This window comes from Corynebacterium meitnerae (assembly GCF_027570075.1).
Lineage (GTDB): Bacteria > Actinomycetota > Actinomycetes > Mycobacteriales > Mycobacteriaceae > Corynebacterium > Corynebacterium meitnerae.
Map to the genome: position 1 here is coordinate 1 of NZ_JAKMUS010000001.1, position 230686 is coordinate 230686.

Here is a 230686-nt window from a genome sequence, read left to right on the forward strand (position 1 = left end):
CCTCACCGTTTTCAACGATGGCAAGAACTCTGGTTTCGCTAATACGACATGTAGGAATGCTAGAGGCTTCGAGCTCTTGAACAATCCGTTCTGCGGTGCGGTGCTCCTGCATGGATAGTTCAGGGTTCTGATGAAAGAACTTATACAGCTCTTCTCGGGAGGCTTTGGTGGTTGCAAGATCCCCCTATATCTTTCTGACACTATCTGTATTGATGGGCATGCCCTCACGGTACGCCTGAGCTGCATTTCCGGGGATAGCCGTGAGCCACTACTCGTGGATGTCAATGACGTGCTCCGGGCCGAACTCGATGAAATCGCCGAGCTTAGCGCCTTGTATCAAGACCGGTTCATTCCTTAATTCGCCGACATAATTCCTGCCTTGCAGTGCGGATATTTTTACCCACATGCGTTCACCGTTCGGTTGATCTGCCGGGGGATCATCAAGGAGGAACACGAGCTTCACTAGCGTGCCAACGGCAAGGTTCTCGCGCTTAATGCGGTGGGGGATTATGAAAGTAGTTGGGTTCGCAGCGTGTAGCTTTTCGCCGTTGTCGAGGTGGTAGTCGACGGGGATGGGCATTTCAAACAGTTCGTTGTTCATGCGCGCATTGTTGCAGACGGGTGCGACATGCCCCCTTCTTGTTGCGGTGACGTGGCGAAGGCATAGAAAAACGGGCCCGAAGGAAGTGTTTCCTTCGCGCCCGGTAAAACCGTTGTGGCTTAGTTAGCCGGTGCTGGTGCTGGGGCGCCCTCTGCAGGAGCCTCAGCCGGGGCTTCCTCGGCAGGTGCTTCTGCCGGAGCGCCCTCAGCTGGCGCGCCTTCGGCCGGTGCCGGGGCCTCTTCAGCTGGTGCCACGGTGGTGGTCACGTCGACAGTGGTGGTGCCGATGATGGTGGTGGTCTTCTCGGTGGAAGCCTCCTCGCCGCTGCCGGTGGCCAGTGCCCAGATAAGCCAGCCCAACAGGACCAGAGCGATCAGGCCGAGCAGCCACTTCCACCAGCCACTGCCGGTGTTGTCGGCGGTTCCTGCAGCCGGTGCGGTCTCAGCGGTGTCAGCGTATGCAGCCGCAGTGTCCTCGGTTGCAGCCGGCATGGACTCGGTGTGGACGTCCTGGATACGGGTTTCGTCATTAATCGGGTTGCCGTGTCCAAGGTTGTTGGGGTCCTGGTTGGTCATTATCGGTCTACCTTTCTAAATAACCTAAATAACGCAGTCAGATGCCCACGCTAACAAGTTTTTGCGTTGAGTGACGTGATCTTTTCAGGCGCGTTGCATGCCGTGTCGTCGCGAGAATAGGGCGATATCACGCATCGCAGCAGGTGGATGGCCTGGCAGCTGGACGTGAATGAGGCCACCCTATTTTCAATAAATTGTCATTAAGTATCGAATTGTCATAAAGTGGGGGTCATGCATGATCACTCGCACCACCACCATGATCACGGTGGCACGGATGCTTCCGTACGTTCGTTGGCCATTGCGCTGACCATCACTGGTGTTGTTTTCTTCGCGGAGCTCATCGGCGGCTGGTTATCCGGGTCCATGGCGTTGTTGGCGGATGCGATGCACATGCTTTCTGACGCAACGGGGATGATCATCGCGCTCGTCGCCGTATTGATTGGGCGTAAGCAAGTGTCACGTTTTGCCACGTTTGGGTACCGCCGAGCAGAGGTTCTCGCCGCTGCTATTAACGCAGTGACGGTGGGCGTGGTGTCGCTGTGGATCGTGTATGAGGCCGTATCGCGTCTCGGACGGGGAGCAGAGATCGCCAGCCGCACGATGATCATCATCGCCATCATTGGTCTTGTGGCTAATGCGGCATCCGCATTGGTGCTGCACCGCCAGCGCAAGGATTCCATCAACGTCGAAGGTGCTTACCTTCACGTTTTGGTGGATATGGCCGGATCGGTGGCTGTGATCGTGGCCGGCATTGTCATTGCTACGACGGGATTCCAGGCAGCGGACGTGATCGCGTCCCTCATCATTGCCGGCATGGTGTTGCCGAGGGCGTGGGGGCTGCTGAAGACGTCGACAAGCATTCTGCTTGAGCGCGTTCCTGAGGGCTTTGACCCAGATGTTGTGGCTGATGAATTGTTGACGCTCGAAGGTGTGGAGGGGATCCATGACCTGCATCTGTGGTCGATGAGTGGCAACAACGTGCTGTGCACCGTGCACCTGATTACGCGCGCGGACCATGGGATTCTGCTGGATCGCGCTCAGGCAAAACTCGCGGAGCTGGGTGTTGGTCACGCGACGATTCAGATCGAGCCGCCGGGGCACGTGAACCACGAAGTTGTGTGTGCGCCAGAGGAGGCGGGGGAGAACCTCTAAACCCAGCTCGATCCGCCGGTGTCCTCTACAGTTGGGCGCATGGGCTTTACAACGCCGAGCTACTCCTTGACAGACTTGTTCGCACGTGCCGAACGTGGCGAACTTCAGATTCCTGATTTTCAGCACACGTACTTGTGGGATGTGGACCGTACTCGTACGCTCATCTCCACTGTTCTTCGTGGTTACCCGGTTGGCACACTGCTGGCGCTGGATACACGGAATGAGCCCATGCGGTTTAGTCCGCGCCCGCTTCCTGGAGCGCCGGCGGCGCAAAGCAATCCGGGGTTGCTGTTGCTCGATGGGCAGCAGCGTCTGTCATCGCTGTACTCCACGCTTCAGGGCGACGGTCGCGTGGAGGTACTTGATTTCCGCGGGCGGAGAATCTTCCGCCGCTTTTTCGTGGATGTCCGTTTGGCCGTGCAATCGGACCCGATCCCGGAAGAAGCAGTTTTTGCTATCGACGATGACGGCGTCGTCCGCTCCCACTTCGGCCCGGCCATCCCTGGTGGAATTACCACCCGCGACACGATGGTGGACAACTACGTTGTCCCCGTCTCATCGCTGCTGTGGGAAGAAGGCAATGATCTGCTCTTCGACATGGCTGCCAACACGGAGGACCCAGCCCTGCGCGAAAGTGTGAAGGAATTCCACCGTCGCGTGCTGCGGCCATTAGCTGCCTACGACATTCCTATGACACGCCTTGATCGCGGAACCTCCCAGATCGGGGTGGGGCAGATTTTCGCGCAGGCAAACTCCCAGGGTGTTCCGATGGATGTCTTTGAACTCCTCACTGCCAGCTTCGCGCTGGAAGACCCCGAGTTCTCCTTGGCACAACACTGGGAACAGTGCGAAAAGGAATTGCGGGATCACCCGGCGCTGGATGAGATTGATCGCGTGCGGTTCCTCCGTGGTGTTGCGCTGCTGGTCTCGAGCGAAACGGGACAATCCCGTGGGCACCGCGGCGACATCCTCAATCTGCGTCTTCAGGACTATCTATGGGCATCGCGCGAATTGCTCGCGGCGTTTGAGCGCACCGCAGTGTTCTTGGAAGAGCGCTGCATCTTCACCGTGGATCAGGTGCCGTATTCACACCAATTGGTGCCGCTCGCGGTGATTCTCGCGCGCCTTGGCAAAGAGCGTGACAACATCACCTGTGAAGAGCAGACCACCACGGACCGCATCAACCAGTGGTTCTGGTGCGGTGTCTTTGGGGAGCTCTATGGCGCACATTCCCCGTCCATTCGCGCTGGCATTGACGTTGATCAGGTCACCCCGTGGGCCATGGGCACAACGGATGAGGCGCCCAAGACGGTCACGGACGCGCAGTTTGCGGAGTCCCGCCTGCTCACAGCCGGCCCTGAAACCGCCGTGTATCGCGGGATGTACTCATTGCTCATGGCGCGAGGCGCGCGGGATTGGCGCACGGGTAAGACTTTTGACGTGGCGAGCGTGGAAGAACTGCACCCGGATTTCTACCAAGTCTTCCCCGAGAAGTACTGCCGGGCGCATGAGATTGATGAACAGCTCGCGGAATCAGTATTGAACCGCACGCCCTTGGGCAAGCGCACCGAAGGCGTGATGGAAAGCGGTGATCCCAAGCGTTACCTGTCGCGGCTTCAGTCGAAGTCGATCATGGAGGATTCCGAATTCGATGCGGTGCTGGCTACGCATGAGCTCGTTCCGGAATACCTCCTGACATCCAACTGGCAGGCCTTCTTCGCTGACCGCGCGGAGCGCTTCATTGGAATGATCGAATACGCCATGGACAAGCCGGTCGTGCGTGACGGTAACGTCGGTGAGTAAGCACAGCAATAAGGGATAGCGAGGAGACGTGACTCAGCTCAGCAAAGCAGCACAGAGATTATCGGTCTGTGGTGTTGTCGCGTGCCTTTCGCTGGGTCTCGTTGCATGTACATCGCTTAACGACGATGCCACGGAGCAACCACAGTCACCCACCTCACCCACCACAACCGTGAATCCACTGCTTCAGCAGGCGCGTGCGGTGAACGGGTCAAACCATGTGTCGGAGCGCTTTGAACCAACGCCAGTAGTGGTGGATGACCCGCTGGGATTCGAGGCTTCCACGATCTTCTTCGATACATCAGAGGTGCTGATTATCAGTGATGCTGATCCGCAGTCACAGCTGCGCGCAGCGTCGCTGGCGGTCGTTGCACATGCACCGATGGTGGTGTACTCCCGCGAGCACCATGCAGCTGTTGTTCAGGAGATCGAACGATTAGGGGCACACACTGTCTTTGCGGTCGGGGATGTGTCTTTGCTCAATTACTCAGAGAAGCTCACCGTGATCCGGGACCCGGGTGGCGTGGAAGCGTTGGAGAAGGCCACGTCACTTAAGTTCGGTGAAAAAGTGGTGGAGACACCTAAACAAGCAGCGGCCGCCGTGGCTGCCTTGGATCCGAATGATCCCATGTGGTTAAAGGGTGGCTATGGGGGAGAGCAACACGTGGCGGACGGTGCCAAAGACGGAGTTGTTCCCCTCCAGTCTCGTCACAATGCGGAAATGGCACCCCATGTGATCGCGCTTTCCTCGACGCCGCTGCCCGCAATCGCAACTGCCCGCGCGTTCGGCGCATCGGTCTACGTGGTGGACAATCCGGATCCGCGCGTGGATTATCGCGCATTGCTCGTCACAGTTGGATTGGCCGACCGCCCGTTGATTGCTTTAGGGCCAGAGTTTGGAACTGCAGAAGAGTTGCGTAGTCGCATCCGCGCGGCTGAAGCGTCTGCCGGGCAACGGAGCTTCGCGGGTGTGGAGGAACTGCCGCAAGAATCGTGAAGAGGGCGGGCAGGGGAGACGTCGATAAGCAAGCGTGCATGAAATAGAACCCTGAAATAGGGGAATACACGCGAGTACGCATAAAATAATCGACGCTGCCAGAAGCGAATGCACAGTGACGTGCACCAACCCACTTAGCAGGAGATGTAAATACCGTGTCTAAACCCGTTGTCCTCATTGCAGACAAGCTCGCCCAGTCCACCGTGGACGCACTCGGAGATGCAGTGGAGGTGCGTTGGGTAGACGGTCCGAACCGCGCTGAGCTTCTCGCTGCGGTACCGGAAGCGGAGGCGCTGCTCGTTCGCTCCGCAACGACTGTTGACGCTGAAGTCCTGGAAGCCGCACCGAACCTGCGCATCGTGGGTCGTGCCGGTGTTGGCCTGGACAACGTAGACGTGGACACCGCAACCAAGCGCGGCGTCATGGTTGTCAACGCTCCGACCTCCAACATTCACTCCGCATGTGAGCACGCCATTGCTCTGCTTCTGTCCACCGCACGTCAGATCCCGGCTGCGGACAAGACTCTGCGTGACGGTGAGTGGAAGCGTTCCTCCTTCAAGGGCGTAGAAATCTTTGGCAAGACCGTGGGCATCGTCGGCTTTGGCCACATTGGTCAGCTCTTCGCACAGCGTCTTTCCGCTTTTGAAACCACCGTCATTGCTTATGACCCGTATGCGAACCCAGCACGCGCCGCACAGCTTGGTGTGGAGCTCGTGGAGCTGGAGGAGCTCGTCTCCCGCGCTGATTTTGTGACCATCCACCTGCCCAAGACCAAGGAAACGCAGGGAATGTTCAACGCTGAGCTGCTGGCAAAGGCCAAGGAAGGCCAGATCATCATCAACGCCGCACGTGGTGGCCTGGTGGATGAGCAGGCTCTGGCGGATGCAATCACCAACGGCAAGATCCGTGGCGCCGGTTTTGACGTGTACGCCACCGAGCCGTGCATGGACTCCCCGCTGTTCGCGCTGGATGAGGTTGTTGTGACACCGCACCTGGGTGCATCCACCGCTGAGGCGCAGGACCGCGCAGGTACGGACGTTGCTGGTTCCGTACTCAAGGCACTCGCAGGCGAGTTCGTTCCGGATGCCGTCAACGTTGTCGGTGGCGCCGTGGGCGAAGAGGTCGCTGCATGGCTTGAGCTCGCGCGCAAGCTTGGTCTCCTCGCAGGCAACCTGCTTGACGACGCCCCTGTCTCCCTCCGCGTCACCGCCCGCGGCGAGCTGTCCACCGAGGACCCCTCCACGCTGGCACTGTCCGCAGTACGCGGCCTGTTCTCCGGCATCGTGGAAGAGCCCGTCACCTTCGTGAACGCCCCGGCGATTGCAGAAGCCCGTGGCCTCGAATTCGATTCCGGCGTTGCCACCGAATCCCGCGGCCACCGCTCCTCCCTGGAGGTCCAGGTTGTGTCCGCGAACGGCTCCACCGCAACCGTTGAAGGTGCGCTGACCAGCCTCGAGCACGTGGAGAAGATCGTGCGCATCAACGGCCGTGGCGTGGACATGCGTGCAGAGGGCCGCAACCTCTTCCTGTCCTACACCGACCAGCCTGGTGCACTGGGCAAGGTTGGTAGCCAGCTGGGTGAGAAGGGCATCAACATTGAGGCTGCTGCTTTGACCCAGGCAGTGAAGGGCGACGGCGCCTTCCTCATCCTTCGCGTTGAGGCTGAGATCCCGGCGGATCTGGAAAAGACCATCGCCGAGTCCATCCAGGCATCTAGCTTCCAGCTGGTTCTGGACTAAAACCCATTTGGCACATCAGCCCTCAAGCCACCCTCAAACGGGAAGAAAGGTGACACACCACATGAAGATCGCGGTTATTGCAGGCGACGGAATCGGCCCCGAGGTGATGGCGGAGGGCCTCAAGGTTCTCAACGCGGTACGCCAGGACATTGAGTTCACTGAGTACGATCTCGGTGCTCGGCGCTACCTGCGCAACGGGGAGCTGCTCACGGAGGAGGATGTGGCGAGCCTGCGTGAGCACGATGCCATTCTGCTCGGCGCGATCGGTGACCCAGACCGCGTCCCGGCCGGCGTTCTGGAGCGTGGCCTGCTGCTCCCGCTGCGCTTCAATCTGGATCACTTTGTGAACCTGCGCCCATCGAAGCTGTACCCAACCGCGGTGAGCCCCCTGGCTAACCCAGGCAACATTGACTTCGTTGTGGTGCGTGAGGGCACGGAGGGTTTGTACTGCGGTAACGGCGGTACCCTGCGTCAGGGCACCCCGGCAGAGGTGGCCAGCGAAGTTTCGCAGAACACCCGCTACGGCGTGGAGCGCCTCGTGCGTCACGGCTTTGAAACGGCGATGGAACGCCGCAAGAAGTTGACGCTCGTGCACAAGACCAACGTGCTGACTAACGCTGGTGCGCTGTGGCAGAACACCGTCAACGATGTTGCCGCGGAGTACCCGGATGTTGAGGTGGACTACAACCACATCGACGCTGCGACCATCTATATGGTCACGGATCCGGAGCGCTACGACGTCATCGTGACGGACAACCTCTTCGGCGACATCCTCACCGATCTGGCTGGTGCTGTCGCTGGCGGTGTGGGGTTGGCCTGCTCCGGCAACATCGATGCATCGCGCACGAACCCGTCCATGTTCGAGCCGGTCCATGGCTCCGCGCCTGATATCGCTGGCCAGGGAATCGCTGATCCGACCGCCATGATCTTGTCCGTGGCGATGATGCTGCGCTGGCTCGGCGATGAGGACAACGCCGTACGCATCGAGGATGCTGTGGCACAGGATGTCACTCAGCGTGGCGGCGAAGCGGTTGTCACCGAGCGAGTCGGCACAAGGATTGCTGAAGCTCTCAAGTAGGCTTCGGCCCATGCGTGCTTCACACCGCCCATCCCGTCGGGTCCGTACTGTTGCTGCTTTTGCAGTCAGTCTGTCCGTGGGGATGGGCGTTTCCGCGTGTACAGCAAAACCTGAACTCACCGCCGAGAAGCTGTCCGAGACAGATGCCCTGCTTCATTCCTTAGTTGAGGGCGGCTCCACAGTTCTCGCGGATGTTGATGGCACGGGCATCGATGCCTCTAAGGCGTTCTTTGAAACCGCCAATGACGTGGTCATTTCGGCCTCATCCCAGGATGCTCAGCTCAAGGCAGCCGCTATCGCCGTTGACCTTGGCGCGCCGATGCTGATCCGTCATCCGGGCACGGAAGAGGGCGTGGAGAAGGAGGTCTCCCGCCTCGGTGCGCAGCGCCGAATTCAGGTTTCATCAGAGGATCCCGCGGACACTTCCATGGAGGCGGAGGAAGACGCGGAGGACCTCGCGCTTATCGACGAAACCCCGCCCCTTGCCCCTGACGCAGGTCCCGGCGTACCCCAGATCATCGAACGCGGTGCATCCTCGGTGAATCCAGCCAAAACCCCAGTTCTGGCAACTGAGGCGACCTCGTTGGCAGCGGTGGCCACTGCGACTGCAAAGCGCATTCCCATCACGGTGTTGTCCCATCCGGATCCCCGCGTGACCCGGGAATCAATGGATCAGGTTCAAGGCAAGCAGGCGGTTGCGCTTGGCCACCAGTTCGGTTCGTCCGAGTATTTCCGTGGAGCCGTCGACATGGCTGCCAACGGCGAACTCCCGGGTGGGGGCGGACTCGTCTTCCCCGGCCGGCGTATGGTTGCGCTCTACGGTCACCCGTCGGGTCCCGCTTTGGGGCAGATGGGGGAGCAGCCGCCAGCTGAGGCGGTGCAGGTCGCCCAGAATTGGGTGGAGCAGTACCGCGAGTACACCGATGAGCTCATCATCCCGGCATTTGAGGTCATTGCGACGGTGGCCTCCGGTGGACCCGGGGATGATGGCAATTTCACTAATGAGACGGATCCCGCCGAGCTTGTGCCGTATATCGATGCGATCACCGAAGCGGGTGGGTACGCCGTGATTGACTTGCAGCCGGGTCTCGCTACGTTCAAGGAGCAGGCTCTCATCTACGAGGAGCTGCTCAAGCGCCCCAACGTGGGCTTGGCTCTGGATGCTGAATGGAAACTAAAGCCGGGGCAGGCGCCGGCAGCACAGGTGGGTTCCGCAGATGCCGCGGGGATTAACGAGGTCACCGAGTGGCTGGCGGAGCTCACCCGGACAAACAACCTGCCGCAGAAGGCCCTCATCGTCCACCAGTTCCAGGTGGCGATGCTGCCGGACCGCCAGAACATCAACACCGACCACCCAGAGCTGTCCTTCATCCTTCATGCTGATGGTCACGGCACTCCGGGCCAGAAATTCGATACCTGGAACATCCTGCTGGAGAACCTCGATCCGCGCTTCTTCGTGGCGTGGAAGAACTTCATCGATGAGGACCAACCGATGTTCACTCCGGAGCAGACCTATACCCAGGTGAATCCTCGTCCGTGGTTTGTCAGCTACCAGTAGTTGACCTACTTCACAGAGCAAAACCGTCAAAGCGTGTATGCGTGGCCGGAGTTTCTGGCACTCTAAGCGCATGACAGTTGAGCTCGATGAGGTGCGTGGCTTCCTCGCCCAGCACGAACCGTTTTCACACCTGCCGGACGAGGCCTTGTCCGCTCTGCCGCGGCACATGCAGATTATTTACGTGCGTCGTGGCGAAGTGATCATTTCGCGCGGTCAGGTCAATGACAATCTGTACATCATTCGTTCGGGCGCGGTGGATGTGCTCGCCGAAGGTGATGCGCTCATTGACCGGCGCGAGTCCGGCCGCAACTTTGGGTATTCCACACTTGTTGGTGCCCCGGAGTCGGAGTACACGATGGTCGCCGTGGAGGACAGCATTCTGCTTGTCCTGCCGCGCGAGGCGTTCACAACGCTTATCGACGAACACCCCGACATCCTCCGCTTCTTCCAATCCTTGTCCCGCCGCGTAGCTGCCTACGCCCAGGAGCTCAATGATCCCGGCAATTCGGACACTCTCCGCACCAACGTCAGCGAGATGATCAAGACCGGCAACTTGGTCACGGTGGAAGCTACCGCATCCATCCGCGATGCAGCTGTGCGGATGACGGAGTGTGACGTGTCGTGCATCGTGGTCACGCCAGGGGACAAGGACGGGGAGATCGGCATTCTCACTGACCGCGATCTGCGTGGTCGCGTGGTTGCGCAAGGCTTTTCGACGGATGCGCCCGTCTCCGATGTCATGACCTCCCCAGTGCGCACCATCGGCGCAGAAACCCTGCTCTTTGAAGCCATGTTGGTGATGAGTGAGCACGGCATCCACCACCTTCCTGTCGTGGAGTCGGGGTCGGAGATCATTGGTGTTCTGACCAGTAGTGACGTCATGCATCAGCTGCAGTCGGACCCGATTTATCTCGCTGCGGATGTGGCCGGCAGCACCAGGGAAGAGCTGCGTGATGCATACAAGCGCGCGGCGGCGGTGGCGGCGAGGTTTGTGGAGAGGGGGTCGTCGGCAAGCGATGTGCAACACCTTCTCACTGGCATTGCGGATGCGATTGCGCGGCGTCTCGCTGAGCTGGCCTATGAAGAACTTGGCCCTGCGCCGGTGCCTTTCGCTTTTGTGGCTGTGGGCTCCCAAGCACGGCGGGAGATGGGCCCGGCTTCTGATCAGGACAACGCGCTGGTGCTGTCCGAGCTTTACGACGAAGCCGCACACGGCGAGTACTTCCAACGCTTCACCGACTACATCTGCATGGGCCTTGCGGATGCCGGGCAGGCGCTGTGTCCAGGCGACATGATGGCGTCCTCGCCGCAATGGCGGATGACGGAGAGTGAGTGGAACCGAACCTTCCACGGCTGGATCACTGCTCCGGAGTCTGAGGCGCTGCTGAACGCTCAGGTGTTCTTTGATTTCCGGTGTCTGTTTGGGGATGAGGAGATGGCGCAGCGAGTGCATGAGAACGCCGTTGTGTCCGCGCGTGGCTCGAAGCGCCTCCACGCGCATTTAGCTGCATTGGCTACGCGGCGTGAACCGCCGATCGGGTTCTTCCGCGGGTTTGTGGTGGAGCGGTCCGGTGAATACGCGGACACTCTGGATGTGAAGAAGGGTGGTACCGCGGCCGTTGTGCAGATGGCACGGCTGTACGGAATTCTGGCAGGCACCACCGTTGTGGGCACGCAGGAACGCATCGAGCAAGCCGCTGGTGAGAGTATCTCCGTTCGGGGTGCCGAGGACCTTCAACGCGCGTACAACCACATCTCCAACCTGGCGCTGCGCCACCAAGCAGAACAGGTGCGGACGGGGGAGACGCCGAACTACCACATAGATCCGTCGAAAATGGCTTCGTTGGACCGTGATGCGCTGCGGGACTCGTTCCGCATTATTAAGGCGCTCCAGGCTGCCATGGCTTCGAAGTTCCCAGTGAGGTCGATCTAGATGCTCTCTGGTCTGTTTGGGCCTCCTAAGCGCGACATCGCCCCGGGGGCCTTGCTCGCGGTGGATGTGGAAACGACGGGACTGAAACCTGGCGTACATGAATTGGTGTCCATCGGCTGGGTGCCGGTGAATGACCGCGTGATTGACCTCTCCGGAGCGGGGTATTGCGTGCTCAGCGGGGCGCATGTGGGGGATTCAGCAACCGTTCATGGCGTGACTGATGAGGACGTGGAACGTGATGGCGTTCCAGCAGCGGAAGCCCTCCAGAAGTTTCTGAAAGCTGTGGAGGGACGAAAGATCCTCGCGCACTTCGCCCAGATGGAAACAGGATTCTTGGGCGCGTTGCACAAAGATGTGTTTGGCAACACATGGCGTGTCCGGGAGGACGAGGTGGTGGACACGATGACCATGGAGCGCCGCCGCATGGAACGCAAGGGAACTTACCCGCGTGGTGAAGACCTGCGCTTGGCGCGTGTGCGCCGCAGACATGGTCTGCCTGAATATGGCAATCACAATGCATTGACGGACGCGATTGCATGCGCGGAGGTTTACCTGGCGCTCACCGCTGCGAAGGAGGATAACTAAGCCAGAAAAAGATTGTGCTGGGTTGGAGCCACCGCCCGCTCCGCGCTGGCGTATGCTCTTCTGCATGCGTTTTGGACGAATTGCGACACCTGAGGGAATGACCTTCGCGGTCATCGATGACGAGGGCACTACTGCCAAGCAGATTAAAGGCACCCCGTTCACGGAGCCGGAGTACACCGGTAAGGAGTGGGCACTAGAGGACGTGCGCCTCCTGGCACCGATGCTGCCCAGCAAGGTGGTAGCCATTGGCCGCAATTACGCCGACCACGTTGCCGAGGTGTTTAAGCAGTCCGCTGAGCACCTGCCGCCGACTCTGTTTATTAAGCCGCCGACAGCTGTCATCGGCCCGGAAGCCGCCATTAAGATCCCGGACTTCGCCACCCGCGTTGAGTTTGAGGGTGAGCTGGCGCTCGTTATCGGCACCCCGTGCAAGAACGTCAAGGCAGAGGACTGGAAGTCTGTTGTTCGCGGTGTGACCATCGTGAATGACGTTTCCTCACGTGACCTGCAGTTCGCCGATGGCCAGTGGGCGCGCGCTAAGGGTATTGATACATTCTGCCCGCTCGGCCCGTGGATCGAGACGGATCTGGACAAGTTTGATTTTGATGATCTGCCCATCAAGGCTCACCTGACCCACGATGGTGTCACGGAGACGAAGCAGGACTCGAACTCGAACCAGATGATCTGGAAGCTTGGCAAGATCATCGAGTTCATTACCGCTTCCTACACCCTCTTGCCAGGCGACGTCATCTGCACTGGCTCCCCGGCAGGCACCGCAGAGATGGTCCCGGGGGACGTGATCGAGGTCGAGGTCGAGGGGATTGGCTCGCTGCGCAACCCGGTTGAGCGGGCTTAAAGTCCCAGCGCACGCTGGATAGTGAGGAGCTTCGCGGTTGTTTCCGCAAGCTCCTCTTCTGCGTTTGAGGAGGCAACGAGTCCGCCACCGGCCCAAGCACGGGCGGCCGTACCGTCCTCATTGACCTGAGCGCAGCGGATGGCCACGACGTATTCGCCGTCGCCATCAGAGGTCGACCAGCCGACTGCGCCGGCGTAGAAAGAACGGTCCGATTCGGCGGTGGTGATGAGTGCCTCGGCCGCATGCTGCGGTGTGCCACAGACCGCTGGGGTGGGGTAGAGCTTCGCAGCTAGTTCAAGCGCACTCGGTGCCGGATCTTTCAGCACACCACTGATGGGGGTAGCCAGGTGCCACATTTCATTCGTGGCCTCAAGCTGTGGCCGTGAAGGGATGTTGAGCTCGGTACACAGGGGCTCAAGAATCTCCCGGATGTGTTCCACAACGTAAGAATGCTCTTCGAGGTTCTTCTCCGAAGCCGCGAGTTCCTGGCCCGCTGCCGCATCTGCATCCGGGTCTTCCGGATTGCGTGGCGCCGATCCAGCGAGCGGATACGAGTAGATGTTGCGCCCTTCACGGCGAATGAGAAGCTCCGGTGATGAACCCACAATCGTGTGGCCCTTCAATCCAGCGGGTGAGAGATCCGCCATGAATCCATCGCGTGTGTGAGAAAGGTCGATGAGCCGCGCGGCCACGAGGCGCGGATCAACAGGAGGATCAAACTCAAAGTCAACGGCGCGGGCCAGGACGACCTTGTCCAGCAAAGACTCACGGATCGTGTCAATCGCCGCTTCGACGCGCCGCAAGTGTTCGCGGGGTTCTGGGTCGTAACCCACTAAGCGCGCATTAACGACGGCCCCCGGGCCCGTCCTGTAATACTCATGCGGCTGCAGGCACCCTGGTTCCCGCACAATCCGCTCTGGGACAGTGAGTGCCGCCGGCGCATCGCGGTCGAAGGGGAGTGCGCCCACGATCATGTCCACGGCGCCTTTGTCGAGGGCCTGGACTGCGCTCCACACATCGGTAAACGTCGATGCCGCTCCTTGGGTACGCACGGAGCCTGATGGCCGGGACAGAGCAAAGTCCGGGGCAGAATCGGGTGCGGAATCAGGGCGGGAGGACATGAGGTTTCATCTTAGCGGGTGAGGCATGTAGACCCAGAGGGAGGATGACAGCAAAAACACATCCCGCGTTGAAGAAACTTTCACGTGTTACTAATGTGTTCAGAGTCAATGAATGGGGTGTGTGTTGCGGCGAGCGTCGATAAGCACATGCGAACCGATCTTTCGAAGGACCACCATGAAGCTGTTTTCTTCGCGCCTGTCTGCAATCGCTGCCGGGGCTTTGCTCGCTGTCTCTCTTGTGCAGGCGCCCGCGCACGCGCAGCTGCCTGATATTTCCGCGATCACCGCGCCGTCAAGCCAGGCGGCCTTTGACGCGAACCGTGCGTGGAATGGCCTCGCGGATCAGATCAACAGCGCGCTGCCACAGGGATCCTCTGTGCCGCGCAACATCATTCCGCAGCCGGCCCCGATTAATCCGCCGGCAGCTGCTTGGCGTCCCGCTGGGCCGCAGCCAGTGGGCAACGGGCACAGCGGCGAGCTTTCCGTTAATGGGCGCGGGTACCTCATCCACGTGCCGCATGGCTACAACCCATCGCGTGCTTGGCCGGTCATGGTGGCGTACTCCGCATACCAGGACACCGCGGAGCACTTCCGTGGTTACTCGCGGCTGCGTGAATCTGCCGTGGGGCGCGATGCCATCATCGTGTACCCGCGTGCGATTGGTCGGTCCTGGGAGGGCTCGCCGACCGCTGCCTCGCGTCCTGGCCAGGACATTGCCTTTGTGCGCGCGATGATCAATGATTTGCACCGTCACTACAACATTGACCGCGGCCGAATTTACGCCACCGGTATGTCTACGGGTGGCGGCATGGCCGCTGTTTCTGCGTGTCACATGGCCGATATCTTCGCTGGCGTTGCCGGTGTTTCCGGTGCCTACTACGCGCCCGTGAATGCTGGGTGCCAGAACATTCCGGTCGCCTTCCTTGCGTACCACGGCACCGGCGACACGTTGACGAACTACCACGGTGGTGTGCGCCACGGCGTCCCGTACTTGGGTGTGCCGCAGATGTTCAGCTCCTATGAGCGCCGTAATGGCTGCCACGTCGGTCGCATTAGCCAGGCGCCGGTTGGCTTCAATGCAACGCGAGTGTCCGCAAATGGATGCTCCAAGCCGGTTCAGTCCATCAAGGTGCACGGGTCCAACCACACGTGGTGGTACAACCCGTCTGTGGCCGATGACATGTGGGCGGTTCTCTCCCACGTGAGGAAGTAAAAAAGGCAGCGCGCTACAGTTGTGGGCATGACTGACTCTGCCGCATCTGTACGCGTTCGTTTCTGCCCATCACCTACCGGTACGCCCCACGTGGGCATGGTGCGCACGGCGCTGTTTAACTGGGCGCAAGCGCGCCACACTGGGGGAAAGCTCGTGTTCCGCATCGAGGATACTGATGCCAAGCGTGACTCTGAAGAGTCCTACCAGGCGATCATTGATTCGCTGACCTGGCTTGGCATGGAATGGGACGAAGGTGTGGTCAAGGGGGGACCGCACGAGCCGTACCGCCAGTCCCAGCGCATGGATATCTACAAGGACATCCTGGACAAGCTGATTGAGGCCGGCGAGGTCTACCCGGCGTACTCCACCGCCGACGAGGTCAAGGAGCGTCACATCGCCGCCGGCCGCGACCCGCAGCTCGGCTACGACAACTTTGACCGCGACCTCACCGAGGAGCAGGTCGCTGCCTTCAAGGCGGAAGGCCGCGAACCGGTCTGGCGTCTGCGCATGCCGGACAAGGACTGGAAGTGGCACGACCTCGTGCGCGGTGATGTGGAATTCAAGTCCGCCACCCAGCCGGACTACGTCGTTGCGCGTTCCAACGGTGCGCCGCTGTACACCCTGGTGAACCCTGTCGATGACGCGCTCATGGGCATCACACATGTCCTGCGCGGCGAGGACCTGCTCTCGTCCACCCCGCGTCAGCTCGCTTTGTACGAGGCACTGCAGCGCATCGGTGTCACCGATTTCACCCCGGAATTCGGTCACCTGCCGTTCGTGATGGGGCAGGGCAACAAGAAGCTGTCCAAGCGTGACCCAGAGTCCAACCTGTTCAACCACCGCGACAACGGCATCATCCCGGAGGGCATGATCAACTACTTGGCCCTGCTCGGGTGGTCCCTGTCGGCCGACCAGGACATCTTCACGGTGGATGAGTTTGTGAAGGCCTTCGACGTGTCTGACGTGCTGGCCAACCCGGCTCGCTTCGACCAGAAGAAGCTTGAGGCCATCAACGCGGATCACATTCGCATGCTCGAGCCGGAGGACTTCAAGAACCGCCTGCGCGAGTACCTCACCGAGTACACCGACTTCCCGGCTGATTACCCGGCTGACAAGTTCGCCATCGCCGCGGACCTTGTGCAGACGCGCATCAAGGTTCTCTCCGACGCATACGGTCTGCTGAAGTTCCTGGTCACCCCGGATGCTGAGCTCGCCCTCGATGAGCGCGCCGCGAAGAAGAACCTCAAGGAAGCAGCCATCGAGCCGCTCGACGCTGGCATTGCCGCGCTGGAAGCAGTCGGGGAGTGGACTACGCCGAACATCGAAGCAGCACTCAACAAGGCGCTTATCGACGACCTCGGCCTCAAACCCCGCGTCGCCTTCGGCGCCCTGCGCGTCGGTGTCTCTGGCGAAGCTGTTTCCCCGCCGCTGTTCGAGTCCATGGAGCTCCTCGGCCGCGAATCCACGCTCGCTCGTTTGCGTGCTGCACGCGCCGTCACGCCATTCGTGGCAGAAGAGCCAGCACAGTAGAAATCACAGCAGGGTAGTTTGCCCTGCTATGTGGGGTACTATTTACCGCGCCTGAGCAGGCGATTTGGTGCTATAGCTCGGGCGTGGTTATAGTATCCCACGTTGTCTTGAACAGCTTAAGAACTTAAGAAGTTCAACAGCAACGATGGCCTATGGTGTAATTGGCAACACTACGGTTTCTGGTACCGTCATTCTAGGTTCGAGTCCTGGTAGGCCAGCTGCAGAGAATTAGCAATAAGGATCTGCAGGACAAAAAGTCCTTACGCCCCGTTCGTCTAGCGGCCTAGGACGTCGCCCTCTCACGGCGGTAACACGGGTTCAAATCCCGTACGGGGTACAACGAAGTCCCTCCGGATCTGGTTAACAGGTTTGGAGGGACTTTTTCGTTGAGTCCAACCCGTATTGGCGGGGTAATGTGAGGGGGTTCCGGGCGCCAAATGGCTATTCTTACCAGCCGGTTTGGTGTTTTTTCTATTGGTCCTTTACTGTTAGCAAGTCGCAAAAAACAGCGAGCGCGCCCCGTTCGTCTAGCGGCCTAGGACGTCGCCCTCTCACGGCGGTAACACGGGTTCAAATCCCGTACGGGGTACAACGAAGACCCTCCGGATCTGGTTAACAGGTTCGGAGGGATTTTCTCGTTTATGCAAGTCCCTTTTTCGGGCACACCGAGTAGCCGGACGAGCCGGCTACTCGGTGAGGTGGTGGGTTATCTGCCGTAGAGCAGTGTCATGGCTCCGAATGGGTGGACGGTGTTGGGTATGAGGTATCCGCGGGGTGATCTCCACATTGGTGTGCCTCTGATGTTTTCCACCCGCCCGTGGTAGCTACGTTCGGGGTCATCGTCGTTGGTGCGGTTGTGATACCTGCACAGCATCGCCAGGTTATCCATATTGGTTAACCCACCTTGGGACCAGGCTTTGATGTGGTGGACCTCGCAGTTATCGGCTGCATGTCGGCAGTCTGGTACTGGACAGGTCGGCATTGTGGCCCGGGCTAGGTCGCGTTGTTTCTGGTTGGCGAAGCGTTGCGTGTCGTACAGGTTGACGGGGCCTTCTTGGGGGTGGAACATCGCTACTTCTAGGACGTCCCCAAAGTTCTGGGCCAAAAACTCCGCACCGGTCATGGTGGTGCCGTCGGTGAGCCCCAGGATGACGTCGTCGCCGTCGCCTTTCATGATTGTGATGTGCTCGTCCAGTGGGATGAGCACCAAGGGGCGCGGCACTGCAGGAGCAATACCAGTGGGTTGATCGTTCTCGTCGGGGCGAAGACCCAGGATGGCCATGAGCTTTTCGTACATCTGCGGGCCGGCAGGACCATCAGTGAGGTTTTGGCGGGTCGCGAATTCAATAGCTGCCGCGTCTTCTTCCAGGGCCATGATGGTCACAGGACGCCTCTTCTTGTTCGAGCGGCCATACCGGACTGTGGGTTCCGGCGCTGGTTTGTCTACCTCCGGGACGATGTCCTTGGAGCGGCGCTTCAGCGTGTCGTAATTGCCGGGAACAGAAAGCAGGGCAAGGCGGAGGTCCCACTTCTCTTTGGGGTCGGTGATGAGTGCTACTCGGGATTCGATGTAGACGAGTTGATCCATGGACTTCTTCGTCGACTTCGCGATCTTGATGGCGTTGGCTTGCTTGCGGGTGAACGTGGTTTTGCCGTAGTAGGCCTTGTGGACTTTTACTAATTCGCGAACACGGGCAGGGCTGCAGCCAGCATCGAGGAGTACCTGGGCATCAAAGTCTGCCAGGGCCTCGATCGGGTTGGTGAGACCCGTTACCAGTGATCCGAATGCGTTCATGCCACGCACGCTAAACGCAAACGCAACAACGCGCGAGAAGGGCCCGAAAAACCTGTGGATAACCCAAAATTCTATCCACAGGGAGCGCGGGCTCAAGCCCGCGCAGGAAGCGGAGGACCAGCAGAAACAGGCCGGTTCCACAAAAACCCAAAAAAGTTTTAAACACTTACCGCGGAATCAAACTCGGCGGTTGATGTTGCGGGTTGTGGATGTGGCTCTGCCCGCTTGGATTGTTTCCTTCGGCGGGCTAGTCCTCTTTGGGGCCGAGTTCAGCCTCGAGGACTTCTTGGGCGACCTTCATGGCGGAGAGCGCTGCGGGGGCACCGCAGTAGCCGGAGGAGTGGATGATGGCTTCGGTGATCTCTTCGCGTGTGAGGCCGTTGGCCAAGCCACCACGGATGTGGCCGCGGAGCTCCTCAGTCGCGCGAAGGGCCACGAGCATGCCGATGTTGAGCAAGCTGCGGTCGCGGCGGCTCAGGCCGGGCCGGTTCCACACGGAGCCCCAGACGGTGGCGGTGATGTGATTCTGGAGTGGCTCGCCATCCTTTCCGGCGTTGCGGGCCAGGGCGGCGTCGACGAAGTCATCGCCCATGACTGCACGGCGGATTTCGATGCCGGCGTCGTAACGGCTGTCTTTCTCGGTCATGGTTCTAAGTCGCTTCCTTTTGTGAATTTAAATCTCTGACATGAGCTTGTCGGCGGCCTTCAGGAGCTCCTTGCCCCACGTGTTAGCAGGGGAGGGCTTGAGACGTTCGGCGGGACCTGAAATCGATAGGACAGCGCGCAGGCGCCCAGCTGAGTCATGGATAGGGGTGGAGACGCTGGACAGGCCAACCTCACGCTCATTGACGGACTCGCCAAGCCGCGTTTTGCGGACGCGTTCGAGTTCTTTGGAGCTGAAGGGAGCGTCGATAGGCTTGTAGGCCGCGAAGACGCGTGCAGCGGAGCCGCGGTCGAGCGGGAGCTGGGAGCCGACCGGCACGGTGTTGGTCAGTCCGCTCGGTGGCTCGACAGCAGCCACGCACGTACGGGTGCTTCCGGTGAGTTCATAGAGCTGGACGGATTCACCTGTGGTGCGTACGAGGGTGCTCATGATCGGCTTGGCGGCCTCGATGACGGCCGAAGGCGCAGTCGCGGCATAGCGGGAAAGGGCAGGCCCGATCGACCAGGCGCCGGCTTCCGTGCGCACGAGGATGTGGTGCACTTCCAGGGCCGTGGCTAGACGGTGCGTGGTTGCACGCGGCAGGCCGGTGGCATCGCTCAACTGTGACAAGGTCTTGTCACCGCCGGCAATGGCCTCGATGATGCTGACAGATCTGTCGAGCACCTTGATGCCAGATGGCCCCTCGGCAACCACTGCTTGTTTATCGGTGTTTCTCACAGAGTGGATCGTAGCAGTCCACTATATGGGAGGGGAGGGGACGGGGGGTCGTCGATAAGCTGTCTATGGAGATGCTCTATACTGTCTCACTAAATGGAAATGCACTTCCCATGTAATGGGAAACTTCAAGGAGGCGACAATGGTTGATAAACCGTTGACACTGGCTGAGAAAGTCTGGCGCGACCACGTGGTCAAGAAGGGTGAGAACGGTGACCCGGATCTGATCTACATTGACTTCCAGCTTCTCCATGAAGTGACCTCCCCGCAGGCTTTCGATGGGCTGCGGATGAACGGCCGCAAGATCCGTCGCCCGGAGCAGCACCTGGCTACGGAGGACCACAATGTGCCTACCGTGGGCATTAAGTCCGGCAACTTGCTGGAGATTGAGGAGCTGACCTCGCGCACGCAGGTGTCCACTCTGCGTAAGAACTGCGAAGAATTCGGCGTACGCCTGCACTCTATGGGTGATGTGAAGCAGGGCATCGTGCACACCGTTGGCCCGCAGCTGGGCATTACCCAGCCGGGTATGACGATTGTGTGCGGTGACTCGCACACGTCCACGCATGGTGCTTTCGGCTCCATCGGCATGGGCATTGGTACCTCCGAGGTCGAGCACGTCATGGCAACGCAGACGCTGCCACTGAAGCCGTTTAAGACGATGGCTATTGAGGTATCTGGTGAGCTGCAGCCGGGTGTGACGGCAAAGGATTTGATTCTCGCGATCATCGCGAAGATTGGCACCAACGGCGGTGCTGGCCACATCATCGAGTACCGCGGCGAGGCTATTGAGAAGCTCTCGATGGAAGCGCGCATGACCATCTGCAACATGTCCATCGAAGGCGGCGCGCGTGCTGGCATGGTCGCCCCGGATGAGAAGACCTTTGAATACGTCAAGGGCCGCGAGTTCGCGCCGAAGGGCAAGGACTGGGACGAAGCAGTGGCCTACTGGAAGACCTTGCCGACGGATGAGGGCGCCGAGTTCGACACCGTCGTGGAAATCGACGGTTCGGCTCTCACCCCGTTTGTCACCTGGGGCACGAACCCAGGCCAGGGTCTGCCGTTGGCAGAGTCTGTGCCGGACCCAGAGTCCTTCGGCGATGACACTCTGAAGGCTGCCGCTGAAAAGGCGCTCAAGTACATGGACCTTGAGCCGGGAACACCGCTGCGTGACATCAAGATCGATACTGTCTTCCTGGGCTCCTGCACGAATGCCCGCATTGAAGACTTGCGTGCCGCTGCAGAGGTGCTCAAGGGCAAGAAGATCCACCCGGAGACCCGCATGATGGTCGTTCCGTCGTCTGCCATGGTGAAGCAGCAGGCTGAGGAAGAGGGATTGGACAAGATCTTCATCGAATTTGGTGCTGATTGGCGCACCGCTGGTTGCTCCATGTGCCTGGGCATGAACCCGGACCAGCTCAAGCCGGGCGAGCGTTCTGCCTCCACGTCGAACCGTAACTTTGAGGGCCGCCAGGGCCCTGGTGGACGCACCCACCTGGTTTCCCCGCTGGTGGCTGCTGCCACCGCTATTACCGGCCACCTGTCCAGCCCCGCTGATCTGTAAGGAGCACAACCCATGGAGAAGTTCACCACCCACACCGGCGTTGGTGTCCCGCTGACGCGCTCGAATGTGGACACTGACCAGATCATTCCGGCTGTGTACTTGAAGCGTGTGTCGCGCACTGGCTTTGAGGACGGTCTGTTTTCCAATTGGCGTCAGGGCGAGCCCGATTTCGTGCTGAACCAGGAGGCGTTCAAGAACGGCTCGGTGCTGTTCGCGGGCCCGGACTTTGGTACCGGCTCATCGCGTGAGCACGCCGTCTGGGCGCTCATGGATTATGGATTCAAGGCCGTATTCAGCCCCCGCTTCGCGGACATCTTCCGCGGCAACACGTCGAAGGCCGGTCTGCTGGCTGGTCAGATGACGGAATCTGACATCGAGCTGATCTGGAAGATCCTCGAGCAGAACCCGGGCACCGAAGTCACCGTTTCCCTCGAGGATCGCACGGTCGCGGTGGGGGAGAACACCTTCACCTTTGAGATTGATGATTACATCCGGTGGCGCCTCATGGAGGGCCTGGATGACATCGGCCTGACCATGCGGGATGAAGAGACGATTGAGAACTTCGAGGAACACCGCCCGGCATACAAGCCGGCGGTCTCCTAGCTGACGGCGCCTAGCGTACGGGGAGGGCTGTGGGCATGTAGTCCGCCCCGATGAGCTGCCCTTCGTTGAAGGTCAGCACCCACACCGAACCCTTCTTGGCCTTGATCTCCCCATCGATGGGGAGGCGGCCATTTGCGGACAGCCAGGCCAGCATGTTCGGGATGATCAGACCCTGGCCTACGATGACGCTGGTGCCACCTTCATTGACCACGTCCATGAAAGCCTGCTGGGCGTCCACCATGTTGTTGATCCAGGCCTCATCACCAAAGCGGGCGTTCACTTCAACGGGGAGCTTTAGCTCGTCGGCAAGCGGTGCCGCGGTGCTTTGGCAGCGATCGGGCAGAGCAGAGTAAATCCGCTCTGGTGCGAAGGGTGCGAGCAGCGGAACGAGCATCTCCGACTGGCGGCGCCCCTTCTTGTCCAGCGGTCGGAGGTTGTCATTGCCCGCCCATTTCGTGCGGTCATGCGCGCGTGCGTGGCGTACGTACAGAATCCGGCTCGTGGACGGCAGGCGGAAGCGCTTCTCAGCCTTGGCCAGCACCTGGCGGTCGAGGTCGTAGGACATGAGGGCCTTCGCTTCGTCGATAGGCAACCAGCGAATTTCGTCTACTTCCTCGTTGGGCACGAACTCGCCGCCGACAACCTTGCCGGTCCAGTAGTACACAACCTTGGTTGAGTTCTTGATGGGGTAGACGGTTTTGCCCAGCAGTTTGCCCAGGTTGATGTGGTAGCCGGTTTCCTCTTTGATTTCGCGCACGGCAGTGGCCACGAGGGATTCGCCTGGGTCGACTTTGCCTTTGGCCAGCGACCAGTCGTCGTAACGCGGGCGGTGAATACACGCGACCTCGATGCTGTCCATGTCCTCAAGATCTCCTCGCCACAGCACTGCGCCTGCGGCGAGCGTCGTCTTAGCAAACTCTTCGTGCGGGTTGCGGGGGATTTCTTGGTGGCGTCCCGTCAGGAACATTTCGCCCTGAACATCCTTGTCATGCTCGTGCAACTTGGAGTTTGGTTGTGACTGTTTGCCCATGGGTCCCCATTGTTCCGCATGAGGCGAGCGCGCGCACGGAAACCCCCCTTCTTCGCGCGTCCTTATAGACTGTCACGGAGTTCGTTTTCATAACGCGCATGCTTATCGACGAAAGGGAAGGGCACACACATGGTCAAAGTAGCCGTCCTTGGCGCTGGATCTTGGGGCACCGCTTTGGCAAAGGTTTTTGCGGACGCGGGAAACCAGGTCAGCTTGTGGGCCCGCCGGCCGGAATTGGCTAAGGCGATCGCTGAGACCCGTGTGAATGCGGATTATCTTCCCGGTATTGACCTGCCTGAGGGGATTGAAGCGACCTCCGATGCGGTTGAAGCCCTCGAGTCGGCGCAGATCGTTGTGCCTGCTGTTCCAAGTCAGACGATGCGCACCAATCTGGCGGAGTGGGCGCCACACTTGCCGTTGGATTCGACGTTGGTGTCTATCTCCAAAGGCATTGAGTCCGGCACATTCAAGCGCATGTCTGAAGTGATTGCGGATGTGACGGGTGTGGCAGAAGACCGCATTGCCGTGCTGTCCGGTCCGAACCTCGCGCGTGAGGTAGCAGAAGAACAGCCGGCAGCAACCGTTATTGCTTGTACGGATATGAACCGAGCCAAGCTGCTCCAGGCTGCGTGCGCTACTGGGTATCTTCGCCCGTACACCAACACCGATGTGGTGGGGTGTGAGATCGGTGGTGCTTGTAAGAACGTGATTGCTTTGGCCTGCGGTATGGCTGCCGGCAAGGGGTTGGGTGGGAACACTCAGGCCACTCTGATCACCCGTGGTCTTGCTGAAATCACGCGCCTGGGTGTGCAGCTGGGGGCCGATCAAAAGACATTTGCTGGCCTGGCGGGTATGGGGGACCTGGTGGCTACGTGTAGTTCAACCCTGTCGCGCAACAGGACCTTTGGCCAGCGACTTGGCCAGGGTATGACGCTGGCGGAAGCACGCAAGGCAACCAACGGTCAGGTAGCTGAGGGTGTAACCAGCTCGACCAGCGTGTATCAGCTCGCGGAGGCCCATGGGGTGGAGATGCCGCTGACGGCAGCAGTGCACGCAGTGTGCCACGGTGACATGAAGGTTGATGAGATGGTGGTGGCACTCATGGGTCGCTCCAAAAAATCGGAGTAGTACCCAAGTAGTGTGGTGAACCATGATCACACTTGCCGTCGTTTACGGGGGAATGTCCTCTGAGCATTCCATTTCCTGCATTTCCGCAGGCGCCATCATGGCAGAACTGCCACAAGACTCCTTTGAGATTTTCCCGGTGGGTATCACCCAAGACGGCGTGTGGGTCCAAGGATCAATCGACCCGGTGGGGGATTCGACGTTGCCCTCCGTCACGGAAGGCCGTGAGATTGCTTTGTCCGTGAACCCGCAGCGCCGCGGTGAGTTCTATGACGCGCAAACAGGTGAAGTGCTAGCCACCGTGGATGTGGTTTTCCCAGTGCTGCACGGCACCTACGGTGAGGATGGAACGATCCAAGGACTGCTTGAAATGGCTGGCGTCCCCTACGTGGGCACGGGCGTGTTGTCCTCGGCCTGCTCTATGGACAAGGAATTCACCAAGGCGATCACCCGCGCAGCAGGTATCCCGGTAACCCGTGAAGTCATCCTGCATGATGGTTCTGAAAGTGACGCGATTGGGAACAAGGAACGTGAGTACCTTGGCCTGCCGGTGTTTGTGAAGCCGGCGCGTGGCGGGTCCTCCATTGGCATCACCAAGGTTGATGCATGGGAGGATTTGGCAGATGCGGTGCGCATGGCACGTCTGTATGACTCGAAGGTCATCGTCGAGGCAGAGCTGATTGGCGACGAAGTTGAGGTCGGCGTCCTCGAACTTCCCAATGGCGAATTGGTTGCTTCACCACCGGCGAAGCTCAACGGCACTGCTGACTCGGAAGAAGGCTTCTACGGTTTTGAAACGAAGTACCTGGACAACGTCGTCACTGCAACGATTCCGGCTGGCTATGATGACGTGCTGAATGAGCAGCTCGCGGAACTTGCCATCCGCACGTTCAAGGCGCTCGATTGCCGTGGCCTGGCACGCGTGGACTTCTTTGTCACCGAAGATGGCCCGATGCTCAATGAGGTGAATACCATGCCTGGCTTCACCTCAATCTCTATGTTCCCGCAGGTTTTCCAGGCTGTGGGAATGAGCTACAGCGAACTGCTGACGACGTTGATTACTTCCGCTCTGGAACGTGCGAAGTAATGACGGCTGACACGGTGTTCAAGGCTTCGTCCCCAAGCCCTGCCGGCAACGAGATCGCAATGTTTGCCTCACGGCCCAGGGCGTAAAGGGTGGTTGCTAGTCCGCCGGAGGTTTCCGGATCCTCAGCGGCAGCCTCATCCTCAAACCACGGGATCTCATTGACCTGGGTGAGCACTGCACCAGGGGCATAGCTGTCAGGCTGCTTCACGCCACAGCGAACGACGATGGGCTCCAGCCCATCACCACCCCACACCTTGGTGCGGTCCTTAGGGTAGCCCTGGACATCACCAACCTCAATGGGGGTGTAGCCCTCCGTCAGCTCTTCCGGGAGAGCAGCCATGAAAGCGTTGCAGGCGTGGGAGGAAAACTCAGGCGCGTCTTCCACAGCAGCCAGTGGTGCTCGGGCTGGCGTTGCAGCATCGCCCTTCGCCGCGCCCAGGTTAAGGCCCTCAACGGGGTTGTCGTTGCGCCCCAGCGCTTCGCTTTCAGCCGTGACAGCAATGACGGGTGAACGGTCCACCGTGAACCAGGTGGCCAGGCCCGTTCCCGTCGGGTCCGTCACCTTGATCCACTCAGCACCAGCAGCGGTGAACGTGGGCGTGAGTTTGGTGTACTGCAGCGGCATATCCACACCACAGCGCAAGGTCACGCGCTCGGTGGTAGAAGACTGCCACACTGCTGCGCCTGCTGGAGCTGGGTCCGCCAGAGGCGTGCGCTTGTGGCCGACGAGCTTCTCCGGGAGCTGATCTACAAGCGCAGCGCATTCAGGGGAATCTGCCATCGGTGCTGGCAATGGTGACAGTGTCACCGGCTGTTGAGCAGTCCGGCTAAGAACAAACTTCGAGCCAGCAAGGACGCCAATGACCAGCAGTAGCGCCAATCCAAGGCTGATGTAGACCAACGAGCGATTGATGGGCTCGTTGGGGGAGGAATCTGTGTGTGTATTCGCCGTGCTCATAACGGCATAGTGTATCCGTCCCGGTGGTGAGTACTGGTGTCTCCACCCCAGGCACGGGGTTTAAGCCCCTCGTCGTTTACGCTGTGACCTGATTGTCTTATCTCCCTGCGAAAGGCTGTTACGTCCTGTGATCAACACTGGTTTTCCCACTGAGGGTCCCACTTTGGGTGAGATCGGCGAGGAAGCTGTCATCCACGCCATCATCGAAGCCAGCCCTTCGGCGGTCAATGGTGATGATGCAGCGGTGCTGCACCCACCGTCACCGAACTCCCGCATGGTGGTGACCACGGACATGGTGGTGGCAGGTAGGCATTTCCGTCCTGATGTGACCACACCGTTCAAGCTGGGGCGTAAAGCTGTGGTGCAGAATTTCGCGGACATCGAATCGATGGGAGCGCGCCCGCTGGCAGCATTGCTGTCTTTGTCAGCACCGACTTCAACGCCGGTTGCCGTGGTGGAAGAATTCGCCCGCGGGATTGGCACGGAATTGGATAAGTACGGCACCGAGCTTGTCGGTGGTGACGTCACGGCGGGGGAGAACCTAGTCATGTCCATCACGGCCATTGGATCTCTTGGCGGTAATCGTCCGCCACTGACTCTGACCGGTGCACGCGCGGGCCAGATCGTGGTTGCTCACGGCCGAATTGGATATTCGGCGGCTGGATTGGAGCTGCTTGAGTCCGGCATCGATATTCCTGAGGTCTTGGAACCGTTGGTTCTGGCCTACCAAGCACCGGAGCTCACACCGGGGTCTGGTCTCGTGGCGCGTTCCGCGGGGGCCACGTCCATGACGGACAACTCGGACGGCTTGCTGCATGACGTAGGAGCCCTGGCGAGGAAATCTGGTGTGCGGATTGATCTGAAATCAGAGGCAATTGCGCCGGATGAATTGCTGGTCCAGGCAGGGGAGCTGCTCGGGGTTGATCCCTGGAAGTGGGTGTGTGAAGGCGGGGAGGACCACACGTTGATCGGCACTTTGCAAGGCGAGGCACCAGTGGGCTTTCGGCCTATCGGTACGGTGCATAAGCCGGCCAGCGAGACCGGCTCCTCATCAAACGCTGCGAGCGTTCCAGTCACTATTGATGGGCAGCCACCGGTGTACACCCAGGGGTGGGAGAGTTTCGCATGAGTCTTCCCGTGCACCCGTCGTGGCAGGAACCACTCGCGGGCGTCGAAAAGCGTATCCATGAGATGGGTGATTTCTTGCGTGCGCAGCCAGCGTATTTGCCGGCTGGGAAAGACATTCTCCGCGCGTTCCAGGATCCATTCGAGGATGTGCGCGTTCTCATCGTCGGGCAAGATCCGTACCCCACGCCAGGGCATCCGATGGGATTGAGCTTTTCCACTCAGCCGGGCGTGAAGCCGCCCCGTTCGTTGGTGAATATCTATCAGGAGCTTTTCGACGACATGGGCATCCCACCACGTTCCGACGGAGACCTGAGCTCCTGGGCACGCCAAGGCATCATGCTGCTGAATCGGGTGCTTACCGTTGCTCCGGGCCAGCCAGGTTCCCACCGTGGGAAAGGGTGGGAAGAGGTGACGGAGGCAGCTATTCGCGCGTTGGCACAGCGTGGAACACCGCTCGTGGCCATCTTGTGGGGCAGGGATGCGCAGACTGCGCAGGCGTTTTTGGGGGATACACCGTGCATCACGTCGCCGCATCCTTCACCGCTGTCAGCCCGCCGTGGATTCTTTGGTTCCCGGCCCTTTTCCCGCGCTAATGAGGCTCTAGCCGCACAGGGCGGAGCCGGTGTCGACTGGGCATTGTAGAGTTAGGAGCCATGACTTCTGCTGACAGGATTGATGGGCCACAACTGCTGTCGTGGGCACGCCGTTCAGCTGAAGAATTGGGGCGTCACCGCGAGGTGATCAACAGCCTCAACGTGTTCCCCGTACCGGATTCGGATACCGGCTCCAACATGGCATTCACCATGGCTGCCGCAGTAAAGGAAGCAGGCAACTGCGAGCCGGCAGCGACTGCTGACGTTGTCGCAGAAGCGCTGGCGGTAGGCAGTATCAAGGGTGCACGCGGTAATTCCGGGGTGGTTCTGTCCCAGGTCCTGCGCGGTGTGGCACAAGCAGCAGGTGACGGGGAACTTGGCGGCCGCGATGTTGCGAAGGCGTTGGCCAATGCCGTGGCTTTTGTGGAGCGCGCAATCGCTGACCCGGTAGAGGGCACCATCATCACGGTGTTGAGGGAGGCGGCGCGGGCGGCGAAGGAGGCGTCGATAAGCAAAAATGCTTTGAGCGACATCACCTCGGCCGCATTGACTGCTGCTGAGGACGCGCTGGCGAATACGCCTTCACAGCTCGCTGAACTGCGCGAAGCAGGCGTGGTGGACGCGGGCGGCACAGGCCTGGTGCTTTTGCTGAAGGTGCTTCATGCTGAAGTGACAGGGGGGAGCATCCATGGTTCCGCGGAGCATGAGGACCTTCATGATGAGGAGGATACGGAGCACTCGCATGGTGTAGCGGGCTGGCTCGAGGTCCTGTTTATGTTCACGGGCCCGCTGGATGAACTCGAGGCCGTGCTGTCCGCGATGGGGCGCAGCCTGGTCATTGCGCGTGCGACCGATACTCACGGCAAGGTTCATATTCATACGACAGAAGCAGGCCCTGTCATTGAACGGGCGCTTGAACTGGGCACGCTGACTGATCTGCGGCTGGAGATTCTCCCGGATGCCACGCCGATGCATGAGGCGCGACGTGTGGGCCGGCTCATCGTCGCGATTACTCCGGGGGGCTCGCTCATGGATTTGTATAACCGTGCGGGTGCTGTTGCTGTGGCGCCGGGGCCTGATGTGATTGAGGACGTCCGGCGGGAGATCACCGCCTCAGGTGCGCACGAAGTCATCATTTTGCCGAACGGCCAGCTTGATCCGGAGACAGTGAAGGAGATCGAAGCCGCGGCTGATCAGGCTTCGCTTGAAGTGACGCTGCTGCCTACTGTTCGGTTGGTCAACGGCATTGCTGCAGTGTCTGTGCATGATCCGCGTCTGCCAGTGTCTGAGGCAGCGGCACTGATGAGTGAGGCGGCCGAAGAGATGGCGGTGGCGGACATTCTCACAACCACTAACGGTGTGGAGATCGTTGCCCGTGACACGCTCGTGGTCAGGGCAGCGACATTGACTGACGCTGTGCGTGAAGCGGCCACAATCATGCTGGATGGCGGTGGGGAACTGGTGACCATCCTCGTGGCCCCGCGGGATGTCGCGGCTGTGGATGTGGAAGCTCTGGAAGCGGATCTTGATGCAGAGGTCGTGGTGTACCCAGCCGATGGTCTTGGCTCAACCGGGCAGCTCGGAGTGGAGTAAGCCATGCTGGGTCTGACTAATTTCACGCCTCTCAACCTGGTCATTCCCACAGCACCCGCGCGTGCGATAGCGAAGAATTTGGGGATTGAGACCGTCGCAGGCCTCTTGGAACACTATCCACGCAAGTACTTGCAGTACGGCTCCGGCGATGCCCTCGATGGCGTGCTGCCGGATGACACGATCAGTTTCATCGGCAATGTGGAAAGTGTCCGCACCATCAACAACTCCAAGCGGCCCATCTTCAAAGTGGTGATCTCTGACGGAAGCTCCACCATTGACGCCTCTTTCTTTGGCGCGAAGTATGCCCCGCGCGTACTCAAGCCAGGGGTGCGCGCCATGTTTACCGGCAAGGTGAAGTTCTTCCGGGACCAGCCACAGCTACAGCACCCGGACTTCATGATTTTGTCTGCGCCCGGTACTCCAACAGGTGGCAACAACAAAGGCGCATCCACGGGATCTATTAAGAAGCTGGCTGCTTTCGGTGACCCCGACGAACTTCTCTTTGGCCGTGATTACCTGCCGGTGTACCCAGCGACAAAGAACCTGTCCACGTGGACGATCATGGGTGCCATCAGCATGGTGCTGGACAGCATCGAGGACATCCCGGAACCGTTGGGATTCACCCCACCGGGCCTGTTGTCCCTCCACGAGGCGATCACCCAGATCCACAACCCCACCGAGCAGGGGCCGCACGCTGCGATGGAGCGCCTCAAGTACAACGAGGCATTGAGCGTTGCACTCGTCATGGCTCTTCGTCGGCGTGATGATTCTTACCGGCGCGCCACCGCTTTGCCCCGCAATCCTGATGGGGATGTGGTGCACATGGTGGAGCACCTTCCTTTCAAACTCACCGCGGGGCAGAATCAGGTCTTGGATGAGATCTCCAGTGATCTGGAGCGCACCACGCCGATGAGCCGCTTGCTCCAAGGCGAGGTGGGCTCGGGTAAAACCATCGTTGCCCTGGCAGCCATGTTGCAGGCGGTGGATAACGGCATGCAGTGTGCGCTGCTCGCACCTACGGAAGTGCTCACCCTGCAGCATGAAAAATCTTTGCGCAAGACACTCATGCAAACAGGTGTGCACGCCCGCGTTGTCGCCTTGACCGGATCGATGCCCACGGTGCAGAAACAGGAAGCTCTCTTGGCCATCATGACGGGTGAGGCTGACATCGTCGTGGGTACTCACGCGATCATCCAGGACATGGTTGAGTTCTTTAACCTCGGCTTCGTTGTGGTGGATGAGCAGCACCGTTTTGGTGTGGAGCAGCGCAACCGTCTGCGGGATAAAGCGGGGGAGATCACGCCGCATCTGTTGGTGATGACGGCAACGCCGATTCCACGCACCATCGCCATGACGGTGTTCGGTGACCTCGCAGTGTCCACGCTGAGCGAGCTACCCGGCGGGCGGAAACCCATCCAGTCTGCGGTCGTTCCCGAGTTTAAGCGCGCGTGGGTGGACCGCGCGTGGGAGAAGATCAAGGAAGAGATCTTCGCTGGCCACCAGGCCTACGTCGTGTGCCCGCGTATCGACGGCCCCGGGGGCGTCCTCGACGTTGCCCAAGCGTTGGAGACTCATCATCTCAGCGGCTTGAGCATCGGTGTCCTGCATGGACGGATGAAGGGCGATGAGAAGGAAGCCGTGATGTCTGACTTCGCTGCCGGCAACATCGATGTTCTCGTGTCCACCACGGTGATTGAGGTGGGCGTGGACGTACCTAATGCCACCGTGATGATGGTGCGTGAATCAGAGCACTTCGGTGTCAGCCAGCTGCACCAACTCCGGGGCCGCGTTGGCCGTGGCGGGCATGCCTCTCTGTGTCTGTTCCACACCTTCGCTGAACCCGGTTCGCCGCAGCTTGAGCGGGTCACGCGTATCGCGGAGATTTCGGACGGTTTCCAGCTCGCCGAACTCGACCTTGAAACCCGTGCTGAGGGCGATGTTTTGGGCACCTCTCAGTCCGGTACGGACAGACAATTGAAGCTGTTGGATCTGGTCCAGGATTATGAGATCATCCACCGCGCCTACGACGATGCCGCTGAGTACGTGGAATCCAACCCGGAGCGAGCACGCGAGATCACGGAGGAACTCTTCCTAGATCCGTTTGATTATTTGAACAAGAGCTAAAGTGTTGCGCATGAACCGCATCATTTCGGGCGAAGCCCGCGGCCGCAAGATCAAAGTCCCACCGGTTGGCACTCGTCCTACCTCCGACCGTGCCCGTGAAGGACTGTTCTCCTCATTGCAGGTCCGTTTCGGATTCGTGGGGCAGAACGTTCTTGATCTTTTCGCCGGTTCTGGTGCACTCGGCCTGGAAGCAGCCTCGCGTGGTGCCGATGAGGTGGTGCTCGTGGAGAGTGACCCGCAGGCAGTGGAGATCATCCGCCACAACGCTGCGGTTGTCGGGCACCCGAATGTGCACATCGAGCCAGTGAAAGCATCGACGTATGTTGCACGCGCCCCGCGTGAGCACTTCACCATGGTGTTAGCGGATCCGCCCTATGAGCTTTCCGACGAAGCAGTGGTGGAGATGCTCAACGCCCTCATCCCCGCTTTGGCCGATGGGGCAGCGGTGGTCGTTGAACGCCACCGGGACAGCCCAGAAACAGCCTGGCCGGAGGGCTTCACGCCCACTGGCCAGAAGCTGAAAAAGCGCCTGTATGGTATCGCTCGTATGGATATGGCCACGTTCCACCGCAGGAAGGACGACGAATAATGACGAAGGCAGTCTGCCCCGGATCCTTTGATCCCGTGACCAATGGGCACGTGGATATCTTTGCACGTGCCGCCAAGAGCTTTGATGAAGTGATCGTTCTGGTGACCGCGAACCCGAACAAGCAGAGCGGCTTGTTCACCATCGAAGAGCGCATGGACATGATCCGCCAAGCCACTAACCACATTCCCAACATCACGGTGGATACCTGGGGTGGTTTGCTCGTGGATTACACCACGGCCAACAAGGTCGGAGCGTTGGTCAAGGGCCTGCGTTCCTCCCTTGATTACGACTATGAGCTGCCAATGGCGCAGATGAATCGCCACTTGTCGGGCGTAGACACCTTCTTCCTCATGACGGATGAGAAATACGGCTACATCTCCTCGTCACTGTGCAAGGAAGTGGCCAAATATGGCGGCGACGTGAGCGGGCTGGTGCCCGATCACGTCGTGAAGGCGATGAACGCTAAGTTCCGAGATTAAAAGATCGAGGACAGGAATTCCTTCGTCCGCTCGTGCTGCGGGTTGTCCAGCACCTGCTCCGGTGTGCCGTATTCGATGATCTGTCCGTCGGACATGAACGCCACGTTGTCGGCAACCTCGTGGGCAAAGGCCATCTCGTGGGTGACCACGAGCATGGTCATGCCAGATGCCGCAAGTTCACGCATGACGCGAAGGACCTCGCCGACGAGTTCGGGGTCGAGGGCGGAGGTGGGCTCGTCAAAGAGCATGAGCTTCGGCTCCATCGCAACAGCGCGCGCGATCGCAACACGCTGCTGCTGACCACCCGAGAGCTGAACCGGGTACGCCTCGGCCTTGTTGGCCAATCCGACCTGCTCAAGCAGTTCCATCGCGCGCTTTTTCGCGTCTTCCGGCTTCACGCCCTTGACATGAATCGGTGCTTCGATGATGTTCTCGAGCGCGGTGCGGTGACCAAAGAGGTTGAAGTTCTGGAACACCATGCCAACCTCGCGGCGCTGGCGGGCGGCATCTTTCTCAGAGATCTCGTGGAGTACGCCGTTCTTTTCGCGGTAGCCGATGAGTTCACCATCGACGTACAGGCGACCAGCAGTGACCTTTTCCAGGTGGTTCACGCAACGCAAGAAGGTGGACTTGCCGGAACCCGATGGGCCGATAAGGCAGGTGACCTCGCCCTTGTTTACCTCAAGGTTGATGCCCTTGAGAACGTCGAGAGTGCCGAAGGACTTCCACACATCTACGGCTTGAATCATAGGGGTGCTCATTCTTATGAGTTCCTTTCCACGATGGTGACGTTGTTCGGGGCCTTGCCCTCAGCGTCGGTGAGTGCCGCCAACTGGCGTGCAGTAAGTTCGCGGGTCACGCCGCGGTCAAAGTAGCGCTCAAGGTAGTGCTGGCCAATCATGAGGATGGACGTGATCACCAGGTACCAAGTAGCAGCGACGAGCAGCATCGGAACTGGCTCGAAGAGCGCGGCGGCGATGTCCTGGCTGCGGCCGTACAGCTCCAAGGAGTAGGGGATAGCGACAACGAGGGACGAGGTCTTCAGAAGCGAAATGAACTCATTGCCTGTCGGCGGAATGATGATGCGCATTGCCTGCGGCAGCACCGTGCGGCGCATGGTCATGCCCCAGCCCATGCCTAAGGCTTTCGACGCTTCGATCTGGCCGGCCGGAACCGAGTTCACACCCGAGCGAACAATCTCAGCCATGTAGCCGGCCTCGTTGAGCCCCAGGCCGATGACGGCGAGAGCGAAGGCGGAGGACGTCAGCTTGTCCAGAGAGATCTCCGTGAAGCCGAGGTTGATGGACTGGTAGATCGCGCCGATGAGGCCCCAGAACACCAGCTGGACGTAGATCGGGGTCCCACGGAACACCCAGAGGTACAGCCATGCGATGGACTTGAACACCGGGTTGGGGGACATGCGCATCACCGCGAGGATGACGCCAAGGACAACACCGATGATCATGGACAGCACTGTCAGTGCGAGCGTGCGTAGTGCGGCGTCCAGAATACGGGTGTCAAAAAGGTATGCCCGGTACGTGGACCAGCCGTAAGCTTCACGGCCTGCTGTATCAACGATGAACAGGATGAACAGCACCACGAGGATCGCTGCGGTGATCCACCGTCCTGGGTGGCGCAACGGTTTAGCTTCGATGCGTTCTGGGCGTGTGGGTTTGAGCGCCATGGTTATTGTCCTCCCACGGGTTGTTCGTTAATAAGAGCTTGGTCGAGCAGGCCGGTCTTCACATTCCACTGCTCCAGGATGCGTTCGTACTCGCCAGTGTCGATGAGGTGCTGCATGGCAGCTGCCAGTGCCGGTCCCAATGGAGAACCCTTCGGCACGGCGATGCCGTACGGTGCAGCATCAAACATCTCGCCGACGAGCTCAAGGCCACCGTCAGAGCGGTCTACCGCCCAGGCGGAGACAGGGGAGTCTGCGCTCAATGCGTCAGCACGACCGACAAGGGCGGCGAGAGCAGCGTTATCTGATGTGTCGTAGGACAGGATCGTGATGGGGTTGCCCTCTTCCTCGCATTTCTCGGCCTTCGGACGGACGTCATCGGTCTCGGAGACGGTCGTGCGCTGCACGGCGACGGTCAGCCCGCAGGGATTCTCCGGATCCACATCACGTCCCGGGTGCTTAGCCCACTGAATGCCCGCGTAAAGGAAGTTAACAAAGTCAAAATTCTGGCGTCGTTCTTCACTGTCAGTGAAGCCTGACATGCCGGCATCAAGTGTCCCAGCCTGCACGGCGGGGAGGATCATGGCGAAGTCCTGGTCCACTGCCTGAAACTTCAGGCCCATGACGCTGGCCAGGGCGTGGCCCAAGTCCATCTCCATGCCGACGATGTTCCCTTGGGAATCTTTGAATTCGAAAGGTGCAAACGGTGGGTTAGCGCCGATGGTGAAGGTCCCGTCCTGGCGGACGTTCTCCGGCACCATCGCGGCGATCTCTGGAACCTCGGCCGGGGTGATCTGCTGCCAGCCTTCCGGGTTTCCGCCTTCTACGTTGGTGACGCAGCCGCTCAGCGCACCGACGGTAGCGGTGGTGAGGATGGCGGCGGCCACCTTGAGGGGTTTCAACATAAAAAGAAGCATACAATGCCTTCGAATGAAGATTATTGTATGCCTCTGCATAATCCGGATGATTTTTTAAAACCCCTCCAGACTGGGGTTATATCGGGCGCTTAGCGTGGCAGGTTGGACATGACCAACTGAATAATCTGCCCAACAACGGTGACGGCGGCGGCGATGATCACGTAGTTGATGATCGTCTGGGTAACTCCCTGGGAGCTCTGCTCCAGGTCGCCGGAGAACATCAGGCGGTAGGGGTTGACTGCCATGTCGAGGAAGCCCTTGAAACTATCTTCCTTCATAGAGGAGGCTTTGTCTGGGTCGAAAGCGTTCTCAATACCACGGCTGATGGCATTGTCGTTCGCCTTGCCGGTATCGGTGGGAGCGGCATATGCGGCGGGCGCTGCGGGGAGAAGCAGGGCAGCGGAAGTTGCTACGGCAATCAAAGTTTTACGCATGACACAGCAGTGTAGCTATTGAAGGGACGATGCGAAACTAGGTTTTCCTTTTTCTCTCCCATACAATGTTCACGTATTTATTAAGCCAAACACAGCTAGTGGGCACGTAATAAAAGGACATAGTCATGCTGCGTAGGAAGATCGCTGCTGCTGCCATTGCCGTGGCAACAGCTTTTGGTTCGACTTTTGCTATCACTCCAGAAGCACAGGCTCAAGACGTTGCTGCTCTGATCGCCTCGCCGAACGTGACTAAGTGCTCGGAAGAGTTTCTCATCGCTGTGCCTGGTGGCGGCACCACGTTCTCTTTCTTGCCTGAAAAGGCACCTGTCGGAGCGAAGGTGACTGAGGTTGCAACCGATGTGTACTACCGCACTGGCGGCAGGATCCAGCCGGTGTGGATCGCGTACCCATCGGTCCCGTTCTTGGTGATGAGCTACAAGGACTCCTCTGCAAAGGGTTACGAGAAGGCGGCATCCACGATGCGTCGTCTGGCCAACATGTGCCCCAATGCGAAGTTCAGCATCACGGGGTACTCCGAGGGTGCCGATATTGGTGCGCAGCTGATCAATAACATCAGCCATGGTCGCGGCCCTATCCCGGCGGAAAAGTTCACCAAGGCGGCGCTGATTTCCAACCCGCGTCTCGGTGACAATGGCGGTGTGTTCGCTATGGGCGCCACCGCTGAGCACCGTGGTGGTTTGGAAACCCCTCCTGGTGGCTATGGTGAGCTGGGTTCCCGCACCATGGATCTGTGCTTCGTGGACGACTCGGTGTGCGCACTGCCGGAGGAATGGCGCGCTCACGTCAGCCCGGTCGTGCGCAGCGCAACCTTCCGCGGTGAGTTCGCTTTGTCACACTTCGTCAGCATCATCATGCAGACGGCGCCGCACACGTTGCCGGATCTGGTGGGCTTGTACAACCACACCCAGTACGGCACGCCCGCGTTTAACACGGCGGTGAACTGGATCCTTCAGCGCGAGGTGCGGGAGGACTAAGGGGTAGGCGGGGTATCGTCGATACGCAATGGCCCCGCGGAAACGTCACCGCGCAGACGTTTGATCACGTTCTCGGCGGAGATCAGGCACATGGGCACGCCCACCCCAGGCACCGTCGTGGCGCCGGCGTAGAAAAGATTGTCTAGCTTGCGTGAGGCGTTGCGCCCGCGCAGGAAAGCCGATTGTCTCAGTGTATGGGCAGGCCCAATCGCGCCACCTGACCAGGCATGATAGCGCTCCGCAAAATCGGCGGGGCCCAAGGTTCGGCGGACGATGATGCGCTCGGCGAGATCTGGAATACCGCACCACCCTGCGATCTGCTCGATCGCGGCATCGGCAATTGCCTCTACCGCGGGGGAACTCTGTTCGTGGTACGCGTCGCCGTGCCCGAGATCAGCATCAGCGGGGGTAGGCACGAGAATGAACAGGTTCTCGTGGCCCGCGGGCGCTGTCGAAGGATCCGTCTGTGAAGGCTTAGAGATGTACATCGATTGCGATGCGCCGTCCGGCCGCGTGGGCACAGGACCATGAAAAACTGCGCCGAAATCATCGCTCCAATCCTCACTGAACAGAAGATTATGGTGCTCCAGCTGTGGGAGTTCCCCCTTGATACCCAGCATGACCAGGACTGTGCCCAGACCCGGATTGCGGTCGGCGAAGTAGCGCTCGTCGTAGGTGCGCTTCTCCCGCGGGAGGAGGTGTGTCTCCGTGAATTTCAGATCCGCCGCGGAGACCACAATCTCAGCTTCATGCTTTTCGACGTCCCCGTTCGCCCTCCTCACCGTCACCCCCGTGACGTGACGTCCCTCGGTGTTGATCGCGGTCACGGCGGTGTTGAGCTCGATTTCGGCGCCATGGGCGATAGCCAGATTGGCGATGGCGTTTACCACCGCAGTGAAACCACCTTGTGGGTATTTCACGCCTTGGGAAAGGTCAGTGTGGCTCATCAAGTGGTATATCGACGGCGTCTGTGCCGGATCAGAGGAGAGGAACACTGCCGGGTAGGAGAGCATCTGGCGCAGGCGAGTGTCCTTGAAGCGCCTGGCAACGTATTTTTCCAACGAGCGGGTGAGATACTCCGCCAGCTTGGAGTAATTGCGCCGCACTGCTGGTGCAAAGAACGCTGCTGGGGAACTAAACGTGGTGTACAGGAAGTAGTCGACCGCTAAGCGATATGTTTCTTCGGCGCTGTCCAGATACCTCGCTAGCGTCTCACCGGCCCCGGGCTCGATAGATTCAAAAAGCTCAATGGCTTCCTCGCGGTTGGAAGGAACATCGATTGGCTGTGCGCCTTCAGGGAACAGCCGGTATCCCGGGTTGAGATCAACCAGGTCAAGCACGTCTTGAGTGCGCGTGCCACACAGCTCAAAGAAGTGATCAAAGGCTTCGGGCATGAGGTACCAGGACGGGCCGGTATCAAAACGGAAACCATCGATGGTCAGGTCGCCGGAGCGCCCGCCGAAAGTGTTGAGGCGATCAAAGACTGTCACGGCGTACCCCTCACGTCCAAGGAGTGCTGCCGTTGCCAGTCCGGCGAATCCCGCGCCGATGACAATCGCGGTGGGGCGACCATGGCTCACATCCTGTGCTGTCACCTGTGTGATCCTTCCTCGTGGGACAGAGCGTGACGGGCAGCCCGGGCTGTCAATATGAGCTTTCGGTGGCGGGGAACTCTCACGCGTGTTGTGCTCAGAGTCTGCGCTGGCGTGGCATTGATCATGTTGGTCAGTTCCTCAAACAAATCCGCTGCAGCACACACCCCGGCACGCACACGGTGGGGGAGCAGTTGCATTGGTGCGCGTGCTGCGGCAAGATCCGCGCGAATATCTGCGACGATCGCGTCCTTGGCGGTCTCATCGAGCGGCTGGCCGGGGGCGAGATCAATGCCGGGGAAGTAGGAGCGGCCCAACAACCGTGAGTCCACGGCGATGTCGCGCAGGAAATTCACTTTCTGGAAAGCAGCGCCGAGGCTTCGTGCTCCCTCAGTGAGTTGGTCATGTTCTGCCTCGGACACCGTCATGTCGGCGGTAAACACGGACAGGCACAGCAGGCCGATGACTTCAGCTGAGCCATAGACGTAGTCATCAAAATCGTGCTGCGTGTATGTCGTTTGTTCAAGATCCCGGCGCATGGAGGAGAAGAACGCCGTGATGTGTCCGGGATCAAAGTGGCAGCGGCGTGCCGTTTCCGCGTACGCGTGGAGGATCGGATCCGAATGAAAGCGTTTCTCCGGTGCGGTGAGGACGGCGTGCTCATAAGCGTCGAGAAGTTCCGCGATATCTGAGACATCTGCCTGACGTGCAGTACCGTCCACCATCTCATCGGCGATGCGCACCACTGCGTAAAGGTTCCGGATATCATCCCGTGTCTTGCGTGGGAGCAGCTTCGTTGCCATGGAGAAACTCGTCGAATAGCGCTTCATCACAGCCGCCGCGGCATCGCGGGACATCGCATCGTAGCGGCGTAAAAAGCGCGGGGAAGACATAAAAAATAAGTCTATGTCTGCGCTCCGAAAAAGCCGAAAGCAGCTCGGGCATATATGCGCACGACTGTATTTTTTATGAGGAAATTCGTTGAATTTTCTTAACATTGGGGCGGACCATGCACTAGATTCAATACAACAATTGAAATCCGGCCCCGCTCCGGCAGGCATAAGAAAGGTCCCCCAGTGGAAACCGTCATCAACACGCTCAACGACCTGATCTGGTCGAATTGGCTCGTTTATCTTTGTTTGGGTGCCGGAGTGTACTTCACTCTGGCCACGTTGTTCCTGCAGGTTCGGTGCCTGCCGGACATGATGAGGCAGGTATCTTCCCGTGAGGATTCCGCTGACGGTATTTCCCCGTTCCAGTCCCTCATGATCTCCCTTGCTGGCCGCGTGGGTGTTGGCAACATCGCCGGTGTGGCTACCGCTATTGCCTTTGGTGGCCCAGGCGCTGTGTTCTGGATGTGGATCGTGGCCTTCCTCGGGTCTGCCACGTCCTACATTGAGTGCTGCCTCGCTCAGATCTACAAGGAGAAGGACCAGGATACGGGTGAATACCGTGGTGGTCCTGCCTACTACATCGAGAAGGCCTACAAGCACACCAAGGCACGTCCGTTTGCGCTTGTCTACGCGATTCTCTTCGCCGTCATGATGATTCTGGCAACGTCGTACTTCCTCCCGGGCGTGCAGGCTAACGGTGTGGCATCGGCTGTGGAGAACGCGTGGACGATCCCAACGTGGGTGACCGCGCTCGTCATGGTTGCTCTGCTTGGCATCATCGTGATTGGTGGTGTGAAGCGCATTGCGTGGTTCGCTTCCATGGTCGTGCCATTCATGGCAGTGATCTACGTGATCGTGGCCATCGCCGTTCTCTTCGCCAACGCATCTGAGATTCCGGAAGTCTTCGGTCTGATCTTCCGCTCTGCCTTCGATAAGGAAGCAGCATTCTCTGGTCTCATCGGCTTCGCCATCATGTGGGGTGTGAAGCGCGGTATTTACTCCAACGAGGCAGGGCAGGGCACCGGCCCGCAGTCTGCTGCGGCTGCTGAGGTATCTCACCCGGCTAAGCAGGGTTTTGTCCAGTCCTTCGCTGTGTATGTAGACACGCTGCTTGTCTGCTCCGCTACCGCGTTCATCATCATCTCCACCGACATGTACCGCGTGTATGAGAACGGCACGGAAGACGGCCCAGTCCGTTTCAGTGGTGCCGTTGCTGACACGATTGCGGTGGGTCCTGGTTTCGTCCAGTCCGGTCTTGATTCCTTCACCCCGGGTCTCGGCGCCAGCTTCGTGGCTCTGGCCATCCTGTTCTTCGCCTTCACCACCATTGTGGCGTACTACTACATGGCAGAGGTCAACTTCACGTACTTGAACCGTTGGATCAAGAATGAGAAGACCCGCTCCGTGGTCATCTGGTTCTTGCGCGTCCTCATCCTTGTTTCCGTGTGGGTCGGCGCCACCACCACGCCGGGTAACGCATGGGCACTTGGTGATATCGGCGTCGGCGCCACCGCATGGCTGAACATCCTGGCCATTCTGGTCCTCCAGGTCCCGGCCCTCAAGTGCCTGTGGGATTACCGCCGCCAGAAGAAGGCTGGCCGCGACCCTCAGTTCGACCCCGAGGCCCTGGGCATCAAGAACGCCGACTTCTGGGTTGCACGCAAGGCCGAAATGGTGGAGGCCGGCACGTGGGAGACTGGCGAGCTTATCGACGAACCCCGCACCAACGACCCCATCCTCGACCGCTACCCACGCATTTAGTGGGATAACAGCCCTTGGGGCGTGCTGATTTCAGCGCGCGCGATACCGTGCGCTATTCTTTCCAGAGCACGCCCCAGTAGCCCAATTGGCAGAGGCAACGGATTCAAAACCCGTCCAGTGTGAGTTCGAGTCTCACCTGGGGCACCGTCTGAAGTCTTGAGACACCGCTTTGGGTAGTGTCTCGGGGCTTCTTTTATTTTTGTTGCCTGGGTTGGGGGTTGAGTTCGTTGTCTTTTTGGTGGTAGTAGATCTTGTCGGGGTCATTGTGTAGCGGGCTATGTGTTGCCCAGTGCTGGTGCACCGTACTCGGACTCAACCGCAGCTCCTTCTACAAATTGAAAGCAAACCATGCCCAACGCCATCGACGGCTGATCGGCGATGCGATCGGTCTTTGCCAACCACTTGGTCTGCCGGCGGGAAGCCCTCGCGTGGCGTGTTCGTTACAACACCAGCCGAAGACACTTCTGGTGCAATTACCTCACCCCTTCAGAGTGCGAAGCACACGTAGAGCACAAGCGCTAAAGTAAACCAAGTAAGTCCACCATCTCTGGGAATAGAGGTTTAAAACTATGGGCCAGTTAAAAAATTTACTAGCGAAATATAATGAATTGGATACTGACTCAAAATTTGCACGTATCTCTGATGATATTTGGGGGATTGGCTCATTAGAAGAAATCAAAAAAGAAGTCGATCCTGAAACTTTCACGTTTCATATAATTGTCAATCTGATTGGGGGCTGGAAGTCTGATGGCTGGGATTATATTTTTGCAGAAGGTTATGCCGTATTGCCGTATGTAGCAGGAGCATTGAACGAATTAGGATTGATGGAATTGAAAGATCAATTCGACAGTACTACTGCCTGGCTGAATGAATATTTTGGCAATGTAGGAGTTGATTTTCTCAATTTTGAGAACGGGATGGACGAAAAATCTCACTACGATGTAATAAACGTTTTGAGTAATCCCAGGTTTAAAGTTGAAGATGAAACCTTAAATAATATTAGTGCGGATGATAGAAAATCAGTAAGCAAAAAATATAAGACCGAAATAGGGAAATTGGAGGATATTTCGGAAAAGCTTTGGGGCTATGGGGCAGAAGAAGATGGTTGGAAAAGCGTTTTGGACTTTATTTCAAGCCATCAATAGCAAATCAAAGCGGCTCTTCACGATTTAGAGTGCGTTGATCTTCTAGTTGTCCGTAGTCGATCGGTACACGCCAGAGATTCTTGGAAGATCTTCCTCTTGCGTGACGTGGCTGTGCGCAGGAACCTAGGAACCCGTACGTGCAGCCTGGTGGGGAACCTCACGGCAGGAAGATCAATAAGCCGACGAATGATGTGATCGTGGAGCTTGCCTGGCTGTCCACTCTGTCCACAGTCCGGGCAAAACGCCGATAGCCGCTACTGGTGTGGTCTCTCCCTTTTTGTACCGGCCAGCCCCCTAGATGTTGTGCCACACCGCACCCTGCATGTATAGCAAGCGGTTAAAATGTCTAGTTCGAGTCTTACCTGGGGCACCGTGTGAAGTCTCGGGACACCGCTTTAGGTTGTGTCTTGGGACTTCTTTTGCTTCCTCTCCGCCCTTTTGGATCGCCAGCGTTCGAGCATTCGAGCGCGCTTGGCTTTACGGATGTCCGCTACCCAACGCGGAACAAAGGGCCACGGCAGAGGAATGCCGACCGCACCCGTGATTCCAACGACTCCGATGAGCATGGTCGCGATCAGTGGAATGGCCAGCACTGTTTCGGCAGTCTCGGGAAGGTTAGCCATGGCAACCAGGCCCACCATTCCGCCGCCACCAAAAATGAGTGAGCCGTAAGGAATCATGAACATCGCGCCATCGAGGCCATCAACATCTGACTTAGCGTCGTCGTACCATTCCTCCGACTTAGGGACCATTCGCACGGCCGTGATGTAGTAGTACCAGACAATAACCATGATGAGAACCAACCCGATAAAGAGGAATAGTTCCCAGATAGTCCCGTCCATAGAGGTCACCTTCCCGTCGATGGTTGTCGCGGTATGTAAAAAACGGTACCAGCGATCGAGGGATGAGGTATCGGCCAAAGGGGTGAGTGCTAGCGGCCGGTAGAGTAGGACAGCGTGACTTCCGCTGATAATTCCTCTGCTAAGAAACGTCTTCTGCTCATTGACGGCCACTCGATGGCGTTCAGGGCTTTTTATGCTTTGCCGGTGGAGAATTTCTCCACGTCGGGTGGGCAGCATACGAATGCGGTGTATGGCTTTTTGTCCATGTTCGCGAACATCCTCGCGGATGAGAAGCCGACGCACGTGGCGGTGGCCTTCGATATTGGGCGCAAGACCTTCCGTACGGAGCGCTTCCCGGAGTACAAGGCGCAGCGCGAATCGGCACCGGAGGAATTCAAGGGCCAGGTGCCCATCATTCAGGATGTGCTGGGGGATCTGGCTATCGTCACCCTGACCAAAGAGAACTACGAGGCCGATGACATCCTGGCCACCCTGACCACGCAGGCACAGGATGATTATGAGGTCATCATTGTCACGGGCGACCGTGATTACCTGCAGCTGGTGAACGACTCGGTGACGGTGCTGTACCCCACGCGTGGTGTGTCTACCCTGACGCGGTTTACGCCGGAGGAAGTGGAGAAGAAGTACGGGCTCACCCCGGCGCAGTACCCGGATTTCGCGGCGTTGCGCGGCGACCCGTCGGATAACCTGCCGAACATCCCAGGCGTGGGGGAGAAGACGGCGACGAAGTGGATCGTGCAGTACGGGGATCTGCAGAGCCTCATCGAGCATGCAGAAGAGATCAAGGGCAAGGTGGGCGATTCTTTCCGTGAGCGCATCGAACAGGTGCAGCTCAACCGTGAGCTCACCCAGATGGTGCGCGACCTTGAACTGCCTGTCGGGCCGGCTGAGTTGGAGCTTAAACCGGCAGACGTGAATGCGGTGGCAAACGCGTTTGATGATCTGGAGTTTGGTGTCAACCTCCGTGAGCGAGTGCTCGCCGCCGTCCCACATGATGGCGCGCTCATTGAGGAAGAGGACGTTGCCGACGAGGTTGCTGAACTCACCGTTGATCAAGCTCCATTAGATGAATGGCTCAAAGAGCGTGAAGGTCAAGGCTTGGCCCTCTACGTCGTGGGTACTGGAGTGCCGGCGGGTGGGGATGCGCAGGCGGTGGGAATCGTCGATAAGCAGCGTCAGGCTGTCACGCGCGAGCTGGGCGATCTGAGCCCTGCTGAGGACGCAGCGCTGAAGGCGTGGATTGAATCAGACGCGCCGAAGTACGTGCATTCGGCAAAGGCCACGTGGCACATGTTGCGCGGTCGCGGGATGACTCTGAGCGGCATTGCGCATGACACGGCGATCGCGGCGTACCTGTTGCGACCGGGGCAGCGCACATATGACCTGGCAGATGTGTATCAGCGTCACCTCCAGCGACAGCTCGCGCCCGTGAGTGAGCAGATGAGCTTGCTGGATGAGGACACGACGGTGGTGGATTCCGCCGCGGCGATTATGGAGCTGGCAGCGAAACTGACGACGGAGCTGCGCGACATCGATTCCTATGAGCTCTACGCGGACCTGGAGCTCCCGCTGGTGACCATCCTCGCGGAGATGGAAGAAAACGGCATCGCCGTCGATGTGGACGTGCTGCAGAACCAGCAGAAGGAATTTGCTGAAAAGGTTGCTGCTGCTGAGGAGAGGGCACGTCAGCTTGTCGACGAGCCCTCGTTGAACCTGTCGTCCCCCAAGCAGCTCTCCGTCGTGCTCTTTGACAAGCTTGATCTACCAAAGACGAAGAAGACGAAGACGGGCTATTCCACCGCGGCGAAGGAGATTGAGGCTCTCGCGGCGAAGAACCCGCACCCATTCCTGGATGAGCTACTCGCGCACCGCGAGTACCAGAAGATGAAGTCCACGCTTGAGGGCTTGATCAAGTCCGTGGGTGAGGACGGCCGGATTCACACCACCTTCAACCAGACTGTCACGTCGACGGGGCGTTTGAGTTCCACCGACCCGAACCTGCAGAACATTCCAGTGCGCACGGAAGCTGGCCGCCGGATTCGTTCCGCCTTCACGGTGGGTGAGGGATATGAGTGCCTGCTCACTGCGGACTACTCGCAGATTGAAATGCGCGTGATGGCGCACCTTTCCGAGGACCCGGGACTTATCGAGGCCTACAAGGAAGGGGAGGACCTGCATAACTTTGTCGGTTCGCGCGTGTTCGATGTGCCTATCGACGAAGTGACTCCCGAACTCCGCCGCCGCGTCAAGGCGATGAGCTACGGATTGGTCTATGGCCTGTCCGCTTACGGCCTGTCCAACCAGCTGGGTATTCCGGCGGGTGAAGCAAAGCAGATCATGGAGAACTACTTCCAGCGCTTCGGCGGTGTGAAACGCTACCTGGACAAGGTGGTGGAGCAGGCCCGCCGTGATGGGTACACCTCCACTATTTTCGGCCGCCGCCGGTACCTGCCGGAGCTGAACTCCGATAACCGTGTGGCGCGTGAAAACGCTGAGCGTGCGGCGCTGAATGCGCCGATTCAGGGTACGGCCGCGGACATCATCAAGGTCGCCATGATCCGCGTTGATCACGCGCTGTCCACCACGACGCTCGCCGGGAAGCCGCTGGCCTCACGCGTGCTGCTCCAGGTGCACGACGAACTCGTGGTTGAGGTCGCGCCCGGTGAGCTTGAACAGGTGCGCACGATCGTGGAAGAGGAGATGGACCGTGCGATCACCTTGAGCGTGCCGCTCGAGGTCTCTGCTGGCACGGGCAAGAACTGGGACGAGGCCGCGCACTAGGCAGTGCCAGTAGGCGGCATGAGTCGGGAGGGCTTAGTTCTCCTTTGACTCCGTCTCGGACTCGGTGTCGGATTCATAAGCTTCCATCTCTGATTCGAGGCCTTCCTTGAATTCCTCGAGGTCCAAGGCGGATTCCTCCGCGAGTTCCGCGAGCGTCATGTCCGCGAACTCGCTCTCCGGGTCCAAGTTCTCCTCGTCCGTGACAATGTCCACTGCGGCGGTGCGGACCTCGCTCTCCTTAGCCAAGTGATCGCGGTAATGGAAGTACTGGTACACCATCACGGCGATGACGAACAGGCCCAGGTAGCCAAGGATCGGATACAGGTTAGCCACCAGCGGCTTGAAACCGATGAAGGACAGGACGAAGCCGATGATGCAGGCTGCCACGTAGACCTTGTAGAAGTTCTCCGGCTTATCGCGGGTGAGGCGCTTGGCCAGCGCGTAAATCATGCCCAAGCAGGTGTTGAAGACCATGAGGAAGATCACCCACGTCATCACCTGACCCAGCATCGGGTTGATGTTGAACAGTACGGTCAACAGCGGCATGTCATCGCCGTTAACTGCCTGCGCCTCGATGAACAATGTCACCACGAGCAGGCCGAGCATCAGTGCGTACAGCGCGCCTGCGATGAGGCCACCAATGCGGACGGATTTGTTATCAAAGTTATCGCCACCAATGACGATGGCCATGGACACCGTGCATAGCGCGTTAAGGCCCGTGTGGTTGAGTGCGCCGAGCCACCACGTTGGTGCACCCGTAGCGCCATCAACATTCTGTGCTGTCCACTCGCTTTGCGCTGCGAAATCAATGTTCGCGTGGGTGAACGTCCAGATCGATGCGGTGAGCACGAAGATGATCAGCAGGGGAGTGACAAGCCCCAGGATGAAGGAAATCTTGTCCACATCCAAGAGTCCAACCAGCAGCATGATGACCAACATGGCCACGCCGCCGACATAGATCGGCCAACCGTAGGCCTGCTCCAAGTTGGAACCAGCGCCCGCGAACATGACAAAGCCAACGCTGAACATGCAGGCGATAGCGGACCAGTCCATGACCTTTGAGGACAAGCCATCAGATACCGCACCGAACACACGCGTGTGCTCCGTTGCCTGGAAGTAGGAACCGAAAGCAAGGAAGGCCACGGCGGCTAAAGCCATGACAACGCCTGCTAGAGCGATGCCCCACAAACCCATCTCGCCGTAGGAGACAAAGTATTGAAACGCTTCCATGCCGGAGGCAAAACCGGCGCCGACAACGACGCCAATGAACGCGAAACCGATTCCGATGCCGCGTTTTAACATAAAAACACCACCTACGCGCCCTGGTAATACCGTGGGGCGCTAGAAAAAATTTGTTTGACTAAACAAGTCTAGTGCCCCGGGTGGGGAATGATGGAACTGTCCGTCGGAGCGTCGATAGCAAATGCGTGTCCACGCGCGTGTCTAAAGTTTGATCAAGCTGGGCAAATGGACTAATCTCGTACGAGCGTATCTACGCTTTTGGTGAGGACACGGTCAATATAGGAGGGCCACCCGCTCCGAAGGCGAGATCGAAATCCCAGCTCATACATGGCTTTGTCGTGCGTGTGCCGGATTTTGAGAGATGCGCTCATGTCCATTTGCTATCTCCTATCCGTTTCGGAGCAACATAACTTATGCCCACTTCTAACACCCCGCAGGTTGCCATCAACGACATCGGCAGCGCTGAGGATTTTCTTGCCGCAGTAGACGCGACCATCAAGTACTTCAATGATGGCGACATTGTCACCGGCACCGTCGTCAAGGTCGATCACGACGAGGTTCTCCTCGACATCGGATACAAGACCGAAGGCGTCATCCCGACCCGCGAGCTCTCCATCAAGCACGACGTCGACCCGGATGAGGTCGTTCAGATCGGCGATGAGATTGACGCACTTGTCCTGACCAAGGAGGACAAGGAAGGTCGTCTGCTTCTGTCCAAGAAGCGTGCACAGTACGAGCGCGCATGGGGCACCATCGAGGAGCTCCAGGCCAACGACCAGCCGGTTACCGGTACCGTCATCGAGGTTGTCAAGGGTGGTCTCATCCTCGACATCGGCCTCCGTGGCTTCCTGCCGGCTTCCCTGGTTGAGATGCGCCGCGTCCGCGACCTGGATCCGTACATCGGCCAGGAGCTCGAGGCAAAGATCATCGAGCTGGACAAGCACCGCAACAACGTTGTTCTGTCCCGCCGTGCATACCTGGAGGAGACCCAGTCTGCGGTCCGCTCCGACTTCCTGCACCAGCTGGAGAAGGGGCAGGTCCGCAAGGGCGTTGTCTCCTCCATCGTCAACTTCGGTGCATTCGTTGATCTCGGCGGCGTTGACGGCCTGGTTCACGTGTCCGAGCTGTCCTGGAAGCACATCGACCACCCGTCCGAGGTTGTCACTGTTGGCGACGAGGTCACCGTCGAGGTTCTCGACGTGGATCTGGACCGCGAGCGCGTGTCCCTGTCCCTGAAGGCAACCCAGGAAGATCCGTGGCGCGTCTTCGCCCGCACCCACGCTGTGGGCCAGATCGTTCCGGGCAAGGTCACCAAGCTCGTCCCGTTCGGTGCGTTCGTTCGCGTCGAGGAGGGCATCGAGGGCCTCGTCCACATCTCCGAGCTGGCTCAGCGCCACGTTGAGGTGCCGGACCAGGTTGTTGGTGTTGGCCAGGAGGTCATGGTCAAGGTCATCGACATCGACCTGGACCGTCGTCGCATCTCCCTGTCCCTCAAGCAGGCAGATGAGGACTACTCGGAAGAGTTCGATCCGTCCCGCTACGGCATGGCCGATTCCTACGACGAGCAGGGCAACTACATCTTCCCGGAGGGCTTCGACCCGGAGACCAACGAGTGGATGGAAGGCTACGACGAGGCACGTCAGGAGTGGGAGGCCCGCTACGCCGAGGCTGCACGCCTGCACGAGGCTCACACCGCTCAGATCGAGCGCAACCGTGCTGCCGCAGCTGAGGCTGAGGCTAACGGTGAGGGCGCTACCCCGACCAACTACAGCTCCACCTCCGGCGATGCTGCAGCTCCGGCAGCACCGTCCGCTGGCGAGGCTGAGCAGGGTGGTTCCCTCGCTTCCGACGAGCAGCTCGCTGCTCTGCGCGAGAAGCTTGCTGGCAACTAGTGGCCAGTAGCTGAAGCTACTAACCACTAAGGGGGAGTCGAAAGGCCTCCAGAGAATCAGGTCCGCACCGAAAAGGTGCGGACCTTTTTCCATGCCATGAAGTCGACTACGGTGGCGGACATGAAAAAGATCGGTCTCACAGGCGGCATTGGTAGCGGGAAGTCAACCGTGGCGGCGATGCTCGCTGAAGCGGGTTTCAGGGTCGTCGACGCAGATAAGATTGCCCGGCAGATCATGGAACCTGGCTCGCCAGTCCTGGCCAAGGTAGCTGAGGAGTTCGGCCACGACGTGCTGAACCAGGATGGCACCTTGGATCGTGCGGAACTCGCGCGGCGGGCGTTCGGGGATAAGGAATCAACGCAACGCCTTAACGCGATCACTCATCCGGCGATCCGGGCGGAATCCAACCGCCAGTTCATCCAAGCGGAGACCGATGGTGCTCCTGTTGCGGTATACGACATGCCGTTGCTCATCGAACTTGGGTTGAACAAGGACATGGACCTGACGGTCGTGGTTGACGTGGATGCAGAGGAGCGCGTGAAGCGCCTCTTAACATCGCGGGGCCTCGACGAAGCCGATGCGCGTGCTCGTATTAAACAGCAGATTGATGATGGCGCGCGCAAGGCCGCCGCAGACTGGGTCATCGATAACAACGGGCCTGTAGAGAATCTCGCGCCCCAAGTAGAGCGTCTCATTGAGTCCGTTCAGGCCGGACCCAAGAAGTAACGACATCTAGGTGACGCACACACAACTAGTTGCTCATATGACCGTGAAAGTTCAGTGACGCGCTAGGGCAAAGACATGTCTGATTAACCTGTTGTCCTTAGTGTCACCTGCTATGGGTACATGGGATATCGGGCCGTTTGATAATGATCCGGCCTTGGACACCGTTGCAGCATTGGCGGACGGTTCATTCCGCATGGACCAATTCCGGTTTGAATGCGGGCGTGGTGCTTTGGGCGCGGATGAGGCGGAATCTGTCTTGGCGCTCGCTGCCGTGCTGAACGGGTTTGTTCCTTCTGAAGAAATGCGCGCAGCGTTGTCTTATCCATTTACTAGCGACGATCGGCGCTGGATCCGCAGACGAGCAGACCAGGCCGTCAACCCGGAGATCTCCGAGTTGTACGACCTGTGGCGGGATGCCGGCGAACTGGAAAGCTGGCTCGCCGAGACCCGCAAATTCTCAGGCAAGTTCGTGGGTTAAACCCGCAAGTATTTACTGCAGGAAGTCCCACAACATGTCGGATGCCTTTATCAAGTTCGCCTTAAACACTTCCGGCTTCTCAGCAGTATCCACGTTCCAGGAAACGCAGAACTCTGCGTCCTCCGGCAGGGGTGTGTAGGAAATGCCGAAGCCTTCCGGCAGAGTTGGTGCGAAGCAGTAACGCACGATCTGCTGGGCACCGCCGATAGACGTGGTGGACAGGAAATCACGGCGTGCAGCAACGACAGCCTCATCGTTGAAGAACGGGTCGCTGTCATCGATGGTTGCCATCATCTGAATGTGGCGGTCAAAACCATTGCCGGACTTGCAGCGCTTCACCCAGCCGCGGTGCGCATTAACAGCAGCGAGCAGATCCTCTTCGGTGGCCGTACCCGCGACGAGCTTCTCCGCGAAAGTGACCGCCTCCGGGGTAGCTGCGCGCAAGCATTCGGTACGGCCAGCTCGGAATTCGCGCATGTCCACTGCTTCGTACACGGCCCGCACGCGGCCGTACGTGAGCTGCTGTGCAATGTGCATGGTCAACTGTGCGGATGCATCACGACTGAATTTGAACGGCATCTCAGCTGGCTGGTTGAACGGGGCAGTGATGATCTCCGCAGCAAGCTTAGCTGCCTGGCCGTCATAGGCAGCCACGCGCTGCTTGATATCAGCCGCGGTTGCCTCGTCGAAGTTCCATGCGAGCTCCTCGGTAGCGAGCTCGGTGAGTTCACTGGATGTTTCACCCGGCAGTTCCACTGCTTGCAGGCGGTTCATGGCGGTGACCAACGTTGCACCGTCCATGCAGGAGTGTTCCACGTGAACAGCGATCCACTCATCCTTCAGGCTCACCTGGTAGCTCAGCGGCTTGTAGGTCCAAGCACCACGAGGTGTAAAAGTAGCCTCGCGGATGCGCTGGGTATCGGATGTATCCCCGTCGGAGAGAAGCTCAATGGTGAAGAGCATATCGCTCAGGCGGTTGTACACCGACTGGTTAACGCCCTGGTTCAGCATCTCCGGCAGGAGCTCGCCAAGTACGCCGGACCCGAGGAGGGATGGGGCGTTGAAGTCCATATCAGCGGGGTCTGCTGCCGCGGCCTGGATGTTTTCCAGCGCGGTCTTGATTGCATCTGCCGATGCGAGCTTGCCTTCGCCGTCGGTGATGCGGATGGCAAAAAGACGACCGTTGACAAAGACACCGATCTCACGGTTCGTTTCATCGCGCTCGCTTTGCCACATCACGTCCTCATCGGGCAGTGGGTGGCGCAGACCACCAGCAAAAACAAACCACTGATTCAGCGTGATGCGATTACCTCGAGCATCCACGTCCTCCGGAAGGTTCTTAGAGGCCGCCTGCAGGTGCACAGTCGCCGCACGCTGGATGAATTCAACCGCGCGCTCGAGACCAACGGGGGTGTTCTCCGCGGGAAGAGCAAGTTGGAAGCCAACGTTCGTGGTCAATGGCAGTGGCTCGCGGACTGTGAGGTAGCCGGAGTACCACTCGTCGTGAAGCCAGTTGGTGCCAGCAGCAGCGCGTTCTTCGGCGCGCTCACGCAGAGCCGCGTCGAGCTTCGGCCCAGCGCCGTGACGGAACTTTTCGACGATGTCGTTGGCGTGGCTCAGCGCATCGCCGTCAAGCACTGCAGACAATGCGTGCTTATATGCATCTAGCGTCTCATCGAGCGGCGGGACCTCGAGCACCTTGAGATCGAGGGTTGATGGGTGCGGAGCGATGGTGGTGTTTTCCGACACGAAGCAGGCCTCCTGTAGGTAGGTCTTTAACAAAGTGCATACACAACCCACTCTACCTACCAAATGAGTTGGCCAAGACCTGCATAAACATGATCTTCTCCGCCACCTTGGGGTGGCGGAGAAGAAAAGGAGAGAGGTGGCGAATCGATTGTGGTCGTTGTTAGAGCGACGGGATGTTGGCCAGCAACGACTTGGTGTACTCGTGCTGCGGATTCTCCAAGACCTCGTCCACAGGGCCCTCATCCACAATGACGCCCTTGTTCAGAACTGCCACTCGGGTAGCAATGTGGCGAGCAAGCGCAATGTTGTGAGTGACAAACAGCATGGCCAGGCCACGCTCGTGGCGCAGCTCAGCGAGCAACTGGAGGATATTTGCCTGGACGGAGACGTCGAGGGCCGAGGTGACCTCGTCACACACCAGCACCGAAGGCGTGCTCACGAGGGCGCGACCAATTGCAGCACGCTGACGCTCACCACCGGACAAGTCCCCGGGGCGGCGGTCGTAGAAACTCCGGTCAAGCTGGACAGCCTCCAGCGTTTCCTCAACAATGGCGCGCTGCTCGTCCTTGGACAGCTCATCCGCGATGACCAGCGGGACACTCATGGACTCGCCAATAGTGCGGCGCGGGTTCAGCGAAGAGAAGGGCGACTGGAAGATGTACTGGACATCCTTGCGCTCTGGCAGCGACCGCTTACGGCTGCTGGGAGCCAGCTCCTGTCCACGCAGCAGAACCTGACCCGTGTAGCCATCGTTCAAACCAACGACGGAACGTGACAACGTGGTCTTACCGGAACCAGATTCACCCAGGATCAAGATGGACTCACCGGCTTCCACCTTGAGGTTGATGCCGTGGAGAACCTGGTTGGAGCCGTACGCCATCTCGAGATCACGGACCTCAAGCAACGCACTGTGCTTGGGCATCTCCTCACGTTCCTCGGCAGGAGCAGCCGTGGAGGTGGTGGCGCGTCCGGCGTCTGGCCCTTCACCCCAACGACTGAACCCAGCGATGTCCTTGCGGCCCGCCAAGTCAGGGATAGCAGCAAGCAGCTTCTTGGTGTACGGGTGCTTCGGACTGTACAGAACAGTGTTGTACGGTCCTTCCTCCACGATGTCCCCGCGAAGCATCACGATGACGCGGTCCACGAGCTCCGCCACAACCGCGAGGTCGTGGGTGATGTAAAGGGAAGCAACATCGTTCTTCACCGTCATCGTGCGGATCGTCTTGAGAACGTGATTCTGCGTGGTTACGTCCAGACCTGTGGTGGGCTCATCACAAATGAGCACGTCCGGGTACATGGCAAACGCCATGGCGATACCGACGCGTTGCTGCTGGCCACCAGACAACTGGTGCGGCCATCGGTTCAGGTACTCATCCGTGTCCGGCAAGTCGACGTCGCGCATAACTTCCCGTACGCGGTCTTCCCGTTCCTGCTTGGTAGAGCCGAAGCCGTGAATGTCCAGGACCTCACGGATCTGGTCGCCCACACGCATCGCCGGGTTCAGGCTGAGCGCCGGATCCTGCGGGATGTACGCAACGCGGCCACCACGCAGATCACGCAGCTGATCCTCATTCAGGCTGAAGATATCAATGGACTCACCCTCACGCGTGTGCAACGTGATGGTGCCATCGGTCTTAATCAGGCCGGTGCGGAAGTGCCCCATGGTGGCCAGACCAGCAGTGGTTTTACCGGATCCGGATTCGCCGACGAGGCCGACGATCTCACCGCGGTACAGATCAAAATCCACACCGTGGAGGATCTCAGTGCCGTCGAAAGTAGCCAGACGTAGATCACGGCAGCGGAGCACCAATGTTTCTTCGGTGCGTGGCGGTGGTGTGTACTCGCCCTGCAGGCCGGCAGCAGCCCACAGGCCACCCGCACCGTCAGCTTCTGTCGTGGTGGGGGTCACCAGCGTTGAATCACCGGAGTTCATAGGAGTGGTCATGTTTATGCCTCCTCATTCTGGATCGGCTCGACCTTTTCCTGACGCACGCTTTCGGCCTTTGGACCAGTGCGCTTGATCGGCATAGCGGTCGTTGCGGTTGCCCGTGCAGTGGCGTCTGCGAGCATGTTGGTGCCAATGGTGAGAAGTGCGATGGCAAACACCGGAAGCACAACACCCCATGGCTGGATGGACAGGGCGATGCGGTTCTCATTGATCATCAGGCCCCAGTCCGCCGCCGGAGGCTGGATACCCAGGCCCAAGAAGGACAGGGAAGCGATGGAACCGATTGAGTACGTCAGGCGCAAGCCGGCTTCCACAGACAGCGGGCCGGTGATATTGGGCAGGACTTCCTGGATCAGGATCTTCCAGTGCGGGACGGAGTACATCTGCGCAGCGCGGATGTAGTCCTCGTTCGTCACAGATTGCGTGGAAGCACGTGCGACACGTGCAATACGCGGAGCGTGAGTCAGGCCGATCACCAGCACGAGCACCGTGGCAGACGGACCAAAGATCACAATCGCGAGCATGGCGAAGATGAGCTGCGGGAAAGCCAGGAAGATGTCGTTGATGCGCATGATTACAGCGTCTGTCTTACCGCCTGCGTAACCAGCGATCATGCCCATGATCGTGCCCACGAGCATGCCCAGCACAGTTGCCAGAAATGCCGTGACCAGCAGGAGCAGACCACCGGCGATGAAGCGGGAAGCCACGGAGCGACCGAGGTTGTCCGTACCAAAGAGGGATTCGCTCGTAAACGGCAATCCAAGGAACTCAGTGGTGGAGTATCCCGTGATCTGCTCGGCGAAGAAATATCCCACCACGGTGATCAGAAGCACGATCCCAGTCAGGATCATTCCGACCTTGCCTTCAGGCTGAGCCCAAATGCGTTTGTGGATCGGCGCCGGCTTAGACAGGGATGCCTTGAGCTCGGTGGCGTGCTCTTCCGGAGCATCTACTGGAATTGGCTCCGGAGTCGGGGAGTGTGGATTCAGCTGTGGCTGAGTCATTAGTTGCTCCTTAGCTTCGGGTTGGCCATGATGCTCACCACGTCAGCGAGCAGGTTGACTACGACGTATACGGCGGCGATCAGCAGGGTCACTGCCTGCACCACCTGGACGTCGCGGTAGTTCACGGCGTCGATCATTGCGACGCCAAGACCGGGGTAACGGAAGAGGTATTCGACCACAACGATGCCACCTGCCAACCAAGCCAGCTGGATAGCCACAACCTGAGCAATCGGGCCGATGGCGTGGGGGAGTGCGTGGCGGAAGATCACGCGTCGCTCCGGCACACCCTTGAGGCGGGCCATCTCCACGTAGCCGGAATCGAGGGTTTCAATCATCGTTGCTCGCGTCATACGAGCGATGTACGGACTGACAACGAGGGCCAGCGTCAGCGTAGGCAAGATGAGCTGGGAAGGGTACTGCCATACGGCAGTGCCTGGGGGAGACATGGTCACGGCCGGCAGCACCTTAAACACCGACGTTGCAAACACGGTGATGAGGAGAATACCGATGACGAACTCAGGCATAGCTGCGAGAATCAACGTCACCCACGTGATGGCGCTGTCGCGCTTGTAGCCACGCCACCATGCCGCGTAGACACCAAGCAGGATGCCAGCGGGGATGGCCACCAAAGCGGCGAGCGCCATAAGAATCAGTGAGTTCACCAATGGCTCACCCAGTAGCTCCGACACGGCGGAGCCGGTGGTGGTGGACATACCAAAGTCACCGGTGAGGACACCGCCGAGCCACAGGAAGTATCGCTCAAAAGGACTCTTGTCCAAGTTCATTTGGGCTTCCAGCGCTGCAATGCGCTCCGGTGTGGCCTGTTGCCCCAAGATTGCGCGTGCCGGATCGCCCGGCAGCAGCAGCGTCGCACAGAAAATGATGATGGACACTGCCAGAAGAATGAAGATGCTCAGTCCGAGCCTGCGAAGAATCATTTTGCCCATGGTTTATGCCTCCGCAATCCACATGTCGTAGAAGAGTGCCTGGGACAGCGCAACACCACTCGGATGAGGGCGGGCTCCGCCCACATAGTTGTGGTACGCGTCAATGTTGTTGGGGAAGCCCCAGATGATGTAGCCACCGCGGTCGTAGAACTCCTTTTGCAGCTCCTTGATCCGCTTGGCGCGCTCACGGTCATCGGCGATGGAACGTGCCTCAATGGTCCTCGCCGTGAAGTCTTCATCCACCCAGTGCGTCTCATTGAACGGTGCATCCGCGGTTGCACAGCGGTTGACCTGCTCGAGGAAGTTACGGGTGTAGTAGAAGGACTGGGAGAACGGGTAGGACAAGTAGTTGCCCTCCGCCCAGAAGGTGGTGGAATCCACCTGGTTAATCTTCACGCGAATACCGGCTTCACGCACCTGCTCCGCGTAGACCTGTGCGGCACGAATAGCGCCGGATGCGATCTCGGAGGTGTTCAACTCAACGTCGATGCCATCGGGATAGCCAGCCTCGGCGAGGAGACGCTTAGCTTCTTCAATGTTCTGCTCGCGTTGCGGGAATTCATGCGGGTATGCCGGGTCATACAGTGCGAACATGTCGTTTCCTACCTGGCCTTCGCCGGAGAAAACCTGGTTGACCATGCCAGGGCGGTCAGCTGCCAAACGCATTGCCTGGCGCACACGCTCATCATCAAACGGCTCGACATCCACACGGATAGTGAATGGCAGCCACATTCCGGTTTCAGAGCTGACCACGTTCAAACGCGGATCCGCCTCAATGACGCGGACGAGTGCGTGGTTCAGAGCACCGATGCCATCAACCTGGGAGGACAGCAGCGCGTTGAGCATGGCATCTTCTTGGTAGAAGTCGATGACATGCACGGCATCCAGATTGGCTGGGCCCTCGAAGTAATGCTCATTGCGCTCCATCGAGGTCGAGCGACCAGGGCTGAAGTTGGTCAGCTTGAACGGGCCTGCACCGATCGGATTCTTCGGGTCGTAGTCCTCTGGCACGATGCCCATCTGGTACTCAGCCAGGGTGTCCACGAAGACCGCGTCGGCATGGGAGAGCTTGATTACCAGCGTGCGATCGTCGAGAATCTCCAGCGCCTCAACGTGAGCGATGGAACCAGCGCCGTTCTTGGGATCCTCCGGATCGCCAATACGCTCAAGCGTCGCCACAACATCCTGCGGGCGGACCGGGCGGCCGTCAGAGAACTTAATGCCGTCACGGAGCACCACAGTCCACTCGGTGGCTGCCTCATTCGACTCAATTGACTCTGCCAAACGGTATTCCAGCTCATAGTCATACCCACGGCGGACAAGCAGCTCATAGAGGTTGACAACACGGGCGGCGTCACTGGCACTGGCAGGAATGTGCGCATCCACCGTGTCAGCAGTGGAGCCACCAACCAGACCGACTCGCAGGGTGCCGCCCTTTTGCGGTGGGCCGGACGTATCAATCTGTTCGGCCGGCGGCTGCGCGGAACAGGAGGCGAGAACGCCTGTCGCCCCTGCGACTGCCGTGGCGCCGAACAGTTGCCGGCGTGTGAGGTCAATCATCGTGCGTAATTCTCCTTAGCTTGTGGTGCAGCCGATACGAGTTCTTTCGCATCCGGCTGCGTGATCCACGTGTTCAGGTATGCAGTGACAGCTTCTTTTGCAGCAGCAGGAGTGAGGACGCCAGCGAGCATGCGTACGCCAAGACCGTCGATCATCGCGGTGATTGCGTTGATCATGGCGTCAGGATCCCCGCCGGTGAAACGGCCAGTGGCCATCCCGTCATCAATGATGCTGTGCATTTGCTTTTGCCACCGTGCATAAGCCACCGCAGTGGCGCGTTTCGCGTCCTCAAAAGACGCGGACGAAGCCCAAAACTGCGCCCACGTTGTCCACTCCTGGAATGATTCGTCTGACCCATCTAGCGTCACGCTTGCGAAGGTAAGCAGGCGTTCTGCCGGATCAGCGATCTCAGACACGAATGCACGTCGGCCAGCTGCTTGTTCAGAGCACCGGTCGAGCGTGGCAATGAAGATCTCATTCTTGGAATGGAAGTAGTAGTGGACTGCCGAGGTGGAAATCCCGGCGTTTCGGGCGATATCGGCGATGGTGACCGCCTGATATCCGCGAGAAGTGAACAGCGGCCAGGCCGTGTCCACAATCTTCCGTCGGCGACGCGCGAACTCCTCACCAGATTGGCGCGGGTTCGGTGTTGCGGTGACGTTTTTCGGCGATGGTCGTAAGGCTTCCGCATCTACACCTGTTAGCTCCGCAAGTCGCTCAAGCTCGGTCTGGCTAAAACGCCTGACTCCGGAAAGAGACTTGGAAAGCTTCGAAGCGTCGATGCCTAGATACGCAGCCACCTCGTTATGCCGCAGACCCGAAGCAGTGATCGCTTCGCGCGCGGCTAACTGGGGTGAATGCAAGACCATAGAGGCAAGCTTAGATATAGCTGTGAAAAGATCGCAACAATTTGAACGCGGTTCAGGTCATAATTCGCAATTGATGGCTCGCCGCGCGGCGCCGCGGTGCGGATGTCTCTATAGACTGGCGGGCATGGCTTTTGCTGCTGAACATCCTGTTTTGTCCCACTCTGAGTTTCGTCCAGTGGGTGAAGTGGAGCGCTCAGACAAATTGTTTGAGGTCGTCTCCGAATTTGAGCCCTCCGGTGACCAGCCGGCCGCGATCAAGGAACTGGATGAACGGCTTCGCGCGGGGGAGCCGGATGTGGTTCTCATGGGTGCCACCGGTACCGGTAAGTCAGCGACCGCTGCTTGGCTGATTGAGAAGCAGCAGCGCCCGACACTTGTGATGGCACCGAATAAGACGTTGGCGGCACAGTTAGCCACGGAGCTGCGGGAGCTGCTGCCGAATAACGCGGTGGAGTACTTCGTCTCTTATTACGACTACTACCAACCAGAGGCGTATATCGCGCAGACGGATACATACATTGAGAAGGATTCGTCCATTAATGATGACGTGGAGCGCCTGCGCCACTCCGCGACGTCAGCACTGCTGAGTCGCCGTGACGTTGTCGTGGTGTCCTCCGTGTCCTGTATCTACGGCCTGGGCACGCCGCAGTCCTACCTGGACCGTTCGCTTCTTCTGCGCGTGGGCGAGGAAATCGAGCGTGATCGCTTCCTGCGCCTGCTCGTGGATGTGCAGTATGAGCGCAATGACGTGGACTTCAAACGCGGCACATTCCGCGTGAAGGGTGACACCGTGGACATCATCCCGGCGTATGAGGAAGTGGCCGTCCGCGTGGAGTTTTTCGGTGACGAGGTGGATGCGCTCTACTACATCCACCCTCTCACCGGCGACGTGCTTCAGCAGCGTGATGAACTGCGTATCTTCCCAGCAACGCACTACGTGGCCACGGAAGAGCGCATGGAAAAGGCGATTGAAGCCATCAAGGAGGAACTCGCGGACCGCCTGGAGGATCTGGAAAACCGCGGCAAGCTCCTCGAGGCCCAGCGCCTTCGCATGCGCACGGAATATGACCTTGAGATGATCCAGCAGGTCGGTTTCTGCTCCGGCATTGAGAACTATTCGCGGCATATCGACGGACGTGAGGCCGGCTCGGCACCCGCAACCCTCATCGACTACTTCCCGGAAGACTTCCTCACCATCATCGATGAGTCTCACGTGACCGTGCCGCAGATCGGCGGCATGTACGAAGGCGATATGTCGCGCAAGCGCAACTTGGTGGAGTTCGGCTTCCGTCTTCCTTCAGCCGTGGACAACCGCCCGCTGACTTTCGATGAGTTCGAAGAACGCGTTGGTCAGACTGTGTACATGTCCGCTACGCCGGGTGATTATGAGTTGGAGGCTGCCAGCGGTGAATTCGTTGAGCAGGTGATTCGCCCGACTGGCCTTGTTGATCCGAAGGTGAACGTCCGCCCGACGAAGGGGCAGATTGATGATCTGATCCATGAGATCCGTGAGCGCACGAAGAAGGATGAACGCGTCCTTGTCACGACGTTGACGAAGCGGATGGCGGAGGACCTGACGGATTACTTACTGGATAACGGCATTAATGTGCGTTACCTCCACTCAGATATTGATACGTTGCAGCGTGTTGAGCTTCTGCGCCAGTTGCGTTTGGGTGAGTATGACGTCCTCGTGGGCATCAACTTGCTGCGTGAGGGCCTTGATCTCCCGGAGGTCTCCCTCGTGGCCATCCTCGATGCAGATAAAGAAGGTTTCCTGCGTTCGACGAAGTCCCTGATTCAGACGATCGGCCGCGCCGCACGAAATGTGTCGGGCGAGGTCATCATGTACGCGGACAACATCACGGACTCCATGCGTGAGGCGATTGATGAAACGGAGCGTCGTCGCGAGAAGCAGATTGCCTACAACAAGGAGCACGGGATTGATCCGCAGCCGTTGCGGAAGAAGATCGCGGACATCCTCGATGAGGTCTATGAGCGCAACGGTGAGGAGCGCGGTTCGGCGGACGAGACGCTCGCCAGCGACACAGCGATGATCGAGGGCCGCGACACGTCATCGATGGCGTCGGAAGAGATTCAGAAGCTTATCGACGATCTGACGGCCCAAATGACCGCCGCCGCCCGAGAGCTGAAGTTCGAGTTGGCGGGACGGCTGCGTGATGAGATCGCGGATCTGCGTAAGGAGCTCCGCGGCGTGAAGGATGCAGGCATCTAATCCGCGTGTGACGCGAGTGTATATAGTGGCCACAGAAGGCATGGTCTGGGAGCAGACCGAGGAGACGCGAAAGGCGCAACATGAGCAAGTACAACACTGTTGTTGTTGGCACGGACGGTTCTAACTCTTCGATGCTGGCGGTGGAGCGTGCGGCAGAGATTGCTTCGGCGTTCAATTCCACGCTTGTTATCGGCTGCGCGTACTACGAATCCGAAGAGGATGTTGCGGGTGCTCTCCGCCAGGATTCGAATACGATTCTGGGTGGTGAGACGGCGAAGGAGAACCTCTCTGCCGCTGTTGAGCACGCGAAGAAGCATGGTGCTCCCGAGGTGCTCACTGCCGTTCGTTCCGGCACCCCGGTCGAAGCGCTCATGGCCATCGTGACGGAGCACAATGCGGATCTCCTCGTTGTGGGTAACCGCGGCATCAACTCCCTGACTGGTCGCCTGTTGGGCTCCGTCCCGGCAGACGTTGCACGTCAGTCGGACTGTGACGTCATGATTGTTCACACCGTCTCTTAGAGCTCGCCGATGATGGTGAGCGTCTGAGTGGCGCGCGTTAGCGCCACGTACAGGTCTTGATGCCCCTGCGGGGAAGCCGCGATAATCTCGTGTGGCTTATCGACGATGACGTGGTCGAACTCAAGCCCCTTCACCTCAGCCACATTGTCTTTGGTGACCACCGCTACGAGTCCACCGAGCTGTTCTAGCTCCGCACGGACCGTGGCGGTTTCTGTGTCTTCGGGGAGGAAACGCACAGGCTGTCCGGATGAACGCACAGTGACAGCTGGCTGAGCATCGGGGTCGATGGCAGCCAGTACCTCGTCGGCTACTTCCATAATCTCGGCTGGCGTGCGGTAGTTTACGGTGAGTTCGTGGGAGACAAAGCGTTGACCGACGAATGGTTCGAGTGCAGCCGACCAATCATCCACGCCAGCAGGGGAGGAAGTCTGTGCCGTGTCTCCAACCAGCGTCATCCACTTTGCTGGGCAGCGCCTGAAGACCATGCGCCACTCCATCGGCGTGAGCTCCTGGGCTTCATCGACGATGACGTGGCCGTAGGCCCATGTCATATCCGTGGCCGCACGTTCAGCCGTTGAACGGACATCAGTTTCCCGCTGACGGCTAGCGAGGGTCTCCGCGTCGATGATGTCGTGCGCAGAGAGGATCTCTGCCTCGAATTCATCGTCCGTATCCGTGTTGGCTGAAGACGCCAGGATATCCAGAGCGTCCTCTGCATCCGCGACGAGTTCACGCCACTGTTTCTCAGCCTTCTCCGCTTCGTCCGCGGGGGTGGGAATGCCGATGAGGGTATACAACTCGTCGATAAGCGCCGTGTCCGATGCAGTGAACGCACACCCATCTTCGCGGTAGAGCGCGTCCTGCGTTTCCTCGTCATAGTCGTACGCAGCTGCACTGATGGCAGCGCGGCTGCTCAGAAAGTCGGCGAGGACCTCGACTGGATTGAGAATAGGGAAGTAGGTGTCAATGAGGTCAGCTACCTGTTGTTCTTCAGCAAGGTCATCGTGGAGTTGATCCACGTCTGCCGCTGAAAGCAGATTAGCCCCACCCAGTGGGTCCGCACCGATGCGTTCTGCCAGGGCTTCAGCAAGTAGCTGAGTCAACGCTTCAGCGAAGACCGGCTGAGCCTCGTTGTGTGGCTTCCGGCTCCTGCGGGCACGCGTCCGCGCCGCGGTGATCATCTGCGGGGTAGCGGCGATATCAATGCCGTCGATCCTGAGCGGAATGTCCTCCTTGGGCACCAGCTGATAGTTCCGTACAGCCCTAGACAGAATCGTGACCATCTCTTCGGAGCCTTTCACCTCCCGCGTGAGAAGGTCATCGGTGCCTGCTGGTGTGAAGCCAGGGACAAGGTCTTGGGCGGTACTCAGCACCACACCTGTCTCGCCGAGTTCCGGCAACACGCGTGAGATGTAATCGAGGAATGTCCGGTTTGGGCCAACGATGAGCACACCCGTACGCGCTAATTGGTCCCGCCAGGTGTACAGCAGGTAAGCGATGCGGTGTAGGGCAACCGCGGTTTTTCCAGTTCCGGGACCACCGGCCACTACCAGCACGCCGCGGGTTTTATCGCGGATGATTTGGTCCTGCTCGCGCTGAATGGTTTCCACGATGGACTGCATGTGTCCGGTACGCGGCGCATTCATGGCTCGCAGCAAGGCGGCCTCACTCGCAACTCCGGAATCTGCCCCGGCATTGTCGGCGCCCGGGCCACTCAACACATCATCATCAACTGCCGTGACAGTCCTGCCGCGCATGCGGATGTTGCGGCGGGAGACAACGCCCTCAGGATGAGCCGTGGTGGCAAGGTAGTAAGGCCGTGCCATGGGGGCACGCCAATCAAGGAGCAAGGTGCGGTAATCATCGTCCCTGTCATCCATGCCCATGCGGCCGATGTAGCGGCGATCCTGGTGTGGTTTGCCTGGGACGGGGTTCTCCGGGGAGTCATCCTCAACGTCGATTCGCCCGAACACCAGGCCGGTCTCCGCAATATTGAGCGCGTCTAGTTTTGCGTTAAGCCCGTGGTATTCGGTCTCACGCCGCACAAGCGCATCTGCATCCGGGTTATCCGGATCCACATCCCGCTGAACAGCCTCAAGGCGTTGCTGCGCAGACGACACTTCGCGGTCCAGGTGAGCAAAGAGCACATCCACATGGGATTGCTCCTGCTTTACAGTCTCCTGGGATTCCAGGGAAGAGGCGCCGGACTGATCAGCCACTACGCGTACGCTCCTTTGCTCGGGGTTTCGTGTGCAAACAGCAACAGACGAGTCTAGCGGGAAATAAAAAACAGTCCCACGGCTGGAAAACCAGCGGCGGGACTGTCGCGCTATGAAGCGGAAAAGAAACTACTTGAGCTTCTTCTGTGCCTTCTTCACGGCCTTCTTAGCAGTCTTCTCTGCCTTCTTGACCTTCTTCTTCAGCTTGCGCTTCTGGCAGCGGCTCGGTGCAGCGTCCAGGTTGTCAAAAGCATCCTGCAGGCTGTTGATCGCATCCTGTGCGGTCTTCTGAGCCTTCGCAGCGCTCTTCTTCACCTTGCGCTTTGCCTTGAACTTATCCAGAGCAGACGGGCCGAACTCATCCAGGGAGCCCTGCAGGTCGCTGACAACAGCGTTGACCTTGCGCTTCGCCTTGAACTTGTCCAGAGCAGACGGCTGCAGGTCCTCAAAACGGTCCTGGACGTCACCGAAGTGGTCCTGGACGTCGCCGATCAGGCCCTTCACCTGGCGCTTTGCCTTGAACTTCTGGAACTTGGAGGGCTTGAGGTCCTTGTAGGTGTCCTCGGCCCAGCCAGCTGCATCATTAGCAACGTCGGTTGCCTTGTCAGCCCACTTCTCAGCGGTCTTCTTCCAGTCACCCTTGTTGTCATCGACGTAGTCTGCCACCTGGTGAGCAGCCTGCTGAGCGGACTCAGCAACAGTCTCACGGGTGTCCTGGAACCACTCGCTGGCCTTCTTCAGAGCCTTCTCGGACTCAGACTGAGTCGGCAGAGCCTGCTGGATGTTCTTCTTGGAGCGCTTCGCAGCGTCCTGAGCGCGCCATGCCAGACCGGGCTTGCCCTCGGTGTCAGCCGCAGCGATCAGCACGCCACCCAGCAGAGCAACGTTGGTCAGAGCACCGTTGCGCTGGCGAGCCTTCTCAGACTCGTTCTTTGCCTCCCAGAACGCATTGCGGCCGAGCAGCGTGGCTACAGAGGAGCCAGCCAGCAGGGCAGCGGACAGGCGCGGAGCCTTGCCCAGTGCGAACGTGGAGCCGGCACCGATCTTCACGCCGCCGCCGATCTTCGCCAGGGTCTCCGGGTCCGAAGGGATAAAGCTGGCGTACTGAGCCGGCAGCACCGACTTGAGAGCGCCGGCTACCTTCTCAGCGCCCTTGGCGTGCTCGGAAGCCTTGGTGACCGTGTTGACGCCATCTGCAATGTACACAGAGGCGAGCATCGGTCGAGCTAGTTTGCGGATCATACTCACGTATCCTTCTCTCATTCGGGAATTGTCCGTGCCATCCACTGTAGACGGATTTCGCACGATAGGACGGCAAAATTCACCAGCGGCGGTTCCACCACTCCTCAAGATGAGGCCTTTCCTCACCCAATGTGGTCGGCTTTCCATGGCCAGGGCGCACGATGGCTTCGTCGGGATATTGGTCAAATAGTTTCTCTTTCACATCGGTGAACAGGCGAACAAAATCACCCTCGCCGTTCGTGCCGCCCACACCGCCAGGGAAGAGGGAATCGCCGACGAAGAGGTTCATCGTGCCATCGATCTCCGCAGCAAATGCAGCGCCGCCGGGCGTGTGCCCGCGGAGAATATGGACGGGGAATGAGTGGCCGGCAAAGTCCAACGTGTCACCATCATTCAGTTCGCGTTCGGGGGGTACCGGCAGAGCGGGTGCATCTAAGAAGGAACCCCAATGGGTCGCGCCCGTTGCTTCGAGGATCTCCGGCAACGCACCCACGTGGTCAGCATGCCGGTGTGTGGTCAACACATCGGTGATGCGCACCCCAGCGGACTCGGCCATGGCGAGGAGAGTGGCGGGCTCCGCAGCAGCGTCGACAAGCAATCCCTGCTCGCCACACGCCAACAGGTAGCAATTGTTATCCATCTCAGACACGGAGACACTATGGAGCGTTAGAGCATTCATGCAGCCCACTCTAACGGTGCGCGGTGTAGTGAGCTTGTCAGCGCTGCTGGAATGATTCGCATGAGCGTGACGTTGGTATCTTTGTTCGAGGACCCATTTCGGATTCACCTTTTAACTAATGCAAGGGGATGCACTGCCTGTGGCTGAGAAGCTGATTGTCCGCGGAGCACGCGAACATAACCTCAAGGGAATAGACATTGAACTACCCCGCGACAAGATGGTGGTGTTCACCGGCCTGTCTGGTTCCGGCAAGTCCTCCCTTGCCTTTGACACGATCTTCGCGGAAGGGCAACGCCGCTACGTCGAGTCTTTGAGCTCCTATGCACGCATGTTCTTGGGGCAGATGGACAAGCCAGATGTGGATTACATCGACGGCTTGAGCCCGGCAGTGTCCATTGATCAAAAGTCGACGAACCGTAACCCGCGTTCAACGGTTGGAACGATCACGGAGATTTATGACTACTTGCGTCTTCTGTACTCGCGCGCAGGTACGGCACACTGCCCGGTGTGTGACGCGGTGATTGACCGGCAAACTCCTCAGCAGATCGTTGACCAGGTGATGGACAACCCGGAGCCCACCAAGTTTCAGGTGCTCGCTCCGATTGTGCGTAAGCGCAAAGGCGAGTTCGTTGACCTCTTCGCGGACCTGGCAGCGCAGGGCTATGCGCGTGTGAATGTTGACGGTGAGACGTATCCGCTGAACGATCCGCCGAAGCTGCAGAAACAGATCAAGCACGACATTGACGTTGTGGTGGATCGACTCACTGTGAAGGAAAGCCAGAAGCAGCGCCTTACTGACTCCGTGGAAACTGCTCTTAAGCTTGCCGACGGGCTGGTGGCCTTCGACTGGGTTGAAAAAGATGCCGATGATCCGGAGCGCGTGGAGATCTTCTCCGAGAAGATGGCGTGTCCGAATGGCCACACCCTCGGCGTGGAGGAATACGAGCCCCGTGCGTTTTCCTTCAACTCACCCTTCGGTGCTTGTCCGGCATGTGATGGTTTGGGTACCCGCGCGGAGATTGACACTGACTTGGTTATTCCGGATCCGGATGTGCCGGCAGTGGATGCGTTCCAGCCGTGGAACTCCAGCCCGAACAAGGGCTACTTTGCCAAGCTCATCGTCGCTTTGGCGAAGGAGGAGGGCTTTGACCCGGAAGCACCGCTGTCGAGCCTGAAGAAGAGCCACCGCGACGCACTGATCAACGGTACAGATACAAAGGTCTCCGTCCGATACAAGAACCGCTACGGCCGCCAGCGTTCTTTCACTGCTGCCTTCGAGGGCGTGCGGGGATACCTCCACCGCAAGATCGAGCAGTCTGATTCAGAGCACACGAAGGAACGCTTCATGGCGTACACCCGTGACGTGGCGTGCCCGACATGTCACGGTGCGCGTTTGAAGCCGGAGATCCTGGCGGTGCGCTTGGCGTCCACCACGCACGGTGAGAAGTCCATCGCCGGCTTGACGGAGCTGTCCATTGAGGAAGCGTCGACGTACTTGGACAACCTCGTTCTTGGTTACCGCGAAGAGATGATTGCTGGGGCTGTGTTGCGTGAGATTCAGGCACGGCTGCACTTCTTGCTGGACGTGGGTCTGAACTACCTCACGCTGTCCCGCTCAGCTGGCACGTTGTCCGGCGGTGAGGCACAGCGTATCCGTCTGGCTACTCAGATTGGTTCTGGCCTGGCTGGCGTGCTGTATGTGCTGGATGAGCCTTCCATTGGTCTGCACCAGCGCGATAACCAGCGCCTCATTGCCACCTTGAAGAAGCTGCGCGATATTGGCAACACCCTTGTTGTGGTTGAGCACGATGAGGACACGATCCGTGAAGCAGACTGGCTCATTGACATCGGTCCGCTCGCCGGTGAATACGGCGGGGAAGTGGTCTACCAAGGTCCGCCGAAGGGAATCCTGAAGGCAAAGAATTCGCTGACCGGTGACTATCTTTCCGGCAAGAAGGAAATCGCTGTCCCTGAATCTCGGCGTCCACGCGACAGGGACCGTCAGCTCAAAATTGTGGGCGCTCGGGAAAACAACCTTGACAATGTCTCGGTGGACATTCCGCTTGGCGTGCTTGTTTCCGTCACCGGCGTGTCTGGTTCCGGCAAGTCCACGTTGGTCAACCAGATTCTGGCCAAGACCCTGCAGAACCGACTCAACGGTGCTCGCCAGGTCCCAGGTCGTGTGAAGAAGGTGGACGGACTCGAGCATCTGGACAAGCTTGTGCAGGTGGATCAGTCGCCGATCGGCCGCACCCCGCGCTCCAACCCGGCAACGTACACGGGTGTATTTGACAAGATCCGTACTCTGTTCGCGGAAACGCAGGAGGCAAAAGTCCGTGGATACAAGGCGGGACGCTTCTCCTTCAATGTGAAGGGTGGGCGCTGTGAGGCGTGTCGCGGTGACGGCACCATCAAGATTGAGATGAACTTCCTGCCGGACGTTTATGTCCCGTGTGAGGTGTGTGGCGGTGCCCGCTACAACCGCGAGACGCTTGAGGTCCGCTACAAGGGTAAGAACATCGCGGAAGTATTGGACATGCCCATCAGTGAGGCAACCGAGTTCTTCGAGCCGATCACGTCGATTCACCGTTATTTGCAGACGCTTTGCGACGTGGGCTTGGGCTACGTCCGCCTTGGCCAGGCCGCCACGACGTTGTCGGGCGGTGAGGCGCAGCGTGTGAAGCTGGCGGCCGAACTTCAGAAGCGGTCCAATGGTCGGACCATTTACATCCTCGATGAGCCGACCACCGGCCTCCACTTCGAGGACATCCGGAAACTCATGCTGGTGCTCAACGGACTCGTGGACAAGGGCAACTCTGTTCTTGTCATTGAACACAACCTCGATGTGATCAAGTGTGCTGACTGGATCATCGATATGGGGCCCGAAGGTGGCTCCGGCGGCGGCACTGTCGTCGCAGAAGGCACCCCGGAGGACGTGGCAAAGGTGAAGGGGTCCTTCACTGGCCAATTCCTCAGCAACCTTGTCTAGTTGCTGGCGGGCTGCGTCTCGGTGAATGTCTGCCCGGTGTTCTTCTGCTGCTGTGCACCCTTAATTGCAACTGCAATGAGGATCAGGCCGCAGACGATGAAGGTGAGCACCCGCGGGATGCCACCGAGCGCCGCCATGTCGAAGAGAACAAGCTTGACGGTTGCCACAATGGCCACGAACAAACCAGCTGTCCGCATGGTCTTGGCGTCCATGGTGCCGGGGCGCTTGAGCAGGAGCCAGGAGGCCGCAGCCATCCAGGAGATGGACACGAGCATGTGTCCGTTGTAGAAGCCCAATCGAGAGGTCTCTAGGTAGGGGCTTGACGGATCTGCGAAGAGCGCGTTGATGTGGCCCAAGACTGCAGAGATGGTCACCACCGACACCATCTCTAGCAGCAGACCGTAAGCAGCGAAGGCACCTCGCGCTTGGATTGGCAGACTGCGCCACAGGGTTGTGCGTGTGGCCGCGATGATGATCAAGACTGCCAGCGCGAGGCCCTGGATGAGGCCGAACCAAGACCAGCGGGTGATGGCAGATGGGAACAAGGTGTTCTCAAGCATGGGCAGAATGGCGATGAAGAGCATCAATGCCCAGCTGGAAAGAACGGCAACTCTGTTCATGGGCAAGCGGTGAAGGAGCAGCAGCACCACGATCGCTACAGCGAAGAAGATGAGTACTGAAACTGCCTCAGATTGAGTGTGCTGCAGCTCGAAATCTTGGGTGTCCACAACGGGCCGGAAGAGAGTGAACGGCAAGGTGATGAACCAGCCGGTAATGAGATCCGCTGCGCGCTGTGCGTTGTCCTTCGGACGAAGAACAGTGACCAGGACGGTCACAGCAGTGGCAGTGAGGAATGGCAGCCATACACCCGCGTCATGGAGCAGCGTGTAGGAAGCCAGCAAGATCGCCGCGGGTGCAACAACTGCCGGAACAATGCTCTGGGCCCGCGTTGTACTTGTTGGGGCGAAGAAGATCTCGCCGATGACCAGCAGCACGAGACCGATCAGCGGTACAGCGAGGACAAAACTGATCGGCTCAACCGGTTGTTCTAGGTAAGTCGCCCGCAACTCCGCAGGCGACGACAGTGCGCCCGTTTGCCATGCGAGCAGTACACCTGCGGCGCTGCGCACGATGGCAAGGAAGCGGGAGTCCGACCCCTTAGACATTGGCCACGTCAGCAGGATCACCGCGATCGGCGCGACCAAGATGAGCGCATTAGCCAGGTAGTCCAGGCTGAGAAGGGGGAATGTGTAGAACACCAGAATGATGCACATAGCCAGAACCAATGGAAGGTTCTTTCGCCAGTGTGCAAGCGCCAAGTACCCCAACCAGAGGACGAGGAAGATGACCACACAACTGAGGGGCTTTAGCCACTCTTGTGCAGCATAGGCGTACCACAGGTCCAAAATGAGGATGAGGAATGAGGTCACATACAGCGCCATCACACCAGCGCTCGTTCCCTTACGCTGATCCACACGAATGCCCACGCCGAGTAGGACGAATGCGAGAAGAGCCGCTCCCACTACGCGGCCAACCGGGCCAAGCAGGCCAGTTTGAATAGCCAGCGCGATGCCGAAGCTCGCACCCACGAAGGTGATGATCGAGCCGATGACAGCAGCCCAACGCATCACCTGCTGCTCGGTTGTCAGCTTTGGTTTGGGGGGCTTCGGTGGCTTTTGCGGCTGCTGCACCTGGTGCGGTGGCTGAGGTGGCATCGGCGCCCCAGCCATTGCCGGCGGCCGTAGTACGGGTGCCGGTGCGGGCACCGGAACGTCAGCTACCGGGGCGGGGCTGAGGTGGTTGAGGGTTGCCTGTATATCGTCGATAAGCATCTGCGAACGCGCAGTGCTGGCGCGGAGCTCACCGAGTTTTCGGCGAACATCCGTGAGGATCTCGTCTCGTGAGTGGTGCATGGTCGGGCCTCCTCATCATGTTTCTGACTATTTTGACGATGCTAAGCATCAGATGGTTTCATGCAGGGGCGAAAAGTTACTGTGTTGTGACATTCCTGGGTGTGACATTCTTGAATTGAGTGTTCAGACCACCGATTTAGTAACGCCATGGTGAGGATCGAGTAACGCCCGGGTGAGTATCCAGTAACACCCGGGCGTTTGGGGGTTGGGTGGGGTTAGCGTGTCAGGCGCATGTTGTCTCCTTCTAGTGTGATGATCTCCGCGCCGACGGCGAGCCGGTTGAGGATCGACTCAGCGATGACAGCGTCGGGGATGGACTTGCACCATTCGATGGGGGCGAACTGGGATGTCACGATGGTCGCTCCGCGGTTTTCTCGTTCCGCAATGATGGTCAACAATTGATGCGCGGTGGCTTCGTTGATCGGGGTGGTGAGAAAATCATCGAGTACGAGCACATCGGTGTTGTGAATCGCTTCGAGGAACTTCACGCGCTCAGGATCCGAGTGATGCAGCACGGCGAGCTGGTTAGCCAGAGAGTCGGTGCGGAAGAACTTGGCGGAGTAGTCCTTTCGGCAAGCTGCGTTGAGCAATGCCTGGGCGAGGTAGGTCTTGCCGACGGAGGATTTGCCCAGGATGACAACGTTTTTCGAATCCTGGCACCATTGGCATTGAGCAAGTCGGGCGATTTGCTCTTTGTTGATGTTGCGGCTGGGTGTGTAGATAATGTCTTCGACACAAGCATCGAGGTTTGGCGATCGGGATGCTTTGAGCAGTTTGTTGACTCGTCTTTCGCGCCTGGCCGCGACTTCTTTATCGAGCGCGTAGAGGATTTTGTCTGAGAAGCTCCACTGGTCGAATGCTTGATCCGCGGCAATGTCGATGACTGTGCGGCCAAAGGCGGTCATCCGTAGTTGTGTGAAGATGGGCAGTACTGATTCGTCTAAGAATCGTGCGGTTGTTGATGCTGGTTGTGGCGCATCCATGGGTTAGTTGTTTCCTTTCTTCGTGAGGTTTTCGATGCTGAACTGCTCCGCGCCGCCGAGGTACGCACCGCGCGTATCACGCGTGGTAGACGCTTTTGCGGTGGTAGTGGAGGTGGGCACGGCATCTCGCGTGTTGGGGTCAGGCTGTGTGGTGGTGCGTACCGTGTCTTCTTTGCGCACGGCTGCCATCATGTTCTTCACGGCGGTGTAGGACACTGCCTGGCGTCGGCCTTCAAGGTCGACGAGTCGCCTACAGGCTTCTTCCAAGATGGGCTTGTTGTCGTGTTTTCCCATGGAAAGCACGTTGCGGCATGAGAAGAACGCTTGTGCTTTGATTGGGCGCGCATCCATCAGTTCAGCGATGACTCGGCGGGTGTGCGGCCCTACCCGGGCAGCTTCGCGTAGGAAGTATTCACAGGTCCATAGCCCATGGGTGTTGGCCATCTGCGGCGGGATGTGGTCGGTGTCGGTGACGAAGGCACCGCGTTGGTGCGCAAGCGTATGTACTGCTTGTCGCTCGCCGGCATCGAAGACCGTGAGCGTGTTGCCGGTGATGCGGACATCAACAGTGTGGCCGACAAGTGTGTAGGGCACGGAGTAATGCACGCTGGCGACGGTGATATGGAAGTCGGGAGCGACTTTGGCGCGCTTCCATTCCGTGCGCTGCCACCGCTGTTTTGGCAGTTCAGTGAGCAACTTTGCTTCAAACTCTTCAAACAGCTGCCGCCGACTGGTGGTGTTTCCACGAAACGGGGTGTGCGTATTGATCGCGTCAACTCGTTTGAGTATGCGACTGTTGAGCTCATCAAGGCTGACGCACTGATGATCGTCAAGAGCATGGATGACCTTTTGGGTAACGATCTTGACTGCTGCCTCAACATTGGCCTTGTCTTTCGGCCGTCTTGCACGCGCTGGCAGCGCAGCGGTGTTGTAGTGCTCCAGAAACTCCTCGTACGTGGTGTTGACACGACGATTGCGATCGGCAGCACTTATCGCGTTCGACGCCGTCGAGGCGTTATCTGGGACGATGACCTCTGCCACCCCGCCGAAGTACTCAAACGCCTGCATATGCGCATCCAGCCACGCTTGTTGGCGTTCATCGGTACACGCACAAGCAAACAGCATCCCGGAATACGGCAGCGAAGCGACAAACACACTGAGCTTGCTTGGACGTCCCCCGGTGGGGTCGAACAGGCGCATCTTCGTTCCTGCCCAGTCCACCTGCATAGTGTGAGCTGGTGCGTGCACGATCCGGGCGGTTACCCCGGTGGCATCAACATGCTGTGCTACAAGCTGGCGAAACCGCTCGTAGCTGTAGTACCGCTGCCCCGGCAGCGCTGGCGTTGAGGTGTACTTCCCCCACAGGACCTGCAGCGTGGTCTTATGTCTTCCGGTCCGTGCTTTCACCACGGAATCGAAATCAATCGGGACGAACACACCCTGACCTGTGGATCTTCCGTCATGAAACAGCACAGCTATGGCTTGATCATTGAGCCCAGTAATCTGGGCCGCGGTCGTGATCTGCTCTGCTTGCAGCACCTTACGAACTTTTTGCACCGTGGAATGCGAGCATCCCATCGTCGCTGTGATCTGGCGAACGGACCAGCCTTTGAGAACAAGGTCCATCACCGCCCTGTAGTCAGTCACAATCGGACTCCTTTGGCAATGCCGCGTGCCCTGAAGTCACGCGGTCACCAAAGAGTTTCCCCGAAAACTGCAGTGTTACTCGATACTCACCATCGCGTTACCCGATAGTCACCACGGTGTTACTAAATGCACGCGCGCAACAAATTGAGCTTGAATTGAGTAATAGCCAGCGTGTTGCGATTTGGTGCTGAAACAGGGGAGTGCTAATCTTCTATCCACTACCGCCTACGGGCCTTGATAGGAACGTAGGTTGCAAGTGGAGTTACTCCCACCTGATGCCGCCGGGCAACCGGAAGGCTAAGGGTCAAAACAACGGTGGCAGCCATAATGCTGGCGCCGTTTTCGGATGAACTCCCACGCATGCCACCGGCAGCGTGGGTTTTTGTTTGAGGGGGAATTCTCACGGGCGAATCGGTAGCGAACCATATACCCGCCCTAGACACTAGGAGTTCTCATCAGCGCTGAAGCTCGCATCAACGAACGCATCCGCGTTCCGGAAGTTCGTCTCGTCGGTCCGTCCGGTGAGCAGGTTGGCATTGTCCGTACCGATGATGCACGCAAGCTTGCGTACGAAGCTGACCTTGACTTGGTTGAGGTAGCACCGAATGCCAAGCCGCCCGTGTGCAAGATCATGGACTACGGCAAGTTCAAGTACGAGCAGGATCAGAAGGCCCGTGAGGCCCGCAAGAACCAGCAGCAGACTGTGGTGAAGGAACAGAAGTTCCGCCCCAAGATCGATGAGCACGACTACCAGACCAAGAAGGCTAATGTTGAGCGCTTCTTGGCCAAGGGCAACAAGGTCAAGGTGACCATCATGTTCCGTGGCCGCGAGCAGTCGCGTCCGGAGCTGGGTTACCGTCTGCTGGAGCGCCTCGCTGAGGACATCCAGGAGTCTGGCCAGGTCGAGTCCCGTCCGAAGCAGGACGGCCGCAACATGACCATGGTCTTTGGCCCGGTTCGCAAGGGTAAGAATTAGATCGTTTCACCGCCTTTAAGGATTTACCACTATGAAGCAGAAGACCCACAAGGGCACCGCAAAGCGCATCAAGGTCACCGGCTCCGGCAAGCTGCGCCGCGAGCAGGCTGGTAAGCGCCACCTGAACGAGAAGCTTTCGTCCAAGCGTCGCCGTAAGCTCTCCGGCACCACCGACGTTGCTAAGGGTGACGTCAAGCGCGCTAAGCGCCTCCTCGGCATGGCTTAATCGAGCGCCTGCCTTTCCCCAGAAAAATCATCCGTCACGAGAAGTTAAGGAAGTATCACTGTGGCACGTGTTAAGCGCTCAGTTAACGCCAAGAAGAAGCGTCGCGCCATCCTCAAGTCCGCCAAGGGCTACCGCGGTCAGCGTTCCCGCCTGTACCGCAAGGCCAAGGAGCAGTGGCTGCACTCTCACACCTACGCATACCGCGATCGTCGCGTCCGCAAGTCCGAGTTCCGTAAGCTCTGGATCCAGCGCATCAACGCGGCTGCTCGCATGAACGACATCACCTACAACCGCCTCATCCACGGCCTGAAGCTGGCTGAGGTTGATGTGGACCGCAAGATCCTGGCTGAGCTCGCTGTCAACGACTTCGCAGCGTTCTCCGCTCTGTGCGAGGTGGCTAAGAACGCCCTTCCGGAAGACGTTAACGCTCCGAAGGCTGCCTAGCCCCTAATCCCTGGGTGCGTATACGCACCCAGCTTTTCTGCGCCCCGTTGTCCCGGTTTCATCCTGGGACAGCGGGGTGTTGTGCTTTCTGCAGGCACGGCGAAACGCTCCAAACACTCCCCAGTATCCTGTTGGCATGGCTTTAGATTTCTCCCAACCATTCACCGAACGCACGCCGCGCGTGGTCAACGCCGCCAAGTTGAACCGGGCAGCAGGCAGGAAGAAGGCACAGGCCTTCCTCGCGGAAGGGGAGAACTCCGTGGAGGCCGCTGTGGCCACCGGCGCGGCCACTGACCTCTTTGTCACTGAAGCTGCTGCTGACCGCTTCGCCGACATTGTCACCACCGCCAGCTACATGGATGTGTACACCCACGCGATTACGGACAAGGCTGCCCAGTCGCTCACGGACACGGTGCACACCACCGGTATCTTCGCCGTGTGCAAGCCAGTCACGTGGACGCTCGGCTCGATCCTCAAAGGCCGCCCCAAACTCGTCGCCGTGTGCGTAGAAACCAATGATCCGGGCAACGCGGGCACGATCATCAGGCTTGTCGACGCGCTTGGGGCCGACGCTGTAGTCTTCGCCGGCGACACGGTCGACCCGGAATCACCGAAGGTCGTGCGTTCTTCCGCCGGCTCACTGTTTCATGTTCCCGTCGCCCGGGAGCGCGACATCAAGGGAGTGCTCGGGCAACTGCGGGCGGCAGGCTTATCGACGTTGGCAACGACCATGAACGGCAACCTCGACCTGACCAACGCTGGCGATGCACTGAACAAACCCACCGCGTGGCTATTTGGCAATGAAGCCCACGGTTTGCCGGATGACGTCCTCGCCGCCGCGGACGACACTGCCTCCATCCCGATCAAGGGTTCCGCCGAATCGCTCAACCTGTCCACCGCGGCGTCCATTTGCCTGTGGGAGTCAGCAAAAGCGTTGCGCGAGAGGTGATCCTTATCGCACAGATATAAGGGTAGGCAAGCCTAAGTTTCTGCTGTAAGGTTGGCCTCATGGGAACGAATGGAAGTCAACCGCCATTACCGCAGAGCGACAGATCGACCAACGTTGCTGCAGGCCATTGGGTGCTCGCTCGAGCTGGGAAGCGCGTTTTGCGTCCTGGTGGTTTGAAGCTGACGAATCGTTTGTTGGATGCAGCAGAACTGCAGGATAAAAGGGTGGTGGAATTCGCGCCTGGGTTGGGGCGAACTGCCACCATCATGCTTGAACGGGACATCGCGTCCTATGTCGGTGTAGACCAAGATGTGGATGCAGTGACACGCGCGCAGTCCGTGGTGGGATCGCGTGGCACAGTGGTCAATGCTAGTGCCGAATCCACCGGCCTTGAAAGAGGTTCTGCCCAGGTGGTGGTCGGTGAGGCGATGCTGACAATGCAAGGTGAGAAAGGCAAACGCGCGATTATTGCTGAAGCGTTCCGTTTGCTGGAGCCAGGTGGTTTGTATGCGATCCATGAGCTGGGACTCACCCCCGACACAATTGATGCAGAACTCGCTGATCAGTTGCGGAAGCGCCTAGCGAAAACGATCCGCGTGAATGCTCGCCCACTTACGCGCCGAGAATGGTGTGGATTGTTGGAGGAGTCGGGTTTTGACATTGAATGGGTTGGAACTGAGCCGATGGCCCTACTGTCAATGCGCCGCAATCTTGCAGATGAAGGTTTTGGCGGAGTTTTTCGGATTTTGCGTAACGTAGTGCGGGATAGGGATTTGCGTCACCGTGTACTGGAGATGCGTAGAACCTTTAATGAATATCGAGACAATCTCACCGGCATCGCTATCATCGCTCAAAAACCCGATGGCAGCGTGTAAAAGAAGGAGATTAGATTCATGAGCGGACACGAACACGTGCCAGAAGCCATGCTTGGTTACGTCGAAAATATGGCGGAGCATGTTGAGTATTCCCCAAACTCGATCACATCGACCAAGCTCCTGCGTGCCGAGGGGATCAACGTGGTGTTGTTCTCGTTTGATCAAGGGGAGGAACTTTCAGAACACACCGCTGCGATGCCAGTGATTGTGCAGGCCCTAGAGGGTGAACTGGAAATTACTGCCCACGGTAAAACGGTGATACTGCGTCCTGGCGGTTTGGTGCATTTCACCACGCGCCTACCGCACGCTGTTAAAGCACTGACCCCGGCAAAAATGGTGCTGTATATGTTGAACCGTCCTACGGCGGTTTAAAAAGGGGTGGTTGTCACGCTCATGACCACAAAACAGCACGAGATTCGGCGTGCGCCCAGAGTCCGCACTGTATAGATGCAGGCACAACTTATCCTCCTAGGAGACAGCCGAATACCCGCGGGTATGCTTGTGAACGTTTTGTGATGCCGCCGAAGTGGAAAGGTGCGGGTGTGCAGTGAGCATTGACAAACTCGAAATTGAACTGACCGAGGAGAACCTGAATCGGGCTGCGGACGAGGCTATCGCGGCGTTCGAAAAAGCCGCGGACCTGGCGGCGCTTGAAGAGGCCAAGCGCGCGCACTTGGGCGAGCAGTCGCCGATTATGCAGGCGCGGAAGTCGCTGGGATCGATTCCGAAGGATCAGCGTAAGGATGCCGGTCGCATTGTGAACATGGCGCGTGGGCGTGCGGAGAAAGTTTTCTCGCAGCTTCGTGCCGTGCGTGAAGCGGAGCACCGTGAGCAGCAACTGCGCAAGGAGAAGGTCGACGTCACGCTGCCGACATTGCGTGCGCAGGCTGGTGCGATGCACCCGATTACGGCGTTGAGTGAGCAGATCGCGGACATCTTCATCGGCATGGGTTGGGAAGTTGCTGAAGGCCCGGAGGTCGAGGCGGAGTACTTCAACTTCGATGCGCTGAACTTCATCCCGGATCACCCGGCGCGCACGCTGCAGGACACGTTCTACGTGGGCAAGGAAGGCTCGCGTCAGGTGATGCGCACGCATACGTCGCCAGTTCAGGTGCGCACGATGCTGGAGCGTGATTTGCCGATCTACATTGCCTGCCCGGGCCGTGTGTTCCGTACGGATGAGCTTGATGCCACGCACACGCCGGTCTTCCACCAGGTGGAGGGCCTTGCAGTGGACAAGGGCCTGACCATGGCGCACTTGCGCGGCACGCTGGATCACCTGGCCAAGGTGTTGTTCGGCCCGGAGACGAAGACGCGTATTCGCACCAACTACTTCCCGTTCACGGAACCGTCCGCTGAGGTGGACGTGTGGTTCCCGAACAAGAAGGGTGGTGCCGGCTGGATCGAGTGGGGTGGCTGCGGCATGGTCAACCCGAACGTTCTGCGCGCGGTTGGCGTTGATCCGGATGAGTACCAGGGCTTCGCCTTCGGTATGGGCATTGAGCGCACGCTGCAGTTCCGCAATGGCCTGACGGATATGCGCGACATGGTTGAGGGCGACGTGCGCTTCACGCAGCCGTTCGGTGTTCAGGCGTAACAGGGAAAGGTCTAAGGAGAGTAGAAAATGCTGATTTCTCAGAAGTGGTTGACGTCCCTGCTGAACAACGCCGGTAACCCGGGCTGGTCCGTTAGCTCCGAGGAGCTGGACGCTGGTTTCGTGCGCGTTGGTTTTGAAACCGAGGGTTATGAGCCCCTGCCGGAGACCACCGGTCCGCTCGTGATCGGTCGCGTAGAAGAAATAGAGGAGCTCACGGAGTTCAAGAAGCCCATTCGTTACTGCCAGGTGAACGTCGGTAAGGCGAATGGCACTGGTGAGTTGCAGGGCATCATCTGTGGTGCGCGCAACTTCAAGGAAGGGGACTACGTTGTGGTGTCCCTTCCGGGTGCTGTGCTGCCTGGTGGGTTTGCGATCTCCGCGCGTGAAACCTACGGCCACATTTCCAACGGCATGATGGCGTCTGAGGCTGAGCTTGGTTTCACATCTAAGAGTGATGGCATCATCACCCTGCCTGAAGGCGTCGGTGAGCTGGGCCAGGATGCGCGTGAGGTACTCGGTGGACCGGACACGATCTTCGAGGTGAACATCACGCCGGATCGCGGTTACGCACTGTCCGCGCGTGGCCTGGGCCGTGAGGTCGCTTCCGCTTTCGACCTTGAGTACAAGGACATGGCGGAGGATCCGGCGATCGCAGGTATTGATGTCTCCGGTGTCCCGGCGCCGAAGGGCGATCTCATTCCGATCACCCTGGAGGAGTCCACGAAGGCGCAGCGTTTTGGACTGCGCAAGGTTGAGGGCATCGATCCGACTGCGCAGGCACCGTTCTGGATGAAGCGCGTGCTCATGCTGGCTGGTGTGCGTACTGTTAACGCTGCCACCGATGTGACCAACTACGTCATGTTGCTGCTTGGCCAGCCGATGCACGCATTTGACGCGGATAAGGTCGCGGGTGGTCTGCGCGTGCACAATGCGCAGGGTGGGGAAGAGTTTGAAACCCTCGACCACACCAAGCGCACGCTCACCCCGGGCGATGTGGTCATCTCCGACGACAATGGAATCCAGTCGCTCGCAGCCATCATGGGCGGCACGACCTCCGAGATCAGCGACGACACCACGAATGTCTACTTCGAGGCTGCTTCGTGGGACGCACTCACCGTTGCTCGTTCCGCACGTCACCACAAGCTGAGCTCGGAGGCTTCTCGCCGTTTCGAGCGTGGCGTCGATTCCACCATCATTGAGATAGCGCTGGATATGGCGTGTGCTTTGCTGGTGGAAATCGCCGGCGGCACTATCTCTGACAAGCGCACTTTGGTTGAGGGTACGGCGCAGAACCGTGAGCCGATCAACCTGCGCGTGGCGCATCCATCTGAGCTCATTGGTGTGGAGTACTCCAAGGAGACCGTGATCAAGCGCCTGCAGGAGGTCGGCTGCGACATTGCCGATAACGGCGATGTCCTCGTGGTCACCCCGCCGACGTGGCGTACGGATCTGAATGAGCCTGTGGAGCTCATTGAGGAGATCGTTCGCCTGGAAGGTCTGGACGACATCCCGCTGGTTCTTCCGACTCCGCGCGGTGGTCGTGGTCTTTCCCCGGAGCAGCGCCGTCGCCGTGCCGTGACGCACGCATTGGCGTACTCGGGCTACGTGGAGATCATTCCCACACCGTTCATGTCCAACACTGTTCTGGACACGTGGGGCCTGGATGCAGACGACCCGCGTCGTAACACCGTTTCCGTGCAGAACCCGCTCGATGCGGATTATGCGGTGCTGGCCACCACACTGCTGCCAGCCATGCTTGAAGCCGTTGGCCGCAATGTCGCCCGTGGTCGCCATGACCTCAGCCTCTACTCGGTCGCGCAGACCGCGGAGAAGACCGCTGATGAATCGCCGATGCCGAGTGTGGTGGAGCGTCCGAGCGATGCCGTGGTGGAGGAGCTTGTTTCCTCGCTGCCGGTGCAGCATCTGCATGCAGCAACCGTGGCTATCGGCAACATTGAGCCCGAAGGTCCGTGGGGCGATGGCCGTGCATACACCTGGGCTGATGCGATTGAGTCCGCGCAGGTTGTTGCACGCGCGTGTGGCGTGACGCTGGACATTGAGTCCGCTGAGCAACTTCCGTGGCACCCGGGCCGTTGCGCGAAGCTGTCCGTTGACGGTGTTGTCGTCGGCTACGCCGGTGAGCTTCACCCGCAGGTTCTCGAAGCACTTGATCTGCCGGAACGCACCAGCGCTATGGAGATTGATCTCACCGCTGTGCCGTTCAATGAGACGCTGCCGGCACCGGTGCTGTCTTCCTTCCCGGCACTGCACCAGGACATCGCTCTTGTTGTGGATGAGGAAGTCCCGGCTGAGTCCGTTCGTCGCACGATTGAGGAGAATGCTGGCGAGCTGCTCGAGGCAGTGGAGCTTTTCGATGTCTACCGGTCTGAGTCCCTCGGCGAAGGCAAGAAGTCTCTGGCTTTCGGACTAATCTTCCGTGCGCCGGACCGCACGCTGACGGATGATGAGGCATCGGCCGGTCGTCTTGCGGCAGCAGAAGCTGCTGAAAAGAAGTTCGGCGCACAGATGCGTGCTTAAGATCCGGGATACCCGCCACATATTTATAAAATAAATCGCGCGGAATAGTTTACATTTGGGCTCTCGGGAGAGTAGCCTGACCGATATGACCATTTCTGTCGCTGTGGCGGGTGCAACCGGCTATGCCGGTGGCGAGATTCTGCGCCTGCTGCTCAATCATCCGCGGTACCTTGACGGCACGCTGCGTATTGGTGCGTTGACCGGCAATTCGAATGCTGGGCAAAGTGCAGCAGTGGTGCTGCCGCATCTTCCGCAGCTGGCCGATAAGACCATTGAGGAAACGACCACGGAGATTCTCTCCGAGCATGATGTTGTGTTCCTCGGTCTTCCACACGGCTTCAGCGCGGAAATCGGTGCGGCGCTCCCGGAGAGCACGCTCGTCTTGGACTGCGCTGCTGATTTCCGCCTGCGCAACGCGGATGATTGGAAGAAGTACTACGGCAGTGAACATGCCGGCTCCTGGCCCTATGGCATCCCGGAAATGCCCGGCCACCGTGAGCAGATTGCGACTGCTCGCCGCATCGCCGTACCTGGTTGCTTTCCTACCGGTGCGACGCTGGCAGCGCTGCCCGCAGTTGCGGCTGGACTGGTCCACCCAAACTTGAATGTGGTCTCCGTGACCGGTGTCTCCGGTGCAGGTAAGAAGGCCAATGTCGACCTACTGGGGTCGGAGACGATGGGCTCGCTCAAGGCCTACAACACCGCTGGTAAGCACCGCCACACCCCGGAGATGGTGCAGAACCTCAGCGAGGTCACTGATGCGAATGTGACCGTGAGCTTCACTCCGGTTCTAGCACCGTTGCCGCGTGGGATCCTTTCCACGATCACAGCACCACTGAATGGTGATGTCACGGAGGGAGCAGCGCGTGCAGCTTATGCCGAGTTCTATGCCAATGAACCGTTTATGTACCTGCTTCCGCAGGGCATCCAGCCGCAGACCCAAAACGTGGTTGGCTCCAACATGTGTCACCTCCAAGTAGAGGTTGACGATGGGGCAGGAGTTTTGGTGATCACCTCGGCTATTGACAACCTGACGAAGGGCACCGGTGGTGCAGCAGTTCAGTGCATGAATATTGCGCTTGGCTTTGATGAAACCGATGGCCTGCCGCGTGCAGCTGTTGCGCCGTAGAGCGGTACGAACAGTAGGCGCAGCACGAACAGCGCGTTAATAAACATCTAAAGCACGATTACAACGATTGAAAGAGAGTCCGATCACTATGGCAACGACAGGTGTAACCGCCCCTGCAGGGTTTGTTGCAGCAGGCGTGACCGCAGGTATTAAGCCATCGGGTAATTCCGATATGGCGCTGGTGGTCAACAACGGCCCAGAGTTCGCAGCAGCTGCCGTGACCACCCGCAACAAGGTTGTGGCGGCGCCGGTGAAGGTGACGCGTAAGGCAGTGGCTGACGGTTCTCTTAAGGCAGTGGTGTTCAACTCCGGCAATGCGAATGCCTGCAATGGCCGCCAGGGCGATGAAGATGCGGTAGCAATGCAGAACTACGCCGCGGATGCACTTGGTGTTGCTGCTGATGATGTTGCAGTCTGCTCGACGGGCCGTATTGGTGATCTGCTGCCCATGGACATCGTGCGCGCGGGTATTGATCAGCTGAGTACGGGTCTCGGGGACCACGGCACTGCGGCGGCAAAGGCCATCATGACCACGGATACCGTTGAGAAGGAAGCGGTTGTGGTCCGTGACGGTTGGACCGTCGGTGGCATGGCCAAGGGCGTTGGCATGATGGCGCCGTCGTTGGCAACCATGCTTACCTGTATCACCACGGACGCACTGGTCACGCCGGAGGTACTGGACCAGGCGCTGCGCGCAGCAACCGCTGTCACGTTTGACACCCTGGACATTGATGGAACGACGTCTACCAACGACACCGTGATCATCATGGCCTCTGGTGCTTCTGGCGTGACGCCGACAGCGGAGGAGCTGGCCGACGCGGTGCTGGAAATCAGCCGTGATTTGGCGCACCAGTTGCAGGCCGATGCTGAAGGTGTGACCAAGCGCGTGTCCATCACGGTGGAAGGCACCGCGAGCGATGAGCAGGCTCTGAACGCAGCACGCACGATTGGCCGCGACAACCTGTTCAAGTGCGCAATGTTTGGCTCTGACCCGAACTGGGGCCGTGTCCTTGCTGCCGTTGGTATGGCTGAAGCAGACATGGATCCGGACAACATTAGCGTTTACTTCAACGGCCAGCCGGTCTGTAAGGGCAGTACCGGTGCGCCAGGTGCGCGCGAGGTTGATCTGAGCGGTATTGATATCGAGGTCAAGGTTGACCTGGGTACCGGCGGACCAGGTAAGGCGACCGTGAGCACCACCGACTTGTCGTACGCCTACGTGGAAATCAACTCTGAGTACTCAACGTAGAAGAGCGTCAGAAGTTCGGCCTGAGAAACAGTACTGAGGAAGAAAAGATGGGCAGCAAAATGGATGCGGCAGCGGAACTGACGCGGGGATTGACCAGCCAGGACCGTGCACAGGTGTTGGCGGAAGCCTTGCCGTGGCTTCAACACTTCCGCGACAAGATCGTGGTGGTGAAGTACGGCGGCAACGCCATGATTGATGATGAGCTGAAGTCAGCCTTCGCCGCCGACATGGTGTTCCTGCGCACCGTGGGCGCCAAGCCGGTGGTCGTCCATGGCGGTGGCCCACAGATCACCACCATGCTGGGCCGTTTGGGGCTCGACGGTGGCGAGTTCGTTGGTGGTTTCCGCGTGACCACGCCGGAGATTCTCGATGTCGTGCGCATGGTTCTCTTCGGCCAGGTTGGCCGTGACTTGTTGGGGCGCATCAACTCCCACGGCCCGTACGCAGTGGGCACGTCAGGCGAGGATGCCGGCCTTTTCACCGCGGAGAAGCGCCTCGTTGAGGTGGACGGTGAGATGACGGACATTGGTCTCGTCGGCGAGATCGTGGACGTAGACCCCACGGCGGTGATGGACATTATCGACGCGGGCAGGATCCCCGTGGTGTCCGGCATTGCGCCTGGTGCGGATGGCAATGTGTACAACATCAACGCGGACTCCGCCGCTGGTGCGCTCGCTGCTGCCTTGAACGCAGAGCGCCTCGTGGTGCTCACCAACGTTGAAGGCCTGTACACCGATTGGCCGAACAAGGATTCTTTGGTGTCCAAGATCGAGGTGGGTGAGCTGGAGAAGATCGTGCCGAATCTTGATTCGGGCATGATCCCCAAGATGGAAGCGTGCCTGACGGCCGTGAACGGGGGAGTGGCAGCAGCACACGTCATTGACGGGCGTATCCCGCACTCCGTTCTGTTGGAGCTGCTCACCATGGGTGGCATTGGCACCATGGTTCTGCCCAATGAATATGAGCGTGAGAACTACCCGGATGGCACCGTGTTCAGGAAGGACGATATGCAATGAGCGATACAGTGAGTGATTCTTCAGTGACGAACGCGAAAGCGCTGGCCGAGTGGTCGGGTGTGTTCATGGATTCCTATGGCACCCCGCAGTTGCAGTTGGTGTCTGGGGATGGTGCCACGGTGACTGATGCTGATGGCAAGACCTACATCGATCTGCTCGCGGGCATTGCCGTTAATTCCCTGGGTCATGGGCACCCGGCGGTGGTGGAAGCCGTCGAACAGCAAGTGCGCACCCTTGGGCACATCTCCAATTTCTTTGGCTCTGAGCCAGCGTTAGCAGTGGCGAAAGAATTGCGCGCGCGCTTTGGTGTTGATGATGCACGCGTGTTCTTCTGCAACTCGGGTGCAGAGGCTAATGAGGCAGCGTTCAAGATCTCTCGTCTGACTGGGCGGACACGGGTGCTCAGCGCCGTGCATGGGTTCCATGGACGCACGATGGGTGCGCTGTCGTTGACCGGGCAGCCGGCCAAGCAGAAGCCTTTTGAACCACTGGTGCCGGGCGTGGAGTTCTACACGTACGGTGACATTGAGAACCTCCGCGGGCTCGTTGAGCAGGATCCGGAGAACACAGCGGCTATCTTCCTAGAGCCAATCCAGGGTGAGACCGGCGTCATCCCGGCGCCGGAGGGGTTCTTGGAGGATGTTCGCGCGCTGTGCGATAAGCACGGAATCCTCATGGTGGTTGATGAGGTGCAAACGGGTGTGGGGCGTACTGGAGACTTCTTCGCGCACCAGGCAGCAGGGGTCACCCCGGACATTGTGACGATGGCCAAGGGTCTGGCCGGGGGCATGCCTATCGGTGCAGTGATTGCCCGTGGCAAGGCAGCAACGCTGTTCACGCCCGGCTCCCACGGCACAACGTTTGGCGGCAATCCGATTTCCTGCGCTGCTGCTCAGGCGGTACTCGGTGTGGTCGACGATGAGTTCTGCCAGACGGTGCGGGCGAAGGGGGAGAAGCTTGCGGGGGACGTCGAAAAGCTAGCTGGCGTTGACCACGTGCGTGGGCGCGGACTCATGCTCGGCGTTGTTTTGGACGCGCCAGTGGCGAAGAAGATGGTGGCACGAGGCCTGGCAAACGGCCTGATTCTGAACGCGCCAACGGACCGTGTTGTGCGATTGACGCCAACGCTAACCATTAGTGATGAAGAATTGGATGCGGCAGTAGCAGCATTCGCAACAACCTTGGCGGAGTGTCTCCGCGCGGAAGCTGAAGGAGAATAAATAATGATTCACGCAGCACCACGAAATTTTTTGGCTGATGATGATCTTTCGCCCGCTGAGCAGGCAGAAGTGCTGGCGCTGGCGGCGAAGATGAAGCAGGACCGCTACGCCTACCGCCCGCTTGAAGGGCCGAAATCTGTGGCCGTGCTCTTTGACAAGACCTCCACGCGTACGCGCTTTTCCTTCATGACGGGTATCGCGGAACTTGGCGGATTCCCCATCGTGGCGGAGACCGGTAACTCGCAGATGGGTAAAGGCGAGACCTTCCAGGACACCGGTGCAACCTTGTCGCGCTACGTGTCCGCGATCGTCTGGCGCACCTACGCGCACTCCAACTTCTTTGAGATGGCACAGGGTGCCACCGTGCCCATCATCAACTCGCTGTCCGATGACTTGCACCCCTGCCAGATTTTGGCGGATCTGCAGACGATCATTGAGAACCTCTGCCCGGAGGAAAGCGCTGCAGGCCTTGCCGGAAAGAAGGCTGTGTACCTCGGCGATGGCGACAACAACATGGCCAATTCCTACATGATCGGCTTTGCTACAGCGGGCATGGACATCTCCATCGTCGCACCAGAGGGCTTCCTGCCCAAGAAGGAGTTCGTTGCCCGCGCACAAACCCGTGCGCAGGAGACTGGCGCCAAGGTCATGGTGTCTACAGATCTGGCTGAGGTCAACGGTGCCGATGTGGTGATCACTGATACGTGGGTGTCCATGGGCATGGAAGAAGACGGCAAGGACCGCCGCACGCCGTTCCTGCCGTACCAGGTCAACCAGGCCGTGATGGACCGCGCGGCGGACGATGCGATCTTCCTCCACTGCCTGCCGGCGTACCGCGGCAGCGAGGTCACTGCGGATGTCATCGACGGACCGCAGTCCCGTGTCTTCGATGAGGCAGAAAACCGCCTGCACGCGCAGAAAGCCCTGCTGACCTGGCTTTTGGAGAACCAGTAGCATGACCGCACCGAATTCACGCACAGTGCGCCAGGCAAAGATTCTGGCGATTTTGGATCACACGCGGGTGTCCTCCCAGGTCCAGCTGTCCGAGCTGCTTCTCGACGAAGGCATTGATATCACTCAAGCCACCCTGTCCCGTGATTTGGATGAGCTGGGTGCCCGCAAGGTCCGACCATCTGGTGGCGGCCGTTCCTACTATGCCGTCGGCGAAGAAGCCCAGTCCTTCCAGGCTTCGCCGAAAGGTCCGCGGGACAAACTCCGCCGTATGCTCGCCGAGCTTGTGGTGTCCATCGACCACACTGGCAACATCGCTGTCCTGCGCACCCCGGCGGGCGCCGCACAGTACCTGGCTAGCTACATCGACCGCGTCGCACTGGACAAAGTCGTGGGTACTATCGCTGGCGATGACACCGTCTTCGTACTGGCGCGTGAGCCCCTCACCGGCAAAGAGCTGGCGGAGGAGTTCATGGGCGACCGCGAAGAGCATTCCGACGGCGAGGACCCAGGAGCAGGGTAGTACGCTGTCATACAGTCTTTTCACGCAGTGAAGCCGTGAATATTCAACAAAACATTACAAAGCCCACAACAGAGCTAAGGAGCCCTGAACACATATGACCAATCGCGTCGTTCTTGCTTATTCCGGCGGCCTGGACACCTCCGTCGCAATCCCGTACCTCGCCGAGATGACCGGTGGCGAGGTCGTCGCTGTCTCCCTCGACCTCGGCCAGGGTGGCGAGGACATGGAGTCCGTGCGCCAGCGCGCTCTTGACTGCGGCGCTGTTGAGTCCATCGTCGTGGACGCCCGCGATGAATTCGCTGAGGAATACTGCCTGCCCACCATCAAGGCAAACGGCATGTACATGAAGCAGTACCCGCTGGTCTCTGCTATTTCCCGCCCGCTGATTGTCAAGCACCTCGTGGAAGCTGCCAAGGAGCACGGTGGCACGCACGTCGCTCACGGCTGCACCGGTAAGGGCAATGACCAGGTTCGTTTCGAGGTCGGCTTTGTCAACATGGATCCGAGCCTGGAGATCATCGCTCCGGCGCGTGACTACGCGTGGACGCGTGACAAGGCCATCGAGTACGCCGAGGGCAAGGACCTGCCGATCGAGCAGTCCGCCGCATCCCCGTTCTCCATCGACCAGAACGTGTGGGGCCGCGCTGTCGAGACTGGCTTCCTCGAGGATCTGTGGAACCCGCCGACCAAGGACCTGTACGCCTACACTGAGGACCCGGCGCTGGGCAATGCTCCGGACGAGGTCATCATCTCCTTCGAAGGCGGCAAGCCGGTGGCTATCGACGGCCGTAAGGTGACCATGCTCGAGGCCATCGAAGAGATGAACCGCCGCGCTGGTGCCCAGGGCATCGGTCGCCTGGACATGGTGGAGGACCGCCTGGTGGGCATCAAGTCCCGCGAGGTCTACGAAGCACCGGGCGCAGTTGCTCTCATCACGGCACACGAGGCTCTCGAGGACGTCACCGTCGAGCGTGAGCTTGCGCGTTACAAGAGGCTTATCGACGCACGTTGGTCCGAGGAGGTCTACGACGGCCTCTGGTTCGGCCCGCTGAAGCGCTCCCTGGATGCCTTTATCGAGTCCACCCAGGAGCACGTCACCGGCGATATCCGCATGGTGCTGCATGCTGGTTCCATCACGGTTAACGGCCGTCGTTCCAGCCACTCGCTGTACGACTTCAACCTGGCTACCTACGACACGGGCGATACCTTCGACCAGTCCCACGCCAAGGGCTTTGTCAAGCTGCACGGCTTGTCCTCCGAGATCGCCAACAAGCGTGACCGCGAAGCTGGCAAGTAATGGAACAGCACGGTACGAATCAAGGCGCATTGTGGGGTGGCCGGTTCTCCGGCGGTCCGTCAGAGGCGATGTTCGCTCTGTCTGTCTCCACTCACTTCGACTGGATCCTCGCGCCGTATGACGTGTTGGCGTCCAAGGCCCACGCGAAGGTGCTCAACCGTGCGGGTCTTCTAACGGACTCGGACCTGGAAGACATGCTTGCCGGTCTGGATCAGCTCGGCCGCGATGTCGCTGATGGCTCGTTTGGGCCCGAACCCACCGATGAGGATGTCCACGGCGCCATGGAGCGTGGCCTCATCGATCGTGTAGGCCCGGAACTTGGCGGGCGCTTGCGCGCCGGCCGGTCCCGCAACGATCAGGTTGCAGCCATGTTCCGCATGTGGCTGCGCGATGCGGTGCGGACCGTTTCCCTCGATGTCACTGACTTGGTCGAGGCTTTGAGCACGCAGGCGAAGAACCACCCGGATGCGATCATGCCGGGTAAGACACACTTCCAGGCAGCGCAGCCGATCCTTCTCGCGCACTCCCTGCTTGCTCACGCTCAGCCACTGTTGCGTGACTTGGAGCGCATCCGCGACCTGGATAAGCGTCTGGCTGTGTCCCCGTACGGTTCTGGTGCCCTGGCTGGGTCGTCCCTCAAGCTTGATCCGGAGGCTATTGCAGAAGAGCTCGGCTTCGACTCGGCTGCGGATAACTCCCTGGACGGAACGTCCTCCCGCGACTTCGTCTCGGAGGCTGCCTACGTCTTGGCTCAGATCGGTGTGGATATCTCTCGCCTTGCTGAGGAAATCATCGCGTGGTCCACGCCGGAGTTTGGTTACGTCACCCTCGATGACGCATGGTCGACGGGCTCTTCGATCATGCCTCAGAAGAAGAACCCGGATGTGGCTGAGCTTGCCCGCGGTAAGTCCGGTCGCCTGATTGGTAACCTCACCGGTCTTCTGGCCACCTTCAAGGCCATGCCACTGGCCTACAACCGTGACCTGCAGGAAGATAAGGAGCCGATCATTGACTCGGTCAACCAGCTCCGCATCCTTCTGCCGGCAATGACCGGTTTGGTTTCCACCCTCGTCTTTCACGAAGACCGCATGCGTGAGCTTGCCCCGGCTGGCTTCACCCTTGCTACTGACTTGGCTGAGTGGATGGTCCGCCAAGGCGTGCCGTTCCGTGAAGCCCATGAGGCATCCGGCGCTTGCGTCCGAATCGCTGAATCCCGTGGCGTTGACCTTGTGGATTTGACGGATGAGGAGCTGGCGAGCGTCGATAAGCGCCTCACCCCTGAGGTGCGCGAGGTGCTCACCATCGATGGTGCTGTGGCGTCCCGTGCAACCCGCGGTGGCACCGCCGGAGTGCGTGTTGCCGAGCAGCGCCAGCGCGTTGATGAGGCGAATGCTGCGGCCCGTAAGTGGGCGCAGACACCCGTGCGCGGGGCATAAGAGTCTCAAGTTAGCCTGCAGAGTGGCATGGGACACAATAAACTGTGCCCATGTCCACGCAAGAGCCTCATACCTCCTACGGCACGAGTTTTGCGCCCACTTTTGGGCCATCGGATACTGGGACGCCCAGTAGCAACTCATCCGGAAAGAAGCGTCGGGGATGCTCCGTTGGTCTCGGCATCCTGCTCATCATTGTTGCCGTCCTGGCCGTCTTGATGGGACGCGGAATGATTCCCGGGCCATCTGGTCTGACTGATCGCTTCAGCGCCGGAAGCGATGGGGATTCCAAGCCAGCTCCCGCTAAAGGAACCAAGGCCATCCATGGCGTGGTGGGGTCAGAGAAGCGGGAGTACTTCGAGGACCCCGCTGTGGTGGAACGTTTGGCGGAACTTGGGTACACCGTCACGGTGAGCACCGCCGGTTCACGGCGTATCGCCACCGAAGTGGACCTGGATAATGAAGACTTCGTCTCCCCATCCTCCAGTCCGGCTACCCAGAAGGTGACGGACCAGGGGTCGGGCTATACCGCTGATTACCCGTTCTTCTCCCCGATGGCGGTAGCTACGTTCAAACCGATCGTGGACTTGCTCATGGGTGCTGGCGTGGTGCGCCAGGAGGGGGAGAGCTACATCCTCGACATGAACAAGTACATCGACATCACCAAGGAGGGGAAGCGCTGGCGTGATCTAGGCGATAGCTTCCCGTCGCCGCGCAATGTTCAGATTTCTACGACGGACATTCGTACGTCCAATTCGGCAGCGATGTTCCTGTCTATCCTGGCGTGGCAGTTCGGTGAACGTGAACCGGACAAGGCAGATGATGTTGCATGGCTGACGCAGCAGGTGTCGCCGTACTTCACCGGTCAGGGCTACACCCAGTCTTCGTCCGCAGGGCCGTTCAATGACTACTTGAGCCAAGGCATGGGATCCACGCCGATGGTGCTTGTCTACGAGGCCCAGTTCCTCGGCGAGCAAATGAAGCCGAACTCCCGCATCAAGGACGACATGGTGCTGGTTCAGCTTGAGCCGACGATGCTGGCTAACCACGGCATCGTAGGCATCAGCGCAGAGGGCAAGGAGCTTGGGCGCCTCTTGTCCACGGATGAGACGCTGCAGCGCCTGGCGGCGCAGCACGGGTTCCGCCCAGCGAGCAATGATTATCTGACGGAAGCCCTGGCAGACAAGGGGCTTCCCGCACCGTCGAGCTACGTCTCGTCGGTGGACCCACCAAACTACGACCGGTTGGAAGCACTCATTGAGGGAACGGGCACGCGCTATGGCACCGTCCCGCCACGGAATCAAGAGGAGCAAGAGAAATGAAGAAGTTAGTAGCGCTGCTTGTTGCTCTCCTGACGGGTAGCGTCCTCGTCGCCTGTGGCGAGAACAGCAAAGACCCTAACGCATCCCCGTTTTTCCCGGATGACGCGCTGAGCATTGTCGCTGCGACCGAGTTAAAGGATCTTGAACCCCTTGTCATGCAGGCTTCGCGTGATCTCGGGTTTCCCATCACGTTGGAGTTCCACGGGGGCACTCTGCAGAATTCCCAGGACCTCAAGAACGGAAAGTTCAACGGTGAGGTTGACGCAACCTGGATGGCTACCAACCGCTATGTCGATCTGATTGGTGCCCGTGGTGCGCTGGCGGATGAGACGAAGATTGCTTCGAGTCCAGTCGCGTTTGGTGTGAACAAGGCCAAGGCAAAGGAACTTGGGTGGGACATCAAGCAACCCACCTGGAGTGACTTTGCTGACGCAGCTCGCGAAGGGAAATTCACCTTCGGCATGACCGATCCATCTTCGTCGAATTCTGGCTTCTCAGCTCTCGTCTCCGTGGCCACCGCGATGGCTGATACCGGCTCCGCGTTGACTGATCATGATGTGGAGAAGGTTAGTCCGAGGCTTCAAGAACTGTTCCAAGCGCTCACGCTGGTTTCCGGATCTTCGGGTTGGCTCGCGGATGTGTTTAAAGAGGACCCGAGTAAGGCCGACGCGATTATTAACTACGAATCCACGCTCCATCAGCTCCGCGCTGAGGGTGCTGCGATTGAGGTTATCGTGCCGGCTGACGGTGTGATCTCTGCGGATTATCCATTGTCAACGTTGGCGGAGCCCAAGAACGACGATGCAGCAGCAAAGGTGAAAGCACTCTCTGCCTGGCTGCTTGACCACCAGCAGAGCGTCGCGGAGTCTTTCCGTCGCCCAGTTAGCGATGTTGAGAACATGCCGGCGGAACTGCAAGGCCAGACGGTCATTGAGCTGCCGTTCCCAGGCAATTACGGCACCGTGCAGAGCCTCGTCGACCGCTACAACAACGAGTTCCGTACTCGCGGTAACACGACGTTCGTGTTGGATACCTCCGGTTCCATGGAAGGAGAGCGCCTCGATTCACTGAAAGAGATCATGACGTCCCTGATTGACGGTTCGGCTGCAACGGACACCGGAAATGTGTCCTTGCGCGATGGGGAAATGGTGACGCTCCAGCAATTCGCGAGTGTCCCGTACGTGCCCTTCACCGGTGAGTACAACTCCGCTGACCCGGCTGTAAAGAAGCAATTCCAGGACTACATCGATGGATTCCAGGCTGGTGGGGAAACCAATATCTACGACACACTCATTGATGTCATCACGAAGACTGATCCGAAGGCGGGTATTACGTCGATCGTGCTTCTGACTGATGGTGAAGTGACGGCTGGGCGAGACCTCGCGACCTTCAAGCAGGACTATGACCGGATCACCTTGAAGAAAGGCACTGTCCCAGTCTTTGTCATCTTGTACGGTGAAGCCAATGTTGAAGAGATGAACCTACTGGCTGACATGACTGGTGGAGCTGTGTTCGACGCGCTCAATGGTGATCTCGCCGAGGCGTTCAAGGAGATTCGTGGGTACCAATAATCGCTTTGCCGAAGCTCTCAGCGGTGATAACTTTTTCACCTCCAGGAAGAACTTGGTGGGCATGGGCCTTGCCACGGCTGTCATTGGTGTTCAGTTGGTGTTTCCCTTCGGGCTCTTGTGGCCGGTCGCCGCGGCCGCCGCGTGGGGCGCTGGTGTGCTGCTGACTCCTGCGCCACCGCAAAAGGCTCTTCCCTCGAACACTCCACCAGCGCTGCCACCGGGGAAGCAGTTGGACGCAAGGCTTGATCAGGCCCTTCAGCCGCTGTACAAGGTAGATCCGCCGGCGTCCGTTGGGGTGCAGGCGATGGAGCTGGAAGAGACACTGAAGTTCGTTCTGGATGAGTGGGATGACTTGGAATCAGCGCCGCAGCATCAGCAGACCATCTGGAACATCGTGAATATCTACCTGCCTGAGGTGATAACGACGTACCTGGGCGCGCCGCAATACCGCAGCCCGGAGGCTGCTGATGTTGTCACCGGCTCTCTCACCACGCTGACCAACGCGGCGGAAAAAGTGAAGCAGGGCATCTTGGACCAGAACCTGCGTGCTTTGGATTCGCAGGCGCGTACGCTGCGGGAAGCCTTCGGTGACCTGCCTGGGTTGGATGAGAACTGAACAAGGTACGATGAAGCACCATGACGGCGAATAATTCAACGCTTGACCCGCAGCTCCTCGATATTCTCGCGTGCCCGAAAGATAAGGGCCCGCTGGAGTATCTCAAGGACGAGCAATTGCTGGTCAACCGCCGGCTTGGTATTGCCTATCGCATCGATGAGGGCATCCCAGTTTTGCTTATCGACGAAGCAGAGCCGTACCCCGCCGCATAGAACCCGGCAGCGGGCTGCTCACCTTTTCTTTGAATTTCCATCTACAACTCAACGAGGCTTGAAAGAACTGCTCCATGGCTGACAGTGCAAACATTATCGACGAACTAGAGTGGCGCGGACTGATCAACCAGTCCACTGACTTGGATGCGCTGCGGGACGCTACCGCGGCACCGATCACCCTGTATGCAGGTTTTGATCCGACGGGTCCGTCCTTGCACGCTGGTCACCTCGTGCCGTTGCTGATGTTGCGCCGCTTCCAGGAAGCTGGCCACACACCGATCGTGCTCGCTGGTGGGGCTACGGGCATGATTGGTGACCCGCGTGATGTGGGGGAGCGCTCCATGAACTCCGCCGACACCGTCGGTGATTGGGCTAAGCGTATTGCTGGCCAGCTTGAGCGTTTCGTGTCCTTTGAGGGCGAGAACGCAGCCATCATGGTGAACAACGCGGACTGGATCAATGAGATGTCCGTGATTACGTTCCTGCGTGATGTGGGAAAGCACTTCTCCTTGTCCACGATGCTCTCCCGTGACACGGTGAAGCGTCGTTTGGAAAATGACGGTATCTCTTACACCGAGTTTTCCTACATGCTCCTGCAGGCCAATGACTACGTGCAGCTGCGCCGGCGTCATGATTGCGTGTTGCAGGTCGGTGGCTCTGATCAGTGGGGCAACTTGGTTGCGGGCGTGGATCTCAACCGCCGCATTGACGGTGCGTCCGTGCACGCCCTGACGGTTCCGCTGGTCACTGACTCTGAGGGCAAGAAGTTTGGCAAGTCCACCGGTGGTGGCTCGTTGTGGTTGGACCCGGAGATGACCAGCCCGTACCGCTGGTACCAGTACTTCATCAACACCGCGGACGCCGATGTGATCCGCTACCTCCGCTGGTTCACCTTCCTGACCAAGGAGGAGCTGGATGAGCTCGAGGTTGAGGTCAAGGAGCGTCCGTTCAAGCGCGTTGCACAGAAGAAGCTTGCACAGGAGATGACGGACCTGGTTCACGGTCCGGAGGCCACCAAGAACGTGGAGCTTGCATCCCAGGCACTCTTTGGCCGCGCTGAACTGACCGATCTGGATGAAGCAACGCTGGCTGCCGCTGTGTCCGAGACAGAGGTCTTTGAGATCAACGCGAGTGAGCCGCGCACCATCGTGGACATGCTCGTGGGCACTGGTCTGGCTGAGTCCAAGGGTGCTGCACGCCGCACCATCAAGGAAGGCGGCGCTTACGCAAACAATCAGCGCATTGATTCTGAGGATTGGGAGCCGTCTGAAGCAGATCTGCTCCACGGTTCTTGGATTGTGCTGCGTCGTGGCAAGAAGAACTTCTCTGGCGTCAAGGTGAACGGGTAGGTCAACCAATGAGCGAAGACAACAACAAGAAGCACGGTGGCGAGCGCCGCGAACGCCGCGACGGTCGTCCGGACCGCCAGACTGGCGGGAAACGCCAAGGGGATGGCCGTCCACGCCGCACTCACGCGAATCGTGGTGGCGCTGGACGTGACGGCAGCAACGGCAAGGTGCGTCACGACAGGTCGAACCCATACCGCCAGGGCTTCCGCGAAGACCGCATGGCGCAGAAAGAAAACGAGCCAGCGATTCCGGAGGATATTGATCCGTCCGATCTGGATCCATCGGTGCTGCAGGACCTCCGTGTGCTAGCGAAGGACAATGCCGACAAGGTGGCCAAGCACATGATCATGGCGGCCACGTGGATGGCAGATGATCCGCAATTGGCGCTGACTCATGCGCGTGCTGCAAAGAACCGTGCTGGCCGTGTGGGTGTTGTCCGCGAGGCAGCAGGCATCGCCGCGTATCACGCTGGTGAATGGAAGGAAGCACTGTCTGAACTCCGTGCGGCACGTCGCATGAGTGGTGGACCAGGTTTGCTGGCCGTCATGGCGGATGCAGAGCGTGGACTTGGTCGCCCAGAAAAAGCCATTGAGATTGGTCGTAGCCCGGAAGTGAAGCAGCTGGATCCGGATTCACGCATTGAGTTGGCCATTGTGGTCGCCGGCGCGCGCCATGATCTGGGGCAGCACGAATCGGCGTTGGCCACGTTGCAGCAGATGAATCCGTCGTTAAGCTCGCAAGGCTTCGCGCAGACCCGTCTGGCCTACGCATACGCGGATGCGCTCGCGCAGGTCGGCCGTACTGATGAGGCGCGTCATTGGTTCGAGCACGTCGCCGCTGTAGACGACGAGGAGTGGACGGACGCTGCGCAGCGCCTCAAGGAACTGGGCTAGGGGAGTGGATTGGCGATGAGCGGAATCGCGCCATATGACGCTTTGTTGCTCGACCTGGACGGCACGGTGTGGGCTGGTGGTGACGCTATTCCACATGCTGTTGAAAACATCAACGCGTGTGCTGCCACCGGGACGGCCGTTGCTTATGTGACCAACAATGCGTCTAAAGGACCTGATTAGGTTGCGGGCAAGTTGCAGGCGATTGGCCTGAACGCGGCGTCAGCAGATGTGCTGACATCAGCACAAGCTGCTGCCTTGCTTGCGCAACGTCATGCGGAGCCCGGCGCGAACGTGCTCGTTGTCGGCGCGGATTCCTTCAAAGACTTGGTGCGTGATGCTGGTTTCAACGTTGTTGACTCCGCTGATGATGACCCGGCAGTGGTCCTTCACGGCCATAACCCGGACACAGGATGGCGGCAGCTTTCGGAAGCGGCATTGTCTATTCGCAAGGGTGCTGTTTATCTGGCGAGCAACCTGGATTCGACCTTGCCGGCGGAGCGTGGCTTCATGGTGGGCAATGGATCCATGGTCGCCGCGGTGACCAACGCCACGGGTGTCGTGCCTGCTGCTGCCGGCAAGCCGGGGCGCGCCATGTTTGACCTGGCGCAGGAAACCCTTGGTGTGCATAAGCCTTTGGTTGTGGGCGACCGTTTGGATACGGATATCGCTGGTGGCGTGGCCGCAGAGATGGACACGCTGCATGTGCTCACTGGTGTTTCAGGGCCGAAGGCGTTGATTGCGGCACCGGTTGAGCAGCGTCCCACCTTCATCGCCGAGGACATGAGAGTGCTCACGGAATGTGCAGGCGACTTCTCCGCTCTGGCACCCGCTCCGCAGGGTGGTTTCACCGTGTCGGTTGAAGGGGATGGAGCCGGTGACACCGTGATCATCCTTGGTGGTGGCAACGAGGACTCCACGTGGTTGCAAGCGCTGCGCACAGTATTGAGCGCTGTGTGGTCGCTTGAGGAGCCTGCGATCAACGTCCAGGTCAAGGCTGCTTCCCCTACAGCTGAGGCCGCTATTGAGGCATGGTGGTAGGCCCCATGCAGCACCACCCCAAGCCGGTACCCAAGCCGCATGATCCGCGGCAGGCTTCGATGACGCCAGAGGAGCTATCAGCACGCTTCGAGGCAGTGTTGTCCCAGCCAATGGATGACTTGGCTACGGAATTGGCTGAGTATGAAGCCGCGTATGAGGTGCTCACTGAAGCCCTCCAGGACAGGGTTTAGGGGACGATAATGGCACCAGGACGTAGGCGCTTAGATGCGGAACTCGTGCGGCGAAAGATCGCGCGGTCCCGCGAGCAAGCAGTGGAATGGATCAAGGCTGGCCGCGTGGAAGTAGGCGGCTTCGTGGCAAAGAAGCCAGCCACGGTTGTGGAACCGGATGTGTCCATCAAAGTAGCCGAGGCCGAAGGGGATGATTGGGCTTCGCGTGGTGCGCACAAGTTGCTCGGTGCCCTCGAGGCATTCGAGCCACTCGGTCTTGACGTAACCGGCAAACGCGCTTTGGATGCCGGTGCGTCAACGGGCGGCTTCACTGATGTGTTGCTACGCCGTGGCGTCAAGGAAGTCGTCGCCGTGGATGTCGGCTACGGGCAGCTGGTGTGGCGCCTCCAAAACGACGAGCGCGTGACGGTGCTGGACAGGACTAATATTCGTCACCTCACACCCGAGATGATGGATGGGCCAGCACAGCTCATGGTGGGTGACCTATCGTTCATTTCCCTCGAGCTGGTGCTACCAGCAATCGCAGCGTGCTTGGAAGATGGTGCTGACCTGCTGCCTATGGTCAAGCCTCAGTTTGAAGTGGGCAAGGAACGGCTGGGCAGCGGGGGAGTTGTCCGCTCACCGGAATTGAGGGCGGACGTGACCTTGGGTGTGGCGGAATTTGCTCGTACTTTAGGGCTGAGTTGTCGTGCTGCTGTAGCATCACCCCTTCCAGGGCCGAGCGGGAACGTAGAATACTTCCTATGGCTCGTTAAAGATGGCGGCAAGAGCGCCCCTAGCCAGGGAGATTTAGCCGCGATGATTCAGCGTGCAGTAGAGGAAGGACCGAAGAACTGATGGCTACTAGTAGTGACCGTGCTGTCCTTTTGGTCCCTCACACTCGCCGCGAAGGAAACATCGCATCCGCTGCGCGTGCGACGGAGCTTTTGCTCGAAGCAGGTTTTACCGTCCGGTTGTTGGGCGATGAGGAACTGCCGTACGCCGGCAATTACCCGGCGTTGGATGAACTCTGCCGGGTTGAGCCTGATGAGCATGCTGCTGAGGGCTGTGAGTTGGTACTCGTCCTCGGTGGTGATGGCACCTTCCTCCGCGCCGCCGGTTATGCCCGTGCACAGGATGTGCCGATTCTAGGCATCAACCTTGGCCACATTGGCTTCCTCGCCGAGTGGGAAGAGGACAGTCTGGAGACCGCGATTCGTCGTGTGATCGACCGCGAGTACTCGGTGGATAGCCGCATGACCATTGATGTCACTGTGCATGACCACAATAATGACTTGGTGGGCACGGGCTGGGCGCTCAATGAGGCCAGCTTGGAGAACTTGGATCGCCGCGGTGTTTTGGACGCCATCTTGGAAGTTGATCTGCGCCCGGTCAGCTCCTTCGGCTGTGATGGCGTGCTCATCTCCACCCCGACTGGTTCGACGGCGTACGCCTTCTCCGCTGGCGGCCCAATCCTGTGGCCGGAACTCGATGCCATTCTGGTTGTGCCGAATAATGCGCACGCGCTGTTTACCAAGCCACTCGTGGTCTCACCGAGCTCCAAGGTCGCTGTTGAATCCTTGATTACTACGACTCACGCTGATGTCGTGCTGGACGGCTTCCGTCATCTTGATATGCCACCGGGTTCCCGCCTTGAGGTTGTGCGCGGTGAGCACCCAATTCGTCTTGTTCGCCTGGATGACAGGCCATTCACGGACCGTCTGGTGAGCAAGCTTCACCTGCCGGTCAATGGCTGGCGTGGTCCTGTGGTGAAGGATGATTTCTCCTACGCCGACAACGTGACTCAGCGGTAGGTTTATGCTCACCGAAATCACCATCGATAACCTCGGCGTTATCCCGCATTCTTCCGTTGAATTCTCCCCGGGTCTCAACGTGCTCACGGGCGAAACAGGCGCCGGTAAAACCATGGTTGTCACTGGTCTGCGCTTGCTCACCGGGGGTCGCGCTGACGCGTCGAAGGTCCGCACCGGAGCCACGCAGGCGACAGTTGAAGGTGCTTTTAACACGAGCATGCTTATCGACGTCGCCCGGGACGCCATCACCGCCATCACCGATGACGCCGGCGCTGCGCCGGATGAGAACGATGAGTTTTTGGCGGCGCGGTCGGTGAAAGCAACCGGTCGTTCCCGTGCTCACCTTGGTGGGCGGACGGTACCGGCGGCGACGCTGGCTGAGTTCACCTCGCACCTGCTCACTATCCATGGCCAGAATGACCAGCTGCGTCTGCTTGCCCCGGCAGAGCAGCTGGCCGCATTGGATGCTTTTGATCCGGCGATTGCGCCGCTCAAAGAGCGGTACCGTGCGGCGTATACAACATGGCGTGCAGCGACGAAGGATCTGCGGGAACGAACGGAAAAACGTCGTGAGCTGGCGCAGGAAGTTGACCGGCTGCAGTTTGCTGTCGACGAAATCGATGGGATTGATCCCCAAGATGGTGAGGACACAGAGCTTGTATCCACCATCAACCGTCTGCAAGACGTGGATGCCTTGCGGGAATCAGCGCAGTTAGCGCTCGTTGCCATCGATGGGGCAGAGGCAGCTGGTGAATTCGGCGGTGGGGCAGAGAGCGCAGAGCCTGCCTCCACGCTGATTGGCCAGGCCGCGTCGTCGTTGCAGCAGTCGAGTGACGGACACTTGCGTGAACTAGGCAGTCAACTGGCGGATGTCGCTGCTGTGCTGACGGATGTCTCAGGAGAACTCGGTACGTTCTTGTCTGATCTGCCGAGCGATCCGGATGAACTGGAACGTCTCTTGCAGCGGCAGCAGGAGTTGAAGTCTCTCACGCGCAAGTATGCGCCGGATATCGCAGGAGTGTTGGCATGGCGGGAGAAAGCAGCCAAGCGTCTAGCCTCCATCGACACCTCCGCAGAAGCGATTGAGGAGCTGAAGAAGCGCGTCGCTGCCAGCGAAAAAGAGATGATCACCGCTGCCAAGTCGTTGACCAAAGCGCGTACTGCCGCGGCAAAGGATCTGGAAAAGGCGGTGACGGAGGAGCTTCGTGGGCTTGCGATGCCGAAGGCGCGGATCACCGTGGCCGTCGAAAGTCAAGACTACGACCGCGATGGCGCGGACAGCGTCGAACTGCGGCTGGCGCCGAATGATGCCCTTGAACCGCAGCCCTTGGCGTCGAGTGCGTCGGGCGGTGAGCTTTCCCGCGTCATGCTCGCACTCGAGTTGATTCTCTCCAGCCAGCAGGGTGGCTCAACCCTGGTTTTTGACGAAGTCGATGCTGGCGTTGGTGGTCGCGCCGCGGTGGAAATTGGACGTCGCCTGGCACGTTTGGCGCAGAACAACCAAGTCATCGTGGTCACGCACCTGCCACAGGTTGCGGCATACGCCACGACACACCTGCACGTGTCGAAGAATGTTGGCGATGAGACCGTGACATCCGGTGTAGACGTGCTGGAGGGCGACGCGCGCATTGATGAGCTCGCACGCATGCTGGCGGGTATGGATGATTCAGAGACCGGACGCGCGCATGCCACCGAGTTGTTCGAACGCGCGCAGGCCGAGATCGACGACTTCTAAGCCTCATCTCAAGATTCCGGCGACGTTTTGCAGCGCGCCTCCACCAATAATGCTGGTTAATGCAGCAAGATCACGTGGCATGAGCTCGAAAGAACCGACCCCGAAGAAGGCTGACACCTCCGCTGCGCCAGCAACTCCTGCCGCAGCCCCAGCCGAGACGGAGAAACTCACCGCATCCATCACCGGTAACCTGCGTGATTGCACGCCGCAGGGGAAAGGCCTACGCAAGTTCAGCGCGGGCGATATCGCCATTGTGGATGCGCCGGATCTGACGCGTCGTGAGGCGCAGACGCTCGCGGATAAGCGTCCTGCTGCTGTCGTGAACATCGCGAAATTCTCCACGGGCAACATTCCGAATTATGGGCCTCAGCTGCTCCTTGACGCTGGCATTCCCCTCTTCGAAGGCGCCGGCGCTGCTACGCGCGAATCTTTCCGTGACGGCAAGAAGGCCACGGTGAACACGGATGGTGAGATTGTGGTGGGCAAGAAGGTCATTGCCCAGGCAGACCACCTCAGCCGCGGTGCTGCTGACAAGGTTTTTGATGATGCACAGCGTGCACTCGTGGACAACATGGAAGCCTATTTCGGCAACAGCATCGAGTTCATTCACTCTGAATCGCCGCTGCTTGTCGACGGCGTAGGCGTGCCAGAGCTCGGCGATGCCATGGACGGCAAGAAGGTCCTCATCGTCGCACCAACCGCGGATGCGCGTGAGCGCGTGACCAACCTGCGCAACTTCATCCGCGAGTACCAGCCGGTGATTATTGGTGTGGGCTCCGCGGCTGACACACTGCTCGACCTCGGCTACTCCTGCGATTTCATCGTGGGCGACCCGGCGGACATCTCCACCGACACGCTGCGCGGTGATGCGCGTGTGATCCTCCCCGCTGATCCGGATGGACACGCTGCTGGCCTGGAGCGCATCCAGGACCTCGGTGTCGGTGCTGTGACGTTCCCGGCGGCAGCGGATTCGCCGATGGATCTGGCTATCCTGCTGGCTGTTTTCCACGAGGCTGAAACCATCGTCACGGTGGGTGACATTGTGGACCTGGACCGCATCTTCGCGAATGATCTGGCGGCGTCCCCGGCAGCGATGCTCACTCGCCTCAAGGCTGGCAACCGCATCGTCGAGTCCACGGTGATTGAGAACCTGTACAAGACCTCTTCTGGCTCCGGCGTTGCGTGGGCTTGGGCGATCCTTGGTCTGCTCGTGGCACTTGCCGTCGTCGTTCTTATCGTCGGGCTCATGGGCAATGGCACGTTCGTTGACAACCTCATCGACACGTGGAACAACTTTGCTTTTACCGTCCAGAACATCTTTAACCGCTAGGAGGGGTGCAACATCATGGCTAAGAAGAAAACTGGTGGTGCCGGCTGGGTAGCCAGTGGCCTCGCATGGGGTCTCGCTGGCGGTCTGGCTCTGGGCACCCTCGTGGTGGCTCCGTCCTTGGCGCCAATTTCGGATTACTCGTTCAACAACATTGACCCCACGACGAAGGGCTCCGATGGGGCGCGAAAGGCCCCCGGGTCGTCTGACAAGGATGGGGAAGCACCTGCTAATCCGGAGGCAAATTCCGCCAACGCTTTGCTGGCGGGCAACTCGACCCGCATCGTGGAGGGCACTCTGGACCAGCGTCCGTTCATCATCGTCCGGGCCCCGAATGCGGATGAGGACGATGTGAAGGTGACCAGCTGGCTCGCACAGCAGGCTGGTGCGACCGTGGCAGGGGAGATCACCCTGACAGACAAGTTCCTCTCGCAGGATGGTGCTGATCAGCTGCGCTCGATTATCGCGAATACGCTGCCGGCGGGTGCCCAGCTCTCAGTGGACAACCAGGCGCCAGGCACTCACGCTGGTGAGTCCCTGGGCACTGCGCTCATGTTCGACGTGAACACGAATGAGCCGATGGCCAATGTCGAGGACCGTGCCTTGGTGCTTCAGGCGCTTCGCGATGGTGGCTTCATTGAGTACGACGACGGCACTATCACCCCGGCGCAAGGCATTATCGTGGTCACTGGTGGGGACATCGAAGAAGGCGAAGGCGTTAAGGATGATGCGGATGTCTTTGCCGCAACTGTGCTCGCTGATTTCGCACGTGGCCTGGATTCCCGCGGCGACGCAGTAGTCCTCGCTGGTCGTCGCGGTGCAGCATCCCCGAATGGATCCATCGCGCTGATTCGTTCCAACGCAGAGGCTTCGGCGGCAGTGTCCACGGTTGATTCCCTGGATTCGGAGACCGGTCGTATCTCCACTGTCCTTGCTCTCGCTGAACAGATCGGTGGCAAGTCCGGTGCGTATGGTTCTGCAACCAACGCCCAGGCACCAGCCCCGGAGCGTCCACGCGCGCAGGATAACGGCTAGGAACGAGGTTTCGGCCCGGAGTTGTGCGTCCGGGCCCGATTTACACTGGCTGCTATGACTTCTCATTCAGATTCCCAGCGCCATGAATTCACGGTGAACAGCTCCGAGCTGCTCGTGGACGCCCCGATCTTGGCGGTGCGCCGGGACTCGGTGACCATGCCGGGTGGGACTAGTGCTGACCGTGAGATTGTTGAGCATTTCGGCGCCGTTGCCGTGGTTGCTGTTGATGAGCATGAGCGCATCGCGCTGGTGGAGCAGTACCGCCACAGTGTCGGCCGGCGCTTGTGGGAGTTGCCTGCCGGCCTTTTGGATTTCGCAGGCGAGGATGAACTGGTCACCGCACAGCGCGAGCTCGTCGAAGAAGCAGGGCTAGAAGCGCAGAACTGGTCGTTGTTGCTTGACCTCGTGACTTCGCCGGGTTTCGCCGAAGAGTCAGTGCGTGTGTTTCTTGCTACGGGCCTGCGCGAGGTTGAGCGCCCTGCTGCTGAAGATGAGGAAGCCGATATGCGCTTTACCTGGCTGCACATTGAAGAGGCACGCCAGGCAGTGATGACAGGCAGGATTGTGAACTCCATCGCCATCGCAGGCATCCTCGCCGCATCTGAGGTCATTGCGGGTCGCTCTGAAGCCCGCTCGGTGGACTCACCGTTTGATCTGCGCCCGACGCATATGGCGCAGCGCCGCCAGCAACAAGGTATTGCGCCCGATATGAAGAAGATAGGGCAGCAATGAAAGCGCGTGCTGTCGGGCAGTTATGGCTCGACCACCTCGCCGTTGAGCGGGGTGTGTCGGACAACACGCTGAGCAACTACAGGCGCGATGTTGAGCGTTACCTCGATTGGTTGGATACGGCGGGAAAGACGGATCTCGCCAATGTCACAACAGCTGATCTCGAGGCCTATGTCGCGGACCTGCGCCGCGGGGATGAAAGCAGGCGGCCACTCGCTGCCTCCTCAGCCAGCCGCGCCCTTGTTGTTGCTCGAGGTCTGCACAAATTCGCCACCGTCGAAGGGATCGTCGTCGCGGATGTTGCCGCGAGTGTCTCACCTCCCAAGCAGGGGGAGAAGCTCCCAGACACATTGAGCATTACTGAAGTGAGTACGCTTCTCGACGGCTGCCCCACCGAAACCCCCATCCACCTGCGCGACAAAGCGTTGTTGGAGATCCTGTATGCCACCGGTGCACGAGTGTCAGAGGTGCTCGGTCTCGTTGTGGACGATGTCAGGGAGCTCCCCGGGTACGTGAAGGTCACCGGTAAAGGGGATAAACAGCGGCTTATCCCGGTGGGACGCGCCGCTAATCTCGCGCTCGACGCTTATCTCGTGCGCGGGCGTCCTGCGCTTTCAAAGGGGAAAACTCACGCGTTGTTTCTGAATAAGCGTGGGGGAGCACTGTCTCGGCAGAGTGCCTGGACGATCATCAAAGATGCAGCATCCCGGGCTGGGATTGAGAAAGACATCTCCCCTCACACGCTGCGCCACTCCTTTGCAACACACCTTCTTGAGGGTGGGGCGGACGTCCGCGCGGTCCAAGAATTACTAGGTCACGCCAGTGTGACAACGACTCAGATCTACACTCACGTCACTCCAGAGAACTTGCGTGAAGTCTGGCGCACCGCGCACCCACGTTCCTGAGTCACTGGGATCAGATAGCTGCGCAGACACGTTACGCGGTAAATAACACCTGTGTAAGATGACGGGCAGTAAGGATTTGGTCGACCTGAGTGTGAAGGGCGGGACCGTGGCAGACGAGGGACTCTTCGATGCGAAGCAGGCGGAAGTCGGGCTGACTGGACGTCCCCTGCGCGAATTCCCGCAACCGGAGCCGCTGGAGAAGCACGGGCCGGCCACGATCATCTCCATGGTGAACCAGAAGGGCGGCGTGGGTAAGACCACCTCATCCATTAACCTCGGCGCGTGCCTGGCAGAGCAGGGCCGCAAGGTTCTTTTGGTCGACCTTGACCCGCAGGGCGCGCTGTCCGCCGGCCTTGGCGTTACCCACGATGAGGATCAAGTCACGGTCTATGACTTGATGTTGGACAACACCTCGTCGATTCACTCGGCGATTAAGCGCACCAATGTGTCAGGGCTCGACCTGGTGCCCGCGAATATTGATCTCTCTGCTGCGGAGATCCAATTGGTCAATGAGGTTGGCCGTGAGCAGACTCTTGGCCGCGCGCTGCGTCCGGTGCGTGGGGAATATGACTTCATCATCATCGACTGCCAGCCGTCGCTTGGTCTGCTCACCGTGAACGCGCTCGCGTGCTCCCAGGGCGTCATCATCCCGATGGAATGTGAGTATTTTTCGCTGCGTGGCCTTGCCCTGCTGGCAGACACGGTGGAGAAGGTCCGGGACCGCATCAACTTTGACTTGGATATCGTGGGCATCTTGGTCACCATGTTTGACCGTCGCACCACCCACGCCCGTGAGGTCATGGACCGCGTGGTGGAGGTCTTCGGCGACCGTGTCTTTGACACCGTGATCACCCGCACCGTGCGTTTCCCGGAAACGTCCGTTGCCGGCGAGCCGATTATCACCTGGGCACCTAATTCCCCGGGGGCGGAGCAGTACCGAAACCTGGCCCTTGAGGTCATTGAACGGACCTCCCAGCGGTAGCTACAAGGGAGCCGCTCACACGGCATGTCTACTACGCATTCGAACGAGCCGCTGACCGCGGGCAATGAGGGGTACCAGCCAGAGATCACTGGCTTCACCATCGTCCTCAACAATTTCGAGGGCCCTTATGATCTGCTGCTCAACCTGATCGGTGCCCGCAAGCTCGACATCACTGAGATTGCATTGGCCGAGGTGACCGACGAGTTCATCGAGTACGTGCGGCTGCTGGGCGAAATGGCGCAGCTTGATGAGGTCACCGAGTTCCTTGTCACGGCTGCCACACTTCTCGCACTGAAGACGCAACGCCTTCTCCCTCTTAGCGGCGAGGATGAGGAAGAGGACTTGGAGCTCCTTTCCTCACGTGACCTTCTTTTTGCACGCTTGCTCCAGTACCGCGCTTACCAGCAGGTGGCGGATCGCTTCGAAGAGTGGCAGGGGAATGCTCGCCGCAGGTATCCCCGCGCAGTGGGAATGGAAGAGCAATTCCTGGACCTCATGCCTCCGGTGGAACTTGGCCACACGGCAGGAAGCTTCGCAGAATTGGCGGCATCTGTCTTCCGACCAAAACCCCCGGAGACAGTCCGCACGGATCACGTTCATGCCCAGGCAGTGTCTGTCCCGGAGCAAGCCGGCAAGATTCTGGAGACGCTGAAGCTGGCTGGCCCTGATCACTGGCTGACGTTCGCAGCGCTCACACGAGATTGCACGAAGTCCATGGAAGTGGTGGGCAGATTCTTAGCCATTCTTGAGCTGTACAAAGCGCATGCAATCGACGCCAAGCAGGAAGAAGCCTTAGGGACATTGGACCTGGCGTGGACTGGCAAGGATGTTGATCCCGCGGTGGTGGCCGCACAGAACTGGGAGTAGGAAACATGGAGAGCTATTCGGATCTACCCATGGTGTCGCAGCTGCGCTCGCAGATTGAATCCGTCATCCTCGTCATTGACACTCCTGCGATGGTCGAGGACCTCGCCGGTGCGCTGCATGCTGATCCAACAGATGTGGCTGCTGTACTCAAAGAGTGGGCGCAGGAGCTGGACAACCGTGGCTCTGGCATTGATCTGCGGGAAACCGCTGAAGGCTGGCGGCTGTACACCCGGACAGAAAATGCCGATGCCGTCGAGGCTTTCTTGGTGGACGGCACGCAAACCAAGCTCAGCCGCGCGGCGATGGAAACCCTTGCTGTCGTGGCATACCGCCAACCTGTCACGCGTGCTCAGGTGGCCGGTGTGCGTGGTGTCAACGTGGACGGTGTCATGCGCACGTTGACGCTGCGCGGACTCATTGCGGAGGTGGAACCGGATGAATCGTCGGGCGCACACCGCTACGTCACCACTGAGCTGTTCTTAGAGCAGCTCGGCATCGATTCTTTGGACAGGTTGCCAGACTTGGCGCCGCTTCTTCCGGAAGTCGATTCCATTGAAGATGCCTGGTAGATTCGGGAGCTATGAAACCTACCGCTCGCCGAGAAGGCTCACCGGATAAGGGCTCGAACTCGAGCCATGACAATCAACAAAATCGGGGCAAGAACGGAAAGTTCTTGCTCTCCAACGCAAAACCCGCCAAGCACCAGAACGTCAGCTTGAGTAAGCGGCGTGCAGCAGCAGAAAAAGCAGCCGAAGAACCGCATCCGCTCGCCGATAACTGGTGGGATCACCGCGAAGACCCAGTTGCCCCGGAGGGCAAGGCAGTGGAACTCGGCGGCGCAGACGACCGAGACGGCCGCGGGGGCGGGCCGCAGAAACGTCGACAAGCAGAAGGCGTGCGCTTGCAGAAAGTCCTGGCGCAGGCGGGCGTTGCTTCGCGCCGTAACTGCGAGCTGATGATCGACGAAGGCCGCATTGAGGTCAACGGCAAAATCATCCGCAAGCAGGGCGTGCGCGTGGACCCGAACGTGGACATCATTCGCGTTGATGGTGTGCGCGTGAACGTGAATGAGGAACACCAGTACTTTGCGCTGAACAAGCCGCGTGGGATGCACACCACGATGGAAGATGAGTTCGGCCGCCCGTGCGTTGGTGATCTTGTCGCTGACCGCGTGGTGTCGGGCCAGCGCCTCTTCCACGTTGGGCGCCTGGATGCGGATACGGAAGGTCTGCTGATTCTCACCAACGATGGTGAGCTGGCCAACCGCCTCATGCACCCACGCTATGGCGTGTCCAAAACATACCTGGCCACAGTGCTGGGAGAGGCGAAGCCGGCGCTGATCCGCGAGCTCAAGAACGGTATCGAGCTCGATGATGGCCTGGCCAAGGCGGATTACGTGCAGATCGTGGATACGCACCAGGGTCAGTCGCTGATACGTCTGGAGATTCATGAGGGCCGCAAGCACATCGTGCGCCGTATGCTGAAGGCCGCCGGCTACCCGGTGCAGCGCCTAGTGCGCACGAAGGTTCACACGGTGCAGCTGGGTGAGCTGAAACCGGGCGCAATGCGTGCGCTAAATGACTCGGAGCTGACGGCTCTGTACAAGGCGGTGGAGATGTAAATGGGCAGCACTGGGAATTTGACGAACATGCCCGATGGCGGCTTGATTCTGGCCGTCGATGGGCCTTCGGGGACCGGAAAATCCACCACCTGCCGCGCGTTGGCTAAGCAGCTGAACGCGAAGTACGTGGATACCGGTGCAATGTACCGCGTGGCCACGTTGGCTGTCCTGCGCGCTGACGTGGACCCGGCTGATACCGCCGCGGTGATTGAGGTGACCCGTGATCTGCCGCTAGAAGTCTCCGATGATCCGGATTCGACGGAGGTGATCCTCGCTGGTGAGGATGTCTCGCGCGAGATCCGTGAGCGCGATGTCACCCAGAATGTGTCGGCTGTGTCCGCCATTCCGGAGGTCCGCGTGAACCTCGTGGAATTGCAGCGCAAACTCGCCCGCGAAGCCCACCGCGCGATCGTGGAGGGCCGCGATATTGGCACGGTCGTGCTTGTTGACGCCCCGGCGAAGGCCTTCCTCACCGCCTCACCGGAGGTCCGCGCGCAGCGCCGCTACGACCAGGATGTGGCTGCCGGACGTGAGGTGGACTTTGACACGGTGCTCGCCGACGTGATCCGTCGCGATGAGCTGGATTCGTCCCGTGCCACGAGCCCGCTGCGTCCCGCGGAGGATGCCGAGATTATCGACACATCGACCATGAACAAGGACGAGGTTCTTGCCGCTCTCATTGCCTTGATTGAAAGGAGTGCATGATGACTGACCAGCGTGATAACAACGACTTCTCGGAAGACACGCCGACGGAGTTTGAGTACACCGAATTCAACCCGGCAGATTTTGAGGGCGAAGAGTACTTCATCTCTGAGTACGGGGAGGAAGCAGAGCAGTTTTTCGACGACTCCGAGTTCGGCCCCGCCGATTACGGTGAAGTGTCCGAGGGTGATGTGGACATCACTGACGATATGTCCGAAGAGGACTGGGCTGAGGTCGAAGCAGCTTTCGGTGTCCAGCGCATCAATGCGGACGGCCATTTGGAAGAAGCCCTGCCAACGGTGGCTATCGTTGGCCGCCCGAACGTGGGCAAGTCCTCTTTGGTGAATCGCTTCCTTGGTCGCCGTGAAGCTGTGGTGGACGACCACCCGGGCGTGACGCGTGACCGCGTGAGCTACTTGGCTGACTGGGCAGGCCGCCGCTTCTGGGTGCAGGACACCGGCGGCTGGGACCCGGATGCGAAGGGCATTCACGCCTCCATTGCCCACCAGTCTGAGGCTGCTATGCACGATGCGGATATCATCCTCATTGTGGTGGACTCCCATGTGGGAGTCACGGAATCTGATGCTGCCATGGCGCGCAACCTGCAGCGGTCTGAAGTCCCCGTCATCCTTGTTGCCAACAAGTTTGAGTCCGAGTCCCAGTGGGCGGATGTCGCTGAGTTTTACTCGCTAGGTCTCGGTGACCCATGGCCGGTGTCTGCCCTTCATGGCCGCGGTGGTGCCGATGTCTTGGACGAGATCGTCCGCCTGTTTCCGAAGGAGCCGAAGTCCGCACACTCCATCACGGAGGGGCCGCGCCGCGTGACTTTGGTGGGTAAGCCGAATGTGGGTAAGTCCTCGCTGCTGAACAAGCTGTCCAAGTCCAACCGCGCTGTTGTGGACAATGTCGCCGGCACGACCGTTGACCCGGTGGATGAGCTCATCCAGCTTGACCAGAAGCTGTGGCGTTTCATCGATACCGCTGGCCTGCGTAAGAAGGTCAAGAACGCAACGGGCCACGAGTACTACGCCTCTTTGCGTACGCGCGGCACGATCGACGCTGCCGAAGTGTGCGTCGTGCTTATCGACGCTTCACAGGAGATCACCGAACAAGACCAACGTGTGATCTCCATGGTGTTGGAGGCGGGCAAGGCTATGGTCATCGCCTTTAACAAGTGGGACCTCATGGATGAGGACCGCCGGTACTACTTTGACCGCGAGTTCGACATGCAGCTCAACCAGCTGCCGTGGGTGTCCAAGATCAATATCTCCGCTGAAACTGGCCGTGGTCTCCACCGCTTAGAGCAGGAGATGATCACGGCTCTGGAGAACTGGGACCGCCGCATCTCCACTGGCCAGCTGAACAACTGGCTGCGTGAGGCGATTGCTGCCAACCCGCCGCCGATGAAGAACAACCGCCTGCCCAAGGTGCTCTTTGCCACCATGGTGGGTACTCGTCCGCCGACAATTGTTCTGTTCACCACTGGCTTCTTGGATGCGGGCTATCGCCGTTACCTAGAACGTAAGTTCCGCGAGCAGTTCGGCTACCACGGCACTCCAGTTCGCTTCGCCGTGCGTGTGCGCGAGCGCAACCCCAAGCGGCGCTAGGGGCGGGAAGTCGTGGCACATCCTCGCAGTACTCGTACCGTCATCGTGGACTCACCCAGTGGCGGTGCACAGGAGTTTTCCTATCACTGTTCCGTGCCACAGATCCACGAACGCGAGTCACTGCCGCTGATCGTGGGTATTCACGGCAAGGGTGACAATGGCTACGACTTCCTCATCGGTACGAACCTTGGGGTTGCTAATGCGGTGGTGGTGACTCCAACTGGGCAGGGCCTGGCGTGGGCACCTGCTCCTTATGCCATCACCACGGTGGAGCAGGACACCGCGCTGATCGAGGCGATTGTGAGCGACATCAGCGCTACCTTTCCCATCGATCCATCTCGCGTCTATCTGGCTGGCTTTTCCAATGGCGGTGGCCTCGTGGCTGAGCTGGCTACGCAGAACCCGGAGAAGTATGCCGGCGCGGCCACCGTGGCGGGTGCCATCCGCACCGACGTGGAGGAGCTAGCCTCTGGTGCCCCCATTGACTACCTGAACATTCACGGCACCTGGGATGACGTTGTGCCGTATGCCGGAGAGGATCGCGGCATGGGCCGGATGATCCAGCCAGCCAAGCAGGTGGCCGCGGCCTTCGCAGGCCGCAACGGTGAGCATGCCCGCACAGTACACATTCCGGTCGAGGGCATGGGGCATGAGTGGCCGGCCGGTATCTGGGCCCGCAGCCGGGGCATCGATGTCACCGAGATTATTCTCGACTTCTTCGGTATCAGCTGGACTGAAAACTAAGCCCGTTCGTAGACAAAGGCGTCAGTACGGTAGGGAAGAGGGATCACGTCGCCCTCATCAAAACCCAGGCGTTCATAGAGGTACCACTCTAAATTGGCCTCCACTTTGGCCCGCGTTGCCGAGTTGGCGCGTAGCCAATACGAGCGGGTTTTAGCCAGCTCAAACAAATCCGATGGCGTGGCTTCCTGTATCCACCTCATCCGCAGTCCATCCTTGAGCACCCACGGCTTGTCTACCTCCGGGTAAAAACCTTCGCGGTGCACATCCCCGGAGTGGGAGATACGGGAATAGCGCAGCACCCAGGGGTGGGAGACATCCAGCGTGTTCCAGCACAGCATCAGCTGACCCTCGGGTACCACCACGCGATCGGCTTCAGCACTCGCTGCGGCAATATCAACCCAGTGCCACGTCTGGGCGCTGACATAAGCGTCAACGGATGCGGCCTTCAACCCAGTTGCTTCCGCGGTTGCTTGCCAGGCATGAACAGATGGAATGCGTTGCCGCAACACACTGATCATGTCCGCGGAGGGATCTACCGCCAGCACCTTCCGGTCATCACCAACGAGCAATTCAGTGAGCTTGCCGGTCCCCGCGCCAACGTCAATAACGGTTTTCGCCTTATCAACGAGCTCCGCGACGGGGGAGGGGTAGGTGGGCCGGAAATCGTCGTAAAGCGATGCTCCCTTTTGAAACGCTCCGGCCGTATGCGCGCGAGCTTCCGCATCGATGAAACCCGGCGCATTCTTATTGCTTGGTGTGAAGCGGCGTGGCTCCGGGTGTGAACTCATGGGAAGCAATGTACCTGCTCATGGCCCTTGTCATGAATTTCCGCGCCAATGGCGTAGGTTGGACCGAGTGAAAACCGCACGCAAGAGATCAGCGCTCCGGGCAGCAATTGCCGCGGCTCTGCTGAGCAGCTTTTCCCTGGCTGCGTATGCGTACCTGCCCACAAAGGCAAAGCTTGAAGACACCGTTGTGGAAGTAATCACGGAACCAGCGGTGAAGCAACCCATTTCCAATGGGCCTACCAACACGGAACGCCGCACCATGCAGATTGGCGGCCGCGAACGCGAATATCTCGTCTCGACTCCAAGTGATGTGCATCAGCTCATCGGCCTGCCTCTCATCATGGTGTTTCATGGCTACCGCATGGATGTGAATAAGATGCGTGCAACCACGAACTTCGATTCGGCGCATGCCGTCGTGGTGTATATGCAGGGGATTGACACAGCCTGGGCGCCGGCGCCGTACGCCAAGACGACGGGGGAGGAGGACCTTGCCTTCTTCGACGCCGTGCGTGAACAGATGCTGCGTGAGTATCCAGTGAACCCAGCACGTGTCTTCGCTGCTGGCCATTCCAACGGTGGCGGATTTGCAGCGTATGCCGCGTGCCATCGCCCGCATGTTCTCACCGGAATCGCAACCGTGTCCGCTGCTTACTACGAGAAGGTCTTCGAGGGGTGCTCACCTGCGCCCGTGAAGCAGATTGACTTTCACGGCACCGGCGATCGCGTCATCCGCTATGAGGGTGGGTGGCGGTACAACACCCCGTACGAGCCCATGGGGCGCGTGCTTATCGACGCTGAACGGCGCAACCACTGCCACCCCCAGCCACTCGCGGAGGACTTTGTGCGACCAGGACAGAAGCTCACCTGGCAGGACTGCGATGCCCCGTTGGTGCACTACCGCCTCGAGGGAAGTGCGCACGTGTGGCCAGGTGGCCTCATTGACCACGGGCCAGGCTCCATCGGCACAAAAAACTTTGCGACGAATGAGATCCTGGACTTCTTCCGCATCCCACGGCGCGGTTAGGCTCCCTTTTGCCCGGCGCGGAGTTGGCGCTGACGGTTCTCGATGAAGGTGCGCTCTGCGAGCGATTCACCCGCACCGTCCTGGAGGTGGACGACAACGTTGAGCCCGAGGGCTTCAAGGTCTTCCACGTCTTCGAGGTACATAGCCACGGAACTGATCACACATTCCTCTGTGTTGATATTGGAGGCGCGAATCTCCTTGACGGTATCCACGTTAGCGTGCTGGGAGGGCATGGCCAGCATGATCATGTCGATTTGGTGGCTGTCCTTGACGCGCTCCCAGAAATCGATATCCGTAGCGTCGCCTTCAACGACGTTGTAGCCGCGCTCTTGCAGGTGGCGGACACGCGCGGGGTCGTGTTCGATGCCGAGGACCTTGGCGCCGTAGACCTCAGTTAGTTCGGTCAAGCAGGCAAGGCCCAGGCGGCCGACACCGAGGACGAGCGCGTGGGCATCGCCAAGCTCGATGGGGCGATCTTCTGGGTGAATCTTGTGTGGCGGGCGTGTGGGAAGGCGCTTAGCCAGGTGCGTGGCGCGAGAGACGCTCTGCGGGTTGAGGATTGCGGATATGACAAAGCTGATAGACACAGCCAGTACCAGGGAGAGCAACCATCGTTGGTCGAGCCAACCGTCCTCCACGCCGAGAGCCGCGATGATGAGCGCGAACTCGGAGTAGTTGGCCAGCAGGAGAGCTGTGAGCACGGACGTACGGTTGCGCAGTCCCAGAAGCCACAGGATGGCCCAGTAGGCGATCGCCTGAATAGGAAGGAGGAGGAGCAAGAGAGTGGCGTCGAGGAGGTTCTCCCACGTGGGTAGTCCCAGGAACCCGATGTTGACGAAGAAGCCGACGAGGAGTAGCTCCTTGAGGGTGAACAGCGAGTGACTGAGCTGCTCCGCGCCCGAGGAGCGGGAGAGCACAACGCCCATGATGAGGGCACCGAGGCTGCCGGAAAGCCCGACAAGTTCGAAGAGTGCGTAGCCCGGTAACAGAGCCATGACGATGCCGAAAAGGGCGCCGAGCTCACCGTGACCGAGTTTGTACCAACGGCGCGTCAACAACGCGAGCAACGGCACGATGGGGATAAGGAGCAGCGCCGCAAGGTGCGGCGGCTGGCCACGCAGAATGCTCATGAAAGCAACAGCCAGGATGTCCTGCATGATGAGCACGCCGATGCAAATATTGCCGTACAAGGCTTGCTCATCACCGCGGTCCTGCAAGATCTTGATCACCACGATGGTGCTGGAGAAACTCAACACCAGTGCAACGTCGACTGCGATGGTGAACGTCGTCGGACCAAAGGCCCCCAATGCGCCAAGACCAGTGATGAATCCAGCGCCAATGATCGTCATGATGAGCACATGGCTAGTGGCCGTCAGCCACATGGCTCTATCGGTCAACGCCTTGAGATCCAGGCGCAGACCAATGGCAAACAGCATGAGGGTCACGCCGATGTCGGCGAAAAGATCAAGGGCTTCCACATGTGCAACGCCCGCTGCATGCAGTGCGAAGCCGGCGACAAGAAACCCGATGAGCGGTGGCAGTCGCACTGCCCACGCGATAAGGCCGCATACGAAAATGACAGACAAATACGTCAGTAACAAATTCACGGATAGAAGTGTGCCTCACCGGCACGTTTTCTAACATCATGAAACGCGTGTCACCCCTAAAGGGGAGAGCACGACCCGCCGATACACAGTTTGTGGGGCAGGTCTAGCATGAGACGCGTGGAAAATCAGCGTCATTCTCGTGAACAGGAAGCAACACGGAGCCAACCCGCAGACTCCACACCAAAGAACCCGCGTGAGCAGCTGACTGCTCGCGCGCTTGTCGTGTGGGTGGCGGCTCTGCTTACCTACGTCGTGGCCATCGTTGGCCGCACCTCCCTCGGTGTTGCCGGCGTGGAAGCTCTCGATCGCTTCCACATCAACGCCTCCCAGCTGGCTGTGTTCACCGCTGTCCAGGTGGGCGTGTACGCCTTGGCGCAGATTCCTACCGGCATCATCATTGACCGCATCGGCCCTAAGAAGACAATGGTCGCCGGTGCGCTCATCATGGCCATCGGCCAGGTGATCATCGCGTTCACCACGTCTTACCCACTCGCAGTCGCTGCTCGCGTGTTCATTGGCGCGGGCGACGCTACTGCCTTCTTGGGAGCCATGCGTTTGTTGCCCCTGTGGTTCCCGCTGCGCCTGACTCCGCTGTTCACACAGCTCACCGCGGGGCTGGGTCAGCTAGGCCAGTTCATCTCCGCTGTGCCATTCCTGGCCATCCTTCATGCCGCGGGGTGGGTGCCCGCGTTCCTGTCCGTCAGCACCGCCGGACTCATCATCGCAATCGTGGGGCTTGTCGCGCTTGCCGACGCCCCCGGCGCCCGCAAAGACAAAAACGCCCACCGCAGCACCGAATCGGAGCGCCTCACCATCGGCCAAACCTTGAAGATGGTCCTGACCAACCCGGTGTGCTGGCAGGGCTTCTTCACCCACTGGACCGGCCTGATGCACCAGTGCATCTTCACCCTTCTGTGGGGCATGCCGCTGATGACCTTGGGCTTGGGGCTGAGCCCGGCTCAAGCCAGTTCCGTTCTGGTGATCAACACCGCGGCCGTTATCCTCGCTGGCCCTTTGATGGGCATGATCTCCGCCCGCACGGGCCGCAAGCGCATCAATGTGGTGGCAATCATCGCCGTCATGGACCTTCTTATCTGGGTCGCATTCCTGCTGCCCACTAACCCGCCTGCCTTCTGGGCAGTCATTGTGCTCAACATTCTGATGGCAGCTCTCGGCGCTAAGTCCAACTTCGGTTTTGACTCCGTCCGTGAGGAAGTTGACCGAAAGATTCTGGCCACCGGCACCGGCCTGGCCAACATGGGCGGCTTCTTTGCCACCATGATTGCTGCGCCGAGCGTTGGCTTCTTGCTTGACGCCACTTCGACAGGCAGCAACTACACCTGGGAGTCCTTCCGCATCGGTTGGCTCGCGGTCCTTGCCGTGTGGGCATTTGGTTTCATTGGCCTCCTCCTAGCCAAGCGCGCTACGTCCAAGTACGTCAACGGTGCCAACTACCGTGTCGTGGATACCGGGAATTAGTCCCAATAACGTCTCTATTAAGGCATTGACGTTGCATCCGTAGCCCTGTACGGTTTTCTGTACGTTAACCGCTGGGAGGTGGACTATGAAAACGTACAGCTACACCGAATCCCGCGCGAACTATGCACAGGTGCTAAATGATGTGGTTAATGACCGCGAAGAAGCAGTAATTACTCGTGCTGGCCATGAACCCGTAGTGATTGTGTCCCTATCTGAATACGAGTCTTTGCGTGAAACCGCGTATCTTCTTCGTTCGCCGGCTAATGCGCGCCGTCTGCTTGGTTCTATCGAAAACTTAGAGAATCAACGCGGTACACAGCATGCCCTTATTGAGGAATAATGCTTCTCATCTGGGACGAAGCTGCGTGGGACGATTACCTTTGGTGGCAGTCAGTTGATCGGCGAATCCTCAAACGCATCAACCAACTAATCAAGGACATTGTCCGAAACGGTAACGAGGGAATCGGCAAGCCCGAAGCGCTCAAGCATGAGTTGTCAGGGTATTGGTCGAGACGAATCACAGATGAACACCGATTGGTGTACCAAGTCATGGATGGGGAAGTGCGAATCGCGGCCTGCCGATATCATTACGGACGCTAATTAAGGCTGAACCGGAGATTGTGCTGATTATCTCGATGCTAAGCAGCTTGGGACGTGAATGCCCAATGGGGACCCTAATTGGACCACACTCTTATGCAGCCTGACGCATAGGCGCTCGCGCCTTTGGCAAGAATCCCCGAAAAGATTTTGTCGGACTGACAGGATTTGAACCTGCGACCCCCACACCCCCAGTGTGGTGCGCTACCAAACTGCGCCACAGCCCGTTGTTCGTCGATAAGCGCAAGCGTTAAGCCTGCATGAGGCGAACGTCCGCTAGATTACCCCACGGGGGATTGATTGATGTAATCGGCTGGTCACGTAAAGTTGCCCCATGGGCAAGTTTGACTGGTTCTGGAAGGCGATGGGCTCCACCGCCGAGCGCAACAATAAGAAGTCGAAAGGCATTGTGTCGCAGGCGCATGAGCTGATCGCTGGGTACGAGCAGTACAGCGACGCGCAGATCGCTGAGGCGGTGCGGGGGACTGTTGCTAACGGGGAGATCCAGAAGAAGCCCGAGTTTCTGGCGTTGCTCACAGTGGCATCGTCGCGGACGCTCGGCATGACGCCGTTTGAGGTGCAGAACCAGGCAGTGCTCCGCCTCCTTGAGGGTGATGTCATCCAGATGGCCACGGGTGAAGGTAAAACACTCGTCGGTGCGATGGCGGCGACGGGTTTCGCGCTCACCGGCAAGCGTGTCCACGTCATTACCGTGAATAACTACCTCGCGCATCGTGACGCGGAGTGGATGCGTCCAATCGTGGAATTCTTTGGGTTGACGGTGGCGTCGGTGACGGAAGCGTCGACACGCGAAGAACGCGTCGCGGCGTACAAGAGTGCCATTGTGTACGCGCCTGTATCTGAGGTGGGCTTTGATCATCTGCGCGACAATCAGATCACGCACCGTAGCCAGACAGTCCAGGTCCCCGCGGATGTTGCGCTCGTTGATGAGGCAGACAGTGTGCTTGTCGACGAAGCCCTGGTCCCCCTCGTCCTCGCCGGCTCCAAGCCGGGGGAGCAGGCCACTGGGCAGATTACCGAGGCGGTGTCCCACTTAGTGGAGGGGAAGGACTACACCATCGACTCGGACCGCAGGAATGTCTTCCTCACCGATGACGGTGCGGCGAAGGTGGAGAAATCCCTTGGCATTGACTCGCTGTATTCCGACGAGAACATCGGCACGATTCTCGTTCGCGTGAACCTGGCCCTGCACGCCAAGGCGCTGCTTATCCGGGATGTTCACTACATCGTGCAGGACGGCAAGATCGATCTTGTGGATGCCTCGCGTGGCCGTGTTGCTGAACTGCAGCGCTGGCCGGATGGCCTGCAAGCCGCAGTGGAGGCGAAAGAGGGCCTCGATGTTTCTGAGGGCGGGCGGATTCTCGATTCGATTACCCTCCAAGCACTCATGCGTCGCTACCCGTTGGTGTGCGGCATGACCGGTACGGCTGTGGAGGCAACGGATCAGCTCCGTCAGTTCTATGATCTTGGAATTTCCACAATTGATCGCGCGAAGCCGCTGCAACGCTTCGATGAAGCTGATCGAATCTACGCAACCATGGACGACAAGTTCAAGGCCCTCGTCGAAGAGATCGCGTACATCAATTCAACCGGTCAGCCGGTACTGGTGGGTACGCATGACGTTGCGGAGTCTGAGGCGCTTGCCGAGGCGCTTGAGCAGCGCGGCATCACGGCCAATGTCCTCAACGCCAAGAACGACGCTGAGGAAGCACGCATCGTCGCTGAAGCCGGTGACCTGGGCCGCGTGACTGTCTCCACGCAGATGGCCGGCCGTGGTACTGATATCCGCCTTGGTGGTGCGGATGAGTCTGACCGTGACGCAGTGGTGGAACTTGGCGGTTTGGCTGTCATTGGCACGGCACGCCACCGCACAGCGCGCCTGGACAATCAGCTGCGTGGTCGCGCTGGCCGTCAAGGTGATCCGGGTTTGAGCCTTTTCTTCGTCTCCCTCGAGGACGACATTGTCACCGCAGGTGGCGCTGATGAACAGATCACGGCCCAGCCGGATGAGAACGGACGGATTGATACGAAACGCGTCCATGATTTCATCGCTCACTGCCAGCGCGTGACTGAAGGGCAACTGTTGGAAATCCACGCGCAGACGTGGAAGTACAACCAGCTTTTGGCCGACCACAGGGCGATTATCGACGAACGTCGTGCCACACTCCTTGACACCAACCGCGCCTGGGTGGAGCTGGCTGAGCGCAGCCCGGAGCGTGCCGCTGAACTTGTGGAGGCTGGTATTGACCAGTCCGTGCTGGATCAGGCAGCCCGCGACATCATGCTCTACCACCTGGACGATGAATGGTCGGAGCACTTGGCCCACATGGACGAGGTGCGAGAGTCCATCCACCTGCGGGCAATCGCGCGCGAGACCCCGCTCACTGAATATCACCGGATCGCAGTGCGCGAGTTCAAAGACCTGGCCAATCGTGCGGTTGATCAGGCAGTAGAGACGTTCAATAGTGTGCTTATCGACGCAGCCGGGGCCCACATGGAAGACGCCGGCTGGAAGCGCCCGAGCGCGTCGTGGACCTACATGGTGTCTGATAACCCCTTGTCCGGTGGTGGGAACTCCGTTATTTCCGGAATTGCGAACATGTTCCGGTAAGGCAGGGAACTGGATCGGCGTGTCGCATTCTTTACACAGCAGGTAAGACCATAAAAATTGGGCGACTCTACCGGTTCAAAGTCGCGGTGATGGCAGATGCCGGTATGATGATCGTGGACTAAATTTTGTACTGAATTTTGTTCGGTAAGTTTGATTCCGTCGATAGCGTCAGGAGAAGACATGAGCGAGAACACCGGCACGCCGGAGGCACAGGTAGAAACCACTTCCGTATTCCGTGCTGATCTTCTGAAGGAGATGGAGACGGGAGCAACCGCCTCCGAGAACATCGGCGGTGTTGAGGGCCTCCCTGAAGGTGCAGCCCTCCTAGTAGTGAAGCGTGGCCCGAATGCTGGCGCACGTTTCCTGCTCGACCAGGACACCACCACCGCTGGCCGCCACCCGGAAGCTGACATCTTCCTCGATGATGTGACAGTTTCCCGCCGCCACGCAGAGTTCCGCCGTAATGCTGGTGAGTTTGAGGTCGTGGATGTCGGATCGCTCAACGGCACCTACGTCAACCGCGAGCCGCGTAACTCCCAGACCCTGTCCACTGGCGATGAGGTCCAGATTGGCAAGTTCCGTCTGGTCTTTATTGCGGACAACGCCTAAATCGGCGTAACCACCACCGCCGCCCTCGTGGCGGCATTGCTGTACCCCTAGACCCTCCTTCAAGGTGAATGAACGCCGTGAGCGCAATCCGGAAGACGAACCCCGCAGAGCACGCCCCACGCACGGGCATGAAGACCATGTCTATTGGCGTGGTTATCAAACGCCTGCGTGAGGAGTTCCCGGATGTCACGGTGTCGAAGATTCGCTTCCTGGAGTCGGAGGGGTTGATTTCCCCGGAGCGCACCCAGTCCGGTTACCGTCGTTTCACTGACGCGGACGTGGATCGCCTTCGGTACATTTTGGTGACTCAGCGTGATAACTATCTGCCACTGAAGGTCATCCGTGAACAGCTTGAGGCCATGGACAAGGGCTCTGTCGCAGCCCTTATCCCTGGACAGCCGGCTGATCAGATCTTTGCCGCCGATACTCTTGCGTCCCAGGCGCCAGCTCGTTTTTCCGATGACATGCTGGCAGAGCAAGCCAAGTGTGATGCGGAGCTGGTGGACACCTGCATTAAGGCAGGACTCATCGCCCCTGATTCGTCCGGTCTGTTTTCTGTTGACGACGTTCGCGTACTGTCTGCCATTCAAGGCCTGTCCCAGTTTGGAGTGGATGCACGCCACCTCAAATCGCTGCGCCAGGCTGCCGTCCGCCAAGCGGATTTGATCAACAGTGTGACCCAGCCGGTGGCCAAGTCCGGCAAGACTTCCGCAACCCAAGAGGCTGAGGAGATGGCGCAGAACATGATGAACCAGATTCTTACGCTGCATACCTCGTTGGTGAAGAACGAACTGCGTCGCACCAGCGGTAAGTAGGCCGCCATGACCACCGTGCCCGTGAAACTGTGCGGCGTTTTTCCGATTGGCCCGGAGAACTATCTTTGCGCAGTGTTGCTGTGGGAAGAGCGTCAGCGTTTTCTTCCCGTGTGGCTGCCACCGGTTGGGGGAGCGCAGCTCGTTGGGCGCATTGCTGAGTGGGAACCCAAGCGCCCAGATACCCACGATGTGCTCGTTGAACTGATCCAACAATCGACGACGGGTGTGTCCGCGCTTGAACTCACCAGCTACTACAACGGTGTGTTCATGGGACAGATCACGATGGACAACGGCACGGAAATCGATTGCCGCCCGTCGGATCTTTTTATTCTTGCCTCGATGCTGGATCAGCCGATTGAGGTTGAAGACCTTGTGCTCAACCAAGCTTCTATTTGGCTATCACCAGAGGACGCTGCCGACTATTTCGACATTGAGTTAGAGGATCCAGCAACACTGAAAGACCACCCAGAGTCGGCGAGCGGTGATGCGCAAGCTGATGCTGATTTCCAGCAGCTCATGCGTGATCTCGGCGTTGAAGAAGGCGACCTAGGAATTGATGAGACGGGGGAGTAGGTCCCGCTCATCGCGCTGCTTCCAGTGACAGCTGTTACTAGTGTTACTAATGCGACCGTTGTTATTTAAGATGACAATGGTGCAAGATAGGTCTAAACTTAAAGTAGAGGTTTAAGTTACGGCGTGTTGCACGTCGAAGTATTGACCGAAGCTTAAGCTTGGCATTAAATAGCTAGTGCGCCCCTTTTGAAACTTCATGGGAGTAATTACGTGAGTACGTTTGACACCTACGCCGCCGACGGCGAGATCGAAGCTCCGGTCCAGGAGACACTGTTTGACCTGGGCCCCTCCGACGAGGTCGGCTACCGTGTGCCGATCGCATGCCAGGTCGCCGGCATCACGTACCGCCAGCTCGACTACTGGGCACGCACCGACCTGGTGCGACCGTCCATCCGTAATGCGACGGGGTCCGGCTCGCAGCGCTTGTACTCCTTCAAGGACATTCTCGTCCTCAAGATCGTGAAGGGCCTGCTGGACACCGGTATCTCTCTGCAGAACATCCGTCTCGCAGTGGATAACCTGCGTGACCGCGGTGTGGGTGAGATCTCCGAGATCACCCTCGTCTCTGATGGCGCCACGGTGTACGAATGCCGTAGCAATGACGAGATCATCGACCTCCTCGGCGGCGGTCAGGGCGTGTTTGCTATTGCGGTCCCGCAGATCGTTAAGGACCTCACCGGCACCATCTCTGCATTCCCATCCGAGCGTATCGGCGACTTCGAGTCCGAAGCAGACTCTGACAATGTCGTCGCACTGGACGAGCTGGCTGACCGCCGTCGTCGTCGTAGCTCCTAAGCGCGCACCACTACTTAAACGTTCGCCCACTCGGCCTCATTGCCGGGTGGGCTTTCTTCGTCTCGAGAAATCTGACAACTCGAGGGCACTGCCTCGCTGTCTATGCAGGTCGCATTTCCCGACCGTCAGATTTCTCGGATGGTGCGAATTAACGCGCACCTGCAGCGCGCTTGATGGCGCTGGTTACCTCGCCCGCATTGGCAGCCGTGGAAGTCGACTTCGCTGCAGAGGCCACTTCTTGGTCCTGCTCGGCACCACCAACGTGGACAACAGTGAGTTCAACATTGGACTCGGAAGCCTGCTTGACAACATCAGCGATCGAGGTTGCGCTATCTGCTGTGCCCGAAGTGATGAGGACGATCCGGACCGGGTTGTCGGCAGAAGCCTGAGTCTGGGCGTAGTCGACAGCGGCAAGCACAGCTTCGCGGGTCTGCGGCGATCCATCATTGAGGAAACGCGTGACCGTTGCTGCAATCTGAGCGCCATCGTTCACCAGCGCCACGTTGGCGCGGTAGCCCTTCGTCACACCAGGGGAAAGAGGGGAGGAGTAGTTCCACAGACCAACGCGGTGACCCTCCGCTGCGAGCGTCTGCGCTGCTTCGGAGATACCTTCCTCAGCGGCGGTGGCGTACTCAGTCATGCCCGTGGAGGTGTCCAGAACAAAGAGGGTGTCAGTCGCGTCTGCAGCGTCTGCAGCGTTGGTGTTCGGCGCCTCAGAAGATTCGGCATCAGTTTTCACCCGGCCACCTTCAGGCAGTGCAGCAGCCCAGACAGATTCAGCGATGGCGGGGAGCTTGGCGGCACCATCGCCCTCAAACAGCTTGCCGGTGGTGTCAGCGAAAGCCTGGCCAGCACGAGCTTGGTCCTCGGTGACGTTGTCGGAAGTCGTCAGAGGGATAGCTGAGTAGACGATGTCAGCTCCATCAACAGGAGTGAAGGAGAAACCTTCGGGCACAGCATTTTCTGCGGTAGCGATAAGGCGCATGGAATTCAGCTGGGCCTGCTTCGTGGACTCAATGTGCTGGTTGGTCAGTGCTGCCACGGCATCGTTCTCAGACGGTGCGAGCTTCGCAGCAACGAGGGCAGAGGCCTCTGGCTGGTCGCCAGTAGGGAAGTCCACGGTGGCCAGGTCAACGGTCTCAGGGTTCACCTCAGTCGAACCAGCGAGACCCGCCGGGATAGAAGCAACAGTCACTGGCTCATTGGTCGCCGCTGCGCGACCTGCTGCTTCGAGCTCGGAGTGAGAGATGGAGGTGTTCGGTGCCACGTAAACTGCAGCGTCCGCGAACTGATCAACATACACGGGGCGGACGCAGTGGTCGCGGACGATGGGGTTGGTCTCCGAGTAAGCGTCGATAAGCATGCGCCCCACCTCTGGCGAAGAGGCGGTGATGGGGAGTGCGAGGTCCCCCGCGACGCAGGACTGTTGCTCCTCGCTGCCCGCATTAACCTTCTCATCGCTTCTACTGCGGTTGAAGAAGATGAATGCTACGACAAGCGCAATGATCACTAGAAGAGCAACAAGGCCCTTCGACAGCCTGTAGTTATTCTTCCCGGAGGAGTGGCGTCCCATGCGAATGGTCCCTTTCGTGCAGCGAGTTTCCGCACTACAGCTTAACTGTTGAAAGCGCGCGCCCGTAGAAGGTCACCAGCTGGTGTCGCAAAGGTTCAGCCCGCTCTGCAAAAGCTCGTTGCTTAGCGACGTACTCCGCCTTCCCCTCCGCCGTCTCAATCGGCACAACGCCATATCCAAGGGGCCGACAATCGTACGGAGAGGCCTCCATGTCGAGGAGGCGAATATCCATGGCGAGCTCGAGACAGTCGAGCAACAGCGAACCTGGAATCAACGGTCCAGCCTTGAATGCCCATTTGAACAGGTCCATCCCCGCGTGAAGGCAAGCGCACTGGTCGTGGGCCGGACGATCATCATTGTTGAGAACCGTGAGGTTCAGTGGTTTTGCTGGTGGCGTGAAGAACCGATACGCATCAAAGTGGGTGCACTTCAGCGTGTGCGATTCAACAACTTTGTCCGTACCTGCTGAACCGAGGCGCAGCGGTAAATCATGTCGTGGCGTGCGGGTACGGTACACCATGGCCCATTCGTGAAGCCCGAAGCAATCAAACTGCGGGCGATTTCCTTTCATAGCGGTGAGGAGAGCGTGGGTCTCCGCGAGGTTCTTTCCGCGGTGCTCGACGAAGCTGGTTGCATCCACGTGGACTGTTCCGTCGGCTTCTTCGATGTAGTCCCGCCACTGGGCGTGAGGCCCATGAGAAGCATCAGCTAATGCAGTGCCGAGACCCGGATGCCACCGGTAAAGGTGTGTTGGGCGCACAGCATAGTAATCAAAGAGGAAGTCCCAGATAGGGTGCTTTTCCCCGCGTGAACGGCGCTGAAGATTCGGCTCGATCCACTGCCGGGCCCGTTCTTCATGGGCGGCTGATGCACATTCCCATTCCTCGCGGGGCAGGACGAAAAGGTCCACTAGCTTTCCTCGTGTGTCCAGTCCGTCACGGTGCCCACATACTCCTCAATGAGGTCCTCGAGGGCCAATACTCCGACGAGTTCACCGTTATCGCGAACCTGCGCCATGTGGGCGGATCGGCGGTGCATGGAGGTCAAGGCGTCGTCGAGGCTGCCGGAGCCGTCGACAATGCTCAGCCTACGTACGCGGTGATACGGAATGACTGGGTCATCGATATCTGATTCATCAGTGCCAAGAAGATCCAGCACATCCTTCACGTGGATATAGCCGACCAGTGCACCGCCTACACCTTCCACGGGGAAACGCGAGTAGCCGGTTTCGCGCACGGCAGCCTCCAATGTGGAAAGCGGAATTCCGCTGCGGGAGTAGGGGAGGGTAACCAGCTGATCCAGCGGGATCATCACTTCCTTCAGGTTGCGCGACTCAGACTTCAGCGCCTTGGCAAGGCGCAAAGTCTCCTCAGCGTCCAAAAGGCCTTCCTCACGAGACTCCATAATCATGGATGCGAGCTGTTCCTGGTCGACCGTGGCATCGAGCTCATCGCGCTGCTCAATACCGAACAGGCGCAGCGTAAAGCGCGCAATTTCGTTCAAACCATAAATGAGCGGCCGCGTGATCTTCACCCACAGGTCCATCGGCGGTGTGAGCCACACTGCCAGCGTCTCAGGGCCGGCGATGGCTACGTTCTTAGGCACCATTTCACCGAAGATGATGTGCAAGACCGTGATGAACAGCAGAGCAATAACAAACGACAGTGGGTGCACCAGGTTGTCTGGCACACCGATGTAATCGAAGGGGCGCTCCAAGAAGTGGGCAATAGCGGGTTCCGCGACCTTACCCAGGATCAGGGAGGCAATCGTGATACCAAACTGCGCGCCAGCCAGATACAGCGAAAGGTGCTCCGAAGCTTCCAAAGGCCTCTTCGCGCCACGCTTGCCCTGGGCAATCATGGACTCCAAGCGGTCACGACGTGAGGACACGAGCGCGAACTCAGCGGCGACGAAGAAGGCGTTCGCCGCGAGCAAAACGATGATGAGAAGAGCTGCTAATCCAATACTCATGACTGGTACCTCGCAACGTCCTCATGGGCGATAGGCGTAAGAATTGCCTTGTCCAGGCGGCGCCCGTCCATCTGGGTCACACGAGCAACCCATGCGCCCGCATTACCTGTCTCAAAGTCTTCGCTGACTTCATGCTCCGTTCGGGGCAACACAACTGTGTCCCCAACCTCCGGGATGCGGCCCAAAGCAAACATGATCAGCCCACCCAACGTCTCGTAAGGGCCATCCGGGGCGAGGTAGCTGATGCGCTCACTCAATTCATCCAGTCGCACAAGCCCCGACACTTCCCACGATGATCCAAAGCGCTGGAAGTCACGCTCAGATTCACGGTCATCGTATTCGTCATAGACTTCGCCGAGGATCTCCTCGACAACATCCTCAATGGTCACCAGGCCTTGCGTGCCACCGTATTCATCGGCGACAAGCACCACCTGGGATCCGGCAGACCGGACCTGATTGAGCACAGCATCACCATCAAGAGTGCCTGGCACCGTAGTAATTGGCTTAGCCAGTTCCTCCACCTTTGTTGTGGCGCGAAGCTCTCGGTCGACCGAGAAAGCGTCTTTGATGTGGACGAGCCCGATGGTGTCATCGAGGTCCCCGCGGCGGACAGGGAAGCGGGAATGACCCGTCTCCATTGCGAGTGCAATGAGATCACTAACCGTGTCTTCTGCATCGAGGGAATCGACGGTAGAACGCGGCGTCATCACTTCTTCTGCAGTGGTCTCGCCGAACTGCAAGGAGCGGTCAATCATCCGGGCGGTCTCTTCATCCAACCCACCCGCCTGAGCAGAGCTGCGCACCATTGCGCCGAGCTCCGGACCGGAACGAGCGGAGGCAAGCTCATCTGCTGGTTCAATACCCATCTTGCGTACGAACCAGTTGGCCGCAGCGTTCATGGCCTTGATGAACCAGGCGAACACGGTGTTAAAAGCGTTGACCGGAGGGACAACGAAGCGTGCTGTTCCCAATGGGTTCGTGATCGCGATGTTCTTGGGCACCAACTCACCAAACACCATGGACAGGATGGTTGCCACCATCAGCGCCAGAACGATCGCTACAGCGCTCGAGGCGGACTCGTTCAGGCCAACAAGCTCCAATGCCGGGCCAAAGAACCGTGCCAAGACTGGTTCCGCCAAGAAACCAGTGGCCAAGGTTGTCAGAGTGATACCAAGTTGGGCACCCGACAGGACGAAAGAAAGGTTGGAATGGTCCCGCTGTACAGCCTTGGCAGTTTTATCGCCTTTTTCTTGGACATGGGCTTCTAGAACTGAACGTTCTAGGCCTGTCATGGCGAATTCGATAGCAACAAAAAGACCGGTTGAGGCCGTGAGGAGAATAAAGCCCAGGAGGGCGAGGATGGATATGAGAACGTCCATGAGATTTGGGCACTAAGACGAGCGGTTTCTGCCGCTGTTATTGCGCCCTGAACTCCTTTTCTGGCGGCGTGCGCCTGAGTAATTGCGTTGGTTTCCACCACGCCGACGATTGTTGCCGCGCGCCGAACGGTTCTTGGTGGACGAGGGTTGTCCTGCTTGAGCCTGCTGTCCTGGTGGGGGCAACGGACTACCCGTAGGTTTTCTCGCTCCCGTAATCTTAGCTAATTTTGCCTCTCCAGCAGTGACCTGAACCTTCGTGGCGTCAACTCCTGCCTTTAGCAAGAGGTGATCAACTTCCTTGCGTTGATCATCCATGACCAGAGTGACCACCGTGCCTGACGTACCCGCTCTCGCTGTTCGACCGGCGCGATGGAGGTAGGCCTTATGTTCAGCAGGCGGGTCGATGTGCACGACGAGGGAGACGTCAGAAATGTCAATGCCACGGGCAGCAATATCGGTGGCAACGAGAACTGGAATCGACCCGTCGGCGAAACCCTCGATCGCGCGCGTACGCGCGCCTTGCCCCTTATCGCCATGCAGCGGATGCGCATTAATGCCCACACGGCGTAGCTTCTTCACCTGTCGGTCCACGCCGTGCTTCGTGCGCATGAACATGACGGTTTTACCCTCGCGCGCAGCGATGTAAGGGACGATCTCATTGCGCGCCTCACGCGAGCCCACGAGCAGTTGGTAGTGCTCCATCGAATCAACCGCCGCTTGAACTGGGGCAGTCGAATGAGTCACCGGGTCGTGCATGAATTGGCGCACTAGCTTATCGACGTCCCCATCCAACGTCGCAGAAAACAGCAAGCGCTGCCCACCCTTCGGGGTGGCGCTGAGGAGTTTGCGCACTTGGGGGAGGAACCCCATGTCCGCCATCTGATCTGCCTCGTCGATCGCTGTGATCTCCACGGCTGAGAAATCCAACTTGCCTTGGTTGATGAGATCCTGCGCGCGACCTGGTGTGGCCACCAAGAGATCAACAGGGGAGGCGAGGGAGCGAATGTGGTGGTTGATGTTGACACCGCCAACGACGTCAATCACACGCAACCCAAGGGCGGCTGCGGGCTCCTCCAGGCGCTGGCGGATCTGCGCTGCCAGCTCACGCGTCGGTGCAAGAATCAGGCCGCGAGGCTGACCCGGTCGGGATGGAGCGCCCTCGAGCAAACTCAACATCGGGAGCCCGAACGTGAAGGTTTTACCAGAGCCTGTTGGGCCACGGCCGAGCACGTCCTTGCCCGCGAGAATATCCGGGATCGCTGCAGCCTGAATGGGAAAAGGTTCTGTGATGCCCTGGTTGTTCAGGACATTAACGATAGGGGCTGGCAGTCCCAGCTGGGCAAACGTAGACACCGGAGGAAGTCTAGTGCTTCCTCCGGTGTATCACGGAACGCGAACCGCGCTATGAGCTGACTTCGTCGCGGTCACCCGACCAGTTGGTGTGGTAGGTGCCTTCCATGTCCACGCGCTTGTAAGTGTGTGCGCCGAAGAAATCGCGCTGCCCCTGGATAAGAGCAGCAGGCAGACGCTTCGCACGTAGCGAGTCGTAGTAGGACAGGCTGGAAGCGAAGACAGGGATGGGCAGACCCAGCTGGGTTGCTACAACCACGACGCGGCGCCAGGAATCAATGAGACCGTTCTCCAGCTCACCACGGAAGTACGGGTCAAGCAGCAAGGATGGCAGTTCCGGATCGTTGTTGTAGGCCTCGGTAATGCGGTTGAGGAACTTGGCGCGGATGATGCAGCCGCCACGCCAAATCGTCGCCAAGTCCTGCGGCTTGATGTCCCAACCGTGCTCCTGCGATCCAGCGGTGATCTCGTCGAAGCCCTGCGCATACGCGACGAGCTTGGAGGCGTACAGCGCGCGGCGAACATCCTCCACGAACTGTTCCTTGTCCACGCCAAGGCTCTTCAGATCAGTGGTCGTACCCGACGGCAAGCCGGTCTCCTGGACTGCCTGGCGCTGAGCCAGAGAGGAGGACAACGCACGGGCGAAAACTGCCTCACCGATACCCGTGGTGGGAACGCCGAGATCCAGCGCCTCCTTAACGGTCCAGCGGCCGGTGCCTTTCTGGCCGGCGGCGTCCACCACGACGTCGATAAACGGCTTACCCGTCTTCGCATCAACCTGGCGCAGAACTTCGGCCGTGATCTCAATGAGGTAGGAATCCAAGTCACCCTGGTTCCACTCGGAGAAGATCTCTGCGAGCTCTGCTGGCTCGATGCCCGCCGCGTAGCGGAGCAGGTGGTAGGCCTCGCCGATGACCTGCATATCGGCATACTCAATGCCGTTGTGCACCATCTTGACAAAGTGGCCAGCACCATCAGCACCAATGTGCGTCACGCATGGCACGCCATCAACCTTGGCTGCGATGTCCTCGAGCAGCGGCCCCAGAGTCTCCCAGGATTCCTTCGGACCGCCCGGCATGATCGACGGACCGCGCAGAGCACCTTCTTCACCGCCGGAGATGCCGGCGCCAACAAAGTGACGGCCCTTGGCAGCAACTTCCTTCTCACGGCGGATCGTGTCCGTGAAGAGCGCATTGCCACCATCGATGATGATGTCGCCCTCATCCATCGCCTCAACCAGCTGATCAATCACGGCATCCGTGCCGGCACCAGCCGCAACCATGATCACGGCCTTACGTGGACGTTCCAACGAAGCTACGAAGTCCTCAATCGTCTCGGAAGGAATGAAAGAGCCTTCGTTACCGTACTGCTCCATGACGGCGTGAGTCTTTTCCGGTGAGCGGTTATAAATAGCCACGGTGTGACCGCGGGAAGCGAAGTTACGGGCAAGATTGGAGCCCATGACGGCCATACCCACCACGCCGATCTGAGCAAGACCGGTGGTGGAACCATCTGGGCTGGAAGCGGACTGAGCCGATGCGTCGTTCGAAGTCATAGAAACGAGCATACAAAGATCGCTGTCAAAGTACGCCACTTAGGAATGGTTTCGTTGCTACAGTTTTCGTGCATGGACATGAAAGACTTCAGCAACCTCGAAGAATTCCGTACCCGTCAGCTGACCGAGCAGGAACTCGCTTTCCTGAATAGCCAGATGACCAAGTTTGATAACTTCATCGGCCTCCAGTTCACCGCGTTCGGTCCGGAGAAGATGGTAGCCACGATTGAAGTTGGACCCCACCTGCACCAGCCAGCAGGTCTTGTCAACGGGGGAGTGTTCTGCTCCATCGGTGAGAGCATGGGCTCATTCGCCGGCTACCTGGCTGCTGGCGCGCCTGTCGTGGGCATGAACAACAGCACAGACCTCATCCGTAGTGTTCAATCCGGTGTCATCGAAGCGGAGGCGACGCCGGTCCATGTTGGTGGCCGCACTCAAATCTGGCGGATTGAGATGCGCCATGAGGGCAAGCTCGCAGCAGTGACAACGCTGCGCACCATGGTGATGCGCTAAAGCTCACGAGCTGCTACAGCCAGTTGTTCTTCCGGAACCACCAGTACATGGCCACCATGCTGCCCAGCATGACCAGAAGGACAACGGGATAGGCGTAGTGCCAACCAAGCTCCGGCATGTATTCAAAGTTCATGCCGTACACACCGGCAATCATCGTCGGCAAAGCAGCCATACCAACGACTGCTGAAATGGTGCGCATATCAGAGTTTTGCTGCATGGATACCTTCGCGACAGAAGCATCCAGCAGCGAAGACAGCCGCTCGTCGAAGCCGGACACAGTGTCAGTGACAATCATGGCATTGTCCTGCACGTCGCGTAGGTAGGAGCGCAGCTCCTTGCTGAGCAGATCATTGTGCAATGACAGACCGGAACGGAGCGCCGCGCCAAAAGGATCAATCGCATGGCGCATCTCCAAAATCTCGCGCTTGTACGTGTAGATCTTGTCAATGTTGATCTGGTGCCGGGGCGTAAACACCTCGTTCTCCAGTTCGTCGACGTCTTCACTCAGGTACGTAGTCACGCGCGCGTAGTTCTCCACAATGTGGTCCGCGACCTTCCACGCCACAGCTGCTGGGCCTAGCGAAGAGATCTCTGGGTCCTCCACGAGTTCGCGCGTGAGGTTAGGTAGCTCCGCGTCGTGGCGAATGGTGATGACGAAGTTCTTGCCAATGAGAATCTGCACTTCACCAGTGGAAATGATCTCACGGAGGTCCGTCACCTGGGTATCATCACGGTAGTCAACAGTACGCACAACGATGAAGAGCTGATTGCCGTAACGCTCCACCTTCGGTCGCTGATGAGCGGTCACCGCATCCTCAACAATGAGCTCGTGGATGCCAAATTCGGCAGCGACCTGTTCCATCTGCTCTACGCTTGGCTCTTTCAATGAGAGCCAGACATAGGCATTGTCCATGTCGTGGACCTGACGCATTGCCGTGGAGAACTGGTACGTCCCAGGCTGATTCACTCCGTCAATGAAGACGCGGCAAAAGTCCACGGACCTTTCGACGGGAACGGGGAGGGGGCGCCTATCACGGTTGACAGCTGCCTTCCGGTTACGCGGCAACGGAATCATCGGCGGCATTGTGGGACCCCCTTCATCGTGTTCATGGATAACGGTTGAAAAGTTTTAAGGCGCAAGCGATATTACGCGCCCCAACCTAAAAATCTCCACCCCACTTCTTGGACGGAAGGGGAGTGGAGATAGGTGGTGGCTAGGCCACGGAACGAGGTTTAGTTCTCGCCCTTGGTGTCGCGGATTTCGACGTACTTATCTGCGTCTTCCCCAACCTGCTTTTCCAGCTGGAGCAGACCAGTGCGAGCGTGCATGTGCTGCAGCGTGGACACGAGGTTGTAGCGCTTCGGCGACAGAGCATTAAGCGTCCACGTGAACATGGACACGATGCGGTTGCGCTTAGACACGAGGAAGGACACGTGGACGAGCAGCCACATGATCCAGCCCATGAAGCCAGCGATTTCTACCTTGCCCATCTTCACCACAGCGTGGAAGCGAGACACGATAGCCATGGAGCCCTTGTCAAAGTACTCGAAGGCCTCGCGCTGATCCGGCTCCTGATTCTCCTCCACGCCGGCCTTAATGGCCTTTGCTGCGTACTCACCGGACTGGATAGCCACCTGGGCCAGACCCGGCAGGCGGTCAAGGTTCATCATGTCACCAACAACGAAGACGTTGCGGTGCTCACCGACGGAGAGGTCCTTGTTCACCGGAACCTTGCCAGCGCGGTCGACTTCGAGGCCTGCCTGATCAGCAACCATCTTGCCCAGCGGGGAAGCGGCCACACCGGCGGACCAGATCTTGGTGTAGGACTCGATCGTGGTCTCTTCGTCGGTGGTCATGTCCTTGTAGGTCACCGAGTTCTCATCCAGGTTGGTCACCAGGGAGTTCAGGTACACGGTGACACCGAGACGCTCGAGTTCGCGCTGAGCCTTCTTGCCCAGGCGCTTACCAAACGGCGGGAGTACCTGCGGAGCACCATCGAGAAGGATGATCTTGGCGCTCGACGGACGGAAGTTCGAGTACTCGTTGCGGAAGCTGCGGTGAGCAAGCTCAGCCACCTGGCCGGCGAGCTCAACGCCGGTCGGGCCAGCACCAACGATGACGAAGGTGAGGAGGCGCTCGCGCTCAGCCGGATCTTCGGTCACCTCGGCGCGCTCGAAGGCAGACACCAGGCGGGAACGGATCTCCAGCGCGTGGTCAATGGTCTTCAGCCCAGGTGCGAACTCAGCGAAGTGGTCATTGCCAAAGTAGGACTGTCCGGCACCGGCGGCCACGATGAGGGAGTCGTACTCGTAGACGCGAGTGGAATCACCCTCGGTGAAGGTGACGGTCTGATTGTCCAGGTTGATGTCCGTAACATCGCCGCGCACAACGTCGGTGTTCTTCTGCTTACCCAGGATCTGGCGGGTGGATGTAGCAATCTCACCGCTGCCGAGGATGCCGGTGGCTACCTGGTAGAGGAGTGGTGGGAAGAGGTGGAAGTTCGTGCGGCTAATCAGCGTCACGTCCACATCAGCGCCGTCAAGTTCGCGTGCAGCAAACAGCCCACCGAAACCCGAGCCGATGATGACAACGTGGTGGCGGTTACCGGCTGGACGGTACGGTTTGTCGGACATGTAAAAACTCCTTTAAGTTTTCTTCTCTTGCGCGTGGCTTATTGCGAGCCTGTTTTAGCCTGGGTGAAGCCCCATAAGGCAGATCCGTCTTGTGATCATACGCCGGTTTGTTTTCTGGTCACGTCGTGGCTCCGCATTTGGGGCATTCCAAAGGTTTATCCTGAACGACGTGCCCTCGAATTCCGCTCAGTTTGCCCACCTAGATTCCGTGGACGCCGAACGCTGGCCATCCCTTGTTTACGTGCCGTCAGCTGCTGGTATGCGGATTCGTGCTCGCATGGCGGAGGCTAAGTTTGCTAAGCATTGCGCTCAGGCGGGCCTTGAACTGTCGCCCGATGGGGAACATGACCTCGTTGTCGACCATGCTCAGCTCTTCGATCGCATCGCGTTGAAGGGCTGGGTTGGTCTTGCAGAAGGTTATATGGCTGGTGAATGGCGCACGGACACGTCGTCTGACCTCGTCAAGGTCCTCAAGGGATTGCTCGCCAGTGGGTATTCACCCAAAACGCCACACATGAAGCAAGACCCGAAGCTCGTGAGTGGGGAGATTCCACCGGAGCTTGTCGCTCGTTACGGGGGAGATGGCATGAGTGCATTCGCTGGTCATTTCTCCACGGGTGTTCCCACGACTGAGCGCATGAGCCGAAAGTCTTTCGTTCCTGCCGCCGGACGCGGTAAGGAGCCATCCAATTATTTCGTGGCAACAACGCATTTCGCGGCGCCGCTCGAGACGATGAAGCATGATCTCGGTGATGCCCAGGCGCGGAGCGTGAGCATGCTTCTCGACGAAGCTGGGGTCCGCGCAGGCACCCAAGTCGCTGAGATCCCGTGTTCCGGTGGGGCAGTAGCTATTGCGGCAGCTTCACGACGAGCCACCGTGGATGCTGTCGTCACTGATTCCGCTGTCCTACGAACTCTCCGCGAACGGCTGACGCTGGCTGGGGTGGCGGATTCCGTACACATCAGCGTGACTGAAGATCCATCGCAAACACTTATGCGGCGTGCCGGCCGCTATGACGCCATCGTGTGCGCTGAGTATTTCGAGACCTTGCCGCAACTAGAGCGGCGAACGCGTTTACAACTCATGGATAAGCTACTGGCTAAGAATGGCAGGGCAGTCATTCAGAGCGTCACAGCAACAGAGAAGCTTTCTGGCCCCGCGCGAGATGCCATGGAATCCTTGCGCGCCTACATCTGGCCATCGTTGGAATACTCGGATTCTGATGAGCTGCGAAGGATCGCCGATAAATACACCGGTTTGCGTGTGGTTGGAGAGACGCACGCGCCGGATCATTTAGCGCTATCGCTGAAACATCAGTTGACCACATTCCAGGGACAGCTGCGTGAAGCAGCCGCTGATGGGTTCGATGCAGTGTATCGGCGCCTGTGGATGTGGCAGCTCGCTCTGCGCCAGGCAATGGCGGAGTTGGGAATGCTGGACGTTGTTCAGTACACGCTTACGCACCGGCAAAGGTGGGGAGCGCGTTAGGGCAAGGTCCTGAAGCAAAGATCCTTCCCCTCACGCCTTACTTGACATAATGTACATTATCGGACAAAAGGGGAAGGATCGCTGTTGAGCTTGTTTAATCCTTCTTAACAAGGTTGAGGCGAATATTGATCTGACCCTCTTCCGCAATCTTTGCGGCAATGAAGTCAGGCGTTTCCACTCCGTAGTCCAGACGGTTGAACGGAATGTCCGCGTGGACAATGACGTGATCCCCGGTCCGCAACACCGTGAACTCTTGCGTGATCTCATTAGTGACGCCACGGATGGTCAGGTCGCCAGTAAGCTCCACGGTGCCTGCCGTACCGTCTTCCGGCAAGCTCGAAACGTCAGTCGGTTTTGTCAAGGTGAAATACGCTTCTGGGTATGTGTCGGTGCTGAGGATCTTCCTACGCACATTAACGTCACGCACATCACGGTCCGTGACGATATTAGTCAGATCCACGGTCACCTCACCGGACGTGAGAGTTCCCGATTCAATGACCATTTCACCGCTCACGTTCGTCGTGGAGCCAGATGTATTGCGGGCATCGCCTGGCAGCAACTCGTCGAAGGTGAATCCAGCCGAGGTGTGGTTCTTGCCTTGACGGTTCAGCACCGTCCAGGTGCCATCCATTTCCGTGGATGCCGGCTTAGCACCTGTGGTCTCGATGGGCTCAGTCTTAATGCCTGGTGTGGACATCAGCGCCATCACCATCGGGACAATGGCGATCAGCGCGAGAATGGTTACCACGATGACGCCGCCAATAATGATCGGCTTGTTGTTGCGTTTCTTCGGTTCGCGGGTGATGTCACCATCGCGCTCAACCGTGCTCATACTTTCGCGCCTTCCTTCATCCCTCAAATGTTTAGCGGATTTGCTCCAGCTTCTTAGCCATCGTAACTAGCTCAGCACACAAGGACTGAATCTCCTCAGCATCTGCACCCTCATTCGCCGCCGTAGCGATGTCTTCTGCGGCGCACCTTAACTCGAACAAACGGTCACGAATAGTTTCAGCGCGTTGCCCGGAGACTTGATCGTTCTCAAAAGCTTCGAGGCTATTGCGTGTGCGTGCTGGGATCCCACGTCGCGCCTCATAGGCACGTTGCTTGCAGGAATCACTGCAGTATTTTCTGCGGCGCCCGCGTCCTGGTGTTTGCTCAAATGGCCGACCACACCACTCGCAGTCGGAGAGCACTTCCCCACTAGTATCCATAGCGCCTAATATCGTAGCGTGACGAAATAATCTTTTTGGTATCGGCACGGAACAAACAGTGCTAACGCGGCGTTATGTAGATGAACCGTTATACTCGTAGATCGCACGGCCTGAGTCTGGGCCGTAACTTTTTAAGGAAGGGATTGGTAAAGCATGGCTGACCGGGTACTACGTGGTAGTCGCATGGGCGCAGTGAGCTACGAAACAGATCGTGACCACGATCTTGCTCCCCGCAGGATGGCAAAGTACCGCACCCCCTCCGGCGAGGTCTTCGAGATTCCTTTCGCTGATGACGCCGAGATGCCCGAGGAATGGCCGTGCAAGAACGGCCAAACCGGCACCCTCATGGAGGGTGAAGGTGTTGAGTCCAAGCCGGTGAAGCCGCCGCGTACCCACTGGGACATGCTGTGCGAGCGCCGTACCCTCGACGAGCTGGATGAGCTGCTTGAGGAGCGTCTGGAGCAGCTCCGTAAGCGCCGTCGCGCCGCTGCCCGCTTGGCTAAGGAACAGCAGGAAAGCTAAGCGGTTTGTCGGCGGACCAGTGAGACGTCGATAAGCAAAAAATGACCCGGCTAGCTCTGTGGAGCTAACCGGGTTTTCGCTTGCGCAGAGTTTTAGTGGCGGTTGTTCACCAGACGTCCAACCTCGTACTTGAGCAACTTCGTGCCCTCCTCCGCGAGATCCGACGCGGTCGTGGCTGCGCGCGACAGCGTGCGCGGGATCTTATTCAAGCCGAGCTCAGAGAACTGGTACTTAGCCAAGCGGCCCATCTCATGGCTCAAGTTGCTCAGCTGCGTGGAACGGCGCTCAAAGCCCCACTTAGACACCTCGATGAGGGAGTCCTTGGCAAAGCTGGCGTCCAACTTGGATTCGCCCAGGGTGCGGTCCGTGAAGGTGATGGGCACCTCACGCACGTCGAAGCCTTCCTGATCAGCGATGTCGGCGATCTGAACCTGGAAGATGTAGCCCTTGCGGGAAAGCTCGTTGAAGTCAATTGCTTCAAGTACTTCACGACGGAACGCGCGGTAGCCCGCCGTCATATCCGCAACATCAGTGCCAAGGGCGAGAGACACGTACAGGTTGCCAGCCTTGGACAGCAGGTAGCGGTTACGCGGCCAGTTCACTGCCTCCCCACCGTCGACGTAGCGGGAACCGATGACGAGGTCCGCGCCGGCATCAATGGCTGCCAAGAGACGTGGGAACTCCTCAGGCGCGTGGGAGCCATCCGCATCCATCTGGCAGATGACCTTGTAGTCACGCTCAAGGCCCCATTCGAAGCCAGCAACATAGGCACCCAGAAGGCCAGTCTTCTCCTGGCGGTGAAGGACGTGCACCTGCTTGTCAGAGGCTGCGATCTCATCGGCCTTGGCGCCGGTGCCGTCGGGAGAATTATCGTCAACAACAAGGATCTCCACCTCCGGCGTAGCCTTACGCACACGCTCGATGATGAGCGGAAGGTTCTCCAACTCGTTGTAGGTTGGGATGATCACCAGCGTCGAGTCACTGGGGTTACCAGCCACGGTCTCTCCTTATTGTTGGGTACGGTGCAGCGCGGGCTGCTCCTCGGTCAACCTAGAAGCATACCCCCGTCGTGCGCGGAACAACGACGCAAGCATGACCACAAGCCCGATTCCAGCCAGCAACCACTGAATGAACTGCCCGTAACGCACGGCAAACGTGACAGAGTCTCGCAGGGGCAGCTGCTCAATCAGGTGCGCGGGTTCAAAAATCTCGGTGTGCTGCGACACGGATCCGTCAGGATGCACGATGGCGGAGACACCCGAAGTAGCAGCAACGACCACAGCTCGATCCGTTTCGATCGCCCGCATCCGGCTCATGGCCAGCTGTTGGTACGTCATGTCTGTAAATCCGAAGGTGGCGTTGTTCGTTGGTGTTGTGAGGATTTGCGCACCGGCGGCAACCGCATCGCGGTAGGCCATGTCGAAGGCGACCTCGTAGCACGTGGCCACCCCAACAACATGGCCGCCCATGTGCACGACACCGTTGCCGGTACCCGGCTTAAAGTCACCTGCCTGGTCCACGTACGAGGAGAAGCGACGGAAGAAATCACGCATGGGCATCCACTCGCCAAACGGCTGGAGATACTTCTTATGGTGCTTCTCCCCTGCCCCTTCAGCAGGATCAAAAACGACAGCGGTATTCCGCGCGCCAACGCTATCCGACGTCAAAGTGCCCACGAGGACTGGCGCTTGAACATCTTTCACGGCGCCCATGATCAGGTCCCGTGCTTCATTATCGCGGAATGGGTTCACATCCGAGGCATTCTCCGGCCAGAAAACAAGATCGGCATGGAGATTCTGTGAGCGCAGGTCCGCCGCGAGATCATGTGTGCGATCAACGTGGTTCTGCAGCACCGCACGGCGCTGCGCATTGAAGTCAAGGCCCAAGCGCGGAACATTGCCCTGAACAGCAGCGACTGTCACTTCCTCGGTGGTATGGGAGTCCCTATTCACGTTCAACCCCGCAGCTGCACCGGCCGCCAAGGGCACGATGGCCAGTGCAAACGCCACGGCAATCTGCGAGCGCCCGTCCTGCCGCGCACGGAGCAGCACCAGGCCCCCAGTAGCCAGGGCACTCGCCACCAAAACGGCAGCAAAGGTGATCAGCACTGGGCCGCCGATCCAGGCCAGGTTAGCCAGCGGGCTGTTGATCTGGCCCCAGGCCAAGCGCACCCAGGAGAATCCACCGAAGGGGAACGATGACAGCGCGTATTCCACGGCTACGTACACGAATGGGAAGCCGATGAAGCCGTACTTGGAGCGCCCCAGGAGTGTGCCGAAGATACCGGTCACGATGGAATACAGGGCACAGAAAATAGATAGCGCGACCCATGGCAGTGCGCCCACGAACTCGCCAACCCACGGCAGAAGCGGCAAGTACAAAGACAGGGCGTACACAAAGCCCGCCAGTGCGCCTACCTTCACGCTCGGCCCAGGCACGGTGCGCCAAGGCTGAAGAGCCGCCCAGAACAACGCGATGCCGGCAATACCAGCGAGGGCATGTCCATGGGGCTCAAAGGAGAAGTACGAGACTCCACCACCGATGGCAGCGAGAAAAACGCGCAGAAAGGCAACCAACGCAGGACGCGCCATTAACGCTGCTCCCCTGCTTCACCGAAGTCCTCAGGCCGAGCCTCCTTGGACCACTGCTCAATCTCGTCGTGGTCAATGAACGATCCATACGTGGGCGAGTAACCACTCATCGGTGTGGAGCTGTAGAACTTCACACCAAAGTCCTCGATCTTCTTCTGCCAGCTACGCGCCAGCGACGAACGAACAAGCTCCCGGGTAGGTCGGAAGACCAAAAGCGCGCCAACCAGTGATGAGACGTACCCCGGAATAACGGACAAGCCCCATCCGGCGGCAACAAGCGCGGTTCCGCCCGCGAATTGGCCCATCGTTGACGCGCCTGTGGATGCGCGTTGCAGTTCCGCCCGCAAGGCCACGCTCGCGGACACGGCCCCAATAGCCATAAGAATAAACAGGCCAGCGAGCGCCCAGCCCACCCCGACAAGCTTGCTTACGCCCCAGAAGGCGAGTGCTTCGATGAGGACATAGGTGACAAAGAAAGGCATGCGGTGAACACTACCGCACGCTAATCCTTTTGGAGGTTGCCAATCAGCCACGTCACGTCATCATGCATCCAGATGAAGAACGGGATGAGGTGCTTGCCCACGTCGAAACGCAAGAGCGGAAACAGCCGGCGAGTCAGCAGGTCAATGCCCCATTCGTCGGCAAGCTGCTTCGTGGAGGTATACGGGATGATGTCATCGTCAATACTCGCCCACAGTCGCGTATGCACGCGCGGCGGGCGCGTACCCAGCCGCATGGTGTCCATCGCTGCGCGTGTTGCCGGCAAAGATGCGATGACGTCGGGCAAAGATCGCTTATCGACGATCCATGTCGCCGTATCCTGCCGCGCCGAATGCGGCATGGCTCCCAACACGCACCGATGCCGAGCGAGCTCGAGGAGCTCCTGGGCCGAGTCCGTCAATAGCGGAGCAAGTTCTGCTTCAATAGCCGGGTCAGCTGCCATCATGCCGTCGAGCGCATAGGGCAGAACGAACGTTGCGGTCTCTGCTTCAACGTGGTCCAAGATGGCATCAAAATCCGAAGGAGGTGCACCACAGACCGCGGCCTTCGGCTGCAGATCGCCCGCATACTCTGGCTCCTCGACTGCAGCAGCTACTGTTCCACCACCCTGGGAGAAGCCAAAGAGTCCCAGAGACTCACTCTCCACACCCAGGTGGCGTGCAGCACGCACTGCGTCGTAGAGCGCATGCGCACCTGCAACGTGGTTACAGTACAGCTGCCGGCCTGATTCCGGATCGCGCGGGTAATCCGTCACCACAACATGGCATCCGGCAGCGACGAACATGTTAATCGCCGGCTGTTCATAGGCCGAGATGATGTCCAAGGGCCATCTGAATGCGCTGAATACGGACAACGAATATGACGGGTCACAGTGCGGTGCCGTGCCTTGTGTACCCGGAGCATGCGCGATAACCGGACGGGGGCCACTGCCCTCCCATGGATTATTCGAGCGGATCACCAGACCCGTAGCCAGCAGCGGACGGCCCTCCGCATCCGTCGTCGAGTATTCAATGCGCCACGCGGTGCCCGAGTTCATCGATGAGTTCAGCCCCATCACGCGTACTTCATCCGCCCTGATGAGCTCGCCGTTGGTCTGACCAGTGAGCCACTGATGGTTGAGGCTGGGTGCCTTCGGGTTCCGCCGGGGTTTAAGAAAACCAGCCACGAGTGGTAAGAACGTGCGCGCGTATAACCCTCGTGTTCCTTTCGTTGACGCGGCGTGGCGCCAACCGGCGGCGGCGACAGCTGCACATGCACCAGCGAGGGCAGCACGGCGAATGCATCGGTTCGTCTTCGGCGACATTGTGGCTCCTTTGATCTCGGGGCTAACGCGGTATGTGGCGCCAGATGGGTCGTGGCACACACCGCATGATCCATGCGAGTAGCTGCAGCTGGCGTGGAATCCAGATGGTGCGGCTGCCTTTCTTCCGGGCAGCACCAACTACGGCATCAGCTACGTGATCCGGCGTGACGGACAGGGGTGCGGGCTTCATTCCTTCCGTCATCGAACCGATGACAAAGCCAGGACGGGCAGTAATCAACTTGAGTGGGCTGCCATGCAAACGGTCAGCCAATCCCTGACAGAAAGCATCCAGCCCCGCCTTCGTCGAGCCATAGACATAGTTCGCCCGCCGCGCCCGCCACCCAGCGATGGAAGAGAAAGCGAAGATTTCGCCAGCCTCCAACACGTCGGCGAGCACAGTGAGCATGCTCACCTGCGCCGCGTAATCAATGGTGGCTATCTCCGCTGCATGGGCCTCGTCGCGCTCCGCACGTTCCTGGTCGCCCAAGATGCCGAAAGCCACGATCGCGGTGGTGATAGGTCCGTTTATGCCGGCCTTTTCCACAACACTGCGGTGAGTGGCAAGATCCGTCGCCTCGAAAGCCAGTGCCCGGACGTCGGTGGCACCAGCATCCAGCAGGCGCTTTTCGATGTTGCCGAAGCGGTCCGGATTCCTCCCCGCCAACACAACTTCTCGCCCGGCACACATCCGTACTGCGATCTCGCCACCGATGTCACTGGTGGCACCGAGGAGGAGAAGTGTTCCGTTGTGAGAGCTGGCGTGATGACTCATGCCTGCCGATTATATGGATCAGTTCCGTTAACCGAGCAGGTTTTTCGGCGCCAGGTTCAAGGGGCGCGCGCCATGGGCTTCGAGCACGACGATGTCTTCGATGCGCATGCCCCACTGCCCCGGCACGTAGATACCCGGCTCGATGGAGAAGACCATTCCCTCCTGCAGAACCGTGTCACTGCCGCTGACGAGGAATGGCGGCTCGTGCAGCGCCAATCCAATGCCATGGCCAAGACGGTGTGAGAAATAAACCCCATACCCAGCATGGTTGATGCGGCCGCGCGCGACGGCGTCTAGTTCGCCGGCGGTCATGCCGGGACGAGCCGTCGATAATGCTTCCAGCTGTGCTGCGCGGAGCTCGTCGTAGGCAGCCACGAAGGCGCGGTCCGGCATGGATTCCACCGCGTACGTACGCGTGCAATCCGAATGGTAGCCACTGGCCAGCGAGCCACCGATGTCCACCACGACAGGATCCCCCGGCTCAAGGACACGGTCGGAGAAATCATGGTGAGGGTTAGCGCCATTGGGGCCGGAACCGACGATGACGAAGTCAACGGTGGCGTGCTCTTTGAGGATGAGCTGCTCAAGCTGATCGGCGACGTCACGCTCCGTCTTGCCCGGGACGAGCAGCTCCGGCACAGCCGAATGTACCGCGTCGATGGCGCGCGCAGCCTTCTCCAACTCAGCGACCTCTTCCTGTTCCTTGACCGCGAAGACGTCGCTCAGCACATCGGCTGCGAGCACCGTCTCCCCCATCTCCCCCGCCATCTGGAGGCGCAGGACGTGGTCAGCGGTGAGTGAAGATCCAAGCGCAACAGGGCCGTCGGCAAGTAGATCCGCGATGCGAGTGTATGGCTCGTTGCCATCACGCCAGGTTTCCACCACGACGCCGGGGATGTCACCGACTACTGCGACTGCGGAAGCATCGGTCGCCGGTGCAAACAGGCGAGCATAACCCCCGGGTGGCACGACCAACGCCGTGAGACGCTCGTGTGAAGTGGACCAGGAGCCCGTCAGGTAGGCCAGCTCCGCTCCAGTGCCGATGATGGCACCACCAAGATCTAAAGCAGCAACGCGCTGCTGAAGGGCTGTGATCCGGCGGGCGTAGGTATCAAGCATCATGTCCGCCATCGTAAAACGCCGCGACGAATGAGGGCACGTTAGTTGCCAATAGCCACGACACCGCGGCGAATCGCGTCGACTGCCTTGCGGGCATTCTGCTTGATCTCCTCGGAGTACCCAGTGCGCGCGATCTGCTCCAACAAATCGATGACCTGGCGGCACCACCGGACGAAATCACCCGGTGTGAGCTCCGCACCTGATTCCGCGGCAGCAGCCAACGCATAACCCAGTGGTGCGCCGGCACACCACTGATGAATCGAAAGGGCGAAGCTGGGATCCGGGATACTCGTCAGTGGTAGGCGGTGACGCTGCTCATCACTGGTGAGCTCTGTGTGAATACGGTCAGTAGCGTTCATGGCATCAGCCATGCGATCGGTGGCGGCTTCCGGATAACCACCGGTTGCCTTGCGGTTCTCAAACACGCACATGGACGCCACACCGGCCAGTTCCGCTGGGTCGAGCTCATCCCAAATCCCGCGCTTGAGGCATTGTGCCACCAACAAGTCAGACACGTTGTGAATGCGTGCGAGGCGTTCGCCTTCCTCCGTCACCGTCGGCTCGCCGTCAACCAACTCGACGTAATCCATCTCCGTCAGCAGCCCGATGATGCGCTCGAAGGTCTTACCCAGTGTGTCCGTCTGCGTGTTCACACTGTTCTGCGCAGTAGCCAGTCCGCGTTCCTCACGCACGATCTCCTCACCAATACGGGCCAAGCGCTCACGCTCCGCCGGGGGCCAGGAGTGGATGGGGTGGCTCCGGATCGCGTCGCGAAGCTCAAGCATGCGTTTCGACGGCCGCACGCGTGCCTGTGTCTTCAGCTTCTTCGGTGCCTTGAAACGCCCACGGTTGAGCTCGTAGACCACCTTGCGGGTGTGCTTGCGTGGTTTGTGCGCGATGTCATGTGGCACCTTGATAGAACCAACCACAACCGGTGCATTAGCAAAGGCCGCGGCGTCAATACGTCCGGACCAACCTCGCTCGGTGGTAATCCACGGCCGCGGGTCGTCCTTCCTACCAGCAGGCGCGACAACGGCAGCGAGTTCGGGACGGCGCTTTGACGGCAACGCGATGACATCGCCGATCTGAAGGCGCCCAAGGACTCGCTGGATTTCCTTGTTGCGCTCATTCAAGGAATTCTTCTTGGAGCGTTTCTCTTCCTCGGAAAGGTCACGGCGCAAACGGGTATACTCGACGAGCTCAGCGGCATAATCGATGTCCTCGTCAAGGCCAAGCTCCGCAAGTTCCTCCTTCAGGGAAGCACGCAAGGACACAACCTTGTCCTTCTTCCTCTCGATATTGCGCACTTCACCGACGACACTGCGGTCAGTCTGGAACTGCGCAAACGACTTCTCAATCAGCCGGATCGAGGCCTCAAAGCCATTCATCTGCAGCATGTTGATGGCCATGTTGTAGCCCGGCGTGAACAGCGAGATCAGCGGGTACGTGCGCGTCGACGCAAGCCCAGCCACTGCACGAGGGTCCATCGCGGGCGACCACTGCACCACCGCGTTACCAATCGTGTCAATGCCACGACGGCCTGCGCGGCCAGTCAGCTGCGTGTACTGGCCCGGCGTGAGATCAACGTGCGCATCGCCGTTGAACTTAACCAGCTTCTCCAGCACCACGGTGCGCGCCGGCATGTTGATACCCAGAGCCAGGGTCTCCGTTGCGAAAACGACGCGCACGAGACCTTGCACGAAGAGCTTTTCGACGATGTGTTTAAACGCCGGCAACAACCCGGCATGGTGCGCCGCGAATCCCCGGGACCACGCGGTGCGCAGTTGGCGGAAGTTGAGAACCTCGAGGTCTTCCTCAGGGATTCCTTCGACGCCTTCATCCGCGATCTGCTTGATCAGTTCCGCTTCCTCGGGAGTGGTCAGCTCCTTGCGGGAACGCAGGCACTGGAACAACGCACCGTCACAACCAGCACGGGAAAAGATGAACACGATGGCGGGCAGCATGTCGCGGCCTTTGAGCGATTCCACGACCTCCGGGCGCCCCACTGGGCGGACACGGTCTTGAGGGCGTTCATAGCCACTGCGTCCACCGCCCGAACGGGAACGGAAACCGCGGCCCTCACGGAAATCATCGCGGCCTTCATTGGCTGCACCGGATTCCAGGCGCTCGATGGTGCGCTCCAGATCCTTATTCACCTGACCGTCAGTGCCAGGCTCAAACAACGGCAGGATCTTGCGCTGCACCATCATGAACTGGTTGAGCGGCACCGGGCGCTTCTCCGAGAGGATGATTTCCGTGTCCCCACGAACCTCGCCCAACCACTGGCCGAATTCCTCCGAGTTGGACACCGTGGCGGACAAACCAATGATGCGAACGGACTCGTCGAGGTTAAGGATAATCTCTTCCCACACCGCTCCCCTGTCACGGTCCGCGAGATAGTGGATCTCATCCATCACCACATGCGACAAGCGATCAAGCGCCGGCGATTCGGCATAGATCATGTTGCGAAGCACTTCGGTGGTCATGACCACGATCTCGGCGTTGCCGTTGATGCTTGTATCGCCGGTGAGTAGGCCGACTGCATCTTCGCCATGCTCATCGACGAGATCGTGGTACTTCTGGTTGCTCAGCGCCTTAATCGGCGTGGTGTAGAAACACTTTGTGCCGCGTGAGAGGGCCAAAGAGACGGCGAATTCACCGACCACGGTTTTACCCGAGCCCGTCGGCGCGCACACAAGCACCCCGCGATCATCTTCTACTGCTTGGCAGGCCTCCACCTGGAAATCATCGAGGGGAAAGCTTTTGGTGGCACGAAACTCGTCGAGATGCGAAGAAAATGAGCCGGATTCCATGTCCCCCACCCTACGTGGTGGGGGCTAGAGAACGTCGTCGAAGTAGCCCGGGGTGTCAGAGGCGTTGTTGATGCCTTCTGAACGCGTTGGTGGAGCAACCGGCGACGGGGCCTGCGGTGCAGCAGACGCGTGTACCGGACCTTTTGGTCCGCCAACGGATGTGGCAGCGCCGACTGGTGTGGGCGCAGAAATCGGGCCCGATGCCTCATCATCTGCCAGGTCGACCCACTCGTTCTTCTTGGCGCTGCGCTTGTCATGAATACGGCAGAACTGGAATGCCATCTCCACGAGGAAGCACAGTGAAAGCGCCAGCACGATCATGGAGAACGGGTCCTGGCCCGGGGTCATAAACGCCGCGAAGATGAACAGGATAACGATGATGATGCGGCGTTTGTCCTGAACCTGGTCATACTGCAACAGCCCAGTCAGGTTCAGCATGATGATGAGCAGTGGCACTTCAAAGCTGACACCGAAGATGACGATGAGGGCAAGAACGAAGTTGTAGTACTCGCCACCGGACAGGGCACCGACTTGGTACTCACGACCGATGGACATGAGCACATACAGGCCCTGGTCAACGATGAAGTACGCAAGCACTGCACCCGCAACGAAAAGAGTCACTGCAAAGGTGACAAAGGAGAGGGTCCAGCGACGCTCATTCTTGAGCAGGCCCGGGGTGATGAAGCCCCAGATCTGCAGGAGCCACACTGGTGAGGCAACCACGAGTCCCGCGAGGAAGCCAACCTTCAGGCGCAGCATGAACATCTCAAACGGGGATGTCGCGATAAGGCGACACGAGCCATCCGAGGTGAGGTCAGCGCGCAGCTCCACCGGCAACGAACAGTACGGCCGGCGGATGATTTCTCCCAGGGGCAAGATGTTGCCGGGTGCCCACTGGTACCAGATGAACCCGAGCACGGTGCCCACAACGACGGCGGCCAAGGAGATCAGCACCCGGCGGCGCAGCTCCTGCAAGTGCTCAACGAGGGACATGGATCCCTCGGGGTTATTCCGCCTCCGCCGCCTCTTCTTCTGCGGGGACGCGGTGGATGGAGAGGTCACGGATTAATTAGCCGGGTTGTTCCGCTGGTTCTCCGGGCGATCCCAGAAACTTTGCTCTGCAGCAGACTGCGCAGCCGACGTGCCGGTGTTTCCGCTGGTCAGCTCACGTGGCTGTGCTGGGGCCTGGTTCTGCTGCTGATTGGCCTGTGCCTCATCATTCTGCATCTCCTTGACCTCAGACTTGAAGATGCGCGCGGAACGGCCGACGGAGCGAGCAAGGTCCGGGAGCTTGGCTGCGCCGAACAGAAGAAGGATGACAAAGACGATCAGGAGGATTTCCATGGGGCCGAGATTTGGCATCGGATTTCCTTTCACACAGTGGGGCGAACTATCCCGTCAAGCATAACGCTCAAGCGCAGCTTTGCCACGAGCGGCCAGCTCTTCGGCGATGTGAATTGGTTCCACGACATCCACCCGGTCAGCCTGACTCAGGCAAAAACGCACCAGCCAGTCATCGCTGCCATAGGGCATTGTTGCGACTACCCAACCACGATCCCGCTCGTCATGCAGCTCGATCTGCCAGAAATCCGCCAGCCAGGTCGCCTCCGGGTGGATGCGCAGCGTGGCTACCTTTGCGTCGCCGAAACCGAAAGGATCAGCTGCGTTGTAGACCGAGCTACCGGGGGTGGAGGCGGAGGCGGGCACGGGATCGTCGATAAGCAGCGCTTCTTTAATGCGATCCACGCGGAAGGTTTTGGCGGTACCCTCTTCGACGGCGGAGAGATACGTGTTGCCATCGCGATGGAAGATTCCCACGGGGGCGACGGTGCGCTCACGTGTTGTGTCGGACGTGGCGGAGTAATACGTCAGACGCAACATTCTGCGCTGGGACAATGCCTCTGAAATCGGGCCGAGTGCACCGGGGGTATCCGGGTGCTCTGCATCAGACACTCCCACATTGCTCATCACTTCGCGGATCTTCTGCGCCGCCGATGTCACCGCGGAGTGGTCAATGAGACCCGGCATCGTCTCCAGCGATTCGAGAGTGAGAAGCAAGGCATTAGCCTCAGTGGGTGTCAGGCGCAAAGGAGCATTCATGCCCTGGTCATCGATGACGGTGACACCAGACCATTCGGGGGCAAGATCGATCAGTTCCTCGGGGCGTTTACCCACGCCAGAGAGCATGAGGCGCTGCAGATCCCCCATCACGTCCGTGTGCGAGTACCCGAGGTCGCGGGCGATCTCCATCGGGGTGGCATTCGGGTGTTTGTGCAGGTACGGGATGAGGTTAAGCGTGCGTACGAGGTTGGAGATCTTCTCCGGGCTATCCTTCTTCGTCACTACTCTTCGCCTCCTTGTGCGGCAGCGCGCAGCAATGCGATCACACTCTCACGCACATCCTCCGGCTCTTGAACGACTGCGTGAGGCGCGTAACTGGCCACGGTGCGCACGAGCCAATCGCGCTCAACACCTTTAAAGACAAGAGCACCATCAGCGCGGGCCTCCCCTGCCGCCGCGAGTTCAGTACAGGTGCCAGGATCAATGGTCACCACTGCGTCCACAACCGGACCCCGCAATGATTCTTCGACCACTTGTTGCAGTGGCTTGTCAGCTTCAGTGAAGCCTGTGGCCTGAACCTTGCGGATGTTGGATACCCGGACCGCACGGAAGCTGCGCGGCGCTTGGCGTTCAACGTCAAAACCGACAACATAAGCTCGATTATTCAGTGCGACGATGCCCCACGGGTCCATCGTCCGTGTTTGAGTCTCCGCGGTTGGTGCGGGCTTGTAATCGAAACGCATGCGGATCTTCGCCCGGACACATGCGGTAACAGCAGCCACGATGTCTGAATCCAAACGTGAAATATCGTTGTCCAGCGCGGCAATGGGAACCTCATCAAACGTGCGGGTAGCTCCCGCGGCAGCGATCTTCGTCCAACCGGAACGTGCGAAAGCGCCAAGACTCCCCTGCGTGCCAAGGTCGCCTGCCAAGCCAAGGACAAATGCTTCCTCATCGGTGAAAGAAATGGGCGGGAGCTCATAGGCGTCCTTGTTCACCCACACCAAGCCGTTTTCTGCACGCGCTGGCACACCGGCACGCTTCAAAGAAACAACATCGCGGGTGATCAAGCGCTTGAAGGCCACGTCCGTTCGGTTCTCATACCCTTCAACATTGCTGCGCACCCACTCATACTCCCGGGGCCGGTTGGACCCCAAGAGAGCAAAAGTGAGGTTGGTCAGCCGCTGGATTGCGGCATCCGCATTCGGGTGCACAGTGTTGGAAGGTTTAGCCACGAATTCCCCCTAGTGGCGCATCGAGTTCATCAGCGTGTTCACGCATGTAGGCCAGCAAACCATCCACGCGGGAATCTGTCACCGCGAACGGATCCTGAAGGTCCACCGTCTGCGGCACGGGGCGGTCCACCTTGAGGTGAACCCAGTCCACGGTGTGGTGGGCACCGAGCGCGCGGGCTTCCTTGAGGAACAGTGAGCGCAGATGACCGCGCGTTGTCTCCGGCGCGGTGTGCGCGGCCGCCGCAATCGCCTCATCGGTTGTCCACCGCTTGACCAGACCTTTACGTTCCAGCAGGTAGAACAGCCCACGCGCCCGGTTGATGTCGTGATAAGCCAGATCAATCTGCGCCAGCTTCGGGTGTGACCAATCCCCGCCCAAGCGCGCACGGTAGCGCTCCAAGAGGTTGCGCTTGATCACCCAGTCAATCTCCGTGCTGACAGGCTCAAAGTCTTGCTTTTCGACGGCCGTGAGAACCCGCCCCCACAGTTCAAGGACACGGCGCAACTCCTCCACCGGGGCCCCTTCATCAGGGCGTTGTTCCAGCCAACGGGTTGCGGCCTCGTACACGCCACGCTGAACCTCCAGCGCGGTCACCGTGGAACCGTCCTTGAGTACCAACGGTGTTTGGCCAGTGGGGTCCGCAGCGATCTCCTTGATGTGCTTGATCGGCTCGGCGACGTCGAAAGCTGGAATATCCCACTCCGCCTCAAGCATTTCAATGACCAGCTGCGTGGAGCCGACCTTGAGCGCGAATGAGGGCTCAGCCATGTTGGAATCGCCCACGATGACGTGCATGCGGCGGAACCGGCTGGAATCCCCGTGCGGTTCATCGCGGGTGTTGATGATCGGGCGGGTTCGCGTCGTCGCTGAGGACACGCCTTCCCAGACCTGATCGGCGCGCTGGGATAAAACGAACTGACCGTTCTTGATCATCCCGGCACCGCACAGCAGCTGACGCGTAATCAGAAACGGCAGTAGACGCTTGCCAAAATGCTTGAGCGAAAGACCACGGCTGATCAGGTAGTTTTCGTGCGTGCCGTAGGAGTTTCCGGCGGAGTCCACATTGTTCTTGAACATGTAGATGTCCCCGCCAATACCCTCCTTCGCCAGAGTTTCCTCCGCCTGCGCAGCCAGGTCGTTGAACAGGAGCTCACCAGCCTTGTCGTGGTTGAGCAGCTGCGTCAGCGAGTCACACTCAGCCGTGGCGTATTCCGGATGCGCGCCGACGTCGAGGTACAACCGCGCGGCATTATCCGTGAACACGTTCGTGCTCTTGTACTGGGCCACGACGGGCTTGAACAGATAACGCGCAATCTCCTCAGGTCCGAGGACCGCGGAACCATCGCGCATAGCGGTGAGGCCGAATTCGGTTTCCACGCCCATGATCCGGCGTGGGTAGACAACGGGTTGATCCGTCACTACTGGCCACCTTTTTGCACGTAGGAACGCACAAATTCCTCGGCGTTGTTGTCCAACAGCGAATCAATCTCATCCAACAGATCGTCAGTGCCAGCAGTGTTGACAGTGACCTGGCCGGCGTCCTGTGCGTCGCCGTCGTCCTCAGATCCACCAGAATGCTTCGTAATGTGCTCTTGAGCCATGTTCTCTACCCTACTTCGCCTGTGTGCCAAGGGCGGCCACGATCTCATCTGCCGTTTCCGCCGTGTCCAAAATGCGGGCCACGTCGTCCTTGGTGAACTTGTCCACCGCGGCAATGGAGATCGTCCGCGGCCCCTGTGCCGTATCAAATTGAATGGTCTGCCAGCTGGAAGACAGCACATCCGCGCCAAACTTCGCAGCCACACGGCCGCGGAAGTACGCGCGTGAGTCCTCCGGCGGGTTGGCCGCGGCCCGCGCGATCTCCTCAGCGCTCACGAGTGTGCGCATCCGCCCCGCCCGCACCAGCGCGTGATACAGCGAGGTCTGCGGATCAATGTCCGCATACTGCAAGTCCACTGCCTTCAGTTTTGCATCGCCCATGTCGACACCGCGCTGGATGAACCCATTGATCAGCGTGTACTTCGCCGCCCAATCAAGACGGTCCGCGGTGCTCAGCGGGTCACGCTCCAGATCATCGAGGATCTCGCCCCACAAAGCGTGCACTTGCTTATCGACGTCATCCTGCGCCACCACGCGATCCCGATACGCCCGCTGGAGGGCGATGGCGGTGGCCGTTGAGCCGTCGATAAGCGTCAGCTCATGCGTGAAGCTTAAGTCCCGCGAGACTGCCTTGAGTTCTGCGACCGGAGCCTTGAGACGCAGATCGCTAAAGTCAACGCCCTGTTCAATCGCATCGAGCACGAGCTTGGTGGTGCCGAGCTTGAGCAGGCTGGCGTACTGCGACATATTCGCATCACCCACGATGACGTGGAGGCGACCGAATTGCGTGGCATCCGCGTGGGGTTCATCGCGGGTATTGATGATGCCGCGGTTAAGCGTGGTCTCCAGCGAGACTTCCTGGAAGAAATAGTCCGCGCGCTGGGAGATCTGGAAACCATCCTGCTCACCGGCCTCCCCCAAGCCCATACGGCCGGCCCCGGTGAAGATCTGGCGGGTGACAAAGAACGGGATGAGGCCCTGCGTAATCGCCTCAAACGGCGTTGCGCGTGAGTACTGGTAGTTCTCGTGCGAACCGTAGGAGGCGCCCTTGCCGTCGACATTGTTCTTGTACAGCTTCACCGGCGGGCACGGATCGTGCCCATGCAGAACAGAAACGCCCTCTTCGTAGAGCTCTTTCACGCGTGCCGCGGCCTGGTTAAGAACGAGGTCACCCGCTGCGTCATAGACCATCGCGCTGAACGCATCGGAGATTTCCGGGCTGGAATACTCTGGGTGCGCGTGATCCACGTAGAAGCGCGCGCCGTTCTCCGTGACCACATTGGCCACACCCAGTGCATCCGGTGCGACGATAGGCACCGTTTGATAGCGCTTGAGGTCAAACCCACGCGAATCCTTCAGCGGGTGCTCATCCTGGTAGTCCCAGCGGGCACGCGCCGCGGTGTGCATCGCCGCATATGCCACCACCAAATGAGTAGAGCTGACAATCGGACTCAGCCCCGGCTGGGCGGGGGTGGTGATGCCGTACTCGGTCTCTGTACCCATGAAACGCGTCATGGGTGTTCAGCTTAATGCCCTGTATCGCCGCCTAGCGGTTCAGGGACTCCAGCGCGCCTGGACTGCCACCGGCGATGATGATGTCCGAGGGTGCAAGTACCGTCCCATTGACCATCGGCATGACATCACCGTTGCCGTGTTTCATCGCGATGATCTGCACGCGATGCTTGCGCCACATTTCATCCAGGTCCAAAGCGAATCCAGTAAAGGCATGCGGTGCGCTCATCGAGGTCACACAGTAACCAGGGGTGACCTCAGCAAACTCACGAAACTTGCCACCCAGCAAGTGGGCTACACGCCGCCCAGTGTCACGCTCCGGATGCACAACATGGTGCACACCCAACTGGCTCAGGATGCGGCCATGCGCTTCCGAGCTAGCCTTTGCCCAAATATCCGGCACACCCGCATCGAGCAGGTGAGAGACCGTGAGAATCGAGGCTTCTAGCTGTGTGCCCACAGCGACAACCACGCACTCAATGTCGTCGAGACCGAGCTGTTCGAGTGCCTCCGGGTCGGTTGTGTCCGCCACGACTGCATCGGTGAGATACGGCGCGTGCTCTTTGACCACGCGGCTATCTGCGTCAACCCCGAGAACCTCCACCCCATTGGCGGTGAGCTCTGAAGCCAGGGAAATGCCAAAGCGTCCCAGCCCGATCACCATGACGGGCGGAATATTAATGCGCCCATGAGAGCCATGGAATGCGCGAATTTGCTTAGCCAATGAAGGGCCTTTCTTCCGGGTAGCTGTAACGACGATTCAACGTCGTTGCGGCAAGCGCTGCAATGAGAGTGACTGATCCAATACGGCCGAGGTACATGATGAAGCACAGAACAATCTGTGAAGGCGCAGACAAAGAAGCCGTGATGCCAGTGGACAAACCTGCGGTGCCGAAGGCAGACAGCACCTCAAACGCCACCTGATCGCCAGTGAACTCCGGGTCAAAAACCCGCACAGCACCGATGCCAAGAATGATGATTGCGAAACCCGCACATGCCAGTGCAAGCGCCTGCCGGGTCGCAGCATCTGGCAATGTCCGCTTGCCCACAGTTGTTTCTTCTCTGCCACGGAATTCTGATGCCATGGCCGCCACCAGAACGACGGCAGTGGTCACCTTGATACCGCCCGCGGTGCCGGCTGAGCCACCACCGATGAACATGAGCAGATCCGTGCCCATCAAGGTGATGGGGTGCGCGTCGCCATAGTCGATGGAATTGAACCCGGCGGTACGCGGTGATGCCCCTGAGAAAAACGCATTGAGAAGCTTTTGCCACACGGGAAGGCCAGCGAGCTGGCCTTCCCATTCGGTGCAGGCGACCAGCACCGTGCCGGCGAGGAGGAGAGCACCCGTGGACACAAACGTAATCCTGGCGGTCAACGACATGCGCCGTGCCCGTGACGTCCGGTGACGCATCCGTGAAGCTATTTCGGACCAGACCGGATAACCCAGCCCGCCACCGATGAAACCTGCGGCGATGGGCAGCAAGATCCATGCGTCCGCCGCGAACGGCATGAGATTATCGCTCTCCGTACTAAAACCCGCGTTGTTGAATGCGGAGATCGAATGGAAGATACCTTCCCACATTGATCTCCCTGCGGAGTGGTCATAGCCCAACGCAAAGCGCAGGCCCAGCACAAGCGCAATGAGGGCTTCAGCCGTCAGAGTAAACAGCACCGTAAAAATCAACGTGCGGCGCAACCCAGTTCCGGACATAGGACGACCCTCAGCAGCGCCCGTGCGTCGTGCCTTCAAACTGACTTTGCCAGTGACAACCAAACCCGATAGCGCAGCCAGGGACATAATGCCCAGTCCCCCAAGCTGAATCAGTGCGATGATCACGCCTTGGCCGAAGCCGGTCCAGTACGTCCCCGTATCCTCAACGATGAGGCCCGTCAACGTCACCGCCGACGTGGCGGTAAACAGCGCCGGCATAAATGGTGTCCACGTGTCCCCCTCCGCGGACACCGGCAACATCAGCAGCAGCGTGCCCACGAGGATGAGCAGAAGAAAGCCCACTGCCGTCATGCGCGCCGGGCTGTTAAGCCCGAGCGATGGCATATGTTTCACGAGCACACAGCCTACTCCTGTGGCCTGCGCGCTCGTGTGCTTTCTGGTCGAGTTGTCTACCAACCACGCTCCGCGAGGCGGTGCGGTGCCGGCAGGTCTGCAACGTTGATGCCCACCATGGCCTCACCCAAACCGCGGGAAACCTCAGCCACCGTAGCGATGTCCTGCCAGTTCTGCGTGGCCTTCACCACGGCAGCAGCACGTGCCTCAGGGTTTCCGGACTTGAAGATGCCAGAGCCAACAAAGACACCGTCAGCGCCAAGTTCCATCATGAGCGCAGCGTCAGCCGGGGTGGCCACACCACCAGCGACGAACAGCGGGACCGGAAGCTTACCGTTCTCAGCAACGTATGCAACGAGCTCGTACGGTGCTTGCAGTTCCTTCGCTGCCACGTAAAGCTCATCACGGTTGGAGTTCCAGATGGACTGGAGTTTCGCGATCTCGCCCTTGATGGTGCGCAGGTGCTTGGTTGCCTCAGAGACGTCACCGGTGCCAGCCTCACCCTTGGAGCGGATCATGGCAGCGCCCTCGTTGACACGACGCAGTGCCTCACCCAGGTTGGTCGCGCCACACACGAACGGCACCTTGAAGTCGCGCTTGTCAATGTGGTTGACGTAGTCCGCCGGGCTGAGAACCTCAGACTCATCGACGTAGTGCACGCCAAGGTGCTCCAAGATCTTGGCTTCCACCGTGTGGCCGATACGAGCCTTCGCCATCACCGGGATGTCCACGGCAGCCAGGATGCCCTCGATGAGATCCGGGTCCGACATACGAGCAACGCCACCCTGGGCGCGGATGTCAGCCGGGACGCGCTCAAGAGCCATGACGGCAACAGCGCCAGCCTCAGCAGCGATCTTTGCCTGCTCCGGGGTGACCACATCCATGATCACGCCACCCTTGAAGGTCTCAGTCAGTTCAGCTTTGGAGAGATTGGTAGTGAAAGTCATGGTGCCAGTCTTCCCCGGCGACTGGTAGATTCCTAGTGCCAGTTCTATTTAGATTCTTTGGACCAGTATGCTTATCGACGTCTCCCGCGCCCTCCCCATCCCCCTCCCCGTTCAAGTGGCCGCCGCCATCCGGACGGCTATTACTGACGGATCGCTGCAGCCAGGGGATGAGGTGCCCTCAACACGGGAGCTAGCAAAACTGGCGGGAATTTCACGCGGGAGTGTGGTCACCGCCTACGACCAGCTCGTTAGCGAAGGCTATCTGCTCGCATCGCAGGGGTCCCCAACGCGCGTGCACCCCGACCTGCCAGCCGGGAAGCCTGGCACAGCGAAAAGCCCGATTTTTCGGCCACAGGTTGAATCGGCGCAAAAAACTATCTCATTGAAGCCGTCTTCAGGACACGCCGGGGGCGTCCGCCCCGCCGCGTGGCGCCAAGCGTGGCGGGAGGCTGCCGCGGAACCTGCCATCACCATCGATGCCGCCGGGCAACCCGAACTACGTCGTGCGATCGCCGAACATCTTCGCCTTACCCGAGGCCTGACCGTGAATGAGTCTCAGATCATCATCACCGGCGGTTCGCGTGAGGGCCTCATGCTCATCCTGCTCACCCTCGCGCAGCGTCGCGGCCAGCTACGCGTCGGTGTTGAGGACCCTGGACACCCCGGCCTGCGACGCGTTATCCCGACTGTGGGCCATGAAGCGGTGCCGTGCGCTGTCAACGAGTCCGGGGTGGACGTACATCTTTTACCCAAAGAATTGGATGCGCTGCTTGTCACCCCCGCCTTCCAGCACCCCCTCGGCGCGTCGATGCCTGCTGGTCGACGTTCCGAACTCCTCGCCTGGGCAGCGAAGACCGGCACTGCCCTTATCGAGGACGACTTCAACGCGGAGCTCCGCTACCGCCTTGCACCGCAGCCGCCCCTAGCAGCGCTAAACACGGCGGCAGATGTCTTCACCCTCGGCACTTTCTCGACATTGCTCAGCCGCAACCTTTCAGCCGGCTACGTTGTCACTCCCTCGTCCTTCGCCGAGGATGTGCGGGAAACAAGGAAGATCCTCGGCATGCCAGTGTCCGCTGTGACTCAGTTAGCGGTCGCGCACCTGCTGAAAAACGGCCACGTTCGCCGCAACACGAAGGCTGTGCGGAACAGGCTCTCCAAACGACGGGCGATCATCCAGGCTGATCTCGTTCCAGTGCTCGAAGCCCGTGGTGCGCACGTAAGCGAAATGGCGGAATCCAATGGCGTCGACTTGGCGTTGACCTTCGTCTCCCCCGGCCACCGCGACGCGTTCGTCGCTGACCTCCAGGCGGCAGGGATCGAATGCGGCAGGTTGGAGTCCCTGTGGTCTGGGCAAGAACAATGGCACGAGGGCATCATCATGAGCTTCGCGCATTTGTCCGACCAGGACTTCGACACTGCACTTCGAGCACTCTGCGCAGAGCCAACCAGCAGCACTTAGGTGTATCCCACTTTGGGATACAATGGGCAATATGAACTCGCAAACACGACAAATATCGCTGAGGATCTCTGACAGCCTTGTTTCCGCGATGGATGAGGCCGTCGCATCAGAACTGGCGCGTAGCCGCGCAGACATCGTCGAGAGTGCGGTTGAAAGAGAGCTGCGTAGACTTATCGCGCTCAGGGACGTTGAGATCCTACGCGATAACCCTGAACCAGAAGCCGACCTGATAGTCGACTGGGTAAGCCGAAACGTAGTGCTCGATGACTGACATCCGGTCCGGGGGCATTTACTGGGTTCACATGGATAAGATCCGCCCTGCAGTGGTACTTACACGCGACGTTGCCCTGCCTTATCTTTCCAATATCACCGTTGCCCCAATTTTCACCAAGGTACGGGGGTTGAGAACAGAAGTGATCGTCGACGAACGAAACGGACTGGATCACGAATCTGCGGTGAACCTAGACAATGTGCAAACGGTCTCGAGAAGCAGCGTGTTCGATCAGATCGGGCTTCTCACCTTCCGACAAAAACGTGAACTGGCGTGGGCCCTCGTGCTCGCGTTCGACCTCGAGATACGTCTGCGCGATATTTAACTACCTTTCGGCTCCTCGAGCTATCACAGCACCTCAGCTGCGACTACCCGCTTGCCAGTGCGCCCGGTGATACGCGCCCACTCGTCCGGATTAGACACGTTGGGCATGTCTTCGCTCTCATCCTGCTCCGCACGCACCGCGGCGCGCAGATGATCGGCCGTCACGCCGGACCCGTGCCCGGCGATCTCATCCTTGATGGCCAGCTTCTTCGCACGGTCCACAACGTTGGCAATCATGGCGCCGGAGACGAAGTCGGAGTAGTGGAGGGTTTCCTGGGAGCCGTCGACAAGCGTGAGCTTCACGAATGGCCGCGGCGCGTAGAGCGTATCCACGGCAACCTGGATGAGCTCGTCCACCTCCCCATCGTGCGGTACGTCCTGGGTGAGGTAACGCGCGAAGATGTCCTTGGCTTCGGCACGGTCAGGGCGATCCACCCGGATCTTGATGTCCAGGCGGCCCGGGCGCAGGATCGCCGGGTCGATGAGCTCCTCACGGTTGGTGGCGCCGATGACGATGACGTTGGCGATATCCTCGACACCGTCAATCTCCGTGAGGAGCTGCGGCACCACGGTGGTTTCCATATCGGAAGACACACCGGAGCCACGGGTGCGGAAGATGGATTCCATCTCATCGAAGAAGATAATGACTGGGCGGCCTTCAGACGCGAGTTCGCGGGCGCGCTCGAAGATGAGGCGAATACGACGCTCCGTCTCACCGACGTACTTATTCAGCAGCTCAGGGCCCTTGACGTTGAGAAAGTGAGCCTTGCCGCCATCACCAATGCGGGAGGACAGCGAGTTAGCCACTGCCTTAGCAATGAGCGTCTTGCCACATCCCGGCGGACCGTACAGCAGCACGCCCTTCGGTGGTTTGAGGTCGTAGGCCTTGTACAGGTCAGGATGCGCAAACGGCAGTTCCACCGAATCCCGGATCGTCTCAATCTGGGACCGCAGGCCACCGATGTCGTCGTATGTAACGTCAGGCACTTCTTCCAACGAGAGCTGGTTGACCTCCGTCTTCGGGATGCGTTCAAACGCATAACCAGACTTATAGTCAAGCAGGACCGTATCCCCGGCACGGGCGGTCTTCTGAAGCTTCTCCGTCAGCTGAACGACCTGCTCGGCCCCCTGCATGTCAGAGACAATCGCACGATCAAAGCCGATCTTCTCTGACACTGTGGCCAGCTGCCCCACGCGAGTGAAACCGCAGGCTTCCACCACAACGGACCCTTCGCCCAGGCGGACCAGACCACCGATGGTCAAGGAGCCTGGCTCCACGTTCGGGGACACCTTCAAGCGCATCCGGCGCCCGGAGGTAAACACCTCTGCTTCCTGTCCACGACGTGCCGGGCCCAAGTAGATCCCATACGTCGACGCCGGTTCCCCGAGCGCCTCCACCTGTGCCGAAAGATCTTTGAGCTTGTCGCGCGATACCTTCAGCATTTCAGCCAGTTGCTTGTTGCGCGCGCTCAAAGCTTGGTTCTGAGTCTTTAACTCCCGAAAGTCAGCATCTCGCACAGGTTCGGTCATGCTGCTTACCTTATCGCCTTAGCGGCGGGCTTTGCGCTGCACTCGCGGCGGGGTGACACCGTCTGCCAAACGGCGCGTCCACACGAGGAAGGCAGTGTGGGCATTCATGCGGTGCTCCGGACGGGTGGCCAAGCCTTCGACCTTCCACTCGCGCAGCAGGGTTTCCCAGGAGCGCGGTTCCGTGAAGCATTGAGCAGCACGGATAGCCTCCACGATGTTCATCAGCTGTGGCACGGTGGCCACATACGTCATGAACACACCACCCGGAATGAGCACGTTCTTCACCGTCTCGATGAAGTGCCACGGCTCCACCATGTCCAAGATCACGCGATCAACTGGACCACCAAGGTCCTCCTGCGTGACCTCCCCGAAATCTCCCAAACGCGGGGACCACCACTCCGGCTGCCCATTGAAGTAATCCTCCACGTTGTCGCGGGCAAACTGGAGGTGATCATCGCGGATCTCGTAGGAGAACACGTGGCCTTCGGGGCCCACGGCACGAAGCAGCGACATGGTCAGTGCACCCGAACCAGCACCGGCTTCCAAGACGCGAGCACCCATGAAGATATCGCCCTCAACAAGGATCTGGCCCGCGTCCTTCGGGTAAATCACCGCTGCACCACGCGGCATGGACAGCACGTGGTCCACCAGCAGGTGACGGAAGCACAGGTAGTCCGATCCCATGGAGGACTGGACCACGGAGCCCTCATCGGCACCAATGATGTCGTCATGGGCGATTGCACCCTTGTGGGTGTGGTAATTCGCGCCGGGCACGAGCTCGATGGTGAAGTGACGGCGCTTTGCGTCAGTCAGCTGCACTTTATCGCCGGGGCGGAAGGGGCCGGAGTACATAGTTCTCCTTGTGGTCGGTATTAATCCAGAGGTCTTTATGCGCCAACAAAGTATGCCGTAAGTGCGTCCGCGAACCATAGTTGGTCCTGCACACCAGCGAGTTCACGCGCGGAGTGCATGGACAACAGCGGGATGCCCACGTCCACGGTGGGAATGCCCAGGCGTGTGGACGCAATCGGACCGATCGTCGAACCACACGGCACAGAGTTGTGCCCAACGAAGGTCTGTACGGGTACGTTCGCCGCGCGCGCTGCCCGAATCCACGCTGCTTCGGTCACCGCGTCAGAGGCATAACGCTGGTTCGCATTGATCTTCAGCACCGGTCCGCGGTTCATCAGCGGGCGATGCGTCGGATCATGTTTGCCCGAGTAGTTCGGATGCACTGCATGCGCCGCATCGGCGGAGATCATGGTGGACTGACGGAAAGCGTCGATAGGCTGGCCCGTGCTGTCAGCCAGCATGGTGAGAACGCGCTCGAGCAGCGGCCCACCCGCACCCGTGACGGAGGCCGAGCCGACCTCCTCATGATTGAAAGAGGCCAGCACGAGCACATGCTCCGGGTCTTCTTTCACAGCACGAAGCAGTGCGCTTATCGACGCCCACAGGCTCGACAGATTATCCAACCTCCCCGCCGCCAGCATGTCCCCAACGACCTCGGGCTTCTGGGCGTCCGCGCTGATGAGTTCATGTGACACGATCTCATCCACCGCTACCCCAGCGGCCTCGGCCACGATGTCCATGATCGGGGAATCCACCATCATGATCGGCTGTGTGTGCACCTGACGGTCCATGTCCGGCGCATCGCCGCGGTAAAGGTGAATGGCCAAATTCGGTACACGTGCAACGGCGCCGGTGTCCACGAGACGCGTGGAACCATCCTGCAACGCGACTCGCCCACCGAAACGCAGCTCCCGGTCAAACCAGGAAGACAAGATCGGTCCACCGTAGACCTCCACTGCCACTTGGCGGACACCTTCGCTCTGCACGTCCGGCTGAGGTTTAAGCATCAGGCCCGGCGAATCAGTGTGAGAACCGACGATGCGGAAGCCCGGCTTGGGGTTCTCGGGGATCCACCAGGCGAGGACGGCGCCACCGTCGATAAGCACATGCCCTCCCGGCGTGGTGGCCGTGTCTTCGCTGAAACCTGCGGCGACAAGTGCATCGCGGGTATTCGCGGCGGCGTGGAACGCGCTCGGGCTGGCGGCTATGAACTCGGTGAAATCACTGATCTGGTGAGCAACTGGCATACCCACCACTCTAGGATGAAGGGCAATATGACTCCACGACCGCTCGCATTATCCCCATCCCGCGCCAACGATTACCAGCAGTGCCCGCTCAAATACCGCTTTCGCGCTATTGATCGGCTGCCGGAACCGAAGACGGAAGCGCAGGTCAAGGGCAACCTTGTTCATGCCGTGCTGGAAGAGATGCACGCGTGGCCACGTGAGCAGCGCACGTTTCCGGCGGCGGTGAAGCAGATCAAGCCGTCGTGGACGAAGATGTTGGAGCAAGACGCCACCCAGGCCGAGCCGATCGAGGATGAACACCAGCTCTTCGTTGATGCCCGCACGCTTCTGCGCGGCTACTTCGAGATGGAAAACCCGCTCGGCTTTGATTCGCACGAGCAGGAAATGTACGTAGATACCGTCCTGCCCAATGGCGTGCCAGTGCGCGGTTTTATTGACCGCGTGGACATCGCACCGACGGGCGAGGTGCGCGTGGTGGACTACAAGACGGGCAAGAAACCTTCACCGCGCTTCTCCGCCGAGGCACAGTTCCAGATGCGCTTCTACGCGCTGGTCTACTGGCGTTTGTTCGGCACGATCCCGCACCAGCTGCGCCTGATGTACCTCAAGGTCATGGATTCCATGTTCCTCGCGCCGTCGCGTGAGGAACTGGAGTACTTCGAACGCGACCTCGGTGACCTGTGGGCCAAGATCGAAGCCGATGGCACGTCTGGAAAATTCCGCCCAAAGAAATCCAAACTCTGTGACTGGTGTTCCTTCCAATCACTGTGCCCCGAATTCGGTGGCACCCCGCCGAGCTACCCGGGCTGGCCGGGCAGCACTGCGGATACTGCGGATACTGCGGATACTGCGGATGAGTCCTAGAACAGTCCGCTGACCTTACCGTTTGCGTCAACATCAATATTGTTGGCGGCAGGCACCTTGGGCAGACCTGGCATGGTCATCACATCACCAGTCAGCGCAACGATGAAACCAGCACCGGTACGCGGAATCAGCTTGCGCACGTGCAGGGTGTGGCCTGTTGGCGCACCGAGCTGAGCCGGGTCATCAGAGAAGCTGTACTGCGTCTTGGAGATGCACACCGGCAGGGTGTCCCAGCCATTCTGCTTCAGCGTTTTCAGGTCGCGCTGGGCGTTAACGGAGTACTGCACGGAGTCAGCACGGTAAATCTCCTTCGCAATGGTTTCGATCGAATTCTCAATGCCATCGGCCGGGTCATACAGCTGCGTGGAGGTGCCCTCAGTGAGGTTGTCCAGCAGGACATCGGCGAGCTCTAACGCGCCTTCGCCGCCCTTAGCCCACACATCTGCATCCGCCAGCGCAACGCCGAAGTCTGCGGCCCACGCGCGCATAGCCTCCATTTCCGCCTCGGTGTCGGACGTGAAACGGTTGAGCGCGACCACGGGAGTAACGCCGAACTTGCGGATGTTTTCTACGTGGCGCTCCAGGTTCACCACACCAGCGCGCAGCGCCTCAAGGTTCTCCTGTTCAAGATCCTGGCGGGCGACACCGCCGTTGTACTTCAGCGAGCGGATCGTGGCCACAACCACAGCACCCGCCACATCGAGTTCGCCATAGCGAGCCTTGATGTCAAAGAACTTCTCCGCACCAAGGTCAGAACCAAAGCCAGCTTCTGTCAGCACGATGTCAGCACAAGCTCGCGCAGTTTGCGTAGCGACGAGGGTGTTGCACCCATGCGCAATATTGGCGAAGGGGCCGCCGTGGATGAACGCCGGTGTGCCACCAAGAGTCTGGACGAGGTTCGGGTTCATCGCGTCCTTGAGCAGCGCCGTCAACGCGCCCTCCGCCTTGAGCTCACCCGCAGTGACCGGCTTGAGGTCATAGGTGAAGCCAACAGTGATGCGTGCGAGCCGTTCCTTGAGGTCCTCCAGATCCGTCGCAAGACCGAGGATGGCCATGATCTCACTTGCCGCAGTGATGGTGAATCCGGTTTCAGCCGGCAGACCATTGCCTGGCCCGCCAAGTCCCGTGACCACCTTGCGGAGTGACCGGTCATTGACGTCGAGGCAGCGCTGCCAGGTGATGCGGCGTTCGTCGATACGCAGATCATTGCCCTGCTGGATGTGGTTATCAATCATCGCGGCGAGCGTATTATTCGCGCTGGTAATCGCGTGGAAGTCGCCGGTGAAGTGCAGGTTGATGTTTTCCATCGGAACCACCTGCGAGTAGCCGCCGCCCGCAGCACCACCCTTGATGCCCATGACCGGGCCGAGGGATGGCTCACGCAAAGCCACAGCCACGTTGTGTCCACGCTGTGCCAGGGCATCAGTGAGCCCAATAAGGACAGTGGACTTGCCTTCCCCCGCGGGTGTTGGGGACACACCGGTGACAAGCACGAGCTTGCCACTCGGTGCCCCTTCAATCTTGTGCAGATCCACCTTGGCCATGGAGTGGCCATAAGGGATCAATGCATCTTCCGGGATGCTGGCTTTCGCCGCGATCTCCGTGATGGGCTCGAGGGTATGCGCCTGGGCGATTTCAACATCGGTTTTAGGTTGCGTCATACCCTCCAGCCTAAGCCCCGCCACCGTGATGGCGCTGCACGAGTTAGTCTGCGCTAGTCCAGGTACAGCTTTCCGCGGTACTCCGGATGCATGAGGTTCTCCTTGCTCAGAACCTGGTTCAGAGTTTCCTCATCCAGCAGACCCTTCTCCAAGACAATCTCACGGACACCGCGGCCCGTTGCAGCAGCTTCCTTGCCCACCAGGTCACCGTTGTGGTGGCCAATGAACGGGTTGAGGTAGGTGATGATGCCGATGGAGTTGTCCACGTACGCCTGGCACACATCCGCATTAGCGGTGATGCCCACGACGCACTTCTCACGCAGGGTGCGTGCGGCGTTGCCCAGCAGGTCGATGGACTCAAACAGGGACTGCGCGAGAACCGGCTCCATCACATTGAGCTGCAACTGACCAGCTTCCGCAGCCATGCTCACGGTGAGGTCATTGCCGAAGACCTTGAAGCACACCTGGTTGACCACTTCCGGGATCACCGGGTTGACCTTCGCCGGCATGATGGAGGAGCCGGCCTGGCGCTCCGGCAGGTTGATCTCATTGAGGCCAGCGCGTGGTCCGGAGGACAGAAGGCGAAGGTCATTACAGATCTTGGACAGCTTCATCGCAGCGCGCTTGATAGCGGAATGAGCCATGACGTAGCCACCGGTGTCAGAGGTTGCCTCGATGAGGTCCGGCGACGTGGAAATAGGAAGGCCAGTGACCTCACGCATGGCGGCAACAACCTGGTCGCGGTAGCCGCTCGGCGTGTTCACGCCCGTGCCAATAGCGGTGGCGCCCAGGTTGATCTCCAGGAGGTTCTCCGCAGCGCTCTTCAGGGTGCGCTGCTCCTCCGACAGGTTGGAGCCAAAAGCGGTGAACTCAGCGCCCAGGGTCATGGGAACAGCATCCTGCAGCTGAGTGCGGCCCATCTTCAGAATGTCTGCGAACTCGTCGCCCTTCTCCCGGAATGCCTGCTGCAGCTCGTCGAACTCCGCGATGAGAACCTGCAGCGCGTGGTACAGGCCAAGCCGGAAGCCCGTCGGGTACGCGTCATTAGTGGACTGGGACATGTTGACGTCGTCATTAGGGTTGAGGATGTCGTAGCGGCCCTTTTCGTGGCCCATGATCTCCAGCGCGAGGTTGGCCACAACCTCATTGGTGTTCATGTTGACCGACGTGCCCGCACCACCCTGGAAGGCATCGATGGGGAATTGATCCATGCAGCGCCCTTCATCCAAGATGAGGTCACATGCAGCGATGATCGCATCAGCCTTGTCCTTGGGCAGCGTGTGCAGACGGCGGTTAGCCATCGCGGCTGCTTTCTTCACCATGACCATGCCGCGCACGAAGGCAGGGAAATCCTGGACCTTGGTGGAAGAGATCTGGAAATTGTCCACGGCGCGCATCGTGTGCACGCCGTAGTACTTGTCGTTGGGGACTTCGATGGTCCCAAGGAGGTCTTCTTCAGTTCTGTAGCCCATGGGGCCAACTATTACCACATTCTAGATACGCGCGATGCGCAGTTCAGAAGCCAGAATTGCTTCCGCACCCGTTGCTGCAAGACGGTCCATGAGCAGGTTCGCTTCCTTCCGCGGAACCATGGCGCGAACAGCAACCCAGTTCTCACGCTGCAGTGGCGACACAGTCGGACCCGTCAGGCCCGGGGTCACAGATACTGCCGCGTCCAGGTTGTCGCGGGAGATGTTGTAGTCAAGCATGAGGAAGTTGTGCGCGGTAAGAATGCCGCGGATGCGGGAGAGCACAACCTCATCATTCGGGGTGAGCTCGCGGCCCTTTCGCTTCACGACGACAGCCTCACTCTTCACAATCGGCTCCCCAAACGGAGCCAGCCCCTGCTGGCGCAGCGTGGCACCGGTGGACACCACGTCGGCAATAGCATCAGCGACACCGAGCTTGATGGCAATCTCAACCGCACCATCAAGGCGAATGACCTCCGCCTCAATGCCACGCTCAGCCAGGTAGTCGGCGGCTAGGTGCGGGTAGGACGTAGCCAGGCGCTTGCCGTGCAGGTCCTCCACAGTCCACGTCTGATCAGCTGGTGCGGCGAAGCGGAAGGTCGAGCCACCAAACCCGAGGCTCAAGACCTCTTCGACATCGGCGCGGGAGTCCATGGCCAGGTCGCGGCCGGTGATGCCCAGATCAAGATGGCCTCCGGCGACGTAGATAGCAATGTCTTTCGGGCGCAGGAAGAAGAACTCCACGTCATTCGCCTCGTCGACAATGTTCAGCGCCTTGGAGATCCCACGGCCCTTGTAGCCAGCCTCCTTGAGAATCCCAGTGGCAGCTTCAGACAGGGAGCCCTTGTTAGGTACAGCGATCTTGATCATGGTGGCGGTGGGTTCTCCTCTAGAGGTACTTGTAAATATCGTCGGGGGTCAGGCCACGGGAGACCATCATCACCTGCGTCCAGTAGATGAGCTGGCTCATTTCCTCAGCGAGCTCCTCATCGGACTGGTACTCGGAGGCGATCCACACCTCGCCGGCTTCCTCGATGATCTTCTTGCCAATCGCATGCGGCCCCTTATCCAGAGCCTCTACAGTGCCGGAGCCAGCTGGGCGCTCGGCGGCCTTAGTGGATAGTTCCGCGAAGAGTTCATCGAAGTTTTTCACGCAGATCACTCTAATCTATTGCGAGGTTGCTGCGCTGAACCGGGCATACACCCACGCAGCATCAGCACCAACAAATTCCTGTGGATCCATGGGAACAACACCTGCTGGAACCTTCTCTGCCAGCCCCAGGACCACGCATCCTGCTGCGGCGGCGGCACTCATGCCCGCCCAGGAATCCTCAAACACGAGGCAATTTTTCGGGTCCTGCCCTACCGCCTGAGCTGCAGCGAGATACATATCAGGGGCCGGCTTCGGGTTGGGCACCTCATCACCAGTCACGGAACCGCAGAAGAATTCCCGCCCCACGGCGTCGATGCAGCGTTCCGCCAACTCACGTTCGGTGTTGGTGGTGACGAGCATGGGGATGCCGTCGGCAAGCAGAGAAGCAAGCACCTCACGCACCCCCGGGTTCGGGGTGAGCTCCCCAGAAAGCAGCTCGCCCATGCGCGCGTACATCCATCCGCGATAGCGCTCGTAGTCGCCGGGCTGAAGCTCAACACCCGCCCACTCGGCGCACACGCGCAAGGTGTTGCCAAAGCTGCCACCAACGGTCCTCTCCCGCTGTTCCGCATCCAAACGGCGACCAAGGAGTTCGGAGAGTTCGTAGGTAGCAATGCCCCACAACGGCTCCGTATCCACCATCGTGCCGTCCATGTCCCAGAAGACAGCGGCTGGCCGCGCGCTAGTCAAGCTCAGGCAGGGAATTCAAGGCGTCCTCAGTAGCACCCGTCGCTGCTGCCGCGCGGAAAGCGAAGTCCTGCAGGTCAGCTTTCTCTTCCGGCTCGAGCACTGCATCGGCGTGCTGTGCGTTGAACTCGTGCAGATTCGTGAAAAATGGCTCCACGACAGCCACGAGCTTGTCCGCATCCGGGTCGGCTTCAACCAAGTCGAGCGCGTCAAGGTACATCTCCAGGAGACGCTTCAGATCGGGCAGGACCGCCGGATCAAAAGGTTCATCCCAAAACTCCTTGTCGTCCTCATTGAGGTAGGAGCCAGTGGCAAAGGTGGTCAGGTCGTCGATGAACTCGTTGACATCGTCCTGGAACTGTTCACGGATGGTCATGGCAGCCATTCTTACCCAGATTTAGCGCAGCTGCACACCAAGCAATCCATGGATGGCATCAGCGATCAATCCACCGTGGTCACCGGGTGCATTGTCGATGATCTCAAGAGCCAGCGGCGTGTTCAGATCATCGGCCAGAGCGGCACGCAGCTTATCGACGACTCCCACCGCTACCTCTTCACTCACCTCTACCGTGAGCGCCTCCCGCCATGCCGCAAGACGCTGCGCTGCAGCGTCGAGTGCCTGGTAGGAGAAGTCACGGTCCTGGCGGTAGTGGCCCGCAAAAACAGCGAGGCGGATTGCGCCAGCTTCATGTCCGGCCTCGGTGAGCTTGTGCACGAACACGAGGTTTCCCAGGGACTTGGACATCTTCACACCATCCAGCGCGATCATGCCGGTGTGCACGTAGTGTTCCGCCATGCGGTCGACTCCATAAGCAGATTCTGCATGAGCCGCAGAAAACTCATGGTGCGGGAACGCGAGGTCCGATCCACCGCCCTGGATGGCAAAGGTGTGGCCCAGGCGATTCGTCGCAATGGCGGAGCACTCAATGTGCCAACCTGGCCGACCGGCACCAAACGGTGCTTCCCACGACGGCTCGCCTGGACGGTGCCCGCGCCACAACAGGGCGTCGAGGGGATCCCGCTTGCCTTCGCGGTCCGGGTCCCCACCACGTTCCGCGAAGTACTCCTCCATTGTCGCGCGATCCAGGTTGGACTCGTAGCCAAACTGAGCAGTTGCCGTGATCGGCGCGTAGATGTCGCCGTGGTCGAGTTGGTAGGCCCGCCCTGCGTCGAGAAGCATCTGCACCATCTCGATGACCTCATCCACGGATTCCATCGCACCGATGTAATCACGCGGCGGAATGATGGAGAGGATCTCCATGTCACTGCGGAAGAGATCAATCTGGCTGGTGCCCAGCTCCTGCCAGTCAACTCCGTCACGCTCTGCGCGTTCAAAGAGCGGGTCATCCACATCGGTGATGTTCTGCACGTACGTCACGCGGTGGCCGTTGGCCAGAAGCTGGCGGTACACCAAGTCAAAAGCCAAATATGTCGAAGCATGGCCCAAGTGCGTCGAATCGTAGGGGGTAATGCCGCAGACATACATGCCCACTTCCCCATCGCGGACCACAACTTCCTTTACCCGCTGGTCAGCGGTATCAAACAGAGACAAAGGAACAGGCTTGCCGGCAACGGCAGGCACAACAGGAGTAGGCCAAGAACGCATGGGGGCCAGCCTACAAGCCCGTTCGCCTGCGTGGTGCTAGCGGGGGCGATAGAGTCACACGCATGAAAAAGCGCACCGCCTTCACTGCCGTTAACAGCGCAGTCGCTCTTATGGCGTCCTTGGTTGCTGTGGCTCAGGCAGAACCGGAAACACCCGACACACCCGAGGCAGCTAGTGCTTGCCCCGCCGTGAATATCGTCGTGGCCGCAGGCTCTTTCGAATCGACAGCCAATGATTCGCCGGAGGACATCCGCGGTTTTGCCCATGGCGTTAACTTCGCCGCTGAATTGCAAAATGCATTCCCTAGGCAGGTAACCGCGTGGCAGGTGCCTTACCCGTCCTCCGTGTCTGTGCTGGGCTCCGCTTTGGATGCGCGGACTCTGGAAGAGCGTGCCCATGGCTACCTTCCTTACGGCGCCTCTCGCGCTGAAGGCGTGAGGATGGCCACTGAACACATGGCTGAGCTCGCGGCACGTTGCCCTGACGTGAAATTCCTCGTGGCCGGATATTCGCAAGGTGCATCCGTGGCGGGTGACACTGTGACTGCAGTCGGGCGTGGCACCGTGCCCGGCGTCACCAGCGACAGCATTCTTGGCACCTACCTCTTGGCAGATCCGGGACGCTCACCACTGGGCACCGAAACGGTGTCACTTGCTAACGGGGCTGAGGGCATCCGCAGTGTGACCGGCGAAGTCTTTATCCCGCTCGATCAAGGCACACCGCCTGCACACTACGAAGGTCTAACTGGACCTCGTGCCTCCACGGCCTTCACGTCTTTTGGGGACCGCGTGCTCTCCATCTGCCATCCATCCGACCCAGCTTGCTCGACCGCCCCCGGCCGGCTGCCACAGCGCGTGGGCGATGCGCTGAACGAGTTGGAGAAATCCCCCGACCACGAGCAAGCGGTCAAAGCAGGGTTGACGGACCCTAAGGTGCTCGGTGTGATGTTCCTCATCAGCCTGCCGCTTTTCGTGCTCATGCTGTTGGGCATCTTCTCCCCGATCCCGAAGCTCGTTGCATCCGCCGCAGGCTTAAGCGGGCTTAACGACGGCCAACGCGCCGCCCTACGCGCCCTCGCCACTGAGCTGTCCGTCGTCGGTGGTGTGACGCAGGCATTCCACCAGGAGCAGTCGTCCAAGGCCGGGGAAGCGGTGTCGCCGATTGTGTGGGACGTGGACAAGCTTTCTACCGATGCGGGAAGCTCGCAGTCCTCTCGACTATCCAGCGTCGCGGTGTCGCAACTGCTCAAGGGCCACCACCATGTGCCGTACTTCACGCAGGGCGGGCAGAAGCCGTACACGATCGGTGGCAAAGTCGTGGACCAGTGGATTCACGACGACATGCAGGCGCGGATTGAGGCTGTTACCCAGCAGCCATAACGCCGGTGGCCAGCAGAATCATTACGATGATGCCCAGCGGAATGCGGTAAGCCGCAAACCAAGCAAACGAGTGGTGGGAAACAAATTTCAACAGCCACGCAATGGACGCATAGCCCAAAGCAAAGGCGATGATGGAGCCAACCAAAAGCTGGCCGCCGGTGGCGGCTTGGCCGGCTTGGGGAGCGAAGGCGTCGGGAAGCGAAAAGAGCCCTGATGCGAGCACTGCCGGAATGGCGAGCAAGAAGCTGAACCGCGTGGCTACCTCACGGTCCAAACCGAGGAAGAGGCCGCCCGAGATCGTGCCGCCGGAACGGGAGACGCCGGGGATGAGCGCGAGGCACTGCCACAGGCCCATCACGATGGCGTCTTTCATGGTCAGCTCGTCATACCCACGTGTCTTCTTGCCCACACGCTCCGCGAAGATGAAGACGAAGGAGAACAAGATCAGCACCGCCGCCGTGATCCATAGGTTGCGGAAGTTTTCGCGGATCAGGTCCTTGAGCAGCAGACCAAAAACACTGACTGGGATGGTGCCCACAATGACCATCCAGCCCATCCGGTAATCAAAGCCACGCTTCTCTCGGTTGAACAGGCCGGCGAACCAGCCGGTGAGGATCTGCCAAATCTCCTTGGCAAAGAAAACGAGGACAGCAAGCTCTGTACCCAGCTGGATCACTGCGGTGAAGCTCGCGCCCGCGTCCTGGCCCCAGAATAACTCCGAGACAATACGCAGGTGACCGGAGGAGGACACCGGCAGGAACTCCGTGAGTCCCTGCACGATCGACAAAACGACCACCTGCGCCCAAGACATCGCTTCGGATGCGGCTACTGCTGTTGTGCTTGCTTCCATCACGGTGGACACCCTACAGCCGCTGGGCGTCATCACTAGCACGGCGCGGCGTGGGCGGGAGAGGTTGATAGGCTTAGGCACGTGAAAACTCTGCGTATTGTGCCGATTATCGCGACATGTTTGCTTGTTGCTGGCTGCTCCCCGGCTGTTCAAGAGAAAACCGAAGAAGCCCTGAACATGGGTAATGCCGAGCCGGCAGACTCCCCTGTTGCAACACAGCCTTCTGGTGAGGTCATCGAAGCACCCGCCATTACGGATATTGACGCCGCGGGCGATGTCTTGGGTGTCCGCTTTGCTGACTCGCTGAAGATCGGTGAGCTTGCGGCTTTCCGCTCGGACAAGACTCAGACGATTGACGTCGATGCGTCGGCGGCTGACATCAGCGCCAACAATGATCGCTTTGCCATCGTCCGCGCAGACGCCAACGAGGTAGAACTTATCGACGCTTCCAGTGGTAAGACTGCAGCCCGCGTGCCAGTGGGTGAAGAGGTCACTGTTGCTGCACCGCTTACCGACGATTCCATCGTCGCCGGTTCCGACGCCACCGAGCGCGTCTGGGTCTACTCGGCTGACGGCACTGAAGAGTCCACGTTCAAGGTCGCTCGCCCGACGGATTACATGCTCTCCCAGTCCCTCAGCGATGAAGACCGCGTGGTGCGGGTGAACCGCTTCGACACCACCATCCAAGACATACACGGGTCCAAAGCCCGCCAGGGTGGCACCCTCCGCATTGGATACGGCGTGGGCAAGGTAGCTTTTGGCGACGACGGAGTTGTGCTGGCTGCCGACGCAACCGGTAATCGCCTGCTCCTCTACACCACCGATGAAGTGGTTCGCCTGCACCAGATGGTACCCACCGATGGCCGCCCCTGGGCTGTCGCATGGGACAGCAAGCGCAAGCTGGCATGGGTGACCTCCACCGAGAACAACACCGTAGTCGGCTACGACATCTCCCAAGGCGTGCCGCTGGAGAAGATGCGCTTTAATACAGTCACTTCGCCGCAGAGTCTCGCCGTTGTTTCAGACGGAACCCTCGTTATTGGTTCCGCCACCGGCGATGGCCTTCAAGTGATCAATCCTGACAATTCTGATACTGCGGTGAAGGAGTAGAACGCCGTGCGACCTTATGACCTGCTGCTAAAAGCAATGTTCCAGCTCCCGCCGGAGCGCATCCATGGCATCTTAAGCACGGTGTTTAGCGGTGTCAGCCGCTCCCGCGTGGTCTTTAATGCGTTGAGCCGTGTTCTTCCATACCGTGACTCTGTGTTGGAGCAGGACGTCTTCGGTATCCGCTTCCCTGCTCCGCTGGGACTCGCTGCTGGCTTTGACAAGAACGCAACGGCCATCAACGCATGGTCTGCCCTTGGTTTTGGCTACGCAGAGATGGGAACGGTGACGCCCAAGGCGCAGCCCGGTAACCCGGCGCCACGTCTCTTCCGTTTGCCGGCAGACAAGGCGATTTTGAACAGGATGGGCTTCAACAATGACGGCGCTCTCACCGTTGCCCATAACCTGGAATCCCGTCGTGCGGGCAACGTCATCGGCATTAACATTGGCAAAAACAAGACGGCTACCGATGCCGTAGCGGACTACCGTTCCGGCGCCAGCCTCCTCGGACCACTTGCTGACTACCTGGTGGTCAACGTCTCCTCCCCGAACACCCCCGGCCTGCGCGATCTGCAGGCGATTGAGGAGCTCCGGCCGATTCTCTCCGCGGTCAAGGACGCCACCGATACTCCCGTGTTGGTCAAAATCGCTCCAGACCTGAGCGATGAGGACATTGATGCAGTCGCTGATCTCGCCGTTGAATTGGGCCTGGACGGCATCGTTGCCACCAACACCACCATCAGCCGCGAAGGTCTAGCCACCGACGCTGCTGAGGTTGAAGCCATGGGGGCTGGGGGTATTTCTGGCGCACCGGTGCATGCTCGATCGCTCGAGGTATTGAAGCGCCTTCACACCCGCGTGGGCGGCAAACTCGTCCTTATCAGCGTGGGTGGCATTTCTACCCCCGAGCAGGCTTGGGAACGCATCACATCGGGCGCCCACCTGCTGCAGGGGTATACCCCGTTCATCTACGGTGGCATCGGCTGGATCAGGGGAATCCATCGCGGCCTCGCAGACCAAGTCCGCGCCCATGGGTTGTCCACTATCAGCGAGGCCGTGGGCTCCGGCCTGGCCTGGAAGAATTAAGCCCTTCTACTCCAGCCCCGTCGCGTTCGGTGACGGGGCTATTTCGCTGCTGAACGACGCAATACCAGCGCACACAGCACCGCAGCACCAGCCCACAGCAGCAGCCAATACGTCTCGGTGACGAACAGCGGGATATCCGGGATAAAGATCGACACGATGATCAGAAGCGTCGCTGCCAGCTGAGCCACAAAACGAGAACGCAACCCGCTCCCATCGGGCGTAACCGTGATGAAAGCGCCGAAAAGCAGCGCAGCGATACAGATGAGCACTGTCGCCGGGGTGAACGTGAATAAAGCATTCCCGGCAAAGAAGGTGATAACCGCCAGGATGACTAAAACCACCGCGAGAGCCATAAAGGACCCGCCAGCGCGCAACTGAATCGGAATCATTGTGCAGATACTACCTGGCGGGCCCCAGTAAAGCGGTCAAGTTGAGCCGACTATCGCCTAGTTTTCGTCCCAACCCCAAATGATTGCACGCCCCAACGAGTGGAAGTTCAGGTTGAAACCCAGCTGCGTCGGATTAGCAATGCCATCAGCAGGCAACACCGTGTCCACGGCATGTACCGCAAACAGGTAACGGTGCGGGCCGTGGCCCGCAGGTGGATTGGAACCGTAATAACCCTTGATGCCAGAGCAGCCAGTGAGCACCACTGCACCGACGCCGAGACCTTCCTTCGAGCCAGCGTCAGCGGGCAACTCAGTGACATCAATCGGAATGTTGTAGGCCGCCCAGTGCCAAAAGCCCGACGCAGTCGGCGCATCCGGGTCAAAACAGGTGATAGCAATGCTCTTCGTGCCCTCGGGCAGATCAGACCACGCAATCTGTGGGGACACACCCTCGTCGCCACGCTGGGCGATCGGCAGCTGCTCCCCATCCACCAGATCAGTGGATGTGACGGGGAATGACGGCACCTGGACGAGCGGCGCATACGGATCAGGTCCTGGGAAACGATCAGACACATATGAAGCAGTCATGTTTCCTTTGTACAGGTGAACTGAACATCTGGCTACGAATTGCACAAATAACATTGCCGGTATTCAGGCACAGTCCCGAACACGAAACAGCTCCAGGATTCCCCTTTTGTAGTGGCGATTTGGCAGTCTCACTCGCAACGCCCTATAGTTCTACGAGTGCCCAGCCTTCGAGGCTGACAACACCCAAAGCCCGGGTGGCGGAATGGCAGACGCGCTAGCTTGAGGTGCTAGTGTCCTATTAACGGACGTGGGGGTTCAAGTCCCCCTCCGGGCACAGCCCAACGCCTCTCCGATTCATCTCGGAGGGGCCTTCTGCATTCTCTAACTTGTGTGCCTCTGGTTGATTCCAGGGTTAAGGGTCTAAATCTTTTTTGGGTTTTGCGGGAACCGGACTGTTTCCGCTGGTCCTCGGCTTCCTGCGCGCGTTTTAGCCCGCGCACCCTGTGGATTGATTTTTGGGTTATCCACAGGTTTTTGGGGCTCTTCTCGCGCGTTTTTGGTTTTCGGTTTAGCGTGCGTGGCATGAACGTATTCGGATCACTGGTGGCGGGTTTGAGTAACCCGATCGAGGCCCTGGCAGACTTTGATGCCCAGGTACTCCTCGATGCTGGCTGCAGCCCTGCCCGTGTTCGCGAATTTGTGAAAGTCCACACGGCGTACTACGGGAAAACGAAGTTCACCCGTAAGCAAGCCAACGCGATCAAGATCGCGCGGTCGACGAAGAAGGCGTTGGATCAACTCGTCTACATCGAGACACGTCTAACACCTATCAAAGACCCGGCTGAGAAGTGGCGGCTGCGTTTGGCGTTGCTGTCCGTCCCGGGCAACTACGAGACGCTCAAGCGTCGTTCGAAGGACATCGTGCCGGAGGTGGACAAGCCTGTCCCGGAGCCAACAATGCGGTTTGGTAAGTCTCGTGGCACAAGGCGCCCGGTGACCATCATGGCCCTAGAAAAAGACGCGGCAGCTATTGAGTTCGCGGCACGTCAAAACCTGGGGGATGGTCCTGCCGGACCGCAGATGTACGAAAACGTGATGAAAAGGATCGGCCTACGCCCCGACGAAGACGATCAACCTTCAGGCATTACCCCTGCAGTACCGCGCCCTTTGATCCTCATCCCGTTGGAGGAGCACATCACAATCATGAGTGGTGCTGGAGATGACATCATCCTGGGGTTGACCGATGGCACGACCATGACCGGTGCGGAGTATTTGGCCCAGAACTTTGGGGACGTCCTCGAAGTAGCGATGTTCCACCCCCAAGAAGGCCCCGTCAACCTGTACGACACGCAACGCTTCGCCAACCAGAAACAACGTGATCTCGCCCGGGCGACCATGCCGACGTGTCCAGTGCCGGATTGCCGGCATGCGGCGGATAACTGCGAGGTCCACCACATCACAGCATGGTCGAAGGGCGGACTGACGAACATGGATAACTTGGCCATGCTGTGCAGGTACCACAACAGAACCAACGACGACGACCCCACCAAACCCCACCGCGGCAGGGTGGAAAACATCAGAGGCACACCAATGTGGAGATCACCCCGCGGATACCTCGTCCCCAACACCGTCCACCCCTTCGGAGCAATGACGCTCCTGTACGGCAGGTAACCCACCACTAATAGCCGGCTTGTCCGGCTACTCGGTGTGCCCGTTTGACTATGGCGACAGCCGAGCAACAAAACCCCAGTTCGCGGATCGCGGGAAAGTGCGATAGTCAAACCAGCCCATCAACGCCAAAGCGCCGAAAGCCAGCAACAGCTGGTCTTTCGTCATGCCTAGAAACGGCGGGTGGCGTTAGATCCCAAAGTCCGAGCTAGTCCCTCCCAGGTCGCTGAAGCCACTTGCGGGCTGGACCTCGATGTTTTTCACCACGTAGACAAAACCCGCAAAAATCAGCACATTCACAATGGCTTGCACGATCACGTAAACAACGGGCCCGGCCTGCAGCCCCACGTTAAGGGCCGGATACACAAACATGAGGATGATGGGCGTCACCAGCACGGCCATCACCGCGAAAACAAACGCGACCGCAAAGTTCTTCGCCTTCATACCGCCGGCAAGAACGCAAGCACTGGCCAAACCAAGGAAGGTCAGTCCAGGCACCGCAGCATCGGCCAAGTAACGGGCAAACAGTGAATCCATGTTCTGCACGTACACGAAAATGGGAAGAAGTGCACCAATGACCGCAAGCCCACAGGCAAACAGCCCACGCACGATTCGACCAGGAGCAGTGAGCAGTGCAGCGACACCCCCGAGGGCAGCGGCAAGTCCGCTCAGTGGAAAGACATAACGCGTGTCCACGTCCACGGCAAACAGCGCCAGGAGGTTAAACACCAGGCACGCCATGAAAAGGATCGTCGGGAGGGCTTTCGGGTCTTCATTGATCATCACTGCACCCCTTCGAGTTTGGCCCTAGGGTACATGCGGGGGAAGATTGTTTCGTGAATTTTCGTCGACCAAGCCCGCGCAGCAAAACGCTGCTTGTTCTTGTTGCGGGTGCGCTTTTTATCGCCGCATGGATGCTTATCGACGTCCCCTCCCTCCCCCAACTCCGCTCCTGGTCCGACACAACCGGCGCGTGGTTTCCCGTCGTTTTCTGGCTGGCCTACGTGGCCATCACCCAGTTCCCTATCCCCCGTACACTTTTGACTGTCTCCGCCGGGATTCTCTTCGGCGCTGTCAAAGGTGTTCTTCTTGCGCTGACAGCAACGACGGTGTCAGCCGTTGTCTCACTGCTTCTCGTCCGGTTCCTGCTGCGGGATTGGGTGGAGCCACGTCTCACTCACCCAGCGGTACAGCGCATTAACCAGCGTCTTGAGGAACGCGGGTGGCTCGCGGTCACCAGCCTGCGCATGATCGCAGGCGTTCCGTTCTCAATTATGAACTACGCCGCAGCACTTACCCGCGTTCCGGTCGTGCCCTTCGCCGTGGCCACGTTCATCGGTTCAGCACCAGGAACAATCCTGGTCACCATGTTCGGCGACACCCTCACCGGACGCCCCGATCCGATCTTCGTGGCCATCATGGCTGTCCTCGCTGTCGTGGGCATTGCAGGATTGCTTATCGACGCCACCACCCCAACACGTCAAGCCCCTACCGTAGACAAAGAGGTTTAGGGTCTACACTGTCCCCCATGATTGCCGTCCATGCACGCTACCGCGGGAACGATTCCCGTCGCGCTAATCTGGTGAAGCGCTCCGCCGAGGCCCTGTCCACCCTTGAGGGCGTTAGCCGTTTCGAGGTTGTCGGCGTTGAAGACATTCGCGCGCATATCGACGATGCCGAGGCCGCCTGCATGCTCGTCATGGCCCTACTCTCCGATGGCAACTGGGCCATCGGGATCGGCATCACCGAAAAAGGCCCCGCCATCTACGCCGCATCAGATGCGGTTGGGGTGAAGGCGGGGTCGGTGAAGGTTGTCGTCGAAAAGCAAAAGCCCAGCACTGATGCCGCGGACATTGCTTCTGCTTTCGCATTGCTTGGCCACGTGCTGGCAAAGCGCACGGTCGAGGGCCGTGAGGCAACCTCGCTCGTGCGCTCGGGGTTGAGCCAGAATGAGGCGGCGGCCCAGCTCGGGATCTCCAAGCAGGCTATGAGCCAACGCCTGCAGGCCGCCGGGTGGCAGGCTGAGCAGGCGGGGTGGCAGCTAGCCGTGAACTTGATGTCTAGAGCTGCGGGGGCTGCTCAGTAAAAGGCTCTACCGGCTGCTCGGCTGGAGGCTCGAAGGTAGGCAGCTCCTTCGGATCGTCGAGCGTACTGTCTACTGGCTTATTCGCCACAGCGCGAGCCTCGGCCACGGCCTTAGCGATCTCCGGATCAGAAGACGTCTCGAACCACTGGTCCGTGTCGTCCTGGCTAGCCAGCTCCTGCGCCTGCGGGTCAATCTGGCCCGGCTCGTAGCGGAAGACCCCGTCATCGTCCTTCTTGGCGAAGGCCTTAGCGAAGCTCTCCAGCGAATCTCCGAACTGCGACGGAATCATCCACATGGACGAACCATTGCCCTCGGCGATCTTGGGCAGCTTCTCCATGTACTGGTAAGCCAGCAGTTCAGGGGTGACACCGGAAGACTTGATGGCAGCGTTGACTTTCTGGATGGCGCGGGCTTCACCTTGGGCCTCCAGGAACTTCGCGGCGCGCTCACCTTCAGCGCGGAGGATCGTTGCTTGGCGCTCAGCTTCAGCGGCGAGAATCGACGCGTGCTTTTCACCCTCAGCGGCCAGAATGCGCGCTTGCTTCTCACCCTCAGCCGTCTTGATGTCAGATTCACGGCGACCCTCGGCGGTGAGAATCATCGCGCGCTTCTCACGGTCGGCCTTCATCTGCATCTCCATCGACTGCTGGATCGACGGTGGCGGATCAATAGCCTTGAGCTCCACTCGGCTAATGCGCAGACCCCACTTCGCCGTGGCTGCGTCGAGCTCGCCGCGGAGGCGGCGGTTAATGGTCTCACGCGACGTGAGCGTCTCTTCGAGGGTCATACCGCCCACCACGTCACGCAGCGTCGCGGTAGAAATCTGTTCCACACCCACGATGTAGTTGTCCACGCCATAGATCGCGCGGGCAGGATCGTTGATCTGGAAGGTCACCACCGTATCGATGGCCACCGTCAAGTTATCCTGCGTAATCACAGCTTGGGGCGGGAAAGAGACAACGCGTTCACGCGTGTCCACGCGCTCGCGCACACGATCAATAAACGGGATCAACAGCGTGATTCCGCCCGACACGGTGCGGGTATAGCGCCCAAGACGCTCGATAACCGCTGCTTCACCCTGCGGGATCAACGCGATGGCGCGGAAGATCACCGAGATAATGAAGATGAATAGAACAACGAGAAAGATAGTCGCTGCCATGGCTAGTCCTTCCAAACGACTGCAATGAGTCCGTCAATATCGGCAACAGTGACATGATCCCCAGCCGGGATGCTGTGTGCTGGGTCGAGCGCACGAGCAGACCAGATCGACCCATCCAAACGCACTTGCCCACCGGTTGGCGTGATGTCCTCCACCACGACTGCGCCTTTACCCACGAGGGCCTTCGGCGAGGTGTCCAACTTACTGGGAGTCAAATACCGTCGGTGCAGAAACGGGCGCAGGAACAAGATGAGGGCCGCGGATGAAACACCGAAGACGACTACCTCAGCCCACACGGGCAGCCCCAGCAGCGAGGCCCCCGACGTCACCAGCGCGCCGCCGGCGAGCATAAGAAAGGTGAACTCGCCGGCCGCAAGCTCAAGGCCGCCGAGCACTAACGCTCCAATTAACCAAATAACTGCACCCACGAAAGCAACCTTAACGTACTAAAGGTCGTCCTTGCTGAGGTCTGGGTTGGTCACAAAATCAACGAGTCGCTCGACCGCACCGATGAGCGTGTGGTCCACATCGCGGAAAGATTCAACCGCGTTGTAAACCCGGCTCCAGCCTTCACGCGGATCGGACCAGCCTAAACGCTCGCAGATGCCGGTCTTCCAGTCTTCACCCTTCGGCACCTCAGGCCATACGCGCATGCCTAAGCGCTCTGGCTTCACCGCCGCCCAAATATCCACGTACGGGTGCCCGGTGACCAATACGTGCGGGCCCACTCCCTCGACCAAGCGGGACTCTTTTGTCCCCTCGATGAGGTGATCAGCCAGCACACCGATGCGCCGGCCAGGCCCCGGCTGGAACTCCTCGAGGCGTTCCGGGAGGTTATCCAGGCCCTCAAGGTATTCCACGACCACTCCCTCAACTCTTAAGTCATGGCCCCAAATCTTTTCGACGATCGCCGCATCATGCACGCCCTCCACCCAAATCCGCGACGGCATGGCCACCTTCGCCCGCACATTCTCAACCTTGCGGGAACCGGAGTTAGACTTCTTCTGAACGGGGGCAGCCACCGGCCGTGTCAACGTCACCCGCTGACCTTCGACGAGAAAGGCACCCGGCAAAAGCTTAAACAGGCGCTGAACCCCGCGGCGGTCTTCCAGCCGGACAAAGTCACCGTCGTACGTCCTTTCGCAGCCGATGACCGCGCCGACGAAATCATCACCAAAAACCTCCGCAACAATGTCACCTGTCGCGGGCACCTCCGGGAAAGTGCGCGGCTTGTTACGGGCATGGCCTGCAAAAATATCGCCTGAATATGGGTCCGTTGATCTCATAGTGGGCCACAGCGTATCCGATATACTCCCCCAAATGAGTACGCGCGCCGAAGTCTTCTCTCCTGCCCAGAACACAGCCGTGTGGTTGTCCGCATGGCTGTGTGGGCACGTTTCGACGGACGACGTCCTCTCCGCCCTACTGGACCTCGGTGGCCCCCACACCTTTCACGACGAGCCAGTGACAGAACTCTTACGCGACATCCGCGTGGCAACCAACCTCGCCGATGATGGGCCAGCAGTCCGCCTCATTCTTTCTGGGCCGGGCCAACCCCCGGAGCTTCCGGCCGGTTCCGTCTCCGCTCTAGCACTTGCCGAATCAGGATCGGCAGCGATTGCCGTCCGCGGCTATGCGGGGATCACCCACGTCCTCATTCCTCATTACACCCCGGAAGGCACGACGTGGCGTTGGTGCGAGGAACATGACCGCCTGCCTGAACCAGCCTGGCTCAGCCCCGGCGAGGCCGATGCCTTGCTCTCCCATGCAACAGAAGAAGCCGCCGTGCTCATACGAGCTACCGGCGGCACGCGGGCAGATCTTCCGAATCCCCGTTTGACGGTTGGATCTCTAGCCGATTTCTACGACACTCCTGGACTTCCCATGTCCACCACCCCACGCGCCGCCAAGCTATTTGCTAGGGCGGATAGGGTGGCGGCGGTGATTGAGACAGTCGTCGATAAGCTTGGCGATCACTCCTTCGACCCCCAACTCTTCAGCCTGTGGCGTCACATCCGTACAGCGCGCATGGCTGGAGTTGCTGATGCAGTGCTGAATTACCAGCGGGCTAACTAACGCAGCAGTCCGGCTTACAAGGCGCACCGTTACGCGTGCAGCCCTGCACGGTGACTGTCGACAGTGTCTCAGGCACACTGCGGGCGGCAGTTTTCTCCACAAGGTCAAGGATCAGGTTGGCAAACTTCGGCTCCAACCCGACAGTTGCGGTACGCGTGAGTGTCATACCGCGATTCTCACAAGCCTCTTTGAGTTCCGTGTCGAGGTCCCACACAACCTCCATGTGATCCGTGATGAAGCCGACAGGAACACAAATGATGTGTTTAATCGAAGGATCTGACGCATGAAGTTCTTCGGTACGGTCCACGACATCCGGCTCAAGCCACGGTGTCGCGGGATTACCAGACCGAGACTGCCACACGACCTCATAGGAAGGCACTCCCGCGGCTTCAGCAATGAGGCGGGAGGCTTCCTCTACTTGCCGCGAATAAAGGTTTGAATCCTTGGATCCTCCAGACGCATCATCATCTGCGTTGGGCACTGAGTGAGCAGCGAAGAGTACACGGGTAGAGTCCTGATCAGCTGACTCCCAAGCCTCGCGCACATGATCAGCCATGAGCTTGACGAAGATCGGATGACCGTAGAACTGCCACAGCTTGGTGAATTCAATATCACCGTGGGAGTCACGGAGCTTCATGATGTCCTCGTCGTACTGACGGCACGCGGAATATCCACCCCACGCGGAAGTAGCGAACACTGCCACCTTACGGTGACCGTCCGCCTTGATCTGCTCCGCAGCCTCCTGTGCGAAAGGGTGCCAATTACGGTTCCCGAAATAGACCGGCAAAGACTCCCCGCGACGCGCAATCTCCGCCTCTACATTGCTGATGATCGTCCGATTCTGATCATTAATCGGGCTCACACCTCCAAAATGGAAATAGTGTTCGCCGACAGCCGCAAGACGTTCGCGCGGTATACCCCGACCTCTCGTTACATTCTCTAGAAATGGAATAACCTCGTCCTCCCCTTCGGGGCCACCGAAAGAAAGAACGAGGAGTGCATCAAAATCACTAAACGACATGGACGCTAGTCTAGATCAACCGTGACTACCCGATGACTGATTGTGCTAAATGAGTCGGACCGCATACGGCGCCATACCACTCTGGCGCACCGCAGTCTTCTGCACGTTCATACCCGTCTGTGGTGCTTCGAGCATCTGGCCATTGCCCAGGTAGATAGCCACGTGGCGGCTACCACCCTCACCCCAGAACAGAAGGTCACCACGTTCAGCCTGCGCCACCGGGATCTTCTCGCCGCGCTGGTACTGGTAGCCGGTGTAGTGTGGCAGGGAGATGCCCACGCCAGCAAAGGCATAGAGTACGAGACCAGAGCAGTCATAGCCAAGCTGACCGGTGCGTGGGTTCCTGCCGTCGCTGATGCCAGCGGTCGGACCGTTCGCATCGCCACCACCCCACACGTACGGGGTGCCAATCTGCGATTCAGCGCGCGCAATCACAGCCTCAATCTGCTGCTGGCGGGAACCATTAGCTGCTGCGGCGGAAGAGTCCTCGCGGATTTCCTCGGACACGGAAGCACTGTCCTTCACCTCCGGAAGAACATCCGCGACGTTCGTCCCTGCTTCAGCATCGGTTTCAGCGACGGCGTCATTGGCGTTCTGGTTACCGGACGTCGCAGCAATGCTTTCCGACGCCCCTCCGTTCCCATACGGGTTCTCCAGCATCGCGTGCTCAGCCTGAGACTCACCCACCGCCTCGGCGAGGGCGTTGATGGCGGCATCGACAACGGCCTGCTGAGTATCCTGCTGGGCCGGTGCCGGAGCAGACTCCTGAGCCGGCGCCGAAGTCTCAGTCTCGGGCTCAGACTCAGCAGCTGGCGCAGGGGTTGATTCAGCGGACGGCTCGGTGGTTGCCTCGGAGGTCTCCTCCGCAGACTCCGCCAGCTCCTCAGGTGCGGGGGCCGGGGCGGGGGTTGCGATTTCAGGGGTGTCGTCGACAAGCGGATGCTCCGGACGCAGCTCCGCGAGCTCATTCTGTGCAGTTTCGAGATCTGCTACCGCAGCATCACGCGCTGCAGACTTATCCACGAGCTCAGTAACCGCATTCTCCAACGTTCCGCGCGCGTCGACCTCGGCTTGGGTGGCTTGGCGCTCGCGCTCGTCGGCAAGCCTGCTGGCTTGACGCAGTGTGGATTCGTCGTTGGCTGCGATGGTGCGGTTGCGCACGAGCTCTTCGAGGGCATTGCGCTTCTCGTCAGACTCGCGACGCAGGTAAGTCTGACGATCCAGCGAATCCTTGCGCGCATCGCCGGAGCCCATCTGGGCCGGCGAAGCAGAATTTTGCGCGCGGTAGGAAGAACGCGACACGGCGTTCAGCTCATCCTGCGCGCGATCAACATCGGCCTGGGAGGCGTTCAGACGATTCTTGGCCTCCTGCGCACCCTGGCGAGCCTGCTCTGCGAGCGACTGTGCATCATGCAGATCGACGAGCGCCTGGTTCACCGCCTCCTGCAGCCCACCAATCTCAAGGTTGATGCGATTGATATCAGCCTCGATGTCGGTGATGGAAGAAACGAGTGCAGTCACCGGCGATTCCTGCGCCACGGAAGTAGTGGAGCTCACGATAGACAGCGAGACTGCGCACGCTGCTGCTGGAATCAGGCCACGGAAACGACGATGCGTACGGACTGTGAAACCCACGGAAGGTATTCCTCTCACCGCACTCAACTTTGGACATGCGACAGCACAAACAAAGCCCGGCCAACGGTGGCCGGAGTGCGGATTCTTGAACGATCACGGATGTGAGCTCGCGGGAATTTGTCCGCACCTCAAACTTGACCGCAACACGAATTCGCCCCGCTCCCGGCATGGTGCCGAATGCGGAAACGAACTCAATTCTTGGCGTGCTTCCCCACATGCCCGAACTGATCAAGAGCTTCGCCCCGGCCACGAGCCAAGGTTCTGCCTTGCGTCATTCAACTGTGTTACGTGCGCGTTAGAAGTAACGGCTTTCAGCCCACGAGCTGACATGGAAACCATAGGCCACTTGAAACGTCTGGCGCACATCCTTTACCAATATTCACATTGGTCAAGGCGAATCACATGACTGTTACTTTTGGGCATGCTGGGGTTTTGCGGACATGGCGAACTTATGTGATGTCTGTCACAGTTGGGAATTTTTTCGCCACAGGCGTTAACACGCGACACATAGATTGACATATATGCGCCACGGCGTGTCGCGGAAGTCTAGGCTTAGCGCTTGACGGATACCCGCGTAGCGAGTGCAACAACGGCCACTACCGCGACGAAGAAGACGCCGAGGCCGGCCCATGCTGGGCCCGGTTGTGACGTTTCCGCAACGAATGCGTCGATCCCCTGCGCGTAATCCGGCTGTCGAATGAGGGCGAATTGCGCTCCTTCAATCTGTGCGCGAGTCAGGGTGTTACTCACGGCCGCCGTCGCATCGGGAGTGCGGACAATAACGGTGTTCGTATCTGTTTCGTCCAACATTTCCTGCGCAAGATCGCGGAGGGCGCCTGGCCCCACCCCCACTTGCTCCAGAACGATGAAGCCGAACGGGCCGTTATCGGTTTGATTCGCTTCCTGTGTTACGCGCAGCAAATCTGGCTCAATCAGAAGGTTCACCGGGTTGTCCGTCTCAAACGCAACCCCGTCATCCGCCAGTTGAGCACTCAAAGAAGCCTTATCGACGTTCACAGGAGCCATACCGGCAAAGGCTACCGCGCCTGCGTTGTTAGCTTCGGAGGCGCGCAGTAGTTCTCTCAACGGAACCGGCGTCCCACACTAAGTTGCGCCCCCAAACTGAGGGAGTTCTCCGGTTACGGGGTAGCTAAAAGTTCCATACACGACCGTTTGATGGACCGCGTTACAGCTTTTCTGGCCCCAGTGCCCTACCATGTGCAGGTAGGGACCCCTGTGGGTCGCAACACCCAGATTCTAAGTTTGACAACGAGAAACGGAGCTCACGTGTCTGAGAGCAAGAACTCCTTTAACGCGAAGAAGACTCTCGAGGTCGGCGGCAAGTCCTACGACTACTACGCCCTCGATGCAGTCGAAGGTATGGAGAAACTCCCCTACTCCCTGAAGGTGCTGGGCGAGAACCTGCTGCGCACCGAGGACGGCAAGAACGTCACCGAGGAGCACATCAAGGCGATTGCTAACTGGGATCCGTCGGCTGAGCCGTCCATCGAGATCCAGTTCACCCCGGCCCGCGTGCTGATGCAGGACTTCACCGGTGTTCCGTGTGTGGTCGACCTCGCAACCATGCGTGAGGCTGTCTCCTCCCTCGGCGGTAACCCGGACCAGGTTAACCCGCTGAACCCGGCTGAGATGGTCATTGACCACTCCGTGATCATCGAGGCGTTCGGCTCCGCGGACGCTCTGGATAAGAACGTCGAGATCGAGTACGAGCGCAACGAAGAGCGCTACCAGTTCCTGCGCTGGGGTGCAGAGAACTTCTCCAACTTCCGCGTCGTCCCGCCGGGAACCGGCATTGTCCACCAGGTGAACATCGAGTACCTGTCCCGCGTTGTCTTTGACAACGACGGTGTTGCGTACCCGGACACCTGTATTGGTACGGACTCCCACACCACCATGGAGAACGGCCTGGGCATCCTGGGCTGGGGTGTCGGCGGCATCGAGGCTGAGGCAGCAATGCTCGGCCAGCCGGTGTCCATGCTCATCCCGCGCGTCGTCGGCTTCAAGCTCACCGGTGAGATCCCGGTTGGCGTGACCGCTACCGACGTGGTGCTGACCGTCACCGAGATGCTGCGTGAGCACGGTGTGGTTCAGAAGTTCGTCGAGTTCTACGGCGACGGCGTCAAGGAGATTCCGCTGGCAAACCGCGCCACCATCGGCAACATGTCTCCGGAGTTCGGCTCCACCTGTGCGATCTTCCCGATCGACGAGGAGACCATCAACTACCTGCACCTCACCGGCCGCGACCAGGAGACCATCGACCGCGTCGAGGCTTACGCCAAGGCTCAGGGCATGTGGCTCGAGCAGGGTGCGAAGGAAGCTGAGTACTCCGAGTACCTCGAGCTCGACCTCTCCACCGTCAAGCCGTCCATCGCTGGCCCGAAGCGTCCGCAGGACCGCATTCTGCTGGAGGAGTCCAAGGCAACCTTCCGCAAGCAGCTGCCGGACTACAACACCGCTGGCGAGGGCACCGCAGAGCCGGTCCGCGCCGAGAAGGTCGAGACCGTTTCCTACAACGAGTCCTGGCCGGCAAACGGTGAGTCTGCTGCTGAGGGCGCTGAGGGCCGTGCTTCTAAGCCGGTCATCGTCGAGTCCCCGCAGGGTGGCGAGTACACCCTCGACCACGGCATGGTTGCCATCGCCGCTATCACCTCCTGCACCAACACCTCCAACCCGTCCGTCATGGTCGGTGCGGCGCTGCTGGCACGCAAGGCTGCTGAGAAGGGCCTGAAGGCTAAGCCGTGGGTGAAGACCATTATGGCTCCGGGCTCCCAGGTCGTTGACGGCTACTACAACCGCGCTGACCTCTGGAAGGACCTCGAGGCTGTCGGCTTCTACCTCTCCGGCTTCGGCTGTGCATCCTGCATCGGTAACTCCGGCCCGCTGCCGAACGAGATTTCCGCTGCTATCAACGAGCACGACCTGACCGCAACCGCAGTTCTGTCCGGTAACCGTAACTTCGAGGGTCGTATTTCCCCCGACGTGAAGATGAACTACCTGGCATCCCCGCTGCTGGTCATCGCGTACTCCATCGCCGGCACCATGGACTTCGACTTCGAGACCCAGCCGCTCGGCCAGGATGCAGACGGCAACGACGTCTTCCTGAAGGACGTGTGGCCGTCCGCTGAGGAGATCGAGGGCGTCATCGCTGACACCATCTCCCGTGAGATGTACGAGAAGGACTACGCTGACGTCTTCAAGGGCGACAAGCAGTGGCAGGAGCTCGACATTCCGCAGGGCAAGACCTTCTCCTGGAACGAAGACTCCACCTACATCCGCAAGGCTCCGTACTTCGACGGTATGCCGGAGCAGCCGGAGGCTGTCGAGGACATCACCGGCGCACGCGTGCTGGCTAAGCTGGGCGACTCCGTGACCACGGACCACATCTCCCCTGCTTCCTCCATCAAGCCGGGCACCCCGGCTGCGAACTACCTGGATGCAAACGGTGTGGCTCGCCACGACTACAACTCCTTCGGTTCCCGTCGTGGTAACCACGAGGTCATGGTCCGCGGTACCTTCGCTAACATCCGCCTGCGCAACCAGCTGGTGGAAGAGGCTGGCGGTTACACCCGTGACTTCACCCAGGAAGGCGCTCCGCAGGCGTTCATCTACGACGCTGCACAGAACTACGCCGAGAAGAACATCCCGCTGGTCGTCCTGGCTGGTAAGGAGTACGGCACCGGTTCTTCCCGTGACTGGGCTGCGAAGGGCACCAACCTGCTCGGCGTTCGCGCTGTCATCACCGAGTCCTTCGAGCGTATTCACCGCTCGAACCTGATCGGTATGGGTGTTCTGCCGCTGCAGTTCCCGGAGGGTGAGACCCACGCTTCCCTGGGCCTGGACGGCACCGAGACCTTCGACATCACCGGCATCACCGCCTTCAACGAGGGCGACGCTATCCCGGAGACTGTCCACGTCACCGCCACGAAGGAAGGCGGCGAGAAGGTTGAGTTCGACGCTAAGGTTCGCGTCGATACGCCTGGTGAGGCTGAGTACTACCGCCACGGCGGCATTCTGCAGTACGTTCTGCGCCAGATGGTCAAGAACTAACCTGCATAGCTGAAAGCCGGTTCCCCTCGTGGGAGCCGGCTTTTCGCTTATCTGGGTCCCCCCACTTACAATTCCCTCTTATGCCTCAACTGCTCTTCCTATCGCTGCGCAACGGTCCTGTTGGTCCTGCGGTGTCCCATGCTGAGTACCACGACACGCTGCGTGCGACCGGGTTGAGCACGGACGACATTGAGCTGCGCGCTATCCCCGATGAGACGACGGAATTGGGCAGCCTCGACGGCATCAAGGGCATCTTCGTGGGTGGTAGTTCCCTCAACATCACCAACGAGGAGTACTCCCCGTGGCAGCAGCACGTCCACGCGATCCTCGCTGAAATCGCCGAGGGTGAGATCCCCGTTTTCTTCGTCTGCTACGGCATCAGTTGGCTCACCCACCACTTGGGCGGCGCGGTTGGGCACAGCCACCCGGAGACGTCGGGCCCCACTATCGTGAGTGCGCTGCCTGCCGCCGAGGATGATCCGCTCATGGCTGGCCTGCCCAAGCTGTTCACGGCGCTGACCGGTCACACGGAAAACCCGATCACAGCCCCCGAGGGCGCCACGCTATTGGCCGAGGGGCCTTCCTGTCCGGTTCAGGTCCTGCGCTATCGGGATCGCGTGTGGGCCACCCAGTTCCACGCGGAGATGGACGCCGCCGCAATGAAGACGCGCATGGATTTCTACTACGACTACGGGTACTTCCCGCAGGACGAGTACGACGTCATTGTCGCCGGCCTCCCCAGCGTGGATACGACGGCGGCGAACGCGCTGGTGAAACGCTTCGCCGAGTTCTGCCTAGAGCGCTAACTCCCGCGCAGGAGTGTCCCCGTCCTCAAAATCAAACGGGTTCGACGGCATCGCCTCGCGCCCCACAGCCTCCACGATCACCTGCGCGACAAGCTCACGCGAAGTCGTCGAGTCAGCTCCCGTTTGCTTATCGACGGCTCGCCCACCGTGAGAGCGCTCCATCGTCAACCTCGTCGGCCCCAGGATAACGTGGTCGAGCTCCGAAGCTAATAGACGCTGGTCCACCGCCTTCTTCGACTCCACGTACGCGTACCAGCTGCTTCCGTCATCCTCAGCGGTCGCCTCAGCAGCACCGGCGTAGGACACCATGACCAGCTTCGGCGCAAACTCACCTAGCTCCTCGAGGGCGTCAATCAAGCGCATCGCCGCGTCTCGATCCACAGCGTACGTCCGCTCAGGGTTACCACCGCCCGCGCCCGCAGACCACACCACCACGTCGAACGGAGTGACTAGGCGTGCCCATTCCTCCGCGTCTAGGCGGGTGAGGTCGGTGACGATGGCGGCGGCGGAGGCGTCGATAAGCTGCTGAGCATGCGAGGGGTTGCGCACGAGGCCGGCGACCTTGTGCCCCTCCGCAACGAGCAATGGCACGCTCAACTGGCTGACCTTGCCGCCAGCGCCGATAACAAGAACGAATTGAGTGAACTCTTCTGTTTCCATGGCGCCCAGGCTAGCGAAAAATGGGGTTGCCGAAGAGGGAGCTCAACGCTCCAAAAGGGTGCCTCTCATTGATCACCGGATATCCCCGCGGTGACACCCACACCGGCGCGCCCCTGATCCGCTCGACTCGTCCGCGGGCTTGCCGCCACGGATCATCATCATTGACCCTGTTGTGATAGCGGCACAACGGCACCAGGTTGTTCAGGTTGGTCTCCCCGCCGTGCTTCCATGCCGTTATGTGGTGGAGTTCGCACGCATCTGCCCCGTGACGGCAGCCAGGCACCGGGCAGGCCGGAGTCACCGCCCGTGCCAGATCCCGCTGCTTCTGGTTAGCAAAGCGCTGTCCGCGGTACAGGTTCACCGCACCCTCCTGCGGGTGAAACAGTCCGACTTCCAAGTCCGCACCGTAGCAGGTAGCGAGCAACTCCGCACCGGTCATGGTAGTGCCGTCCGTGAGACCCAGGATCGTCTCATCGCCCTCCTGACGCACAATGCGGATGTGCTCCGGCAGTGGCACGAGCACCAACGGGCGTGGCGCGGCCTGCGCAACCCCACCGCCGGACTCCATGAGCTTCACAAACGCATCAAACAGTTGTGGGCCGCGTGGCCGCGAAGGATCAATGTCCTGACTCATCGCGTGCTCCAGGTCCGCCATAAAGCGCTCTGGCCCCGTCATCGTCATCGTGCGCTTGGTGCTGCGCGATCCAGTGAAAGTGACCCCATCCTCCGGCGGGGGCGGCTCCACAGTTGGCACAATCTCTTTCGCGCGCCGCCGCACGGTCTCATAATTGCCGCGGACGTCCAGCAGGCGGTGGCGGAGGCGCCAGCGTTCAAGGGGATCGCTGATAAGCTTCGTGCGCTCTTCGATCAAGATCAGAGTATCCATGGATACGCGATTCACGCGAGCTTTATCGACGCCCGCCTTCTGCTGCCTCTTCAACCTCGTCGAGCCGAAGTACACCTCGTGCACCTTGGACCAGTCTCGGACACGTTTCGGCTGTACCCCGGCGTCAAACGCCGCTTGGCGGTCAAAGCCCGCCAAGGTGTCAATCCCGGCGGCCACCGCGCCGAGAAACTCTCCGAAACCGATCATGTCTGCCAGCCTGACACGGCCAAGAACTCCTGTAAAGCGCGTGTTTCTGAACCTGTGGATAACCCCGATATCGGCGAAAGTTATCCACAGATTCTGGCAACCAGCGCGCGCCTGCTGCCCCAGTTACGTAAACTCGTCCGGTCGGGGTCTAGCATTGGGAGCCATGTACGCGATCATCACTACCACCGGTCCGGATCGGACCGGCATCATCGCTGGAGTCGCTCAGGCTGTGGCGGAGCACAACATCAATATCGTCGACGTGTCGCAGACTCTCATGAGTGATTTTTTCACCATGATCATGCGCGTCGCGCTGCCGGAGGAAGGCTTTGATATCGCCGCTCTGCAAGATGAGCTGACTGCGGTAGGCACAGACCTTGGCGTGGACATCCGCGTGCAGAGTGAAGCCCTGTTCACCGCCATGAATGAGATCTAGATCCATGGGCAACGAACTCAACTTCAAGTCCGCCAGCATCATCGACGTTATCTCGATGATCGAGGATTACCGCCTGGATATCCGCACCGTGACCATGGGTATTTCGCTCATCGGTTGCACGCGCTCCACCATGGCAGCCACCGCGCAGGCTGTCTACGACCGCGTGACTACGCGCGCTGCCCGCCTCGTTGAGGTCTGCGAAGGCATCGAACGCGAACTGGGCATCCCCATCGTGAACAAGCGTGTCTCCGTCTCCCCCATCGCGCTCGTCGCCGCGGGTGTGGAGGGTAACCCGGCCGACATCGCCCACGCCCTCCACAAGGCCGCACAAGAGCTGGGCGTGAACTTCATCGGCGGTTACTCCGCCCTCGTTGAAAAGGGCGCCACTGAGGCCGATAAGCGCCTCATCGCCTCCATCCCCGAGGCACTGTCTGACACGGAATTCGTCTGCGGTTCCGTCAACGTCGCGTCTTCCCGCGCCGGCATCAACATGGACGCGGTGAAAACCATGGGTGAAGTGATCAAAGAGGCGGCCGCGTTGACGGCGGAGAGGTCGTCGATAAGCTGCGCAAAGCTCGTTGTTTTCGCGAACGCTGTGGGCGACAACCCCTTCATGGCTGGTGCTTTCCACGGTATTGAGGAGCCGGATACCGTGATTTCAGTCGGTGTCTCCGGCCCGGGCGTGGTGGATCGTGCGATCACGCCGTTGAAGGGCAAGTCGCTCAACGAGGTCGCCGAGGAGATCAAAAAGGCCGCGTTTAAAATCACGCGCGCGGGCCAGCTCGTGGGCACACTCGCAGCGCAGCGGCTCGGTGTGCCGTTCGGGATCGTGGACCTCTCCCTTGCCCCAACGGCTGAGGTCGGCGATTCCGTCGCGCACATCCTCGAGCACATGGGCCTGGGCCAAGTGGGCACGCACGGCACGACCGCCGCGCTCGCACTGCTTAACGACGCCGTCAAGAAAGGCGGCATGATGGCCTGCTCCCGCGTCGGCGGTCTCTCCGGCTCCTTCATCCCTGTTTCGGAGGATCAGGGCATGATCGACGCGGTGCGCTCTGGCTCCATCAGCATCGACAAGCTCGAAGCGATGACGTCGATCTGTTCGGTGGGCTTCGACATGATCGCCATCCCCGGCGACACCACCGCTGCGACCATCTCCGGCATGATCGCCGACGAAGCCGCCATCGGCGTGATGAACCACAAGACCACCGCCGCTCGCCTCATTCCCGTCCCAGGCACGAAGCCCGGCGACGAGGTTAACTTCGGTGGTCTCCTCGGCTACGCGCCGGTGATCCCCGTGAACCAGGTGAGCAACGCCCCGTTCATCGAGCGTGGCGGCTTCATCCCCGCCCCGGTCCACGGCTTCCGCAACTAGCTCTTGACCCTCACGTGGCGTCATAGTTCAGAATGTCCGCATGAGGATCTCTGACGTTGCGCGCACTGCCGGCTGCTCCGTGCGCGCCATTCGCCACTTGCACGAAACCGGAGCAGTACCGGAGCCCGCGCGCACGCCGGGCAACTACCGCGACTACACAGTGCGCGACCTCGCGGCGGTACTTCGCGCTCGCGCGCTTATCGACGCTGGCGTCCCCCTCTCCCACATCCATTCCCCAAACGCCATCGAACACTCCTTGGAGCTCCTCGACAAGCAGATCGCCCACCTCTCGCGCCAGCGCGACCGGCTTTCGGCCTTGAAAGAGGCACCATTGGGGATGCCAAACGATGTGCGTACCCGGTTGGTTGACGTCCTGGGCGACACTGAATTCGTCCGCGGAGAAACCGAGAGCTTCGACCTCATGGCGCTCACCGGTGTAGCCACACCCGCAACATGGGATCAGTTACGCGCTAACCTCGCAGACCCAGCCTGCGTCGAGGCCACGGAGGAGTTTGCGCTGGCATGGGAGGCGGGGGACGTCGATAAGCTAGCGGAGCTTCTCCCGCGCGGAATCATGCGCGATCTCACTGGCACGCTTGTACCGGGCGATGTTCCGCTAACGGCTGGTGACACCGAGTACCCAGAGGTCGCGGAGAAGCTTGCGGGTGAGTTCCGTGACTAAGGTGCTCCAGCTTGTGCGCCGGCACCCGGCGATACGTGCGGCGCAGTACGAATGGAGTCTCTACCGCGACCTCTGGCGGTGGGCCCGAGGCCAGACGCTCGTGCCGGGGAGCGCCGAGGCTCTTCCTCACCAGCCCGGGCGGCTCCAGCTTGTCGCCATGTTCACCGTGGTCATCCTCATCGAGATCGTCGTAGTCCACCTGGTTCTGCCTGAGGGCGCACTCCGCATCGTCGCACTGTTGTTGTCTATGTGGGGCATTGTGTTCATCTGGGCGCTCATCGCCAGCGAGCGGATTCGGCCCTCGTACATGGACGGCGAACGCGTGGTTCTGCGCCGCGGTCGGAAGATCTTCGCAGACATCCCCCGGGAACTCATCGCGAGGCAATCGCACTCACGCAGTCACGCTGCTGAGACGGTAGTCGGCGATGGAGAGCTCATCCTCGGCGGGCCTGCCAGCACCGACATCCTGCTCACGCTGCATGCGCCTATCGAGGCCGCCGAAGACACCTACCCATGGCAAAAGAAGCGCACACAGCCGGTCAGCCGTGTCCGCTTCTATTCAGGCGGAGTTATACGCTAGCGCTTCTTGCCCACCGTGAAGTAGGCCGCCCAACCAATGGTGTTCACGCCGCCGATGAACGGGGTCCAGAACCATTTGGGGCCACGGAGACGGTGCGCGTCGGTACGTGAGAGGTCCCACAGTGCGTAGCCTTTGAGCGCGGTGTCGAGAGCACCGAAGATTCCGGCGACGGTTTTCTCTTCCTTGCTGAGGGAGTTCCAGGCATCTTTGAGTGAATCAATTGGGTTCATGGGTTCCATCATCGTCTAGATTTACTTGAGTGACCACTCCCCGCCCGTTTTTGCTGTTGAGCACGCGCCCCGAAGATGAGGCCGCCGCGGAAGAGCTCGAAAGCTTCGCGAATGCAATGCTTGTCAGCGCCACCTCCATTGAGCAACGTCGCCTCGACCAAACCGAGCTCGGCGACGTGAACCTGGACGACTACTCAGCGGTGCTACTGGGTGGGAGCCCGTTCAACAACATGGAGCTGATGAAGTCCCCGTTGCAGCTGCGCGTGGAACGTGAGATCGGGACGTTGGTGGCGGAGTGCATTGACCGCGACTTCCCCCTACTAGGCGCGTGCTACGGCATTGGCGCGATTGGAACGGCAATCGGTGCGCGTTTATCTGACCGGTACGCGGAGGAAGCCGGCCCCGTCACGGTCACCCGCACCGACGAGCACGATGACGTCCTGGGGGACACACCCGCGCAGTTCGACACCATCGTCGGACACAAAGAAGCGATTGCGCAGATGCCGGGGGACCCGCGTATCACCACGCTTGTCACCGGTGAAGCCTGCCCCACTCAGATGTTCCGCGTCCGCCAGCACGTCTACGCCACGCAGTTCCATCCAGAGCTCACTGCGGAAGCCCTCGAGTTCCGCCTCCGCCTCTATGCCCACCACGGGTACACCTCGACGGAGACCTTCGAGTCGCAGATCGCCAAAGGCTACGACTACGACTACTCCGCGAATAACGCCATCCTGGCGAACTTCGCCGCCCGCTACCGCCGTTAAGGCAATTTCTCTATTTCTACTCGTACCTTTTGAGAAGTTTCTTCTGCGTCTCGAGGGCGACCGCGATATCGCCGTTTGATTTAGGGGCCAGTGAGGACGACAGTTCGTGATTGCGCCGATACACATCCGAGTACCGATCAATCAAGCCGACGATGTCTGAGTCTAGGGACGGATTCTCGCCATGCTCTGAGTGGTACGCGTCGGCGTAGTTTTCCCATGCGTCCTCAAGCTCGTTCACCGTTGAGACCGTGACCATGCTGTTCTCAGCAGCGTTCATCCAAGTTAAAAGTGCGCGATGCAGAATCTCAGATTCGGCCGAAGAACCAAGCGGCAATGCTTTCGGCGCTTGCTCGAGCTGTCGGACGCCTCTATTTTCATGTGCGCGACGTTGACGCCAGCTCTCAAACTTATGCCATCCGTAGACAAATGCACTGATCGTCGCCCCGGCAGCGAATAATCCTGTTGCAGTCTTTAGCGGGTTTTCCTTCGCCCCCGACGCAACAGCTTGCGCCATTTGCGACCATTTTTCTGAGCGAGACTCTGCAGATGGGTCAATGTCAGAAGCAGGATAGGCACTCGTAATCTGGCCTGACTGGTTACGCGATTCAAGGTATGGAATGGACTCGCCTGTACGAATCTTCTCCACCGTTTCAGACGGAACCTTAAAGCTGAGGTTCACTTGTTCCATTGCATAACTATATCAACTAGGCCAGCTCAACGATTTCCATGTAGTCGTCGCTCCACATGTCCTCATCGCCCTCCGGCATGATGATCACGCGTTCGGGTTCCAGGGCTTTGACCGCGCCGGGGTCGTGGGTGACTAGCACGACGGCACCGGTGTAGGTCTTCAGGGCGTCGAGGACTTGTTCGCGGGATTGGGGGTCGAGGTTGTTGGTGGGTTCGTCGAGAAGCAGCACGTTGGCGCGGGACGACACGAGGGTCGCGAGCGCAAGGCGTGTCTTCTCACCACCGGAGAGCGTACCGGCGGGTTGCTCGAGCTTGTCCCCGGAGAACATGAACGCGCCGAGCAGCCCGCGGAGGTCCTGCTGGCCGGCGTCGGGGCACGCCTCGATGGTGTTTTCCCACACGGTTTTGTCCGGGTCGATCGTGTCGTGCTCCTGGGCAAAGTAGCCGAGTTTCAGCCCGTGGCCGGTGACCAAGCCACCCTCACCATCGGTGCGCTCCACGCCCGCGAGCAACTTGAGCAGCGTCGTCTTGCCGGCGCCGTTCGTGCCCAGCACAACCACGCGGGACCCCTTGTCAATCGCCAGATCCACGCCCGCAAAGACTTCCAGCGAGCCGTACATCTTGGTCAGACCTTTGCCGAAGAGCGGGGTCTTTCCGCACGGTGCGGGCTCGGGGAAACTGATGGAGGCTACCTTGTCCGCCACCCGAACTTCGTCGAGTTCATTCATCATGCGGTCCGCACGGGCAAGCATCTGTTTAGCGGCAGCAGCTTTGGTGGCTTTCGCGCCGAGTTTGGCGGCCTGCTTCTGCAGGGCAGAGGCTTTCTTCTCCGCGTTGGCGCGCTCGCGGCGGCGACGGGCCTCGTCCAGTGCGCGGGCGTCCTTGTACTTGGCAAAGCCCATGTTGTACACGTCTGCCTCCCCGCGCACCGCGTCGAGGAACCAGACCTTGTTGCACACGGCATCCAGGAGTTCGACGTCGTGGGAGATCATGATGAGTCCACCCTCATGCTTCGCGAGGAAGCTGCGGAGCCAGGTGATGGAGTCGGCGTCGAGGTGGTTGGTGGGCTCGTCGAGAAGCAAGGTGGTCTTCGACTTGCCCGCGCCATCGTTGGCGGCAAAGAGGATCTGTGCGAGCTCCACGCGACGGCGCTGACCACCGGAGAGTGTCTTGAGTGGCTGGTCCAGAATGCGCGCGGGAAGGCCGAGGTTGTCGCAGATCTGCGCGGCCTCCGCGTCAGCCTCATACCCGCCAAGCGCCTGGAAACGCTCTTCGAAGCGCGAGTATTTGGCAATCGCAGCATCACGCTTGGAGCCCTCTTCGGTCTCCATGATCTCCTGCTGGCGGTCCATGGAAGAACGCAGTTGGTCAAGCCCGCGGGCCGACAGCACGCGGTCGCGCGCGGACTGCTCGATGTTGCCCTCGCGTGAATCCTGCGGCAGGTAGCCAATCTCCCCCGAGCGCGTCACCGACCCACCGTAGGGCTCGGTCTCCCCCGCGAGAATGCGCATCGTGGTGGTCTTGCCCGCACCATTACGGCCGACAAGCCCAATGCGATCCCCCGGCTGCACACGCAGGTGCTGGCCGGGGGCGTTCAGAAGGGTCCGGGCGCCGACGCGGACTTCGAGGTCGTTGGTGACAATCACAACGGGTCAGTGTACCGGCGCCGACTGCAGGCTGATTAAGTGGTCAACCCCAAGGCAACGCGCAAGGCTTCATTGATCCGCCGGAGAGATTCAAGTGATACTGCTCCGCCGAAGCGTGGCTCATCATCGAGATAGATTGTTTCGATATCGTCGCAGATAACGGAACCAACCACCGGATCCTGGCTATCGAGCTCGACGATGCTTGGCAGCGGTGGCTTGTGTGAAGTGGTCACTCGCGCAACGAGTGCACTCCCTAGGGCTCGGTTGCGCGAGTTATTAGAGACCACGATCCACGGTTTTTCTCCGTATCCAAGATCAAGCCAGTAGATCTGCCCCCGCAGAAACGACATGGCTAGTACCTATTCTGACGTCGATCAGCGCGGGTTCGGCGACGGTTTTTGGCTGCAATCTTAAACCCTTCGTCCTCCGCGAGAAGCTCCTGGGCGTATGCCTCATAAGCGGAGTCGAGTGCCCGCTCCCTTACAGAACGTGCGCCCAGTGCAACGAGTTCCGCGATCGCTTGAGATTCCGAAAGATTTGCCGGCATTTCACCAAGGGCGGATTCAAGGTAGTCACGTTCAGGACTACCTATATCCCGAATACGCTGAACAACGTCGAGGTCGCCGGCAGTCAAGGCAACGGATTTGCGAGTGGTTGAAGCAGTCATGTTTTCATAATAGAAATACGCTGCAGAATCTGCAACAGTTCTTGCTGCAGATTGTGCGGCGCCATTGAGGTGGATCTAGACGGCGAAGCCGAGCGCGCGCAGCTGCTCGCGGCCGTCCTCCGTGATCATGTGCGGACCCCACGGCGGCATCCACACCCAGTGCAAGTCGACGGCATCGACGGTGCCGGAGCCGACGGAAGCGGCTTCAACCTGCTCCTCCAACACGTCGGTAAGCGGGCACGCCGGCGAGGTCAAGGTCATGCTGATCACAGCGGTCTTCTTCTCATCCTCCTCCGTGATCCAGATGTCGTACACGAGGCCGAGGTCCACGACGTTAATGCCCAGCTCAGGGTCGATAACGTCGTGCAGGTATTCGGCAACATCGGCAGCAATCTGGATTTGCTGTTCGGTCTGCTCAGGGCGCTCGCCGGGCCCCTCGAAGCTGGAGGAGCTTGTGGTGTCGGTGTTGTCGGTAGCCATGTGTGTCTCCTATTTATTCTCAAGTGTCGTGATCGCGTCGCTCGTCGCGGCCTGGAAGGCCTTCCAACCGAGCAGCGCACATTTCACGCGTGCGGGGAATTTGGATACGCCGGAAAACGCGATGCCATCGCCGATGAGGCTAGGGTCGCCTTCTTTCTCACCCTTGGAGGTGATCATCTCCTCAAAAGCGTCGAGCTTCTTCATCGCCTCAGCGACGGGCAGGCCGATCACTTCTTCCGTGAGCACGCTTGTCGACGCCTGCGAGATCGAGCACCCCTCCGCCTCATACGAGACGTCCTCCACCGTGTTTCCATCCGCCGATAGGTGCACGCGCAGCGTCAGCTCGTCACCGCAGGAGGGATTGACGTGGTGAACCTCAGCCTCATACGGGTCACGCAGCCCCGCGTGCTGCGGGTTCTTGTAGTGGTCGAGGATGACCTCTTGGTACATCGCCTCTAGGTTCATGCTCTTCTTTCTTCTGCCTTCACCTTTAAACGGTTAATTAGTTTAAGTTCTACTTTGCTTCAACAGCACTAGGCGCCAAAGAATTCCTTGGCAGCGTGAATGCCGCTAACGAGCGCGTCGATTTCTTCAGTGGTGTTGTACAGGTAGAAGCTAGCGCGCGCGGTGGATTGTGCGTTGAGGCCACGGTGTGCCGGCCATGCGCAGTGGTGCCCAACGCGGATGCACACGCCCTTGGAATCCAGGACCTGGCCCAGATCGTGTGGGTGAATGCCATCGACCACAAACGAAATGGCGCCACCGCGCTGCTCCGCGGTGAGTGGTCCGGTGATCTTCAGTCCTTCGACCTCATGGAGACGTTCCAGCGCATAAGCGGTGAGCTTGTGCTCATGGGCGGCGATGTTCACCATGCCGATCTCCTGCAGGAAATCAACGGCAGCCCCAAGGCCGACGACCTGGCTGGTCATCTGCGTGCCGGCCTCGAAACGCTGCGGCGCGGGCGCGAATGTGGAGCCTTCCATGCGGACAACCTCAATCATCGAGCCACCGGTCAAGAAAGGCGGGAGCTGGTTGAGGAGCGTTCCCTTGCCGTACACCACGCCCACACCGGAGGGCCCACACATCTTGTGGCCGGAGAAGGCCGCGAAGTCCACGTCAAGAACGTGCAGGTCCACCGGCATGTGCGGCACGGACTGGCACGCATCCAGCACGGTCAGTGCGCCGACAGCTTTGGCACGGCGCACCATCTCAGCGACATCGGCCACCGCACCCGTCACGTTCGACTGGTGGGTAAACGCGACTACCTTGACTGTCTCGTCAAGCTCCAGGGAATCCAGGTCAATGCGGCCATCTTCCGTCAGGCCGTACCACTTTAGGGTCGCGCCGGTACGGCGTGCCAGCTCCTGCCAGGGAACCAAGTTCGCGTGGTGCTCAAGTTCAGTGATAACGATGGTGTCGCCGGAGGTGATGCAGAGGTCTCCCGCACGATCGTCGCCAAGCGTATAGGCAACAAGGTTCAGTGCTTCCGTCGCATTCTTTGTAAACGCGATCTCATGATCCTGTGCCCCCACGAACGCCGCGATCTTGCCGCGCGCGGACTCATACGCATCGGTGGCCTCTTCAGCCAGCTGATACGCGCCGCGGTGAACCGGTGCGAAGGTGTTCAGCACGAACTCCTCCTCCGCACGCCAGACTCGCTCCGGCCGCTGTGACGTCGCACCCGAATCCAAATACACCAAAGGGGTGTTATCGCGCACGGTGCGCGACAGGATTGGGAACTCCGCGCGGATTGCGTCGGTGTTCAAAGTTCCATCAGGAAGGACGTACTCAGTCATACAACTCGGTTCTCGCGTTGGTGGGGTGTGGGAAAAGAAAACGGCCGGCTAATATGTGGCCGGCCGTTAGAGAGGGTTTACAGGAATGCCTCGTAACCCTCGGCCTCGAGCTTCTCAGCGAGTTCGAAACCACCGGTGTGCTTGATCACGCCGTCATCGAAGATGTGCACGTGATCCGGGCGCACATAGTTCAGGATGCGCTGGTAGTGCGTAATCATGAGGATGCCGCCGTTGGTCTCCTCCTGGTAGCGGTTGATGCCCTCGGAGACAATGCGCAGTGCGTCAACGTCAAGACCAGAGTCGGTCTCATCCATGACAGCGAACTTCGGCTTCATCAGGGAGAGCTGCATGACCTCGTGGCGCTTCTTCTCACCACCGGAGAAGCCCTCGTTGACGGAGCGCTCGCTAAACGACGGGTCGATCTTCAGATCATCACGAACCTGGTTGAGCTCCTGCACCCACTCACGCAGCTTCGGTGCCTCGCCGCGGACGGCGGTGACAGCGGAGCGCATGAAGTTGGAGGAGGACACACCCGGAACCTCGACCGGGTACTGCATAGCCAGGAAGAGGCCAGCGCGTGCACGCTCATCGACTTCCATCTCGAGGATGTTCTCGCCGTCCAGCAGCACCTCACCTTCGGTGACCTCGTAGGACGGGTGACCAGCCAGGGTGTAGGCCAGGGTGGACTTGCCGGAGCCGTTCGGGCCCATGATGGCGTGGGTCTCACGGGACTTGATGGTCAGGTTGACGCCCTTGAGGATCGGGGTCGGTTCCTGTCCCTCCTCGAGAGGCAGGACAGAAGCGTGGAGGTTCTTGATTTCAAGAGTGGACATAGATTCTTTCTTTCTACTTACCTGTGTTGTCTGTCATTGATCCCCTGTGGGGCCGCGGGTGCGGCCTTACAGGTTCACCTGCTCGAGTTCGCCGGAGACGCGGTTGATCAGCTCTTCGCGCACGGACTCAACTGGGATGCGGTTGAGCACCTCGTTGAAGAAACCGCGGACGATCAGGCGGCGGGCCTCCCCATCCGGGATGCCGCGGGCCTTGAGGTAGAACAGCTGCTCCTCGTCGAAGCGACCAACGGTTGCGGCGTGGCCTGCACCCGGGATGTCGCCCGTTTCGATCTCCAGGTTCGGGATGGCGTCTGCACGTGCACCGTCAGTAAGCACGATGTTGCGGTTCGCCTCGTAGGTCTCGGTGCCAGATGCGTTGGAGCGGATGAGCACGTCGCCCACCCAGCACGTGCGTGCATCAGGCAGCTTGGAGTTCTTATCCCCCTGCAGTGCACCCTTGTACAGCACGTTGGAACGGCAGTACGGGTGGTTGTGGTCGACGAGAAGACGGTTCTCGATGTACTGGCCGTCATCTGCGTAGTACACGCCCAGCAGCTCAGCGTCACCGCCGGAGCCTGCGTAGCGCACGCGCGGGGTGTTGCGCACAACTTCGCCGCCAAAGTTGGCAGCGGTGTGGCGCAGCACAGCGTCACGGCCAACGACGATGCTCTGTGCACCAACGTGAACAGCATCGTTTGCCCACTGGCCATCGACAATGACGCCCACGTGAGCGTTGTCACCGATGTTGTAGTTGACGTTGTCCGCGTGAGTACCGGAACCGGTGTACTGCACGATGATAGTCGCACGAGCGCCCTCGCCCACCTCAATGTGGATGCCAGCAAACGTGGTCACGTCCAGGCCAGCACCGGTGGTGGTGATGACGATCGGCTCAGCGAGGTCCGCGTTCGCCGGAACCGTCACGACGGTCGCGTGCGACATGGAAGTCCATGCCTGCGCAGCGATACGGTCAACCGGTGCCGGTGTGGTCTTCAGACGTGCATCATCACGGTCTACCTGCTCCACGGTCACCTCAGCCGGAGCTGCAACCTCAACCTGAGCCTCGCCCTGCGGAGCGAAGGTGCCGTTGTGCAGACCACGCAGACGGCGCAAAGACACGAAGCGCCAGATCTCATCGCGACCCTGCGGGACCTCGAAATCATTGACGTCGTAGGAGGCGAACAGGTCGCCCTTGTTGTCGTGGAAGGTCGCGTTGCCGACCCTCTTCTTTGCGGGTGCTTCAGTCATTGTTTAACCAACCGATCCTTCCATCTGCAGCTCAATAAGACGGTTGAGCTCGAGCGCGTACTCCATCGGGAGCTCCTTCGCGATCGGCTCGATGAAGCCGCGAACAATCATGGCCATCGCGTCTTCCTCAGAAATACCGCGGGACATGAGGTAGAACAGCTGCTCCTCGCTCACCTTGGACACCTTTGCCTCGTGGCCCAGGGTCACGTGGTCATTACGGATGTCGTTGTACGGGTAGGTGTCCGTACGGGAGATGTTGTCCACCAGCAGCGCGTCACACTCAATGTTGGAGTGGGAGTTCTTCGCGTTGGCGTTGATCTGCACCAGACCACGGTAAGCAGCACGGCCACCGTTACGGGACACAGACTTGGACACAATGTTGGAGGAGGTGTTCGGCGCCATGTGGACGACCTTTGCACCGGTGTCCTGGCTCTGACCCTCACCGCAGAACTGTGCAGACAGGATCTCACCACGAGCGTTCGGACCAGTCATCCACACAGCCGGGTACTTCATGTTCACCTTGGAACCGATGTTGCCATCGACCCACTCCATCGTGGCGCCTTCCTCGGCGCGAGCACGCTGGGTAACCAGGTTGTACACGTTGTTGGACCAGTTCTGAATCGTGGTGTAGCGGCAACGTGCGTTCTTCTTCACGATGATCTCCACCACAGCAGCGTGCAGGGAATCCGTCTTGTAGATCGGGGCCGTGCAGCCCTCGACGTAGTGCACGTATGCGTCCTCATCAACCACGATCAGGGTGCGCTCGAACTGACCCATGTTCTCGGTGTTGATGCGGAAGTATGCCTGCAGCGGGATCTCCACGTGCACGCCCTTCGGCACGTAAATGAAGGAGCCACCAGACCACACGGCAGCGTTCAGCGCGGAGAACTTGTTGTCACCGGCCGGAACGACGGAACCGAAGTACTCCTTGAACAGCTCCGGGTACTCACGCAGACCCGTATCGGTGTCCACGAAGATCACGCCCTGCTCCTCAAGGTCCTCACGGATCTTGTGGTAAACAACCTCGGACTCGTACTGGGCAGCGACACCAGCGACGAGGCGCTGCTTCTCTGCATCTGGGATACCCAGGCGGTCGTAGGTGTTCTTAATGTCCTCCGGCAGGTCCTCCCAGCTGGTGGCCTGCTGCTCGGTGGAACGAACAAAGTACTTAATCTGGTCGAAGTCAATGCCCGTCAGGTCCGGGCCCCAGTTCGGCAGTGGCTTCTTGTTGTAGATGTCCAGTGCCTTGAGGCGCTGCTCCAACATCCACTCCGGCTCATTCTTAGCGGCAGAGATGGAGCGAACTACATCCTCATCGAGACCACGGCGTGCATTTTCACCAGCCGTGTCAGAGTCGTGCCAGCCGTAGTTATACGGCCCCATCGACGCAATAATCTCATCATCATTCATCGGCTTTTCAAGGCCGGGTGCGGGAGTGCTGCTAGTCACGTCCTCCGCTCCTTTCCGTTGTGGTTCCTCCAGCAAAGGTGCTGCTCTCGATCATGCTGATGTGGGCTGTACACACGCCATCACCATTGGCAATCAAGGCCAAAGGTGCGACGGCGGAGCCCACTAGCTCCGAAATCAGCTCGTGTTCAGCTTCACAGATTTCCGGATACTCCGCCGCAACGGCATGAACCGGACAGTGATGCTGACACAATTGCATTCCCGAGCCTACGTGGTTTGCTTCGGCTGCGTAGCCTTGGGCTGCCATTGTGTCCGCAACGTCATTGGCAACTTCGGCGATATCGCCTTGTGGCCTGTTGCGCAGGGTTCCGAGCAGTTTCTCGGCTCGTTTACGGGCCAGCTTTTTCACTGCCTCGCGGCCACCGATTTCCTCGATAGCCGCGAAGGCTTCTAATGCCAGCTCGTCGTATCCGCTTCCGAAGCTATCGCGGCCTGAACTAGTGAGCTGGTAGTGCTGTGCCGGCCGTCCACGCCCCGCCTGCCCGGCTGACCGGGGTGGCTGAGAGCTGTGTTCAACGAGACCTTCCTCAAGCAGCTTGTCTATGTGGCGCCGAACGCCAGCAGGTGAGATTCCGATGATGTCCGCCAGCTGCGATGCAGTGACGGGACCGGAGGTGAGCATTTCCGACATGATGCGCCCACGGGTTTCCCCGTCAGTGGATCGTGCGGTTCCGCTCATATGCCCTCCTTACTTCACTATTTCTTCTTCTCCCCTTTAGACAACACTAGTGTGCCCTTAATTCCGGAATACTTCAATGTTTTGCATTCTTGCCAGTTTTGTAGACTGCATCCTGTGAAAACGGACCGTGACATTTCTGGGCGGAAGCGCTACCGCATCGTCGGCGAGCTGCCGCGTCTCGGCCGTCCCGGTTCGCGCTCAGCGGAGCTACACGCTGGTGATACTCCCGATACGACCTCCACCACTCCTCTGCGCCCGAGTATCACGGAGCGTAACCGCTTTGAACTGCTCCGTATTTTCGGAATGATCGGCACATTGCTCATTGGGTTCGGTGGCCTCGGCGGTGGTGCGCTACCGGTGGTTAATAACCCCTATGGGGCGTTCCCTTTCGGGGCGTTGATGGGGCGGATGATGGTGACGTCGTCAAGCATTGTGCTCCTTGGCGTCGGCTTCCTGGTTCTCGCTTGGCTCGTCATGGGCTCATTTGTGGGGGCCGACGGTGGACGCGCACGCGTTGGAGTGCCACTGCTGCTTCGCACGTTTGGTGTGTGGGTTCTTCCGCTTGTGTTTACTGCTCCCCTGTTTACGCAGGACATTTACTCTTATCTAGCGCAAGGCTCAATCGTGGCGCAGGGCTTGGACCCCTACTCCGCAGGCCCTGTTGAATTGCTTGGCCCAGAGAATCCTTTGGCCCGGTCGGTTCCTTTCATCTGGGCAGAATCCCCGAGCCCCTACGGCCCTGTCGCTTTGGCTATCTCCGCAGGCATTTCCACACTCACCGGCGACTCAATTTTCTGGGGCGTTGTGTGCCATCGCCTCGTCTCGCTGTTGGGAGTGGCAGCCGCCGCGTGGGGCATCGTCGCTCTTGCGCGACGCTGCAAGGTGAGTGGGCCAGTTGCTGTCTGGATGGGTGTACTCAACCCGCTGGTTGTGCTGCATCTGATCGGCGGGATTCACAATGAAGCCATCATGATGGGCATCTTGCTCGTCGGTTTGGAGCTGGGTTTGCGCGGCATTGCCAAGCTCGAGGCCAGCACCCTGCACGGTATTGCTCTCATCGTTGCCTCCGGCGCCCTCATCAGTTGCGCCGGGATGGTGAAAGTGCCCGGGTTTATGGCTCTTGGATTCGTGGGGGTGGCTCTGGCGCGTCACTGGGGTGGCCTGCGCGGTTTTGTGGCCGCCACTCTCCTACAAACCATCACGATGGTGGGCACTATCGCAGCGCTGACTGTGTCCACCGGAATCAGCCTCGGCTGGGTCACAGGCCAAGGTGGAGCGGCCACGATTCGCAGTTGGCTCTCTTTGAGCACAGACGTCGGCCTGGCGGCCTCATTCTTCGGCGAGCTTCTTGGATTGGGAGATCACTCCGAAGCCACGCTCACTGTCGCCCGGTCAGTGGCGCTACTCGTCGCGGTGGCGTTTTGCGCGCGCATGCTCTTCGCCACTTACAAGGGCACGATTGACCCCGTTGGGGGGCTCGGCGTGGCCACGCTCGTGTTGGTCATTCTCTTTCCCGTTGTTCACCCATGGTACCCACTGTGGGGCATCATGCCGCTGGCCGCGTGGGCGAACCGCACCTTCTTTCGTGCAGGTGTCGCGGTGTATTCAGCGATCTTCTCCTTCCTTGTGCTCCCCCGCGGCCTCGCTTTAGCGCCGGCGACTGTGACGTTGATTTACTCGATGGCGCTGCTCGCTGCGATCACAATCGGCGTGCTCGTTATCGCGTGGTTCAAGCTTCGTCGCCCGCGCGCCCTACACTGACATGCGATGAATGCATCTGTTTCCCGCCTTTTTCAGTCACGCTCGCTGCCTGCCGGTGAGGTTGCACTGCTTATCGATGGCGTTACCAAAACCTTCGGCCCCAAGACCGCTGTTAACGGCTTGAGCTTGACTGCCCGCCGGGGCGAGGTCTTTGCGCTTCTGGGCCCAAATGGTGCCGGCAAGTCCACCACCATCGAGATGTGTGAGGGCTTCACCACCCCCACCTCCGGCCAGATCAACGTGCTGGGTTTCGATCCACAACGCCAGCCGGAGGAGGTCCGCTCCCGCATTGGCATCATGTTGCAAGGCGGTGGCTCTTATTCCGGTATCCGTGTAAAGGAAATGCTGGATCTCACGGCTTCCTACAACAAGGACCCGCTCGATCCGGCATGGCTCATGGAAGTTCTTGGCCTTGAAGGCGTAGCCAAGACGACATACCGGCGTCTCTCCGGTGGCCAGCAGCAGCGTCTGTCTTTGGCGCTCGCGCTTATTGGCCGACCCGAATTGATCTTCCTCGATGAGCCGACCGCGGGTATGGATGCGCAGTCACGTCGCGCAGTGTGGGATCTCATCCGTGCGCTGAAGCGCGATGGTGTCACCGTCATTTTGACCACACACCTCATGGATGAGGCGGAATCCCTCGCCGATCACGTGGCCATCATCGACCACGGCTCGTTGCTCATCGAAGGCACGCCTGCTGAGCTTATCGACGGCACCTCCCCCGCCGCCCTCGAAGTCCACACAGATCGACCATTGGATTTGGTGGCGGTGGCGGAATCGTCGACAGCTGAGCTGAAGCCTTCAGCCGAAGAACTGGTCTACCGTCTTGATTCTGCTGCGGACCCGTCGATTATCGCTTCGGTTGCTGCTGAGGCGGCGCGCCAGAATGTATTGATCAAGCACCTGGGCGTGCGTCGTCGCACATTGGAAGACGTGTTCTTGGATATCACCGGACGAGAGTTGAGGTCATAAGGAAGCATCATGGAATTTGCACCCGGTACGTTTGCTCCCGCCCCGCAACGCGCAAGCGTGGCGCAGATGGCTGCTGCCCAAGGGCGTATTGAGGCAAAGCTCATGCTCCGCCACGGCGAGCAGCTGCTGCTCAGCCTGATTATCCCCGCTGCGATCCTTATCGGTGCCGCCAAAATGGACATCTTCGGCGGGGACACGAGCTTGGATGAACTCGTCCCCATGGTCTTCGCAGTCGCCGCGGCTAGCGCGGGCTTCACTGGTCAGGCGATTTCTCTGGCTTTTGACCGCCGTTACGGTGCTTTGAAACGCTCCGGCGCCTCCGGTGTGCCCACATGGACCATCATCGCTGGCAAGATCATCGCGGTGTTGACCACCGTGTTAGTTCAGATTGTCGTGTTGGGCTCCATCGCCTTCATCTTGGGCTGGACGGTCTCCCTGGCCGGGGCTGCCTTAGGCATGGTGGCGCTCTTCTTCGGTGTCACTGCATTCACGTCGTTGGGCCTTCTGCTCGGCGGCACCCAGTCGTCTGAAGTTGTCCTGGCGGTGTCCAACCTCATTTGGTTCGTCTTGCTGGGCATCTTGGGGTGGGTTGTGTACTCCGGTTACCTCGGTTCGCCTGGCCTGTGGGACTTGGCTCCATCCGTCGCATTGGCCAGCGCCATGACGGGTGCATTGCATGGCATTGTGAACATGACCGCGTGGATGTCTCTCCTCTTCTGGACAGTCATGGGCATTGTGGGCACCATTCGCTGGTTCCGCTTTGACGGTTAACGCCCAATTGGGTTCCCCCACGTACCTCTGCGAAAATAAACCTATCGGATTAAATACCCGCTCTATTTTAAGGAAAGGCACGGAAACCTCGTGAGCTCCGCAGCGCAAGTCGATACACCCGCCTCACTCCCCTTCTCCGAACGGATCAAGCAGGTCCCTACGGTGAAGACACAGCGCATCTTCGCTTTCATCCTGCTGGTGGTGCAAGCGGGAATCACGTTCACCGGCTCTCTCGTCCGCGTCACTGGATCGGGCCTAGGCTGCAATGAGTGGCCGCTGTGCCACGAGGGTTCACTCTTCCCTGTACGCGGTGCCGCTCCGTGGGTTCAGCAATTCATTGAGTTTGGTAACCGCACACTCACGTTCGTGGTCGTCGCAGCCACGATCCTGGTGTTCTACGCGGTGAAGAAGGCTGGCCGCCGTAAGAGCCTGGTGAACCTCGCCGTTGTATCCGGTATTGGCGTCATCGTCCAGGCCGTGATCGGTGGTATCTCGGTGAAGCTGGACCTGCAGTGGTGGGCGGTTGCTTTGCACTTCCTGCCGTCCATGATTCTCGTGGCTGTCGCGGCAGTGCTGTACATGCGCCTGGCTGAGCCGGATGATGTGGAGCCACAGCGTCGCTTTGATTCCACGGCGAGCACCCTGGCCATCATCGCTGCCATCGCACTGTGTCTCGTTCTGGTCACCGGCACGATGGTGACCGGTTCCGGCCCGCACTCCGGCGATGCAGGCGTGGGCATGGAAGGCCGCCTGGAGCTGGACACGAAGATGCTCGCCTACGTCCACGCGGCATGCATGTACGTCTACCTGGCTTTCACCCTGGCCACCGCGTTCATCTTGCGCAAGAAGAAGGCACCGGAAGATGCCATGAAGACAGTGTGGGTTCTGCTGGCCATGATCGTGGTCCAGTGGGCCATTGGTGTTGCCCAGTTCTACCTGGGCGTGCCGCGCTGGACCGTGCCGGCGCACATCATCATGTCTGGTGTCGTGGTGTCTTTCACTGCATTCCTCTGGGCCCACGGCCAGCGCCGCCTGCCTATTCTGAGCCCGAAGCAGTACAACACCACCACCTCTTAAACGCACACTTAAGAGGAATTCCTCCACTAATCCAAACGACCTGCCCCACTGGGGCGGGTCGTTTGCGTAGCCTGGGAAGCCATGAAGGCAATTCAGATCACGCAGAACGGTGGCCCAGAGGTTCTTATCCCCGCTGAGGTTGCGGACCCCAAGCCAACGGAGGGCCAACTGCTCGTCGCAGTGGAGTATGCAGGTGTCAACTACATCGACACCTATTACCGCGAAGGGATCTACCACTCACAGTTGCCATTCATCCCTGGTTCTGAAGGCTGTGGCCGGGTCATCGAAGACCCGGCTGGTGAGATCGCACCAGGCACCCTTGTTGCCTGGGAATCAGCACCAGGCTCTTATGCGGAGAAGGTCTGCGTGGACCGCACACGTTTGGTGGCTGTCCCCCAGTCCATCCCCCACGAGGTAGCCGCATCGATGTTGCTGCAGGGCATCACCGCGCACTACCTGCTGCACGGCGTGCGCGAGACGAAAGCCGGTGACACGATCCTGCTCACCGCCGGTGCTGGTGGTGTGGGTCTGCTGCTCACCCAGATGGCGGTGGCGGAGGGCGCAACGGTGTTCTCCGTCGTGTCCACAGATGAGAAGGAAGAGCTCGCTTACGCTGCCGGCGCTACGGAGGTCTTCCGCTACTCCGAAGGCCTGGCAGAAACCGTCAGGCGCCGCTGCGGCGGGAGAGGCGTTGACGTGGTCTATGACGGCGTGGGCAAAGACACCTTCACGGAATCCCTCGAAGCCGTGAGGCCCCGCGGTCTGGTGTGCCTGTTCGGTGCGGCATCCGGGCCGGTCGAGCCGTTTGATCCACAGCTACTCAACAAACACGGTTCCATCTTCCTCACCCGTCCGTCGATCGGTGCATACACCGCGAGCGAAGATGAGTTCCGCATGCGTGCCCAAGCCGTGGTACGGGCAGTAGAAGACGGAACGCTCAACATCCGCGTCCACGAGCCTTACGCATTAGAAAATGCGCGCCAGGCCCATGAGGACCTCCAGGCGCGCAAGACAACTGGTTCGGTTGTACTGAAAGTGAACTAGCCCGGGAAGAGCTCACCCAGGGTGCTCAAGCCCAGCACCGCGTCGAAGGACAGGCCAAGGAAGAGCGCAGCCAAGTAGTTGTTCGACAGGATGAACAGCTTCAGCGGCTTGACGTCCACGCCGTTCTTGATGTCAGTGTGCAGGCGCTGCGCCATCACGAGGAAAGCACCGCCGCTGAGTAGAGCGATCACCGCGTAAATCCAGGAAGCAGCCGGCACGAGCAGCAGGGACACCAGAACGGTTACCCAGGAATAAATGAGGATCTGCTTACTGGTCTCCTCAGCGGTAGCAACCACCGGGAGCATCGGCACCTTGGCACGTGCGTAGTCCTCCTTGTACTTCATGGCCAGCGCCCAGGTGTGCGGCGGTGTCCAGAAGAAGATGATGAGAAACAGCACGATGGCCTGCCACCAGCGATCCGGGCTACCGTCATGCACGTTGTCACGGATAACAGCCCAGCCAACCATGACAGGCATGCAGCCAGCGGCACCGCCCCAAATGACGTTCTGCCAGGTACGGCGCTTCAACCACTTGGTGTAGACGAAGATGTAGAAGGCGTTCGTCAGAATGATGAAGAACGCGGCGAGCCAGGAGCGGCACACAAAGCCAAGCCACAGCACGGAGGCGATCAGCAGCACCCACGCGAAGATGCGGGCGCGTTCCTTCGTCACCGTGTGGCGCACGAGGGGGCGTGCACGGGTGCGACCCATCTTCTGGTCAATGTCGTAATCAGCGACCATGTTGAAGGTGTTGGCGGCACCAGCACCCATCCAGCCACCAAAGAGAGTGGCCAGAATCAGCCATACGTGGACTTCGCCGCGGTCTGCCTGCAACATCGCGGGAATTGCGGCGATGAGCAGGAGTTCAATGACCCTCGGCTTCGTTAGTCCGAAGTACGCCTTGATGATCTCCACAAAATCTCCTCGTTCTTCCTGCACCGGTGCACTCATTGCCTGCGTCTTATGAGTAGTCGCCAGGCAGGCGCAAATAGTTCCCGATGTCAGAAAAGAGCATTCGCTTTTCGACGACTCCAAGGCATGCTACCGCCGCGGTTCCGTTAGGCGCTAATCCCCCGTCGATAAGCAACTGCGCACGCTGGTGCTGAACCGTCAAAGCTTTGGCACTAGGGTGGGGGGAAGTTATATTCGCACGACTGTTTAAGCGAGGACTTCACGTGACTTCCACTGAGAACAACCTGCCCGATGAGCTGAAGGCAATGACGGTGGCCCGCTACCCGGAGGATTGGACGGAGGAGGACACCCGCGCGATCAACACCGCTCGTGTCCTCGCCGCTGATTCTGTGGAGAACTGCGGTTCTGGCCACCCGGGTACGGCTATGTCTCTCGCTCCCCTGGCTTACACCCTGTACCAGCGCGTGATGCGCCATGATCCGTGCGATCCGAATTGGGTGGGCCGTGACCGCTTCGTGCTGTCTGCTGGCCACTCTTCCTTGACCCAGTACATTCAGCTGTACTTTGGCGGCTTTGGGCTGGAGATTGAGGACCTGCAGGCGCTGCGCACCTGGGGCTCCAAGACCCCGGGCCACCCGGAGTACAACCACACCGCGGGTGTGGAGATCACCACTGGTCCCCTGGGCCAGGGTCTTGCTTCCGCCGTAGGTATGGCGATGGCTGCGCGCCGCGAGCGTGGCCTGTTCGACCCAGAGGCGGCACCGGGCGAGTCCCCCTTTGATCACTTCATCTACGTCATCGCTGGCGATGGCGACCTGCAGGAGGGCGTGACCTCTGAGGCCTGCTCCCTGGCTGGTACGCAGAAGCTGGGCAACCTGATTGCGTTCTGGGATGACAACCGCATTTCCATCGAGGATGACACCCAAATCGCGTTCACTGAGGATGTCGTGGCCCGCTACGAGGCCTACGGCTGGCAGACACTGACCGTCGAGTCCGGTGAGGATGTCGCTGCAATCCTCGATGCCGTCGAGAAGGCGAAGGCTGAGACCACCCGCCCGACTCTGGTGCGTGTGAAGACCGTCATCGGCTACCCGGCACCGACCCTCATGAACACGGGCGCTGCTCACGGCGCAGCCCTTGGCGCTGAGGAGGTCGCTGCGACCAAGAAGATCCTCGGTTTCGACCCGGAGGTCATGTTCCCGGTCGAGGAAAAGGTCATCAGCCACACCCGCGGCCTTGTCCAGCGCGGCGCACAGGCGCACGCAGAGTGGCAGAAGCTTTTCGACGAATGGGCTGCCGCCAACCCCGCCAACAAGGAACTGCTGGACCGCGTGACCGTGCGTGGCCTGCCGGACGGTTGGGCTGATGAGATGCCCACCTGGGAGCCGGATGCTAAGGGCCTGGCTACCCGTAAAGCTTCTGAGGCCGCTATCCAGGCACTGGCGAAGACCCTGCCGGAGCTGTGGGGTGGTTCCGCTGACCTGGCTGGCTCCAACAACACCCTGATCAAGGGCGAGCCGTCCTTCGGCCCAGAGGAGATCTCCACCGACATGTTCACGGCGCACCCGTACGGCCGTAACCTGCACTTCGGTATCCGTGAGCACGGCATGGGCGCGATCATGAACGGTATTGCCCTGCACGGTGGCACCCGCGTCTACGGCGGCACCTTCCTCATCTTCTCGGAGTACCTCTACCCATCCATCCGTGTCGCCGCTCTGTCCGGCATTGACGGCTACTACGTGTTCACCCACGACTCCATCGGTCTGGGCGAGGACGGTCCGACGCACCAGCCAGTGGAAACCCTGACCGCGCTGCGCGCCATCCCGGATCTGGCTGTGATCCGTCCGGCCGATGCAAACGAGACCTCCGCTGCATGGAAGGCCGCCATTGAGGGCCGCGAGCAGCCGAAGATCCTGGCACTGTCCCGCCAGAACCTCCCGGTGTTGGAGGGCACGAAGGAAAAGGCTTTCGACGGTCTGTCCAAGGGCGCATACGTCCTCGTTGAGGCATCCAAGCCGACGCCGGACGTCATCCTCATGGCTACCGGTTCTGAGGTGCAGCTGGCCGTTGAGGCAGCGAAGACCCTCGAGGCTGAAGGCACCGCCACCCGCGTTGTGTCCATGCCGTGCATGGAGTGGTTCCTGGAGCAGGATTCCTCCTACATCGACGAGATCCTGCCGCCGGAGGTCACCGCACGCGTGTCCGTCGAGGCTGCCATTGCTATGCCGTGGTTCCGCTTCACCGGTGACAAGGGCCGCAACGTCTCCCTTGAGCACTTCGGTGCTTCCGCACCGGGCGAGGAGCTGTTCACCCGCTTCGGTATTACTACCGACGCCGTCGTTAATGCTGCGCGCGAATCACTCGCTTCCGTCCGCGACTAAAAGATCGAACAACCACCTCGTTTAAGGAGTAACCTCCATGACCGCCATTGACCGCCTGTACGACCTTGGCACTTCCACGTGGCTGGATGATCTGTCGCGTGAGCGCATCACCTCCGGCAACATCGATGAGCTGAAGGCAACGAAGTCCATCGTTGGTGTGACCACCAACCCGGCGATCTTTGCCTCCGCCATGTCCAAGGGCAATGCCTATGACGCGCAGCTTGCTGAGCTCAAGGAGCGCAACGCGAGCGTCGATGAGGCTGTGTACGCCATGAGCGTCAAGGACGTGCAGGATGCGTGTGACCTTTTCCTGGATGTCTACGAGTCCACCGGCGGCAAGGATGGCCGCGTTTCTATTGAGGTGGATCCCCGCCACGCGGACGATGAGGCCGCCACTATTGCGCAGGCCACGGAGCTGTGGGCACAGGTGGATCGCCCGAACGCCATGATCAAGATCCCGGCGACGGATGCTTCCCTGCCGGCGATCACCGCGGCCTTGGCGGAAGGTATCTCGGTCAACGTGACCTTGATCTTCTCCGTCGAGCGCTACAAGCAGGTCATCGACGCGTTCAAGGCCGGTATCACCCAGGCTGCGGAGAACGGCAAGGATGTTTCGCAGATCCACTCTGTGGCGTCCTTCTTCGTCTCCCGCATGGACACTGAGGTGGATAACCGCCTCGACGCCATCTCCGGTGAGCACGCTGCTGAAGCCCAGGAACTGAAGGGGAAGTCCGGCATTGCCAATGCGCGTTTGGCCTACCAGCTCTTCCTCGATGAATTCGACGCCGCTGGCATGGCTGCCCTGCCTCAAGGCACCAACAAGCAGCGTCCGCTGTGGGCGTCCACCGGTGTGAAGAACCCGGATTACCCCGCCGACATGTACGTAACGCAGCTTGCTGGCCCGGACACGGTGAACACCATGCCGGAACCGACGATTGATGCTGCGCTCGCGGGTGACAATGTCACGGGCGATACCTTGACGGGTACTGCGCAGAATGCTGAAGAGATCTTCGCGGGGCTGGCCAAGGTGGGCATCGACGTCGCTGATGTCGTCCGCGTCCTTGAGCGTGAAGGCGTGGATAAATTCGTGGATGCCTGGCAAGATCTGCTGGATTCCATGTCCGCGAATTTGAATTAACCAAAACCTTTGTCGTGGCCTATAAAATGAGGTTTACTTATTGAAGTAATCTGGGTCACCACTTCTCTTAAGCTCCTCGCCCATCACATTGCTTAGGCGGGGAGCTTAAAGAATTAAGATGGCTTCCGCTTATCGACGAAAGGTGTTCGACGTGCAGGAACCGACCCCCGACTGGGTCAATCCCCTCCGTTCCCCCGCCGACCGGCGTCTCCCACGCATCGCTGGTGCCTCTGGCATGGTGATCTTCGGCGTGACGGGCGACCTAGCCAAGCGAAAGCTTCTTCCGGCTGTATATGACCTTGCCTATCGTGGCCTGCTGCCCGCTGGTTTTACCCTCGTCGGATTCGGCCGTCGCCCGTGGTCGAAGGAAGAGTTTGAGTCCTTCGTCCGCGAGCAAGTCGAGGTTGGTGCGCGCACTGACTTCGACGAGCATGTGTGGCGCCGTCTTGCTGAGGGCATGCACTTCGTGGAAGGCGCCTTCGATGACGATGCAGCTTTTGACAACATGGCTGCCTTGCTCAAGGAGATGGACGCTACCCGCGGCACTGCCGGCAACTGGGCGTTTTACCTCTCGGTGCCGCCAGAATACTTCGCGAATGTCATCGATCAGTTGGATCGCACCGGCATGGCACACCCGACGGTGGAACAGTGGCGCCGCGTGATCATCGAGAAGCCTTTCGGCCATGACTTGCAGTCCGCCAAGGAACTCAACGCCACCATCAATGCGGTCTTCCCGGAACGTGCGGTCTTCCGCATCGACCACTACTTGGGCAAGGAGACCGTACAAAACATCCTGGCCTTCCGCTTTGCCAACCAGCTTTTCGAGCCGATTTGGAGCTCCCGCTACGTCGATCACGTGCAGATCACCATGGCTGAGGATATTGGTCTTGGCGGCCGCGCCGGCTACTACGACGGTATTGGCGCTGCCCGCGACGTCATCCAGAACCACTTGCTGCAGTTGCTTGCTCTCGTGGCTATGGACGAGCCAGTGTCCTTCTCCCCGCGTCAGCTGCGTTACGAAAAGTTGAAGATTCTGCGTGCTACCAAGCCAGTGGGCCCATTTGAAGAAACCACGGCGCGTGGCCAGTACACCGCTGGCTGGCAGGGCTCTGAGCCAGTCGTCGGCCTGCGTGAGGAAGACGGCTTCGACCCGGAATCCACCACGGAGACCTACGCTGCCTGCACCCTTGGTATCAACTCCCGACGCTGGGCTGGTGTGCCGTTCTACCTGCGCACCGGCAAGCGCCTGGGTCGTCGTGTCACGGAGATCGCCATGGTGTTCAAGAAGGCACCGCACCAGCCATTTGCGCCGGGTCTGACGAGCCAGCTGGGCGCCAACACGTTGGTGATCCGCATTCAGCCGGATGAAGGCATCCTCATGCGCTTCGGCTCCAAGGTGCCGGGCTCCACCATGGAGGTCCGCGACGTGAACATGGACTTCTCCTACACCGAAGCTTTCACCGAAGAGTCACCGGAAGCCTACGAGCGCCTCATCCTTGACGCGCTTCTCGACGAAACCGGTCTCTTTCCCACCTCCGAAGAAGTGGAACGCAGCTGGGAGATCCTCGATCCGATCTTGGATTACTGGGCTGAAAACGGACGCCCGGATGAGTACCCGGCGGGTACATGGGGTCCGGCTTCCGCTGATGAAATGATGCACGTCTCCGGCAGGTCTTGGCGCCGCCCGTAATTGACAAATACTGCCAAGTAAAGGTCACCAACCATGATTGTCACACTGTCTGACACCTCCACCCGAGAGATCACCAAACTGCTCCTGGATAATCAGGAGAACCACTCCCTAGCAACGGGACGAGTACTCACGCTCATCGTTGTTGCGGATATCTCCGATGATGTGGAGTCCATCCTCGACAACGTCCGCAGCGCTTCACACGAGCACCCAGCGCGCGTTCTCATGCTCATCACCGGCAACCCTGACGGTCCGGCCTCTATGGACGCCCAGGCGATCCTGTCGTCCGATGCTGGCGCTTCGGAGATCGTCGTCATGGATCTGCACGGGGACTTGGCCAACAACCTTGACTCAGTGGTCACGCCCTTGCTGCTGCCGGACACCCCGATTGTCACGTGGTGGCCATCCACCGCCCCGGCGAGGCCCTGCGAGCACCCGCTGGGGCGCCTGGCGCACCGTCGCATCACCAACGCACGGGAAAACGTCGATGGCAATGCCCTCCTGCGATTGGCCCATGGCTACTCCCCCGGTGATTCGGATATGTTGTGGGCCCGCATCACGAACTGGCGAGGAGTCGTCGCGTCTGCTGTGGATGCCTATCCACATGACCCCATCACGGCGGTGGAGATTGACGGGCCGGATGATGATCCGAGCGTCGATATTGCAGCCGGCTGGCTTGCTGCCTGCCTTGACGTGGAAGTACAGCGCACCACGAGCGAACAGACCCATTCGGAGCCTTCCCGCTACTTCCCTGTCCGCCGACTCACTCTCCACCGTGAGTCCGGTGCGGTGATCGTGAGCGTGAAGGACGATAAGACAGTCCGAGTGAACGTCCCCGGCATCGCAACCCAGTTCGTTGCGCTCGGCCCACGAGGCGATGCGGACTGTTTGGCCGAGGAATTACGCCACCTCGATCCAGACTTTGCCTACTCGCAAGCGTTGAAAGCACTACCGAACGTGAAAGTTGTCTAAAGTCGGTAGACAACACAGCACCACAAGGAGCGATGAGCACATGGTTAGCGTCGAAAAAGTCCCCAACCTGGATGTCCTTATTGATGAGGCTTCCAGTCGATTCGTCGACACTATTTCGGCGATCGTGAACTCCGCTGACGGCGGTGTCCACGGGGATGGCATCGCGCGCGTGGTCTTTACTGGCGGTGGCGCCGGCATCAAGCTTCTCTCCCGCCTGGTGCGGGCAAAGACTCTTGATTGGTCACGCATCCACGTCTTCTTCGGCGATGAGCGCAACGTGCCGGTCTACGACCCCGAGTCCAACGAAGGCCAGGCACGCTACGCCCTGCTGAACCACGTTCACATCCCGGAAGCCAACATTCACGGCTACCGCGCAGGCAGCACCACGTTGGAGGACGCTGCGGAGAATTACGCGCGTGCTATCGAACAGTACGCGCCGAAAGGCTTCGATCTTCACCTGATGGGCATGGGCCCGGACGGCCACATCAACTCCCTCTTCCCCAACTCACAGCAGCTGGCCGAGCGTGAGAAGCTCGTTGTCGCCGTCAAGAATTCCCCGAAACCGCCGGCAGAGCGCATCACTCTCGCCCTGCCAGCGGTCGCCCGCGCCGAGGAAGTTTGGCTGCTCGTATCGGGTTCAGAGAAGGCTCCAGCTGCGCATCAGCTTATCGACGGTGTCGTGTCCCCCGACTGGCCCGTCACCCTCATCCCTGAGCTCGCTGATACCGTCCTGTTCGTCACCGAGGACGCCGCCGCGGAACCGGAGATGTAGAGCCAAGCGCTCACAAACAACTCACCCCAACGGGCATCGGGCGCAGGCTGATTGATTCCGCGGTAAATGTCCAAATCTTTTTTGGGTTTTTGTGGAACCGGCCTGTTTCTACTGGTCCTCGGCCTGTCCCTCTTGTTGTAGCCCGCGCTGCTTGTGGATAGTTTTTTGGGTTATCCACAGGTTTTTGGGGCCCTTCTCGCGCGTTTTTGGTTTTCGGTTTAGCGTGCATGGCATGAACGCATTCGGATCACTGGTGGCGGGTTTAACCAACCCGATCGAGGCCCTGGCAGACTTTGATGCCCAGGTACTCCTCGATGCTGGCTGCAGCCCTGCCCGTGTTCGCGAATTAGTAAAAGTCCACACGGCCTACTACGGCAAGACCAAGTTCACCCGCAAGCAAGCCAACGCGATCAAGATCGCGCGCTCGACGAAGAAGGCGTTGGATCAACTTGTCTACATCGAAGGCCGGATCTCCTCCATTGAGGACCCCGCCGAGAAGTGGGATCTACGGCTCGCCCTTCTGTCCATCCCGGGCAACTACGACACGCTCAAGCGCCGTTCCAAGGACATCGTGCCCGAGGTGGACAAGCCAGCTCCGGAACCATCAGTTGGGTTTGGTCGCTCCCGTGACGAGTCCCGCCCGATGAACGTCATGGGTCCAGAACGAGACATGGCAGCCATCGAATACGCGCTACGCCAAGACCTCAAAGACGGCCCTGCCGGTCCGCAGATGTATGAGAAGCTCATGCGCCTCCTGGGTCTTCGCCCCGACGAAGACGATCAACCTTCAGGTATTGCCCCTGCAGTGCCCCGCCCCTTGATCCTCATCCCACTGGAGGAACACATCACAATCATGGGTGGTGACGGGGACGAAGTCATCCTGGGGCTGACTGATGGCACGACGATGACTGGTGCGGAGTTTTTGGCCCAGAATTTTGGGGATGTACTAGAAGTGGCGATGTTCCACCCGCAGGAAGGGCCCGTCAATCTGTATGACACGCAGCGCTTCGCTAACCAGAAGCAACGCGACCTGGCACGTGCCACGATGCCGACGTGTCCTGTACCGGATTGTAGGCATGCAGCCGATAACTGCGAGGTCCACCACATCAAAGCCTGGTCCAAGGGTGGGTTAACCAACATGGATAACCTGGCCATGCTGTGCAGGTATCACAACCGCACCAACGATGATGACCCCACCAAACCCCACCACGGGCGGGTGGAAAACATCAGAGGCACACCAATGTGGAGATCACCACGCGGATACCTCATCCCCAACACCGTCCACCCCTTCGGAGCAATGACACTGCTCTACGGCAGATAGCCCCCCCACCTCACCGAGTAGCCGGCTCGTCCGGCTATTTGGTGTGCCCGTTTGACTATGGCGAACCGCTCGCAACAAAAACCCTGGTCACGGATCGCCCAAAGGTGCCATAGTCAAACCAGATAGTCGAACGGCACATCAACGGCGAAGGCCCAGAGGCCAGCAACAGCTGGCTTTTCGGTGTGCCCCAAAAACGGCTGCCATCCTGGTGCTTGGGTCGGCATCGAGCACGAAAGAGCCGGGACGTAAATACCGTCCCGGCTTCGTTGTTCGTGCGACTTAGAGGCCGTATGCCTGAATAAGGTTCAGACCAATGATGCAGAGAATCCAGATAACAGCCACGATGACCGTGTAGCGGTTCAGGTTCTTCTCCACCACGGTGGAACCGGACAAGTTCGCCTGCACACCACCACCGAACAGGCTGGACAGGCCGCCGCCCTTACCGCGGTGCAGGAGGACGAAGACACTCATCAGGATCGATGCGAGAACCAGAATGATCTGCAGTGTCAGGGTCATAAGTGCGTCTGCCTCCAAATGCGGGTGCGGGGTTAACTTGTCATATGGTACACCAGCACCGAGATAGTTCCCGCATCACTCGCCTCGGTGTGTGGCGTACCAGTTGGGACTAGTGGCGAACAGCCTCTCCAGCGGCAGCCACCAGCTTGGCAAAGTCAGCTCCGTCGAGGGATGCACCACCGACGAGGCCACCATCGACGTCCGGCTGGCCGATGATCTCTGCAACGGTCTCCGTCTTCACGGAGCCGCCGTAGAGAATGCGGATGCCGGAGGCGACGTCGGGGCCTGCCAATTCGTCGATAAGCTTGCGAATTGCTGCGCACATCTCCTGAGCATCAGCGGCGGATGCGCTCTTGCCCGTACCGATCGCCCACACCGGCTCATACGCAATAACGACGTTTGCCAGCGCCGAAGCATCCAGGCCCGCGAGCGAAGCGCGAGTCTGCTCAACGACGAACTCAACGTGGTTGCCTGCCTCGCGCACGTCCAGCTGCTCGCCGACGCAGATGATCGGGGTAATGCCCTGGCCGAGCGCCGCCTTCGCCTTCGCCGCAACGAGCTCATCAGACTCATTGTGGTACTCACGGCGCTCAGAGTGACCCACAACAGCCCAGGAGCACTCAAGCTTGGCAAGCATCTGCGCAGAGATCTCGCCGGTGTACGCGCCCGATTCGTGCGGGGACACGTCCTGTGCGCCGTACGTGATCTTGAGCTTGTCGCCCTGCACGAGGGTCTGCAGCGAACGCAGGTCGGTGAACGGAACCGTCAACGCGACGTCAACGTCCTCGTAGTAGTCGTTCGGCAGCGCGAAAGCAAGGCGCTGTGCCTGCGAGATCGCCTCGAGGTGGTCGTGGTTCATCTTCCAGTTACCGGCGATGAGTGGCTTACGTGCCATGAGAAATCCTTTCTACAGTCGGGCGTGGGTTACTTGGCTTCCAGAACCGCAACGCCCGGCAGTTCCTTGCCCTCAACCAGCTCGAGGGAGGCACCGCCACCGGTGGAGATGTGGGAGAACCCTTTCTCATCCAGGCCAAGGGTGCGAACGGATGCAGCGGAGTCTCCGCCACCGACCACGGTGAAGGAATCGTTGTTAGCGGTTGCGTCGATCATGGCCTGGGCGACAGCTCGGGTGCCGTCAGCGAAGTTCGGCTTCTCAAACACACCCATCGGGCCGTTCCAGAACACCGTCTTGGAGCCAGCGATGATCTCCGCGTACTTCTTCGCGGACTCCGGCCCGATGTCGAGGGACAGCCAGCCCTCCGGGATGCCGTCAAGGTCAACGACCTTACGGTCTGCGTCGTTATCGAACTCGGAGGCTGCGACGAGGTCCACCGGCAGGACGATCTTGTCGCCGTACTTAGCCAGCAGCTCCTTGCAGGTGTCCACCATCTCCTCCTGGAGCAGGGATGCCTGGGTGTTGTGCCCCTGAGCGGTGAGGAAGGTGTAGCACATGCCGCCACCGATGATGACCTTGTCGGCCTTTTCTGCCAGCGCCTCGATCACGCCGAGCTTGTCGGAGACCTTGGAGCCGCCAAGCACGACGATGTACGGCGCAGTCGGGTTCTCCTTGATGGTTGCAAGCTTCTCCACCTCAGCCTGGACGAGGTAGCCAGCATAAGCGGGCAGACGCTTAGCGACGTCATACACCGACGCCTGTGCACGGTGCACAACACCGAAGCCGTCGGAAACAAAAGCACCGTCATCGGCAGCGAGTGCAGCCAGCTCATCGGCGAAGGTGCCGCGCTCGGCGTCATCCTTGGAGGTCTCGCGGGCGTCGAAACGCACGTTTTCAACGAGCAGCACGTCCCCCTCAGACAGGCCGTTGGCACGCTCATGTGCGTCTTCACCGGTGACATCAGAAGCAAGAGCAACGTACTGGCCGAGCTTCTCCGACAGGGCCTCAGCGACCGGCTTGAGGGAGTACTTCGGGTTCACTTCACCCTTCGGGCGGCCAAGGTGAGCGGTGAGGATGACCTTCGCGCCCCCGTCGATAAGCGCCTGAATCGTGGGCAGCGAAGCGTCGATGCGGCCGGCATCGGTGATATTGCCGTCGTCGTCGAGCGGAACGTTGAAGTCCGAGCGGACCAGGACGTGGCGGCCGTCAACGCCTTCTTTCAGCAGCTCATCAATGGAACGTACAGCCATGGTCGGTGTCTCCTTTTAAGAGTTATGGGTGGTGGGAAAACTTATGGGACAGATATGTGAAACCCGGAGGACGGTGCAAGGCACTCCCCCGGGCTGAAGCTCAGGCACGCGCGGGGCGCGCATGTTGCTGGCTTAGAGGTTGTCGGCCACGTGCTTGGTCATGCGGATGTACTGCGAGGTGTAGGAGTACTCGTTGTCGTACCAAGAGATGATCTTGACCAGCTTGCCGTCGATAACGCGGGTCATGCCGGAGTCGAAGATCGCGCCGTGGGAATTCGCGATGATGTCGGAGGAGACAATCGGATCCTCGGTGTACTCCAGTGCCTGACCGAACTCAGCATCCTGGACTGCGTTCTTCACTGCCTCGTTGACTTCCTCGACGGTGACGTCCTTGGACACATTCACCGTGAGGTCCGTAGCGGAACCAGTGATGGTGGGCACGCGCATAGCAAACCCGTCGAGCTTGCCTTCCAGCTCCGGCAGAACCAGTGCCACGGCGCGAGCAGCACCCGTGGTGGTGGGCACGATGTTCTGTGCAGCAGCGCGGGCACGACGCAGGTCCTTGTGCGGCGCGTCCTGGATGCGCTGGTCACCGGTGTAGGCGTGGATCGTGGTCATCAGACCGTTCTCAATGCCAAATGCATCGTTGAGAACCTTTGCCACCGGCGCCAGAGAGTTCGTGGTGCAGGATGCAGCGGAGATGATGGTCTGATCATTGGAGTAGTCATGGTGGTTGACACCCCACACGTAGGTGCCGTCCACATTCTTGCCCGGAGCAGAGATGATGACTTTCTTTGCACCTGCATCGATGTGTGCCTTGGCCTTCTCACCATCGGTGAAGAAGCCAGTGCACTCGAGGACGATGTCCACGTTTGCATCGCCCCAGGCAAGGTTTGCCGGGTCCTTTTCCGCAGTGACCTCGATGCGCTTGCCGTCAACGGTGATGGAGTTGTCATCAAACTCAACATCACGGCCTAGCTGGCCGTAAGCGGTGTCGTACTTGACCAGGTGGGCCAGGGTCTTGTTGTCGGTCAGGTCATTGATCTTCACAACCTCAAGCTCATCCGCGAACTTGTCCAAGATGATGCGGAATGCGGAGCGGCCAATTCGGCCAAAACCGTTGATACCAATGCGAGTGGTCACTGAAAATACTCCTTGTATATATCTGGGTTTTCTGTCCAGACCGTGAACCGAAAAACGTCAACCCGCGGTCTCTCGTACCCAGTGTAGAGAATTGAACACGTAGTCGCAGGACCTCGAAAAGATCAATTAATAGCGCAGCTAGTCTTCTTCCACCACGGCAGCATGCGTGTCTGGAATGCCGAGCTCTTTAGCCCGCTTGTCGGCGAGAGACAGCAGACGACGGATACGTCCGGCCACAGCATCCTTCGTCATTTGCGGGTCAGCGAGGCGCCCCAACTCCTCAAGGGAAGCATGGCGGTGCTTCACGCGCAGGAAGCCAGCATCGGCGAGATGCTCCGGCACGTCATCGCCGAGAATCTTCATAGCGCGATCGACACGGGCTGCTGCCGCAGCCGCGGCCTGGGCTGAACGGCGTTGGTTTGCATCGTCAAAATTCGCGTGGTGGTTAGCACTCGTGCGTTCTTCACGCTTAATGCGCTTTTCATCCCATTCAAGACGTGCACGGGGTGCCCCCATGCGAGAAAGAAGAATCCCGATGCCCTCGCCGTCACGCAAGAAGACACGTTCAATGCCGCGGGTCTCCTTCGTCTTGGCAGCCACGGACAAACGTCGCGCCAAACCGACGAGCGCCAACGCGGTTTCCTGCCGGGGGCAGATGACCTCGAGCGCAGCGGTGCGCCCCGGCTCCGTCAGCGAGCCACGGGCGAGGAATGCACCCCGCCATGCCGCTTCAACTTCAGCGATCGTGCCGGAAATAATATTGCGTGGCAGGCCCACAACCGGGTGGCCTGAGGCAGTAACCAGGCGGAAACGACGGATGACGTCCTTCGCGCCCTCAGCAACTTTGACTTCATAGCGCGTGTCACGGGACTGGGTACCGGCGCCAAGAGTGGTGACGTCAACGTCGATCTCACACACATCCCGGATCGTGGCTGCGAGGTGATCAGCGACGGCACGCTCAGCAAATTCAGCGCGGATCTCAAGGCCCCGGAGGCCCTGCTCAAACTCGCTGGCTACGCGCAGCATCGCGGTCGCCTCAGCGATCCGGGCGTCAGTCCCACTGGGAGCCACACCCAAGAGTTCGTCTTTGACCTTTGCCGTCAATGCCACGATTGCGTTCTTCCTTTCCGGTTTGCCCACACAAGCTTAGTTTCCGCGTACCAGCGCAGTGATGGCAGCTGCCAGTTTCTCCGGGTCGTGCCTGATCGTGCGCTGTCCATCAGCATCAACCTCTGCAAGATCAGCGAATGTGACCTCCGCACCGGAAGTCGCCGCGGCTCGCTGCAAATAGGTCCGCTCCCCTTCAGAAAGCGTGATACCGGAATCGGCCAGGAAATGGTCCACCTTCAACGCCGGGGCATGCTGATTAAACACGTGGATATGTCTCTCAGTGGTAAACCCTGGGGTCTCACCAGCTTCGGGCGACAGGTTCAAGATGACAATAACGGTGGCATCAGTGTCCGTCAGCGCCTGCGCGATCTCAGGGATCAGTAGGTGCGGGATCACCGAAGAGAACCAGGAGCCTGGGCCAATGGTCACCACATCAGCGTTGAGGATCGCTTCCACGGCAGCGGGATTAGCTGGTGGTTTATCAGGCAAGATGCGCACGCGTCGCACCGCACCAGGAGTTGTTGCAACGGCCACCTGACCACGGACGGAACGGAGCAAACGCGGATCATCATCCAGCCCCTGCACGTCAGCTTCGATTTCCAACGGCTCGAGGGCAACCGGCAGAACACGGCCGACGGTCTGGGTCCACCGCCCCAACGTGTCCAGCGCACGCTGAAGATCCCCATAGGCTTCCGCCATACCGGCGATAATCAGGTTGCCCACCGCGTGGCCGGCCATGGCGCCATTGCCCCCGAAACGGTGCTGAATGATGTCGGCCCACTCCTCACCGAACTCACTCGGCGGGGTCAACGCAGCAAGCGCCATGCGCAGGTCCCCCGGCGGGACAATGTCGAGCTCACGGCGCAGACGACCAGAAGAGCCACCGTCATCCGCCACGGTGACAATGGCGTTGACGTGGTAATCCGCGGGATCAGGGGCACCTTCTTTCGCCGCTGCGATCTGCTTCGCAGCCAGGAGGGTCTGGTGGAGGCCGTGGCCACCACCAAGGCTGGCCACGTTGATGTGGGGGACGTTCATGATGGGAGAATCTTTCTCTGGATCAACAGGGGCAATCACACAGTGAGGGGCAATTAATGCCGCTTTAGATCCCTATGCATCACGGCTACGTCCACTTCCCCGCGGGCACGAAGACGCCGTCCGATTTCTTCTGACACAGCGACAGAACGGTGGTGCCCGCCAGTACAGCCAATCCCCACGGTGACAAAGTCCTTGCCCTCGTGTTTGTAGCCACCCATCATGGAACTCAGCAGGTCCACGACACCGTCGATGAACTCATCAGCTCCCGGGCGGGACAAAACGTAGTCACTCACTGGCTTGTCCACACCACGGAACTCACGCAGCTCCTCAATCCAGTACGGGTTCGGCAGGAAGCGCACATCGAAAATGAGGTCTGCATCGCGCGGGGACCCATGTTTGAAGCCGAAGGATTCAAGAGTCACATGCTGGTTCTCGGAGCCAAGGTCACTGACAGAGGCCTCGATGGCGCGACGCAGATCATGAATGGACAGGTTGGAGGTATCGATGATCACATCCGCGGTTTCACGCACACGCGCAAGCTCCGCGCGTTCACGCGCGATGCCGATGTGGAGCGGATTGTCTCCCTGCAATGGGTGAGTTCGGCGGACGCTATCGAAGCGCTTGATCAAGACCTCATCGCGCGCCTCAAGGAACAAGATGAAGGGGTTGTATCCCCTTTCGCGCGACTGCTGAATGAAATCAATGAGGGAGCCACGGAAAATACGCGCTCGAACATCAGTGACCACCGCGAGTTTCTCCACCGGGGAATCCGCCGCCATAGCCATGTCCATGAGTTCCAGCCCAAGCTGCGGCGGGAGGTTCTCCGAGACGAAGTACCCCTTGTCCTCAAAGACGTTTGCTGCGGAGGAGAGTCCTCCACCGGACATACCGGTGATGATCACGGGGCGCGGTGCGGAAGAGGAAGTCATGTGCCCCATCGTATCCAAATACATAGGGCACGTAGCTGCTTATCGACGATTCCCGTCCCCCGCCCTGGGATCGTCGATATGCAAATGGTCATAGACCTTCTGTGCGAGCTTCGGACCCATGCCGGGAACCTCGGTGATGTCCTCGACGCTGGCTGCCTTGAGCTTCTTCACGCTGCCGAAGTGCTTGACCAAGTCGCTGCGGCGGGCAGGCCCAAGGCCTGGGATTCCGTCAAGAGCCGAGGCACGCATGCGCTTGGACCGTTGTTGGCGGTGGTAGGTGATGGCGAAGCGGTGTGCCTCATCGCGGATCTGCTGCAGCAGGTACATGCCTTCGGAGTTGCGGGGCAGGATGAGGGGCTCGTCGTCATACGGCACCCATACTTCTTCTAGGCGCTTGGCTAGGCCGATGAGGGCGACGTCGACGACACCGAGCTCGTCGAAAACTGCTTGTGCGGCATTGACCTGTGGTTTGCCGCCATCGACGATGAACAGCTGCGGCGGGTAGGCAAAGCGTTTATTGCTGGCGGTCTCCACTGCTTCGTCTGTTTCTTCATCCGCGAAGGTGGTGTTGTCCAGCTCCGGATCTTCTGGGTTGGCCAGTTTGTCCTGGGTGTGGCGCTTAAAACGGCGGCGGGTGACCTCGGCGATGGAGCCGACGTCATCACTACGCCCATCCCCTGCTGCTTCTTTGATGCGGTAACGGCGGTAGTCCGACTTCTTGGGCAGGCCGTCTTCAAAGACAACGAGGGAGGCCACCACGTCGGTGCCCTGGATATGGGAAATATCGGTGCATTCGATACGCAATGGCGCTTCATCGAGGCCCAGCGCATCCTGAATGTCCTGCAGCGCCTGGGAACGCGCAGTGAGATCGCCCACGCGCTTGAGCTTGTGTTGGCGTAGGGATTCCTTGGCGTTGCGGTGGACAGTCTCCATGAGCGATTTTTTGTCGCCGCGCTGTGGCACGCGAATCTCCACCGGTCCACCGCGGAGTTGCTCGAGGAGTTCCTTGGTCTCCGCGGGTTCTGCGGGCATGACTTCCACGAGGATCTCTCGCGGCACCGGCATCGGGGCACGCTGTGCCGCATGGGACTCTTGGTCCACGCCGCGGCGGCGCACCTTCTTGGCAGCCAGGCGTTCATCCTCTGCACGTTCTTGCTCCACCCGCTCCACGGCATCCGAGTAGTACTGCACGAGGAAGTTCTGCATCAGCACCGGCAAGGCGGGATCGGCTTGGCCTTCTTCAAGGCGTTCCATGCTGCCGGGTTCATCACCGGTTTTCTCCACGACCCAGCCGCGCTGGGAACGGATTCGGCCTTCACGGACGGTGAAGATCTGTACCGCGGCTTCGAGCTCGTCAGTATCAAAAGCAATGATGTCCGCGTCCGTGTCGATGCTCAGGACGACAGTCTGGCGTTCCATGACTTTGTTGACGGCCCCGAGGTCGTCGCGAAGCCTGGCTGCCTTCTCGAACTCGAGGTTCTCACTGGCTTCCATCATCTGGTCTGTGAGTGCCTTGACCAGCGCATCGGTGCGGCCGGACATGAAGCCCATGAATCCGTCGACGATGCCCTCGTATTCTTCCTCGTCCACACGGGCAACACAGGGGGCGGAGCACTTGTCGATGTACCCGAGCAAACACGGCCGCCCCAACTGCTCATGGCGTTTAAACACACCGTTGGAGCAGGTACGGATAGGAAAGACACGGGTGAGCAGGTCCAAGGTTTCACGCACTGCCCAGGCGTGGGAGAACGGACCGAAGTAGCGCACGCCTTTACGGCGTGGGCCGCGGTAGAAGAATGCGCGCGGGTACTTCTCCCCCACGCTGACCGCGAGCATTGGGTACGTCTTGTCGTCGCGGTACATGACGTTGAACCACGGGTCGAAGCGCTTAATCCACGTGTACTCCAGCTGCAGTGCCTCGACTTCACTGGCCACGACGGTCCACTCCACCTGGGCGGCGGTGAACACCATCTGGCGGGTGCGCGGATGAAGCTGTTCTGGTGGCTGGAAGTAGTTGCTCAGGCGCGCACGCAGGTTCTTGGCCTTACCCACGTACACCACGCGCCCAGATGCATCGCGGAATTTGTAGACCCCAGGCTCCGTTGGGATGCTGCCTGGGGCTGGACGGTACGTCTCTGGATTAGCCACGCGGCTAGTCCTCTGGCATATAGCGGGCTTCCAGTGCGCGGAAGTCCTTCACAGCGGCGATTGCCCGCTCCTTGTCAGCAGACTGGATCGCCCACAGCGGCACGTATTCAAACTCCGGCAGTTCCAACCGCGCCATGCGGGACCCCTGCGGGAATGCCAAACCGTAGATGACCACCCAGGAGTAAAAGCGGGTGCCAATGATGTTGCGGACTTCTACCCCGTCCTCATTCACGCGCACGCGCGGGCGGGACAGGCCAATCCATGTAGCGATGGACAGGATCAAACCAATACCGGGGAACGCAAACTTATCAATGGTCGTGACGGCCGCACCCGTAAATTCAATGTCCACGACAGCACCCATGAAGATGTGCACAGCCATGATGAGCACCACGAGGATAAGAGCAACACGCTTCAAAGCTGGGGAGGTGATCTCCAGCTCCCACGGCTTCGTCGACGTCATCGCATGAGGGTCCAACGCGTTGTAGTACGCCAGGTCCCGGTTGCTGATGCTTGCTCCCGGTGCGCCGTTTGTGTCAGTCACTGCACTCTTCCGTGGTCGTTGTTTGGGTCGTTGCTTACTGAAGTTTTCTCACGTCATCCTACCCACGCGGCCGCGGGGGCGACAATATCCATCACCAGTGGTCGTTCGTGCGCGGGGCGAATGCCCGGACTCGCGCCAAGGTCAGCGCCGTGGACAAAGCTGCATCCATGGCTTCTGCGCCCTTATCTTCCTTCGTGCCCGGCCCACCGGTGCGCGCGATGGCCTGGTCGAGGTTCTCAACAGTGAGCACGCCATTGCCCACCGGGACCTGCTCATCCAAAGCCACGCGGGTGAGGCCCTCCGTGACGGAATCGCAAACATAATCAAAGTGGGCGGTCTCGCCGCGGATCACGCAGCCCAGTGCCACAACAGCGTCGAAACGTCGTGCGCACGCCTGCGCGACGACGGGCAGTTCCAAAGCTCCCGCCACAGTAAAGAGCTCGGCCTTCGCGCCCGCCTCACGCGCAGCTGCGAGTGCACGATCGCGCAGCTTATCGACGATCTCCGCATTCCACTCCGTCACCACCACCGCCACCGTCAGCCCTTCAGCTGCGATACGGCGTGGTGCGGGTGCTCCAGTCGTTGCCATGGATGAACCTTCCCTTTCTATCCCTGAACCTGCTCCCACTCAGCGACAAGGGGCAGGTCATGCCCCATTCGATCTCGCTTGGTGCGCAGGTACTGAATGTTGTCATGGTTGGGTGCGATCTCAATGCGCGTACGGCCGGAAATGATGGGGCCATAACCGCTTAAGGCTTCGACTTTCTCTGGATTGTTCGACAGGATGTCGGCGGAAGCAATGCCCAGATCCGCGATGATGTGGCCGGCGACGGAGTACTCCCTAGCGTCGATAGGCAAGCCCTGCTCCAAGTTCGCATCGATGGTGTCCAGACCTTCTTCCTGCAGCCGGTACGCCTGCAGTTTGTGCAGCAGACCAATGCCGCGCCCCTCATGGCCACGGACATAAATGATCACGCCGCGCCCAGCCTCTTGGATCGTGCGCATGGATTCATGCAGTTGCGGGCCGCAATCGCAGCGCAAGGAAGCAAACACATCGCCGGTCAAGCACTCAGAGTGGACGCGGACAAGCACATCATTGCCATCGGTGACGTTGCCGGTGACGAGGGCGATGTGCTCGGTGCCGTCGACAAGCGAGCGATAACCGTACGCCGTGAACACGCCGAATGCCGTGGGCAGCGTGGTCGTGACTGCTCGTTCCACGATGCGCTCAGTGCGGCGGCGGTATGCGATGAGCTGTGCGATGGAGATCATCGGCAGATTGTGCTCGTCTGCGAATTCGCGCAGCTCCGGCCCGCGAGCCATGTCTGTTGGATCTTTCTCCGAGACGATCTCGCAGAGCACACCCACCGGAGTGCAACCTGCCATCCTGGCAAGATCAACGGAGGCCTCCGTGTGTCCGTCACGCGTGAGCACCCCGCCGGCCCGGGCGCGCAGCGGCACGATGTGGCCTGGACGCGTGAAGTCTTGCGCAGTGCTCTCCGGGTTGGCCAGACGACGAATTGTCTCAGCTCGCGAGGTTGCGGAAATACCCGTGGTGCCCGTCGCCGCATCGACGGTGATGGCATACGCGGTCCCACGTGCGTCCTCGTTCTGCGCCACCATCGGTGGCAGATCCAGACGGGTAGCCGCCTCATCTTCCATTGCTACGCAAATGTAGCCGGAGGAATAGCGGACCATGAACGCCACCAATTCCGGTGTGGCGTGCTGCGCGGCAAAGATGAGATCACCTTCATTCTCACGGTCCTCATCATCCACCACGACCACCGCACCACCTCGGGCGATGGCCGCTACAGCATCTTCCACAGAATCAAGGCGCAGCGAGTCCATCATGGCTTTAGATGGTAGCCCCCAACCATTTTCTCAACATACTTGGCCACCACGTCCACTTCGAGGTTCACCGGCTCCCCCACCGCCATTTCCCCAAACGTCGTGTCGGCCAGGGTTGTGGGGATGAGGGACACCTCGAGGAAATCCTCCCCAACAGCGGAAACAGTGAGAGAGGTCCCGTTGATAGCGATGGAGCCTTTCTCCACCACATACCGCGCCAAGTCCGTGGGCAGGGCGAAGCGCAGGACCTCCCAATGCTCCGATGGCGTGCGGCTGAGAAGCTCGCCTACGCCGTCAACATGGCCCTGGACGATATGTCCACCCAGCCGTGTCCCGGCAGCCAGCGCGCGCTCCAGGTTGACGCGGGAGCCGACCTCGTAGCTGCCTAAACGGGAGCGGTTCAAGGTCTCCTGCATGACGTCGGCCGTGAAACCCTCGGGGAGCTTATCGACGACCGTCAGGCATACACCGTCCACCGCGATGGAATCGCCGGGTGCGGCATCGCTGGTCACCAGTGGCCCACGCACAGTGAGCCGGACAGCGTCGTTGAGCTGCTCCAGCTTTTCGACGCAGCCCACTTCCTCAACCAAACCCGTAAACATCAGTCGTTCCTGTCCTTCCTGCACAGTTCTATGACGGCATCCTCCCCCAAGGAAAACGCGTCATACAGTTTGTAGCGCTTCGCATCGCCGATCGTATCCACCAGTGGTCCATCCAAAAGCCCGCGTCCGCCACCGAAAAGCATCGGGGCAACATAGGCAGTGATCCGATCCACCACATCCAGTTCAAACACGCTGCGCATCAGCGTCGGCCCACCTTCGACGAGAACGTCCCGTGCTCCGGATTCATAGAGTGCCACGAATGCTTCTTCCGGGGTGGGGTACTGCTCGAAACCAAGCCGGGTCAGGTTGCCCTCGGGGACCTCACGGGTACCCACCACGATGCGGCGGGGCTGGTTGGGCAAAAGCGAACCATCCCGGTCACGTGCGGTCAGCGATGGGTTATCCGCAAGAGCGGTACCGGTACCGACGACGATGGCATCACGCATCGCCCGATCAAAGTGCACGTACTGGCGCGTTTCTGGTCCCGTAATCCACTGGCTCGTGCCATCGGGGGCTGCCGTGAAGCCGTCGAGGGTGGCCGCGAATTTCGCGGTGACGGACACGCGCCCGTAACGCACTGAGTCCAGCCACGGCTCAAGGCCTTCAACAGGGAAATCCACCTGCGTGACCTCCACACCGTGCGCGCGGAGATAATCGGCACCGCCGGCTGCCTGAGGGTTGGGGTCATCGTTGACGTAGTACACGTGGGCAATGCCTGCTGCCACGATCGCCTCAGCGCACGGACCGGTCCGGCCGGTGTGGTTGCACGGCTCGAGTGTCACCGCCAAGGAAGCGCCCTTCAAGCGTTCGGGGTTTATGCTCGCAGCCTGATCAAGCGCGACACGTTCAGCATGGCGGCCGCCTGGTGGCTCGGTTCCACCGGTGGCGATGATCCCATTGGCATCAAAGACAGCACAGCCCACCGCTGGGTTCGGGCTCGTGGTCCCGCGGACCTTGTGGCCGGCATTACGCGCCGCGATAAGGGCGGACTGCACCGCCTCGGGGATGTCGCGGACCATTTAGCGGTTCGCGGCGATGGTGGCCAGATCGCGGAGGGTTTCCACTGCCTCAGCCGGGTCCTCTGCACCAAACACAGCGGAACCAGCCACGAAGGCGTTCACCCCGGCCTCGGCAGCCAGTTCGATGGTGGAGGCGGAGATGCCGCCGTCGATTCCAATAATCGTCGATAAGCCAGCCTCTTCAATGCGCTCCCGCAGGGTGGCAACCTTGCTCAGCACCTCCGGCATGAACTTCTGGCCGCCGAAGCCCGGCTCCACGCTCATGACCATGACCTGCTCAAAATGCCCAATATCGTCGAGGTACGGCTCGATCGGCGTGCCCGGCTTGATCGCAAACCCGGCCTGCACCCCGAGGTCGTGAAGCTGCTTAGCGGCAGCAATGTGGTCATCCGTCGCCTCAATGTGGAAGATGAGGCGGTCACCACCAGCCTTAATGTAGGTCTCAAACCAGCGCTCCGGCTCCTCGATCATCATGTGGATGTCCAGGAACTGCTCCGTCACGCCGTCAACCGCCTTGGTCACGTCCGGACCGAAAGACAGGTTGGGCACAA

At 59.6% G+C, this 230686-nt stretch carries 214 protein-coding genes, 6 tRNA genes and 2 pseudogenes (1 of these 222 cut by a window edge); 114 read left to right on the plus strand and 108 right to left on the minus strand.

All coding sequences use genetic code 11. From position 1 onward, the window contains the following. Positions 1–268: 268 nt before the first annotated feature. Positions 269–601 carry a DUF2314 domain-containing protein gene (locus tag L8U60_RS00005; RefSeq protein WP_269964344.1) on the minus strand — a complete coding sequence of 111 codons (333 nt, stop codon included), beginning with the start codon at positions 599–601 and terminating at the stop codon, positions 269–271. Positions 602–720: 119 nt separating this feature from the next. Further along, positions 721–1176 carry a hypothetical protein gene (locus L8U60_RS00010; protein ID WP_269964345.1) on the minus strand — a complete coding sequence of 152 codons (456 nt, stop codon included), beginning with the start codon at positions 1174–1176 and terminating at the stop codon, positions 721–723. A 231-nt stretch (positions 1177–1407) separates the two neighbouring features. Between L8U60_RS00010 and L8U60_RS00015 the strand changes: the two genes are divergently transcribed. The 9 genes from L8U60_RS00015 (at position 1408) to L8U60_RS00055 (ending at position 12874) form a co-directional block, all read left to right on the plus strand. Beyond that, a complete protein-coding gene (locus L8U60_RS00015) occupies positions 1408–2328 on the plus strand; it encodes a cation diffusion facilitator family transporter (RefSeq protein ID WP_269964346.1) in 921 nt (306 codons plus the stop codon). A 39-nt stretch (positions 2329–2367) separates the two neighbouring features. After that, positions 2368–4131, plus strand: coding sequence for a DUF262 domain-containing protein (locus L8U60_RS00020; RefSeq protein WP_269964347.1), 1764 nt, complete (start codon positions 2368–2370; stop codon positions 4129–4131). Positions 4132–4300: 169 nt separating this feature from the next. Further along, positions 4301–5125, plus strand: coding sequence for a hypothetical protein (locus tag L8U60_RS00025; RefSeq protein ID WP_269964348.1), 825 nt, complete (start codon positions 4301–4303; stop codon positions 5123–5125). 155 nt (positions 5126–5280) lie between these two features. Then, positions 5281–6864, plus strand: a complete 1584-nt coding sequence (gene serA, locus L8U60_RS00030; RefSeq protein ID WP_269964349.1) for a phosphoglycerate dehydrogenase — start codon at positions 5281–5283, stop codon at positions 6862–6864. A gap of 61 nt (positions 6865–6925) precedes the next feature. Further along, positions 6926–7942 (plus strand): 3-isopropylmalate dehydrogenase, encoded by a 1017-nt coding sequence (locus L8U60_RS00035; RefSeq protein ID WP_269964350.1) that lies wholly within the window; start codon positions 6926–6928, stop codon positions 7940–7942. Positions 7943–7952: 10 nt separating this feature from the next. Then, positions 7953–9500 (plus strand): cell wall-binding repeat-containing protein, encoded by a 1548-nt coding sequence (locus L8U60_RS00040; RefSeq protein WP_269964351.1) that lies wholly within the window; start codon positions 7953–7955, stop codon positions 9498–9500. A 70-nt stretch (positions 9501–9570) separates the two neighbouring features. Then, the gene (locus tag L8U60_RS00045; protein WP_269964352.1) at positions 9571–11433 is read left to right on the plus strand and encodes a DUF294 nucleotidyltransferase-like domain-containing protein; all 1863 of its coding nucleotides are present in this window, start codon (positions 9571–9573) and stop codon (positions 11431–11433) included. Continuing rightward, positions 11434–12018 (plus strand): 3'-5' exonuclease, encoded by a 585-nt coding sequence (locus L8U60_RS00050; protein ID WP_269964353.1) that lies wholly within the window; start codon positions 11434–11436, stop codon positions 12016–12018. It abuts the gene before it with no gap. Between the two features lie 64 nt (positions 12019–12082). Further along, on the plus strand, positions 12083–12874 hold the full coding sequence (locus tag L8U60_RS00055; RefSeq protein ID WP_269964354.1) for a fumarylacetoacetate hydrolase family protein: 792 nt from the start codon (positions 12083–12085) through the stop codon (positions 12872–12874). Here L8U60_RS00055 and L8U60_RS00060 read toward each other — a convergent pair. Then, positions 12871–13995, minus strand: coding sequence for an isochorismate synthase (locus L8U60_RS00060; protein WP_269964355.1), 1125 nt, complete (start codon positions 13993–13995; stop codon positions 12871–12873). The two genes, L8U60_RS00055 and L8U60_RS00060, sit on opposite strands and share 4 nt — an antisense overlap. 175 nt (positions 13996–14170) lie before the next feature. Here L8U60_RS00060 and L8U60_RS00065 point away from each other — a divergent pair, with 175 nt between their 5' ends. The 5 genes from L8U60_RS00065 to L8U60_RS00085 all read left to right on the plus strand — a co-directional run bounded on the left by L8U60_RS00065 (position 14171) and on the right by L8U60_RS00085 (position 17327). Beyond that, positions 14171–15208: a CE1 family esterase gene (locus L8U60_RS00065; protein WP_269964356.1), complete on the plus strand. Its 1038-nt coding sequence runs from the start codon at positions 14171–14173 to the stop codon at positions 15206–15208. 27 nt (positions 15209–15235) lie between these two features. Beyond that, complete coding sequence (gene gltX, locus L8U60_RS00070) at positions 15236–16738, plus strand: glutamate--tRNA ligase (RefSeq protein ID WP_269964357.1); 1503 nt, start codon at positions 15236–15238, stop codon at positions 16736–16738. A gap of 146 nt (positions 16739–16884) precedes the next feature. Further along, a tRNA-Gln gene (locus L8U60_RS00075) sits at positions 16885–16956 on the plus strand. Between the two features lie 46 nt (positions 16957–17002). Then, positions 17003–17075, plus strand: a tRNA-Glu gene (locus L8U60_RS00080). Between the two features lie 179 nt (positions 17076–17254). Next, a tRNA-Glu gene (locus L8U60_RS00085) sits at positions 17255–17327 on the plus strand. A 117-nt stretch (positions 17328–17444) separates the two neighbouring features. Here the strand turns inward: L8U60_RS00085 and L8U60_RS00090 are convergent. The 3 genes from L8U60_RS00090 to L8U60_RS00100 all read right to left on the minus strand — a co-directional run bounded on the left by L8U60_RS00090 (position 17445) and on the right by L8U60_RS00100 (position 19914). After that, positions 17445–18533 carry an HNH endonuclease signature motif containing protein gene (locus L8U60_RS00090; RefSeq protein ID WP_269964358.1) on the minus strand — a complete coding sequence of 363 codons (1089 nt, stop codon included), beginning with the start codon at positions 18531–18533 and terminating at the stop codon, positions 17445–17447. A gap of 247 nt (positions 18534–18780) precedes the next feature. After that, the gene (locus L8U60_RS00095; protein ID WP_269964359.1) at positions 18781–19179 is read right to left on the minus strand and encodes a carboxymuconolactone decarboxylase family protein; all 399 of its coding nucleotides are present in this window, start codon (positions 19177–19179) and stop codon (positions 18781–18783) included. Between the two features lie 27 nt (positions 19180–19206). Continuing rightward, positions 19207–19914 (minus strand): IclR family transcriptional regulator, encoded by a 708-nt coding sequence (locus tag L8U60_RS00100; RefSeq protein ID WP_269964360.1) that lies wholly within the window; start codon positions 19912–19914, stop codon positions 19207–19209. A 139-nt stretch (positions 19915–20053) separates the two neighbouring features. On the opposite strand from L8U60_RS00100, the gene leuC reads away from it, so the two are divergent. Together leuC and leuD are read left to right on the plus strand one after the other, a co-directional pair. Next, entirely contained in the window at positions 20054–21475 is a 1422-nt protein-coding gene (gene leuC / locus L8U60_RS00105; RefSeq protein ID WP_269964361.1) for a 3-isopropylmalate dehydratase large subunit, read from the plus strand. A 12-nt stretch (positions 21476–21487) separates the two neighbouring features. Beyond that, a complete protein-coding gene (gene leuD / locus L8U60_RS00110; RefSeq protein WP_269964362.1) occupies positions 21488–22078 on the plus strand; it encodes a 3-isopropylmalate dehydratase small subunit in 591 nt (196 codons plus the stop codon). A gap of 10 nt (positions 22079–22088) precedes the next feature. Here leuD and L8U60_RS00115 read toward each other — a convergent pair whose 3' ends face one another. Then, the gene (locus tag L8U60_RS00115) at positions 22089–23108 is read right to left on the minus strand and encodes an NUDIX hydrolase (protein ID WP_269964363.1); all 1020 of its coding nucleotides are present in this window, start codon (positions 23106–23108) and stop codon (positions 22089–22091) included. A gap of 129 nt (positions 23109–23237) precedes the next feature. Between L8U60_RS00115 and L8U60_RS00120 the strand changes: the two genes are divergently transcribed. Continuing rightward, entirely contained in the window at positions 23238–24236 is a 999-nt protein-coding gene (locus tag L8U60_RS00120; RefSeq protein ID WP_269964364.1) for an NAD(P)H-dependent glycerol-3-phosphate dehydrogenase, read from the plus strand. A gap of 22 nt (positions 24237–24258) precedes the next feature. Then, the gene (locus L8U60_RS00125; protein WP_269964365.1) at positions 24259–25320 is read left to right on the plus strand and encodes a D-alanine--D-alanine ligase family protein; all 1062 of its coding nucleotides are present in this window, start codon (positions 24259–24261) and stop codon (positions 25318–25320) included. On the opposite strand, the gene L8U60_RS00130 is transcribed toward L8U60_RS00125, so the two are convergent. Further along, a complete protein-coding gene (locus L8U60_RS00130) occupies positions 25292–26278 on the minus strand; it encodes a DUF3515 domain-containing protein (protein WP_269964366.1) in 987 nt (328 codons plus the stop codon). The genes L8U60_RS00125 and L8U60_RS00130 overlap by 29 nt on opposite strands. Positions 26279–26405: 127 nt before the next feature. On the opposite strand from L8U60_RS00130, the gene L8U60_RS00135 reads away from it, so the two are divergent. From L8U60_RS00135 to coaD, 6 genes are read left to right on the plus strand one after another with little or no spacing between them, the layout of a single operon-like run. Beyond that, positions 26406–27407 carry a thiamine-phosphate kinase gene (locus tag L8U60_RS00135; RefSeq protein WP_269964367.1) on the plus strand — a complete coding sequence of 334 codons (1002 nt, stop codon included), beginning with the start codon at positions 26406–26408 and terminating at the stop codon, positions 27405–27407. Continuing rightward, positions 27404–28048 (plus strand): uracil-DNA glycosylase, encoded by a 645-nt coding sequence (locus tag L8U60_RS00140; protein ID WP_269964368.1) that lies wholly within the window; start codon positions 27404–27406, stop codon positions 28046–28048. Before L8U60_RS00135 ends, L8U60_RS00140 begins: the two co-directional genes overlap by 4 nt. 11 nt (positions 28049–28059) lie before the next feature. Beyond that, a complete protein-coding gene (locus L8U60_RS00145) occupies positions 28060–29592 on the plus strand; it encodes a DAK2 domain-containing protein (protein ID WP_269964369.1) in 1533 nt (510 codons plus the stop codon). A gap of 3 nt (positions 29593–29595) precedes the next feature. Continuing rightward, positions 29596–31716, plus strand: coding sequence for an ATP-dependent DNA helicase RecG (locus L8U60_RS00150; RefSeq protein ID WP_269964370.1), 2121 nt, complete (start codon positions 29596–29598; stop codon positions 31714–31716). Positions 31717–31726: 10 nt separating this feature from the next. Then, a complete protein-coding gene (locus L8U60_RS00155) occupies positions 31727–32305 on the plus strand; it encodes an RsmD family RNA methyltransferase (RefSeq protein ID WP_269964371.1) in 579 nt (192 codons plus the stop codon). After that, a complete protein-coding gene (coaD, locus tag L8U60_RS00160) occupies positions 32305–32784 on the plus strand; it encodes a pantetheine-phosphate adenylyltransferase (protein ID WP_269964372.1) in 480 nt (159 codons plus the stop codon). Before L8U60_RS00155 ends, coaD begins: the two co-directional genes overlap by 1 nt. Here the strand turns inward: coaD and L8U60_RS00165 are convergent. The 4 genes from L8U60_RS00165 to L8U60_RS00180 all read right to left on the minus strand — a co-directional run bounded on the left by L8U60_RS00165 (position 32781) and on the right by L8U60_RS00180 (position 35816). Continuing rightward, entirely contained in the window at positions 32781–33545 is a 765-nt protein-coding gene (locus tag L8U60_RS00165; protein ID WP_269964373.1) for an amino acid ABC transporter ATP-binding protein, read from the minus strand. The genes coaD and L8U60_RS00165 overlap by 4 nt on opposite strands. A 2-nt stretch (positions 33546–33547) precedes the next feature. Then, a complete protein-coding gene (locus tag L8U60_RS00170) occupies positions 33548–34468 on the minus strand; it encodes an amino acid ABC transporter permease (RefSeq protein ID WP_269964374.1) in 921 nt (306 codons plus the stop codon). A gap of 2 nt (positions 34469–34470) precedes the next feature. Beyond that, the gene (locus tag L8U60_RS00175; protein ID WP_269964375.1) at positions 34471–35370 is read right to left on the minus strand and encodes an ABC transporter substrate-binding protein; all 900 of its coding nucleotides are present in this window, start codon (positions 35368–35370) and stop codon (positions 34471–34473) included. Positions 35371–35471: 101 nt separating this feature from the next. Continuing rightward, on the minus strand, positions 35472–35816 hold the full coding sequence (locus tag L8U60_RS00180; protein WP_269964376.1) for a hypothetical protein: 345 nt from the start codon (positions 35814–35816) through the stop codon (positions 35472–35474). A 125-nt stretch (positions 35817–35941) separates the two neighbouring features. On the opposite strand from L8U60_RS00180, the gene L8U60_RS00185 reads away from it, so the two are divergent. Further along, positions 35942–36811: a cutinase family protein gene (locus tag L8U60_RS00185; protein WP_269964377.1), complete on the plus strand. Its 870-nt coding sequence runs from the start codon at positions 35942–35944 to the stop codon at positions 36809–36811. Here the strand turns inward: L8U60_RS00185 and L8U60_RS00190 are convergent. After that, entirely contained in the window at positions 36808–38406 is a 1599-nt protein-coding gene (locus tag L8U60_RS00190) for a phytoene desaturase (protein WP_269964378.1), read from the minus strand. The two genes, L8U60_RS00185 and L8U60_RS00190, sit on opposite strands and share 4 nt — an antisense overlap. Further along, the gene (locus tag L8U60_RS00195) at positions 38403–39296 is read right to left on the minus strand and encodes a phytoene/squalene synthase family protein (protein ID WP_269964379.1); all 894 of its coding nucleotides are present in this window, start codon (positions 39294–39296) and stop codon (positions 38403–38405) included. The genes L8U60_RS00190 and L8U60_RS00195 overlap by 4 nt, the downstream gene beginning before the upstream one ends. 183 nt (positions 39297–39479) lie before the next feature. Here L8U60_RS00195 and L8U60_RS00200 point away from each other — a divergent pair, with 183 nt between their 5' ends. The 3 genes from L8U60_RS00200 to L8U60_RS00215 all read left to right on the plus strand — a co-directional run bounded on the left by L8U60_RS00200 (position 39480) and on the right by L8U60_RS00215 (position 42202). Then, the gene (locus L8U60_RS00200; protein WP_269964380.1) at positions 39480–41057 is read left to right on the plus strand and encodes an alanine/glycine:cation symporter family protein; all 1578 of its coding nucleotides are present in this window, start codon (positions 39480–39482) and stop codon (positions 41055–41057) included. A 70-nt stretch (positions 41058–41127) separates the two neighbouring features. Beyond that, positions 41128–41201: transfer RNA gene (locus tag L8U60_RS00205), tRNA-Leu, on the plus strand. A gap of 425 nt (positions 41202–41626) precedes the next feature. Further along, on the plus strand, positions 41627–42202 hold the full coding sequence (locus L8U60_RS00215; RefSeq protein ID WP_269964381.1) for a hypothetical protein: 576 nt from the start codon (positions 41627–41629) through the stop codon (positions 42200–42202). Between the two features lie 59 nt (positions 42203–42261). Here the strand turns inward: L8U60_RS00215 and L8U60_RS00220 are convergent. After that, positions 42262–42441, minus strand: a pseudogene (locus tag L8U60_RS00220) (transposase family protein); the annotation flags it as partial. A 156-nt stretch (positions 42442–42597) separates the two neighbouring features. Further along, the gene (locus L8U60_RS00225) at positions 42598–43044 is read right to left on the minus strand and encodes a hypothetical protein (RefSeq protein WP_269964382.1); all 447 of its coding nucleotides are present in this window, start codon (positions 43042–43044) and stop codon (positions 42598–42600) included. A 174-nt stretch (positions 43045–43218) separates the two neighbouring features. Between L8U60_RS00225 and polA the strand changes: the two genes are divergently transcribed. Beyond that, on the plus strand, positions 43219–45846 hold the full coding sequence (polA, locus tag L8U60_RS00230) for a DNA polymerase I (protein WP_420840133.1): 2628 nt from the start codon (positions 43219–43221) through the stop codon (positions 45844–45846). A gap of 33 nt (positions 45847–45879) precedes the next feature. Here the strand turns inward: polA and L8U60_RS00235 are convergent, their stop codons facing one another. Then, positions 45880–47148 carry a YkvI family membrane protein gene (locus L8U60_RS00235; RefSeq protein WP_269964384.1) on the minus strand — a complete coding sequence of 423 codons (1269 nt, stop codon included), beginning with the start codon at positions 47146–47148 and terminating at the stop codon, positions 45880–45882. Positions 47149–47501: 353 nt separating this feature from the next. On the opposite strand from L8U60_RS00235, the gene rpsA reads away from it, so the two are divergent. The 3 genes from rpsA to L8U60_RS00250 all read left to right on the plus strand — a co-directional run bounded on the left by rpsA (position 47502) and on the right by L8U60_RS00250 (position 50184). Next, positions 47502–48980: a 30S ribosomal protein S1 gene (gene rpsA, locus L8U60_RS00240; RefSeq protein WP_269964385.1), complete on the plus strand. Its 1479-nt coding sequence runs from the start codon at positions 47502–47504 to the stop codon at positions 48978–48980. Positions 48981–49100: 120 nt separating this feature from the next. Beyond that, positions 49101–49706 (plus strand): dephospho-CoA kinase, encoded by a 606-nt coding sequence (gene coaE / locus L8U60_RS00245; protein ID WP_269964386.1) that lies wholly within the window; start codon positions 49101–49103, stop codon positions 49704–49706. A 112-nt stretch (positions 49707–49818) separates the two neighbouring features. Next, entirely contained in the window at positions 49819–50184 is a 366-nt protein-coding gene (locus L8U60_RS00250) for a DUF4259 domain-containing protein (protein WP_269964387.1), read from the plus strand. Positions 50185–50196: 12 nt separating this feature from the next. Here L8U60_RS00250 and L8U60_RS00255 read toward each other — a convergent pair whose 3' ends face one another. The 6 genes from L8U60_RS00255 to L8U60_RS00280 all read right to left on the minus strand — a co-directional run bounded on the left by L8U60_RS00255 (position 50197) and on the right by L8U60_RS00280 (position 58261). Continuing rightward, the gene (locus L8U60_RS00255; protein ID WP_269964388.1) at positions 50197–51933 is read right to left on the minus strand and encodes a choline/carnitine O-acyltransferase; all 1737 of its coding nucleotides are present in this window, start codon (positions 51931–51933) and stop codon (positions 50197–50199) included. A 160-nt stretch (positions 51934–52093) separates the two neighbouring features. Beyond that, on the minus strand, positions 52094–53878 hold the full coding sequence (locus L8U60_RS00260) for an ABC transporter ATP-binding protein (protein WP_269964389.1): 1785 nt from the start codon (positions 53876–53878) through the stop codon (positions 52094–52096). Positions 53879–53880: 2 nt separating this feature from the next. Further along, positions 53881–54885: an ABC transporter permease gene (locus L8U60_RS00265; protein WP_269964390.1), complete on the minus strand. Its 1005-nt coding sequence runs from the start codon at positions 54883–54885 to the stop codon at positions 53881–53883. Then, entirely contained in the window at positions 54885–55832 is a 948-nt protein-coding gene (locus L8U60_RS00270) for an ABC transporter permease (RefSeq protein WP_269964391.1), read from the minus strand. Before L8U60_RS00270 ends, L8U60_RS00265 begins: the two co-directional genes overlap by 1 nt. A 3-nt stretch (positions 55833–55835) precedes the next feature. Next, entirely contained in the window at positions 55836–57392 is a 1557-nt protein-coding gene (locus L8U60_RS00275) for an ABC transporter substrate-binding protein (RefSeq protein WP_269964392.1), read from the minus strand. After that, positions 57389–58261, minus strand: coding sequence for a TetR family transcriptional regulator C-terminal domain-containing protein (locus L8U60_RS00280; RefSeq protein ID WP_269964393.1), 873 nt, complete (start codon positions 58259–58261; stop codon positions 57389–57391). The genes L8U60_RS00275 and L8U60_RS00280 overlap by 4 nt, the downstream gene beginning before the upstream one ends. 124 nt (positions 58262–58385) lie before the next feature. Between L8U60_RS00280 and uvrB the strand changes: the two genes are divergently transcribed. After that, complete coding sequence (uvrB, locus tag L8U60_RS00285) at positions 58386–60494, plus strand: excinuclease ABC subunit UvrB (protein WP_269964394.1); 2109 nt, start codon at positions 58386–58388, stop codon at positions 60492–60494. Between the two features lie 80 nt (positions 60495–60574). Then, positions 60575–61015 (plus strand): universal stress protein, encoded by a 441-nt coding sequence (locus L8U60_RS00290; protein WP_269964395.1) that lies wholly within the window; start codon positions 60575–60577, stop codon positions 61013–61015. Here the strand turns inward: L8U60_RS00290 and L8U60_RS00295 are convergent. The 3 genes from L8U60_RS00295 to L8U60_RS00305 form a co-directional block, all read right to left on the minus strand. After that, a complete protein-coding gene (locus L8U60_RS00295; RefSeq protein ID WP_269964396.1) occupies positions 61012–63234 on the minus strand; it encodes a HelD family protein in 2223 nt (740 codons plus the stop codon). The genes L8U60_RS00290 and L8U60_RS00295 overlap by 4 nt on opposite strands. Positions 63235–63363: 129 nt before the next feature. Next, complete coding sequence (locus L8U60_RS00300) at positions 63364–64476, minus strand: DoxX family protein (protein ID WP_269964397.1); 1113 nt, start codon at positions 64474–64476, stop codon at positions 63364–63366. A 79-nt stretch (positions 64477–64555) separates the two neighbouring features. After that, the gene (locus L8U60_RS00305; RefSeq protein WP_269964398.1) at positions 64556–65155 is read right to left on the minus strand and encodes an MBL fold metallo-hydrolase; all 600 of its coding nucleotides are present in this window, start codon (positions 65153–65155) and stop codon (positions 64556–64558) included. A gap of 139 nt (positions 65156–65294) precedes the next feature. Here L8U60_RS00305 and uvrA point away from each other — a divergent pair, with 139 nt between their 5' ends. Continuing rightward, entirely contained in the window at positions 65295–68144 is a 2850-nt protein-coding gene (uvrA, locus tag L8U60_RS00310) for an excinuclease ABC subunit UvrA (RefSeq protein ID WP_269964399.1), read from the plus strand. Here the strand turns inward: uvrA and L8U60_RS00315 are convergent. The 3 genes from L8U60_RS00315 to istA form a co-directional block, all read right to left on the minus strand. Beyond that, entirely contained in the window at positions 68141–70057 is a 1917-nt protein-coding gene (locus L8U60_RS00315; RefSeq protein ID WP_269964400.1) for a DUF2339 domain-containing protein, read from the minus strand. The genes uvrA and L8U60_RS00315 overlap by 4 nt on opposite strands. A 215-nt stretch (positions 70058–70272) precedes the next feature. Then, on the minus strand, positions 70273–71040 hold the full coding sequence (locus L8U60_RS00320) for an ATP-binding protein (protein ID WP_269964401.1): 768 nt from the start codon (positions 71038–71040) through the stop codon (positions 70273–70275). A gap of 3 nt (positions 71041–71043) precedes the next feature. Continuing rightward, a complete protein-coding gene (gene istA / locus L8U60_RS00325; protein WP_269964402.1) occupies positions 71044–72687 on the minus strand; it encodes an IS21 family transposase in 1644 nt (547 codons plus the stop codon). Between the two features lie 454 nt (positions 72688–73141). Between istA and infC the strand changes: the two genes are divergently transcribed. The 38 genes and pseudogenes from infC to L8U60_RS00515 all read left to right on the plus strand — a co-directional run bounded on the left by infC (position 73142) and on the right by L8U60_RS00515 (position 110349). Continuing rightward, complete coding sequence (infC, locus tag L8U60_RS00330) at positions 73142–73663, plus strand: translation initiation factor IF-3 (RefSeq protein ID WP_269964624.1); 522 nt, start codon at positions 73142–73144, stop codon at positions 73661–73663. A gap of 31 nt (positions 73664–73694) precedes the next feature. Continuing rightward, positions 73695–73889, plus strand: coding sequence for a 50S ribosomal protein L35 (gene rpmI, locus L8U60_RS00335; RefSeq protein ID WP_034662973.1), 195 nt, complete (start codon positions 73695–73697; stop codon positions 73887–73889). Positions 73890–73949: 60 nt separating this feature from the next. Next, complete coding sequence (gene rplT / locus L8U60_RS00340) at positions 73950–74333, plus strand: 50S ribosomal protein L20 (protein WP_269964403.1); 384 nt, start codon at positions 73950–73952, stop codon at positions 74331–74333. A 136-nt stretch (positions 74334–74469) separates the two neighbouring features. Continuing rightward, complete coding sequence (locus L8U60_RS00345) at positions 74470–75282, plus strand: TrmH family RNA methyltransferase (protein ID WP_269964404.1); 813 nt, start codon at positions 74470–74472, stop codon at positions 75280–75282. A gap of 59 nt (positions 75283–75341) precedes the next feature. After that, positions 75342–76157: a class I SAM-dependent methyltransferase gene (locus L8U60_RS00350; protein ID WP_269964405.1), complete on the plus strand. Its 816-nt coding sequence runs from the start codon at positions 75342–75344 to the stop codon at positions 76155–76157. Positions 76158–76205: 48 nt separating this feature from the next. After that, entirely contained in the window at positions 76206–76529 is a 324-nt protein-coding gene (locus tag L8U60_RS00355; RefSeq protein ID WP_420840134.1) for a cupin domain-containing protein, read from the plus strand. 175 nt (positions 76530–76704) lie between these two features. Then, positions 76705–77754 (plus strand): phenylalanine--tRNA ligase subunit alpha, encoded by a 1050-nt coding sequence (gene pheS / locus L8U60_RS00360; protein WP_269964407.1) that lies wholly within the window; start codon positions 76705–76707, stop codon positions 77752–77754. A gap of 27 nt (positions 77755–77781) precedes the next feature. Beyond that, on the plus strand, positions 77782–80292 hold the full coding sequence (gene pheT / locus L8U60_RS00365; RefSeq protein ID WP_269964408.1) for a phenylalanine--tRNA ligase subunit beta: 2511 nt from the start codon (positions 77782–77784) through the stop codon (positions 80290–80292). 85 nt (positions 80293–80377) lie between these two features. Next, on the plus strand, positions 80378–81421 hold the full coding sequence (gene argC, locus L8U60_RS00370; protein ID WP_269964409.1) for an N-acetyl-gamma-glutamyl-phosphate reductase: 1044 nt from the start codon (positions 80378–80380) through the stop codon (positions 81419–81421). Positions 81422–81509: 88 nt separating this feature from the next. After that, complete coding sequence (gene argJ / locus L8U60_RS00375) at positions 81510–82670, plus strand: bifunctional glutamate N-acetyltransferase/amino-acid acetyltransferase ArgJ (protein WP_269964410.1); 1161 nt, start codon at positions 81510–81512, stop codon at positions 82668–82670. Between the two features lie 47 nt (positions 82671–82717). After that, the gene (gene argB / locus L8U60_RS00380) at positions 82718–83686 is read left to right on the plus strand and encodes an acetylglutamate kinase (RefSeq protein ID WP_420840127.1); all 969 of its coding nucleotides are present in this window, start codon (positions 82718–82720) and stop codon (positions 83684–83686) included. Beyond that, positions 83683–84906, plus strand: a complete 1224-nt coding sequence (locus L8U60_RS00385) for an acetylornithine transaminase (protein WP_269964411.1) — start codon at positions 83683–83685, stop codon at positions 84904–84906. Before argB ends, L8U60_RS00385 begins: the two co-directional genes overlap by 4 nt. A gap of 3 nt (positions 84907–84909) precedes the next feature. Beyond that, positions 84910–85860 carry an ornithine carbamoyltransferase gene (argF, locus tag L8U60_RS00390; protein ID WP_269964412.1) on the plus strand — a complete coding sequence of 317 codons (951 nt, stop codon included), beginning with the start codon at positions 84910–84912 and terminating at the stop codon, positions 85858–85860. 1 nt (position 85861) lies between these two features. Beyond that, positions 85862–86380, plus strand: coding sequence for an arginine repressor (locus L8U60_RS00395; RefSeq protein ID WP_269964413.1), 519 nt, complete (start codon positions 85862–85864; stop codon positions 86378–86380). Positions 86381–86474: 94 nt separating this feature from the next. After that, entirely contained in the window at positions 86475–87677 is a 1203-nt protein-coding gene (locus L8U60_RS00400; protein WP_269964414.1) for an argininosuccinate synthase, read from the plus strand. Beyond that, complete coding sequence (gene argH, locus L8U60_RS00405; RefSeq protein ID WP_269964415.1) at positions 87677–89113, plus strand: argininosuccinate lyase; 1437 nt, start codon at positions 87677–87679, stop codon at positions 89111–89113. Before L8U60_RS00400 ends, argH begins: the two co-directional genes overlap by 1 nt. Positions 89114–89163: 50 nt before the next feature. Then, positions 89164–90432, plus strand: coding sequence for a hypothetical protein (locus L8U60_RS00410; protein WP_269964416.1), 1269 nt, complete (start codon positions 89164–89166; stop codon positions 90430–90432). Further along, entirely contained in the window at positions 90429–92003 is a 1575-nt protein-coding gene (locus tag L8U60_RS00415; protein WP_269964417.1) for a VWA domain-containing protein, read from the plus strand. The genes L8U60_RS00410 and L8U60_RS00415 overlap by 4 nt, the downstream gene beginning before the upstream one ends. Continuing rightward, complete coding sequence (locus L8U60_RS00420) at positions 91990–92619, plus strand: hypothetical protein (protein ID WP_269964418.1); 630 nt, start codon at positions 91990–91992, stop codon at positions 92617–92619. Before L8U60_RS00415 ends, L8U60_RS00420 begins: the two co-directional genes overlap by 14 nt. 20 nt (positions 92620–92639) lie before the next feature. Then, on the plus strand, positions 92640–92831 hold the full coding sequence (locus tag L8U60_RS00425) for a Trm112 family protein (protein ID WP_269964419.1): 192 nt from the start codon (positions 92640–92642) through the stop codon (positions 92829–92831). Positions 92832–92905: 74 nt separating this feature from the next. Then, complete coding sequence (tyrS, locus tag L8U60_RS00430; protein ID WP_269964420.1) at positions 92906–94180, plus strand: tyrosine--tRNA ligase; 1275 nt, start codon at positions 92906–92908, stop codon at positions 94178–94180. 8 nt (positions 94181–94188) lie between these two features. Further along, positions 94189–95073, plus strand: coding sequence for a tetratricopeptide repeat protein (locus L8U60_RS00435; RefSeq protein WP_269964421.1), 885 nt, complete (start codon positions 94189–94191; stop codon positions 95071–95073). A gap of 15 nt (positions 95074–95088) precedes the next feature. Then, positions 95089–96111: pseudogene (locus L8U60_RS00440) on the plus strand (HAD-IIA family hydrolase). Beyond that, positions 96102–96302, plus strand: coding sequence for a hypothetical protein (locus L8U60_RS00445; protein WP_269964422.1), 201 nt, complete (start codon positions 96102–96104; stop codon positions 96300–96302). The pseudogene L8U60_RS00440 and the gene L8U60_RS00445 overlap by 10 nt, the downstream one beginning before the upstream one ends. A gap of 9 nt (positions 96303–96311) precedes the next feature. Beyond that, positions 96312–97139: a TlyA family RNA methyltransferase gene (locus L8U60_RS00450; protein ID WP_269964423.1), complete on the plus strand. Its 828-nt coding sequence runs from the start codon at positions 96312–96314 to the stop codon at positions 97137–97139. After that, complete coding sequence (locus L8U60_RS00455; RefSeq protein ID WP_269964424.1) at positions 97139–98095, plus strand: NAD kinase; 957 nt, start codon at positions 97139–97141, stop codon at positions 98093–98095. The genes L8U60_RS00450 and L8U60_RS00455 overlap by 1 nt, the downstream gene beginning before the upstream one ends. Positions 98096–98099: 4 nt before the next feature. Beyond that, positions 98100–99830: a DNA repair protein RecN gene (gene recN, locus L8U60_RS00460; RefSeq protein WP_269964425.1), complete on the plus strand. Its 1731-nt coding sequence runs from the start codon at positions 98100–98102 to the stop codon at positions 99828–99830. A 79-nt stretch (positions 99831–99909) separates the two neighbouring features. Further along, positions 99910–101160, plus strand: a complete 1251-nt coding sequence (gene steA / locus L8U60_RS00465) for a putative cytokinetic ring protein SteA (protein WP_269964426.1) — start codon at positions 99910–99912, stop codon at positions 101158–101160. A 15-nt stretch (positions 101161–101175) separates the two neighbouring features. Then, entirely contained in the window at positions 101176–102192 is a 1017-nt protein-coding gene (locus L8U60_RS00470) for a copper transporter (protein ID WP_269964427.1), read from the plus strand. 54 nt (positions 102193–102246) lie between these two features. Continuing rightward, a complete protein-coding gene (locus L8U60_RS00475) occupies positions 102247–102924 on the plus strand; it encodes an NUDIX domain-containing protein (protein ID WP_269964428.1) in 678 nt (225 codons plus the stop codon). After that, positions 102921–103826 carry a site-specific tyrosine recombinase XerD gene (gene xerD, locus L8U60_RS00480; RefSeq protein WP_269964429.1) on the plus strand — a complete coding sequence of 302 codons (906 nt, stop codon included), beginning with the start codon at positions 102921–102923 and terminating at the stop codon, positions 103824–103826. Before L8U60_RS00475 ends, xerD begins: the two co-directional genes overlap by 4 nt. A 106-nt stretch (positions 103827–103932) precedes the next feature. Continuing rightward, complete coding sequence (locus L8U60_RS00485) at positions 103933–104808, plus strand: ParA family protein (RefSeq protein ID WP_269964430.1); 876 nt, start codon at positions 103933–103935, stop codon at positions 104806–104808. Between the two features lie 24 nt (positions 104809–104832). Further along, positions 104833–105675, plus strand: a complete 843-nt coding sequence (locus tag L8U60_RS00490) for a segregation and condensation protein A (protein ID WP_269964431.1) — start codon at positions 104833–104835, stop codon at positions 105673–105675. A 5-nt stretch (positions 105676–105680) separates the two neighbouring features. Next, complete coding sequence (gene scpB / locus L8U60_RS00495) at positions 105681–106244, plus strand: SMC-Scp complex subunit ScpB (RefSeq protein ID WP_269964432.1); 564 nt, start codon at positions 105681–105683, stop codon at positions 106242–106244. Between the two features lie 11 nt (positions 106245–106255). Continuing rightward, complete coding sequence (locus tag L8U60_RS00500; RefSeq protein ID WP_269964433.1) at positions 106256–107296, plus strand: pseudouridine synthase; 1041 nt, start codon at positions 106256–106258, stop codon at positions 107294–107296. Then, positions 107297–108001: a (d)CMP kinase gene (cmk, locus tag L8U60_RS00505; protein ID WP_269964434.1), complete on the plus strand. Its 705-nt coding sequence runs from the start codon at positions 107297–107299 to the stop codon at positions 107999–108001. Then, positions 108001–109605, plus strand: a complete 1605-nt coding sequence (der, locus tag L8U60_RS00510) for a ribosome biogenesis GTPase Der (protein WP_269964435.1) — start codon at positions 108001–108003, stop codon at positions 109603–109605. The genes cmk and der overlap by 1 nt, the downstream gene beginning before the upstream one ends. 12 nt (positions 109606–109617) lie before the next feature. Continuing rightward, complete coding sequence (locus tag L8U60_RS00515; RefSeq protein WP_269964436.1) at positions 109618–110349, plus strand: CE1 family esterase; 732 nt, start codon at positions 109618–109620, stop codon at positions 110347–110349. On the opposite strand, the gene L8U60_RS00520 is transcribed toward L8U60_RS00515, so the two are convergent. Next, positions 110346–111137, minus strand: a complete 792-nt coding sequence (locus tag L8U60_RS00520; protein ID WP_269964437.1) for a class I SAM-dependent methyltransferase — start codon at positions 111135–111137, stop codon at positions 110346–110348. The genes L8U60_RS00515 and L8U60_RS00520 overlap by 4 nt on opposite strands. Positions 111138–111204: 67 nt before the next feature. Here L8U60_RS00520 and L8U60_RS00525 point away from each other — a divergent pair, with 67 nt between their 5' ends. Next, the gene (locus L8U60_RS00525; RefSeq protein ID WP_269964438.1) at positions 111205–112161 is read left to right on the plus strand and encodes a CE1 family esterase; all 957 of its coding nucleotides are present in this window, start codon (positions 111205–111207) and stop codon (positions 112159–112161) included. Here L8U60_RS00525 and L8U60_RS00530 read toward each other — a convergent pair. Continuing rightward, positions 112158–113768: a cation:proton antiporter domain-containing protein gene (locus L8U60_RS00530; protein WP_269964439.1), complete on the minus strand. Its 1611-nt coding sequence runs from the start codon at positions 113766–113768 to the stop codon at positions 112158–112160. The genes L8U60_RS00525 and L8U60_RS00530 overlap by 4 nt on opposite strands. Positions 113769–113876: 108 nt before the next feature. Here L8U60_RS00530 and L8U60_RS00535 point away from each other — a divergent pair, with 108 nt between their 5' ends. The 3 genes from L8U60_RS00535 to L8U60_RS00545 all read left to right on the plus strand — a co-directional run bounded on the left by L8U60_RS00535 (position 113877) and on the right by L8U60_RS00545 (position 115847). Further along, positions 113877–115247, plus strand: coding sequence for an MFS transporter (locus L8U60_RS00535; RefSeq protein WP_269964440.1), 1371 nt, complete (start codon positions 113877–113879; stop codon positions 115245–115247). Between the two features lie 85 nt (positions 115248–115332). Beyond that, on the plus strand, positions 115333–115587 hold the full coding sequence (locus tag L8U60_RS00540; protein WP_269964441.1) for a type II toxin-antitoxin system Phd/YefM family antitoxin: 255 nt from the start codon (positions 115333–115335) through the stop codon (positions 115585–115587). Next, on the plus strand, positions 115587–115847 hold the full coding sequence (locus L8U60_RS00545; RefSeq protein WP_269964442.1) for a Txe/YoeB family addiction module toxin: 261 nt from the start codon (positions 115587–115589) through the stop codon (positions 115845–115847). The genes L8U60_RS00540 and L8U60_RS00545 overlap by 1 nt, the downstream gene beginning before the upstream one ends. A 150-nt stretch (positions 115848–115997) precedes the next feature. Here L8U60_RS00545 and L8U60_RS00550 read toward each other — a convergent pair. Beyond that, a tRNA-Pro gene (locus L8U60_RS00550) sits at positions 115998–116071 on the minus strand. A 107-nt stretch (positions 116072–116178) separates the two neighbouring features. Here L8U60_RS00550 and secA2 point away from each other — a divergent pair. From secA2 to L8U60_RS00575, 5 genes are all read left to right on the plus strand, one after another. After that, positions 116179–118476 carry an accessory Sec system translocase SecA2 gene (secA2, locus tag L8U60_RS00555; RefSeq protein ID WP_269964443.1) on the plus strand — a complete coding sequence of 766 codons (2298 nt, stop codon included), beginning with the start codon at positions 116179–116181 and terminating at the stop codon, positions 118474–118476. 180 nt (positions 118477–118656) lie between these two features. After that, on the plus strand, positions 118657–119085 hold the full coding sequence (gene odhI, locus L8U60_RS00560; protein ID WP_269964444.1) for an oxoglutarate dehydrogenase inhibitor Odhl: 429 nt from the start codon (positions 118657–118659) through the stop codon (positions 119083–119085). A gap of 77 nt (positions 119086–119162) precedes the next feature. Next, positions 119163–119900: a transcriptional regulator FtsR gene (gene ftsR, locus L8U60_RS00565; protein ID WP_269964445.1), complete on the plus strand. Its 738-nt coding sequence runs from the start codon at positions 119163–119165 to the stop codon at positions 119898–119900. Positions 119901–119906: 6 nt separating this feature from the next. Beyond that, the gene (locus tag L8U60_RS00570) at positions 119907–120473 is read left to right on the plus strand and encodes a bifunctional nuclease domain-containing protein (RefSeq protein ID WP_269964446.1); all 567 of its coding nucleotides are present in this window, start codon (positions 119907–119909) and stop codon (positions 120471–120473) included. 210 nt (positions 120474–120683) lie between these two features. Beyond that, a complete protein-coding gene (locus L8U60_RS00575) occupies positions 120684–121268 on the plus strand; it encodes a MerR family transcriptional regulator (protein ID WP_269964447.1) in 585 nt (194 codons plus the stop codon). 148 nt (positions 121269–121416) lie between these two features. On the opposite strand, the gene L8U60_RS00580 is transcribed toward L8U60_RS00575, so the two are convergent. Genes L8U60_RS00580 through gndA form a run of 6 tightly spaced genes read right to left on the minus strand, consistent with a single transcriptional unit; the run spans position 121417 to position 129096 of the window. Further along, on the minus strand, positions 121417–122841 hold the full coding sequence (locus L8U60_RS00580; protein WP_269964448.1) for a vWA domain-containing protein: 1425 nt from the start codon (positions 122839–122841) through the stop codon (positions 121417–121419). A 34-nt stretch (positions 122842–122875) separates the two neighbouring features. Continuing rightward, positions 122876–123751, minus strand: coding sequence for a 3-methyladenine DNA glycosylase (locus L8U60_RS00585; protein ID WP_269964449.1), 876 nt, complete (start codon positions 123749–123751; stop codon positions 122876–122878). Continuing rightward, positions 123751–124812, minus strand: coding sequence for a hemolysin family protein (locus L8U60_RS00590; protein WP_269964450.1), 1062 nt, complete (start codon positions 124810–124812; stop codon positions 123751–123753). Before L8U60_RS00590 ends, L8U60_RS00585 begins: the two co-directional genes overlap by 1 nt. Next, positions 124809–126191: a hemolysin family protein gene (locus L8U60_RS00595; protein WP_269964451.1), complete on the minus strand. Its 1383-nt coding sequence runs from the start codon at positions 126189–126191 to the stop codon at positions 124809–124811. Before L8U60_RS00595 ends, L8U60_RS00590 begins: the two co-directional genes overlap by 4 nt. Positions 126192–126203: 12 nt before the next feature. After that, positions 126204–127544, minus strand: a complete 1341-nt coding sequence (locus L8U60_RS00600; protein ID WP_269964452.1) for a DEAD/DEAH box helicase — start codon at positions 127542–127544, stop codon at positions 126204–126206. 49 nt (positions 127545–127593) lie between these two features. Continuing rightward, the gene (gndA, locus tag L8U60_RS00605) at positions 127594–129096 is read right to left on the minus strand and encodes an NADP-dependent phosphogluconate dehydrogenase (RefSeq protein WP_269964453.1); all 1503 of its coding nucleotides are present in this window, start codon (positions 129094–129096) and stop codon (positions 127594–127596) included. Between the two features lie 72 nt (positions 129097–129168). On the opposite strand from gndA, the gene L8U60_RS00610 reads away from it, so the two are divergent. Beyond that, on the plus strand, positions 129169–129609 hold the full coding sequence (locus L8U60_RS00610) for a PaaI family thioesterase (protein WP_269964454.1): 441 nt from the start codon (positions 129169–129171) through the stop codon (positions 129607–129609). A 13-nt stretch (positions 129610–129622) separates the two neighbouring features. Here L8U60_RS00610 and L8U60_RS00615 read toward each other — a convergent pair whose 3' ends face one another. Both L8U60_RS00615 and L8U60_RS00620 read right to left on the minus strand, forming a co-directional pair. Continuing rightward, a complete protein-coding gene (locus L8U60_RS00615) occupies positions 129623–130693 on the minus strand; it encodes a magnesium and cobalt transport protein CorA (RefSeq protein WP_338026460.1) in 1071 nt (356 codons plus the stop codon). Positions 130694–130842: 149 nt separating this feature from the next. Beyond that, positions 130843–132243, minus strand: coding sequence for an NAD(P)/FAD-dependent oxidoreductase (locus L8U60_RS00620; RefSeq protein ID WP_269964455.1), 1401 nt, complete (start codon positions 132241–132243; stop codon positions 130843–130845). A 169-nt stretch (positions 132244–132412) separates the two neighbouring features. Between L8U60_RS00620 and L8U60_RS00625 the strand changes: the two genes are divergently transcribed. Then, on the plus strand, positions 132413–133732 hold the full coding sequence (locus L8U60_RS00625) for an SAM-dependent methyltransferase (RefSeq protein WP_269964456.1): 1320 nt from the start codon (positions 132413–132415) through the stop codon (positions 133730–133732). A gap of 94 nt (positions 133733–133826) precedes the next feature. On the opposite strand, the gene L8U60_RS00630 is transcribed toward L8U60_RS00625, so the two are convergent. Together L8U60_RS00630 and L8U60_RS10875 are read right to left on the minus strand one after the other, a co-directional pair. After that, the gene (locus tag L8U60_RS00630) at positions 133827–134564 is read right to left on the minus strand and encodes a YceI family protein (RefSeq protein WP_269964457.1); all 738 of its coding nucleotides are present in this window, start codon (positions 134562–134564) and stop codon (positions 133827–133829) included. Positions 134565–134595: 31 nt separating this feature from the next. After that, positions 134596–134943, minus strand: coding sequence for a hypothetical protein (locus L8U60_RS10875; protein WP_269964458.1), 348 nt, complete (start codon positions 134941–134943; stop codon positions 134596–134598). A 153-nt stretch (positions 134944–135096) separates the two neighbouring features. Here L8U60_RS10875 and L8U60_RS00640 point away from each other — a divergent pair, with 153 nt between their 5' ends. After that, positions 135097–135465, plus strand: a complete 369-nt coding sequence (locus L8U60_RS00640) for an RNA polymerase-binding protein RbpA (protein WP_269964459.1) — start codon at positions 135097–135099, stop codon at positions 135463–135465. Between the two features lie 92 nt (positions 135466–135557). On the opposite strand, the gene L8U60_RS00645 is transcribed toward L8U60_RS00640, so the two are convergent. The 17 genes from L8U60_RS00645 to pdxS form a co-directional block, all read right to left on the minus strand. Next, positions 135558–136463 carry a polyprenol monophosphomannose synthase gene (locus tag L8U60_RS00645; RefSeq protein WP_269964460.1) on the minus strand — a complete coding sequence of 302 codons (906 nt, stop codon included), beginning with the start codon at positions 136461–136463 and terminating at the stop codon, positions 135558–135560. A 9-nt stretch (positions 136464–136472) separates the two neighbouring features. Next, positions 136473–138056, minus strand: a complete 1584-nt coding sequence (lnt, locus tag L8U60_RS00650; protein WP_269964461.1) for an apolipoprotein N-acyltransferase — start codon at positions 138054–138056, stop codon at positions 136473–136475. Next, on the minus strand, positions 138056–138538 hold the full coding sequence (locus L8U60_RS00655) for an FxsA family protein (protein WP_269964462.1): 483 nt from the start codon (positions 138536–138538) through the stop codon (positions 138056–138058). The genes lnt and L8U60_RS00655 overlap by 1 nt, the downstream gene beginning before the upstream one ends. Before the next feature lie 20 nt (positions 138539–138558). Further along, on the minus strand, positions 138559–139860 hold the full coding sequence (locus tag L8U60_RS00660) for a lipase family protein (protein ID WP_269964463.1): 1302 nt from the start codon (positions 139858–139860) through the stop codon (positions 138559–138561). 22 nt (positions 139861–139882) lie between these two features. Next, on the minus strand, positions 139883–140632 hold the full coding sequence (locus tag L8U60_RS00665; RefSeq protein ID WP_269964464.1) for an SDR family oxidoreductase: 750 nt from the start codon (positions 140630–140632) through the stop codon (positions 139883–139885). A 27-nt stretch (positions 140633–140659) separates the two neighbouring features. Next, on the minus strand, positions 140660–141754 hold the full coding sequence (locus tag L8U60_RS00670) for a M24 family metallopeptidase (RefSeq protein ID WP_338026461.1): 1095 nt from the start codon (positions 141752–141754) through the stop codon (positions 140660–140662). Positions 141755–141792: 38 nt separating this feature from the next. Continuing rightward, positions 141793–144564, minus strand: a complete 2772-nt coding sequence (locus L8U60_RS00675) for a DEAD/DEAH box helicase (protein WP_269964465.1) — start codon at positions 144562–144564, stop codon at positions 141793–141795. A gap of 24 nt (positions 144565–144588) precedes the next feature. After that, positions 144589–145557 (minus strand): twin-arginine translocase subunit TatC, encoded by a 969-nt coding sequence (gene tatC, locus L8U60_RS00680; RefSeq protein WP_269964466.1) that lies wholly within the window; start codon positions 145555–145557, stop codon positions 144589–144591. 72 nt (positions 145558–145629) lie between these two features. After that, the gene (gene tatA / locus L8U60_RS00685; protein ID WP_269964467.1) at positions 145630–145926 is read right to left on the minus strand and encodes a Sec-independent protein translocase subunit TatA; all 297 of its coding nucleotides are present in this window, start codon (positions 145924–145926) and stop codon (positions 145630–145632) included. A gap of 36 nt (positions 145927–145962) precedes the next feature. Continuing rightward, a complete protein-coding gene (locus L8U60_RS10835) occupies positions 145963–146907 on the minus strand; it encodes a helix-turn-helix transcriptional regulator (protein ID WP_269964468.1) in 945 nt (314 codons plus the stop codon). Next, complete coding sequence (locus tag L8U60_RS00695) at positions 146907–147860, minus strand: helix-turn-helix transcriptional regulator (protein WP_269964469.1); 954 nt, start codon at positions 147858–147860, stop codon at positions 146907–146909. Before L8U60_RS00695 ends, L8U60_RS10835 begins: the two co-directional genes overlap by 1 nt. After that, positions 147853–149244, minus strand: coding sequence for a Pup--protein ligase (pafA, locus tag L8U60_RS00700; RefSeq protein ID WP_269964628.1), 1392 nt, complete (start codon positions 149242–149244; stop codon positions 147853–147855). The genes L8U60_RS00695 and pafA overlap by 8 nt, the downstream gene beginning before the upstream one ends. Before the next feature lie 35 nt (positions 149245–149279). Then, complete coding sequence (locus L8U60_RS00705) at positions 149280–149462, minus strand: ubiquitin-like protein Pup (RefSeq protein WP_034663289.1); 183 nt, start codon at positions 149460–149462, stop codon at positions 149280–149282. A 10-nt stretch (positions 149463–149472) separates the two neighbouring features. Continuing rightward, the gene (dop, locus tag L8U60_RS00710; protein ID WP_269964470.1) at positions 149473–150975 is read right to left on the minus strand and encodes a depupylase/deamidase Dop; all 1503 of its coding nucleotides are present in this window, start codon (positions 150973–150975) and stop codon (positions 149473–149475) included. A gap of 31 nt (positions 150976–151006) precedes the next feature. Next, positions 151007–151696: a potassium channel family protein gene (locus L8U60_RS00715; RefSeq protein ID WP_338026462.1), complete on the minus strand. Its 690-nt coding sequence runs from the start codon at positions 151694–151696 to the stop codon at positions 151007–151009. Further along, positions 151689–153032 carry a TrkH family potassium uptake protein gene (locus L8U60_RS00720; protein WP_269964630.1) on the minus strand — a complete coding sequence of 448 codons (1344 nt, stop codon included), beginning with the start codon at positions 153030–153032 and terminating at the stop codon, positions 151689–151691. The genes L8U60_RS00715 and L8U60_RS00720 overlap by 8 nt, the downstream gene beginning before the upstream one ends. Before the next feature lie 65 nt (positions 153033–153097). Further along, a complete protein-coding gene (gene pdxS / locus L8U60_RS00725) occupies positions 153098–153988 on the minus strand; it encodes a pyridoxal 5'-phosphate synthase lyase subunit PdxS (RefSeq protein WP_269964471.1) in 891 nt (296 codons plus the stop codon). A gap of 67 nt (positions 153989–154055) precedes the next feature. On the opposite strand from pdxS, the gene pdxR reads away from it, so the two are divergent. Beyond that, on the plus strand, positions 154056–155450 hold the full coding sequence (pdxR, locus tag L8U60_RS00730; protein WP_269964472.1) for a MocR-like pyridoxine biosynthesis transcription factor PdxR: 1395 nt from the start codon (positions 154056–154058) through the stop codon (positions 155448–155450). 263 nt (positions 155451–155713) lie between these two features. Continuing rightward, positions 155714–156046, plus strand: coding sequence for a type II toxin-antitoxin system PemK/MazF family toxin (locus L8U60_RS00735; protein ID WP_338026463.1), 333 nt, complete (start codon positions 155714–155716; stop codon positions 156044–156046). Between the two features lie 23 nt (positions 156047–156069). On the opposite strand, the gene arc is transcribed toward L8U60_RS00735, so the two are convergent. The 3 genes from arc to L8U60_RS00750 are packed head-to-tail and all read right to left on the minus strand — an operon-like array spanning position 156070 to position 159674. Next, complete coding sequence (arc, locus tag L8U60_RS00740) at positions 156070–157575, minus strand: proteasome ATPase (protein WP_269964474.1); 1506 nt, start codon at positions 157573–157575, stop codon at positions 156070–156072. Between the two features lie 18 nt (positions 157576–157593). Further along, the gene (locus tag L8U60_RS00745; protein WP_269964475.1) at positions 157594–158427 is read right to left on the minus strand and encodes a tRNA (adenine-N1)-methyltransferase; all 834 of its coding nucleotides are present in this window, start codon (positions 158425–158427) and stop codon (positions 157594–157596) included. A gap of 35 nt (positions 158428–158462) precedes the next feature. Then, on the minus strand, positions 158463–159674 hold the full coding sequence (locus L8U60_RS00750; RefSeq protein ID WP_269964476.1) for a M18 family aminopeptidase: 1212 nt from the start codon (positions 159672–159674) through the stop codon (positions 158463–158465). Between the two features lie 27 nt (positions 159675–159701). On the opposite strand from L8U60_RS00750, the gene L8U60_RS00755 reads away from it, so the two are divergent. After that, positions 159702–160538, plus strand: coding sequence for a RecB family exonuclease (locus L8U60_RS00755; RefSeq protein WP_269964477.1), 837 nt, complete (start codon positions 159702–159704; stop codon positions 160536–160538). On the opposite strand, the gene L8U60_RS00760 is transcribed toward L8U60_RS00755, so the two are convergent. Genes L8U60_RS00760 through mshC form a run of 7 tightly spaced genes read right to left on the minus strand, consistent with a single transcriptional unit; the run spans position 160535 to position 167114 of the window. Continuing rightward, entirely contained in the window at positions 160535–162199 is a 1665-nt protein-coding gene (locus tag L8U60_RS00760) for a formate--tetrahydrofolate ligase (RefSeq protein ID WP_269964478.1), read from the minus strand. The two genes, L8U60_RS00755 and L8U60_RS00760, sit on opposite strands and share 4 nt — an antisense overlap. Positions 162200–162252: 53 nt before the next feature. Beyond that, entirely contained in the window at positions 162253–163671 is a 1419-nt protein-coding gene (gene aspA / locus L8U60_RS00765; protein ID WP_269964479.1) for an aspartate ammonia-lyase, read from the minus strand. A gap of 21 nt (positions 163672–163692) precedes the next feature. Next, complete coding sequence (hisG, locus tag L8U60_RS00770) at positions 163693–164538, minus strand: ATP phosphoribosyltransferase (protein WP_269964480.1); 846 nt, start codon at positions 164536–164538, stop codon at positions 163693–163695. 19 nt (positions 164539–164557) lie between these two features. Continuing rightward, positions 164558–164821, minus strand: a complete 264-nt coding sequence (locus tag L8U60_RS00775; RefSeq protein ID WP_269964481.1) for a phosphoribosyl-ATP diphosphatase — start codon at positions 164819–164821, stop codon at positions 164558–164560. A 15-nt stretch (positions 164822–164836) separates the two neighbouring features. Further along, a complete protein-coding gene (locus tag L8U60_RS00780) occupies positions 164837–165511 on the minus strand; it encodes an HAD family hydrolase (protein WP_269964482.1) in 675 nt (224 codons plus the stop codon). Continuing rightward, the gene (locus tag L8U60_RS00785) at positions 165504–165884 is read right to left on the minus strand and encodes a hypothetical protein (protein ID WP_269964483.1); all 381 of its coding nucleotides are present in this window, start codon (positions 165882–165884) and stop codon (positions 165504–165506) included. The genes L8U60_RS00780 and L8U60_RS00785 overlap by 8 nt, the downstream gene beginning before the upstream one ends. Positions 165885–165905: 21 nt before the next feature. Continuing rightward, positions 165906–167114, minus strand: coding sequence for a cysteine--1-D-myo-inosityl 2-amino-2-deoxy-alpha-D-glucopyranoside ligase (gene mshC / locus L8U60_RS00790; RefSeq protein ID WP_269964484.1), 1209 nt, complete (start codon positions 167112–167114; stop codon positions 165906–165908). Between the two features lie 62 nt (positions 167115–167176). Between mshC and L8U60_RS00795 the strand changes: the two genes are divergently transcribed. After that, positions 167177–168493 carry a cutinase family protein gene (locus L8U60_RS00795; RefSeq protein WP_269964485.1) on the plus strand — a complete coding sequence of 439 codons (1317 nt, stop codon included), beginning with the start codon at positions 167177–167179 and terminating at the stop codon, positions 168491–168493. On the opposite strand, the gene L8U60_RS00800 is transcribed toward L8U60_RS00795, so the two are convergent. Then, entirely contained in the window at positions 168477–169304 is an 828-nt protein-coding gene (locus tag L8U60_RS00800) for an undecaprenyl-diphosphate phosphatase (RefSeq protein ID WP_269964631.1), read from the minus strand. The two genes, L8U60_RS00795 and L8U60_RS00800, sit on opposite strands and share 17 nt — an antisense overlap. A gap of 120 nt (positions 169305–169424) precedes the next feature. On the opposite strand from L8U60_RS00800, the gene L8U60_RS00805 reads away from it, so the two are divergent. Continuing rightward, positions 169425–170453, plus strand: coding sequence for a WD40 repeat domain-containing protein (locus tag L8U60_RS00805; protein ID WP_269964486.1), 1029 nt, complete (start codon positions 169425–169427; stop codon positions 170451–170453). A 6-nt stretch (positions 170454–170459) separates the two neighbouring features. Continuing rightward, positions 170460–171536 (plus strand): quinone-dependent dihydroorotate dehydrogenase, encoded by a 1077-nt coding sequence (locus tag L8U60_RS00810; protein ID WP_269964487.1) that lies wholly within the window; start codon positions 170460–170462, stop codon positions 171534–171536. 38 nt (positions 171537–171574) lie between these two features. Here the strand turns inward: L8U60_RS00810 and L8U60_RS00815 are convergent, their stop codons facing one another. Beyond that, on the minus strand, positions 171575–171925 hold the full coding sequence (locus tag L8U60_RS00815) for a hypothetical protein (protein ID WP_269964488.1): 351 nt from the start codon (positions 171923–171925) through the stop codon (positions 171575–171577). Positions 171926–171982: 57 nt separating this feature from the next. Next, entirely contained in the window at positions 171983–172513 is a 531-nt protein-coding gene (locus tag L8U60_RS00820; RefSeq protein WP_269964489.1) for a YbhB/YbcL family Raf kinase inhibitor-like protein, read from the minus strand. Between the two features lie 188 nt (positions 172514–172701). On the opposite strand from L8U60_RS00820, the gene L8U60_RS00825 reads away from it, so the two are divergent. Both L8U60_RS00825 and L8U60_RS00830 read left to right on the plus strand, forming a co-directional pair. Continuing rightward, positions 172702–172787, plus strand: a tRNA-Leu gene (locus L8U60_RS00825). A 248-nt stretch (positions 172788–173035) separates the two neighbouring features. After that, positions 173036–174124: an HNH endonuclease signature motif containing protein gene (locus L8U60_RS00830; RefSeq protein WP_269964490.1), complete on the plus strand. Its 1089-nt coding sequence runs from the start codon at positions 173036–173038 to the stop codon at positions 174122–174124. A gap of 186 nt (positions 174125–174310) precedes the next feature. Here L8U60_RS00830 and L8U60_RS00835 read toward each other — a convergent pair whose 3' ends face one another. Beyond that, on the minus strand, positions 174311–174904 hold the full coding sequence (locus tag L8U60_RS00835; protein ID WP_269964491.1) for a hypothetical protein: 594 nt from the start codon (positions 174902–174904) through the stop codon (positions 174311–174313). A gap of 131 nt (positions 174905–175035) precedes the next feature. Here L8U60_RS00835 and L8U60_RS00840 point away from each other — a divergent pair, with 131 nt between their 5' ends. Both L8U60_RS00840 and L8U60_RS00845 read left to right on the plus strand, forming a co-directional pair. Continuing rightward, complete coding sequence (locus tag L8U60_RS00840) at positions 175036–175632, plus strand: TVP38/TMEM64 family protein (RefSeq protein WP_269964632.1); 597 nt, start codon at positions 175036–175038, stop codon at positions 175630–175632. Positions 175633–175649: 17 nt separating this feature from the next. Continuing rightward, positions 175650–176207, plus strand: a complete 558-nt coding sequence (locus L8U60_RS00845) for a MarR family transcriptional regulator (protein ID WP_269964492.1) — start codon at positions 175650–175652, stop codon at positions 176205–176207. Here the strand turns inward: L8U60_RS00845 and L8U60_RS00850 are convergent. Genes L8U60_RS00850 through L8U60_RS00860 form a run of 3 tightly spaced genes read right to left on the minus strand, consistent with a single transcriptional unit; the run spans position 176182 to position 178652 of the window. Next, positions 176182–177366, minus strand: coding sequence for an SPFH domain-containing protein (locus tag L8U60_RS00850; RefSeq protein WP_269964493.1), 1185 nt, complete (start codon positions 177364–177366; stop codon positions 176182–176184). The genes L8U60_RS00845 and L8U60_RS00850 overlap by 26 nt on opposite strands. 2 nt (positions 177367–177368) lie before the next feature. After that, entirely contained in the window at positions 177369–177794 is a 426-nt protein-coding gene (locus tag L8U60_RS00855) for an NfeD family protein (RefSeq protein ID WP_269964494.1), read from the minus strand. A gap of 18 nt (positions 177795–177812) precedes the next feature. Then, positions 177813–178652 (minus strand): DUF3097 domain-containing protein, encoded by an 840-nt coding sequence (locus L8U60_RS00860; protein ID WP_269964495.1) that lies wholly within the window; start codon positions 178650–178652, stop codon positions 177813–177815. 34 nt (positions 178653–178686) lie between these two features. Between L8U60_RS00860 and L8U60_RS00865 the strand changes: the two genes are divergently transcribed. Beyond that, positions 178687–179442 carry a hypothetical protein gene (locus L8U60_RS00865; protein ID WP_269964496.1) on the plus strand — a complete coding sequence of 252 codons (756 nt, stop codon included), beginning with the start codon at positions 178687–178689 and terminating at the stop codon, positions 179440–179442. On the opposite strand, the gene L8U60_RS00870 is transcribed toward L8U60_RS00865, so the two are convergent. The 3 genes from L8U60_RS00870 to L8U60_RS00880 form a co-directional block, all read right to left on the minus strand. Further along, positions 179435–180463 (minus strand): ferrochelatase, encoded by a 1029-nt coding sequence (locus tag L8U60_RS00870; RefSeq protein ID WP_269964497.1) that lies wholly within the window; start codon positions 180461–180463, stop codon positions 179435–179437. The genes L8U60_RS00865 and L8U60_RS00870 overlap by 8 nt on opposite strands. 45 nt (positions 180464–180508) lie before the next feature. Continuing rightward, positions 180509–182098, minus strand: a complete 1590-nt coding sequence (locus L8U60_RS00875) for a DIP1281 family NlpC/P60 protein (RefSeq protein WP_269964498.1) — start codon at positions 182096–182098, stop codon at positions 180509–180511. A 552-nt stretch (positions 182099–182650) separates the two neighbouring features. Then, the gene (locus L8U60_RS00880) at positions 182651–183124 is read right to left on the minus strand and encodes an Rv1476 family membrane protein (RefSeq protein ID WP_269964499.1); all 474 of its coding nucleotides are present in this window, start codon (positions 183122–183124) and stop codon (positions 182651–182653) included. A gap of 261 nt (positions 183125–183385) precedes the next feature. Here L8U60_RS00880 and acnA point away from each other — a divergent pair, with 261 nt between their 5' ends. Continuing rightward, positions 183386–186166, plus strand: coding sequence for an aconitate hydratase AcnA (acnA, locus tag L8U60_RS00885; RefSeq protein WP_269964500.1), 2781 nt, complete (start codon positions 183386–183388; stop codon positions 186164–186166). An 80-nt stretch (positions 186167–186246) separates the two neighbouring features. Next, complete coding sequence (locus L8U60_RS00890; protein WP_269964501.1) at positions 186247–186972, plus strand: glutamine amidotransferase-related protein; 726 nt, start codon at positions 186247–186249, stop codon at positions 186970–186972. Here L8U60_RS00890 and L8U60_RS00895 read toward each other — a convergent pair. Continuing rightward, positions 186961–187632 (minus strand): NAD(P)H-binding protein, encoded by a 672-nt coding sequence (locus tag L8U60_RS00895; protein ID WP_269964502.1) that lies wholly within the window; start codon positions 187630–187632, stop codon positions 186961–186963. The genes L8U60_RS00890 and L8U60_RS00895 overlap by 12 nt on opposite strands. Positions 187633–187642: 10 nt before the next feature. Continuing rightward, on the minus strand, positions 187643–188725 hold the full coding sequence (locus L8U60_RS00900) for an HNH endonuclease signature motif containing protein (protein WP_269964503.1): 1083 nt from the start codon (positions 188723–188725) through the stop codon (positions 187643–187645). A 163-nt stretch (positions 188726–188888) separates the two neighbouring features. On the opposite strand from L8U60_RS00900, the gene L8U60_RS00905 reads away from it, so the two are divergent. Genes L8U60_RS00905 through L8U60_RS00920 form a run of 4 tightly spaced genes read left to right on the plus strand, consistent with a single transcriptional unit; the run spans position 188889 to position 191795 of the window. Further along, complete coding sequence (locus L8U60_RS00905) at positions 188889–189158, plus strand: ACT domain-containing protein (RefSeq protein ID WP_269964504.1); 270 nt, start codon at positions 188889–188891, stop codon at positions 189156–189158. Positions 189159–189162: 4 nt separating this feature from the next. After that, a complete protein-coding gene (locus tag L8U60_RS00910) occupies positions 189163–190533 on the plus strand; it encodes a PFL family protein (protein ID WP_269964505.1) in 1371 nt (456 codons plus the stop codon). 40 nt (positions 190534–190573) lie between these two features. Then, positions 190574–191215 carry a MerR family transcriptional regulator gene (locus L8U60_RS00915; RefSeq protein ID WP_269964506.1) on the plus strand — a complete coding sequence of 214 codons (642 nt, stop codon included), beginning with the start codon at positions 190574–190576 and terminating at the stop codon, positions 191213–191215. Then, entirely contained in the window at positions 191199–191795 is a 597-nt protein-coding gene (locus L8U60_RS00920) for a hypothetical protein (protein ID WP_269964507.1), read from the plus strand. Before L8U60_RS00915 ends, L8U60_RS00920 begins: the two co-directional genes overlap by 17 nt. On the opposite strand, the gene L8U60_RS00925 is transcribed toward L8U60_RS00920, so the two are convergent. After that, entirely contained in the window at positions 191792–192025 is a 234-nt protein-coding gene (locus L8U60_RS00925; RefSeq protein ID WP_034663378.1) for a hypothetical protein, read from the minus strand. The genes L8U60_RS00920 and L8U60_RS00925 overlap by 4 nt on opposite strands. A 29-nt stretch (positions 192026–192054) precedes the next feature. Here L8U60_RS00925 and L8U60_RS00930 point away from each other — a divergent pair, with 29 nt between their 5' ends. Then, complete coding sequence (locus tag L8U60_RS00930; RefSeq protein WP_269964508.1) at positions 192055–192789, plus strand: glutamine amidotransferase-related protein; 735 nt, start codon at positions 192055–192057, stop codon at positions 192787–192789. A 16-nt stretch (positions 192790–192805) separates the two neighbouring features. Here L8U60_RS00930 and L8U60_RS00935 read toward each other — a convergent pair whose 3' ends face one another. The 11 genes from L8U60_RS00935 to L8U60_RS00985 form a co-directional block, all read right to left on the minus strand. After that, positions 192806–193477, minus strand: a complete 672-nt coding sequence (locus L8U60_RS00935; RefSeq protein WP_102723292.1) for a hypothetical protein — start codon at positions 193475–193477, stop codon at positions 192806–192808. A 16-nt stretch (positions 193478–193493) separates the two neighbouring features. Next, positions 193494–195122, minus strand: a complete 1629-nt coding sequence (locus tag L8U60_RS00940; RefSeq protein WP_269964509.1) for an ABC-F family ATP-binding cassette domain-containing protein — start codon at positions 195120–195122, stop codon at positions 193494–193496. Positions 195123–195157: 35 nt separating this feature from the next. Beyond that, complete coding sequence (locus L8U60_RS00945; RefSeq protein WP_269964510.1) at positions 195158–195472, minus strand: type II toxin-antitoxin system PemK/MazF family toxin; 315 nt, start codon at positions 195470–195472, stop codon at positions 195158–195160. A 2-nt stretch (positions 195473–195474) separates the two neighbouring features. Then, positions 195475–195789: a hypothetical protein gene (locus tag L8U60_RS00950; RefSeq protein WP_269964511.1), complete on the minus strand. Its 315-nt coding sequence runs from the start codon at positions 195787–195789 to the stop codon at positions 195475–195477. A gap of 75 nt (positions 195790–195864) precedes the next feature. Beyond that, a complete protein-coding gene (locus tag L8U60_RS00955) occupies positions 195865–196269 on the minus strand; it encodes a metal-sulfur cluster assembly factor (RefSeq protein WP_269964512.1) in 405 nt (134 codons plus the stop codon). A gap of 9 nt (positions 196270–196278) precedes the next feature. Continuing rightward, positions 196279–196734: a Fe-S cluster assembly sulfur transfer protein SufU gene (sufU, locus tag L8U60_RS00960; RefSeq protein WP_269964513.1), complete on the minus strand. Its 456-nt coding sequence runs from the start codon at positions 196732–196734 to the stop codon at positions 196279–196281. 68 nt (positions 196735–196802) lie between these two features. Next, entirely contained in the window at positions 196803–198065 is a 1263-nt protein-coding gene (locus tag L8U60_RS00965; RefSeq protein ID WP_269964514.1) for a cysteine desulfurase, read from the minus strand. Positions 198066–198142: 77 nt separating this feature from the next. Continuing rightward, positions 198143–198898: a Fe-S cluster assembly ATPase SufC gene (gene sufC / locus L8U60_RS00970; protein ID WP_269964515.1), complete on the minus strand. Its 756-nt coding sequence runs from the start codon at positions 198896–198898 to the stop codon at positions 198143–198145. A gap of 66 nt (positions 198899–198964) precedes the next feature. After that, positions 198965–200143: a Fe-S cluster assembly protein SufD gene (sufD, locus tag L8U60_RS00975; RefSeq protein ID WP_269964516.1), complete on the minus strand. Its 1179-nt coding sequence runs from the start codon at positions 200141–200143 to the stop codon at positions 198965–198967. Between the two features lie 3 nt (positions 200144–200146). Further along, positions 200147–201553: a Fe-S cluster assembly protein SufB gene (sufB, locus tag L8U60_RS00980; protein WP_269964633.1), complete on the minus strand. Its 1407-nt coding sequence runs from the start codon at positions 201551–201553 to the stop codon at positions 200147–200149. A gap of 31 nt (positions 201554–201584) precedes the next feature. Beyond that, positions 201585–202289, minus strand: a complete 705-nt coding sequence (locus tag L8U60_RS00985) for a helix-turn-helix transcriptional regulator (RefSeq protein WP_269964517.1) — start codon at positions 202287–202289, stop codon at positions 201585–201587. A gap of 114 nt (positions 202290–202403) precedes the next feature. On the opposite strand from L8U60_RS00985, the gene mptB reads away from it, so the two are divergent. The 5 genes from mptB to L8U60_RS01010 all read left to right on the plus strand — a co-directional run bounded on the left by mptB (position 202404) and on the right by L8U60_RS01010 (position 207914). Further along, positions 202404–204050: a polyprenol phosphomannose-dependent alpha 1,6 mannosyltransferase MptB gene (gene mptB, locus L8U60_RS00990; protein ID WP_269964518.1), complete on the plus strand. Its 1647-nt coding sequence runs from the start codon at positions 202404–202406 to the stop codon at positions 204048–204050. Positions 204051–204056: 6 nt separating this feature from the next. Then, entirely contained in the window at positions 204057–205022 is a 966-nt protein-coding gene (locus L8U60_RS00995) for an ABC transporter ATP-binding protein (protein ID WP_269964519.1), read from the plus strand. A 9-nt stretch (positions 205023–205031) separates the two neighbouring features. Beyond that, complete coding sequence (locus L8U60_RS01000) at positions 205032–205793, plus strand: ABC transporter permease (RefSeq protein WP_269964520.1); 762 nt, start codon at positions 205032–205034, stop codon at positions 205791–205793. A gap of 144 nt (positions 205794–205937) precedes the next feature. Next, positions 205938–206870 carry a COX15/CtaA family protein gene (locus tag L8U60_RS01005; protein WP_269964634.1) on the plus strand — a complete coding sequence of 311 codons (933 nt, stop codon included), beginning with the start codon at positions 205938–205940 and terminating at the stop codon, positions 206868–206870. Between the two features lie 81 nt (positions 206871–206951). After that, entirely contained in the window at positions 206952–207914 is a 963-nt protein-coding gene (locus L8U60_RS01010; protein WP_269964521.1) for a quinone oxidoreductase family protein, read from the plus strand. On the opposite strand, the gene L8U60_RS01015 is transcribed toward L8U60_RS01010, so the two are convergent. Next, positions 207911–208864, minus strand: a complete 954-nt coding sequence (locus tag L8U60_RS01015; RefSeq protein WP_420840129.1) for a heme o synthase — start codon at positions 208862–208864, stop codon at positions 207911–207913. The two genes, L8U60_RS01010 and L8U60_RS01015, sit on opposite strands and share 4 nt — an antisense overlap. A 266-nt stretch (positions 208865–209130) precedes the next feature. Here L8U60_RS01015 and tkt point away from each other — a divergent pair, with 266 nt between their 5' ends. From tkt to L8U60_RS01045, 6 genes are all read left to right on the plus strand, one after another. After that, entirely contained in the window at positions 209131–211206 is a 2076-nt protein-coding gene (tkt, locus tag L8U60_RS01020) for a transketolase (RefSeq protein WP_269964635.1), read from the plus strand. A gap of 37 nt (positions 211207–211243) precedes the next feature. After that, positions 211244–212344, plus strand: coding sequence for a transaldolase (tal, locus tag L8U60_RS01025; RefSeq protein ID WP_269964522.1), 1101 nt, complete (start codon positions 211244–211246; stop codon positions 212342–212344). A gap of 118 nt (positions 212345–212462) precedes the next feature. Next, complete coding sequence (gene zwf / locus L8U60_RS01030) at positions 212463–214034, plus strand: glucose-6-phosphate dehydrogenase (protein WP_269964523.1); 1572 nt, start codon at positions 212463–212465, stop codon at positions 214032–214034. A gap of 33 nt (positions 214035–214067) precedes the next feature. Continuing rightward, complete coding sequence (locus L8U60_RS01035) at positions 214068–215003, plus strand: glucose-6-phosphate dehydrogenase assembly protein OpcA (RefSeq protein ID WP_269964524.1); 936 nt, start codon at positions 214068–214070, stop codon at positions 215001–215003. Positions 215004–215043: 40 nt separating this feature from the next. Beyond that, a complete protein-coding gene (gene pgl / locus L8U60_RS01040; protein ID WP_269964525.1) occupies positions 215044–215775 on the plus strand; it encodes a 6-phosphogluconolactonase in 732 nt (243 codons plus the stop codon). A 232-nt stretch (positions 215776–216007) separates the two neighbouring features. Then, positions 216008–217096: an HNH endonuclease signature motif containing protein gene (locus tag L8U60_RS01045; protein WP_269964526.1), complete on the plus strand. Its 1089-nt coding sequence runs from the start codon at positions 216008–216010 to the stop codon at positions 217094–217096. A gap of 279 nt (positions 217097–217375) precedes the next feature. Here the strand turns inward: L8U60_RS01045 and secG are convergent, their stop codons facing one another. The 14 genes from secG to rpe form a co-directional block, all read right to left on the minus strand. After that, positions 217376–217612, minus strand: coding sequence for a preprotein translocase subunit SecG (gene secG, locus L8U60_RS01050; RefSeq protein WP_034663599.1), 237 nt, complete (start codon positions 217610–217612; stop codon positions 217376–217378). A 109-nt stretch (positions 217613–217721) separates the two neighbouring features. Beyond that, positions 217722–218507, minus strand: coding sequence for a triose-phosphate isomerase (tpiA, locus tag L8U60_RS01055; RefSeq protein WP_269964527.1), 786 nt, complete (start codon positions 218505–218507; stop codon positions 217722–217724). A gap of 29 nt (positions 218508–218536) precedes the next feature. Continuing rightward, positions 218537–219757, minus strand: a complete 1221-nt coding sequence (locus L8U60_RS01060; RefSeq protein WP_269964528.1) for a phosphoglycerate kinase — start codon at positions 219755–219757, stop codon at positions 218537–218539. Between the two features lie 132 nt (positions 219758–219889). Beyond that, the gene (gap, locus tag L8U60_RS01065; RefSeq protein ID WP_269964529.1) at positions 219890–220900 is read right to left on the minus strand and encodes a type I glyceraldehyde-3-phosphate dehydrogenase; all 1011 of its coding nucleotides are present in this window, start codon (positions 220898–220900) and stop codon (positions 219890–219892) included. A 138-nt stretch (positions 220901–221038) separates the two neighbouring features. Next, complete coding sequence (gene whiA, locus L8U60_RS01070) at positions 221039–222010, minus strand: DNA-binding protein WhiA (protein ID WP_269964530.1); 972 nt, start codon at positions 222008–222010, stop codon at positions 221039–221041. Between the two features lie 36 nt (positions 222011–222046). Next, the gene (locus L8U60_RS01075; protein WP_269964531.1) at positions 222047–223048 is read right to left on the minus strand and encodes a gluconeogenesis factor YvcK family protein; all 1002 of its coding nucleotides are present in this window, start codon (positions 223046–223048) and stop codon (positions 222047–222049) included. Between the two features lie 53 nt (positions 223049–223101). Continuing rightward, entirely contained in the window at positions 223102–223977 is an 876-nt protein-coding gene (gene rapZ / locus L8U60_RS01080; protein WP_269964532.1) for an RNase adapter RapZ, read from the minus strand. A 39-nt stretch (positions 223978–224016) separates the two neighbouring features. Next, positions 224017–226125 carry an excinuclease ABC subunit UvrC gene (gene uvrC / locus L8U60_RS01085; RefSeq protein WP_269964533.1) on the minus strand — a complete coding sequence of 703 codons (2109 nt, stop codon included), beginning with the start codon at positions 226123–226125 and terminating at the stop codon, positions 224017–224019. Positions 226126–226129: 4 nt separating this feature from the next. Beyond that, positions 226130–226666 (minus strand): PH domain-containing protein, encoded by a 537-nt coding sequence (locus L8U60_RS01090; protein WP_269964534.1) that lies wholly within the window; start codon positions 226664–226666, stop codon positions 226130–226132. Positions 226667–226757: 91 nt separating this feature from the next. Continuing rightward, complete coding sequence (gene ribH, locus L8U60_RS01095) at positions 226758–227255, minus strand: 6,7-dimethyl-8-ribityllumazine synthase (protein ID WP_269964535.1); 498 nt, start codon at positions 227253–227255, stop codon at positions 226758–226760. Positions 227256–227272: 17 nt separating this feature from the next. Then, the gene (locus L8U60_RS01100) at positions 227273–228517 is read right to left on the minus strand and encodes a bifunctional 3,4-dihydroxy-2-butanone-4-phosphate synthase/GTP cyclohydrolase II (RefSeq protein ID WP_269964536.1); all 1245 of its coding nucleotides are present in this window, start codon (positions 228515–228517) and stop codon (positions 227273–227275) included. Further along, positions 228514–229116 carry a riboflavin synthase gene (locus L8U60_RS01105; protein ID WP_269964537.1) on the minus strand — a complete coding sequence of 201 codons (603 nt, stop codon included), beginning with the start codon at positions 229114–229116 and terminating at the stop codon, positions 228514–228516. The genes L8U60_RS01100 and L8U60_RS01105 overlap by 4 nt, the downstream gene beginning before the upstream one ends. Continuing rightward, complete coding sequence (gene ribD, locus L8U60_RS01110; protein WP_269964538.1) at positions 229116–230135, minus strand: bifunctional diaminohydroxyphosphoribosylaminopyrimidine deaminase/5-amino-6-(5-phosphoribosylamino)uracil reductase RibD; 1020 nt, start codon at positions 230133–230135, stop codon at positions 229116–229118. The genes L8U60_RS01105 and ribD overlap by 1 nt, the downstream gene beginning before the upstream one ends. Continuing rightward, positions 230136–230686, minus strand: the 3' portion of a protein-coding gene (gene rpe / locus L8U60_RS01115; protein WP_269964539.1) for a ribulose-phosphate 3-epimerase. The gene runs 112 nt beyond the window's last position; the window shows 551 of its 663 coding nt (coding positions 113–663); its start codon lies off the right edge, out of view; it ends in the stop codon at positions 230136–230138.

What these genes read in the sequence shown, in the direction of transcription:
- L8U60_RS00005 (WP_269964344.1), bottom strand. Translation starts at nt 601, where the DNA reads ATGAACAACGAACTGTTTGAAATGCCCATCCCCGTCGACTACCACCTC.
- L8U60_RS00010 (WP_269964345.1), bottom strand. Translation starts at nt 1,176, where the DNA reads ATGACCAACCAGGACCCCAACAACCTTGGACACGGCAACCCGATTAAT.
- L8U60_RS00015 (WP_269964346.1), top strand. Translation starts at nt 1,408, where the DNA reads ATGCATGATCACTCGCACCACCACCATGATCACGGTGGCACGGATGCT.
- L8U60_RS00020 (WP_269964347.1), top strand. Translation starts at nt 2,368, where the DNA reads ATGGGCTTTACAACGCCGAGCTACTCCTTGACAGACTTGTTCGCACGT.
- L8U60_RS00035 (WP_269964350.1), top strand. Translation starts at nt 6,926, where the DNA reads ATGAAGATCGCGGTTATTGCAGGCGACGGAATCGGCCCCGAGGTGATG.
- L8U60_RS00040 (WP_269964351.1), top strand. Translation starts at nt 7,953, where the DNA reads ATGCGTGCTTCACACCGCCCATCCCGTCGGGTCCGTACTGTTGCTGCT.
- L8U60_RS00045 (WP_269964352.1), top strand. Translation starts at nt 9,571, where the DNA reads ATGACAGTTGAGCTCGATGAGGTGCGTGGCTTCCTCGCCCAGCACGAA.
- L8U60_RS00050 (WP_269964353.1), top strand. Translation starts at nt 11,434, where the DNA reads ATGCTCTCTGGTCTGTTTGGGCCTCCTAAGCGCGACATCGCCCCGGGG.
- L8U60_RS00055 (WP_269964354.1), top strand. Translation starts at nt 12,083, where the DNA reads ATGCGTTTTGGACGAATTGCGACACCTGAGGGAATGACCTTCGCGGTC.
- L8U60_RS00060 (WP_269964355.1), bottom strand. Translation starts at nt 13,995, where the DNA reads ATGTCCTCCCGCCCTGATTCCGCACCCGATTCTGCCCCGGACTTTGCT.
- L8U60_RS00065 (WP_269964356.1), top strand. Translation starts at nt 14,171, where the DNA reads ATGAAGCTGTTTTCTTCGCGCCTGTCTGCAATCGCTGCCGGGGCTTTG.
- gltX (WP_269964357.1), top strand. Translation starts at nt 15,236, where the DNA reads ATGACTGACTCTGCCGCATCTGTACGCGTTCGTTTCTGCCCATCACCT.
- L8U60_RS00090 (WP_269964358.1), bottom strand. Translation starts at nt 18,533, where the DNA reads ATGAACGCATTCGGATCACTGGTAACGGGTCTCACCAACCCGATCGAG.
- L8U60_RS00095 (WP_269964359.1), bottom strand. Translation starts at nt 19,179, where the DNA reads ATGACCGAGAAAGACAGCCGTTACGACGCCGGCATCGAAATCCGCCGT.
- leuC (WP_269964361.1), top strand. Translation starts at nt 20,054, where the DNA reads ATGGTTGATAAACCGTTGACACTGGCTGAGAAAGTCTGGCGCGACCAC.
- leuD (WP_269964362.1), top strand. Translation starts at nt 21,488, where the DNA reads ATGGAGAAGTTCACCACCCACACCGGCGTTGGTGTCCCGCTGACGCGC.
- L8U60_RS00115 (WP_269964363.1), bottom strand. Translation starts at nt 23,108, where the DNA reads ATGGGCAAACAGTCACAACCAAACTCCAAGTTGCACGAGCATGACAAG.
- L8U60_RS00120 (WP_269964364.1), top strand. Translation starts at nt 23,238, where the DNA reads ATGGTCAAAGTAGCCGTCCTTGGCGCTGGATCTTGGGGCACCGCTTTG.
- L8U60_RS00125 (WP_269964365.1), top strand. Translation starts at nt 24,259, where the DNA reads ATGATCACACTTGCCGTCGTTTACGGGGGAATGTCCTCTGAGCATTCC.
- L8U60_RS00130 (WP_269964366.1), bottom strand. Translation starts at nt 26,278, where the DNA reads ATGAGCACGGCGAATACACACACAGATTCCTCCCCCAACGAGCCCATC.
- L8U60_RS00140 (WP_269964368.1), top strand. Translation starts at nt 27,404, where the DNA reads ATGAGTCTTCCCGTGCACCCGTCGTGGCAGGAACCACTCGCGGGCGTC.
- L8U60_RS00145 (WP_269964369.1), top strand. Translation starts at nt 28,060, where the DNA reads ATGACTTCTGCTGACAGGATTGATGGGCCACAACTGCTGTCGTGGGCA.
- L8U60_RS00150 (WP_269964370.1), top strand. Translation starts at nt 29,596, where the DNA reads ATGCTGGGTCTGACTAATTTCACGCCTCTCAACCTGGTCATTCCCACA.
- L8U60_RS00155 (WP_269964371.1), top strand. Translation starts at nt 31,727, where the DNA reads ATGAACCGCATCATTTCGGGCGAAGCCCGCGGCCGCAAGATCAAAGTC.
- coaD (WP_269964372.1), top strand. Translation starts at nt 32,305, where the DNA reads ATGACGAAGGCAGTCTGCCCCGGATCCTTTGATCCCGTGACCAATGGG.
- L8U60_RS00165 (WP_269964373.1), bottom strand. Translation starts at nt 33,545, where the DNA reads ATGAGCACCCCTATGATTCAAGCCGTAGATGTGTGGAAGTCCTTCGGC.
- L8U60_RS00170 (WP_269964374.1), bottom strand. Translation starts at nt 34,468, where the DNA reads ATGGCGCTCAAACCCACACGCCCAGAACGCATCGAAGCTAAACCGTTG.
- L8U60_RS00175 (WP_269964375.1), bottom strand. Translation starts at nt 35,370, where the DNA reads ATGTTGAAACCCCTCAAGGTGGCCGCCGCCATCCTCACCACCGCTACC.
- L8U60_RS00180 (WP_269964376.1), bottom strand. Translation starts at nt 35,816, where the DNA reads ATGCGTAAAACTTTGATTGCCGTAGCAACTTCCGCTGCCCTGCTTCTC.
- L8U60_RS00185 (WP_269964377.1), top strand. Translation starts at nt 35,942, where the DNA reads ATGCTGCGTAGGAAGATCGCTGCTGCTGCCATTGCCGTGGCAACAGCT.
- L8U60_RS00195 (WP_269964379.1), bottom strand. Translation starts at nt 39,296, where the DNA reads ATGTCTTCCCCGCGCTTTTTACGCCGCTACGATGCGATGTCCCGCGAT.
- L8U60_RS00215 (WP_269964381.1), top strand. Translation starts at nt 41,627, where the DNA reads ATGGGCCAGTTAAAAAATTTACTAGCGAAATATAATGAATTGGATACT.
- L8U60_RS00225 (WP_269964382.1), bottom strand. Translation starts at nt 43,044, where the DNA reads ATGGACGGGACTATCTGGGAACTATTCCTCTTTATCGGGTTGGTTCTC.
- polA (WP_420840133.1), top strand. Translation starts at nt 43,219, where the DNA reads ATGGCGTTCAGGGCTTTTTATGCTTTGCCGGTGGAGAATTTCTCCACG.
- L8U60_RS00235 (WP_269964384.1), bottom strand. Translation starts at nt 47,148, where the DNA reads ATGTTAAAACGCGGCATCGGAATCGGTTTCGCGTTCATTGGCGTCGTT.
- rpsA (WP_269964385.1), top strand. Translation starts at nt 47,502, where the DNA reads ATGCCCACTTCTAACACCCCGCAGGTTGCCATCAACGACATCGGCAGC.
- coaE (WP_269964386.1), top strand. Translation starts at nt 49,101, where the DNA reads ATGAAAAAGATCGGTCTCACAGGCGGCATTGGTAGCGGGAAGTCAACC.
- L8U60_RS00250 (WP_269964387.1), top strand. Translation starts at nt 49,819, where the DNA reads ATGGGTACATGGGATATCGGGCCGTTTGATAATGATCCGGCCTTGGAC.
- L8U60_RS00260 (WP_269964389.1), bottom strand. Translation starts at nt 53,878, where the DNA reads ATGACCACTCCTATGAACTCCGGTGATTCAACGCTGGTGACCCCCACC.
- L8U60_RS00265 (WP_269964390.1), bottom strand. Translation starts at nt 54,885, where the DNA reads ATGACTCAGCCACAGCTGAATCCACACTCCCCGACTCCGGAGCCAATT.
- L8U60_RS00270 (WP_269964391.1), bottom strand. Translation starts at nt 55,832, where the DNA reads ATGGGCAAAATGATTCTTCGCAGGCTCGGACTGAGCATCTTCATTCTT.
- L8U60_RS00275 (WP_269964392.1), bottom strand. Translation starts at nt 57,392, where the DNA reads ATGATTGACCTCACACGCCGGCAACTGTTCGGCGCCACGGCAGTCGCA.
- L8U60_RS00280 (WP_269964393.1), bottom strand. Translation starts at nt 58,261, where the DNA reads ATGGTCTTGCATTCACCCCAGTTAGCCGCGCGCGAAGCGATCACTGCT.
- uvrB (WP_269964394.1), top strand. Translation starts at nt 58,386, where the DNA reads ATGGCTTTTGCTGCTGAACATCCTGTTTTGTCCCACTCTGAGTTTCGT.
- L8U60_RS00290 (WP_269964395.1), top strand. Translation starts at nt 60,575, where the DNA reads ATGAGCAAGTACAACACTGTTGTTGTTGGCACGGACGGTTCTAACTCT.
- L8U60_RS00300 (WP_269964397.1), bottom strand. Translation starts at nt 64,476, where the DNA reads ATGATCCGCAAACTAGCTCGACCGATGCTCGCCTCTGTGTACATTGCA.
- L8U60_RS00305 (WP_269964398.1), bottom strand. Translation starts at nt 65,155, where the DNA reads ATGAATGCTCTAACGCTCCATAGTGTCTCCGTGTCTGAGATGGATAAC.
- L8U60_RS00315 (WP_269964400.1), bottom strand. Translation starts at nt 70,057, where the DNA reads ATGCACCACTCACGAGACGAGATCCTCACGGATGTTCGCCGAAAACTC.
- L8U60_RS00320 (WP_269964401.1), bottom strand. Translation starts at nt 71,040, where the DNA reads ATGGATGCGCCACAACCAGCATCAACAACCGCACGATTCTTAGACGAA.
- rpmI (WP_034662973.1), top strand. Translation starts at nt 73,695, where the DNA reads ATGAAGCAGAAGACCCACAAGGGCACCGCAAAGCGCATCAAGGTCACC.
- L8U60_RS00345 (WP_269964404.1), top strand. Translation starts at nt 74,470, where the DNA reads ATGGCTTTAGATTTCTCCCAACCATTCACCGAACGCACGCCGCGCGTG.
- L8U60_RS00350 (WP_269964405.1), top strand. Translation starts at nt 75,342, where the DNA reads ATGGGAACGAATGGAAGTCAACCGCCATTACCGCAGAGCGACAGATCG.
- L8U60_RS00355 (WP_420840134.1), top strand. Translation starts at nt 76,206, where the DNA reads ATGCTTGGTTACGTCGAAAATATGGCGGAGCATGTTGAGTATTCCCCA.
- pheT (WP_269964408.1), top strand. Translation starts at nt 77,782, where the DNA reads ATGCTGATTTCTCAGAAGTGGTTGACGTCCCTGCTGAACAACGCCGGT.
- argC (WP_269964409.1), top strand. Translation starts at nt 80,378, where the DNA reads ATGACCATTTCTGTCGCTGTGGCGGGTGCAACCGGCTATGCCGGTGGC.
- argJ (WP_269964410.1), top strand. Translation starts at nt 81,510, where the DNA reads ATGGCAACGACAGGTGTAACCGCCCCTGCAGGGTTTGTTGCAGCAGGC.
- argB (WP_420840127.1), top strand. Translation starts at nt 82,718, where the DNA reads ATGGGCAGCAAAATGGATGCGGCAGCGGAACTGACGCGGGGATTGACC.
- L8U60_RS00385 (WP_269964411.1), top strand. Translation starts at nt 83,683, where the DNA reads ATGAGCGATACAGTGAGTGATTCTTCAGTGACGAACGCGAAAGCGCTG.
- argF (WP_269964412.1), top strand. Translation starts at nt 84,910, where the DNA reads ATGATTCACGCAGCACCACGAAATTTTTTGGCTGATGATGATCTTTCG.
- L8U60_RS00395 (WP_269964413.1), top strand. Translation starts at nt 85,862, where the DNA reads ATGACCGCACCGAATTCACGCACAGTGCGCCAGGCAAAGATTCTGGCG.
- L8U60_RS00400 (WP_269964414.1), top strand. Translation starts at nt 86,475, where the DNA reads ATGACCAATCGCGTCGTTCTTGCTTATTCCGGCGGCCTGGACACCTCC.
- argH (WP_269964415.1), top strand. Translation starts at nt 87,677, where the DNA reads ATGGAACAGCACGGTACGAATCAAGGCGCATTGTGGGGTGGCCGGTTC.
- L8U60_RS00410 (WP_269964416.1), top strand. Translation starts at nt 89,164, where the DNA reads ATGTCCACGCAAGAGCCTCATACCTCCTACGGCACGAGTTTTGCGCCC.
- L8U60_RS00415 (WP_269964417.1), top strand. Translation starts at nt 90,429, where the DNA reads ATGAAGAAGTTAGTAGCGCTGCTTGTTGCTCTCCTGACGGGTAGCGTC.
- L8U60_RS00425 (WP_269964419.1), top strand. Translation starts at nt 92,640, where the DNA reads ATGACGGCGAATAATTCAACGCTTGACCCGCAGCTCCTCGATATTCTC.
- tyrS (WP_269964420.1), top strand. Translation starts at nt 92,906, where the DNA reads ATGGCTGACAGTGCAAACATTATCGACGAACTAGAGTGGCGCGGACTG.
- L8U60_RS00435 (WP_269964421.1), top strand. Translation starts at nt 94,189, where the DNA reads ATGAGCGAAGACAACAACAAGAAGCACGGTGGCGAGCGCCGCGAACGC.
- L8U60_RS00445 (WP_269964422.1), top strand. Translation starts at nt 96,102, where the DNA reads ATGGTGGTAGGCCCCATGCAGCACCACCCCAAGCCGGTACCCAAGCCG.
- L8U60_RS00450 (WP_269964423.1), top strand. Translation starts at nt 96,312, where the DNA reads ATGGCACCAGGACGTAGGCGCTTAGATGCGGAACTCGTGCGGCGAAAG.
- L8U60_RS00455 (WP_269964424.1), top strand. Translation starts at nt 97,139, where the DNA reads ATGGCTACTAGTAGTGACCGTGCTGTCCTTTTGGTCCCTCACACTCGC.
- recN (WP_269964425.1), top strand. Translation starts at nt 98,100, where the DNA reads ATGCTCACCGAAATCACCATCGATAACCTCGGCGTTATCCCGCATTCT.
- steA (WP_269964426.1), top strand. Translation starts at nt 99,910, where the DNA reads ATGAGCTCGAAAGAACCGACCCCGAAGAAGGCTGACACCTCCGCTGCG.
- L8U60_RS00470 (WP_269964427.1), top strand. Translation starts at nt 101,176, where the DNA reads ATGGCTAAGAAGAAAACTGGTGGTGCCGGCTGGGTAGCCAGTGGCCTC.
- L8U60_RS00475 (WP_269964428.1), top strand. Translation starts at nt 102,247, where the DNA reads ATGACTTCTCATTCAGATTCCCAGCGCCATGAATTCACGGTGAACAGC.
- xerD (WP_269964429.1), top strand. Translation starts at nt 102,921, where the DNA reads ATGAAAGCGCGTGCTGTCGGGCAGTTATGGCTCGACCACCTCGCCGTT.
- L8U60_RS00490 (WP_269964431.1), top strand. Translation starts at nt 104,833, where the DNA reads ATGTCTACTACGCATTCGAACGAGCCGCTGACCGCGGGCAATGAGGGG.
- scpB (WP_269964432.1), top strand. Translation starts at nt 105,681, where the DNA reads ATGGAGAGCTATTCGGATCTACCCATGGTGTCGCAGCTGCGCTCGCAG.
- L8U60_RS00500 (WP_269964433.1), top strand. Translation starts at nt 106,256, where the DNA reads ATGAAACCTACCGCTCGCCGAGAAGGCTCACCGGATAAGGGCTCGAAC.
- cmk (WP_269964434.1), top strand. Translation starts at nt 107,297, where the DNA reads ATGGGCAGCACTGGGAATTTGACGAACATGCCCGATGGCGGCTTGATT.
- der (WP_269964435.1), top strand. Translation starts at nt 108,001, where the DNA reads ATGACTGACCAGCGTGATAACAACGACTTCTCGGAAGACACGCCGACG.
- L8U60_RS00520 (WP_269964437.1), bottom strand. Translation starts at nt 111,137, where the DNA reads ATGAGTTCACACCCGGAGCCACGCCGCTTCACACCAAGCAATAAGAAT.
- L8U60_RS00535 (WP_269964440.1), top strand. Translation starts at nt 113,877, where the DNA reads ATGAGACGCGTGGAAAATCAGCGTCATTCTCGTGAACAGGAAGCAACA.
- L8U60_RS00540 (WP_269964441.1), top strand. Translation starts at nt 115,333, where the DNA reads ATGAAAACGTACAGCTACACCGAATCCCGCGCGAACTATGCACAGGTG.
- L8U60_RS00545 (WP_269964442.1), top strand. Translation starts at nt 115,587, where the DNA reads ATGCTTCTCATCTGGGACGAAGCTGCGTGGGACGATTACCTTTGGTGG.
- secA2 (WP_269964443.1), top strand. Translation starts at nt 116,179, where the DNA reads ATGGGCAAGTTTGACTGGTTCTGGAAGGCGATGGGCTCCACCGCCGAG.
- odhI (WP_269964444.1), top strand. Translation starts at nt 118,657, where the DNA reads ATGAGCGAGAACACCGGCACGCCGGAGGCACAGGTAGAAACCACTTCC.
- L8U60_RS00570 (WP_269964446.1), top strand. Translation starts at nt 119,907, where the DNA reads ATGACCACCGTGCCCGTGAAACTGTGCGGCGTTTTTCCGATTGGCCCG.
- L8U60_RS00580 (WP_269964448.1), bottom strand. Translation starts at nt 122,841, where the DNA reads ATGGGACGCCACTCCTCCGGGAAGAATAACTACAGGCTGTCGAAGGGC.
- L8U60_RS00590 (WP_269964450.1), bottom strand. Translation starts at nt 124,812, where the DNA reads ATGAGTATTGGATTAGCAGCTCTTCTCATCATCGTTTTGCTCGCGGCG.
- L8U60_RS00595 (WP_269964451.1), bottom strand. Translation starts at nt 126,191, where the DNA reads ATGGACGTTCTCATATCCATCCTCGCCCTCCTGGGCTTTATTCTCCTC.
- gndA (WP_269964453.1), bottom strand. Translation starts at nt 129,096, where the DNA reads ATGACTTCGAACGACGCATCGGCTCAGTCCGCTTCCAGCCCAGATGGT.
- L8U60_RS00610 (WP_269964454.1), top strand. Translation starts at nt 129,169, where the DNA reads ATGGACATGAAAGACTTCAGCAACCTCGAAGAATTCCGTACCCGTCAG.
- L8U60_RS00615 (WP_338026460.1), bottom strand. Translation starts at nt 130,693, where the DNA reads ATGCCGCCGATGATTCCGTTGCCGCGTAACCGGAAGGCAGCTGTCAAC.
- L8U60_RS00620 (WP_269964455.1), bottom strand. Translation starts at nt 132,243, where the DNA reads ATGTCCGACAAACCGTACCGTCCAGCCGGTAACCGCCACCACGTTGTC.
- L8U60_RS00630 (WP_269964457.1), bottom strand. Translation starts at nt 134,564, where the DNA reads ATGAGCACGGTTGAGCGCGATGGTGACATCACCCGCGAACCGAAGAAA.
- L8U60_RS10875 (WP_269964458.1), bottom strand. Translation starts at nt 134,943, where the DNA reads ATGGATACTAGTGGGGAAGTGCTCTCCGACTGCGAGTGGTGTGGTCGG.
- L8U60_RS00640 (WP_269964459.1), top strand. Translation starts at nt 135,097, where the DNA reads ATGGCTGACCGGGTACTACGTGGTAGTCGCATGGGCGCAGTGAGCTAC.
- lnt (WP_269964461.1), bottom strand. Translation starts at nt 138,056, where the DNA reads ATGGCGCGTCCTGCGTTGGTTGCCTTTCTGCGCGTTTTTCTCGCTGCC.
- L8U60_RS00655 (WP_269964462.1), bottom strand. Translation starts at nt 138,538, where the DNA reads ATGCCTTTCTTTGTCACCTATGTCCTCATCGAAGCACTCGCCTTCTGG.
- L8U60_RS00660 (WP_269964463.1), bottom strand. Translation starts at nt 139,860, where the DNA reads ATGTCGCCGAAGACGAACCGATGCATTCGCCGTGCTGCCCTCGCTGGT.
- L8U60_RS00665 (WP_269964464.1), bottom strand. Translation starts at nt 140,632, where the DNA reads ATGAGTCATCACGCCAGCTCTCACAACGGAACACTTCTCCTCCTCGGT.
- L8U60_RS00670 (WP_338026461.1), bottom strand. Translation starts at nt 141,754, where the DNA reads ATGATGCTTGATACCTACGCCCGCCGGATCACAGCCCTTCAGCAGCGC.
- L8U60_RS00675 (WP_269964465.1), bottom strand. Translation starts at nt 144,564, where the DNA reads ATGGAATCCGGCTCATTTTCTTCGCATCTCGACGAGTTTCGTGCCACC.
- tatC (WP_269964466.1), bottom strand. Translation starts at nt 145,557, where the DNA reads ATGTCCCTCGTTGAGCACTTGCAGGAGCTGCGCCGCCGGGTGCTGATC.
- tatA (WP_269964467.1), bottom strand. Translation starts at nt 145,926, where the DNA reads ATGCCAAATCTCGGCCCCATGGAAATCCTCCTGATCGTCTTTGTCATC.
- pafA (WP_269964628.1), bottom strand. Translation starts at nt 149,244, where the DNA reads ATGGGCGTGGAAACCGAATTCGGCCTCACCGCTATGCGCGATGGTTCC.
- L8U60_RS00705 (WP_034663289.1), bottom strand. Translation starts at nt 149,462, where the DNA reads ATGGCTCAAGAGCACATTACGAAGCATTCTGGTGGATCTGAGGACGAC.
- dop (WP_269964470.1), bottom strand. Translation starts at nt 150,975, where the DNA reads ATGACGCGTTTCATGGGTACAGAGACCGAGTACGGCATCACCACCCCC.
- L8U60_RS00720 (WP_269964630.1), bottom strand. Translation starts at nt 153,032, where the DNA reads ATGCCATCGCTCGGGCTTAACAGCCCGGCGCGCATGACGGCAGTGGGC.
- pdxS (WP_269964471.1), bottom strand. Translation starts at nt 153,988, where the DNA reads ATGACTTTCACTACCAATCTCTCCAAAGCTGAACTGACTGAGACCTTC.
- pdxR (WP_269964472.1), top strand. Translation starts at nt 154,056, where the DNA reads ATGCTTATCGACGTCTCCCGCGCCCTCCCCATCCCCCTCCCCGTTCAA.
- L8U60_RS00735 (WP_338026463.1), top strand. Translation starts at nt 155,714, where the DNA reads ATGACTGACATCCGGTCCGGGGGCATTTACTGGGTTCACATGGATAAG.
- arc (WP_269964474.1), bottom strand. Translation starts at nt 157,575, where the DNA reads ATGACCGAACCTGTGCGAGATGCTGACTTTCGGGAGTTAAAGACTCAG.
- L8U60_RS00745 (WP_269964475.1), bottom strand. Translation starts at nt 158,427, where the DNA reads ATGTACTCCGGCCCCTTCCGCCCCGGCGATAAAGTGCAGCTGACTGAC.
- L8U60_RS00750 (WP_269964476.1), bottom strand. Translation starts at nt 159,674, where the DNA reads ATGCCAGTTGCTCACCAGATCAGTGATTTCACCGAGTTCATAGCCGCC.
- L8U60_RS00755 (WP_269964477.1), top strand. Translation starts at nt 159,702, where the DNA reads ATGACTCCACGACCGCTCGCATTATCCCCATCCCGCGCCAACGATTAC.
- L8U60_RS00760 (WP_269964478.1), bottom strand. Translation starts at nt 162,199, where the DNA reads ATGACGCAACCTAAAACCGATGTTGAAATCGCCCAGGCGCATACCCTC.
- aspA (WP_269964479.1), bottom strand. Translation starts at nt 163,671, where the DNA reads ATGGGCTACAGAACTGAAGAAGACCTCCTTGGGACCATCGAAGTCCCC.
- hisG (WP_269964480.1), bottom strand. Translation starts at nt 164,538, where the DNA reads ATGATCAAGATCGCTGTACCTAACAAGGGCTCCCTGTCTGAAGCTGCC.
- L8U60_RS00785 (WP_269964483.1), bottom strand. Translation starts at nt 165,884, where the DNA reads ATGACCATCCGTGAACAGTTCCAGGACGATGTCAACGAGTTCATCGAC.
- mshC (WP_269964484.1), bottom strand. Translation starts at nt 167,114, where the DNA reads ATGCGTTCTTGGCCTACTCCTGTTGTGCCTGCCGTTGCCGGCAAGCCT.
- L8U60_RS00795 (WP_269964485.1), top strand. Translation starts at nt 167,177, where the DNA reads ATGAAAAAGCGCACCGCCTTCACTGCCGTTAACAGCGCAGTCGCTCTT.
- L8U60_RS00800 (WP_269964631.1), bottom strand. Translation starts at nt 169,304, where the DNA reads ATGTCTTGGGCGCAGGTGGTCGTTTTGTCGATCGTGCAGGGACTCACG.
- L8U60_RS00815 (WP_269964488.1), bottom strand. Translation starts at nt 171,925, where the DNA reads ATGATTCCGATTCAGTTGCGCGCTGGCGGGTCCTTTATGGCTCTCGCG.
- L8U60_RS00820 (WP_269964489.1), bottom strand. Translation starts at nt 172,513, where the DNA reads ATGACTGCTTCATATGTGTCTGATCGTTTCCCAGGACCTGATCCGTAT.
- L8U60_RS00830 (WP_269964490.1), top strand. Translation starts at nt 173,036, where the DNA reads ATGAACGTATTCGGATCACTGGTGGCGGGTTTGAGTAACCCGATCGAG.
- L8U60_RS00835 (WP_269964491.1), bottom strand. Translation starts at nt 174,904, where the DNA reads ATGATCAATGAAGACCCGAAAGCCCTCCCGACGATCCTTTTCATGGCG.
- L8U60_RS00840 (WP_269964632.1), top strand. Translation starts at nt 175,036, where the DNA reads ATGCTTATCGACGTCCCCTCCCTCCCCCAACTCCGCTCCTGGTCCGAC.
- L8U60_RS00845 (WP_269964492.1), top strand. Translation starts at nt 175,650, where the DNA reads ATGATTGCCGTCCATGCACGCTACCGCGGGAACGATTCCCGTCGCGCT.
- L8U60_RS00850 (WP_269964493.1), bottom strand. Translation starts at nt 177,366, where the DNA reads ATGGCAGCGACTATCTTTCTCGTTGTTCTATTCATCTTCATTATCTCG.
- L8U60_RS00860 (WP_269964495.1), bottom strand. Translation starts at nt 178,652, where the DNA reads ATGAGATCAACGGACCCATATTCAGGCGATATTTTTGCAGGCCATGCC.
- L8U60_RS00865 (WP_269964496.1), top strand. Translation starts at nt 178,687, where the DNA reads ATGAGTACGCGCGCCGAAGTCTTCTCTCCTGCCCAGAACACAGCCGTG.
- L8U60_RS00870 (WP_269964497.1), bottom strand. Translation starts at nt 180,463, where the DNA reads ATGTCGTTTAGTGATTTTGATGCACTCCTCGTTCTTTCTTTCGGTGGC.
- L8U60_RS00880 (WP_269964499.1), bottom strand. Translation starts at nt 183,124, where the DNA reads ATGGCTCCTGTGAACGTCGATAAGGCTTCTTTGAGTGCTCAACTGGCG.
- L8U60_RS00890 (WP_269964501.1), top strand. Translation starts at nt 186,247, where the DNA reads ATGCCTCAACTGCTCTTCCTATCGCTGCGCAACGGTCCTGTTGGTCCT.
- L8U60_RS00895 (WP_269964502.1), bottom strand. Translation starts at nt 187,632, where the DNA reads ATGGAAACAGAAGAGTTCACTCAATTCGTTCTTGTTATCGGCGCTGGC.
- L8U60_RS00900 (WP_269964503.1), bottom strand. Translation starts at nt 188,725, where the DNA reads ATGATCGGTTTCGGAGAGTTTCTCGGCGCGGTGGCCGCCGGGATTGAC.
- L8U60_RS00905 (WP_269964504.1), top strand. Translation starts at nt 188,889, where the DNA reads ATGTACGCGATCATCACTACCACCGGTCCGGATCGGACCGGCATCATC.
- L8U60_RS00910 (WP_269964505.1), top strand. Translation starts at nt 189,163, where the DNA reads ATGGGCAACGAACTCAACTTCAAGTCCGCCAGCATCATCGACGTTATC.
- L8U60_RS00915 (WP_269964506.1), top strand. Translation starts at nt 190,574, where the DNA reads ATGAGGATCTCTGACGTTGCGCGCACTGCCGGCTGCTCCGTGCGCGCC.
- L8U60_RS00925 (WP_034663378.1), bottom strand. Translation starts at nt 192,025, where the DNA reads ATGAACCCAATTGATTCACTCAAAGATGCCTGGAACTCCCTCAGCAAG.
- L8U60_RS00935 (WP_102723292.1), bottom strand. Translation starts at nt 193,477, where the DNA reads ATGGAACAAGTGAACCTCAGCTTTAAGGTTCCGTCTGAAACGGTGGAG.
- L8U60_RS00945 (WP_269964510.1), bottom strand. Translation starts at nt 195,472, where the DNA reads ATGTCGTTTCTGCGGGGGCAGATCTACTGGCTTGATCTTGGATACGGA.
- L8U60_RS00950 (WP_269964511.1), bottom strand. Translation starts at nt 195,789, where the DNA reads ATGACTGCTTCAACCACTCGCAAATCCGTTGCCTTGACTGCCGGCGAC.
- L8U60_RS00955 (WP_269964512.1), bottom strand. Translation starts at nt 196,269, where the DNA reads ATGGCTACCGACAACACCGACACCACAAGCTCCTCCAGCTTCGAGGGG.
- sufU (WP_269964513.1), bottom strand. Translation starts at nt 196,734, where the DNA reads ATGAACCTAGAGGCGATGTACCAAGAGGTCATCCTCGACCACTACAAG.
- L8U60_RS00965 (WP_269964514.1), bottom strand. Translation starts at nt 198,065, where the DNA reads ATGACTGAGTACGTCCTTCCTGATGGAACTTTGAACACCGACGCAATC.
- sufC (WP_269964515.1), bottom strand. Translation starts at nt 198,898, where the DNA reads ATGTCCACTCTTGAAATCAAGAACCTCCACGCTTCTGTCCTGCCTCTC.
- sufD (WP_269964516.1), bottom strand. Translation starts at nt 200,143, where the DNA reads ATGACTGAAGCACCCGCAAAGAAGAGGGTCGGCAACGCGACCTTCCAC.
- sufB (WP_269964633.1), bottom strand. Translation starts at nt 201,553, where the DNA reads ATGAATGATGATGAGATTATTGCGTCGATGGGGCCGTATAACTACGGC.
- L8U60_RS00985 (WP_269964517.1), bottom strand. Translation starts at nt 202,289, where the DNA reads ATGAGCGGAACCGCACGATCCACTGACGGGGAAACCCGTGGGCGCATC.
- L8U60_RS00995 (WP_269964519.1), top strand. Translation starts at nt 204,057, where the DNA reads ATGAATGCATCTGTTTCCCGCCTTTTTCAGTCACGCTCGCTGCCTGCC.
- L8U60_RS01000 (WP_269964520.1), top strand. Translation starts at nt 205,032, where the DNA reads ATGGAATTTGCACCCGGTACGTTTGCTCCCGCCCCGCAACGCGCAAGC.
- L8U60_RS01010 (WP_269964521.1), top strand. Translation starts at nt 206,952, where the DNA reads ATGAAGGCAATTCAGATCACGCAGAACGGTGGCCCAGAGGTTCTTATC.
- L8U60_RS01015 (WP_420840129.1), bottom strand. Translation starts at nt 208,864, where the DNA reads ATGAGTGCACCGGTGCAGGAAGAACGAGGAGATTTTGTGGAGATCATC.
- tkt (WP_269964635.1), top strand. Translation starts at nt 209,131, where the DNA reads ATGACGGTGGCCCGCTACCCGGAGGATTGGACGGAGGAGGACACCCGC.
- tal (WP_269964522.1), top strand. Translation starts at nt 211,244, where the DNA reads ATGACCGCCATTGACCGCCTGTACGACCTTGGCACTTCCACGTGGCTG.
- zwf (WP_269964523.1), top strand. Translation starts at nt 212,463, where the DNA reads ATGGCTTCCGCTTATCGACGAAAGGTGTTCGACGTGCAGGAACCGACC.
- L8U60_RS01035 (WP_269964524.1), top strand. Translation starts at nt 214,068, where the DNA reads ATGATTGTCACACTGTCTGACACCTCCACCCGAGAGATCACCAAACTG.
- pgl (WP_269964525.1), top strand. Translation starts at nt 215,044, where the DNA reads ATGGTTAGCGTCGAAAAAGTCCCCAACCTGGATGTCCTTATTGATGAG.
- L8U60_RS01045 (WP_269964526.1), top strand. Translation starts at nt 216,008, where the DNA reads ATGAACGCATTCGGATCACTGGTGGCGGGTTTAACCAACCCGATCGAG.
- secG (WP_034663599.1), bottom strand. Translation starts at nt 217,612, where the DNA reads ATGACCCTGACACTGCAGATCATTCTGGTTCTCGCATCGATCCTGATG.
- tpiA (WP_269964527.1), bottom strand. Translation starts at nt 218,507, where the DNA reads ATGGCACGTAAGCCACTCATCGCCGGTAACTGGAAGATGAACCACGAC.
- L8U60_RS01060 (WP_269964528.1), bottom strand. Translation starts at nt 219,757, where the DNA reads ATGGCTGTACGTTCCATTGATGAGCTGCTGAAAGAAGGCGTTGACGGC.
- L8U60_RS01075 (WP_269964531.1), bottom strand. Translation starts at nt 223,048, where the DNA reads ATGAACGTCCCCCACATCAACGTGGCCAGCCTTGGTGGTGGCCACGGC.
- rapZ (WP_269964532.1), bottom strand. Translation starts at nt 223,977, where the DNA reads ATGACTTCCTCTTCCGCACCGCGCCCCGTGATCATCACCGGTATGTCC.
- ribH (WP_269964535.1), bottom strand. Translation starts at nt 227,255, where the DNA reads ATGGCAACGACTGGAGCACCCGCACCACGCCGTATCGCAGCTGAAGGG.
- L8U60_RS01100 (WP_269964536.1), bottom strand. Translation starts at nt 228,517, where the DNA reads ATGATGGACTCGCTGCGCCTTGATTCTGTGGAAGATGCTGTAGCGGCC.
- L8U60_RS01105 (WP_269964537.1), bottom strand. Translation starts at nt 229,116, where the DNA reads ATGTTTACGGGTTTGGTTGAGGAAGTGGGCTGCGTCGAAAAGCTGGAG.
- ribD (WP_269964538.1), bottom strand. Translation starts at nt 230,135, where the DNA reads ATGGTCCGCGACATCCCCGAGGCGGTGCAGTCCGCCCTTATCGCGGCG.